The following is a 230686-nucleotide window of genomic DNA, read 5'->3' as shown; positions in this document are numbered from 1 at the left end:
CAAACCGATTACACCAATACATTTCGCGCGCTAGCCGCGGAATCCTTGCCCGAAGACGCGGTGTTTCATGATGCCGGATTTGTGGCATGGCACACCCGCTGGCAAGCAAGGCTCGCGCGCCAGCCCGATTCCCGGGAGATGTCGTTGCGTTTGATGCAAGCGCATAATCCGGCAGTCATACCACGTAACCACCGCGTTGAAGAAGCATTATCCGCCGCTTCGGAACACGGCGATTACACCGTGTTGCAGCAACTGCTTGCCGCACTGGCCGATCCATTCACCGATTTGCCGGAACACTATCATTACCGCACACCGCCAGCGCCGTCGGAGCGTGTCTATCAAACCTTTTGCGGAACGTAAGCGGCTCAATGCGAATGCTTTAACAGGAGAAGATAATGGCAATTACCCTGAATCACACCATCGTGCCCTGCTTCGATAAAACCGCATCGGCAAAATTTTATAGCCGGTTGTTTGGCTTTGAATATGCTGGTGTGTTCTCGCATTTCATCGTCGTGCGCGTCAATGACACGCTATGCCTGGATTTTGACAACAAAGAGAAATTTGACACCCTGCACTATGCGTTCAAAGTCTCGGAGCAGGAATTCGACGATATATTCGCCAGACTGCAAGCCGGGCATATCCCATATGGCAGCGGCCCCGGAACTGCGGATGATATGACCATCAATCACAGTTATGACGGACGGGGCGTTTACTTTCGCGATCCGAACGGGCATTTGCTGGAGATGCTGACAGCGGATTACGTCATCCCGCCGCAATGACGCATTGGCGAATAAGCTCCGCGCATAGAAGTCATACGGCAAGGCGCGGGAGGCATGGCGCGCTTGCTGAATGCCCGTTTAATATCTGTTCATACCACGACGGATTCTGTAAAAACAGGATAACTACAAGATAGACTAACGAGAAAACAAGCGGCACTCATGCAAACATTCCATGGCCATATTTATTTTCTGGAAAATGAAATCGATCGTGCTGCCATTGTCCGGGAGAACATTGCTCAAACCCTTCCGCAATTGACCTACATCGGCCGGTTGATTGCAAAGCCGATCGGCCCGCATTCCAGGCCAATGTTTGAAATCCATATTCCGGCATCCGAGATCGAAAAAATCACACCAGTCCTGGATGAAATGCGGCAAGGCCTTTCCGTGCTCATTCATCCGGTGCAGGAAAACGAGCTGGAAGCCCATACCGTGGATGCCAAATGGCTCGGAGAAGAGCTTCCGTTGGATTTGAGGGTACTGACAAAAACCTGATGGCAAGCGCGCACGTTCAATCTTTGCCTGCGGGTGCAGGCGGTTCTTTCTGTTTTCTCCATTGATCGTAGCACTCCAGTCCGCAGTAATACACGATGTAATCGGTCGCTTTCACACTGGTGGCTTCGGATAGCGGTATTTCTTTAAGGCACACTTCACAAGCTACCTTTTCCGGTTCGATTATCTTTTTCTGTTCAATCATCAGCGTCTCCCAATAATACAAACCGGTTTTGCTGCACTCCTGCCATCACTTGTTACACACATGCGATCCGGTTAGCGCGGTGGCGGTGGTGGCGGATTACCCGGTGGGGGCGGTGGCGGCGTGAAATTTGCCGGTGGCGTTGCAATTCTGGGGCTGCTGCCGGTACTCACCGGTTGATCGTTAGTGATATTTCCCGACACCGGAACACGATGACCTTTTGCATACATACACTGGATGTAGCTGATGTCATACCGGTCTTGGTTGACATACCAGGACGATGAAGCAGTCCCTGCCCCGGCCGCGCTACCGAGCAAAAGCCCCGTACCCGCTCCAATCGCAGCACCGTGTCCGCCGCCTAAAGCAGCCCCCGCAGCAGCACCGAGCCCGGTGCCTATCGCCGCGCTTTCCACACCGCTGGAACGAGCCGATTGCTGCGGTGTTGTGCCGCCGATTTGCTGGTACGCGTAAGCTCTGCATTCATAGTCATCGGCGCGGAACTGATCAAAGCTCTTGCCGGTGCCGGGTAACGTCAATACGCTCGGACCCGTCGGCATATTGGCACAGGCAGCCAGCATGCCGGTCATCAATAAAACGGATAATCTTTTCGGTGTGAACATGTTTGAACTCTCCGCGTTATTGTCCAGGCGGTTGCGGTGCTACTTGCATCCAGCCCCCCGGGCAAGTTTTGACATAAGGATAGTAACCATCGGCCTCTTGGCAATAGTACCAATAATTGGTTTGCGGTTGCGCTGGTTGAGCCTGTTGCTGCTGGACATAAACCGGCGGCGTTGTGGGCACAATCACCGTTTGCGGATAGGTGTACATCGGCGGGTAGTAATACGGATAACCAAACCCGTAGCCGCCAAAACCATATCCGCCATAGCCGTAGCCGCCATAAAACCCTGGCCCGTAATAACCCAATCCGATACTTAAATGACTGTGGCCATGACTATGACCGCCGACATGCCCGCCGCTACGCGCCCAAACGGAATTGCTTGCCAGGATTACCACAAGTGCAACGACCAGATACATCGGTTTAACAGTTCGCATAGAAGCTCCACTGATGAGTTATGCTGCAAGATGCTTTTTAGACTGATACATAAGTGCAGAATTCAATTGGTGTTGAAGATGATAAAACAAAATCAACGCTGCCGCTTCTGGTTTCAGTCCACTTCACACCGGGCTTAGCCGCCTCAATACTATTCAATCAGCAGCCAGGTACTCAGCCCGCAAAGCTTTTTTATCGATTTTGCCCACGCTGGTTTTGGCGATGGTATCGACTTGCTTGAATTTCGTCAGCAAGGCATGTTTTGAAATCAATCCGCGCTCGATGGATAGCCGCATTTGCTCATGCACGGCCGATTCACTGAAAATCGATTGATCCACGGCCAGCAATGCCAGCGGACGTTCTCCCCAGCGTTTATCCGGCACGCCGATGACGGCCACTTCTTTGACACCGGGCACCTGCGATAAGGCATTCTCGACTTCCAGCGACGACACCCATTCACCGGCCACTTTGATGATATCTTTTAAACGATCGGTAATGTGCAGATAGCCATCCGGATCGATCACGCCGATATCCTGGGTATGCAAATAACCGCCCTGCCAGAGCGCTGCACTGGCTTCCGGGTTAGCGAGATAACCGTCCGTTAACCAAGGCGCGCGCGCCACGATCTCACCGCTGCTTTGTCCGTCATGCGGTTGCAGCCGCATGGTTTCATCAACGATTTTTAGCTCTACCAGCGGTATCGCACGCCCGGCGGAGCATAACGCAGCCAGCGCATCATCCGGCGCGGAAGCTTGCAGGCTGTCGCCGGTCAGTTGGGCCAGCGTCAATATGGGCGCCGTTTCCGATAACCCATAACCGGCAAAGCAATCGACCCCCATTGCCAGCGCTTGCTTAGCCAACGCATGCGGCAACGCCGATCCGCCGATGACGACTTTCCAGCCGCGCAGATCCGTGGCGGATGCTTGTGCCGCCGAGAGTATCATTTTTAATAAAGTAGGCACGCAATGCGAACAAGTCACTTTTTCTTCACGAATCAATTTCAGTAGGAGATCGGGGGCGTAACGTCCGGGATAAACCTGTTTGATACCGAGCAGCGTGGCAATATACGGCATACCCCAGGCATGCACATGAAACATCGGTGTCAGCGGCATGTATACATCCTCGGCATGCAAGCGCTGATGGGCCGCCGGTGCCGCCAGCGCCATACCGGCAGCGAGCGTGTGCAACACCAACTGCCGGTGCGAGTAATAAACCCCTTTGGGCGCGCCAGTCGTACCAGTGGTATAGAAAACCGTCGCGCGGGTATTTTCATCGAAATCGGCAAAATCAAAAGATTCCGTTTTATCCGCCAACCAGGATTCATACTCGCCGTCAAACTGCATGTCAGTATGCGGCAGCACTGCGCCATCGGCGATAACGACAATCTTCCGTATACCGGATAATTCCGCGCGTATGGCTTCGATCACCGGGATGAAATCGGCATGCAACAATAGCAGCGCAGCGCCTGAATGATTCACGGTATACGCAATCTGCGCCGGAGTCAGCTTGGTATTGACCGTCATCAGAGTCGCACCGTACATCGGGATGGCAAAATAGCATTCCAGATAGCGGTGGCTATCGTGATCCATGACGGCGATGACATCACCTTGCTCGAAACCATCGGCTGCCAGCGCCGCCGCGAGCTGATTGATACGCGCGTACACCTGACGGTAAGTCAAGCGCAACTGATCGCGATAAACAATTTCCTGTCCGGGCGCGTTCGCCAACGGTGTATGCCAAAGCTGTTTCAGTAGAAGTGGATAGGCTGTCATTTTTTTACGAGTTGAGCGTTTCAATAATGATATCAATCAAGAATACCATCTTGCCATTCAAGATTAAGCGGTCTTTATCTGCTAAATTTCAGTTGGGGAGCCGAATAGCCAAGCTATAATGCTCAGCAAACCAATCTTTGCGTATTTTTTACCTTTTTTACGGCACACTGAGAAAGCGTGAAGCCTTTCATTCCAATACGATAAAAGCCGAACTCAGCGAACATGAATGTCTGGACAAAATACCTGCTTCTGTTCAAGACCGTCGAGGCAAGGCGTTTTGCCGCCCTGTTCGCCATCATTTACTTCGCGCAAGGCATGTCGGCATTGACCGATCAAACCATCTCGATCACCTTCAAGGATCAAGGTTTTGAAGCCGACGATGTAGCCGCTTTTTTTCTGTTGGCATCGATTCCCTGGTTCATCAAACCCCTGTACGGGTTGATCTCGGACTTTCTGCCGCTCTTCGGTCAACGGCGCAAGAGTTATATGCTGCTGACTTCATCGTTGGCGTGCGGAGCGGGTTTGGTCGCCGCATTGACCACGCAGTATAGTTATTGGGAACTCGCCATCCTTTATACGATTATGGGGTTCGGTCTGGCGTATAACGATGTACTCAGCGATGCGCTAATGGTGGAAAACGGTAAATTGCATGGACTGACTGGCGCTTTCCAGTCGGTGCAATGGATCGCGATCACCACGGCATCGATCTTTGTCGGCTTGCTTGGCGGATATTTTGCCGAACACCGTGACTTGCACACGGCGTTTGCCGTCTCAGCGATATTTCCGTTTACTGTACTGCTGATGGCAATCTTCTTCGTGCGTGAGAAAAAGTACGTGCATTCGGGACCTGAAGCGTTCCAGGAAACCTGGATTGCACTGCGGGAAGGATTTGGAGAGCGCTCGATATGGCTGGTCGCGGCCTTTATTTTTCTCTTTAATTTCAGCCCGTCATTCGGCCCGGCGTTTTTCTACTATAAAACCGATACACTGGGCTTCAGCCAGCAATACATCGGTATCCTGAGCTCCATCGACTCCACCTTCAGCATCATCGGTGCGATGATCTATGCAGCGCTGTCGCGCACGGTGCCGCTGCGGCGCATGATCAACATCGCGATCGGTCTGTCGGTAATCACCTTGCTGGCGTACCTGGCTTATCGCGGAGAAACATCCGCGTTGTTCATCCACATGATCTGGGGCGTCACCAACATGATCACCACCCTGGCGTTCCTGGATCTTGCCGCCCGGGCCTGCCCAAAACGGGCGGAAGCCACTTTTTTCGCATTGCTCATGTCGATTTTCAATTTTGGCACACTGGCTTCGCAGAATATCGGGGCGCAGTTGTACACTTCGCTCGGCGAGGGATCGTTCGCGTACACCTGGCTGGTAACCATCTCGACCTGCACGACCGCCGCCATCTGGCTGTTCGTGCCGCTGATTCACATCGAACGCATCGAAGCACGCGCCCGCGACGATCAATCAAGCCAGCGCTGAATTGCTTAAGCGCTGTTCGCATTCCATGATCGAGTGCAGCAGCTATCGAGTTTGGTAGTAAAATACCCGCCGTCTTATGCCTCGATCAATCATCGAGCTATTGATACACAACCCATCCAACACTGAGGACTCAGATCATGTATGTCACCATTGTCTATGTTTCAGTCAAACCGGAAAAAATCGATGCATTCAAGGCTGCTTGCCGGTTAAATCACGAAAACTCCATTCGCGAACCGGGCAACGTGCGCTTTGACATTCTGCAATCCACGGACGATCCGGCAAAATTTGTATTTTACGAAGCCTACAAAACCCAGCGGGACGCGGCTGCGCATAAAGAAACCGCGCATTATCTGGCCTGGCGCGATACCGTGGCGGATTGGATGGCCGAGCCGCGCAAGGGCATCGTTTATGACGGTTTGTATCCGATCGTGAGCGGCCAATGACACCATTCTCCATCGCCCGATTGCCGCGCATCGAATTTGGCGCAGGCGCCTTACAGAAACTACCGGATATTATCGCGAGTTATGGCGCGCGCGTCCTGCTGATTACCGGCGCGCGTTCCTTTACCGATACTGGACATTGGTCCTATTTGATTGATCAGCTTGCGCAACGCGCAATCGGCTGGCAGCACTGCACAGTAGCGGAAGAGCCCTCTCCTGCTTTGATCGATGATCTCGTCAGAACTTATGCCAATGATCGTTTTGCGGCCGTGGTTGGCATCGGTGGCGGCAGCGCATTGGATGCCGCCAAAGCCGTAGCCGGACTATTACCAGTACAACGCTCGGTAATGGATTACCTGGAAGGCGTCGGCCCGGAATTACCCTACCAAGGTCCTGCCATCCCGTTCATCGCCGTACCGACGACTGCCGGTACCGGTAGCGAAGCGACCAAAAATGCCGTACTCAGCGTGCAAGGCGAAAACGGTTTCAAGAAATCTTTCCGCCACGACAAATTGGTCGCCGAATACGCCATCGTCGACCCGGACTTACTGGCCAGTTGCCCGGCCAGTGTGATCGCCGCCAACGGCATGGACGCGCTGACGCAATTGCTGGAATCGTACGTATCGACAAAATCCAATGCATTCACCGACGCGCTGGCCATCAGCGGCCTGCAAGCCGCCCGCGATGCGCTGATTCCGCTTTACCGTCAACACGGCGACCTGGCGCGCCATCGCGAAAAAATGGCGTACGCCGCCCTGCTCTCCGGCATCACACTAGCACAAGTGGGCTTGGGCTCGGTGCACGGCCTGGCTTCGCCGCTCGGCGCTTTCTACCCGATCCCGCACGGCGCCGTCTGCGGCACCCTGGTCGCAGCCGCCACCCGCGTCAATATACACAGCTTATTAGCGCGAGAACCCAACAACCAAGCACTGGCGAAATATTTACACGTTGCGGAAATTCTCTGTGAAAAACGCTTTATCGACCCGGAAACGGCTTTTAATGCCCTAATCGATTTGTTGACACAATGGACCGACGAACTCGCCCTGCCACGCCTCTCGCATTACGGCTTGCAGGAAGCCGGACTCGACAAAGTCATCGCCAATTGCCGCGGCAACAGCATGAAAACTAATCCGATTGTGTTGAGTGATGAGGGAATCAGGCAGATTTTGTTGGAGCGGTTGTAGGAAATAACGATTATCGCTTAGTAAGTTTCGGGCCGACGTAAACTACATACAAAGGTTCATTTCCACTTATAGGAAAAGAAAAATGAATACGGAACTGAGGAGTTTTTATTTTTCCATGCCAAGTACAGAATAAGGTTTCACTTTCATTCTCTGGGTGACTGAAAGTAAGCTCTGCTTTAAATTCAGTTTTTTCACTATCTGAGGAGTCAGTAAACCAAGCCTTGTTACCTGTAAAATGATTCTGATAAATCTCATGTCCTTCAGCCGTCCTCTGTCCTTGGGTATCAAAACAACTTTTCAACTTATCCAAAATTTGCAAAAGCTCAACAATGCGTTGAGCTGCACTACTAACAAAGGGATGCCCGCGCAATGGTTTAAAGCTATCAGCAGCAAAAATTAAGTTGGCACAACGACCTCGCATAGTTGAAGCCAGTTGTTCCCAAGATTGTATTAATGGCGAAGATACTTGTAGAGCAGTTTCAAGTGTGTTGGTTTTCCAATGATTAAAAACATCGATATCTGTTATTTGGTCATCGCGATACCAAACAACACGTATCGGCGTAAACAACCAATCTGAAGTTGCTAAGCTAATTAATTGATATTCACTTCCACTAAAACAACGATACGCAGCTTCTCCTAAGGCCGTATCGGTCACTATCTGTTTTTGGGATTCAAAATAATCATCTGGCCCATGATTGCGACTATCTTCCCAGAATGGCCCATATTGTGTTAGCCATCCCATTATTGCTCTGCGCTCATTTTGGTCAAAATACATGACAGCCTGCTGCATTGTCATTTCGTAAGTAACCTTAGCCAATACTAAATTTCGATGGCAATACAACTCACGCCCAAACTGCTGCACCTTATTTCGCATGCGCATAATAGAACGGATGGCATTTTGAAAGTCATGGATACTTGCAAATTGCCCATGAAGAGACAAATCATTTAGCAGAACTTCCATCATTCCCATCCAGCAAAGTAATTCATGTCTTTATCAAATTGATCAAAGAATCCATCTGGCCATGAATTAATATTCCCTCTCTCATCTATTTGTGGACTAACTACTTGTGCTATATCAATAGAAGAGCTTGATCTAAAAAAATGCAGTGCAATCTTTTCTGGTTGAATCCGGCCCGATTTAACGAATCGACGAATACCATTAAGTACATGATCACTATGCGTTTCCACGATAACCTGTATCCCAGCATTAGCAATTTCTGCTAAAAATTGCCCCATAAACATCTGCCCTGCAGGATGCAGATGTACCTCTGGGTTTTCAATCAACAGGATGTCCTCTTCAGCAGCAGAGAGCGCGGCGATCACGATAGGTAATACTTGCGTAAGGCCAAAGCCTACGTGGATTGGACGGTGAAAATCTGTCGCATCGGAAGTACGTAATCCTAGTGTGACAGCATTCACTCTCGGAACCTGCTGCACCTCTAACCCGCACCCTGGAAAAAACATCTGCATACGCGCTTCAAGTTGATGCAAACGTTTATTTATTACATCTTGAATAACCAATCCATCCAAAACGGGTTCGTCTCGCCCCCAATGCAGCACACTCACTGCATGTTCACCTGCGGGTCCAACAACAGAAGCAATTTGACGATCTTCAAGCGCATAAACTTCACGCGGACCGATACGCTCGGCAGTAATGTAGGTAAGGTTTTTTAGACGATTAGCCAATGATGTAGTGAGTTCAGGCGAAAGCAAATGACGTAAACGTTCTGGTTGATTAATGCAATCCTGATCTACCATTACATGATCAACCGACATAGACAGTTCAGATCGCTCTCCACTAAAACTCCACGAATACGTTTTGTGATGGTCTATTACACCAATACTAAGGCTTTTTCTGCCATGAAGTTTATCAACAACATCTGAAACCGTGCCTAATTTTATAGCTTCCCCGTTTAACATCAATCGTGTAGACCACTCGTGTTCACGCATTGTCTGATGAAGTAAGACTAAAGCTTGTAATACTGATGATTTGCCCGATGCGTTAGTTCCTGATAAAAGTGTTAGATGTCCGAGAGGTAATCGAAGTAACTCAAAACATTTGAAGTAACGAAGATCAAGACGCGTTAGCACCAAACACCTCCTTAAACATTTTTTGAGTTGCTTCAAAACGAAACTTCACATTACTAGTGCTGTTTGGGCCATAAGTAATGGAAGAAACAAAAGCATCATCCTCAAGTAAGATATAAAAATAGGATTTAAGATCATCCGCATATCGCCTTACTTGATCATTGGTATATTGAGCCAATCCTGTGATCATAACATCCCAAAGTGAAGCATTTAGGATCCCCCGTTTGACTTGTCCAGGTATATGCTTGCGGAAAGCATGCTCATTAAAAAGCATAAAATTGTTTTGTAGAGAATTTTGAAATTCATTGGAGAGCTTGAATAACGATGCCTCATCAAATTTATTCATTTCTTTTAATGCCATAGCGAGCCATTCGTCCATATCACCCTTATATGCATTAAGTGGCAATATTCGGAATGCACAAAAGCGATTAACAAATTCTTTATCTCGCATAGTTTTGGCTGAAAGACTGTCTCCTGTTGCTTTTATGAAAAGATCTTTTTTAGCTTCTTCTTTCAGAAATTTAGTGGCTTTCCCGTCATACAAACAGTTACGCATTTGTTGTCTGGTCAATGGCACACCACTATTTACGCGTTCAAAGATATCTAACCTTGCTCGATCAGGCACCTTGGCATCAATAATGTAAAGAATTAAATTACAATCTTCGACTCGGTTCTGAAGCTTAGGAGAAAGATTTTTAAAGAACTTATTATCTAATTCAGTTTGTTGTGGAAGCTTTAATCGAAGTTCGTTATTTACAAAACGATCAAAAGTTGAAAGCCTTTGCAAACCATCAACAACAATCATTCTGCCGTGATCGTCCTCGCCTAAATAGAATACAGGTAACGGTATTCTCATCAACACAGATTCGATCAGCTTACTTTGTTTATCTTCCGACCAGATAAAATCACGTTGAAAGTCTGGGTCCATAACATAACCACCCGATTTAATTCGACGTAATACATCATGAACTGTTCGTGGTTCATTTCGAATTAGTAGTGTGTCGATTGGGTAATCACCCAAAGAGGCATCTTCATCATTACCAAGACCTTCGATTTCTTCTTTATCAGAATTCATATTTTCAGTAATCACTTTACTACCGTTTATTAAATTGTCTATTCAAAGTAGACACCTCTGCTAAATCCTATCGCTTATATCATAAAGAATCATCTGCTATAAATTTATCTAGTAGACGATATTTTTCCCACAATTAATGCCAATAGTATCAATAAACCAAGAAAAAATTATCTATACCAAGACCTCGACTAAAAAATCCGCAATCGATCGATAAGCCCGACTCGCCGCCACTTCCTTGTACACCGTGCCAAAGCCAGGATTATTAGCTTTCGGGTTGGTGAAGGCGTGCATCGTTCCGCCGTAGACGTGCACTTGCCAATCGGCGTTGGCGCGGGTCATTTCGGTCTCAAACGCTAGCACTTGTTCGGGCGGCACCATCGGGTCGTCGTGGCCGTGCAGGCAGAGTATTTTGGCGATGATGGTTTCGTTGGGAACATTGCCCGGCGCGAAGATACCGTGGATGCTGATCACGCCTTTGACATCCGCGCCGGAGCGTGCCAGTTCCAGCACGCATAGACCGCCGAAGCAGTAACCCATTGCCGCAACTCTTGATGCGTCCACTTGGGGCAGTTGCCGCACGGCGTGCAGCGCGGCGTTGATTCTGCGGCGCAGCAATGCCCGGTCTTGCGCAAACGGCGCCATCAACGCGCCGTTTCTGTCCGCGTCGCCATCCGCACCGAAGATGCCTTTGCCGTACATATCCAGCGCAAAACCGGCGTAACCCATATCGGCGATTCTTTCAGCGCCCTTACACGCCAGCTCGCGCCGCCCGCTCCAGTCGTGCGCCACCAGTACAGCAGGTTTCGGCGCGCCGGTTTCGTGATACGCCAGATAGCCTTCGAGTGGTGTGCTGCCATCCTGATAATCGATCGTTTTTGTAATCATGTTGCCTCCTTTACTTGAAAGCAGTGATAATCTCACTGCGTGCCTCAATACATCCCTAATAATTGACCCAAAGGACTTGATCATGACCAACACACTTAAACAAGTTGCAGTCAGTGTTTCAGCGCTATCGCTGTGCTTATTATCCACCTTGTCTTTCGCGCAGGATTTCCCCACACAAAAGGTTTTACCGCTGGAATTATCAACCCAGGCGGCGATGGCGGCAATCAAAAAATGTCACGACGATGGCTTCAAAGTCAGCGTGGCGATTGTCGATCAATCCGGCTTGCTCAAGGTGCAATTGAAAGCCGACGGCGCCGGGCCGCACACGTTGGATAGCAGCCGCCGCAAGGCCTACACCGCCAACAGCTTGCGCGATTCGACGCACAAATACGCCGTGCTGGTCGCGCAAAAGCCGGAGTTGCAAAGTTTGACGCGCTTGAACGAGAATATTTTGTTATTGGGCGGCGGCTTCCCGATCAAGATTGGCGGTGAAGTGGTCGGTGGCATCGGTGTCGGCGGCGCGCCGGGCATTGAGTTCGATGAAGTCTGTGCAAGTGCGGCGCTGAAAGTGCTGAAAGCCGATGAAACGTATGAAAAGAAATAAGCTGTGATTATTTCCGCGTCATCATGGCGGCATACGCGATGAACATCTCTTCCAGAAACAAGCGCGGATTCAGCGGATGATGCGATAACTGCTGCTTGGCGTTAAGCCCCCGGGTGAAGGCCACACACCCGGGCAAATCCATGTGCTGGCTGAGCGCCTGGATGGCCGGTAACTGTTTCACGTAGTAGCGGATTTTTCCGCTGGTGCGATAGCTGACCAGGTCGTAACACCATTTTTGCAGCCAATTGACGACGATGGATAGATTGGTTTGTTGCAAAGCTTCCGCCAGGGACAGCGGATCCAACCGGCTGGGATGGCCGATTTGCTCGATGAATTGCCCGTATTGCGCTGCATTTTCTCCTTTAGCCAGCAGCAGCGCGGTTAACGGAGAAAAACCGGCGGCCGCCAGACTGGCTTCAGGGTCGCTGACTTCCTGCTGTTTTAACCAAGCTAGCGCTGCCGCCGCATCCGGTAGCGGCATCGCGATTTGCTGGCAGCGGCTGCGGATGGTCGGCAACAAACGCTGCGCTTGATGCGTCACCAGCAGAAACAATACCTGCTCCGGTGGCTCCTCGAGTTTTTTCAACAGTGCATTGGCTGCCGCGCTGTTCATGGTTTCCGCCGGATAAATCAGGATGATTTTGAGACCGTTCTGATGCCCGCTCATGTAGACAAAGTCGGTCAGTTTGCGGATTTGCTCAACGCCAATTTGCTGGCTGGCGCTTTTTTTCGGTGCGGCGCCGCCGGATTTTTCTTCACTGTCTTCTTTTTCAGCACTACTATCTGAATTGGCGAGCAACGCTTCCGGCATGACCTGATAAAAATTGGGATGGCTAGCTTGCTCAAACCAGCCGCAACTCAAGCACGCTCCACACGCTTTTTGTCCGGTTGCTGGTGCTGTACACAGTAATGACTTCGCTAATTGACGGGCAAATTCGTATTTACCGGTGCCCTTTTTGCCTTTGAGCAGCAGCGCGTGCCCCTGGAATTGACGGCTGTGCGTCAATTTCTGCCAGATATCGTGTTGCCAGCTATAAATATCAGACATTGTTCAACAAAGGCCGCAATGTCTGTTCAACTGCCGCTTTGACTTCCGCTAAGGATTGGCTGCTGTCGATGATTTTAATGCGGCCGGGAAACTGCCGGGCCCGGTCCAGATACGCTGCGCGCACACGCTGGAAAAACTCCGCTTTTTCTTGCTCGAATCGATCTATGCTTCCCCCTTGACTGACACGTTGCTGCCCCACTTCCACCGGCACATCGAAATACAGCGTCAAATCCGGCTGCAAAGCGCCCTGCACCCAGTGTTCGAGAATTTCCAGTTTAGCGGTATCCAGTCCCCGTCCGCCGCCTTGATACGCAAAGCTGGCATCGGTAAAGCGGTCCGATATGACCCATTGACCTTTCGTTAACGCGGGCAAGATCACTCTTCCAAGATGCTCACGGCGAGCAGCGAACATCAACAGCGCTTCCGTTTCAGGGTAAATCATGAACGATCCATCAAGCAATATATCGCGCAGCTTTTCCCCCAAAGCGGTTCCACCCGGTTCGCGGGTAACCACAGAGGGGATTCCCACACGCTGCAATAGCTCGACAATCCAGGCCAGCTGCGTCGATTTGCCCGCGCCGTCGATGCCTTCCAGCGTAATGAATTTACCTTGCTTCATGCGATTCCGGTTTTCAAGTTTTATGAAGGTACGCTACCATGCGCGATCAGTTAATTATCGGCTTATTTTAACGCATGCCAATCGATGCCGCAGGTCTTCTGGATTCCGCTCAATTTATCGCTTCGCCCAATTGCGATGAACGCCCGGCGGGCACGGAAATCAGCTTACTGGTGATCCACAATATCAGTCTCCCGCCAGACGAATTCGGCGGCGACGGCGTAATCGAATTGTTCACCAATCAAATCGACCCGCAGGCACATCCTTATTATCAAACGTTACAGGGATTGAAAGTCTCAGCGCATTTCTTTATCCGCCGCGATGGCACGATCATTCAGTTTGTGCCTTGTATGCAACGCGCTTGGCATGCCGGTGTTTCGCAATGGCAAGGCCGGGAACGTTGCAACGATTTCTCCATCGGTATCGAGCTGGAAGGCAGCGACACCACACCGTTTACCGATGCGCAATATACCGCTTTGGCTGCTCTGACACAGTGCTTGTGCGATCACTACCCGGTCAAGGATATCGCCGGACACTCCGACATCGCCCCCGGCCGCAAAACCGATCCGGGGCCTTGTTTCGATTGGCGGCGCTACACCGCCGATGTAAATCGCGGCGATTTATTCCTTGCGGCCAGGCATATCTCAATCGGCCATGAAAAACTGTAGCACTGCTTTGCTTGGATCAACAGCTTTATGGTTCGCCAAACAGAAGAAATTTTAAGACAGAATCTAATCTCAGTTTGATGTTTCATTCATTGCATGGTCGTCATGTCAAAACGGACTCCTAGCGCTGTTATGCTGGAATTCCTGTTATTACTCCACCTCCATGAATAAGTGATATTAGAACGCAGTCCCTTGCCATGCATACAAAAATAACTTGATCAAGATTATTTCTGTATGCACAATATGTGCGTGAAAATCACATTCGATCCCGCCAAAGATGCTGTCAATATCACCAAACATGGCGTATCAATGGCGCTGGCTTCTGAACTTGATTGGGAATCCGCTCAATTGTGGCAGGATACGCGCATGGAATACGGTGAAGTACGCATCATCGCCCTCGCGCTCATCGAAACACGCTTATTTTATGTGGTATTTACCGACCGCGGCGACTATCGCCGCATTATTAGCCTGCGCAAGGCAAATGCTAGAGAGATTAAACGCTATGTATCTCAAGACTAAATCAGGCAAAAGAGTGTATCTACCGACCCCGGAAGAAGATGCTGCCATCAACGCAGCCGCGATGTCCGATCCGGATGCTTTACCGCTAACCGATGCCGAGTTTGCGAAATTGAAACGAGTAGGCCGGCCGCGCGCGGCTGTAACCAAAGAACGAATCACCATCCGCTTATCGCGCGAAGTGGTTGAATCGTTCCGCGCTACCGGCAGCGGCTGGCAAACACGCATGGATGAAGCGCTCCTGGAGTGGATACGAGAGCACCGTCCATGATTTGCAGGTGAAACGAAAAACCGTTCACCTTCATGAATATGTGGTAGCTATCACATTCCAGTCGCAGTTGCGCACAAAACCGCTTTAACTCCTTTGACACAGTGCTTATGCGATCGCTACCTGATCAAGGATCGCCGGATACTCTGACATCCCCTCCCGGCGCAAAACCGATCCGGGGCGTTGTTTCGATTGGGGAAGATACGGCAACGATCTGCATCGAGACTTGATTAATCAACCGACCAGCCAATAACACACCACCGTAATCACCGCAGCCCCAATAAAGTTAAGTACCAGGCCTTCCCGCGCCATGCTGGTCATCGGCACCAGACCGGTGCCGAACACGATAGCATTCGGCGGCGTGCCGACCGGCATCATGAAACCATAGCTGGCGGCCATCGCGGCTGGCAGCATCAGCAGCGCGGGATCGACATTGGCGGCTAGCGCAGCCGGACCGAGAATGGGCATCAACAGAACGGTGATGGCCGTATTACTCGTTATTTCAGTCAGAAAAGTAACCGATAGTGCAACGAATACAATGATGATCAACGGATGCAGACCGGACAAAACGGACAACTGCTCGCCCACCGCTTGCGACAATCCGGTTTCCATGAATGCCTGCGCAATCGCAATCCCTCCGGCAAACAAAATCAAAATACCCCACGGCACCTTGACCGCGGTATCCCAATCCAGCAACTTACCGCCACGGCCGTTCGGAATCAAAAACATCACCACCACGGCGAGCAATGCCACCGTCGCATCGGTCGCGCCTTTCAAACCCAGCCAGACGCTCCAGCCGCCGAACGGCTCATTGCGCGTAACCCACGCCAGCACGGTCAAACCGAAAATCAGCAGCATGCGCCATTCTTCCGCACGCCAAGGTCCAGCGGGCGGCATCGTCAATTCACCTGTATGCCGTAACTGCCGGGTCAGCCACAATCCGGCCAGCGGCACCATCAACACCACCACCGGCACGCCCCAGCTCATCCACTGCGTAAAACTCACCGTAATCCCGGTAAAACTCTCGTACTCGCGCATGAACACCAGATTCGGCGGCGTACCGATCGGCGCCCCCAATCCGCCGATACTGCTGCCGTAAGCAACCGACAACAACAACGGAATAGCCAGTTTTTTGTCGCCACTCTGCGCAATCACAGCCAGTGCCAGCGGCAACATCATCAACGTGGTGGCGGTATTGGAAATCCACATGCTGATGAATGCGCAGGCGCACAAAAACCCGAACACGATACGCCGGCTACTGTGCCCGCCGACTATCTTGATCAACCCAAGCGCCAGCCGGTGATGCGCGCCGGAATGCGCCAGCGCCGCCGAGATCATGAAACCACCGAGCATCAGCAACACCATATCGTCACCGTATGCTCGCGCAATGTCCCCCTTAGTCAGCACCCCCGTCAGCGGAAACACCGCCAACGGAATGATCGACGTCACCGGAATCGGAATCGGCTCAAAAATCCACCAGACGACACACAGTGTTACGATGGCGCCAGCCCAGCAGGCTTTGGCGTCCCAGCCGGAGGCGTTCATGCTGATGGCCAGAGCTATGGCGAAGCAGGGACCGAGAATAAGCGACCAATACCGGATCATAGTTTTTTGGTAATTCTTTATATTTCCACTTGTGCAGTTAAATTACTTCCGGCGAAGCTGAGAGCTTATCCCACTGAATTATTCATGAATACCCCCTGAGTGACAGGACCAATGCCTAGAATCCTCCCAACATTAAAGAATTACAGTAGAGTTTTCTATCAAAGAACGAATCACCATCCGCTTATCGCGCGAAGTGGTCGATACGTTCCGCGCTACCGGCAGCGGCTGGCAAACACGCATGGATGAAGCGCTCATGGAATGGATACGTGAGCATCGCCCGTGACTGGCAAGTGAAACGACAAGCTATTCATTATCATGAGTTCACGATGTCAAGACATGCCTCCCTGCTTACTGCTTGGTCTAGCAGTTCCAAGATGAGGTTCTCATTCATTCGATTGGGTGGCATTGCGAAGCTACAACTTCTTGTCCTCGCACAGCATGCACCTTTTGAGTTGATTCACAATTCTTTGTTGGTTCATTTTTTTGCGTCATTGCGTAATAAGTAGTAGCGATACTAATGAAAATACTGGCTATACCCACAATTAAAAGCCTTTTATTTATGCGAAATTGTTTAGTTTTCCAAATTTCATCAATACTCGTAAAAAAGGAATTGTAATTTTCAACTAAATTGTTTGCTGCCAGAACAAGATCATCATGTTTAGTTAAGTATTTTAATCTACGAATGGCTGCTATACCCGTATGGGTAGAGATATGTGAACTTAGTAAAATTCCCAAATTAAGATGAGGCAAGCCAAGTTTTATTCTTGAAACAAAATTTGCAAAATTAACTATTGAGTTAACATCAATCTTAACTTTATTTTTTTCATTCTGAAATTCATACAAAAATTTCTTTCCTTTTTCATCGCCCTCTTCTGTAACTCTCTTAATAAAATCCCTCGTATATTTAGTAGATGCAAGGATTGAAGTGATCACCAATAGAACGATTTCTATCACATGAAGTTGAAAAGATTTGGAATCACGATCTTCTCTCACAATACATGCCCACCCTCTACGCCCCACAAATACAATACTCGGGCCAGGATGATATAAGTTTCGTCTAGGTAGCTCACGCTCGAGATATAACTCAGGGTCATTAAAATTATCTAAAAACTCCTTAGTTATTCTGGCGCATGCAAGTGCAAGCTGCATCTCTCTTTCTCTATGGATTCTTGCTGCTGTTTTATTTTCAGATTGCCTGCCAATATGTCGGTTCGACAAATCAATTACTGTACCAATGAATGGAGTAGTAGTTATAAGGCACGTATGAAAATTAAATCTCCCATCTTTATAGGAACGGAATGAATTTAAGGCAGCATCATTCAAATCATCAATTTTTTCCGTTTCATAAAAATTAGAGTTATGTTTAGTGCAATGAAACCTAATTTCTTCTTCTTTACCCGTAGCTAGAGATATTCCTGTCATTTGATGCTTATTTAAATAATTCACTAAATTTTGTTCAATCACATTCATGATTTTCCCAGCGAGCTTCATCATCGAGCAAGAATTATCATCGAGATTAGCCAAATCATCTTTGTTATCAATTTGCTTTGATCTGGTAATTAATTCTACATATTTAAAATCATCCAATTCCTCTTCGTTAGTTAATCTAAGAGTAACTGCTAGTATCCCATTTTTAAAAAGAGTGAATTCCAAAGGTGAAAAGCCCAAATCTTTTACTTCTTCTAATTTTTTAGCGAACTTATCAGCATCAGTATTATGAGTGGACAATTCTCGATAATAAGTACATGGAAGTCTTGAAAGTTTTATTGGTGGTTGAGAATTTCCCAATACTTTTTCATTTAAAGACACAATATAGTCATCTTTGGCATGAAAATGTACAGCGCAAATAATAGGTATTGGGTTATCAAAAAAAGCAGACTCATATAACCGAGATCCTAAAAGCTTCCTTTTTTCAAAATTCTGATCCTCTGATGGGATAGTGAATTTTTGTATTTGCGCTCCAATATTATAGAAAAATACAAATTGTGTTTCTATGCTATGCTTCGATAACTTAATAGAGGTTGTTGGTTGCATATCAAAAATTGCTCAATAACACAAAAGGATCATATCTTGACATAACAATATCAATCACAAAATTGACTTGATCAAATCTTAGGTGCGAGTCCATGTTCCAATTCATAACCGATTATTTACCCGAGCACCACCCGATAATTAGCCACCAACCGGCACTCCCCACCCGGCGCAACTTCAACAACATCATCCGCCGCATTAGTCGTTTCCACGCACAGCAGACGCTGGTAATCGTGATCTTCCAGATCCGCCATATCCTTGGCAATTTTCTCCCAGGGATTCCACACCACCGCGGTTTTACTGCCTTGCGAGGTGATCTGGATGCGGCGGTTCAAGGCTGCGTCGTCGATGGTCAGGGTATTGCCGACGTTCAGATAGATGCGGTCGACTTCGGCATCGATGGTCACGTCACCGGATTGATGTTTTTGTGTGCTGCCACCACCGGCTTTGTCGAGATAATCGCAACCGGCCAGCCCCAATACTTTTGCGCGGGAGATGTCGCCGACCTTGAAATAAGTGTGAAACGCCTGAGTGATGGTGAATGCTTCCTTGCCGGTGTTGCGCGTGATCAATGACAGATTCAAGCTGTCGCCGATGACGATTTCCTGCCGCAGACTGAAGGCATGCGGCCAGATGGCTTGCGTTTCCGGCGTGTCGTCCAAACCAATGGTGACTTTGATGTCGCCATTGGCCAGTGCCTCGGTCGCCACCACATTCCAGCCGCGATTGCGCACGAAACCGTGCCCGGGGCGGCCTTTGCCTTCCGGATCGGCGCCGAACCACGGCCAGCAAATTGGCGCGCCGCCTTTGATCGCTTTGCCGTCCTGGTAATACGCTTTCGCGCTCAAGAACATTACATCTTCCGGTTCACCGGCGGGTTGATACGACAACACCTGACCGGCATGAATTGAAATCAGTGCTTTAGCTTTGGCGGTTTTCACTTGAATCATCGGCAGTCCGCCGTTGCCAGCGATAAATTCCACTTTGCCTGCGATGCCAAATTGCGTGTTGAGTTGTTCGATTGTCATGATATTTTCCTTTGTTATGTGGGCATCTCTAAAAATTCATATTTTGTTACAATACTTCGTTGATCACAAAAAATATTTCCTTACATATCAATCATATGCCGCGAAAATATTTTTTGCTCTCGCCTCGTCTTGTCTAAAACTCTGAATTTTTAGAGACGCCCACATGTTGATTAAAAATTAATCTTTGATCGGTGTCACCCGGCTGGCGGCAAGTTTAGCACGGCTGCGGGCTTCGCCGGTATCCGCGCCATTTGCGAGCGCAACGCCCATGCGGCGGCGTTTGAACGATTCCGGCTTGCCGAACAGGCGGATATCGCTTTGCGGTACTTGCAGCGCTTCGGCTACGCCGGAAAATGCGATGCCTTTGGCTTCGAGTTGACCGTAAATCACCGCGCTGGCGCCGGGTGCGAGCAGCGCCGTATCGACCGGCAGCCCCAAAATCGCGCGCGCGTGCAAGTCGAACTCGCTCTGTTTCTGGCTGCACATCGTCACCATACCGGTGTCGTGCGGTCGCGGGCTGACTTCGCTGAACCACACGTCGTCGCCATTGACGAACAATTCCACGCCAAAAATGCCCAACCCGCCTAAATCATCGGTGATGATCTTGGCGATTTCCCGTGCACGTTGCAGTGCCGCCAGGGACATCGCCTGCGGTTGCCAGCTTTCGACATAATCGCCATGCACCTGCACATGCCCGATCGATTCGCAGAAATGCGTTTGCACTTCACCATGCGTATCCAACGCGCGCACTGTCAGCTGCGTGATTTCATAATCAAAGTGGATCACGCCTTCGACGATGACCCGCCCCTGATCGACCCGGCTGCCGCTGGCGGCATAATGCCACGCCGCTTCCACCTCCCCGGCCTGATCGATACGCGATTGCCCTTTTCCGGATGATGACATGACCGGTTTGACGATGCAGGGATAACCGATTTTGCCGTCGATCGCGGCGCGCAATTCATCCAAACTATTGGCAAAAGCATACGGCGATGTCGGCAAACCGAGTGTTTCCGCCGCCAGACAGCGGATGCCTTCGCGATTCATCGTCAGTTTCGCGGCACGGGCCGTCGGGATCACGGTCGCGATACCGGCTTGCTCGATTTCGATCAGCATGTCGGTGGCGATCGCTTCGATTTCCGGCACGATGATGTCGGGTTGCTCCATTTCGACCAATGCCCGCAAAGCCTGACCATCCGCCATGTTGATGACATGCGCGCGATGCGCTACTTGATGCCCCGGCGCGTTGGCGTAGCGATCCACCGCAATGGTTTCAACGCCGAGGCGCTGCAATGCGATGATGACTTCCTTGCCGAGCTCGCCGCTGCCGAGCAGCATGACTTTTTTTGCCGATGCACTCAGCGGTGTACCGATGATTGATGGTGTTTTCATGTTGATGACTCCTGAATAGCGGTTCTTTTTTGATCCTGTTGCTGCAACGCCCACTGCACATGCTCACGCAGCATGTGCGATGGGTCGTCCGCGCGCGCTTGCAGTGCGCTGACGATTTCCGCGGAATACGGCGCATTGCCCAAACCGACGGCGATATTGCGCAGCCATTGCGTATGACCGATGCGGCGGATCGCGCTGCCGGCCAGTTTTGCATCGAATGTGGCTTGATCCCAACCGAATAACTCAATGAGCGACACATCGTCCATGCCATTACGCACATGAAAGTCGTTTTCGTTGGTAATTTTGGCAAATTTATTCCACGGGCATACCAATTGGCAATCGTCGCAGCCATAGATGCGGTTACCGATCAGCGGCCGCAATGGCTCGGGAATGCTGTCTTTCGATTCGATGGTGAGATAGGAAATGCAACGGCGCGCGTCGACTTGATACGGCCCGATGATCGCTTGCGTCGGGCAAATATCGATGCAGCGGGAGCAACTGCCGCAATAATCCCCCACCGCATCGTCGGCGGGCAGCGGCAAATCGATATACATTTCACCGAGAAAAAACATCGAACCGGCCTGGCGATTCAACAATAAGGTGTGCTTGCCGCGCCACCCCAGACCGGATTTCTGCGCCCAGGCCACTTCCATCACCGGCGCGCTGTCGGAAAATACGCGATATTGGAAGGTGCCGACTTCGCTGGTTATCCGGTCGGCCAATTTTTGTAGTCGCGCGCGGATCACTTTATGGTAATCGCGCCCCAGCGCATAGCGCGAAATGAAGGCCCGGTCACCGTCATGGATCACATCCCAGCTATTTTTGACAGCAGGCGGCGCATAGTTCATGCACACCGAAACCACCCGCTGCGTGCCGGGCTCAAGCTCGGCGGGCCGGGTACGTTTGGTGCCATGTTTCGCCATATAATCCATGTCACCGTGGTATCCTTGCGCCAGCCATTGAAACAGACCGGATTCCACCACCGACATATCCGCCTGCGCATCGGCGATGCGGACATCGTGAAATCCGAGTTCCTTGCCCCAGGTTTTGATGGCAGCCGCCAAGGCGGTGTAATCCGGCAATTTATTAGTTGAGGTATTTTCTTGCATAACGCTCGTTCGACAGATACTGAATCAGCACAAGGTGTTACCTGCTTTCTTGCAGATGAAGCGGCAACGCTGGCATTCGGTAAAAAACTGACTGCCTGCTTGCATTCCGGACTGGCCATTTATCTGAGCGGCAATCTCGGTGCGGGCAAAACAACCTTGACGCGCGGTATTCTACACGGCCTCGGATATCAGCATGTAGTCAAAAGTCCTACCTATAATTTAGTTGAAATCTATAAAATCTCTGCGTTATACTTGTATCACTTTGATTTTTATCGGTTCAATGATTACCTCGAATGGGAAGAAGCAGGCTTCCGCGATTACTTTAATTCAGACGCAATTTGTTTGGTGGAATGGCCTGAAAAAGCAGGCAATTTATTGCCGGAAGCCGATTTGCAGCTCATCTTCAGCATTCTTGACAACGGCCGCAGGATTGAAATCCGGGCTGGCACAGAGGCAGGAAAACAATGTTTGATACATTGGAACAACCCAAAAAGCGAGTGATTGCGTATTCCAATAGCAACACCTATGCTGCCGTCAAAAAAAACTTCCTGATATTTTTTATACTGGTCTTTTTCTGTTGCTGGATAGGTTCCAGTCAAACAGCGCTGGCCGCAGATACTACCGTTCAATCGGTTCGTGTCGGATTAACGCCGGATTACACGCGCATCACCCTGGAGTCCAATCAGCCGCTTGAATATGAATTAAGCATGCTGGAAAACCCGCACCGCGTGGTTATCGATTTAAGCAATACCAAACTCTCACAGGCGCTTTCGGCACTCCCGCAAAAGGTCGATGCGATTGATCCTTTCGTGCAGAAAATCCGCGTCGGGCAATATAAACCGCACGTCATCCGGCTGGTGTTCGATCTGAAAGCCAATGTCGTGCCGCGCACCTTTGTGATCGAGCCCAAGGAGAATTTTGCGCATCGCTTGATTCTGGATATCCATCATCCGGATAAAACCGGCAAGGCGGATCAGACTGCCCGCTCCGGTTCTGCTGCTAGCACGGATTTTGAAGCGGATGTTTTGGATGAATTGGTTGCCACGCTGGTGCAAGGCGGCGCCAAACAACCCAAAACCAGCCCGCAAGCCCCGCTTGTCTGGCCGCACGCGCCCAAGCCGCAGTTGAATCAAGCCAAGCAGAACAATAATTCTCCCGCTTCGTCTCCCACTGCGCAAAACCGCAAACCCAGCAAAGCTCCACGCATCATTATCGTCGCCATCGATCCCGGTCATGGCGGCAAGGATCCCGGTGCAGTCGGCAATCAGGGCACCTACGAGAAAGATGTAACCCTGGCGATCGCGCGAAAACTGAAAGAGCGGATCGACAAGGAACCCAATATGCGCGCCGTTCTGACCCGTGACGGCGATTATTACATTTCACTGCCGCAACGCCGCATTAACGCCCGGCGCGCCAATGCCGACTTGTTCGTGTCGATCCATGCCGATGCCAATCCCAAAGCGCACGCGCACGGTTCCTCGGTTTTCACGCTGTCCGAACATGGCGCCACCTCGACCACGGCAAGCTGGCTTGCCAACAAGGAAAACAGCGTTGATAGCGATTTGATGGGCGGCATCGATATCACCTCGAAATCAAAAGACATCAAGGAGCTGCTGCTGGATCTGTCGCTGAATGCGACTATCAACGATAGCGTGAAGCTCGCCGAATACGTTTTAAAACAGTTAGGCGGCATTAATCACTTGCACAAAAGAAATGTCGAGCAAGCGGGTTTCGCGGTGCTGAAATCACCCGACATTCCTTCCATCCTGGTGGAAACCGCGTTTCTCAGCAACCCCAAAGAAGAAGAAAAACTACGCAGCAAGGGCTATCAGGATAGAATGGCGGACGCGATGTTCCTGGGCATCAAAAAATACTTTTCGGATAACCCGGCGCTGGCGCGCGCTGCCGTTGCACAAACCAAATAGCGCCGTTGCATTCCCGTTTTTCCTGCCGCGCCCGCAATCCGATTCAACTGTTTTGCTGTAACACGTTACAATAACTGCTGTTAGCCGGTCAGATCAGAGTATCCTTCAAAAGGATATCCGGATTTTTAAAGAGTAAAAATTATCCCGATTGTTTATGACTATACTTGGCATTCCTATGAATGAACCCAAGCCAGAATTAATGCACACCAGCGATCCGCCTGCCAATACGATGCAACAATGGTTTCAGCTTTCCACCAGAGCTGGTCTCGCGCATATCGTTTTAACCGGTAACTATACGTTGACGGCGTTAGAGCCGATCCTCAAGTCACTCATGGATGAGCTGAGCAAGCAAGCCAAAAATCGCGATCTGCACTGGGATCTGACCGGCATCCAGCAAATGGATATCGCGGGCACGACCCTGCTGTGGCGTGCGTGGAAAGCGCAACGGCCGGAACATCTTCAGCTGCGCCCGGAACACGAAAAAATGTTTGCGCGTTTGGAGCAACTCCCAGCGATCAAAACGGAAACCCCATACCGGGATTTGCTCTGGCCTTTAACCGCTTTGGGCGGATTGGCCTTGCTGTTATGGCAACATGCCATCGGTCTGGTCAGCTTGATTGGCCAATTGCTGCTCGATGTAATTTATTTGTTCCGCAATCCGGTTTATATCCCCTGGCGCGAAATCTCCGCCAACTTATACCGCACCGGGGCGCAGGCGCTCGGCATTACCGCGCTGGTCGGGTTTCTGATCGGTATTGTTTTAAGTTATCTTTCTTCCAAACAATTACAGTTATTTGGCGCGGATATCTTTATTATCAACATATTGGGAATCAGTATCATCCGTGAACTGGGCCCCATGCTGGCGGCGATCCTGGTTGCCGGCCGCTCCGGGTCGTCCATGACGGCGCAACTCGGTGTCATGCGCGTAACTCAGGAATTGGATGCCCTGACGGTGATGGGCATCTCGCATAGCCAGCGTCTGATATTACCGAAAGTGCTGGGACTCGGTATCGCGATGCCTTTGCTGGTGGTGTGGACCAGCGCGATCGCTTTGCTGGGCGGCATAGTCGCTGCGGAATGGCAGTTAGGTTTGAACGCGCAATACTTTTTGTCAGCACTGCCGGATGCAGTGCCGATTGCCAACTTATGGCTCGGACTCGGCAAAGGGGCTGTATGCGGCATGGTCATCGCGCTCATCGCGTGTCATTTCGGTTTAAGGATCAAACCCAACACTGAAAGCCTGGGTGAAGGCACCACTTCTTCGGTGGTAACCGCAATCACCATGGTGATCATTATCGACGCCATTTTCGCCATATTGTTCTCAGACGTGGGGCTTACCTAGATGATGACAAAACCGGAATGCATCATCGAGATTGAATCGCTCTATACCCGTTTCGGAAATCATATCGTGCATCGCGATATCAATTTATGCGTTTACCGCGGTGAAGTACTGACACTGATCGGCGGATCGGGCAGCGGAAAAACCACGTTGTTACGCCAGATGCTGGGATTGGAAGAACCGTCGCAAGGCAGCGTCAAAGTTTTTGGCGGCACTCGTTCAAACGCTGACATCAATCCACACAGAAAAAATATCCGCAGCCGTTCAGGCGTGCTTTTTCAGCAAGGCGCATTATTCAGCGCGTTGACTGTATTCGATAATATTGCGCTGCCTTTGCGTGAATTGCACACCTTGAGCGAAGACGTGATCCGGGATCTGGTGATGGTTAAACTGAATATGGTGGCCATCGGACCCGAGCACGCGAACAAAATGCCCGCCGCCTTATCCGGCGGCATGATCAAACGCGTGGCGCTGGCAAGAGCGCTGGCATTGGATCCGGAAATACTGTTTCTGGACGAACCCACCGCCGGACTGGACCCCGAGCTGAGTGAAAGTTTCGTAGAATTAGTGCTGGCATTGCGCAGCGAAATGGATCTGACGATTGTCATGGTGACGCATGATTTGGATACATTGGTCGCGCTATCCGACCGGGTTGCCGTTCTAGCCGATCAACAAGTGGTTGTCATCGGCGCCTTGGACCAGGTATACCGCTTTCCGCATCCTTTTATCAATAGTTACTTCAAAAGCATACGGCATAAAATTGAGCAACAAAACAACTCGGAGCAAACATGGAAAACCGTGCCCATGCCCTCGTAGCAGGTATCTTTGTCATTTTTCTGAGCATCGCCATCGCTTTAGTGACGGTGTGGTTTAGTGGCAGCAACATTCAGCGCATCGATTATCTCGTCGTCACCAAAGAATCGGTGAGCGGGCTTAATCCGCAGTCGGCGGTGCATTATCGCGGTGTTAACATCGGTAAAGTTGAAAATATCGAATTTGATCCGGAGAATCAGCAGCAAATTCTTGTGCGTATTTCAGTGAACGAGAATGTCATACTCAGAAGCAGCACTTACGCGCAGTTGGGCTATCAAGGCGTTACCGGATTGGCTTACATTCAACTGAACGACGATGGCATCGGTACTGATCAACTGGCCCATGACGCGCGAATCCCGATGCGCCGTTCATTGCTCGACGAAGTCGCCGGATCCGGGCAGGACTTACTCACCAATGTCAATCAGTTAGTGTTAAAAATGAACCATTTGCTGAACGATGAGAATCAAGATCAAGTTTTCCATATTCTGCATAATATTCAAAAAGCCACGCGCAATTTTGATGGTATTGCCGGTCACTTGCAGCCTGTGCTCACCTCATTCACTGAACTCACAATCGAATCAGCGACGCTGGTTAAACGTCTGGATCAGATCCTGGGTGAAATCAATATAACCGTTGCCAAAATCAATCAGAAAGATGGCATTTTTGACAGCTTGTCGCACAGCACGCAAGAACTGGCCATGACGATTCCTGAATTGCGCAATGCCAGTCACAGCATTGCCCGTAGTTCGCATAATTTTGATAAGGTTTTGCATCAATTGGAAGAAAACCCGCAAAGTTTATTATTTGGCCGCCCTTCCCCCTTGCCGGGTCCTGGAGAAGCCGGTTTTGTGTCCCCCAAGGAGTAAGCCAATGACCAGAATACTCTTGTTGCTCGCCATCATCTGCCTGCTGCCGGGTTGTACTGTTCTGCATAAATCGCAATCCACAGCTGTGTACGATTTTGGTATCCAGACACCAGCGTTATCCCAGCCATCGGTTCAGCCCGCCCAGCTGCGGAAGAATAGCTTGCTGGTTACGGACACGACAGCGCCGGTATGGCTGGATAGCAAAGCGATTCATTACCGCCTGCTGTATCACAATCCAACACAATCGTACACCTACGCCAGTAATCGCTGGATTGCCACGCCTGCCGCTCTGTTTACGCAGCAGCTGCGCAACCGTATCGTCGCCGGTACGCAAGAACAAGTGATTAAAGACAACAGCATCGCAACTGCCGATCATGTACTACATACCGAGCTGGAAGAATTCTCACAAGTGTTTGATACAGCCGCGGATAGCCGCATTGTGGCCGGTTTGCGCGCCAGTTTGATCGAACGCAGTACACGCAAACTGCTGGCGCAGAAAGATTTCAACATCACGGCAAAAGCGCCTTCGGCCGATGCAGCGGGAGCGGTGTCTGCATTAAGCGCGGCGACTAATCAACTGCTGGATGAATTGGTTAATTGGCTGGCCGCCACATTACCACACGATTAATCCCGGCTTGGGCAGTCAAAATTAATCTCAAGTTGGGTTAATTTATCATTCTCTTATGTTAGTATCCCGTCATTATTGTTCCAGAGGTTTTGCATGCGTTTAATTCCAGCCCTGCTGCTCTCCGCTTACTTACTCAGCGCTTGTGGTCTGAAGGGGCCGCTCTACCTTCCCAAGGTTGAGGAAGCCAGCACCGCGTCATCTGATCAAGTAGAGAAAAAATGAGCGGTTTTCCTGAATTCGATTACCGCAACAATGAGCTTTTTGTAGAATCGGTTCCGCTTAAGCAGATTGCCCGGGAATTCGGCACACCTTGTTATGTCTACTCGCGCGCCGCTTTAACCAAAGCCTATCAGGCATTCGATGCGGCATTTGCGGACCGGAGCCATCTGATTTGTTACGCGGTAAAAGCCAATTCGAATATCGCCATCCTCAACCTTTTCGCACGGCTCGGCAGCGGCTTCGATATCGTATCGAGTGGAGAATTACAGCGTGTCATCAAAGCGGGCGGCGATCCGGGCAAAACCGTGTTTTCCGGTGTTGGGAAACATGTTGATGAAATGCGCATGGCGTTGGATGCCAACATTCTCTGTTTCAATGTGGAATCCGAAGCTGAGTTAATTGTGTTGAACCAGATCGCCAAAGACATGGGCAAGATTGCGCCCGTCAGCCTACGCGTCAACCCGGATGTGGATGCCAAGACGCACCCTTATATCTCAACCGGCCTTAAGGAAAATAAGTTTGGCGTTCCCGCCAGCGAGGCTGGACGGATTTATCAATCGGCACAGCAATATCCGCATATCCGGTTTACTGGCTTGGATTGTCACATCGGTTCCCAGCTCACCGAGCTTGAACCGTTCCAGCAAGCCGGCCATAAGATGCTCAATTTACTCGAAACCTTACAATCGCAAGGTCTTTCCATTGAGCACCTGGATTTGGGCGGCGGCTTGGGCATCCGCTACACCGATGAAACACCGCCAAGCATCAAAGACTATGTTTCCGCGCTATGCGCCGGTACCCGGACAGTCAAACAACGCTTGTTAATCGAACCGGGCCGTTCATTGGTGGGTAATTCCGGTATTTTACTGACGCGGGTTGAATACCTTAAACACACTTCGGCGCGTGATTTCGCCATTGTCGATGCCGCCATGAACGACCTGATGCGACCAGCCTTGTACGATGCTTATCATGCGATCCTGCCCGTGCATCAAAATGCAGGCGAAGCCAGAAACTACCAAGTGGTCGGCCCGGTTTGCGAAACCGGCGATTTTCTCGGTCATGACCGTAAACTCAGTCTGAAGGATGGCGATTTGCTGGCCGTGATGTCCGCCGGCGCCTATGGCATGAGCATGAGCTCAAATTACAACACCCGGCCGCGCGCCGCCGAAATCATGGTCGATCAGGATCAAATCCACATCATCCGGCAACGTGAGACGATCGATCAATTAATGGCTGCTGAGCGCGTACTGCCGCAATAAATGACAGAACATTTGGAGATACGTTCAATTGTAGTAACATGCCGTATCGTTTTATGACAAATCCGTAATGACAAGCCAACCCAGTATCGATGATGCGCAGTATCAAGACCATATCCTGCAAGGTGTTTCACGCACTTTTGCGCTGACTATCCCGCAATTACCCGAGACGTTGCGCCGCGTGATCGGCAATGCGTATCTGCTTTGCCGCATTACCGATACGATTGAAGACGATAGCGCATTGACCAACGAACAGACCCGGGAATTATCGGACATGTTTGCCGAGGTCGTGTGCGGCAATGCTTCAGCCGAGGAATTCGCGCACCAGCTCTACCCGCTGCTTTCCGCCCATACCATTCCGGCGGAGCATGATTTAATCAAAAACACCCCGGCGGTCATTCGCGTCACACACAGCTTTAACCCGACACAACGCAGAGCGCTGGAGCGTTGCGTGCGAATCATGGCCAAGGGGATGGCGGATTATCAGGAAACGGAATCGCTGGATGGATTGAAAGATCTGGCGGCAATGAATGAATATTGCTATTACGTGGCCGGTGTTGTCGGTGAAATGTTAACCGAATTATTCTGCGATTATTCGGAAGAAATCAATCGCCATAAACCCGTTTTGATGAAGCTTTCCGTATCGTTCGGCCAGGGATTGCAAATGACGAACATTCTCAAGGATATTTGGGATGACCGTAAGCGAGGCGCTTGCTGGCTGCCGCAGGATATTTTTCTTAAAAACGGATTCAATCTGCGCGACTTGCGGCCTGGAATATCCGATGAGAAATTTCAAGCCGGATTAGCGGAGCTATTGGCAGTCGCCAAAGGTCATTTACAAAATGCGCTGACCTATACCAGCTTGATCCCCCAAAAAGAAAAAGGAATCCGCAGGTTCTGCTTATGGGCCATTGGTATGGCCATCCTGACATTAAATAAAATCAATCAACACCGGGATTTTTCGGAAGGAGCTCAAGTTAAAATCAGCCGCCGCAGTGTCAAAGCCACCATTGTAACGACCAGTTTATTTGCCAGTCATGACTGGATCCTGGAATTATTGTTCAAGCTGACATCCCGGAACTTGCCGGTGGCTGCTTTGAATAATGAAGCACTACCGGAAATCCGGTAAATGATCGCTACCGTCTTAGGTTCCGGATACTCTTCAATACCAGCCAGGCCGGAATACAGGTTCGCTTTCAAAAAATCATGAAGTCATTAGTCACAGGCGCAACAGGATTTCTTGGCTCCGCGGTGATGCGGTGCCTGCTTGCGGCCGGGCATGAAGTCCGTGCTCTAGTAAGACCGAATAGCGACCGGAGAAATCTGAAAAATTTCCCTGTTGAAATTGCCGAAGGCGACTTGCGCGATCATGAATCGCTCAAACGCGCCGTCCGGGGTTGCGATAATCTGTTTCATGTTGCTGCCGACTATCGGCTGTGGGTTCCGGATCCCGCGATCATGCATGAAATTAACGTGACCGGTACGCGTGCGCTGATTCTAGCTGCCCATGAGGGAGGCATTCAACGCATGGTTTATACCAGCAGTGTGGCAACACTCGGGTTAAACACCGATGGTTCACCCGCCACTGAGGAAACGCCCGCCAATTTTGCGGGCATTAAAGGTCACTATAAGCGTTCCAAATACCAAGCTGAAAAATTGGTACAACAACTCGTTGATGAATATCACTTACCATTAATCATCGTTAATCCTTCCACGCCGATCGGCCCTGGAGACGTGCGCCCCACACCGACCGGACGCATCGTGCTGGATACCTTAATGGGACGCATGCCGGCGTACGTCAATACCGGTTTGAATATTGCGCATGTCGACGACATCGCGCAAGGCCATTTACTGGCATTTCAGCGCGGAAAGGCTGGAGAACGCTATATTCTGGGCGGTGATAACATGTTGCTGCTGCAAATTCTGCAACTCATCGACGAAATTAACGGAACACGCAAAAAGCGCGTCAACATACCCATCAATGTCATGCTCCCGATGGCGTGGTGTATGGAAAAGATCGCACTCTTCACACGCACGGAGCCTCGTGCCACACTCGACAGCATTCACATGGCCAAGAAATTAATGTTTTTCTCCAGCGTAAAAGCAAATCGGGAATTGGGTTATCAACACCGCCCCGCTGTTGAAGCGCTTAGGGATGCGGTCAAATGGTTCAAAGAAAACGATTACTGCCGCTAGATTCCGTGTAATCCGGTTATTCAAGCGAAACTTACTTTCTCTCACTCAACATCTTCCATCAATCTCCCGTAATACTATTAACCTTGTACGGCTCAGCAGCTTCAAAGCAAACTTAGCGCTACATTCTGCACCGCTCATAGGAATTTTCAGATTTATTCTAAACTTTCATGCTTGACTGTCGTAAAAACAACGGCGAAGTGAAAATCATGCAGCAAGAGCTGATGAGCTGGTTAAAAATCAAAGCAATTCTGGTAGTACATAAAATATTGTTATTTACGGAGAAGAGAATGCCTGACAAAAATTTAAAATTCTTAGTAGTGGATGATTTTTCTACCATGCGTAGAATCGTTCGCAATCTTTTAAAAGAACTAGGATTTGTCAATGTCGATGAGGCTGAAGATGGTGCGGTAGCTTTACGCAAGCTACAAGATGGCAATTTTGATTTTATTGTATCCGATTGGAACATGCCCAATATGGATGGGTTAACCATGCTTCAGAATGTACGTGCCAATGAAGCATTAAAAAATATCCCTGTACTCATGGTCACCGCTGAAGCGAAAAAAGAAAATATCGTTGCTGCAGCCCAAGCGGGAGCGAGCGGTTATATTGTGAAACCTTTCACTGCTGCTGTACTGGAAGAAAAATTGAATAAGATATTCCAGAACATGGAAGCCAAAATAGCTGTAAAAGCATAGAATTTCTTTTCATAACAAACCGATGAGTTCAAAATGAATACAAAACGTCTTATGAAAGCTAAAACGGAAGATGCTTCCCAAGAAACAGTCAGCAGCAAACCCAATAAATCCATCAAATTAGCCGATACACCGCCAGATGAAATGGCTCAAAATATGGAAGTCAGCGAATCAATGACTACTAATAAAAAAGTGATTGATCAGATTGGACAATTAACCAGAAACTTACACGATAGTCTGCGTGAACTGGGATACGACAAGCGCCTTCAGGCAATTGCATCCGAAGTACCCGAAGCGCAAGATAAATTATCCTATATAGCGACCAAAACCGAGCAAGCAGCGGAACGGACACTGAATGCAACTGAAATTGCCATGCCAATTCAAGAGAAAATTTCCGCCGATGCTATACATTTATCTGAACAATGGAAACAAGCGTTCGAAACTCATCAAACCAACCCAGATACGGAAAAATTTAAATTATTGCTAATTGATACGCTGCAATATCTTGATAAAATTCCGGAACAAACTAGCGCCACCAATACGCAACTGATGGAAATCATGATGGCGCAAGATTTTCAGGATCTTACCGGTCAAGTAATCAAGAAAGTTACAAACATGGTGCAAAGTTTGGAGAAAGACCTGATAGATCTACTACTTGCAAACGTTCCAGCCAAGAAAAATATTATCGTTGCTGATGAAGGACTCCTGAACGGTCCGGTCACAAATCCCGAAAAACGCAATGATGTGGTATGCAATCAAGATCAGGTTGATGATCTACTCGCCAGTCTTGGGTTCTAGTTGCGGCTCGCCTCATCATTCACTGCAATTCTCACCTCTCTTTAACGCTACTTATTTGACTAGAGTTTTGCCCGGCATCACCGGCAAAACTCTACTGTTCTCTAATCGAACGTTTTGACAACCCCCCGCAGGTTAGCTATCAAATTTAATGCCTCGTCCCGATTGATTCCGTATCACTGGCATTTGCGCTTTCGAGCTTTCTCCACAGGCATTTATTGTTGCTCTCGTGCGCGATCTTTTCTAATACCATCGCATGCTGCGCCAATTCCTCAGCCGTTGCTTCGATAATTCTCAAATTCAAACTATCCAGATTTTCAACGGCGTACTGAGCGATCTCGGTATATTCCAGGTCGATCAGTAAACTTTCCTGGCCGCGCGTCATGGCCAGATAAACTTCGGCCAATAGCTCCGCATCCAATAATGCACCGTGCAGCGTGCGCTTTGAGTTATCAATGCTATAGCGCTCGCATAGCGCATCGAGGTTATTACGTTTACCCGGATGAAATTCCTTCGCGAGTTTCAAAGTATCCGTTATCGCAGCACAATACTTGTCCAGTGTTTTTAAATTGATCAAACTCAATTCATGATTGAGAAATCCGACATCGAACGGTGCGTTATGGATAATCAGTTCAGCATCGTTGATAAAATTTAGAAACTCCTTGGAGATGTCATGGAATCTCGGCTTATCCTGAAGGAATTCCGTTGTTAATCCATGCACTTGCAACGCTCCTTCATCACTTTCACGATCCGGATTAAGATAATAGTGAAAGTGGTTACCCGTAAGCTGCCTGTTCCATAACTCCACCGCCGCTACTTCAACAAGACGATGACCGAGCTTATGCTCCAACCCGGTCGTTTCGGTATCCAGTACAATTTGGCGCATATCAGATCCTTGAATTTATTGTACCTCTCCGGAAGTTATCATTTCCACGCCACGATTGGCCAGTTGATCGGCGCGCTCATTCTCCACATGCCCAGAATGCCCACGCACCCAACACCATTCAATCTCATGGTGTTGCGCTAACTCGTCCAACAGTCTCCATAAATCTTCATTCTTTACGGGTTTTTTGTTCGCGGTTCGCCAATTCCGTGCTTTCCACGCATCGAGCCATTCGCTGATGCCTTTCTGAACGTATTGCGAATCGGTATGAAGGTGCACTTTGCAAGGACGCTTGAGTGACTCCAAAGCGCGTATGGCCGCGAGTAATTCCATGCGATTGTTGGTGGTTAATTGCTCTCCGCCGAAAATCTCACGCTCATGACCGGCATAGCGCAGCAAAGCACCCCATCCCCCAACGCCCGGGTTTCCTTTGCAAGCGCCATCCGTATAAATCTCAACCACTTTAGCATCCGCTGTGCTCATTATCGACGTAACTCATCAGTCTGATTCAGCTTTTCCGCTGACTTCTCTTCAAGCGAAGCTTCGTTTACTCTTTGCGCGACCGGCACCATTTTTTTCCGGGCATCGAGACAGCTCTTCCAATTCGGCTTGATAATCCGCATACCGTGCATATGCTTAATCGCATGCAAAAAATACACTCCCCCGGAAATCGGCCACCAGCGATCCCCTGCCGCTTCCATAAAACTGAGCCGTTTGCGCCACTTTTCTTGCTTAAAGGGTGGTGTATAGCAGCATAACCGGCCGCCAGCCATTTCAAAATCCAATAACTTCAACCAATCTTTAAGCCGTGATAACGCAATAAATTGACCGTTCCAGGGAAATTCCCGCCGGGTCGACCGCAAGTAATGGCACATCCCCCATAAACTGAACGGATTAAAACCGGATATCACGACATGACCTTCCGGTATCAAAACTCGATGCACTTCGCGTAAAATTTGGTGCGGATTGGCATTAAACTCAAGCGCATGTGGCAGAATGACAAGATCCACACTGTTGCTCTGAATCGGCAGAAAACCCGGCGCGGCACGTAAGGATGCTCCAGTCTCGAGTCCGACGGAAAAATGAAAAGGCATTCTATTCAAACGCAGAAAATTAAATTGCGGCCAGCCGATTTGCACGGCATTGTAGCCAAAAATATTCGCCACAACCTGATCAAAGTAGCACTGCTCATGTTCGATCAGATATTGACCAAGCGAGGACTCGAACCATTGTTGAACATTTTGTGCAGTCATAATCAAAATTCTGCTTAAATTTATACTATTGGACTTATCTGATCAAAGCATCAGCCTCACCATTTGTAAGACAGGGAAATTTCATGCTGAACATTCATCCGGTACCTGCATTTAGAGACAATTACATCTGGGTCATTCACAATCGGGATTATGCCGTGGTAATCGATCCGGGTATAGCGTTTCCCGTTATAGATTATTTGCAAACGGAAAAATTGCAATTATGCGCGATTCTTATCACCCATCATCATAGCGATCATACCGGAGGTATTGCCGAGCTACAGAAACTATCCACTGTGCCAGTATACGGACCTTGCAATGAAACCATCGCGGCAGTTACCCATCCGGTCCGGGAAAACGATCAGATCGATGTGCCACAACTGCCGCTGCGTCTTACCGTCATGGATATTCCCGGGCATACCCGCGGCCATATCGCTTATTATGGAACCGATCCATTTGCTCTGGTGTTTTGCGGCGATACGCTCTTTTCTTGCGGCTGCGGGCGGATATTCGAAGGAAGCACGCAGCAAATGTACCAATCCTTGCAGAAGCTCGCTCAGTTACCCGAAGATACCCATATTTATTGCACCCATGAATATACGCTCAGTAATATCCGTTTTGCTCGAACAGTCGATCCGGAAAACCGGAAGCTCATCGAACTGGAAATCACCGCGCAACAATTGCGCCAGCAAAATATCCCAACGCTTCCCACGCCACTATTTCTCGAAAAAGCCGTGAATCCTTTCTTGCGCTGCGATCAGCAAGCACTCATCGAAAGCGCGCAGCAGCACGCTGCAATACCGCTCCCGGATCCACTCAGCGTTTTCTCGGTATTGCGAGAATGGAAAAATAACTTCTAAAAATATACCCCATAACGATGTTCAAATAAAAAGGCAATTTGATTCATATTCACTACAAATCAAATTGCCTCGTTTAAAAGCTTGTGATGGCTAATGTCGCGCCATCGGCTTCATTATTTTTTAGGCTTGGCAGCGCGTAATACGGGGTAGTATTGAGTAAATACCATGTCTTGCGCGGCATTATCTTTATGGCAAGCTGCGCAAGCTTCATCAGCTTGTATTGCGCCTTCCTTAGCTTCATATGATTCAAAACCGAAGAATGCCCAGTTACCCGGTCTGTTCGGGAAACGTTTGGAGTCTTTCACCATCGCAGCGATTCCATTGAATTCTCCCGCGAAATAACCATTTCCACTCGGTGCTGATTTTGATCCTACGCTCACGAGTTCTTTGACAATAACCGTTCCATCACGGAATTCACCGGTCTTTTTCCAATGATTCCAGCTAGTTGGATCGATGTATACATTGTGAAATTCAGGGAACGCGGCTTTGCCGTCGTTCAATTCATTCGGTGTGACCGGTGCGCCGACAAAAACCCATTCACGGTACCCTCTAGGCGTCAGCAATACATTATCTTTATTAAAGGCACCAAAATTATGGTCTTTTCCGTGTGCATGATGATGCGTATCGGAAGCAATTACTGGACTTGCCAGTGCAATGGATAACAGTAATGGTGCAATACCACCTAATAACGTCTTTTTAAACTGTAACATAATAAGCCCTTAAAATAGTTAAAGAAAGACAAAAAAACAGCAATAATCCATGCTGCTTTCTTTATGGTAGTCAGACATACTATCTTCGTCAAGTGAATATGTAGTCTTAATAATCACCTACATAGCACAATGTTTTTCACGTCATTGATCACGCTCCATTAACCATCCGGGAAAGTGCTATCATGAATTGGAACCCACTTAACACAATTGGAGATTGATAAGATCATGATTAACATTAACTCTGTCACATTCAACCGGCACATTTCAGCAACCCTATTCCTGCAATAAATACGCGAGAGAAAAATGAGAACAATGTTGATTACCGGCGCGAACCGGGGTATCGGTCTGGAGTTTGTGCGGCAATATGCCGCAGATGGCTGGCGGGTAGTTGCTTGCTGCCGCAAACCGGCAACCGCCGAAGCGCTCAATCGTCTCGCCGCACAATACCCGGATCAAACCACCGTGCATGCGCTGGATGTCACCGATCACGCGCAGATTGATCAATTGGCTCAAACATTATCCCAGCAGCCGATTGACCTGCTTATCAACAATGCCGGCGTTTATCCCCCCGCGCACGGTGATGCTCTGGGCGAAACAGACTATGCCGCCTGGCAGCATGCCTTCGCGGTCAACACCATGGCGCCGCTGAAAATAACCGAAGCCTTTATCCGGCAGATCGCACGCAGCGAACTCAAAACCATTGTCACCATCACCAGCAAAATGGGCAGCATCGCCGACAACCGCGGCGGCGGGAGCTATATCTACCGCTCCAGCAAAGCGGGTGTCAACATCGTCATGAAAAGCCTGTCGATCGACTTGAATCCCCAAAAAATCATCGCCGTCCTGCTCCACCCCGGCTGGGTTAAAACCGATATGGGCGGCCCCGGCGCATTGATCACCGCCGAACAAAGCGTCGCCGGCATGCGCCGCGTGATTTCCAACCTTACACTGCAAGATTCCGGGAAGTTTTATGCGTTCGATGGTCAGATTGTGCCTTGGTAATCTGATCTTAAGTAACAGCACAAGAGAATGAAGAAGAAGTGCTTAGTAATTTTCTGATCGATAAGACCCCAAACTAGACACATTCGTGTATTGGAGCTGCCCCCCTTTGAACGGACACATTATGATCTGTTTAAAGGGGGCAACTCCAACTCCAGTGAATTAGACTTCACGTCCGAGTAGTCCTTCAAGAACTCGTTTGTCGATATGCTTGTCAAGGTAGGCCGCACCAAATCCACCGTAGAGTTCCTTCTTCGTAACCTCCAGCTCCAATTCTTTGGCCGCTAGTATTTCTCGAGTAGAAGGACGTTCACACATAGCATCGTAAAACTTCTGCAATACTGGATCGTCTCGAAATAGATGCATTTCGGGTATTTCGAACAATTCAGAAAACATTTGGCTAAGCTCGAGTGTATAGAACAACTGAAAATCTGGCAGAAAAGGTTCTTTGCCAAGTAGGAACGGATCCATTTTCGAGCCATTAACTAGCCGGGATAGCCACAATTTGCTCAGTAAGACAGAAAAAAGATTATAAATATGGGCTTCTTTATCAACCTTGAGTTTCCAAGCTTTTGGAAAATATCCGCTGATAACGAACCAGTTGAAGAATGGGCCTGCTATGGAGAAAGTGATGAAGTCATTCTTGGCATCGACCTGTGCGCAGAGCAAAGGATCATCAATAGGGTAAAACTTTTGCACTTCTGGGTAGATTTTCGCGAGATAACGACAAATAGCGTGACTTTCCCCAATATCAACACCATTGACATCCCTAAGACTGGGAATTTTTCCAAGAGGGTTTCTTTCTAAGTGTTCTGGCGTGAGCGTGCTCCCTTGAAACGGAGACACTCGTTCATAGCGATAAGGTAGACCAGATTCCGAGAGGACGTGCGCAACCTGGCTCATATAAGGTGAGAGCCAGAATCCGTACAGCGTGCGTTCGACATTTGATTGTGTGGACATGGAAAATTCCTTTTGCAATGCAGTTTATTGTTAAGTAGGTATCTTTGTTAGGGGCATGGTGCTGATGTTTGCCGCCGGTAGTAGTGCCAAGGGTATTTACTTCTTCCTGTAGGGTAATCTCTTACTGAAGCAAAGTAATTAGCAAGCGGTCAGAGTATAGGTCAGCAGACGGATGGTCGTGTAGTATGTTAAATTGGTACTCAGTGTTCTATTTTTGAAACTATGGGTGGGTTTCTATGCAAGACCTGAATGACCTCTACTACTATGTCCAGGCCGTGGATCATGGCGGTTTTGCTCCGGCAGGCCGAGTGCTGGGCATGCCGAAGTCGAAGCTCAGCCGCCGCATCGCCAAGCTGGAAGAGCGCTTGGGTGTGCGCCTGATCCAGCGCTCAACACGTCACTTTGCGGTTACCGAGGCCGGACAGAACTATTACCTGCATTGCAAGGCGATGCTGGTGGAAGCCGAGGCGGCTCAGGAAGCAATAGACACACTAAAAAATGAGCCCCGCGGTGTAATCCGGATGACATGCCCCATCCCGCTGGTGAATGCTTATGTGGGAGGAATGCTGGCCGATTTCATGGTGTGCTACCCGCATGTCATGGTGCAGATGGAAACGACTAACCGTCGTGTCGATCTGGTCAGCGAGTCACTGGATGTTGCCCTTCGCGTGCGCCACCCACCATTGCAGGACAGTGATCTGGTTATGCGCATCCTGGCTGATCGAAGCCAATGTCTGGTGGCCAGCCCTATCCTTGTCCAACAGCTCGGTTTTCCTGCAACACCTGCTGCTTTGAGCAACTGGCCGAGTCTAAGCCTAGGAGGGATCCTGCAACAAACGCATAACTGGGTGCTGCATGGACCCGATGGCACACAAGCAACAATTCATCACACGCCACGCTTCGTGACAACGGACATGATTGCGCTTAGAGATGCTGCTGTGGCCGGTGTTGGCGTAGTAGAGCTGCCAGTGATTGCGGTACGAGACCAGCTGACGGCTGGTTTATTGGTCAGGCTGGTACCCGACTGGGCGCCACGCCGGGTAATCATTCATGCGGTGTTTCCGTCCCGTCGCGGTCTTCTGCCTTCCGTGCGGGCGTTAATTGATTTTCTCGCACAACGTTTCGAGACGCTGCATGACGACTAGGCAAACTTAAGAGCGCTCCGGAACTTGCCCAACGAATCGATCTCAGCGCGCCGCATCCAAATAGTTGCAAAAATAGGACACTGAGTACCAATTTAACATACTACACGCCCATCTATCTGCTGACCTATACTCTGACCACTTACCTATTGCAGGCAATGTCGGAGGACAAATGTCAAGACGATCATCTTGTAACAATCGCATTACAACCATCAACGAATCACTTCAACCCTTATTAATTCATGGCTTGAAAGGTATCGAAAAAGAAAGTCTCCGAATTAATCAGGAGGGATCAATATCATTGTTACCTCATCCGAGTCAGCTTGGAGCCGCGCTGACTCATCCGAATATAACAACTGATTTCTCTGAAGCATTACTTGAATTGATCACACCAGCATTATCAGATGGAACGGAAATGCTGAATTACTTGGCGGACTTGCATAAATATGTCTGTACAAATATCAATGACGAATTATTGCTGACGGCAAGTATGCCTGTTGGTGATTTGCGGGATCCGGCAATTCCCATTGCCGAGTATGGTCCATCCAATGTCGGGAGGATGAAGCACATCTACCGTCAGGGTTTAAGCTATCGTTACGGCCGTTGCATGCAGGTTATCGCCGGAATCCATTTCAACTACTCGCTTCCCGAGCCATTTTGGCCCCAATACCAGCATTTCATGAAGCATGCCAGCGATCTGCAATCGTTCACAACGCAGACATATATGAGAATGATCAGAAACTTGCAGCGTTATGGTTGGCTTATCTTGTATTTATTTGGTTCGTCCCCGGCAGTCGCCAAAAGCTTTGTCGAAAGCCGTCAGTCGGCGCATTCCCGCACCTTGGAAAAGTTCGATGAAACCTCCTATTACAAACCTTACGCGACCTCTTTGAGGATGAGCGAGATCGGCTATCTGAATCCAGTTCAATCGGTGTTTCATATTTCCTTTAATAGCATTGATGACTATATACGGGACTTGAGCAGGGCAACAACGATGTCTCATCTCGGATACGAGAAGATCGGAGCAAAGGTGGGCGACCAGTACCGGCAACTGAATACCCATTTCCTGCAAATCGAGAATGAGTATTACACTTCGGTGCGGCCGAAACAGCCGACGCGACCGAATGAGAGGCCGCTTCAAGCACTGGGAAATCGAGGGGTGCAATATATTGAAATACGCTCCGTGGATGTTGATATGTTTGAATCGACGGGCATTTCGATCGAAACAACGCGCTTTCTTGAAGCATTGAGTCTTTTCTGTCTATTCCAGCCCAATGCGGGGCATGACCTGAAGCTGCATGACGAGATCAGTAATAACGTATTGACAGTGGCCAATCGAGGCAGGGATCCGAAGCTGAAGCTACTGGACAACGGTCATGAAGTCCCACTGCGGCAGTGGGCGCTGATACTATGCGAGCAGATGCGAGAGATCTGTGAGATCCTGGATAACGGTAATGCCAATACACCCTATACCCGCGCATTGCTCCAGCAGATCGAAAAAATTCACCATCCCGAGTTGACGGCTTCAGCAAGGATGCTTTCAGCCATGCGTACGCAAAAGATGTCAGTTACCGAGCTGGCATTACAAAAATCCCATGAATACACTCGTTATTTCCGGAAGTCCGCGCTAGATGCTGCAATAAAGAGGAATTTTGATTTCCAGGTCAAGACATCGCTGGCGCAACAGAAACAGCTCGATGCAACGAATGAGATCCCTTTCGATAAATATCTGAGCAATTATTTCTCGCAAGACGTCTCAGCCAGCATCATCCATTCCCAGATCTTGCCTAAAAACTTGCCTGACCGGAAGATCGAAACTGCTGCGCAATGAATTCGTATACTTTATGCAAACAACTCAAGTACTTCCAAGGAATGGTCGTGCTAATGCCTACTCACCGCCGGTAACTGGATGACACTCTACTAAATGAAACTTGCCTTTATTCTCGACCAGCTGGATTCCATCAAAACTTATAAGGATTCGAGCTTTGCCATGATGCGTGAAGCGGGGACCCGCCATCATCAAATATTTACCCTGCAACAAGGCGACTTGGCATGGAAAGGCGCGCAAACCGTGGGGTTTGCGCGCGAATTGGAGTTAACCGGCAAGGATGGCGATGGACACCGCTGGTACTGGACAAAGGAGCCGGAGGAAATCCCGCTGCAGGAATTCGATGCTGTTTTGATGCGTAAGGACCCGCCATTTAACATGGAATATGTCTACACCACTTATCTGCTGGAATTGGCGGAAAGTCAGGGGGCACGTATCTTCAATAGTCCACGGGCGATACGCGATCATAATGAAAAACTTGCCATTGCCAAGTTTCCGCAATTTACCCCACCTACCCTGGTGACCCGGCAGGAAGCTCTGATTCGCGATTTTCTGAACGAACACCGCGACATTGTGCTCAAGCCGCTCGACGGCATGGGAGGAGCCAGCGTATTTCGCATTCACGGTGCCGATCACAACATGAGCGTAATCCTGGAAACCCTTACGCACTATGGCACACGCACAATCATGGCTCAGCGGTACATTCCCGATATCGCTCAGGGTGATAAACGCATCCTGCTGATCGCCGGAGAACCGGTGCCTTACTCGCTTGCACGCATTCCCAAGCCTGGCGAAACACGCGGCAATCTTAACGCAGGTGGGATAGGTGTTGCGCAGCAACTTACCCGGCGGGATCGCGAAATCGCTGAAGCGCTTGGTCCCGTGCTATACGATGCAGGATTGATGCTGGTGGGGCTGGATGTGATTGGTGATTATCTCACTGAGATAAATGTTACCAGTCCTACCTGCATGCAGGAGATTGCCGATCAGACTGGGTTCAACTCGGCGAAAATGCTGGTGAATGCGCTGGAAAGCCGTATCGCCGAGCGATACGCAACGGCCATTCCTTCGGTTGAAACGGAGTTTTCTTCATGACTACGGCAATCGAAGTCAGGCAGGTGCACAAGCATTTCGGTGCATTGCATGCCTTGAACAACATTGATCTCGAAATCAATACCGGCGAATTCTTTGCTTTGCTGGGTCCCAATGGAGCGGGAAAGACGACGCTGATCAATATCATCGCAGGTCTTACCCTTGCCAGCAGCGGCAGTGTCAGGGTAATGGGACATGATGTCATCGCCGAGTATCGTGAGGCACGTCGCATGCTAGGCGTGGTGCCGCAGGAGTTGGTATTTGATCCGTTCTTTACCGTTCGGGAAACGCTTATGTTTCAATCCGGCTATTTCGGCCTAAAGAAGAATAACAGCTGGATAGACGAGATAATCCACCATCTCGACCTTTCCGATAAGGCCGATACCAACATGCGTTCGTTGTCCGGCGGCATGAAGCGGCGTGTTTTGGTAGCTCAGGCATTGGTTCACAAACCCCCGGTAATCATTTTGGATGAACCCACCGCAGGTGTGGACGTGGAATTGCGCCAGTCCCTGTGGCGCTTCATTAAGCGATTAAACCACAACGGTCATACCATTGTGCTCACTACGCATTATCTCGAAGAAGCAGAGGCTTTATGCAACCGCGTGGCAATGCTCAAAAATGGCAGTATCATCGTGCTCGATAACGTCAGAAATCTCATCAGCAACATCGCTGGATACCGGATACGACTCCAGTTATCTCCTGATACCCTTCCGGTAGCTTTACAGCCATTGACGATCAGTCATGACCAAGGCTACTACGTTCTGGCAATCGAGGAATACTTCCAGCTTGAAAATGTGATGGCCGTATTACGCGCGACCCAGACCCAAGTCCTGGAACTACAGATATTGCAGCCAGATCTTGAGCAAGTGTTCGTAAAAATCATGCGTGGCGCAGAGAATCAGGAATTGGCATCGGTATGAATGGATTTCTTACACTACTCTATAAAGAACTGCTACGATTTTGGAAAGTCGGATTCCAGACCTTATTTGCTCCCATACTGTCTACCTTGCTCTATCTGCTGATTTTTTCTCACGTATTGGAAGAACAAGCGCGGGTATCTCCAAGTGTGACCTATACAGTTTTTCTGATTCCAGGACTGGTGATAATGGCTATGTTGCAGAATGCTTTCGCCAACTCCTCATCAAGCCTGATTCAATCGACGGTCTCGGGCAATCACATCTTCATGCTGTTATCGCCGCTTTCCTACCAGGAAATATTCACTGCTTATGTGCTGGCATCGGTAGTTCGTGGGCTGATTGTAGGGCTGGGTATTTACGTGGTGGCGGTGAGTTTTTTTGAACTTCCCCTGTACTCGTTCGCATGGGTATTCGCATTTGCCTTGATGGGCACTGCGTTACTGGGCGCCTTAGGCATCATTGCGGGAATCTGGGCGGAAAAATTTGAGCACCTTGCTGCGTTGCAAAACTTTGCCATCCTGCCACTGACATTTTTGTCGGGCGTTTTCTATACGATCTCCTCGTTACCTGCATTTTGGCGAGGATTATCGTATCTGAATCCGTTTTTCTACATGGTGGATGGATTTCGCTACGGTTTCTTTCGCTCCTCAGAAGTTTCACCATACCTCAGCCTTGGGATTCTGATGGTATGTTTCCTGGCAGTATCGTGGTGGACATTGCGAATGTTGAAAACAGGATACAAAATCCGAAAATGATCTTCTCGGCTACTTGGAGTTGTTCCATTTTGACGGACATTTTTTTCACTGAGCCGAGAGGACTTCGACCTGTGTGTGAGAATTGCAGTTTATCCTGATTTGATATGGAAGTAGGTCCATCGGATAAAATTTTTTTCATCAATGGCGTGCGTGTTTAAGAAACTGATCTGATAGCATAGCTAGCTCAAGTAGTTGTTGGGTTCGGTATTAAAACCTCAAATTAGAACAAGAAAGTTATGATGTTATTGCGATTGCTCTGTTTTTCATCGCTATATAATCCGCAAACCAAGAATTAATTGCCTATCTGTACATTTTGCAAGGAGAAAAGTATGCCGAGTATTACGGACGATTATCGTATTGACGCTGTACTGGCGGGCAGTGACATCCGCTGGGATGCGGGACCCAGCGGAACCGTGGCGTTGACGTACAGCTTCATGTCGGCGTTACCGGTATATGCAAATCCGGCTCACGATGGCAACGGTTTCAGCGTAATGACCAGCGATCAGAAAACCGCCGTGCGGGAAATCCTGGCTACACTGTCGTCGCAATTCAACATCACATTCACCGAGGTGTCTGATTCCGCGTCATCGTACGGCCAGCTTCGTTTCGGCAATAATTCCCAGGCAGCGACAGCCGGTTATGCCTATTATCCGGAAAAATTAACCGGCGATACCGCGGGCGATCTGTACATCAACAATGTCGCCGCGGTATCGCAAACAACCCACGTGGTACAGGGTACGAATGCCTATTCGACTTTGATTCACGAAATCGGCCATACGCTTGGATTGAAGCATCCGGGCGATTACAACGCAGCGGATCCTGGATCATCGAATCCCAATGACGGACCGTTCTTGACCGGCGTGGAGGATTCGGAACTATTCAGCATCATGTCGTACACCCAGCAAAGCCAAGGACTCGAGCGGATCAATCTGGCACCGTATGATTATGCAGCGCTGGCTTATCTTTATAATACCAAGCCGGTTCATACCGGCGATGACACCTACACATTCACGACAGATAGCGGCCATGTCGTGCAAACCATCTACGATGACGGCGGCACCGACACGCTCGATGCATCCGGTTTGACGACAGCGGTCACGCTCAATCTCAATCCCGCCGCGCCCGGCACGCTCAGTTCGGTCGGTCTTATCCCGGCAGGTCTTGCTGCGATTGATAATTTGTCACTCGGATTAAATGCAGTGATCGAAAACGCCATCGGCGGCTCCGGTAACGATAAGCTGACCGGAAATAGCGCCAATAATACGTTGATCGGGAATAACGGCAACGACACGCTGATCGGGCGATTAGGCAGCGATAGCATGACCGGTGGTGAAGGTTCCGATATCTTCGGGCTATCCAGTGTCGGTTTCTATACGTTTCAGGATTTCGTTCCGGGCGTGGATAAAGTGGCGTTCGATACCGGACTGGGGGTTGCAGACTATACGCAACTATCACCGTATATCACCAGCATCGATGCACAGGGCGATGACATCGTGGTGCACTTTGTCAGCGACATTGCCAGCATCACGTTTGTCGGGGTGCTGCAGCAATCGACATCGCTTTCAGTCAGCGATGTGGTGTTTCAGGCTTTGTAATTGAATAAACACGCAACAGTTTGCGGATTACGTTCCCGGCAACCACTTTCGGGAACGTAATCAACCGGTTCAAAAATTTCTCAAATGCGTTAATTACTGCCCGATCGCATCAACCAGGAAAGTATCGCCGCAATTGGATTTACCTTGCAGCGGCGCATTCTCCAGCAGTTTCTCCAGATCGGCGCCCGGCTTCAGGTCAGCCGACAAATTCAGCTGCACTTCGACCAGCATGCCTTGATTACAGGTCAGCTTAATACGATCTTTAACCGCGGGGCCAAGCACCGCAACCACACGGCCGAGAAAATCTTCCGTGCGAACCTGCTGACCGATCCGGCGATTCATGAAGTAAGCCGCCCCGGCATCGTTGAACTGACGCGTCAAATCGGCCGCCAGATCAAAATAACCTCCCATCGACCAGCTCGCCTGGCAAGTGCCATGCTTGAACCATTCATGCCGTTCAAGACAGGAACCTGATGTCACACTGGGCATCACTTCGGCTAATGACGCGGTGGAATCGGCATCCAGTTGAACTGGTGGATAATCGCAGAAATTGCTTTTCTGCCCTTTGACATCGCCGCAAAAACCGTACTGTATGCCGCAGCTTTTTTTGTTCGGCCATAAGCCGTGCAATGCAAAATGCCGGGCTTGATACACCTTGGGATCGGTAATCTTACATTCCGCTTTGTCCGGTTTGGTTTCACAGAAAGCGGGCTGCCACGACAGCGCCAGCACATAACTATCCGCCTGACCGGCTGTGTTGCAGCTACCGCCGGAATTTCCACCATCCCCCGTTCCGCCGCCGGTAATCTGAGCTTGACCGCATTCGGCGCTTACCCAGCGTTCTTTGGGGTCTGCATTGGGCAGAACCACCCGGTACCAGCTGGGCTGGCCGGGTTTAATCACTTCGATAATGTCGTACTGGCTGCCTGCAAGAATCTGCTTATTATCCGGATTGGTCGCTTTATTTTTTGATACATACGCCGGACAGGCCTGCTGCGCGGTAAAAACACCGGATACTTTATCCGCCCATACGGGGTGAGCATGACCGATGGCCAGCGCAATTAGAAAAACTTGAAATACCATACTTTTTCTTAGCGTTATCATTCTTTCTCTCCTCTCTTTGCAAGCAAAAAATTAAACAACAGGAATAGTACTGGCTCAGTATTCAACATGGCTCCGGGATAACCGGCTGAAGTTTGCCCGCTCTCCGGCTCAATTCCAGCGTCCGCACCGTGCACGCAAGACAATGACAAATTGGATATCTCATGAAAAAGTGAATAATTAACGATCCGTATTGGCGAAACGCTTTCATCCATTACAATACGGTTGTCGTATGGAAGATCCGGTTGCTACTTTACTCATAAAAGCGTCAACCAGGCAACCCATTATCCGCTAACCTACTGAAGAAAAATAATGACCGCTAATATTCCTCTGCAACCGCAACGGCTACGTCATGCCTGCGACCCCGGTCAATTCACGTTTCAGACCACGGCGGACTTACCGGACTTAACGGAGATCATCGGCCAAGCACGCGCCATGGATGCGGTGCGTTTCGGTTCGAACATTCGCCGGGAAGGTTACAATCTTTTTGTCCTGGGCTCACCCGGGATGGGCCGGCACACCCTAGTGCAGCAGTTTCTCGACAGCAAAGCCAGCAAGGAAGCGGAACCGCCGGATTGGTGCTATCTCAATAACTTTACCCAGCCGCACAAACCGAAAGCGCTCAAATTGCCATCCGGCAAAGGGGAAGCATTGCGTGCGCATATGGCACGGCTGGTGGATTATTTGCGCAGCGCCATTCCCGTGCAGTTTGAAAGCGAGGAATACCGGAGCAGGATCAGTGCAATACAGCAAGAATACAATGAACGGCAGGAACGCGATATCGCGGAATTAGAAGCGGAAGCCGAAAAAAAAGAGATTATCCTGCTGCGTACGCCGGAAGGGTTTGCGCTGGCACCGAGCCGCAATCGCGAAGCCATTCCACCGGATGAATACGATAAGCTGCCTCAGGAAAGAAAAGATCAGATCGAGACCGATGTTGCGGAATTGCAAGCCCATCTGGAAAAAATTCTGGCTCGCTTGCCGCAACGCCGCCGCGAGCGCAGTGAGCGTATCAAGCAGTTGAATCACGATATTATGCTATCCAGCATTGCGCATATGCTCAACGAGTTGCGCGAAATCTATGCCGGTTTACCCGATGTGCTGGATTTCTTCGATGCCGTACAGCAAGACATGGTGCTGCATGTCGATGATTTCCGCAAACCGGATGAATCCGTCAACATTTCCGGCATGACCGTCGTCACTCATCAAACATTCAACAATTATCAGGTGAATGTGCTGAGCTCGAATCATCAGAAACCGGGAGCGCCCATCGTCTATGAAGATAATCCGACCTACAGCAACCTGGTAGGACGGGTGGAACATATTGCCCAGTTTGGCGCGCTGGTCACTCATTTCACTTTGATCAAACCCGGCGCGTTGCATCAGGCCAACGGCGGCTACTTGCTGCTGGATATCCGTAAAGTGCTGATGCAGCCGTTTGCCTGGGAAGGTCTGAAACGCGCACTGCAAGCCCGCACGATTGATATCGAATCACTGGGGCAGATTTACAGCCTGGTCAGCACCGTATCACTCGAACCGGAGCCGGTTCCGCTGGATGTCAAAGTGATCTTATTCGGCGACCGGTTATTTTATTACCTGTTGCAACAATACGATCCGGAGTTCAGCGAGTTATTCAAAGTCGCCGCGGATTTCGAAGAGACCATCGGACGGACCGCCGAGAGTCACTTCCTGTACGCGCAATTGATCGGCACTGTAGCGCACAAGGAAGGATTGCTGCCTTACGACCGCTTCGCAGTTGCCCGCGTGATCGAATACAGCGCGCGCCAAGCGGGTGATGCGGAGAAACTGTCCATGCACATGCGCAGCATCGCGGATTTACTACGCGAATCCGATTACTGGGCGCGCGCAGCCAATCATGACACCGTGCTGGCCAGTGATGTGCAGCAGGCAATCGACGCGCAGATCCGCCGTCAGGATCGCATCAGAGACCGGCTATACGAGGCGATTCAGCGCGACATCCTGATGATCGGCACGCAAGGTGCGGTAACCGGGCAAGTCAACGGTCTTGCGGTTATCGAACTCGGCGGCTTCGCCTTTGCGCAACCCACCCGGATTACCGCCACCAGCCGCTTGGGCAAAGGGGATTTGATCAATATTGAGCGCGAGGTCAAGCTCTCCGGGGCCACTCACTCCAAAGGCGTGTTCATTCTTTCTTCTTTTCTGGCCGCGCGTTACGCCAAGAATCAACCGTTGGCGCTATCCGCCAGCCTGGCGTTTGAGCAGTCGTACGGCATGATCGATGGCGATAGCGCATCGCTGGCGGAATTATGCGCATTGCTTTCCAATCTGGCGGATGTGCCGATCAACCAATCGCTGGCCGTGACCGGCTCGATCAATCAATTGGGTCAAGTTCAAGCTATTGGCGCAGTGAACGAAAAAATCGAAGGTTTCTTTGACATCTGCAACGCACGCGGATTGACCGGCACGCAAGGCGTATTGATTCCCGCAGCCAATGTCCAGCATCTGATGCTGCACCAGAATGTCGTCGATGCCGCAGCGGCAGGGCAATTTCACGTGTATGCGGTGGAAAATATCGATCAAGCCATTACGCTGCTGACCGGTTTACCGGCGGGAGAAGCGGATACCCATGGCGGATATCCCGAAGGAAGTATTAATTACCGGGTAGCGGCACGATTAACGGAGCTCAACAGCATCAGCCAGTCGTATCAAGGAAACAAACCGCACTAAAACGAGTCACTTTCATGATCGGTAAAGAATTCCGTGGCTGGCGCCGGTTTTCCTATGTAGTATCCTTGCGCGTAATCAATATCCATTTTTTCGATGAGCGACAGTATCTCGGCGCTTTCGACAAATTCCGCCGTGATTTTCTTACCGAAACCGCGAGCCACACTGCACAGCGCATTAACCAGGATCAAATCGTCGCTGCTTTCGGATAAATTGCGGATAAACGAGCCGTCAATCTTGACAACATCGACCGGCAATTCGCGCAAATAGTAAAACGAAGAAAAACCAACCCCGAAATCATCCAACACAAAACCGCAGCCCAGTTCCTTGATTTCTATCATCAACCCGCGCGCGCCGGGTAAGTCTTCCAGCGCAGCCGTCTCGGTGATTTCAAACATGACACAAGCCGGATCCATGTCCTGCGAAGTCAATTCTTCTTTGAGGATCGGTAATAATTCCGGGTCATTGAAGGCGTGCGCGGACAGGTTGATTGAGAAGCTCACCTTGAATCCGGCTTGGTAAATTTTGGCCACCTGTGCGATGGCTTTGCGCAGCACCATATGATCGATGGCGTGAATCAATCCGGTATGTTCCGCCGCCGGAATAAATTCGCCGGGTGACAGCACCGAACCGTCTTTATCCTGCATCCGCAGCAACACTTCATAGTGCGAGATCTCTTTGGTTTTCACCTGCATGATCGGCTGCAAATACAGCATGAAATTGTCATGCAAATGCGAATACTCGATTTTCTCTTTCCAGTACACCAAGGTATGAATGCGTTCACGGCTGCGATCCTTATCGGAAAACAGATACCAGGCATTCCGCCCCATCGCCTTGGCCTGATACATCGCCAAATCAGCGGCAGCCAGCAAGTCATGAATATTGGCGCCATGTTCCGGAAACAGCGCAATGCCGATACTGGCTGAAATCTTGTGTGTGCGGTTGTTGATGGTCAATTGCGCATGGCCCAGTTGATCCAGAACCTTTTTAGCTACTTCGATCGCACCGTTGGCATTGATTTCCGGCAGAATAATCGCAAATTCATCACCGCCTAAGCGGCCGGTGATATCGTCCGCGCGGATGGTCTGAGCCAGCATGCTGGCCACCATTTTCAGTAGCGTATCACCCGCCTGATGACCGCTGGTATCGTTGATATATTTGAAACGATCCAGATCGAAAAACAACAATGCGCCGGGGTGGCGGTAACGCTCCGCCCGGCTCAATACTTGTTCCAATTCTTCGCTGAAACGCCGCCGATTGAACAAATTGGTTAATGGATCGTGATCCGCCAGCCAGGCTAAGTGCCCTTCAACCCGTTTATACTCGGTGACATCCAGCCCGACCGACAAAATAGACGGGTCATTCTCGGATTGCCGGCCGAGATGCGAATGCAACCAAGCCACATGCCGTGTCGTTCCATCCTTACAATGGGTTATCGCCTCGTGCCGCAACTGCATTCTTTTTCCGCTGTGAATTTCTTTAAAGCGCGTCAGCAAATCTTGCGACTCATACTCCGGAATCAGAATGTTCAGGAAAGATTTACCCTGCAATTCACTTTCGGTATAACGCATCAGCATTTCGCCATACGCATTGAGCGACATAACCAGGCCTTCGGCATTCTGTGTCAGCACGATAGCCTGGGCCGTATCCAGCAGGTTCTCGACAAAATCCCTTTCTCTGCCGAGCTCATTTTTCTGCTCAATGAGCATTCTTGTCCGCGTGGATACTTCCTGCTCCAGTTTTTCCAGTTGCAATGACAAGGAAACAGCCGCTTCCGAAAGTGTGTCGACCTCATCCCTAAAACGCTGCGCCCGGTCCGTCGAGGCCACCGATAAGCGGAATCTCTCAAACTGTCCGTTAGCCAGAAGCGGCAGGACAAACACGACATCTTTCAGCTTCGCCAGCAACCGGGTAAAAATCAGAAACAGCAATATTTCCGCGCAAATGAGCCCCAGTAAACCGATCAGCGCAATCTTCCAGATCGAATCATGAATATTCTTCACCGCAGCGGTCACATCGGTCATTACGATCAGATGCGCTTTATCGGGTTCGTACGAATCAAGCGGAAATAATTTTATTTGCAAATACTGATCGTTCCAGCGGATCTGAGCGCCGTTCTGTAATACCGGCATCTCCGGGTATATCCGGGCGATCTTTTTCAGCACTTCAAGATTTTTTTCTTTGTCGGTCAGCGCCGAGATATGAATATTCCAACGCAAAAAATCGAAATCATTCTGCAACAGGCTATTCTGTTCCTTGATCAGCAAACCGATATCGGCACCGGCTATCCGTTTGAACGCCAGAAATACATCCGCCAGCGATATTCCCATCACCACGACACCCACTTTCTTACCTTCCACCAGCAACGGCGCAACAATGTACTGTATGCAGCTTTCCCGGCACAGTAGCGGATTGATGGGTCTTTCCGATTGATTAACATGACTGACCCAGGTCGACAATAGGATATTGCCATCCATATGGGTATCCAGGCTATCCCAGCTGGCGTTCAATTGATTCTGCGGATTATAAAAGTGAACGAATTCAACGCCATTATGGAATTGCAACAGTGCCCAATGCAGATCAAAAACTTTACTGATGCTTTCACCATCGTTGGTCAGCAAAGCTTTTTTCATCCCGTCCAGAAACGGAATCATTTCAGCCAGTTGATATAAATTCTGCGAAGTGTTCTTGATTAAACTATTGACTTCCCTGGAATAGCGATGGTATTCGACTTCCCGTTGGTTGTCGAAATTGGCCATTAAGCCCAGATAGCTGACGAAACAAAATAGCATCACCACCGCCAGCAGAATCATGCTGCTGCTCAGCGAGATTTTCCATCTCAGACTGCGGAACCGGCGCCCCTTGGGGTTTGAAACAATAGGCGCTTTTTCCACTTTAATCCCGGAACTATTTTCCATCAGAATTTCTGCTTAGAAACGATAAGAAGCCTGAATCGCGAAAAGATCCCAATACTGATGTGTATCAATGGGCCGACCCGTTCTTAGATCGATTGGATTATCCAATCCGGATAACCAGCCTGTTCCATTGACATGATGATATTCGGCACGCAGCATGAATGCCGGTGTGACATTCCAACGTATACCCACGGCAATATCCTTGGCAAAACGACTATGTCCCAAACCGCTTCGTCCAGCGGAATTTTGTGCAACCCAGTCGCTTCCATCTCGATCTGATCGATCAATAAAGAGAGCATCATACCGCAAAAAACCTTCCCAATTCGGAGTAAAGCGATATTCACCTTGAAAGTAATAGCTCTCGCCAACGAAATGCTGACCATCTAACCTTGTACTTTTAAAATTTCTATCATAGCTAAAAGGCCGTATGGCATATTCCGAAGTCAGCGTCCAACGTTCCGAGTTATATTGGGCAGAAAAAATTACCGGTGTAAATTCTAAGGCGCCGGGGCCCAATTCTAACGGGGAGCTCAATTTTTTTGGATCATACGATGTATTCAACCATATTCCGCTGATACCCAAACGAAGGCGTTTGTCATTGGTTTCAAATATTCCGCGGCCAATATAGGAAATTTCGCGATTCAATTCCCCCGGCCGTACCAATCCCAATAATGAGCTCTCAGTATCCCTGTTATTCACGACTGGCAGTGTCACGCCAAACTGGGTAGACAACGTACCCCAATCGGATACTGCGGTATCGCCATAGAGTTGCACGGAATCACTGGAAAGCCCCAAATTACGGGTGCGGTCAAAATAAATCGATTGCGGCAGCATAATACTGGGACGCGTAAACGCCACATCCCGGGTTTCATTATAGAACCCGAAAGGATTCTTCAACCGGCCCACGCGGATACCGAATTGGTTTACTTCTTGGGAATACAAGCGGTAATCGAAGATGGCATAATCAAGGCGCGGCATACCCGAGTTTCCTTCACCTGCACGGCGCGACAACACTTGCGCCGAGAGTTGCAACCTCGGCAATGGCCGCAAGGAAGCGTTGAGCCCGGCTTCGGTCAAACCAAAACTGCCGCCTTTATCACTATTGCCAAAAACATCATTATCCGAAGTTGATATGTAAGCCTGACTGACAAAACCGTGAATCTGCAAATCGCCGGGGCGCTCGGTTGAATGCCACCATTTGAGCACAGTGCTGACCACACCGGGTTTTTCTTTGCTATTGCCCGCTTCTGTCGCTTCGGCGGGTAAATCTTTCGCTTGCACCCATTTGACCGGCGCTTGAGCGGGTTCAGGCTGTTTTTGTGATTGATCAAGCTGTTGCGCCTGAGTGGAAACAGCGCCAATCATCCATAGCACGGCAATACCCTTGCCCAGCCACCGGACGGAGCTGATGAAATAGCTACTTAATCTCGAGCACGTTAACATTTTCATTAATATTGGCTCTCCATAAATAACCTATTGCGCCAGGTGTGGTGGCAATCCTGGTAAGCATTTCTTCACTTGAGTTGACTTTAATCGGCGCTTGGCCTGTGCCCGAGAATACTAATCGATCCCAGGTGGATCTTAATTGATAAGGAAATACGTTTAACTTCTCCTTGGAAACGATTTGATGCAATTGATCTTCATCGGATAGCACAAAAACCCTGATCTTGGTTCCGTCAGACCAGGTTTTCAAACGCATACTGAAAATTGAGCGTAACGAATTGACCGAGAGGGTTTTCTCGGTCACGCCCGGATTGGTGACAATTTCATAATGATCATTTGCTCTTACTTCCGCTGCCACAATCCAAAGGCATACAGTTAGAGCAAAACACAAGCAAGCTCTAGTTTTTAACAAACAGTGCCTGGAGAATTGGGCCTGTAAAGAGAAATGAAATAAATTCAAGAAACAGATTCCTGATTCAGGGTTATTCCATTAGTTAATATGAATGGGATTATAGGTACCGCAGTCGGTTACGACTTCCCAGGCATCGCGATGCTCTTGGTACATTTTATTGAGCGCGTCTTCCACTTTCACGTAATAGGGACGGCGCATGCCATGATAGTCTACCGGTGGTCCGATCGGATTAAAATTCAAGCCGTAAAAACCCATCAGCTTATTCAGCGCAGGATCGGCAACCGATAGCCAGTGCTTGATATTGTATTTGACGGACATGCGTAAAACGCCCGCCATCAACACCAGTCCAATGCTGAGCGCGGAACGGCGATCGGTGGAACGGCGATCCTGCGTATTTCTTTTATCGCTGTCAGTCTCGGTGGTTTCCTTGCGGCGCTCTTCCCTGCGCCGTTCGTCTTTACGCCGGTCAAACCGGCTGATCACCAGAAAACGGGAAATCTCAGCCGTCTGCTGGCGCGGTAATGCTTTGATATCGCACAGCGCTGGATCTGTCTGACTATACAATTCAACCGGCAATAGCTTTTCAGGCCGCGCTGAATCCGGCAGAATTAACCGCACAGTGCCGATAAATTCTCCCGATGGGCGATAGCGCAAAAGCACATGGCAGGAATGGCTGTCGTAGCTGTCTTTTTCCTTTTCATCCGGACAAAGCGCAGGGTCGAATCCGGGTAAACGCTGTTCCACGCATAGCACCTGATAGCGGATTCTATAAACATGTTCAAGCAGCTCGGCTGTATCAGCCACTACAATTTCAAAGAACTTCTGAAAATTTTGATACAAATCATTCATAGAATCACCCAATTTAATAAGCAGCTCGTTACATTCATTTTTAGCACTCCTCCGGATATTCGTTGATATCAAGAGAAAGTGTCAAAATAGTAAACTGTGCTGGCGCTACATCATCATTGAAAAAGCGCAGAATCTACGGTGCATTTCTTATTTTTAGCCGCACGAAACAAAGCTTTTCTTTCAATAAGTAATATAAATTAACTACAGCGGTCATTTAAGTATATTTAAAGCGAATATTCAACTGATCTTTAGCAATTAATGGCGGAATTACAACAAAGATAACTACTTGTGCACAATAAACAACAATTGCGCGCAGGATGATGAAATTTAATCGATTAAACCAGCACTTCGATGGGTGCGGGATGGCCTAAGAATGCAGCCGGACTGGCGGTTAAACCGTAGGCGCCCGACTGCAATACCACAACAAAGTCGCCTGCGGATGCTTTGGCCATCGGCAACTGATCGGCCAGTATATCCAACGGTGTGCACAATGGTCCCGTGACGGATACCACTTCCCTTTCCGCGCCACGGACTTTATTGCCGATGATGACTGGATAGTTCTTGCGGATGACCTGGCCGAAATTGCCGGAAGCGGCCAGATGATGATGCAGTCCGCCATCGGTGATGAGAAAAACCTGCCCGCGCGAGATTTTGCGTTCCAGAACGCGGCACACATAAATCCCCGCTTCCGCCACGATATACCGGCCTAATTCGATTGCAACTCTGGCGCCGGGCAACTGCCGCTGCACTTCCGGCATCAGACGCTGCAAATTTCCCCCCACAGCGGCAAGATTCAGCGCCCGTTCGCCGGGAAAATACGGCACCCCCAAACCGCCGCCGATATTCAGCAAGCGCGGCGGCGATGGCGCATATTCAGACAGCCGGATACCCAGCTGCAAGGATTTTGCATGCGTTTCCTGCAGCGCGGTTGCATTGAGATTTTGTGAACCGCTAAAAATGTGAAAACCGGTAAAATCCAATCCCAGCGCAGCCAGTCGTTTCAATACATCCGGCACACATTCGGCATCGATACCGAATGGCTGCGGCCCGCCGCCCATTTTCATGCCGGAAGATTTAAGTGCAAAATCCGGATTCACCCGGATGGCCACCTTGGGCGTAATCCCTAAACTGGCTCCCAGTTGCGCGACCGATTCCATCTCCCGCGCCGATTCGAGATTCAGCATAACGCCCGCCGCAATCGCACTGCGCAGTTCATGCTCTTTTTTACCCGGCCCGGCAAAACTGATTTGACCTGGCGGCAGAACCGTATCCAGCGCCACGCGCATCTCACCCGCCGAAGCGACATCCATACCGTCGATCAAACCGGCCACATGCTGCACCAGCGCCGGCATCGGATTGGCTTTCATGGCATAGTGCAGCAAAACTCCGTCCGGCAAATGCCGCCGCAATACTGCAATCCGTTCGCTGATTTTCTGCCGGTCATAGGCATAAAACGGCGTCGTGCCGACGCGTTGCGCCAAGCGCGTCAACGCCATGCCGCCCACTTGCAGACAATCGTCCTGCACGGCGAACTGCACCAGCGGCGCATGCTCCGGCGGTAAATTGCTCATTGCGCGGTTTCCTTAAATAAATGCTGCAATTCCTGAGAAAGCAATTTGCGGTCTATTTTACCGTTCGGGTTGCGCGGCAGATTACCCTCACGCAGTTCAATGTGACTGGGCAGCATATACGCAGGCAAGCGCTGTTTGCATAGACGCAGCAAAAGACCGGCATCCGGCTGCATGCCGCTTCGGGCCGTCACGATCACCGCAATCGCTTGCCCCAGCGCGGGATGCGGCACACCGATCGCAACCGCTTCTGCAACACCTTCCGACGCATAAACCACTTCTTCCACTTCGGTAGGGCTGACCCGGTAACCGGAGGTTTTGATCATTTCGTCGCGGCGTTCAATGAAATACAGGAACCCCTCTTCGTCCACGCGCACCGTATCGCCGGACCAGGCAGCGATCTCCGCGAGCGGCAACCCGGCCTGGCGCGTTTTCAGCGGTTTGAAACACAACGCGGTTCTTTCCGCATCGTTCCAATAGCCCATCGCCACCAAAGCACCGCGATGCACCAATTCGCCCGGCTCACCCGGCGCGCACGGCGAACCATCGTCGCGCAGAACCAACACTTCCGCATTCGGTACCGCCTTGCCGATCGAATCCGGGCGACGGTCAATTTCTTCCGGCGCCAGGTACGTCGAGCGGAACGCTTCGGTAAAACCATACATCAGGAAAATTTCCGTTGCCGGTAATACGCTGCGCAATTTGTTCAGCGTCGCACGCGGCATGGCGCCGCCCGAATTGGTGATATAGCGCAGCGACGGCGCTTTTCCCCAGTCCAATTGCGCCAGCTGAATCCACAGCGGCGGCACAGCCGCAAGACCGGTGATTCGCTCCTCGTTGACGATGCGGATAATGTCGTGCGGCAGCAGATAATTCATCAGCACATTCGCCGCTCCCGCATAGAAAGCCGACGTCAATTGATTCAATCCATAATCGAAGCTCAGCGGCAGCACGGTCAGAATCCGGTCATCCGGACGGTTTTGCAAATACTGCGCGACACTTTCCGCACCGGCCAGCAAATTACGATGCGACAACACTACACCCTTAGGTTTACCGGTGCTGCCCGAGGTATAGATAATCGCCGCCATATCGCTATCGATCACACCTAATGCGGAATGTTTTTTTTGCACTGCAGAAACAGCTTGCCAACCGAAGACTGTGAGTCCGGCGACAACTGGAAAATCATCTTTGGCATCCACGACAATCACCGTATGCAAGTCGTGACACAGCGGCAGAACCGTTTGCAGCAATTTTAACCGCTCCACTGAGGTCACCAATATCCTGACATTGCAATCGATCAGGATGTACGCCACCTGTTCCGGCTTCAATACCGGATTTACCGGAACCATCACACCGCCCGCCGCCGTTGCGGCAAAGAGCGCAATTACGGTCTCGAAACGTTTCTCGAGATAAACCGCCACACGCTCGCCGCGGCTCAAACCGGATGCGCGCAAGCCATTCGCCGTTGCCGCGACTGCCCCCGCCAGCATGGCATAGCGCATACGCTGATTGTCATAAGACAACGCTTCGGCGTCCGGTGTCCGTCCGGCAGCGGCAAAAATCAGATCATGGATCAAGTCAGTCATTGAGCAAACGCGCTTGTCTGCGCCACAAGAAAAGCATCTGAATTAGAAAGTGCGCTCATTATAATCGGCTTTGGCTTTCATACGGCTATCAACATACCCGGCGGAATCGCGTAAACTATCCGCTTTCCAATATTCGGCGTAATAGTTGACACAACAATCATGATGGTACGCACACGATTTGCTCCCAGCCCAACCGGCTATCTCCACATCGGCGGCGCACGCACTGCGCTGTTTTCCTGGGCTTATGCCCGCAAGCACGGCGGAAAATTTATTCTGCGCATTGAAGACACCGATCTGGAACGTTCAACGCAACAATCGATTCAGGCAATTCTGGACGGCATGGCGTGGCTGGGATTGGATTACGACGAAGGGCCGTTTTATCAGATGCAGCGCTTAGCGCGTTATCATGAGATTGCCGAGCAATTATTGCAGAATAATCAAGCGTATTACTGCTACGCCACCAAGGAAGAACTGGAGCAAATGCGTGAACAGCAATTGGCGGCGGGCTTGAAGCCCCGCTACGACGGGCGCTGGCGCGATAGCAAGCAAACCCCGCCAGCCGGTGTAAAACCGGTGCTGCGGTTCAAAAACCCGCTGGACGGTTTCGTGACGTTCAACGATCAGATCAAGGGAAAAATCACCGTCGCCAACAACGAACTCGACGATCTGGTGCTGCTGCGCGGCGATGGCGTGCCAACGTATAATTTCAGCGTCGTCATTGACGATCTGGACATGAATATCACCCATGTCATCCGTGGCGACGACCACGTCAATAACACGCCGCGCCAGATCAATATTCTTAAGGCGCTGGGCGCCACATTACCGGAATACGCGCATGTGCCGATGATTTTGGGCGCCAACGGCGAGCGCTTGTCGAAACGGCATGGCGCGGTCTCGGTCATGCAATATCACGAGGATGGATATCTGCCGGAAGCGCTGTTGAATTACCTGGCAAGACTCGGATGGTCGCACGGCGACGAGGAGATTTTCAGCCGCGACCAATTGGTGGAATGGTTCGATTTATCCGCGATCAGCCGCTCCCCGGCCAAATTCAATCCGGAAAAACTGCATTGGATCAATCAGCAATATCTCAAAACAACGGATAACACCCGTCTGGCCGAACTGACGGCACCTTTTCTGGCAAAAGACAATTGTCTGACGAATGGCGGCCCCGATCTGGCACAGGTTGTCGATTTGCTCAAGGAACGAGTGAATACCATCGAAGAATTGGCAGATGCCGCAGTGTACTTTTACCGTCCGCTGGAGCCGGATGAAGAGTTGAAAGCGCAGCATTTTACTGCGGAAACAAAACCGATCATGACTGGCTTGTTGGAAAGATTCCGCCACATCGAATGGACACGCGAAATCATCCATCAGGAAATAAAAGCCGCCGCCAAGGAGCACGATGTCAAACTGCCGAAAATCGCCATGCCGTTACGAGTCATGGTCACCGGCGAAGTCCACACTCCGTCGATCGATGCGGTACTGGCATTACTCGGACGCGAGGAGACACTGGCGCGCATGAACAGTCATCTCAGCAGTTTTCCCGGTTGATCTTTTCTTTACAATAAATCATCGCATCAGTATAATCCCCCTTCCTTTGATCAGGGGGTATAGCTCAGCTGGGAGAGCGCTTGCATGGCATGCAAGAGGTCAGCGGTTCGATCCCGCTTATCTCCACCAAGTTTTTCTTGGATTAAGCGGTGCTATAAACGACACATCACTTTGTCCCCATCGTCTAGAGGCCTAGGACATCGCCCTTTCACGGCGGTAACACGAGTTCGAATCTCGTTGGGGACGCCAAATAAAACAAAGACTTGAATGAATTCAAGTCTTTTTTATTTTCTCGGTGCATAATCTGTGCGTAATGCTGCTGAATTAAGATCGGCACCCCCAATCCTCATGCGGACTGCCATGAAGATTCAATTCTTTCCAATAAAACCACCATTTCAGCTTGAGTTGATCCATCAAACAATAAAGTAGCTGTTATGGATCAGTTCCGAAAGTGAGTTATTCCACGCAAGAAAATAAAATCCACCATTCGCCACGTAGACCAACGCATCCTGCTATCGCCGGGAATCACCGACGAATTGTGTCACTGGCGTGAAATGTTTGGCGGAAAAGGCTTTGTGTTTCGCTCTCCGCAAGGCGGCAAAGACATCAGGCGCGAACCATCGAAAAAGTATACAGAGTCACCTTGGGGTTGAATGGCAAGCACAGCCCGCACGGCTAGTGCAGTTCATTTTCTACTTGGCGTGCGATAACAGCTTTGCGCACAACGCGGTGGAGCTTGCCCTGGATCATGTTCACGACAACGAAGTCGCTCGCGCATACGACCGAGGAGAGCGGTTTGAAGAATTTGGCAAATTATTCAATTGGTGGGGAGAACAACTTTCTGCTGCTCAGCACGGAGCGACAATTATTCCGCTAGAAAACAAAGTAACTCGATGTTGAGCGCACTGCAAACAAGCCACATACGCCCTTCAACTCAACAACTCTGTTAGCGAACTGACTACCTTAAACTGCACTTCCTCGAAATTCTTGAAGTGTCGCTTGCCGCATTCGATGCGTAGCTCTTCAATCGGTCGCAGCAGATCAATCTGCACATGGTCACCGCTACCTGTCTTTTTCGTCTCAGCTACAAAATATAGCATCTTATCGTTGCGATAAGCCAGTGCCCAATCCGGGTTATACGATCCCACAGGCGTTTCGATCTTGAACCAGCGCGGCAATTTAATGTAGAAAAGCACGTCATCATTGTCCTCACATGCCTGAACAAAGTTGCGTTCCGGGCTAGAGTTAGAATCAATGACAATATGCGAGAACAGGGTTTTTTCTTGCTTTTCTACCGCTACCACGTTGGATGCAAACACATCCATTAGATCATCGCCCTCAAAACGGCGCATTTCGTAGGCTAGACCATTGACCTTGAAATATTCGACACCATTCACCAGCACCTCACGCTTCACGGAATTCACCACTTCCGCCACATGATCAATGAATGCCTGAGGATTTTTGACGGCATCCGCAAGCCGTCCGGAATCAAGCAGAATACGCGCCACGGTGGACTTTGCCAGTCCTGTCTTTGTCTGCACTTGCCCAACAAAATCCGGCATCACATATTTTTCTTCCATTGACTGAGTGCGAAAGCCAGTCTGTTTTCCATTTACCCCAGCAGCGCTGATAATAATATCAGCACGCGTCAATGCAACTTTCGGGCGCTCAATAGTTGGCATCTTTTCTTTAATTCGCTTCGCTGCCTTGGTAATCAAGTCACCTGTATCGTAATTTACGCGATAGCGCGTTCTCGCTCGAATTTTGTCCCATAGCGTCAAAAATTCGTTGTCTGTATCGTAGCCCTTCTTGAGCCGCACCGTAATTTTATCACGCTCGTTTTTAACCATCTCGCGCTTGAACTTCACCCCTGCTTCGACCATCTCGGTTTGCAACTGGTTGGCAAAATCCTCATAGCTCTCGTTTGCAATCACTGTCAGACGGTTAATCGTCCGATCAAATACCCGTTCGCCGTCTTTATTCACGCACAAACGAAGCCCCCGCCCAATTTCCTGCCGTTTTTTAATGTCCGATTTGCTTTCTGCCAGCGTGCATATCTGAAACACATTAGGGTTATCCCATCCTTCGCGTAATGCGGAATGGCTAAAAATGAAGGCCAACGGCTCAGCAATATCCAACAGCCGTTCCTTGTCGCGCATAATTAACTCGAATGTACTGGCTTCGGCATCCGCGTTGGTCTTGCCAGTCAACGTCTCAAAAGGCGAAACCGCCCGTTTGTCCTGAGAAAAATAACCATTATGAACTTTCGTCCCTTCATGCATCCGTAGCCCGGCAAAGTCAGGCTTTGCTCGATACTGTTCGTAAATTTCTTCAAACCAATCGGCAAATTTACCCTTGCTGACAGTACCATCCTCGTTATAGACACGGTAATTCGCCACACGGTCAATAAAAAATACGGATAGCACCTTAATGCCCAATGGATGCAATTTCAGCGCCTTTTCAAAGTGTCGGCGTATCGTAGCCTCAACCTGCAAACGCAAAATCGTGTCAGTCAACGCCCCATGTGGACTTCCTGCGCGAACTCTCACATCGTTGGCAAAAGTTATAAAACCTTCCCCCGCGTCAATTTCGTTGACGATAAAACTTTCGCGGTAAATCTCGCGCTGATTTGATAACTTATAAAGATCGTCGCCATTCTTCACAGTAATGCTTTTTTTTGCGGGGCCTTGCGTTTGGTTCACCCAAATCGACAGCTTGGCTGACACACTACGAGCCCCTGTTTTGAAACCCTCAACCTCAACGAAAGCCTGATTCGCATCTTTCAACTCAATCACCGAATCAACCCCTATCTGTTTCACGAGCCCTTTCTCGTAAGCACGTACCGGGTCGAGCGAATAGATCAGGTTATAGGTATTGCGGTGGGTGGCCGAGTAGCGCAAGGTACACATAGGGGCAAGGCGCGCGATAGCCTGTTTGCGGTTATCCGTCTCCAGATTCTGCGGCTCATCAAGGATCACAATAGGATGCGCCGCGCGGATGAACTCAATCGGCGCAATCCCAGTCTCCCGCACCTGATTGATGACGTTACCCTTGTTCTTCTTTTTGGCCGCGCTGTCCGCTTCGGTCGAGTCTTTGGCAAAAGCATCAATGTTAATCACCAGAATCTGGATTGCGTTCGACAGAGCAAAATTGCGTAGTTGATTTACCTTGGTCGAGTCGTAAACTGTAAACTCAACGCGCTCATAATTATAGTGCGTCTGAAAATGCTCCTTGGTAATCTGCAAGCTCTTGAGCACGCCCTCGCGAATAGCAATCGACGGCACCACAATCACAAACTTCTTGAAGCCATAGGTTTTGGAAAGCTCGTACACCGTGCGCAGATAGACGTAAGTCTTGCCGGTGCCGGTCTCCATCTCCACGGTGAAGTTTGGAAATGCACCAACATCTATGTCATCTTCCAGCTTCATCATTTCCAACGCAGCCGAGAGCTCTATTCCGTGAACCTCCTGCACCGCATTCAAATTGGCAAGCCATTGCTCGTCGGTAATTACGCGCTGGTTTGCCACGCCGGTTTCCGTGAGTTTCAGGCTGGAAAGTTCATCATTCCAACCGACCGAAATTTGCGAAGCATCGGGTTGCCCTTCAAATAAAGCAACTACCGCATGGATGGCCTCAAGCTGAAAATCCTGGTTTGCGTCGAATTGCAGTTTCATTTGCGCGGCATCACAGGCAGGTGAACTTGATTCCAGCATCGCGGCACTGCAAATCGAGGTTAGACTTGAGCGGGTCTAAATCAAGGAACACGCCATCAATGACAATAATCTCGCGCGGCTTTATCTCCATCATCGGCTGAATCATCGCTTCGGTGAAAGTATCTAGAATGAACAGCATTTTGCGTTGATCGATGGCGAATACCTTGCCGCCAGCCACATCCAGCGTTTCAACTGGCGTGGTCAGCTCTTGGCCGAATTTCAATAACAGTTCGTAAAGTATGTGCTCCACTGCTGCGCCATCTTTCTCGGACTTGGCAAACATCTGCATCTGCTCGGCCAGTTGCTCGGGTGAGTCGATGTTATCACCGCGCCATTGCTTGAAGTTGGAGGGTGCGAGCAGAAAGGATTTAAAACCAAGGTTGGCTGTTGCGGGCGTTGCGAGATCGACAGCATCTTCAGCACGTCCGATGCTTCGCTTGATTCGTTCCCTACAAACCTCAGCGAGACTGTAGAAACCTGCTTTCCCTGCGTCACTCTCTGACTCAATCAATTCCGGTAACTGGACACAAACAAAGCGACGAGCAGTTCGTTCGGTCTGATTGATGTCCAAGACCGCCTGTCCCATAGTTCCCGTCCCCGCAAAGAAATCCATGATCAGATCATCTCCCCGAGTCGCCATTTGAACGATCCGCCGCATTAGAAATGGCGACTTCGGGTAATCAAAGAATCCCTCCTCGAACAACTCTTTGAACTCGCGCTTTCCAACGTCAGTGGAAATTTCGCCGCCAATCCAGAACGACTTAGACTTCGATGTGCGCTCAAAGAGTTCGTCATCGTCATCATCTTCTTCATCGACCTCTGTTTCTGTGGCATTCGGTTCGAGGTACACACGATAGTCAACGTCCCATCGACCTTTAGAATCTGAATACCTTGCCTCAAGGATCGCAAGGTTCTTTGAAACCGAGTCTTTCCCCCAGCGCCAGCGGCCTTCACTGCCATCGCCCCTCTTCGGCAGAATTGCCACATCGTTTTCAGACTGTTTGGTCAAGGAAAGCTTCTTCGTGCTTTCGTTGTAGAAAATTGGAAAGAACATCTTGGGCCTGTCCTTACGCTGATCCTGGGAGCCACGTTTACGAAGGTCACGGAGCGCATACTTCTTTCCGCGTGAATCTATATACTTGAAATTTTTCAGTTGATCCTCGGTCAATGGCAGACCGTGCGACTCGAACTCGTTGCGCGAAAAGACAAGTAGATATTCGTGGCAAGTCGCAACATTCTTCTTGTCATTACGGCCTTTCAGATTATTGATGACCACGAGCTGAGCAACGAAGTTTTCCTCGCCGAAGATCTCGTTCATGAGCAGCCGTAGGTTATGCACCTCGTTGTCGTCACACGACACGAAAATCACCCCATCCTCGCGCAACAGATTCCGTGCGATGTACAGGCGCGGCAGCATCATCGACAACCAGTTGCTGTGGTAGCGACCGCTCTCCTTGCTGTTCTTGCGAAAGAAGCCTTCGCGCATCAGTGTGCCGTCATCGGCCAGATCGTTAATGCGGCGCAGATAGTCTTCCTTGCTTTCCTGAAAACGGTCTGGGTAGATGAAACTGTCTGAGCCGGTGTTATACGGTGGGTCGATATAGATCAACTTGACCTTGCCAAAGTAGGATTTCTGCAACACCTTGAGCACTTCCAGATTTTCTCCCTCGATAAAGACGTGCTGCGCTTCATCGAAGTTGACCGACAATTCACGTTGCGGGCGCAGTGTAGCGGTAGAGGGGGTTTGCAGTACCTTGTAGGCATTGCTTTTGCCAGCCCAAGCAAGCGCATAGCGTTCGCCCCCTTCGATGATAGCTTCAGCGCCCAACGCTCGCTTGAGCGCAGCAACATCAAGCTGCCCCTCAGAAAACGCTTCGGGAATCAATGCAACCAATTGCTGGCGGCGGTCGGCGGCTGGGTCAAGTGAATTGGCGATGCTGCTATTGTTCTGGTCGGTCACGTTGCGCCCTAAATTTATCGGTAATGAATGCCAACATCTTCATCAATAGTTTGGATTCTGGCTGACTTTTGGATGCTATTCCATAAGTAATCCACAAGCGGCAATTATGCTGTAATGTCCGGCATAATTCTAATGCTTGATTTTACCTTACCCGAAGAGCGAAAACATGGCCGCCACTACTCTACCAAAGATTTCTTCCGGCAAATGCCCAATGCTTTACTCACCCGATACTTTCATGAACAAAATCTGTTCAAGGATTTGGATTTCACCGCCATGAAGGAAGGCAATCCGGCAGCTTTGCTTAAGGCATGGCTGCTGTTACCGGACAATCAATGTAATGCAATGGATACCGTGTTTCATGAAATTTTTGTGATGAGTTGTGAAAAGGGTTCTACGGCAATCATTGATGAATCCGGATTCCATTAAATGACTATCCAGGCATATTTCCGGAATAAACTTTTCTTAGGGAAGTGCTGATCAATGAGCGGCTTTAAGATTTCCCTGTAATTCTGCCAGTTTTTTGAACAAAAATTCCCGGCAATTCATTTTTTAACAGCATTTTGCCACCCAATCGCCCCTGTTTCTGCTTCATCGTCCGCCACAGGGGGTATAGCGGACGGACTTTCCCTCTGAAGTCGTCATCAGCCCGCGGTACTCAGAATCACGCGCCTTCTCCTGATTTTTGCGCTGATTTTCAATCATCTCTGCATTTTTATAAGCAAATCGCTTAGATAGAAATAAGCAAAAGCTTATTTATTTATCCAACCAGCGGCCTTATGATGAAAAAAATCTGGGGCCGCAAGAAAATTCCCAGATAAATCAGTCATCAAAGTAAAGATCGATGTGGGGTCTGCACTTTTGGGTATCTGTGTAGGGTCTCGCGTAGTTTCAATTCTAAAAATAAGGAGCTACTCATGAGCAAAAATAAAATTCTGGCTGCCTGCATGCTAACCTGTGCGCTGATGATGACATCGACAGTCAAAGCAGAAAGCTATTTCATCGACAAATTCAGCCAAGGTATTGCAAACATTGCCTTCGGCTTTATCGAAATTCCCAAAAATGTCATCAATATCACCAGCGATCAAAATATTTTTCTAGGTCTGACATGGGGTGTTATCCGCGGCATTGTGCATGGCGTGAGCCGGACGCTGGTGGGTGGCGTGGAAGTCATCACTTCACCGGTTCCATCCAGTGAATTTGCCTCACCGGCTTATGTTTGGAATCGTTTCAGTGAAGACAGCCGTTATTTTGGTTTGCATTATCCCGGCTACTGGACCAGTTACGGCCCATTGGATAATGGCGAATAAGCCTGCTGCGCCCCATTCGATCATAAGGATATCATCATGAAAAAATTTCATTACTTACCGCCCGCAATTTTGATACTGTTCCTGACCGCCTGTGCCACGCCAAAAACCGATACGGAAGATTTGAAGGCCGAGATCAAAGCCGCCAGAACCGGTCACTACGGGCAAGCCATGTGGCATCAAGAGCAATCAGAAGAAGATCTGGAAACCGCCAATGAGATTCTGGGTCATCTTGAAAAAAATCACTATTGGAATATCAACGAGAAGCAAAAGGCATTGGATGCCGCCAAATCAGCTGCACGCCATCGTTTGGAAGCGGAGAAGGAAATGTGTCTGTGGCTGACGGAAGTACATGGCCATAACCATCATAAAAAAGAATCGATTCACGATACCGTGGCTTACTTCAAAACAGGCAGCGCCGTGCCCTTTAAAACCAAAGACGAAACCATCGGCAAAGTGGGCAACTGGCTGGAAGCTCATCCCGATGCAACCGCAACCGTCACGGCATCAACCGATACTGTCGGCAAACCGGCCTACAATCAGGATTTATCGGAAAGAAGAGCCCAGGCGGTGATACAACGATTGGTAGCAAGCGGTGCACGGCCCAGCCAATTAATTGCCAAAGCAATTGGTGAAGTTCCCGGCGCCGACAACACACCCGATCAGGAAAGCCGCGTGGCGATTGTGATCACATCGCACCCCGTTTACATGGATTGTCCCAGCGTAAAATAACGTGAAAAACTCACTTGGCTGAATAAAAACCAGCCCGGTGAGTTAGAATCTCAGTCCTAATCAATACGGGGGAAAAACATGACATTACGCTACCTTTTTATGATTGCGATTGCGATAGCGCTATCAACTTTATCCGCTTGCGGACAAAAACCAACGGAAACCACAGAGAAGGTAGTCGATAAAGTCAACGACGCGCTAGACCGGCGTCCTAACGAAAAAGCGCGTGATGCAATCGAAGATATCACGAGTGCGGTGAAGGACGCTTCTGAAGAAGCTCAGGGAAAAATGGAAGAAATCGCTAAAGAGATCAAGCATCAAAGCGGGGATGCCGCGAAATAATTCAGCTCGAGTTCTGCCGTTTCTTTATTTTTCAATCGCATTGTAGCGTTTATTCTTTTTTCCGTTCACGCGCAAAAATAGCCTAAAACGGGAGAATCCGCCACTACTGACGAAAATCCGCCAACGCATTGAGTAAATAATCCAAATCTTTCTCCGTATGCTCAGCGGAAACCTGCAAGCGGATTTCCTGATCGCCTTGCGGCACGACCGGATAATTCAAACCGGTGGCGAGAATATTGTGGTCTAATAAATGCGCCACCAATGCGGCGGTTTTGGCGGTGTCGCGGATAAATACCGGCACGATGGGGTGCTCTCCGGGCAAAGTTTCAAAACCCAGCTGTTGCAATCCGGATCGGAGTCTAGTGCTGAAGCTGCGCAATCGATCCAGCAGGCGCAAGCCTTCCGCACTTTCCAGAACATCCAGCGCTGCCAATGCAGCGGCCGCTTCGGCGGGCGTAATCGGATTGGAATAGATATATAACGGCGCGGTTTCCCGCAAGTAAGCGATGGCCGTGGCGCTGGCAGCAACGTAACCGCCGTTGACACCGAACGCCTTGCCGAGCGTGGCGACCAATACATCCGCCCGCCCTCCCGTAATTTCTTCAGTACCGCGCCCGGTGCTGCCGAAAGCGCCGACGCCATGCGAGTCATCCACTAGGGTGACAATTCCTTCGGGATAATCGCTTTGGTGCCTGGCACAGCAGGCATCGAGTTCATCCAGCGGCGCATGATCGCCGCGCATGCTGAAAACACCGTCAGTGACCACACAAACCCGTTGATAGCGGTCACGGTTGGTGCTCAGGATTTTTTCCAGATCGTGCATATCACCGTGCGCATAAATCGCTTTTCCAGCCGGATGCGCGAGACGGATCGCGTTAATGATGCAATTGTGGTTCAGCGCATCGCTGACAACCAATGTCTGTTCGGAAATCAATTGCGGCAGCACGCCAACCATCGTGGCATAGGCCGCGCTGAACAGCAGCGCCGCTTCACGGCCATGAAATGCCGCCAGCCTGCGCTCCAGCTCGACATGCGGCGCATACGTGCCGCTGATAAAACGCACCGCGCCGGGACCGGCGCCATACTGTTCCACTGCCAGCGTTTCCGCTGCGATCACGGCGGGATGCCGCGCCAATCCCAAATAGGAATTCGAATTCATGCGCAAAAATGCGCGCTTGCCATAACCGTGCAGCTGATAGCGCGGCCCCAATCCGTTTTCCGGCGCGAGCATGCCGGTAATGATTTTCTCGTCGCCCTTGCGGACGCCTTGCTGTTGCAATTGGTTCAACTTGGCCAGGAATAGCGGTTCCACTTTCGATAGCGACATAGAGATCTCCCATTAACCGTTACGAAATTTGGCGCTGATGTGCGCCAGCATATCGGCCACCATGCCAGGTAAATCGAAACCCGGCTGCCAACCCCATTCAGCCCGCGCGGCACTGTCATCCATATGCCGTGGCCAGGAATCGGCAATCGCTTGCCGCAGCGGATCGACCGTATAGCCGATGGTAAATCCGGGCAGATGCTTTTGTATTTCCGCCGCCAATTGCGCCGGAGTAAAACTCATCGCGGTAACGTTAAAGCCGTTGCGATGCGTCAATTTGCCGGGATCGGTTTGCATCAGTTGCATTGCGGCTGCAATGGCATCGGGCATATACATCATATCCAGTTGGGTATCGGCGCGCAGAAAACAGTCGTAATGCCGCTGTTTGACCGCGGCGTAAAAAATATCCACGGCATAATCGGTCGTGCCGCCGCCGGGCAGCACTTGATTGGAAATCAGTCCGGGATAGCGTAAGCCGCGCGCGTCGACACTGTAGCGGCGATGATAGTAATCGCATAGCAATTCACCCGACACTTTGGTGATGCCATAGATCGTCGAAGGATGCTGCACGGTATCCTGCGGCGTATTGTAAGGTGGTGTGCCGGGACCGAATGCGGCAATGGAACTGGGGAAAAATACCCGGCAATGGTGCTGGCGCGCGCTTTCCAACACATTGAGCAGACCGTTCATGTTGATATCCCAGGCTTGCAGCGGTTGTTCTTCGGCCACTGCGGAAAGCAGTGCGGCGAGGTGGTAAATGATGGTAATACACCGACCGGCAACCACGGCATCAAGCGCTGCCGCATCGCGCACGTCGAGACTGACATAAGGACCGTGCATCAGATGACCAGATGGTTCGTGACGATGACCGGCAGCGATCACACTATCCGCGCCGTAACGCTCACGCAAAGCCAGCGTCAATTCCGCACCGATTTGACCGGTCGCGCCGGTTACCAGAATTTTAGGCATTCCCACCTCCACGCTTCGATATTCTGCCAGCCTTCTGCTTTACAGCGCCTCGCAGAGGGAAATCAGAAAGTTGCGCTATTTCTTCCTGCGCTTTTCAACCGCGTTTGCCAGCTGTTGCAGCACGTGCTCGGTCGCTTCAAAGCTGATGCAGCCGTCCGTAATGCTTTGCCCGTAAACCAATTCCTCGCGTTTTTTACCGTCGGCTTTTTGGTTACCTTCCACCAGATGGCTTTCGATCATCACGCCGCAAATGGCATGGCTACCACCTGCAATCTGTTCCGCCACATCGGCCGCGACATCGGTTTGACGGCGGTAATCCTTGTGGCTATTGGCGTGGCTGAAATCGATCATCAAATGCGGCGGCAGTTTGGCTTTCTTCAATTCTTCCACCGCCGCAGTGACACTGGCGGCATCGTAATTCGGTTTACGCCCGCCACGCAAGATAATGTGACAGTCTTCATTGCCTTTGGTGGCAAAAATCGCGGTATGCCCTTCTTTGGTGACCGACAGAAAATGATGCGGGCGGGAAGCGGCTGCAATCGCGTCAATTGCAATATTCAAATTGCCATACGTGCCATTCTTGAAGCCGATCGGACAGGACACGCCGGAAGCGAGTTCGCGATGCCCCTGGCTTTCGGTCGTGCGCGCGCCGATGGCCGCCCAGCTGATCAAATCCGACAAATACTGCGGACTAATCAGGTCCAGGTATTCGGTGGCCGATGGCATGCCGATGGTATTCAAATCCAGCAGCAACCGGCGCGCCGTCCGCAGACCTTTGTTGATATGAAAACTGTTATCCAGATCGGGATCGTTAATCAGCCCTTTCCAGCCGATGGTCGTGCGCGGTTTTTCAAAATACACGCGCATCACGATATGCAACTGCTGCTTCAGCGTTTCGCGCAAATGCTTCAAACGCGCGGCATACTCCAACGCGGCGTCGACATCGTGAATGGAGCAAGGGCCGACCACAACCAGTAAGCGGTCATCTTCGCCGTGCAGAATGCGATGAGTGGCTTGCCGCGCGGCATAAACGGTTTGCGTCGCATTCTCCGTCATCGGATATTCGCGATGCAGCTCAACCGGCGGAGTCAGTTCATGCACGCCGACAATACGTAAATCATCGGTCTGGTATTTCATAACAATTCCTTTTATAGACTTTCGGGTCTAACAGCAAAGATTCGCCTTGCAATAAACAACGCGGATCGGAAAAAAACGTATTTTAACCTAAGCGGGAAATTTCATCAGAACGGACTTCAGGAAAATCGCTCGCGCAGCCAGACCTCCAGTCTGCGCGTGGCGATCACATCGTCACGGTTATAACCCAGTATTGCGGCTTGCAGTTTTTGCTTCTCGGCCAAGCTTGTTTCCGCGCGGAAACGGTTGAATTGCACCACCGACCATTGCGAACCGGATTCCTCATTTTCCCATTGGAAATTCACCAGCCCCGGATGCTTGCAGATATCCTTCAGTCCATAGCCTTGCAATGGCAACACCAGACAATCCAGCACCGGATTTTGCATGTCGAACAGCGGGCTATCCGCGCCCAGCAACCATTTCACCGTGGCATGATTTCCCATACCGTAACGCTCGGCGTATTTGCCAATCGTCGCCTTTTCGTGGTTGGAATAATGCGCCAGCACCAAGGCCGGATACTGTGACCGGTATTCATCCATTTTCTGCAAAAAACCCAGCCATCCGTCGTAATCGCTGGTTTCATCATCGGTCCAGACGTATTCAAAGCTTTCCCGGCCATACGGCGGCGCCAAAAATCCCCACAGATAAACATGACGCTCGCGATTTGGGGTCAATGGATTGTCTTCGATATCGAAATGAACCCAGGTGCCTTGCGGCAAAACGGCTTTATTCAGTTGAAATACCTCACCGCTCAACATCGAGCGGGCCTGCAAAATGGCGCGGTGCTTGCGTTTACTACCCTTGAGATGCGGCACATCCGGCAGGGATTCGGCCGACTCCCCGGCAAGCTGCGAGATCGTTGCAATTCCGGCTTGCGCCAGATGATCCGCGGCTTTGCCGTGCACGCCGTACAACAGCGAAATATCCTCCTTGGCTTCGAATTCTGGGCGGCAAACCGCTTGGTGCGGACAAATGCGGCATTTGCTATGGCTATAACGGACTGCGGGCGGTTGCGGCAAATCCAGCAAGGCTCGCATGCTGGTAATAAACTCATCGACCAATGGCTCGACTTCATCGCCCAATTGCGCAACACGGCCATTGCCCAAAAAAACCATCGCCGGTAAATCGTTGGCGAGCAAACGGCGATAAATTCCCAGTTGAATCTGAATCGATTTTTTATTTTCACTCGAGGAAAGCTTCGCATCCGCAGACTGATATTGCCCGCTTTCATGCCGGATCAGGAAATCGGGATAACCCACCAACCCCTGCCGTTCATCCAGCAAACGGCCCTGGTAGATAAACGGCACACCTTGCTGCATCAAGGCTTGCGTATGTTCAAAAGAGACCGCTTTGCTGACGGCATATTGATCTCCCAGCTTGGCCAGCATGGCGGCTTCATGTTCCAGCCCAAGATCGCTGAGCAGCCGATTAAATCCATCGAGTTCCGCTGCAACCGGTTGATGTTTATCCAGCCAGACACGCCGGACACAAGTCATCCATGCGCTGGCGTCACTGGGTTTGATCAGAGTTGGGGAAAAATTACCGGCAGTCATCGCTCTACGAGTGAGCTTCTCATAAAACTGCTGATTTTAGCGGATTTAAACCATTTGTTGCGGATGGATTTTGCGGGAAAAATCCGGTTGATCCCGGTGCAGCGGCCAGGCACCGCTAACCGTAGATATCTTCCTTAAACTGTTGTTGAATCGATTCCACTTTCTGCCGGTTTTCAATCAATGCTTGCACGCAATCGATATCCAGTTTTTCACCGGCGAGCTGTTGCAACATGGCGAATGCTTTTTCATTGCCCCACGCTTCCTTATAAGGACGGCGCGACGTCAGCGCATCAAACACGTCGGCCACTGCGACGATGCGCGCTTCCAGCGGAATCTCATCATTGCGTTTACCGGTAGGATAACCGCTGCCGTTCACCGCTTCATGGTGAAATTCAGCGATATTGCGCAGTACGTCGATATGATTGATATTGCCGAAGCCAAAGTTCATGACGATATCATCAATCATTTCCCTGCCTTTTCGCGCATGCGTATTCATGATCGCCCGTTCTTCCGCGTTCAGCGGCCCCGGTTTCAGCAAGATACTGTCAGGTATGGCGATCTTCCCGATATCGTGCAGCGGTGAAAACATGAAAACTTGCTCGATATATGCATCGTCCAGATCGTATCGATCAGCCAGCGCTTCGGCGATGATGCGGCTGTAGCGCGACATGCGATCCAGATGGCTGCCCGTTTCGGGATCGCGGAAATGGGTAATACCGCTGGTTGTTTTCAACGCGGCGTTCATGACCTTCAATGTGGCCAGTTCATTGACGATCATCAGCGCGATCAGGTGTCCGTAGATATCGAGAATGCTTAATACATTCTCGGTGAATACCTCCGCTTCATGCGAATTAAAAAACAAAAATCCGACAAACTCGCCGCCATGAAAAATCGGCATGGTATAGCTCGCGGCGTAGCCGGAGCGGCCAATGCGCTGGGTATGCTCGTGCGTGCCGTTCTCAAAAGTCACCAGGTTATTGACCACCCGCGGCAAGCCTTGGACAAGGATTTCCTTGAGCGACGGCGCGTTATCCAACGACGTTTGATAGTGTAGCAAGGGGTTTTCTCCCTCGCTGCTATTCAGATACGTTTTTAGCACTCGCGTATCGGGATCGTACAGCGCGATTGCAATCCGTGAAATAAACGTAAATTTATTCTGTACAGAGCGATGTGCGCTGATCATTTTATCCTTCAACGGTAACGGTTTATTCAAGTCGTCGAGCAGATCACGATGATTAAACATTTTGCAATTCCCGGGGAAAAATAACATAACGGCCAGATCAAATTTGAGTTTGAATTTATTTCCTTTTACCGGCAAATGCGCACTTCAACCGTGATTGAAATTGGAGTAATCCATCATCAACTGGTATACTTCCGCCACATTGAGTTTTATGGCGGGCCTCCCCGCATTGCAAGGTAGTCAATCTGGTCAGGTCCGGAAGGAAGCAGCCACAGCTATTTATTGCGAGTGCCGGGGGTCGGGCTCGCCACCCAACACGAACTGGGATCTGCCTTTCCGGATTTTTACTGGTTTAACAGGATCTAATTCGCTTTTCCAATCAAAAACGTGTCCCAAACACAAGTCCTTGCGCGTAAGTGGCGCCCGAGAAATTTTTCCGAATTGACTGGACAGGAGCATGTGGTCAGAGCATTGACCAATGCGCTTGAGCAAAACCGTTTACACCATGCGTATTTACTGACCGGCACGCGCGGTGTCGGCAAAACCACCATCGCCCGCATTCTGGCGAAGTCACTCAACTGTGAAACCGGTGTCACCGCAACGCCTTGCGGTGCCTGTGCGGCATGTCTGCAAATCGACGCGGGAAGTTTTATCGATTTGATCGAATTAGACGCGGCGTCCAACACGCAAGTCGATAACATGCGCGAACTGCTGGAAAATGCGCTGTACGCCCCCACCGGTGCGCGTTATAAGATTTACATCATCGACGAAGTGCACATGCTGTCGAAATCGGCGTTCAATGCCATGTTGAAAACATTGGAAGAGCCGCCCGCGCATGTCAAATTCGTGCTAGCGACCACCGATCCGCAAAAAATCCCGATTACCGTGTTATCCCGCTGTTTGCAATTCAACCTGAAACAAATTCCGCAAACGCAGATTGCCGCCCACCTCAAGCATATCTTGGCGCAGGAAAACATTCCTTGCGACACCCCCTCGTTGCAGTTGGTCGCGCGCGCCGCGCAAGGCAGCATGCGCGATGCGCTCAGTCTGCTGGATCAAGCCATCGCGTTCGGCGAAGGCAAAATCGAGGAAGCCGGTGTGCGGGATATGCTCGGCATCATCGATCAAGGCTATTTGTTCGATCTGCTCGAAGCTTTGGTGCAGCGGGATGGCGCAAAATTATTGTCTCTGGCCGATGAAATGGAAGCGCAGTGCCTTTCCTTCGATTCCGCTTTGCAGGATCTGGCCGCTCTGCTGCACCGTATCGCGCTGGCGCAAACCGTGCCGCAGGCGATCAGAGAGGATACCCCGGAATACGCGCGTATCGTTGCGTTGGCAAAATCCTTAGCGCCCGATGATGTGCAACTGTTCTATCAGATCGCATTGCACGGGCGCAGCGATCTGAGTCTGGCTCCCGATGAATATGCCGGTTTTACCATGACACTGTTACGCATGCTGACATTCATGCCGGATGATCTGGCATCGCATCGCCAGAGCCCGCAGGCCGCACCTGTGAGCAGCAAGCCATCCGTAACAGCGGAGAAAAAACCGCAAGCGGCGCCCAGACAAACTCTCCCGCAAGAAAACACCGCCGCTCCCCTGCTGGACTGGCCGCAACTGAGCCAGCAATTGAAGCTGACCGGCATGGCAAAAATGCTGGCGCATCACAGCGAAGCTAAAACCATCACCGGGGAAAAGATAGAATTATGCGTGCCGGATGTGCATAAGCATCTGCTGGAAAAAAAATATCAGGATAAAATTCAAGCAGCGCTGAATAGCTATTTTGGCAAGCCCGTTATCTTGAGTTTTTCCGTCGGCAGCATCACCGGATTAACACCGGTGGCACTGCAACAACGCGAAGAAGAAGAGAAACAGACCAATGCCATTGCAGCCATTGAAAAGGATCCGGTCGTACAAGAATTGATTGAGCAGTTTGACGCAAAACTGATCGTTCCTTCCATTAAACCCATTGAAAAATAAAGGAGACAAAAGAAATGAGAGGTAATATCGGAAACATGATGAAACAAGCGCAAATGATGCAGGAAAACATGCGGCAAATGCAGGAAAATCTGGCCAGTATTGAAGTCGAAGGCCAATCCGGCGCCGGCATGGTAAAAGTCACGATGACCTGTCGTCATGATGTCAAACGCGTCAACATTGATAGCAGCTTGATCGGCGACGACAAAGAAATGCTGGAAGATCTGGTCGCTGCGGCTTTCAATGACGCCGTCCGTAAAGTCGAAACGACCACGCAGGAAAAAATGGCAGCACTGACCAGCGGCATGGGATTACCACCAGGAATAAAATTTCCATTTTAGGAATATTCTGTTATCGCACCGCAAAGCGCGAGCATAGAGAATAGCAGGATATCGACAGAAAGCCGCAGGGGTGCCATACACTTGCGGCAAACAATCTCACAGTCTTTGATAGGCAAATTATCGCCGAATGTGGCGATGCTTTGCCATGAGTTCAAAGAACAAGCATGATTGGCACCGGAATAGTTTAAAATCCGCCATTGCGCGCATTACTACTCATTTCAACTGTCAGCACACATCGCAGGCCACCTATCCATGAAAGTTAAGAGACCACTTAGACCGGCCATAAAAAAAACACCGTCCGCTGAACGCGCGCCAAGCCAGAAACCGGTCACAACACATGACGAACCGCCAGCAGTGACTTTTAAGCTGCAAAAGCTGCTGGCGCAAAAAGGATTGGGCTCGCGGCGGGAAATGGAGGAATTAATTGCGACCGGTGCAGTCAGCGTCAACGGCAAGACCGCCACACTCGGCGACCGCGCCGGGCCAGGTGACGTGATCCGTATCGGCCGGCGCGTGATTCGCGTTCATGCCGAAGCGGATTTGCCCAAAGTGCTGCTGTATCACAAACCCGAAGGCGAAATCGTCAGCCGTGACGACCCGGAAGGCCGCCCTTCCGTTTTCGACAGGCTGCCGCATCTGCGATCATCCAAATGGATCGCCATCGGTCGGCTGGATTTCAATACCAGCGGACTGCTGATTTTCACCAACGATGGCACATTGGCCAACCGGCTCATGCACCCGCGCTTTGAAATGGAGCGCGAATACGCCGTACGCATACTCGGCGAACTGACCGAAGAACAAATGCAACAACTCACCACCGGCGTGACACTGGACGACGGCGAAGCGGCATTCACCTACCTTGCCGACCAAGGCGGCGAAGGCTCGAATCACTGGTACCGCGTCATCCTGAAAGAAGGCAAGAACCGCGAAGTACGGCGCATGTTCGAGGCCATCGGACTCACCGTCAGCCGCCTGATGCGCGTACGCTTCGGCCCGATCAATCTGCCACCACGGATCAAACGCGGACAATGGCTGGAACTTGATGAGAAGGAAACGCGGCGGTTGTTGAGTTTGATTGGCTAGATCTTTACGCGGCGGTCAATCGCTTTGCGCGAAAAGCTCTGGCAATTTTCTCCAGATCTAAAACCGGTATCATGCGGATCGAATTATTTACCCCGATCTGGGCCAGTTTGTTGGAATGTATCGCAAGCATCAGGCTGCTCCGCTCAGCTCCGCCCAATTGAGGCAATTCCGGTTCCCACTGTGCCGGTTCGATTGATTCCAGCGCGGGAATCGCGAACCCCATCGCTTCGTTATCGACTTCAACAACCAGCACGCTGGTTGCCGCGGTTCTTTGGATAGATTTTCCGGTTACCAAACGGCTCAGACAAACCACCGGGATGCTGCATCCGCGCACGACCACCATTCCCAGCATGGGGCCGCCTTGATCCAGGATAGGAATATCGCTTGTGAATGGCAAAATTTCCTTTATTTGCTCGAAAGGTGAGGCTGTTTCGCCATCAAGCTGATAAGTAATCATATTAGGACGTTTTCCCGGTTTTCCGCTGTCCGGTGTAGCTTTTTGCGTGGCATGCCGGTTTGCGGCGGATTGATCGGTCGTGTTAACACCGGCAAGATTGACTACTTGCGGATCGGACTTAAGCGCTGCGTCGTCCAATACAAAATATCGTGATGCCGCAGCCAGCTCATGCTGAAGGGTTGTATCCGGCAGCACACCGCAGAACAAGGAAGGCCGCGGCACAGTGTAAGCAGGCATGCTGATTACTTCACTTTTGTGTATACGGATAACATTAATGACTTTGCTTACAAGAAGCGCGACCATCCCTTGCGGCAAGTGAATCAAAACGGCTTGTAAATGCGCGGTTAAATCTATTTCACCGAGTCCGCATAGATTCAGCAAGTCGAGTACCGGAACCTTAGCGCCATCGTAACTGATCACACCATGGCAATTGCCCATCGCCAATGCCGAATGTTCAATGGTGAAATCCGACATCGTCGTATAAACCGCCATTGCATCGATAGCGAGTGCGACTGAACCGCAACGCATCAGCAGCATAGGGTGCATTTTGCCGTTTTGAGCTTTATCTTCCTCCTCGCCGGAGACACTCTCCACACGCCTCGACTCGGGATCTTCCGTCACGGGAACATCTTTAAGCATGATCAGCGCCGCTGGAGACAATATATTAACCAGCACACCGTCATCGTCACGCCGGAGACAACCGCAGTACACTGGAAGATCGGCGGCGGCAAAAGTTATCCGGTTGGTGTTTTTCTCATTGCCGGTGAATACCCCGGTTACCGTTTCCGTGAGCAAACCTAGCAGCTTGTTCTCGTACGCCATGATAATGACATTCGGAAACGCAATATCCGTAACCGTCAAATCCAGTGCAATGCGCAGATCAATAACCGGCACCATGACCCCGCGTAAATCAATACCGCCGATTACGTATGGCGCGGCGCATGGCAATTTCGCCAGTACGCCGCAGGGTATCACTTCGCGCAAGGTTTCCATCGGTAACGCCAGATCCATGCCCGCGATGCGAAACCCGCCATAGCCTGCTTGAGTTGTAGTCGCGTCCATCATTTTTATTTTATGATGCCTTCGTGCTGGCGATTTGTTCAATCAGCAGACTGACTTCTTTAGCCATCGTGCTTTGGCTTTCCGCCGATTCGGCAATTTCCGCCACGCTCTTACTGGTTCGAGCGACGCCAGACATAATACCTTCAAAACTGCGCGACGCATCCCGGCTTACTTCCGCTCCTTTCTCGACATGCTGTGTCGATTCATCGATCAGCTTGGTGATCTCGCGCGCCGCCACCGAACTGCGCTCGGCCAGTTTGCGCACCTCATCGGCTACCACCGAAAAACCGACCCCATGCTCACCGGCGCGCGCTGCTTCGATTGCCGCGTTAAATGCCAGCAGATTGGTTTGATTGGCGATATCCCCGATCACACCCACGATCTCCGATACCCTTGCAGAGCTGGTCTGAATCGACGCAATCGCGGCGATCGATTTTTGCAATGCATCGAAACCGGATTGTGCCGCCGTGGAAGAATCATGCGCCAATTCCGCTGCCACACCTGAATTGGCAGCAATCGCATCGACACTTTCAATCAGTTTGCGAACCTGAATATTCATTTCTGCAGCACCTGCTGCGATACGTTTTTCCAATTTCACTTCGTTCGTGACATCGTGCGCATATTTCACGATTTTCATCACTTTCCCATTGAGATCGAAGATCGGGTTATAGGTTGCCTGTATCCAGACATCGCGATCGAATTTACCGACACGATGAAAACGGCCGCTGATAAATTCACCCTCACTCAACCGCAACCAGAAATCGCGGTATTCCTTGCTCTGAGTATATTCACCGGAACAAAAAATACTATGATGCTGATTCTGTATCTCGCGCAATGTATAACCCATTGCCGTCAAGAAATTCCGATTGGCGTTGAGCACATGGCCATTCAGATCGAATTCGATCACCGCTTGTCCGCGGTCGATTGCCGATACTTTCGCTTCAAATTCCGAGGTATGCAGTTTGCTGGCCGTGACATCGGAAGCAAACTTCACCACTTTGGCTGGATTTCCTTGCGGATCAAGAATCGGGTTGTAGGTTGCTTGAATCCAGATTTCGCGATTATTTTTACCGATCCGCTTGTACTCACCCGATTCAAATTCTCCTCGAGACAAGCGCTCCCAAAACGCATGGTATCCCGCGCTTGCGGCTTCTTCCGGATCGACAAACATGCGATGATGCCGCCCCGTGATGTCGTCCAAATTCAAGCCCGTCAACTTGAGAAAGTTTTCATTGGCTGTCAGAACCTTACCGCTCATATCAAACTCGATTACCGCTTGCGAGCGATCAATTGCACTCATTTTACCTTCAGCATCCAATCGACTCAGTTTGGCATCAGTTACATCGTCAGCAAGCATCAACACCTTCACCAAGTGCCCGTCAAGCCCCATAACCGGACTGAAATTAGCCAAAAACCACCGTTCTATTCCACCGGCGCCCTTGCGCCTAACCTCGATATTTTTTGCATGTCCTTCACGCATGGAACGCCAAATACCAGTACTAACACTACTGCGAGTATCTTCTTCAAATTGAATATGGCTTTCTGATTTACCAACGAGGTCTTCAAGTCCGAAACCCAACGCATTCTGCATCCTCTCGTTAGCACTCAGGATATGACCATCCGCGGATAATTCCAAAATACAATTACTGTTAGAAACAGCGTCCATTCGCGCTGACACTTCCATTCCAAGCAGCTTAGATGCAGTGATATCACTGCAATACTTTACTACCCGCACCGGTTGTCCGTTCAGATCAAGAATCGGGTTATACGTGGCTTGAATCCATACCCGCTTGCCATTCTTACCTACGCGTAAATATTCACCTGAATAAAATTCACCTTCGCCCAGTTTCTGCCAGAAAACACGGTAAGCACCACTAGCCGCTTCTTCTTTGTCGACAAAAATACGGTGATGTTGCCCGTTGATTTCTTTCAGCGTATAGCCCATCAATTTGAGGAAATTTTCATTTGCGTCCAGCACATTACCAGCCAAGTCGAATTCAATGACACCTTGTGAGCGTGATATGGCTGCGATTTTGCCTTCATTCGACAGGGATACCAATTTTGCGCCAGTGATGTCGTTCGCAAATTTGATGATTTTGCAGGGTTTTCCATCCACATCCAGGATCGGTGTATAAGTCGCCTGCAACCATACCGGCCGGCCTTGCCGGTTTAACCGCATGAATTCCCCATGTTTATGTTTACCAGCGCGTAAATCGTCCCAGAAAACTTGATAGTCCGGGCTTTTCTCATAAGCCTCTTCACAAAATATACGATGATGCTTGCGTACAACTTCTTGCAGCGTGTAGCCCAATGCTTCCAGAAATTTTTTGTTGGCTGTCAACACATAACCATCGAGATCGAATTCGATAATAGCGTGCGTATGGTTGATAGCCTCAATTTTTCCATCATCTTCGAGCGATTTGGATTTTCTGGCCGTAATATCACTGGCTACTTTAACGACCTTGCATGGCTTACCGTTACCATCCAGTACCGGGATATAGCTAGCGCAAATATATATATCATGTCCATTGGCCGCAACGCGGCGAAAATCGCCAGAGGTGTATTTTCCCGCGCGCAAATCCGCCCACAAGTTCTTATATTCCTCGCTATCGGCCGCACCGGAAGGGCAAAGTTGACTATGATGCTTACCCACCAGATCTTCCAGAGAATATTCAAATAATGTCAGGAAATTAGTGTTGGCAGTCTGTATGTTGCCATCGAGATCAAATTCGATAATGGCCTGGCTTTGCTCAATCGCCTTATAAACCTTGGTCAAATGCTCTTGATCGCCTTCAGATAAGGCTTGTGCTTTAATGGATGGTAAAGCTGACATATTCTCTCTCCAAATCTCCTTGATTTAATAGATGTACCGCAATAGCTTGTAGGTTTACTCTGATAGACCATAGGCGCGCACTGACAGTACGGTTCATTTCAATTACGGCAAGAATACTCTCTGGTTAAACACCGATCAGAATGATCTTTATCGATCTAATCCACCCATCGCTTCAATAAAGAAAATGTAAGACAGGTGTGTGAAACACGACACAGAAGTGCCAGCGCAATGACACTTAACCGTAAATCATGCGGAAACATTGACGAAACAAACAGGAGTGATTGCTCAGCAGGCAATGCCGGAAAAATCAAACGATAGGATTGAAGTATATTTAGGTGAGAAACATGCCCCCTTCGATGGGCTAGCAATTCGGCAATTGATCCTTTTGCAGCAGAAAAACAAACGCATCCCCCGCACTGGTTTCCAGCCAGGTGAACGGTAATTGCGGAAACGCCTGTTCCAGCGCGTCGCGGTTGTGGCCGATTTCGACGATCAGAATGCCGTCATCGGTCAAATGCTGCGTGGCTTGTTGCAGGATTTTCCGGGTTGCATCCAGGCCATCGCCGCCGCTGGCCAATGCGTTTTCCGGTTCATGGCGGTACTCCTGCGGCAATTGTTGCATCGATTCGGCGTTGACGTACGGCGGGTTGCTGATGATCAGGTCGTAGCGCTTTCCGTGCAGGGCTGAGAACAGATCGGACTGGATCAAGCCGACACGGTCTTGCAGGCCGTAATCCTGCACATTCTTATGCGCCACGGCGAGCGCGTGCGGGGAGATGTCGGCAGCGTCGATGTGCGCATTGTCGAACGCGTGCGCCAGCAAAATGGCAAGGCAACCCGATCCGGTGCAGAGATCGAGCGCGGCGGTGATGTGATCGGGGTCGGCGATCCACGGTGCCAGTTGCGTTTGCAGCAGTTCGGCGATGAACGAACGCGGGATGATCACGCGTTCGTCGACATAAAAGCTGAAATCGCCGAGCCAGGCTTCGTGCGTCAGGTATGCCGCGGGAATGCGGTCTTTGACGCGGCGCTCGATGATGTCCAGCACTTGCTTGCACTCCACATCAGTGATGCGCGCATCCAGGAACGGTTCCAGCCGGTCCAGTGGCAAATAGAGCGTTTTCAGAATAAGATACGCCGCTTCATCGTACGCATTGGCGGAGCCGTGGCCAAAGTACAGCCCTGCTTTGTTGAACTGGCTGACAGCGAAACGTAAAAGATCACGGATGGTATGAAGTTGCGATTGCGCTTGAGCGATCATAGGTAGTCACAATGTTAGAAAAATGAGGTGTTGATGTTAAAGCGTCCGGAGAATGCTTTACCGGCCGGAATGGGGTAGCAATGTAGCACAAAAACCGCCGTGACGATGAAACGGTGACTATCGATTTTTTGCAACGAAAACGGAACGCCATTGGAAACAAATCCCGATCATTATTTCATGCAAGCCGCATTGGAATTAGCGCAGAAAGCGCAGGATTGCGGCGAAGTACCGGTAGGCGCGGTGGTGGTGCAAAATAGCCGCATTATCGGACACGGCTACAACCGCCCGATCTCCACCGCCGATCCCGCCGCACATGCCGAGATCATGGCGATGCGCGCTGCCGGTAGCCATCTGGGCAATTACCGCTTGCTCGGCTGCACGTTGTATGTGACGCTGGAGCCATGCACGATGTGCATCGGCGCAATTTTTCACGCACGCATTCAACGTCTGGTATATGCGGCGACTGACCCGAAAACCGGAGCGTGCGGCAGCGTCATCGACCTTCCGGCAGAAACCCGGCTGAATCATCATTTGCAGGTAGAAGCCGGTATGATGGCAACCGAAGCCAGCACATTATTGAAACAGTTTTTTGCGCAAAGGCGCAAGGCAAGTGAGCGGAACAACCATGAAAATTGATATCACGATTGCAGCCCAGCAACTGGATTTACTGGATGAACACGGACAAATCGTGCGGCAATACCGGATTTCCTCGGCCAAGAACGGCACCGGTCAGGAAAATGGAAGTTTCTGCACACCGCTCGGGAAACATATCATCCGCGCCAAGATCGGCGCCGGTCAGCCGGTCAATACGGTTTTTATCAAACGCCGCCCAACCGGGGAAATTTATTCGCCGGAGTTTGCCGCGCAATTTCCCAGAAGGGATTGGATTCTGACGCGTATTTTATGGCTATGCGGCTGTGAACCCGGTTTTAACCGTTTCGGTACGGTGGATACCATGCGCCGCTATATTTACATTCACGGCACGCCGGATAGCGTGGAAATGGGTAAACCCGGATCAATCGGGTGTATCCGCATGCGCAACAGCGAATTACTGGAGTTGTTTGACTGGGTGAGTGCGGGAACTGAGGGCACTGAGGTAAATATTCACCGGTAACAGCCTGAGACGGGGCGCCGCACTTTTGCAACCTATTGGCGTTAAGCGCAGCGCAATGGATCAAGTATTTCCGCTAGCCCCGTCTTTGTTATTCTCATTTTTGCAAATGCCTATACCAGCAGCGAACTCTTGTTTCTAGCTCGTGAAGCAGAACCGTCATCGATTAAAATCTTGAGCGCAGGAAACTCTTTTTGATGCAGCTCCTGCAAGGTATAGATTTCCTGTAGTACTTCCAATGGAAATCCTTGCCTGTTCTGTTCTTTTTCAACAACCAGCAATTTCTGGATGAGCTGATAGAATTCCTTGTATCCCCAATGCAGTTCGATCATATCCGCAATTCTTTTGTAGCTCGTATCAAGTAACGATTCTTTATCGCCTAAATAAGCTTTAAATCCTTTGATTGAATTTTTTAATGGCATGTCAGTACTCCTTATGCTTTTCCAATATAAATTATTCATTGATAGCTGAAAAATTGGACTCATCCCAGCTTAATATTTTGGGATTACGGATTCTTCTGTAGAAAATACAGAAATCTCACGTCTCAGTTTTTATATTTAACGGCAAACTGTAGGAATTATCTGAGTCAATTTTTAAAAAATTTTTTATGCTGAATAACCTGAGAGCAAAATCGAGCTCAATTGAAATAACGCGCACTTCAGGAAAGTACCGTATTGCTGATTAAAACCATTCAAAGCAGATATGCTTCATAAAATTTAACCGGTTCCTCCCACCCCTTGCTCATAGGTATTTGACGCAGCGATCAAATCAAACCTTATAAGCGCCGGTGTTCCGTAAAGTATTTTCAATCTTTAAATCTCCTAACGAGGTGGCCTACTTAAAATTATTTTTTTCTTCTGTGCGTTTATTCTGGCAGAACGGCAAAAGGTTCAACGTTGATAAAAATTCTTTGCGGCATAGATTGGAGCCCGCTCATGGACGCGTCATAAAATTCAATCCGTTCAATGCAAATCAACAGCTTGCAGCGCTCATGAATCAATTGATCACAAAGATTACTACGCCATGATGTTAAAATTTCCTACTGGAAATTCATTTTGAGTTTTAATTTATCCACGAAACTCCCGTTCTCATTACCCGGCACTGAATCACTTTAAAACAATCGATGGTTTAATCATTTGCGTCCACAATCCATGAAAATAAAAAACCATCGGCTGTTAGGATTGCTGTTCATTCTGAGTTATCCGGTCAGCGCTCATGCGCAGCTAAGCGCCAGCGTAACCGGCACGACCGATTATATTTGGCGCGGTTATTCCAAAAGCGATGGAAAACCCGCCGCACAGCTCAATATAGATTACGGGTTCAAATCGGGTCTTTATCTCGGCACTTTTGCTTCCACCGTCAATTTTGCCGATCAGGGATTCGCCGCGCGTTCCGATGCGGAATTCAAGCCCTATGTCGGTTGGGCCTATCAGCTATCGGATGACTGGCGCTTTAATGCGGAGTGGACCCGTTATATTTTCACGGGCAAAATCTTCGGTCAGGAAGTTGATTACAACGAATTTTACTGGCATACACATTTCCGCGATTTGCTATCCGCCAACTTTAGCTTCTCCGAAAATGGCTACCAGCAAAACCATATGTCGTTCAACTATGAAATCACCGGACGCTACCCGATCACCAGCTCCATCGAAATGTCAGGCACGTTCGGCTACAGCCAGCAGAAGAAAGTGCTGCACTATGATTACCTGTATTGGACTTCCGGCGTGACTTGGCATTTTTCCCCGAACATCGGTGTCGATGTCCGCTACTATTCCGGATTGGATTTAGGTGCCGAAAAAGAACATATTGCTGGCTGGCAATTCCGTCCGCACGTGGTCGATAACCGGGTTTTATTCTCTATTACCGTCGGATTCTGATTTTTATTTCTGCCGCAATGAACTTTTAATCCGCCACACGGAATAGACAGGGCAAATTTACCGAGACTTAATCAATAGTCATAGCGATTATGAAACACCATGAGTGAATTGCCCGGGTCTAAAGTAAGAAAATCTTTTAACTCGGACGAACAGCAAGTTAAGGAACGGAATCTGATCGCCGAAGCTGCGGGCGGCAATGGAAAAGCTTTTGAACAACTGTATCAACGTTATTTTGACCGTTTGTATCAGTTCATTTTTCACATTACCCGGCGGCATGATTATATTGAAGAAATTATTAATGACGTGATGTATGTGGTGTGGGAAAAAGCATCGACCTACGATCAAACATGCCGTCCGTCCACCTGGATTCTGGGGATTGCATATTTCAAGGCATTGAAGAGCATCGAACAAAGCCTGACTCGAGAAGATCGATCCGTTGAATTTAACGATGAACTGGATTACTTTCCCAATCCCGCAGCGCAGTGGGTTTCGCAGCTGGAGATCAGTAACTGGCTGGAAGCGGGCTTTGATAACTTATCCCCGGAACAGCGCGCGGTGGTAGAGATGACATATTATCAAGGGCTGCATTACAATGAAATTGCAGAAATCATGCAATGCCCTGAGAATACAGTAAAAACCAGAATGTTTCATGCACGGAAAATTTTAGCGAAGTTACTTCCAGAGCTTAAAGGCAGGAGTTAAACGATGTCCTCTACAACAATCAATGTCACGGGTAAAAACGAGCATCAGAAAGTATGGAATCTCCTGCCCTGGTATGTGAATCACTCCCTGGACGCTGTTGAGAAAGACCGGGTGAGAAATCACGTAAGGACGTGCATAGCCTGTAGAATTGAGCTGCAACAGCAACAGCAGCTATTTGAAGAAATGCAACAAACGGATCTTTTGCGGCAGGTTTCGCAGGCTGCTTTCGTGCAACTGAGAAAGCGCATTGAGCGGCAATCTTTAATCCGCCCTTTTACCCGGCCTAACCAGCCCGGCGAAGAATCCAAACTTTCTTCCGGCCAATCTCCCGGTTTTGTAAAATACACTGCCTTGGCAGCGAGCTTATTATTGCTGGCAATGCCGTTTATGTTGCATTTACCGGCAGATCAATCTGCGTTCACAGCGGAATACAGAACACTCGCCAGCGCACCGCAAAATACCCCGGCACACAATCGGGTACGCATCGTCTTTGCAGATCAACCGGATCCCAAGCACATCGGAGCCATCTTGCACAGCGTCTCGGGCCGCATCGTTCAAGGGCCTTCGGAAAATGGCATTTATGAAATCCAAATCGGTGACCGGCATACGCGCCCGCAAGAGATCGACGCTGCCATCGCCTATTTACGTAACAATACCCAGGTCATTTTTGCCGAACAGGTTCAAGGGTTGCAACCAGCCGGTCAGGATATACGCTAATGCATACTTATCGCGTGCGCATCCACGTTTTTTTCTTTTCGTTGCTGATAGCGTTACCGATGGCGATGCTGGTCGTTTTACCCGCCCGTGCCGAGCAGGAATTTTTTGTCGATCCTCAGCTTTTCGATAGCACGCAAGCCGACCGGATTATTTTAGTCACATACACCGACAAGCACATCGACCGCATCCCGGTTGGCGTGGCAAACCAATCCTATCGCCGCCGAGGCGAGTACAGCAGTTCAACCTGGGGAAAAAGAGTAGCTTCGAGTATCGAAGCGGATTACAAACTGACCATCCTTTCGCAGTGGCCAATCCGGGAAATCGGTGAGCACTGTGTCGTCTATCTGATTGACGAAGACCAATCCGTGGACGCAATCATCAAGGCCTTAAGCGAGGACGACCGGGTCGATAATGTTCAAACGATGAGCACTTTTAAGGTCATGGCGAACAGCTACAGCGATCCTTATTACCGCCTGCAATTCAATATTCAATCGATGAATCTGGCCGAAATACACCATCACGCAACCGGCAAAAATGTAACCATCGCCATTATCGATACCGGAATCGACGCGACACATCCCGATTTGCAAGGCCAGATTCAACAAACTAAAGATTTTGTCACGCGGAAATCCCCGGAATCGTTCAACGATCTGCATGGCACCGCCATAGCAGGCGTCATTGCGGCCAAAGCAAACAATGGACAGGGCATCGTCGGTATCGCGCCGGATAGCCACGTGATCGGATTGAAAGCTTGCTGGGAAATCAAAACCGGCAGTTTCGAGGCGGCTTGCAATAGCTTTACCTTGGCGCTCGCGCTCAATACCGCGATCCAAATGAAAGTCGATGTGCTCAATCTGAGCTTAACCGGACCGCATGATCCGCTGTTGGCCAGATTAATCGATAAAGCCGTACAAAAAGGCATGATCATCATCGCTTCGCAAGCGGATAGAAACGACAGTAAATCCGGTTTTCCGGCGCAGCAAGCGGGCGTTATCGCGGTTCGCAGCACGCATAACACCATCATGCCATCGTCCGATGACAGTGATGCCCTCGCCATCTCCGCGCCAGGGCAAGAAATACTCACGACGTTACCCAAGGGCGCGTACGATTTTGTGTCCGGTAACTCCCTCGCGACAGCGCACGTTTCAGGCCTTACCGCTTTGCTGCTGCAAATCAACCGCAACCTGACGCATCAAGAGATCTCCAGATTGCTGGAAAAAGCGAACGAACCCACTTTCTACCAATTGTTCAGCAAAAACAAACTATTCAGCACCATCAGCATAAAAACTTCAAAAAACCATAAACAGCACACCGGAAGTTAATTTCATCGTCTGAAATAACACTTCCGCAGCGTATCGCCGGAGCATTTCACTCCATCCGGTTTCACAACCCCGCTTCACCCGGTAAAATCAACTACAGCAGGCTCGAATGTATTTGCGCGCCTCGCAACACAGCCGAATTTCGTTTTGCGCGGTGTCGTGTTAATCTCTGCGCTGCATTTTTCAAACGATCCCGTTTGGACGTGCTGCTTTTGCAATCTGATTTGAATTGATGGGTTATGAACAAGGATAAAAAAATAAAAGTATTATTTGTCTGTATGGGCAATATTTGCCGCTCGCCAACGGCGGATGCGGTATTCCGGCACCATGTCAAAGCCGCCGGGGTTGATCATCTGATTCACGTGGATTCCGCCGGAACGCACGCCTACCACATCGGCGACCCGCCGGATCATCGCGCGCAAAGCACGGCATTACAGCGTGGATACAAAATGCACGAACTGCGCGCCCGTGCGGTAGAGTCCAGAGACTTTGAGGAATTCGACTATATTCTGGCGATGGACAAGGAAAATCTCACGTTACTGCTGCAACGCAGCCCGCGGCAGCATGTCAACAAAATCCAATTATTCATGCAATATGCGCCCAGCGCCGAGGCGGACACCGAAGTGCCCGACCCCTATTTCGGCGGACAACAAGGATTTGAGCTGGTGCTGGACATGGTCGAGGAAGCCAGCCAAGGTCTGCTGGCGCATCTGCGCACTATCAATACACAACAAGGACAATTCCCATGAAAACAAAAGCCGCTGTCGCCTGGAAAGCCGGTCAACCGTTGACGATTGAAGAAATCGACCTGACCGGCCCCAAATCCGGCGAAGTGCTGGTCGAAATCAAAGCCACCGGTATTTGCCACACCGATTACTACACACTGTCGGGCGCCGATCCGGAAGGTTTGTTTCCAGCCATACTGGGGCATGAAGGCGCCGGCGTGGTGGTCGACGTCGGCCCGAACGTCAAATCGTTGCGCAAGGGCGACCACGTCATTCCGCTGTACACGCCGGAATGCCGTGAGTGCAAGTTCTGCCTGTCGAAAAAAACCAATTTATGCCAGGCCATCCGCAGCACCCAAGGCAAAGGCCTGATGCCAGACAGCACCTCGCGTTTTTCCATCGACGGCAAACCACTGTTCCATTACATGGGCACCTCGACCTTCTCCAATTACACCGTCGTGCCCGAAATCGCGCTGGCGAAAATCCGCGAAGATGCGCCGTTCGACAAGGTGTGTTACATCGGCTGCGGCGTTACCACCGGCATCGGTGCGGTGATTTATACCGCCAAAGTCGAGGCTGGCGCGAATGTCGCGGTGTTCGGTCTGGGCGGTATCGGTTTGAACGTGATTCAAGGCGCGCGCATGGTCGGTGCGGACAAAATCATCGGCATCGACATCAACCCACAGCGTGAAGCGATGGCGCGTAAATTCGGCATGACGCATTTCATCAACCCAAACGACGTGCCGAACATCGTCGACGCGGTAGTGCAACTGACCGACGGCGGCGCGGATTACAGTTTCGAATGCATCGGCAACACCAAAGTCATGCGGCAAGCACTGGAGTGCACGCACAAAGGCTGGGGACGCAGCATCATCATTGGCGTGGCGGAAGCCGGTGCCGAAATCAGCACACGCCCTTTCCAGCTCGTCACCGGGCGCAAATGGGAAGGCTCCGCGTTCGGCGGCGCGCGCGGCCGCACCGACGTACCCAAGATCGTCGACTGGTATATGGAAGGCAAAATCGACATCGACTCGCTGATCACGCATACCTTGACGCTGGACAACATCAACGAAGGCTTCCGCCTAATGAAAGCCGGTGAATCGATCCGCTCCGTGGTGATTTACTGATCGTGACGGCACTCGAAACCCGCAGCCTGCATCACTGTTTTGGCGGCATCCAGGGCTATTATCAGCATCCATCCACGGTGATCGGCCTGCCGATGCGCTTCTCGGTGTATCAACCGCCGCAAGCCAAAGATCACGCCGTTCCCGTGCTTTTTTTCCTCGCTGGACTGACTTGTACCGAAGAAACGTTCATGATCAAAGCCGGGGCACAACGTTACGCCGCCGAGCTCGGCTTGATGCTGGTCACGATGGACACCAGCCCGCGCCAAACCGGCATTGCCGGTGAAACCGATGCCTGGGATTTCGGTGCCGGTGCGGGATTTTATCTCGATGCCACCGCCGAACCGTGGGCGCGGCATTACCGCATGGAAAGCTACGTCACGCAGGAACTGCGCAACATCATCGTCGAACAATTCCCCGCCGACCCAAACCGCATCGGTATCTTCGGCCACTCGATGGGTGGACACGGCGCGTTAACGCTTGCGCTGCGCTACCCCGAACTGTTCCGCTCAGTCTCCGCGTTCGCACCAATCTGCGCCCCGATACGCTGCCCGTGGGGACAAAAAGCATTCAGCAACTACCTCGGTGAAAATCAGCAAGACTGGAAAAAATATGACACCACCACCCTACTCCAAGCCGGACACCGCGTCCCCGGCCTGCACGTCGATCAGGGATTCAACGATCAATTCCTAGCCACACAACTCTTCCCCGAAGCGCTCGAACAAGCCTGCGGCGATGCCGGTCAGCAACTCACACTGCGTTATCATCAAGACTACGACCATAGTTATTACTTTATCAGCACGTTTGTGGGTGAGCATTTGCAGTATCATCGGGATGCGCTGTCATGATTCTTCGTTATCTGCTGGTAAATCCAAGGCTCATTTTTTAGTTAAGTATCATCTCAATCGCTATGCCGAACCCACAATCAAAGACAAAGAAACCGCTGATTGAGGCGGAAACCTTGTCTCTAAATGATTGGCTCTCGCATGTTCTAGTGCCAAAGCACGAGCGTACCTATCAAATCATTGACTACCAGTTTCCTACTGATGAACATCGTGATGAATTTCTGGACAAGATTTATACCTTCTCAGAAAATCAGGTAAGAGACTTGCTCCGTAATTTCCTAGTTCCAAGCGGATCGCTCGGTACAGATCATCTTATGCGCCATTCGATACATGATCTAGCTCCTGCAAAACTTGCTCAGTTAATCGAAGAAAACGAGTTTATCCGTCGACTAACCGAACCGCCTTTTCTTCCATGGGAAGGCATTACCTGGATACTCGATCTCCTTCCGCATTACCCGAGGAAGACCCTTGATGTGCTTGATGGATTTTTCATGGCACATTGTCAGACACTTCCAGACGGACGAATACACGGTCTATCTGATGCTGAAGCAATCATTCGCCGTCGATACTTGCATTGCGACAATCCACGTGAATCTCTTCTTTCCCTCGGACCGGAGGAGTTTGAGTATTTGGTTGGTGCGCTATTCGAACACATGGGTTACCAAGTAGCAGTTACCCAGACTTCTCGTGATGGTGGCGTCGATGTGGAAGCTAAACGTGATGATCCGGGCGGACGTGTATTTGTGTTAATTCAGTGTAAAAGATATGAAAAAGCCGTAGGTGTCCAAACCATACGTGAACTAAGAGGAGTAGTTGCCAGAAAACAAGCGAATAAAGGCATCGTTGTTGCAACCAGTAATTTTACTTTGCCTGCTAAACAAGAAGCTTCTGAGAATGCCATGATTGAGCTGATTGATTTCGTTTCCCTTAATAAATGGGGGTGTCCTAGATTTTGTGTAAACGGTGGTTAATAATGCCGAGGCATTCTTTCGTTAAATTGAATAGTAAACCTGTTTAGTGCCGGTTTCCAATCTCTTAGTGGCATAGACCATTTTTTGGCGATATTGCTGAGAGCCAAATAGAACAATTTGATCACAGCTTCATCGTTGGGAAACGATCCACGGTTTTTGCTGACTTTGCGTAGGCTCATATTGACTGACTCAATCGCATTGGTGGTGTAAATAATGCGCCGTATCTCAGGCGGGTAGTCGAAGAATGGAATGATGCGTTGCCAGTTATTGCGCCAAGATCGGGCGATCGGTGGATAAGCATAGTTCCATTTATCTTCAAAGTCGGCTAACGCGTGTTCAGCCTCATCAATCGTGGCGGCGCTGTAGACCAAACGTAAATCAGCAGCTACTTCCTTGCGTTTATTCCAGCCGACGTAGTTGAGACTATTACGAACCATGTGCACGATACAGAGTTGTACAATGGCATGTGGATAGATGGTTTCAATCGCTTCGGGAAAGCCCTTTAAGCCATCGACACAGGCGATAAAGATATCTTGCACGCCACGATTTTTGAGTTCAGTGACAACGCTGAGCCAGAACTTGGCACCCTCGGTCTGAGCAATCCATAAGCCCAGTATTTCTTTATGGCCCTCCATGTTAATGCCGATCGCCAGGTAAATCGCTTTGGTACGAACGCTACCAGCGTCACGAACTTTGGCATGGATACAATCGAGATAGATCACAGGATACACCGCATCGAGAGGCCGGGATTGCCACTGCTTCACTTCATCCATTACGCCATCAGTGACCGTAGAAATGAGCGTAGGCGATACTTCTGTGCCATACATTTCAGTGAGGTGCTGTTGGATTTCACGCACTGTCATGCCACGGGCATACAGCGAGAGGATCTTGTCATCAAAGCCCGCCCAGCGGGTCTGATGCTTGGAAATGATCAGAGGCTCGAAGCTGCCCTCACGGTCACGGGGGATCTCGATGGGTAACTCACCGAATTCACCTTTCAGGGTCTTACGGCTTTTACCATTTCTGGTATTGCCAGTGGCATTGACTACCGTTTCGTGCTTATCGTGACCAAGATGATCGGCCATTTCTGCTTGCAAGGCACGTTCAACCAACGCTTTGGTGAGTTGCTTGAGAAGACCATGCTCACCGATTAAATCTTCTGGCTTTTTGTAATCGGCCAGCAGGCTATCAATTAAGCCGGCTGGCAGGGGTTTGGGTGTGGTCATTTTTGCTCCAAAAATATATAAACAGTTTCCTGCAATATGACCATTTACACAAAATTATTTACACCTCCTAATAAATTGCTGAATGAACACTTTGGTTCCAAGTGGCCAAATCGCATTGCTCATGAAATTAGGCAATTACAGATAGCCTCCGCAAGATTATGTCGCCAAACACTTTGATGTCTAATTTTTTATCACTCGGATTATAAATAACTGCATCGGTGGGATCAAACCTTACAATCGACACACTCAAATAAATCAAGTGCTACAAATTGCTATACAAAGATTTTGCAAAAATCTAATGCCTGCGACCTTATCAAGGTATCATCGTGAACAGTTTGAATTGATACTTTCAAAAATTACATAACTACGATTTGTTCCCAATGCAATGACTATGTTACTGTTGCCATTGTTAATTGAATGCACAGTTATATTGTACGGAAATCAAAATGGATAATATCAGCGTCAATAAATTTCGCGACAACCTGAAAAATATCGTTGAGAAGGTTATCAGCGAACATCAACCGGTTAAAATTACCCGTCGGAGCGGTGAGGATTTTGTGGTCATCAGCGCCGAGGATTGGGTGCGTGATCAAGAAACGCTTTTTGTGCTTCAAAATTCCCATCTAATGCAACAAATTCTGGCTTCGACACAAACCCACGCCACAAAATCGGGATACACACCCTCGGATGAAGAAACCCAAAAGATCCTTGGTGTTTGAAGGTAATACGTGGGAAGTATACGAAACACTGAAAACACGTGACCCGCGCCTGCATAAATCGCTTTGCAACATCCTGAAAGAAATGTTGCGCGATGATCCGGCGGCGGGTATCGGCAAACCGGAAATGTTGCGTCATAACTTAACAGGCTTTTGGTCGCGTAGGCTTAGCCAAAAAGATCGTGTGATCTACAAATTTGACGACAAGTATGTGTATATTTTCGCCATTGGCGGGCATTACGAGCAGCTGTAAATCGGTAGCCGAGCACGCATCAGCATGAAGAACATAGAACTACTTTCAGTTTGATTCCCATCACCTAAAATCTCCACTTATACCGCCGACCTCTTTTTCAGTCCCTTGATCCCGGATTTTCAACATGCGCCCCATCGTCGATATCGCCGCAAAGCTTGACCTGCAACCGGATAACCTCATGCTGTTCGGTGAGCATATGGCGAAACTGGGATTGAGTGCTTTGCCGGAAAAAGGCACGCAACCGAAAGGTAAAATCATTTTGGTTTCGGCGATCAATCCGACGCGTATGGGCGAAGGAAAAACGACGGTTTCAATCGGCTTGGCACAGGGTCTGGCGCGCATCGGGCAGCGCGTTGCGCTGGCGTTGCGCGAGCCGTCTTTGGGGCCTATTTTCGGCATTAAAGGCGGAGGTACCGGTGGCGGGCGTTGTCAGCTTGAACCGTCGACGCGCATCAACATGCATTTCACCGGCGATATGCATGCCGTCGGTGCGGCGCACAATCTGCTCGCCGCCCTGCTCGATAACGCCGTGCATTTCCGTAGCGGATTGGATCTCGAGCATCGCCAGGTATTCTGGCGCCGCGTGCTGGATATGAACGACCGTTCGCTGCGGCAGGCGGTGATCGGATTGGGTGGGCGGCTCAACGGCGTGCCGCGCGAAACCGGGTTCGACATTACCGCGGCTTCCGAAGTCATGGCCATTCTGTGTCTGGCCGAAGATCTCGCCGATCTCAAAGCGCGCTTGGGGCGTATTCTGGTTGGGTTCGACCGTTCCGGTAATCCGGTCACGGCGCAAAGCCTCCAGGCGACGGGGGCGATGGCGGCTTTGCTGCACGATGCGATACTGCCGAATCTGGTGCAAACCACCGAAGGCGTACCGGCTTTCGTGCACGGCGGCCCTTTCGGCAATATCGCACACGGCTGCAACAGCGTAATCGCCACCAAGGCGGCGGCTGCTTGTGCCGATTGGGTGGTGACGGAAGCGGGTTTCGGCTTTGATCTGGGCGCGGAGAAATTTTTCGATCTGAAATGCCGCAGTGCCGAATTATGGCCGAGCGCGGTGGTGCTGGTCGTCACCGCGCGAGCGCTGCGGGTGCACGGCGGCGGCGATCCTTCCCGCCCCGGCAGTATCGAAGAAATCGAGCGCGGCTTGGCGCATTTGGAACATCACGTGCACAGCGTGCGGGCTTTCGGCTTTGAGCCGGTCATCGCCATCAATCGTTTCATTGGCGATACCGGAAACGAACTAAGCCTTATCGAACAGTACTGCGCTAAGCTTGGATTGAGCATTGCCATTTTCACCGGTTTCACCGATGGAGGCGCTGGAGCTGAAGTGTTAGCGCATGCAGTGGTCGCGATGACCAACCGGCCGCAGCCACCCGTGCGCTACTTATACGATCTGAATGATTCACCCGAAGACAAGATTGCGGCTGTTGCCAGCACCATCTATGGCGCCAGCGAAGTCGAGTTCAGCCGGGCAGCGAAGCAAGACCTCGAACGAATCCGCGCATTGGGTTACGACCGGTTACCAGTGTGTATCGCCAAAACCCATCTGTCGCTTAGCAGCGATCCCGCCAAAGTAGGCCATCCAGAGGCATTTCCTCTGCCGGTGGAATCGGTGCGCATCGCCGCAGGAGCTGGCTATTTGCTGGTGATGACCGGCGACATCGTCACGATGCCGGGATTGCCACACGATCCGGCTGCGCATCGTATTGATTTGAGTGATGATGGCGGCATCATCGGTGTTTGAATGAAGAATCCATGAGATCGAGCATTTTTTGTGCTCGCACTCACGTCAAAGCATTTGGCAGTGACGGTTTAAAACTTCCCAGCTTGTAGAATTTCCACCAACTTCGCTAATGCCTGGCCACGGTGGCTGATTTGATTTTTCTGTTCGGCGGTTAATTCGGCGGAGGTTTTACCGAATGCGGGCAGGAAAAAGTAGGGGTCGTAGCCAAAGCCGCCGCTGCCGCGCGGTTGATCGATGATTTCACCGTACCACGAGCCGTCGACGATGAGTGGTTGCGGGTCGTCGGCATGGCGCACTAGCACAATCACACAGTAGTAATAAGCGCGCCGGTCGGTTTGATTTTTCAGTGATTCGATCAATTTGAGATTGTTGCGCTCGTCGGATTTGGGTTCTCCGGCGTAGCGGGCGGAATTCACACCGGGAGCACCGCCCAGCGCGCTGACGCAGATACCGGAGTCATCCGCAAGAACAGGCAAACCGGAGCAGCGGCTGGCGTGGCGGGCTTTGGCGAGCGCATTTTCGACAAATGTAATGTGCGGTTCGTCGGCTTCGCTGATGTTGAATTCGGATTGTGGCGCAACGTCGATGGCCAGCGGCGCCAATAATTCGCCGATTTCGCGCAGCTTGCCTTTGTTATTGCTGGCGATAACCAGTTTTTTCAGCGTACTCATGGCTGCGTCAGTACATTGCGCTGGATGGCGATCAATTCTTCGATGCCGTGTTGCGCCATGTCGAGCATGGTGTTCAGTTCGGTGCGGCTAAAGGCATTGCCTTCGGCGGTTCCCTGCACTTCGATGAGATGCAATCTACCAGTCATGACGACGTTCATGTCGGTATCGCAGGCGGAATCTTCCACGTAATCCAAATCCAGAACCGGCGTGCCTTCAAAAATACCGACCGAAATGGCCGCGACATGATCGATGATCGGCGTGGCTTCGATGAGTTTCTGATCGAGTAGTTTCTGGATCGCATCGTGCAGTGCGACAAAAGCACCGGTGATGCTGGCGGTACGGGTACCGCCATCGGCTTGAATAACATCGCAATCGATTTGGATGGTGCGCTCGCCCAGTTTTTTCAGATCCACCGCAGCGCGCAAAGCACGTCCGATGAGACGCTGGATTTCCATGGTGCGCCCGGTTTGTTTGCCTTTGGCCGCCTCGCGCTGCATGCGGCTATGCGTCGAACCCGGCAGCATGCCGTATTCCGCAGTCAGCCAACCCTGCCCCTGACCTTTCAGGAACGGCGGAATCTGTTCGCTGATGCTGGCAGTGCAGATAACTTTGGTGTCGCCGCATTCGATCAACACGGAACCATCGGCGTGCTTGATGTAACGGCGGGTGATTTTGACCGGGCGGATTTGCGCAGCGGTACGATGATGACTTCGTGTCATAGTAAACAATCCAGGATAAAGAGAGAATTTAACTGCTTAGCTGCCGAAGCGGTAAACCGGTTTGGGAGGAGAACCTGCCGATACGGTCAGCACTTCGTAACCGTCACCGGTCACCAGAACGGTATGTTCCCATTGCGCCGACAAACTACCGTCCTTGGTGGTGATGGTCCAACCATCCGGAAGGTGCCGAATCGCTGCTTTACCGGCGTTAATCATCGGTTCGATGGTAAAAATCATACCGGGTTTGAGTTCCATGCCGGTGCCGCGCCGCCCGTAATGCAGCACCTGCGGATTTTCGTGGAATTTGGCGCCGATGCCGTGTCCGCAAAATTCCCGCACCACGCTATAGCCTACACCTTCAGCCAGCTTCTGAATGGCAAAGCCGATATCGCCCAGATGAGCGCCCGGTTTCACTTCATCAATACCGCGCCACATGGCTTCGTAGGTTACTTCGCACAAGCGCTTGGCTTGAATCGAGGGTTCGCCGACATAGAACATACGGCTGGTATCGCCATGATAACCTTCATAAATCACAGTGATATCCAGATTGACAATGTCACCGTTCTTTAATTTTTTCGGTCCGGGAACGCCATGACAGATCTGATGATTGACCGAAGTGCAAATCGATTTGGGATACGGTGTATGCCCCGATGGCGCATAATTCAGCGGCGCGGGAATGGTTTCTTGCACATCCACCATATAGCGATGGCAGAGCGTATCCAATTCCTCGGTGGTAATACCCGCCACCACATAAGGTGCGATGTAATCCAGAACTTCCGACGCCAACCGGCCGGCGATGCGCATTGTTTCTATTTCTTGCGGTGTTTTGATGGATACCGTCATTATTGTTTAGTTATTATTCAGTGATAGAAGTGATAGCGTTGATTATTCCGCTTTACAGCAGTGCTGTCCATTATAAACGTTCACACTTGCCTTGAGCCAAACGGGTATCGTCAAATTGTTCGACTAATTTCTGCATTTGCTCCTTCACCATGTGCGCCGGATTATGAATGACTATTTTTTTAAGCATCACGCTACGTTCTTCTATCTTAGCATTGGTGATGCCTTTTTTTTCGATCTCCCGTAACTGCTTGAGCGCATCCTGCTGGTCGTAAAACATGCCGAGCGATACCGCATTCTGCCATTGATTGTCGTCTTTGACACGAAAGCTGACAATACCAAGATTCCTCAATTTATTGATCTCACGATTGGCCGCCTCCTTATTCGGATAGCGTGGAATATACAACCAATACATCGTGGTTTGAGCGGATTCCTCGGCGTCGTACATCAAGTCAGGAAATAAATCGGTCAGTACGGTTTCGGCGTAGCGTATCTGCTCTTCATAAAAATCACCCCACAGCAAACAATTTTCCTGCGCCGGAACCAGCACGATTTTTTCGGGATTGACCTCGGCCGGCGCGCCCCCTTTTTGCCTGTCAAAATGAAGCTGTGTAACAGCCAGATAGGCAATGTTAACAATCAATAGCAGCATGAAGATTATTTTCATTGAAAAATAAAATATTAAATAATGAAGACCATTTGAATTTTGTTGTTAATGCTCTTGTGCCTTGTTAAAATACGCCGTTAATTTTCAACACACCTACCAACTTTTGAATGCTCTTAAATGGGAACACGAGATATGAAAATGATTAAACATATGGTAATGCTCGCAGCACTTACAATAGCTGCGCCTCTGGCCGCTGAAGAAACAGCGGCTGACTCCAGCGCAGCTCCTGCTGCCCCAGCCAGCGCGCAAGAAATCGCTTCCGGTGTTTGCGCCGGCTGTCACAATGCGGATGGTAACAGCGTCATCCCGATGAATCCTATTCTGGCCGGACAGCAAGCGGAGTATATCACCAAGCAGTTAATGGATTTTAAAGCCGGCGAAACCGAGCCGCCTAAGCGGAATAGCCCGGTAATGTCTTCGATGGTTGCCGCGCTCTCTCAGGAAGATATGAAAAAACTGGGACAATACTATGCGCAGCAAAAAACGGTGCCAAGCCAGATAGCCGCTGACGAAAACCTGTTGCAAGCTGGAAAAATTCTGTATCACGGCGGTAACATCGAAAACGGTATCCCCGCCTGTGCGAGCTGTCACGGCCCGACCGGATCCGGTATTGTGCCGCGCTATCCTGGCGTTGCCGGTCAACATGCGGAGTACACGTTGACACAGTTAAATCAGTTTAATACCGGCGATCGCGGGAACGATAACAAAGTCATGCAAAAAGTTGTCCATCGCATGAGCGCGAATGAAAAACGTGCCGTATCAGCTTATATTTCTACCATGCGCTAATCGCATCCGGTTTGAAACCAATAAAAAAGGCGGCCATGCCGCCTTTTTTATTGCCTGCTTCCTTGAGAATCTACCAGTTCTTGAATATCTTGTCCGCAGCGGACAACGTTTTATTCAACTCGTCATCGCCATGCATGATAGAAACAAAACCTGCTTCAAAGGCTGATGGTGCAAAATAGACTCCCTCTTCCAGCATGGCATGGAAAAACCGGTTAAACGCCGCTTTGTCGCATTGCATCACTTCGGCGAAACTGGTAGGAATATCCTTGCTGAAATACAGTCCGAACATACCCCCAATCGATTGCGCGCAAAAATCAATGCCGTGATTTCTAGCTGCGACGGCAAGGCCATCGGCCAATTGCCGCGTCCTATCCGCTAGCCGGTCATAAAAACCAGGCGCCTGGATCAGTTTCAGCGTAGCCAATCCAGCCGCAACTGCCACCGGATTACCGGACAATGTGCCTGCTTGATAAACCGGGCCGAGTGGCGCAAGACATTGCATAATCTCGCGGCGTCCGCCGAATGCGGCCATCGGCATGCCGCCACCGATGACTTTGCCCAAAGCCGTCAAATCGGGCTTAATCTGATACAGGCCCTGCGCACAGCCTAAGCCAACGCGAAATCCCGTCATCACTTCATCGAATATCAGCACGCTGCCGTTTTGCGTACACAATGCCCGCAGTTTGGCGAGAAAATCCGCTTTGGGAGCGATCAGGTTCATGTTACCGGCCACCGGCTCCACAATCACCGCGGCAATTTCCTTGCCCCATTTGTTGAAGGCTTCTTCCACTCCGGCGATATCGTTGAAATCCAGCACAATGGTATGTCCCGCCGTTTCCGCCGGAACACCGGCCGAACTCGGATTGCCGAAAGTCAACGCGCCTGAACCCGCTTTGACCAGCAAGGAATCGTCGTGGCCGTGATAACAGCCCTCGAATTTAATGATCTTGCTTCTGCCCGTAAAACCACGCGCCAAGCGGATAACACTCATACCCGCTTCCGTGCCGGAGCTGACCAGCCGGACTTGTTCAATGGATGGAAGCAGCTGGCAAATCAATTGTGCGATGTTCAGTTCCGCTTCGGTCGGTGCGCCGAAGGTCAGACCGTTTTGTACTACAGCTTGAACGGTTTTGACCACATCCGGATGAGCATGGCCGAGAATCAGCGGCCCCCAAGATCCGACATAGTCGATGTACTGCTTACCATCCGCATCCCAAAAATAAGCGCCCTCGCCGCGTTGAAAAAAGACCGGTTCGCCGCCGACCGATTTAAAAGCACGCACCGGAGAATTAACGCCGCCTGGAATGTATTGCTGAGATTGTTCAAATAACTGATGATTGCGTGATGTCATTTAGCCGCTCTTAATAAAAATTAATCGATATACCGCTGTTTAAATTACATTATGTTTTGATTTTTCTGCAAATAACTGAGTGTATTGCAGCGCTTTTACCGTGATATTTTCCGTACCGAACAAATCATTGCAAACAGCTATCGCGTCGCATCCGCTTTCGATAACCGCCGCAGCATTGATTAACCGGATACCGCCGATCCCTACAATGGGAACCGTTACTTTCTGTTTGGCATAATCAACCAGATTGGTTGAAACCGGTACTGTATCCGTTTTAGTCGCCGAAGGAAAAAATGCGCCGAAAGCCACATAATCCGACCCCGATTCTTCCGCCTGAAGCGCCAGATGCAGATTGTTATAACACGATGCGCCGACAATTTTTCCTTGCCCCAACCGTTCGCGCGCAGCGCTAACCGGTATATCGCCCAGTCCCACATGCACGCCATCCGCATCGATTGCCATCGCCAAATCAATATGATCGTTGATGATCAAAGGAATTTCGTACGCCCTGCACAGTTGCAGCAATGATTTAGCTTGTTCCTTCAGCAACATCTTATCCGCAGATTTATTGCGATATTGCACAAGCCGCGCGCCGCCTTCCAGCGCCTGCTGCGTTTTATTGAGCAAATCATCCGTATCGCTCAGATCCGGCGTTATCGCGTACAGCCCGCTAATCCTTGGGTTTCTCAACGACTAGCTCTTATCTTCGTGATCATGATCGTGGTCGTCTTCGGTATCTCTAGCCCAGAAAAGCCGGTTGGGGATATATTGTCCCATGCCGGGACGGAATCCTGCTTGCAGTGTATGCCAGGTATAGTCCTGCGCTTCCAGCACGCTGTCGGTGATGGACAATCCATTGGCCAATGAAGCGGCTATCGCCGAGGCCAGCGTGCAACCCGAACCGTGATAGGTATGCTCCAGCCTTTCCCAATGATCCGCGCGCACAATGCCATCCGCGGCAAAGAGCGTGTTCGTCACCTGGGCGGTATTCTCGTGCGTGCCGGTGATCAGCACATATTCGCATCCCATATGCAGTAACCGCTGCGCGCAAAGACTTAAATCCAGTTTGTTTTCGCTGCTATCATTGTCCTGCTGCGCGAGATGCCTGGCTTCCAGGCTATTGGGCGTCAATATGGTGACTTGCGGCAGTAATAATTCCCGCATCGCATCGATCATCTCATCGTTCGCCAGCTCATCCCCGCGCCCGGAGGTTAATACCGGATCCATTACCAGCGGAATATGCGGATAATCGGAAATCACTTCGGCGATCGCGGCGATAATCTCAACGCTGCCCAATAAACCGATTTTGAATGCATGCACCGGCATATCTTCCAATACCGCCCGGGCCTGATCGGCAATCCATTCGGGATCCAGCGCCATGACATCATCCACGCCGGTTGTATCTTGCACCGTAATAGCGGTCATCACCGATAACGGGTGGCACCCCATACTGGCAATGGTGAGCAGATCAGCCTGCAGACCTGCTCCGCCGGTGGGGTCATTGGCTGCAAAAGAAAGTACGATTGGGGGTGGCTGTAACATGCATTAATACCGTAAAATATCATTTTAACCTAAAAGGAAATTGCTATCTATCATGCCTACCGAAGAGAATCGTGAATTCAATCGTTACATGTGCTTAATTTGCGGCTATATCTATGATGAAGCCTTGGGATCTCCGGATGAAGGCATTGCACCGGGCACGCGCTGGGAAGATGTGCCGATCAACTGGACTTGCCCGGAATGCGGCGCACGTAAAGAAGATTTTGAGATGGTGAAAATATAAATGCGCATTTTGCATACCATGCTTCGCGTCGGCAATCTCGACAAATCACTGGCATTTTATACGCAAGTGCTGGGTATGAAGCTGCTGCGCCGCAAAGATTATCCCGACGGTAAATTCACCCTTGCTTTCGTCGGCTATCAGGACGAAGCCAGCGGCGCTGTTCTGGAGCTGACGCACAATTGGGACACACCGTCGTACAACCTGGGTGATGGCTTCGGTCACATTGCCGTCGAAGTGGACGATGCTTACCAAGCCTGCGAAAATACCAGAAAAATGGGCGGCAAAGTAACCCGCGAAGCGGGCCCGATGAAGCACGGCACAACGGTGATTGCATTTATCGAAGACCCCGACGGATACAAAATCGAATTCATTCAGAAAAAACAACCCGGTCAGTAACTCCCGCGAACCGGGATTCAACGATACCCTGTCAGCAAATTTTATCCGTGCAATAAAAAAATAGCCGGTATCTTATTGATATCCGGCAGCGAACGCCGCCATTCCTTGACCGGTTTGGTCATAACCAACTCGCTGGAAAAGGTAAGATGACTTGCCACGCATAAGTCCGTACTGTCACGGCACACACTAACCAGTTGCTCCAGTAATTTTTGGTTGCGGTACGGCGCTTCGATAAAAATCTGCGTCTGCTGCAAACTGATCGATAATTTTTCCAGTTCAACAATTCTGTTTGCCCGCGCAACACTTTCCACCGGCAAATAGCCATGAAAAGCAAACCGTTGTCCGTTCAAACCCGATGCCATCAGCGCCAGCAAAATGGCTGAAGGGCCAACCAGCGGCGTCACGACAATATTGTTTTTATGCGCCAGGCGGACCAATTCGGCCCCCGGATCCGCCACTGCCGGACATCCCGCTTCCGACAACAAACCAACATCATGTCCGGCCAGCAATGGATCGAGCAACGCCCGCACATCCTTTGCGGGCGTATGTTCATTCAAAGTTTGCATGTGCAAGTCCTGCAAAGGCAATTTGCAATTCAGTTGTCTCAGAAATTGCCGCGCAGTTTTCGGATGTTCGACGATAAAATAGGATAATTCCTCGATACATTGCTGCACTGCCGTAGGCAAAGCCCAAGCCATATTTTCCTGACTGATCGGAGTTGGGATTAAATACAGTTTTCCGGGCATCAAAATACCGGTAGTGTGAAAATATCAAGCATGGAATTAAACGAAAAATCCGGCCGCACTAATGCAATATTCTCGGCGCGCTCAGAATGAATTCCGGTATCGCAACGTCAAAGTGATAGCCGTCTTCCGCCGCCATCTGGTAGCTTCCTTTCATCGATCCGACCGATGTCGAAATGACTGTTCCGCTGGTGTACTCAAAGCTATCGCCCGGCTTCAGCAAGGGTTGCTCGCCCACAACGCCCAACCCGCGCACTTCCTGCGTAGTGCCATCGCCATTATCGATGATCCAGTGCCGGCTGATCAGCTGGGAAGCCACCGTACCGTTATTGGCTATGGTAATGGTATAGGCGAACACATGCCTATCCGCTTCTTCATCCGATTGATCGGGCAGATACAACGTGCGTACCGTAACATCGATTTCGTACTTCTTCTCTTCGGTCATCTTGCAGTCCAGGTTGTTTTTACTTTTGGCAGTAGTTTACCAAGAAAAAGTTTAAGACGTATCGATGGGAATAATTTACGCAATAATTTTCACTCTGTTACGCGCAGCTTGTCATTTGCGGTTAAAATACCGGATTTGCTAATTGAGAGGTTTTTTCCATGTACCGCATCGCCCCCAGCATCCTTTCCGCCAATTTTGCCAAACTAGGTCAAGAGATCACCGATGTGATTGATTCAGGCGCGGATATCGTTCATTTTGACGTGATGGACAATCACTATGTACCGAATCTCACCATCGGCCCCTTGGTTTGCGAAGCCATTCGCCCGGTCACCGATGCCATGATCGATGTGCATTTGATGGTCGAACCCGTGGATAGAATTATTCCCGACTTCGCCAAAGCCGGCGCCAACATCATTTCGTTTCACCCGGAAGCGTCCAACCATATCGACCGCACCATTGGCTTGATCAAGGAACAAGGTTGCAAGGCGGGATTGGTATTTAACCCGGCCACACCGCTGCATTATCTGGATCATGTGCTCGACAAACTGGATTTGGTTCTGATTATGTCGGTCAACCCCGGTTTTGGCGGACAGAAATTCATTCCCGAAGCGCTGAACAAACTGCGCGCCGTTAGAAAGCGCATCGATGCGAGTGGCAGAGACATTCTGCTGGAAATCGACGGTGGCGTGAAAGTTGACAACATTGCCGAAATCGCTCGCGCCGGTGCCGATACTTTTGTCGCCGGATCCGCTATTTATCAAGCTGGCAAGGACGCCGATCCGCATCGCTACGATTCCATCCTGGCTGCATTCCGCGCTGAATTGGCAAAAGTTTAACTCACTGAAACGGCTGTTTCCTGTATTCCAATGAACCCAAGTCTCTCTAGCAACATAAACACCCCGGCAAGGAAAATCGAGTTTCCGCTAGCGGTCAAAGTCATCATGATCGATCTCGATGGCACGCTGCTCGACACCGCCGAGGATCTCGCATTATCCGCGAATCTGATGTTGAAAGATCTGAATATGCCGGAGCAATCGACGGCAACGATCCGCTCGTATATCGGTAAAGGCATACAAAAGCTGGTCAAACGGACCTTGACCGGCCAGCTCGACGGCGAACCGGATGCCGCTTTGTTTGCCAAAGCGCTGCCGATTTATGAACAACACTACGCGAACAATCTGAGCCGGAACACACGCCCCTACCCGGGTGTGGTTGAAGGTGTGGAAGCACTACAGCAAGCCGGTTTCAGACTGGCTTGCATCACCAATAAAGCGGAAGCATTCACGCTGCCACTGCTGCGCGCCACCGGATTGTTCGACAAATTCGAAATCATTCTGTCCGGCGACAGCCTACCGAAGAAAAAACCGGATCCGCTGCCGCTGACGCATATCTGCAAGCACTTCAACGCACAACCGCACGAAGCGCTGCTGATCGGTGACTCGCTGAACGACGCTATCGCCGCTCGCGCGGCGGGCTGTCACGTGTTCTGTGTTACCTATGGTTATAACGAAGGGCGTAACGTGTACGAGCTCGATTGTGATGCCATCGTCGAGTCACTGGTGGATGCATCCAAATTGATTACCAAACTGCCCTGACTGCGCACATGACCGAAGCCGAATTTGATCAGCTTGCGCAGCAAGGATACAACCGCATTCCGGTTGTACTGGAAACTTTTGCCGATCTCGATACACCGCTATCCATCTATCTGAAGCTGGCGAACCAGCCTTATTCTTATTTGCTGGAATCGGTGCAAGGCGGCGAGCGTTTCGGCCGGTTTTCGATCATCGGCTTACCGGCAACAACGCGTATTGAAGCACGTGAAAATTCGGTTACCACGATCAGTCCGGATTCGTCGGAAACAGTTACTGTCAGTAATCCCTTGGTTTTTGTCGAATCCTATCTGGCGCAATTCAAAGCGGCACCCTGCCCGGCCGGAAAATCGCGTTTCTGCGGCGGCCTGGCCGGTTACTTCTCGTACGATACCGTGCGTTACATCGAGCACAAATTGCAGGGTCACGCCAAACCGGATGCTCTCAATACGCCGGACATGCTGCTGCTGCTATCGGAAGAACTCGCGGTGGTGGACAATCTTTCCGGCAAGCTGTACCTGATCGTTTATGTGAATCCGGAAAATAAGAATGCTTATGCGGACGGGCAAAATCGTCTGAGAACACTGCTGGCCAATCTGCGTCAGCCGATTACGATTCCGACCGAACAAGCGGTTGCTTCCGCTGCTGCCGTTCCCGAATTTCCCGAAGCGGATTTCAAAGCCGCGGTGGAGCGGGCCAAACGCTACATTTACGACGGCGATATTATGCAAGTCGTGCTATCGCAGCGCACCAGCAAGCCTTTCGGCGCATCGCCGCTGGCGCTGTATCGCGCGTTGCGCAGCCTCAATCCATCGCCGTACATGTTCTTTTATCACTTCGATGATTTCCATGTCGTCGGCGCTTCACCCGAGATTCTGGTACGCCTTGAAAGCGGTAACGTAACCGTCCGGCCGATTGCAGGCACACGTCCACGCGGCAAAAATCCGCAGGAAGATGCTGAATTGGCAGCCGATCTGTTAGCCGATCCGAAAGAAATCGCCGAACACGTCATGCTGATGGATTTAGGCCGCAACGACATTGGCCGCGTCGCGCAAACCGGAACGGTTAAAGTGACGGAAAAAATGCAAATCGAAAACTACTCACACGTGATGCACATCGTGTCTAACGTGGAAGGTAAATTAAAACCTGAGCTCAGCGCCATCGACGTGCTGCGCGCGACCTTTCCGGCCGGCACCGTCAGCGGCGCGCCCAAAGTACGCGCGATGGAAATCATCGACGAGCTGGAAGTCTCCAAACGCGGCGTGTACGCGGGAGCGGTCGGCTATCTCGGTTTCAACGGCGATATGGACTTGGCTATCGCCATCCGCACCGCTGTCATCAAAGACGGCACACTGCATGTCCAGGCAGGCGCGGGAATCGTTGCCGATTCGGTGCCGCAAAACGAATGGATAGAAACGCAGAATAAAGCCAAAGCTATTCTTCGCGCGGCGGAAATTGCCGAGAATGGTTTGGATAGTAAAATCTGAACAGAAAATGGTGATTCCGTTCATGGCTCCATGCCAGTAGCCGTAAACGGAATCAAATCGCGCTGCTTCTTTGTTTGCTTGAATGAATTCCGGATCTAGCTGGCAATCAATGTCGATTCGATTTCCGCAAAGCTCTTCGCAACATTGTTGGGGGAAATGATCATACCCAATTGTTTCTCTATTTGCGTCCAGGAAAAAATACCGCAAATCCTGGGCAGCCCGATGGTGTTATCGTCGATCACCAGTGCATGCAACCGGCCGCTTTCGCGCAAACTGGCGACAATATTACCGACCCGCGCATGCACCACCTCATCCAGCGAAATGGCTTCCAGTTTATCCAGTGGTGTCATGATGTCCATCACCAGAATTTCATGGTGCTTCACGCCACGCTCCTGAATAAAGCGCATCGGCTTCTCGCCCAGAATATCGGTAGCCGTGATGATTCCGGCCAGCGTATTGTCATTGTTCATGACCAGCAGCGTGCGGATACCGCGTTGCATCATGTAAGTATTGGCAATTTCCATCGGTACGCCAGGTGCAATAACTGCGGCATGAATGGTGCGTAAATCGGTCATTACTTCCAGCGCGGGAGAATCGAACGTGACTGGAATGGACGGCAGGGGATGGGAAATGTGTACAGTGCCGGATAGGCATTTCACGTTGAGAGACTTATATTCATTCATCATTTTGTGCACTCCCTCGAGGGTTGAAAGGAAACACCTGATTTCAAAATAGATCACCTACCTTGAGTCGAAACTCTACGCCGAAAAAGCATTTGAAGCAATAGGCCTATTTATCGTAGGGAAAAGCCTATTGCCGGTTATACACCCACTGCACCAGCGTATCCATGACGGCGCGGGACTGTCCGGCTTGCTCGTGATTGACAAAAAAAACCACGATGACGCGCCGCCCCGATTTATCCAGCAGATAACCCGCCAAGGCACGCACATTGTTGAGCGCGCCGGTTTTCATATGCGCCAATCCTTTCACCGGGGTATCGGTAAAACGGTTTTTCAGCGTGCCGTCAACCGCCGCAATCGGCAGCGAAGAAATAAACTCCGGCATCACCGGGCTGTTAAATGCAGTCAACAGCAACTGCCCCATATGCCGCGCGCTGATCTGTTCCCTGCGCGATAAGCCGGAACCGTTTTCCACCACCAATTCCGGAAAACTCAGTTGCTTGGATGCCAGCCATTGCCGGATTGCCACCTCCGATTTGGCCAGTGTCGCGGTAGAGTTATTGCTGACCACATCGCCCGTGCCCAGTGTCAAATACAGCTGGCGCGCAGCGATATTGTTACTGTATTTATTGATGCCGCGGATGATATCCGCCAGCGGCGGAGATTGATAAATTTTCAGCGGCGGTAAATTCTGCGGCGTCCGGCCCAGCACCACATCGCCGTCAAATAGCCCGCCCTGCTGCGCCCATAAGCGTTTAAACAGGTCGCGGGTATACACAGCGCTGTCTTGCAGACTCAACATATACGACTGTTTGCCGCACTGCCGGGAAAAACTCCCGTTCAAAGCCACGGTAAAATCATTTTTCTCTTCCTTGCCGGGAACAACCTCAATCGTCAGCAGATTTTGCCAATCGCCGCACTTACCCTGGGTAAGCTTTAAATTATTCTCCACCCGCAAAGATTCCGGTAAGGGATCGACCACCACACGCACCGAATTTCTGTCCGGTTCCGGAAACAGGTGAATGGTCGAGGTGCGGTAATTCACCAGCAACGCTTCCGGCAGCACGTTATACGTGCGATAGGGTTGTCCGTCGAACTCGCCCGGATCGTCGGCGGGAATGTCGTAATGCGAGTGATCGAGTATCAGATTGCCCTTGATTTCGTGCAACCCGGTTTGCCGCAGGCGATGAATCAGCAGCCAGAAATTCTCCAGATCCAGCTTGGGATCGCCGTACCCTTTGATGATCAGATCACCCTGCAATACACCGTCAGCCATCTTGCCATTGGCGTACAGCATGGTCGGCCAGGTATACGCCGGACCGAGTAATTCCAGTCCGGCATACGTCGTCAGCAATTTCATAACCGACGCCGGATTCATCGCCGCATCCGCATTGACCGCGACAATCGGCTGATTCTTGCCAATCTCCTGCACGTACACACCGGTTGCTGTCTCCGGAATAGCCAGTTGTTGCAGTTTTTGCTTAACAGTTGGCGGCAATCCTTGCGAAAAAGCGGCAACCGGCAGGATGCTTTGCAGAAGCAACAGACTAAAGCAGAAATAAAGGCGGGACATTGCGGTTAGTTACTGAAAAGCACTATTTCTTCCCCGTACACAAAGCAAAGCCGTCATCCCAACCCATGCGGTATTGCCCGTCTTTGTCATAGCGATTCAGGTCCTTGAAAGCCCAACTGGTTCTTTTCGCGGTTTCACAGCCATCGATATAGCCCTGCTGCGTATTTTCCGGATAACCGGTCAGGTTGTATTTGGGTTTGGCGCTTTCCGGCAACGGACCTGCCGGGCGCTCCGGCTTCTTACCGGGCAGTGGCAGTTGCTTATCGGACAACGGATGCTGCTTATCAGGCATTGTGCTGCACGCGGAAACGATGATAGTGAAAAGAATGACGAAAAACGATAAACGAAAATGCATGAATGTACCTTTGCTCATTACTCAATAAACTACAAAACCGATTTCAATAATTTACCCATTTCAGCCGGATTGCGCGTGACTTTGATACCGCAGGACTCCATCACATCGAGCTTTTCCTGTGCCGTTCCCTTGCCGCCGGAAATTATTGCACCGGCATGCCCCATGCGTTTACCCGGTGGTGCCGTGACACCGGCGATGAACCCGGCCACCGGTTTGCGCATATTTTCCTTGACCCAGCGCGCGCAATCCTCCTCGTCGCTGCCGCCGATTTCGCCGACCATCAACACCGCGTCGGTTTCGTCGTCGTCGTTGAACAATTGCAACACATCGAGATGTTTCAGACCGTTGACCGGATCGCCGCCGATACCGATGCAGGTCGACTGTCCAAGCCCAAGCGCCATCAATTGCGCCACGGCTTCGTAGGTCAACGTGCCGGAACGCGAAACCACACCGATGCGGCCTTTTTTGTGGATGTAGCCGGGCATGATGCCGATCTTGAGCTCATCCGGCGTGATGATGCCGGGGCAATTCGGACCGATCAGCCGGGTTTTCTTACCTTGCATTTTATAACGTGTGCGAATCATATCGCGTACCGGAATGCCTTCGGTGATACAAATCACCAAATCCAGCTCGGCATCCACCGCTTCGTCTATCGCTGCCGCGGCAAACGGCGGCGGTACATAAATGACGGAAACGTTGGCGCCAGTTTGTTGCTTGGCTTCCTTGACGGTGGCGTACACTGGAATGCCTTCGAAATCCTCACCCGGCTTGCGTGGATTCACACCGGCGACGAAACATGCCTTGCCATTGGCATAGTCGCGGCACATGCGCGTGTGAAATTGCCCGGTTTTTCCGGTTATACCCTGCGTCATGACACGGCTGTTGCGATTGATCAGAATAGACATAGTGTGCTCCTGAGATAATTAACTCTGACAACCGCACGAAGACGGTTTCGACTTCGCCGCGTTGACCGCTTTTTGCGCCGCATCGGCCATATCCGTCGCCGAGATGATCGGCAAACCGGAATCGGCGAGAATCTGCTTGCCCAGATCGACGTTGGTGCCTTCCAGCCGCACCACCAGCGGCACCGTCAGTTGCACTTCGCGTGCTGCGGCGACCACGCCTTGCGCAATCACGTCGCATTTCATGATGCCGCCGAAAATATTGACCAGAATCGCCTGCAATTTTGGATTGCACAGCATCAGCTTAAACGCTTCGGTGACCTTTTCCGCCGTCGCACCGCCGCCGACATCGAGAAAATTAGCCGGGTTGCCGCCGTATAGTTTGATGATATCCATCGTTGCCATCGCCAGGCCAGCACCGTTCACCAGGCAACCGATATTGCCATCGAGCGGGATATACGATAATTCGTGCTTAGACGCCTCGATCTCGACCGGATCTTCCTCATCCAGATCACGCAATGCAACAATGTCAGCGTGGCGAAACAATGCGTTATCGTCAAAATTCATTTTGGCGTCGAGCGCGATCACTTGTTTTTCCGCGGTCAACGCCAGCGGGTTGATCTCCAGCAACGATGCATCGGTTTCATCAAACGCCCGGTACAATCCTTGCAGCAAAGACACAGCACCCGGCAAACTCTGTGCCGGAATGCCAATTTTTTGCGCGATGTCCTCGGCTTGTTGCTGATTCAACCCCGCAACCGGATCGATAAACACTTTATGAATCTTCTCCGGCGTTTCGGCGGCTACTTTTTCGATCTCCATGCCGCCTTCCGAGCTCGCCATCAAACACACGCGCTGCTGCCGCCGGTCGACCACCATGCCGACATAAAATTCTTTCTCAATCTTTACACCCTGTTCGATAAAAAGACGATGCACAATTTGCCCTTCCGCGCCGGTCTGATGCGTCACCAGCCGCATGCCCAATATCTCACCGGCACGCTGCCGCACTTCGTCCAACGACCGCGCCACCTTCACCCCGCCGCCCTTGCCGCGCCCCCCAGCATAAATCTGCGCCTTAACCGCCCACACCTCGCCGCCCAATTGCTTGGCGGCATTCACCGCTTCGTCAACACTGAAGCACGCAATACCTTGCGGCGTTGCAACGCCGTATTGCCGTAAAATTTCCTTGGCTTGGTATTCATGGATTTTCATGGATATCACTTCTCCTTAAGGTAATAACTCCGGCCACTCCGCCGCCGGAATACGCGAGCGAGCATAACGATTAATGTTGTTGTAGACGGTAACCAATAATGAAACCATCTCATGTGCTTTGTTCAATGCTGCGGCAAATTCTTCAGGATCGGACACATACTCGTGGATCAACTTATTGCGCAAATTACGCGCATTCAACCAATGCTCGACCGACGGCAACAAACCGAGTTTCTCAGCCCGATTCAGGTTATCCAACGCACTGCCGGTTTTTTCCGCCATCGACCGGAGTAGAGCCGGTATCAGTTTATCTCCCACAGTATCCTGCATCCGGCCAAAACGCGATACAAACGCATCGAGACGTTCCGCCAGATCATCATCGTTTTCCAGCCGCTCCACCCACGCAGCATCCAGTTCCATCGTGAATAACCGCGTATCCGTTTTCTGCAGCAATGCACCTTCGCGCCGCACTATTTTCAATAAACTCAGCAACCTGGTTGATTCGATTTTGAGCGTATCCACTGTCATAAGATTACACCGGTTTGGCGCGCGATCTGATGGATTGGCTGTTCCCGTGTCTCCGGGTCAATGATGATGACATCGATTTTCTGATCACCGAGTTGCAGCTGCAATTGACTCGTCAACCGGCATGTGGTCAAAACCCGATCAGCCAATTTCTGTTCCGTTTCGATCAGCAAATCGATATCTCCACCCTTCTCATCCAACCGCGCTCTAGAACCAAAAATGCGAATACGCGCACCATCTCCCAGCAAGCGATGCACCACAAAGTGGATGCTTTCGATTTCCCTGGCCGATAATCTGACTCTGGGATTGGTGTTAAAGCGATGTGAAGCGTCAGTATCGAGTCCCATCATTAATCAGGAGCCATGAGCTTTAATTCGTTAAATAAAAAAACCGCCGAAAGCAAGTGGAGAATATAACCCGAAGAGATTAAGTATACCGATAGTTATTTCTTAGTCTGGTGCTTTTAATTGCATTCCATCAAGATTCCAAGCTCGTCACGACAGACGAGTCGATCAGACAGACAAATCAATCATTTTAATAGGGTGAAATACAGCATTTACATTACAGCAAGTTTAAATTTTGATTTGTTACATACCAAATAAGATCCAAAAGCACCGCACTTGGTGTGCTTAGCAAGACTCCATACGTCGCAACACCAGTAGCTCTTGCATTTTCTTCTTCCGTGCGTTTTTCTGCTTTTATACCAACTCCCTACTGATTACTTATCCTATTGCCTAATAGGATCAAAGTAAAGAAGCATCTGACTTATATAATCAATTCAAACATATGAGCGGCAAGAAAATCGTGGTTATCGCGTCGCCAATGATCAATTTTGACCGCAATGGCTCCATCATACCAAGCACGAATTTACCGATGGTATGCACGCGTTATCCCCTTTATCTATGCTGTCAGCGTGAGCATACGCGTTTTCATCGATGGTTAAAACCGAGTTGATCACTTGTACAATTGACTGCTAATCATAATAAACACAGTAATAGCAGCACACATCCATTTCTACCGCATTGAAAATCCATCATAAACTGCAACGCATTCATTTGACGGCATGGGACTGTGGTTTTTGTCACTGACTGAGCCGGCAAAAAATCTTATCTTTTGGCATCTGCTTTAATTTTTACGGTTTTATGCAAAACCGGTTCAGCAGCGCAATGATCCACCCCGTTTGAGGAGAACTATGATGAAAGTAAAAACACTAGCAGCAGCGATTCTGGGTTTGACCCTGTCGATGGTTATCACGCATACGCATGCGTCGCACGCGGACGGCACCAACACTTCGGAGCTGGTGCATAACGCCGATCTGATTTTTGAAGGCAAGGTGGTCAACGTCGAATACCGCACCTCGGATATTCTCAAAGCGGACGATGTCGCTATGCCGCACACCTATGTTACTTACGAGATCACAAAAAACTTCAAAGGCCGCTCCAGTGAAGATAAATTGATCACGCTACGCTTCCGCGGCGGGCCTGACGATGCCGGCAATACCCTGATTATTCCGGGTGTACCGTTATTCCAAGCAGGCGATCAGGACATCGTATTTGTACGCGGTAACGGCGTGGAAATTTCACCGGTGGTCGGCGGTAATTTTGGCCGTTTCCGCATCCGCAAAGATGCCGTGCATTCGGATGCCTGGCAAGAAATCTGGCTGCTGAGCAACGGCCAGCTCGACCAAGGCAAATTCAATGAAGAAAAGAAAAGCGTGACCCACCGCATCGGTGTTCACGAGTTTACCTTTGAAACCGAAAACAAAGTGGAATGGACTCCGCCAGCCGATGCTAAAAAACTGACACCGGTGCAATTCCGTAAATTCCTTGGCGACAGCGTGAATCAGCACTATACCCCGCAAGCGCTCAGCACCCTCAAAGCAGCCAGAAGCGTTCCGGTTCATGAGCAATTCTCCATTGGAAAAGCAAAACCGCTGGCCGCACCGGCTGTGACACCGGTTATCCACAAGCTTGATCCGGAAGCAATACGCCCGGAAGAAATGGCGATCCGTAAACATTAAAACGCATTTCCGCACGGCATCTGAACACTGCATTCACAGCATGAACCAACGATTAGGAGACTTATCATGAACGCATCGCGATTCAACCAATTACTTGCCGCGCTGTTTCTGGCAACCATGACTCAACAGGCATTCGCTTACACCACGATCAAATGCGGCGGCAGTTCAACCAAATGGAGCGGCAACAATTACACCGTTCGCGCATCATCCGTCGGCTTTCCCGTAGGCCCGTGGCGGGATGCCCTATCCTCGGTGGTTTCACATTGGAACGGCAATCCCAGCAACTTGAGCTTCGGCGTGGTTTGGAACGAACCCGGCGTTGCCGCCAACAACAATGAAAACGAAGCCTGGTGGGAAGCCAATAACGGCCCGAACATCGGCACCTATCCGGCAGTCACTTATGTGTGGTTTAAGGGCGATTGCACGCTGAAAGAAGCGGATGTCATATTCAATAACAGCGTGGCTTTTCACTACACCACCAGCAAAACCAGCCTCTGGCCTTACGGCGGCGCGAACCGGCCATTCCAAACGACTGCCATGCACGAATTCGGCCATGCCGCCGGATTGGCGCATACCGCCAATACCTATAACATCATGGGATCCGATTGGACGCATATCCACGCCAACGGTGCGACCGCAACCGCTTACAGCGGCGAGGATGCCAACAATGGATTGGTAGCGGTGTACGGCTTGTGGACGGGCGGTCCGGAAGACCTCGGCGTGGTGCATTGGAAACATACCGGCAGCAGCGGCGAATACAGCACACATGGCCGCACCCGCATTCTCGATACATCGAATATCGAACTGGCAAAGGTGGCTGGCACGGCTGAGCCCGTGTACCGCGTCAACAAAGGGCAAACCATCAAGCTCGAACTGACCTATGAAAACCTTGGCAAAACCAGTCCGCTGTCCGCGAAGGTGGGCTATTACCTGTCCAGCAATGACATCATCAGCGTAGCCGACCGGTTCCTGGGCGAAGGCAATGTCACTTTATACAGAGGCTTTCCGGACACCACATTCAATACCTCCCTGGTCATTCCAACCGATCTGGTCAGCGGACAAACCTATTGGGTCGGCGCCATCATCGATTACAACAATGCCTATAGTGAACGCAGTGAAACCAATAACGCCACGTATATTGGCATTCGCGTGAATTAAGTCTGTTACCGGTTCACCACTTCATCAGTAAACTTCTTCGCTCAAACCAGTGCGAGCGAAGAAGTTTGCGTTTGAAAGACGACTGTTTCTCTCATGCGTAATCATGATAAAAAAACAATCACGAAACCTGTGATTTATTTTGCCAGGTAATATCGATTTTTCGATGCTGGGAAACGCAATCCCTTAAGTACAAATTGATAAGATTTTGGTAAGGCACCCCCGTCTCATCGGCCATTTTCTTGAAATAACCGATGACATCCTCGCTCAACCGCATCGTCACGGATTTCTTAAGCTTGGCAGCGTACGGATTCTTACGGGATTTCATTTTTGACAAATCATATTCAGCTTTCATAACACTTCACCACGATAAAATTTACGTTCCGATTGCGTTGCTTTTCGCGCCGATATAATCCGGATGACATTTCCTGAATCCCGCTCGCAGTAGCAAATGATCAATATTCAGGCTTCGTTACTCATTCCAAGCATCAAAAACCGATCTTCTGAAACAGAATTCTCATCAAAAAACTGCACTGCAAAATCATCATAAAAGACGGATTGCGCCTCTTCAAAAGATATTCCATGTTTCTTCAGATTTGAAGCCGCCTTATTGGTATCCCACTCGAACTCAATCATGCATACATTGTATGTAGGCAGTTCTTGAAGTCAAGAAAACCCCAAACAAAAAACCCAGCTGAAACCGGGGTATTAGTCCTACCAACGGGAACAAAAATCAGGCAGCTTTCTGCTGTTTTCTTCGGTATGACACAAAGCTCATCAGCCCTAAACTGGCCAACAGCATCGCATAAGTTTCCGGTTCGGCAACCGCGGTTATCACCATGAAAGAAATTTTGCCGCCTTCGGTACTAAGATCGATACCCAATTCACCACCTAAACCGGCAAACGTGAAATTCACGCTTGCAAGACCATTCAGGCTATCGGCCACCAGGCAATCCGAATGATCACCGGCTGATGGGAGGAAACTAGCAAGCTTGAGCTGACCTACGAAAATCTTGGCAAAACCAATCCGCTATCCGCGAAGGTGGACTATTACCTGAGGGAAGTTTTATAAAAAATTATCAAATTCATTCATATAGATAATTATTCTAACTATATCACCGGACTGACACTAGATATCAATATCCAACCTCACACCATAACCCAGTTTTTTGCCATCCGTTTCGTTATTCCGTGTCAATATCGCACGGCACGTCGTGATTTGATCCTCTAGTTCCTTTTCCTTGAGTCTGTCCCGGAAACTGTGCGCTTGCTGGCGGCTGAAGTGGCCAATGGTATGGTTGTGGATTTCAACGCGCACGACATCGGTATCAAAGGGATTGCTTGCATCGGGGATCAGTTCGACTTTAAAGTCATACGATTGCGGAGCCGTGGCGGTTTCAAAATGGACACTATTTTCCTGCATCAACTGTTCGATTGCCTGCTGATACGGCGCTGCCGAGACGGTGCAGGCGAATTCCCCCGGTTCCGGCCAGGCATAATGACTCTTTGCTGGCTTGGCGTGCGATTGCGCGCTTTTTTTCACGTCAGCGGCGGCAATCTTATCCCGGTTGAAATAGAGAATGAGCGCGGAAATCAGCGTGACTGGCAAGATTAGCGATACACCGGCCCCGGCACCGGTGATTAATCCCAAAAACACCGACAATCCCAGAATCGAGGCAATGCTGATTCCCGGCTTCTGTTCGCCTGAATTACCTGAAGAATCAGGTTCCCGGTTCATCACGTTACTGTTGCAAAGCCTGTTCGATCGCCGACACTACCGCAGGATCGGAGGGCTTGGTGTGCGGCGTGAAATGCGTGATCAGTTTGCCGTCACGCCCGATCAGGTATTTCTGGAAATTCCAAGTTGGATAAGTACCCGACAACTCTGCCAGCCGCACATAAAAAGGGTGCGCGTCACCTTTCTTCACTGTCGTTTTTTCAAACATCGGGAATTTGACATCGTAGGTCAGGCGGCAAAAATCCTGGATTTGCGTTTCGGTTCCCGGTTCCTGTCCCATGAAATCGTTGGACGGGAAACCCAAAACCACCAGCCCTTTGGACTCGTATTTTTCGTACAGCTGCTCCAGACCTTCGTACTGCGGCGTGTAACCGCATTTACTGGCAGTGTTAACGACGAGCAATACTTTGCCAGCGTAGCTTTCGCACAAATTCACCGTATCGGTTCCCGCCAGTTTGCGGAAATTCTGATCCAACAGCGAACTGTTGCAAGCGGCATAAACGGGGTTCATCAAAAAAGTTATGAGTAAAACGAGCAAAATGCGCATGGTGATCTCCTCAATCATTGTTGGCTGCATGAACGGATAGCAAAGTTTATTCTATCTTACTTCGCGCATTAGAAACTGATTTGGGTGCGGAAAGAAAAAACCGATAGATGATCGGTACGCGCCGCGGTGCCTATGCCAGCATTACCACGCATGGCTTCGGTCAGATAGTAATTGAACATGAAGCGGGTATTCGGATAGGGATACCAATTCAAACCCAGTGTAATGACTTCAACCTGGCATTTTGACGTGCCGCTGCGGCACGGATTGGCGCTGAGACTTTGACTGAAATTTTCCGCCAGATCGTAACGCCCGGCCAATTCCAGCGCCCCCCATTTGCCGCCCGGTTGGGGTTTACCGAAAGCGCCACGGTCTTTTCGATACACGGCATGTTCCCCGGTGACAAACCAGCTTGCCTGCACGTAGAACGCTTGGACAGTGGAATCCTTAGTGCTGCTGTTTACCTGATGCGTATTATCGAGCCGTGTAATGGCATATTCGCTTTGCAGCGTAAACGGCCCGGCGGAATACGCCGCCTCCGCAGCAAAAGTCGATTGACTGTTGTGACTCGGCGCACCCGGGCTGGCTCCGGCAATGCCCAGCGATTGACTGATGCCCTGGCGTCCGCCATAAATATCGACAGCACGAGCTTGCAGCGAGTCTTTATTGGCAGTGTCCCGGCTGGCGGAAAGCCCGAGATGCACAATATGACCTTCCTTATCGACCGGCAGCCACACCGCCCGCCCGCCATAGCTAATGCCTTCCAGCGGCAAACCGAAATGCGACAGGCTCATGACATACATACCGAAACCCAGATTATCCTTGACCATCCCGCGATAACCGATACCGCTTAAAAACTGCCGCCCGCTGTAGATGCCTGTGGATGACGTGGACGGGCGTTCCATGAGAGTGATTTCGTTGGAGCTGGTGATCTCCTCCAATCCACGGTATGGCTTGAATTGCCCGACAGTCAGCTGCCCGGGACCGAGTTTGGCGGCTACCCAAGCTTCACGCAGGCTATGCGGAAAAGCCGTGGTGGCATTGACTGCGAAATCATTCTCGAATTTAAAACTAACACCGTAAATTTTGCCCGTGATGGTGGCGTAGGTTCTGCGCCAGTTGAACCCGTCGCGGTCATTGCCGCTCAATAGCTGGCTGCCAAAGGCGGGATAATCCGGGTTTGCCTGGTCCGGATAGAGCGAGTGCACATCGAAGTGCCCGCGGCCGTTCAGTCCAATTTCGAAATTGCCGTTATCGCTCTTGATCCTGGGACCGCCCTTGTAGATGAAGTTAACCGCATGGCAAGAGGCAATGCCTAAATGGGTCAGTACTACGAGATTACAGAGTTTGATCGCGCTTTTCAGGCGTTGTTTACGTGCCAACACACCGCACCCACCCTTGTATGAACGAAGTCCGCTCGATTATATATCAACCCAAAACGAGCGCATGACATTGTCTATTGCCATTTAGCCCGGCGCTGCAACCAGACAAATCGATGCCTAATCGGTGCGCAAGGCATCCACCGGATTCAATTTTGCCGCGCGCATCGCCGGTACCACGCCCGCGGCAAGACCGATCACCAGCGACAAACCAAGCGCAGCGAATACAAAATTCCACGGAATATTCACCGGCAATCCGCTGATCAGCAGTTTGAGCAACCCGGCGATACCCGATCCGATGAGCAGCCCCGCCAAGCCACCGATGGTGGACAACGCGGTCGATTCCAGCAAAAACAACAGACGGATGCGCCCGCGCGTAGCGCCTAATGCGGTGAGCAAACCGATTTCCGATACCCGCTCGGAAACGGCGATATGCATCAGCGTGATCATGCCGACCGCGCCGACAATCAGCGAAATGCCGCCCAGCGCGGCGACCGCAAACTTCAACACACTGAGCACGGTGGATAACGTGCTGAGCATCTGCTGTTGCGGCTTGACGGTGAAATCCTCGCGCCCGTGCCGTGCAACCAGAATGCGGTTAATGTCCTCGACCACGGCTTGCACCGGCGCATCCGGGTGATAGGAAAAATTGATTTCCATCACGCCTTGCCGGTTGAATACTTCCAAAGCCCGGGCCGTAGGCACAAAAACCGTATCGTCAAAATCAAAACCGAGCACATTGCCTTTCGACGCCATCACACCGATGACCCGAAAGCGCGTCCCGCCGACTTGCAGCAATGCACCCAGCGGATTGGCATCGCCAAACAATTCGTTGCGCACTTTAGCGCCGAGCACGGCGTACGCGCGCGGATTGCGCGGATCGTCATCGGGCAGAAATTGCCCGATAGCGACTTGCATGTTGAACGCCCGCGCAAAATCAGGTCCCTGGCCGTACGCTGTTACGCGGCGGCTGCGGCCTTGCGCGCGGATTTCCGCGTTACCGGTCACGCTGGCATTGGTGTATTGCGCGTAGCGGCTTTGCCTCAATGCAATGGCATCGTCAATGGTCAGCAGCCGCGCGCTGCCGATCGCGCCGAGCGAACCGCCGTGCGTGTTGATTTTTCCCGGCGTAATCGTGACGATATTGGTGCCGAACTGCGTGAATTCCGCCAGCACAAAACGCTGCACGCCATCACCGATCGCAGTCAGCAAAACCACAGCGGCAATACCGATGGCAATTCCGGATGCCGACAAAATAGTGCGCAGCCGATGCGCCGTTAACGACCGGAAAGCAAATTGGAAGGTGTCGACAATATTCATCGCTTGTTTAGCGTTTACTCAAAGCCTTCACGGCGTCGAGCCGGGCCGCTTGGCTAGCGGGCCAAAGACAGGCCACGATACCGGTAATCAGCGCCACCAGGATTCCGGCTATCGAAGCCCAGGCTGGCGCCCAGGCAGGAAGCTGCGGATAAGCCAGGCGTAACATCAAGCTGCCGAATTGCCCCAGCAGAAATCCGAAAATGGCACCGGCAAACGACAACCACACCGCTTCGGCGAAAAATAACCGGCGGATATCGCGGGATGTTGCGCCGATGGCTTTCAGCAAGCCGATCTCCGCCGTACGCTGATTGACCGCCACCAGCATCACGTTCATGACCAGGATACCGGCAACAATCAAACTGATCGCGGCAATTCCGGCAACTGCCAGCGTCATGGTATGAAGAATGCGGTCAAAGGTCGCGAGGATAGCATCCTGCGTAATGACGGTAATATCTTCTTCGCCGTCGTGACTTTGCTTCAAGGTTGCCAAAATGGCCTGCTTGGCCGGCTCAATGTCGCTGTGGTTTTTGGCCTCGATCAGGATACGAAATAGCGATGTGGTATTGAACATGGCTTGCGCATAATCAATCGGAATGATGACGATTTCATCGGTATTAAACCCCATCGATTCACCTTGCGCCGCCAGCACACCGGACACCATGAACCGGCTATCGCCCAAGCGCACGCGTTGACCGATGGCCTGGCTGCGGGGAAAGAATTCATTGGCGATTTTTGCGCCCAGCACGATTTGTGCGTTGCGTTCGGTGCCATGCGCCAGAAATCCTCCCTGCGCCAGTTTCATGTGCCGGATCGGTATCAAGTCGGCATTGCTGCCCAGCACCGTGACTTCACGCAGGCGATTGGCGGCGGATAATTCCGCAGCACCAACATTGAGCGGCGCATAGCGCCGCACTTGCGGCAACCGGCCCAGCAGTTGCGCGTCTTTCAACGTCAGATCGCGCGGTGTTTGGCCGAGCACGGCGCCGAGAAACGAACCTGACGTTTCCGCACGGCCCGGTAGCACGACTAGTAAATTGGTGCCGATGGAAGAAAACTGGTTGACGACATATTGCCGCGCACCGTCGCCTAGCGCCGTCAACACCACGACCGCAGCCACACCCAACGCCATCGCCAGAACGATCAACAGCGAACGGACGCGGTAGCTCACAACCGTTTTAAACGACGTTTGCAGGGTATCAGCCAGCGTCATCGGCTTGGTCTGTTAATATTTTTCCATCGCGCATGCCGATCTGACGATGCGCGCGCGCACCTAGTTCGCGATCGTGCGTCACAACAATCAGCGTAGTCCCTGTGTGATGCAGATTTTCCAGCAGCGCCATTACTTCGGCGCCGATCTGATGATCCAGATTGCCGGTAGGCTCGTCCGCCAGAATAACGCTGGGATGCATGATGGTCGCGCGCGCAATCGCCACACGCTGGCGCTGCCCGCCGGAAAGTTCGGCGGGACGGTGGCTGGCGCGCTGCTTCAGCTCAAAAGCCTGCAACGCGTCATTGACGCGGATTTGCCGCTGCTCTTGCGGCATGCCGCCCAAGATGAGCGGCAATTCGATATTTTCCGCAGCCGTCAAGCGCGGAATCAGGTGGAACGACTGAAATACGAAACCGATTTTTTCCCGGCGGATTTGCGCTTGCTCCGTTTCCGACAAATCGGTGATCAGCCGGTCATCGAGTTCATAGCGGCCGCTGTCAGGCCGGTCCAGCAAACCGATGATATTCAGCAGTGTCGATTTTCCCGAACCGGAAGGTCCCATGATCGACACATATTCACCTGAAGCGATGTTCAGGTTGATGCCATTCAATGCATAGACCGTCTGGTCGCCCATGTGGAATGTGCGTGTAATCGCGCTCAGGCGGATCATGGATTTTTGGGTTGCACCGCAACACCGGCTTTGATCTTGTCTTGATCAAACGAGGTCAGCACGCGGTCACCCGCTTTCAGGCCGGCGCGGATTTCGGTGAAGCTCCAGTTGCTGAGGCCAGTTTCCAGCGGTTGTTCCGCCAGACGATCTTTGGCATCCACTACCCAGACTTTATTATTTTGCCGGATCGCTTGCGTCGGGATACGCAGTACGTCGTCCCTGCGTTCCAGCACGACTTCCACATCGGCGCTGTAACCCACCAGCAGGGTATCCGCCGGAACTTGCAGAAAATCCACTTCGATATCGACGGTACGCGCCTGTTTCTCGATTTCAGTCACGTACGGCGCAATGCGCCGGATTTTTCCGGGGAAAATTTTTCCCGGCATCGCGTCCAGCGTAATGCGCGCTTCTTGGCCGATTTTGATTTTGGGCGCATCGACTTCGTCCATCGGCGCGGTAACATACAGACAGCTATCGTCGATCAGATCGATCGTTGGCGGGGTGGGAATACCGGGCGGCGACGGTGTGGTGAATTCGCCCAGTTCACCGGAAATTTTGCCAATCACCCCGGAGAAAGGCGCGATGATCACGGTGCGATCAATTCCGGCTTGCGATACGCGGATCTGCGCTTCGGCGCGTTTGATGTCGGCGATGGTTGCTTCACAACTGGCCTGACGCGAGCGCGCATTGGCGTTGGCATCGTCGGCACGTTGTGAGCTGACAAAACCTTGTTCAACCAATTGTTGCGTGCGGATCGATTCGCGCCGGGCGTTTTCCGCCAGGATGCAGGTTTCGCGGCGGCGTTCCTGCGCCATCGCTAGCTGCCGCTGTGCCAGTTCGCGTTGCGCCTGCAAATCCTGACTCCAGAGTTCCAGCAACACCTGCCCCTTTTGCACATGCTCGCCTTCCTTCACCCAGATTTTGGCGATCTGCCCGCCGGTAATCGGCGCCAGATCGGAACGCTGGCAGGATTTGATCGTGCCAGCGCGCGTGTTGACGATAGTGGCTTCGACACTACCGGTTGCAATCGTGGCCCATTCCACTTCCAGCGGTTTGGGACGGGTGTAATACCAGCCGGCCAGTGCGATTGCACCAGCAATAAGGGCAAAGCTGATTAATTTGAACGGTTTCTTGAGCGGCGGCATGATTGAGTGAATAGGGTCGGTGCGATATCCGGTGATCGTGTGTTGTGTTTCGTTGCAAATATGCGTATTTTACACGTTCGTCAACGCTTAAAACCGTTGGCTGGCAATTCATCCAAAACCTTGTATAGACATTTTCGTATGATTGATATCTGGCGCAAAAAATTCATCTTATCCGACTCCGATCAACCCCGAAGCATGGAAGATATCCGCCCCGCTGAGGCGGATTACGAAGCGCTTGATCCGAAAACATTTGCGGCGATAGAAACCGAAGCGCTGTTTCATGCCATTGACCACACAAAAACCGAAACCGGCCGCATGGCGTTGTACCGGTCGCTAGCCCGTCCGGATCAGGATGCGCAGGTCATACAGCAAAAACAGATCGCGCTGCGTGAAATCGAGACAAACCCGGAGCTTTATAGCGCTTTGGCTACATTCACCGGGAAAGTCGTTTCCGGCGAACGGTCATTGAAGCATCTGCTGTACGGCGAATTTTCCGGCGGTTTTGCAACCGATGAGCCGAGCAGCCGCAGCGATAAGCTGGAGTTCGGCGGCTACGGCTACCAGCAGTTTCAGGATGGTACTCAATTTGCGGTGGATCTGGTTGAGAAAGCTGCTGCGCTACCACGCCCGCAGTCGGCATATTTACGCACGCTGCTCGATGCCATTCATGATTTTGGCCAATCGAGAACTTACGCGCTGATGAAAGGCCCGGTTTATTCGATGGGCGGAAAATTCAAAACTAAAAAAGAGAAATCCGGTTTTGATCTGTATTCGCGCTTCCAGCCTTCGCTGTTTAAAATTATACCGATGCTGACTTTCCTGATCGGCGGTTATGGCATCTTATTCTTCTTTGAAAACCTGATGCCGCAATTTGGCACGTCGTATATCAGTTACGGCATTCTGGCGCTGACCGCGCCGGTACTGCCGATTATCCTGCTGGCCATGGGTGTTTCCGATCGCGATTCGATCATTTACCCGCTGCGCAAGCAATTCCGCGAAAGCCCGGATCTGGCTAAAGCGGTCGAAGCATTGGGATTACTCGATGAGTTGCTGTCTTTCTACCGTTATGGACAATCATGTACCGGCGACAAAATCTTACCGGAAATTATCGATGAGAAACAGCACCGTTTAACCGTCAGCCAGGCCAGGAATCCATTGCTGATCAAAGCAATACCGGATTATGTGCCGAACGATGTTCATCTCGATCTGGCAGGCCGGGTATTGATCATCACCGGTCCGAACAGCGGCGGCAAAACAGCGTATTGCAAAACCATCGTGCAAATCCAGTTACTCGGGCAAATCGGCTGCTATATTCCCGCCACGCAAGGACAACTGGTTCCGGCGGAGCATCTCTATTATCAAGTGCCCGATCCGGGTCAACTCAGCGCCGCAATGGGACGCTTCGGCCATGAACTCCAGCGTACGCGGGAAATATTCTTCAATGCCACGCCACGCAGCCTGGTAGTGCTGGATGAATTATCCGAAGGCACCACGTTTGAAGAAAAAATGACGATTTCGGAATATATCTTGAAAGGATTCCATAAACTCGGCGCGAGTACTTTGCTGGTCACGCACAATCACGAACTCTGTGAGCTGCTGCAAAAAGACGGTATCGGCCGGTATCTGCAAGTCGAATTCATGCCACAAGGGCCGACACACCGCCTGATCGCTGGCATCTCCAAAGTCAGTCATGCCGATCGCGTTGCCAGTGCGATTGGGTTCAGCCAGAAAGATGTAGAGGAACATTTGGAGCGGCAAAGCGTAGCTCGTGAGGGATAAAGCCTGCCTTCAGACCTTGCGCTTATAAGCTATTTGGAAGCAATTAATTAGTCCGGGCACACCGTTAGGATTTGGGAGTGTCCTAGATTTTGTGTAAACGGTGGTTAATAATGCCGAGGCATTCTTTCGTTAAATTGAATAGTAAACCTGTTTAGTGCCGGTTTCCAATCTCTTAGTGGCATAGACCATTTTTTGGCGATATTGCTGAGAGCCAAATAGAACAATTTGATCACAGCTTCATCGTTGGGAAACGATCCACGGTTTTTGCTGACTTTGCGTAGGCTCATATTGACTGACTCAATCGCATTGGTGGTGTAAATAATGCGCCGTATCTCAGGCGGGTAGTCGAAGAATGGAATGATGCGTTGCCAGTTATTGCGCCAAGATCGGGCGATCGGTGGATAAGCATAGTTCCATTTATCTTCAAAGTCGGCTAACGCGTGTTCAGCCTCATCAATCGTGGCGGCGCTGTAGACCAAACGTAAATCAGCAGCTACTTCCTTGCGTTTATTCCAGCCGACGTAGTTGAGACTATTACGAACCATGTGCACGATACAGAGTTGTACAATGGCATGTGGATAGATGGTTTCAATCGCTTCGGGAAAGCCCTTTAAGCCATCGACACAGGCGATAAAGATATCTTGCACGCCACGATTTTTGAGTTCAGTGACAACGCTGAGCCAGAACTTGGCACCCTCGGTCTGAGCAATCCATAAGCCCAGTATTTCTTTATGGCCCTCCATGTTAATGCCGATCGCCAGGTAAATCGCTTTGGTACGAACGCTACCAGCGTCACGAACTTTGGCATGGATACAATCGAGATAGATCACAGGATACACCGCATCGAGAGGCCGGGATTGCCACTGCTTCACTTCATCCATTACGCCATCAGTGACCGTAGAAATGAGCGTAGGCGATACTTCTGTGCCATACATTTCAGTGAGGTGCTGTTGGATTTCACGCACTGTCATGCCACGGGCATACAGCGAGAGGATCTTGTCATCAAAGCCCGCCCAGCGGGTCTGATGCTTGGAAATGATCAGAGGCTCGAAGCTGCCCTCACGGTCACGGGGGATCTCGATGGGTAACTCACCGAATTCACCTTTCAGGGTCTTACGGCTTTTACCATTTCTGGTATTGCCAGTGGCATTGACTACCGTTTCGTGCTTATCGTGACCAAGATGATCGGCCATTTCTGCTTGCAAGGCACGTTCAACCAACGCTTTGGTGAGTTGCTTGAGAAGACCATGCTCACCGATTAAATCTTCTGGCTTTTTGTAATCGGCCAGCAGGCTATCAATTAAGCCGGCCGGCAGGGGTTTGGGTGTGGTCATTTTTACTCCAAATATATATAAGCAGTTTCCTGCCATATGACCATTTACACAAAATTATTTACACCCCCTAGGATTTAATCGCTGAACTACATAAGAAAAATGAATAAACCAGGAAAATAAAAGAACTGTCTGAAACAATTTAGAAATTCTCTGACTACCTCTGCTGCTATGGTGAATTTCCCAGTCAATTCAAGTTCTGGACTTGCTAATACATTTTGTCAGTTTGATGAAACGAGAAAATACATTCTCGTGTTAATAACCTCTAGCTGACTCGTTCACAGAGGATCCTACTTGTTGGAAATGCTGTTTAGCATATGCAAACAAACTAAATCGATTCTTAATACCTAATTTACTAAATATAGAAGTCAGGTGATTACGTAAAGTGTGCTCGCTCATGCACAATTTTGCCGCTATTTGCTTATTCTGTTCCCCACCGCTTCCATCTGAGAATGCCTTAAGGATCATACATTCCTTGCGTGTCAGCATTGTTATCTTATCTGAATCTGCATCAGCAGCAGAGATTTTTCCACGTACGCGTGAATTTTGGAGAAGAATACGGCCTGTTGTGATACGATCAAGCCATAATTCACCATCATAAATCTTCTCAATCGCTCGAAGCACCGTTTGCATCGATTCTTTTCTGTGCACTACTCCCCGCGCACCACTGAGTACTGCTCTGTCAATGATTTCTTTATCATGTGACTCAGTAAAAATTACCACTCGCGTATTTCCATCACTTGCAAAATCAGGAATATAATTTACGCAATCTATATCATCCAAATAAATGTTTAGAATAACTATATCCGGTTTTTTCTCCAGGATAAGACGTTTAGCATCGGAAATATTCGTTGCAGTTCCTACAACTTCCATTCTGGGCTTTTCGCTATTAATCAGCTTTTCCAATCCCCAAAGTACAATTTGTTGATCATCGACTAATAAAACCCGGATAGGCTGAACCGAAAGCTGCTTGATATGATCATTCGATTTATCAATACCATAGTATTGACAAAAACAAGATTCAAAATCCGCATGATGCCTGTTCGTACTGTTTTTATTGATATCGCAACCCATGGCAGTAGCGATCGTCATGGTACGTTGCACAATCAAGTCACTCGCATAAGCTGTAAAATAAATACAAAGACTCGTGCTATCAGTTTGTAAATTTAATTGCTGCGCCAAGTAGATACCATCACAATCATTCAATTCCATGTCGGTTAAGATCAAGTCAGGTTTGTCTTTTTTAACTCTAACCAAAGCTTCTTGACTTGAAGTGCAAACACCAATGATATTATATTCCCAATCATTCAGTATATTTTTCAATGTCTTGCCAGAGATATATTTATCTACAACAATCAGCACTCTAGTGTCATCAATTCTTCTGTGCGAGATTCTTGCGAGTATGTGCTCTGTTTTGTTGGTCATTTATCGTTACCTTTAAACAGTACTACTTTTAAATTCATTCTCAAATTTGCCATTCTTTGATTCACTATATGAGTATCTGAAGAAGGGTTACTAAAAGACATTCCCACTTAAAAAACCATTCTTAATCGATCTGCCACTTGGTTAACATTTACCGGTAGTTTGGTTTCTTTATTGCCTAAATATCAAACAAGTTTTATTTCGGATTTAATTTGAAAAACTTTAAAAGATTTAATTCAGACAAAGGGAGATCTCACAAATGAAGCAGTAATTATGATGCGTTATTTTGCGAAGCATCGATACTGTCAAAACTATCACCGCAAAATATTAATCAATTATGACATCGCTTTCTTTGTGGTATTTTTTGCAAGTGCTAAGTGACAAATTCAGCAACCCAGCTAGCACGGGTTGCTATACTTGATACAGCTGTTTTGTTTAATTTATTTGTAAAAATAGTTACGATCTTATCAAAAGTCATTTAACGCGAATGTGGGAAAACGCACACAAAAATATATCTGATCGACTATTTACCAACGAACACTTTGAAGTTCGTCTATTACAAAATCTTCAATCGATATGAAACTGTTAAGCTGGAATATTCAGTGGGGCCGAGGACTGGATGGCTGTGTCGATCTTGTGCGCATCTTACGCACAATCAGTCAGCTGGGTGATTTTGATGTCATTTGCTTACAGGAAGTCGCGATCAATTTTCCCGGCTTACTGGGTAGCCGCAGTGAAGACCAGATTGCCCAGCTATCCGCGCTTCTCCCGGGTTACTCTGCCATCTATGGTATAGCTACGGATGTACCAAACAGCCAAAGCGGACGCAGTCAATTTGGCAATGCCATTTTCACCCGTTTACCGGTCGGTCAAGTGTGGCGGCATTTACTGCCATGGTCAGCAGAATTGGCGGCGCCCAGCATGCAGCGAGTACTGGTAGAAGCGGTTGTGATAGCGGATATTGGACCGTTACGTATTATGAATACGCACCTCGAATACTATTCTCAACGGCAGCGAAAAATTCAAATCGACGCAATCCGGAATGTGCACCGTGAAGCATGCGCCATGTCGCAGCGGAAATTCTTGAATGAAGAACGAGGAGGAACATTTGAAGTTTTTCCCAGACCTGCGGAAGCATTATTGTGCGGCGATTTCAATTTTCCTGCCACAGCACCCGAACGTGCGCAAATTCTCGCACCCTACAATGACGGCACACAAAACTTTCACGATGCTTGGACGGTAATACACCCCAACACACCGCATGCGCCAACAGTCGGGATTCGTCCGGTAGATTTCGTCGATCAACCGGAGTGCTTTGATTTTGTTTTTATTACTGACGGATTAGTAAGCCGTCTCAGCGCTATTGACATTGATGCTGAGACGGAAGCTTCGGATCATCAACCGGTATGGGTTGAATTCAAATGAGAAACTGAGATGCTTGCTTTAAAAAATGCGTGTGCCAAAACTCTCGAAATAATACTGGCCAATTTCATCGCGGGAAAATTGATGGTTCTGTCCGCCGCGCTGGGCAATTTTCAGGGAACCCATCAATGAACCGAGCTGACCGGTTGTTTGCCAATCGAAATTATTCACGATGCCGTACAACAATCCGGCGCGATACGCGTCACCGCAACCGGTCGGATCGACAATTTGTTTCGGTTTGACACAGGGAATTTCAAATTTCTTGCCATCCGCATAGATAATGGAGCCTTGCGCTCCCAAAGTAATAATCAATGCTTTGGCATTGTTCGCCAATGATTCCAAGCGATGACCGGTGCGGTCTTGCAACATTTCACCTTCATAATCATTGACCGCGATGTAATCCGCCTTGTTGATGAAATCGAGTAATTCTTCACCGTTATACATCGGCAACCCTTGCCCCGGATCAAAAACAAACGGAATACCGGCTTCATGAAATTCGCGCGCGTGTTGCAGCATGCCGTCGCGTCCGTCCGGAGCGATAATGCCCAGACGGATATCGCGCGACTCTTTCACGGAATTGAGATGGGAAAAGTTCATCGCGCCCGGATGAAACGCCGTGATCTGGTTATCGGCCAGATCAGTCGTGATAAACGCTTGCGCGGTGAAGGTATCGGCAACATGCTGCACATGTTCTTGCGTCAGATTCAATTGCTTAAACCGTTCCGCATATGGCGCATAGTCATCGCCGACAGTGGCCATCATCACCGGTTCGCCATCCAGCATCTTGAGGTTATAAGCGATATTACCTGCGCACCCGCCGAATTCACGGCGCATTTCCGGAACCAGAAAGGCAACATTCAATACGTGAATTTTCTCCGGCAGGATGTGATTCTTAAAATGATCCGGGAAGACCATAATATTATCGTAAGCGATAGAACCACAAATCAATGTGCGCATAATTCAACTACCAATGTTAATGATGAAAAACAACTTTTAATGCTCTCAAGCACTGGGCTTCCAAGCCAAATCCAGCTCACGTGCGGCTTTGACATCGTCCAGCTTACGCACCGTCATGGTATGCGGTGCACCTTTGACCATATCCGGCTGCGACTCGATTTCGCTCAGGATTTCTTTCATCGAAACAACGAAAGCATCCAGCGTTTCCTTGGATTCCGTCTCGGCCGGTTCGATCAGCAAACATTCCGGCACCAGCAGCGGGAAATACGTTGTCGGCGCATGATAGCCCTTATCAAGCAAGCGCTTGGCCAGATTCATCGCCGTCACGCCGGTTTTATCCTTGATATCTTTCATTGTGACGATAAATTCATGACTGGCGCGGCGATTCGGATAAGCAATTTCAAAACCCGCTTTGCGTAATTCCGCCATCAAGTAATTCGCGTTTAGGGTGGCAAACTCGGAAATCCGATGCATACCTTGCATGCCCAGCAAACGAACATAAATATAAGCCCGTAGTAACACACCAGCATTCCCCATATGCGCCGATAAGCGGCCAATGGATTGCGGTTTATCTTTTTCGGTAACCCAACGATAAGTATCGCCTTCCTTGGCTACGATCGGGATCGGCATGAAAGGCAACAGCCGTTCAGCCACGCCGACCGGCGCAGAACCCGGTCCACCGCCGCCATGTGGAGTTGAGAAAGTTTTGTGCAGATTAATGTGAATCACGTCGAAACCCATATCGCCCGGTTTCACTTTACCCAGTACCGCATTCAAGTTAGCGCCATCGTAATACAACAACCCGCCCGCGGCATGAACCACCCGGCTCATTTCGGCGACATTCTTCTCGAACACACCCAGCGTGGAAGGATTGGTCAGCATCAATCCCGCAGTTTGCGGGCCAACGGCTGCTTTCAGCGCGTCCAGATCCACGTTACCGTCTTTGTCGGTAGCGATTTCCACCACTTTGAAGCCGCACATCACCGCAGTCGCCGGGTTCGTACCATGCGCCGCATCCGGTACAATAATCTCGGTGCGAGCAAAATCGCCGCGAGCCTCGTGATACGCACGGATCATCATCACGCCGATCAACTCACCCTGCGCGCCGGCCATTGGAGTCAAGCTGACACCCGCCATACCGGTGACCGATTTCAGAATTTCCTGCAATTCGTACATACATGCAAGAAAACCCTGACCGGTGTCTTCCGGCGCCAGCGGATGCCGGGATATGAACTGCGGCAGCATCGCCAGTGAGTTACACGCACGCGGATTGTATTTCATCGTGCAGGAACCCAGCGGGTAAAACTCGGTATCGATGGAGAAATTCTTTTGTGATAGACGGGTGTAATGACGCACCGTATCCATTTCGGAAACTTCCGGCAAAAGCACTTTGGATTTACGCAGCAAATTCTGCGGAATCGCGGATTTGCTAGCCGGTGTCGCCGGTGACTGCGTATAATTGCGCCGTCCTTTGCGTGAGTGTTCAAATATCAACATAATGTAAGATCAATCTCAGTTTATTTCTTCAAAGCAGCTAGAGCTGCATCGTAGTTGGGTTCATCGGCAATTTCCGGAACCAGCTCGGCGTGAATAATGGTATCCGATTCATCCAGCACGATCACTGCACGCGCGGTAATGCCGCCAAACGCGCTGTCAGCGATGAAAACGCCATAATCTTTCATGAAATTCGCGCCGCGCATGGTTGACAACGTAATCACCTTATCCAATCCTTCGGCATCGCAGAAACGGCTCATCGCAAAAGGCAAATCAGCGGCAATGATCAACACTACGGTGTTGTCCATATTGCTCGCTTGTTGATTGAATTTACGCGTGGAAATCGCACACACCGGCGTATCCAAACTGGGCACGATGTTCAATACTTTCTTTTTACCGGCATAATTGGCCAGCGTGACATCTTGCAAATCGCGATTGACTAAAGAAAAAGCAGGCGCTTTTTGTCCAACTTTGGGAAAAGTGCCTTCAAGTTTGATCGGCTTTCCTTTTAAAGTAACCATAGTTTTTTCCTCTCAAATGAATTTAAATAATGTTAACCAAGCGCTTGTTTCAATGCGCTGGCATAATTTTGTAAGTCGGCCGCCGTTTTCGTTTCAGTCGCGCAAACCAGCAAAGCGTTACCTAATTCAGGATAATGCGCATGCAGATCAAATCCGCCCAAGATACCTTTCTGTTTCAGCTTGGCTAACACCTCCGCGGTCGGCTTTGGCAGAGTCAGCACGGTTTCGTGGAATGTCGGTCCGCTGAATGTTCTTTTCACGCCAACGGTTTTTTCCAATTGTTCAACCAGATTCAGTGTATTGGCGTGCGATTGCGCAGCAATGCGGCGCAGTCCTTCCGGGCCGGTCAACGACATGTAAATCGTGGCAGCGGTCACCATCAAACCTTGGTTGGTACAAATATTGGAAGTCGCTTTGGAGCGGCGGATATGTTGTTCGCGTGCTTGCAAGGTCAGTACAAACCCTTCTTTACCATCCAAATCGGTAGTGCGGCCGATGATACGGCCCGGCATTTGGCGCACCAGTTCATTTTTACACGCCATAAAACCAAAGTACGGGCCGCCGCTGGAGAGCGGAATGCCCAACGGCTGGCCTTCGCCCACGGCAATATCAGCACCTTTGCTGCCCCACTCGCCGGGTGGCGTCAATAGCGCCAGTGCGGTCGGATTGACAACGCCGATAGCAAGTGCACCTTTGCTCTGCGCCCAATCGGTCAGCGCATCGACTTGTTCCAGCACACCGAAGAAATTCGGCTGTGGAATCACCAATGCGGCAAAGTCGCCAAAATCCGTTTTCGCCAGCGATGCCGGATCAACTTGACCGGTTTTGGTATCGAACGGTAGCTCGACCACTTCAATTTTCTGATTGCTGACAATCGCGCGCACCACTTGGCGATAAACCGGATGCACGGTTTTAGGAATCAGGATACGGCGCGATGTTTTATGCGAACGCACCGCCATCAAAGCCGCTTCCGCCAGCGCCGTGGCGCCGTCGTACATACTGGCATTGGAGACATCCATGCCGGTCAGCGAGGCCATCATCGACTGATATTCATACAACAGTTGCAATGTGCCCTGACTGGCTTCCGCTTGATATGGCGTATACGAAGAATAAAATTCGCCGCGCGTGGTGATCTGCCATACAGCAGCCGGAATGTGATGCTCATACGCACCGGCGCCGATATAATTTTGGTAGAAACCATCCTGGTTCGCGCGTTCCATCATCAAACGCGTGATTTCCAGCTCGCTGAGTCCGGATGGAACACCGGTGAGCTCGCCGCTGACGAGTTCATCGGGAATCTCGTCAAACAGATCTTCAATTGACTTCGCGCCTATGCTGGCAAGCATCTCGGCAATATCTTCTTCGGTATGTGGAATAAACGGCATGATTTATCTTGAAAACTTAAAGTAATGAGAAATTAAAAAGCGAAAAACGCAACCAATCTTAGTGATCTTCGTTTTCCACCAATTCGGTGTAAGCCGCTGCATCCAGCAATCCGTCGATCTCGGCAGGATTACTAGGTTTCATTTTGAACAGCCAGGCAGAAAACGCATCTTCGTTGATTTTTCCCGGCTCATCGACCAGCGGAGCATTCACCTCGGTCACTTCACCGGAAATCGGTGAATACACATCGGCAGCCGCTTTGACGGATTCCGCCACGGCACATTCTTCTTTTTGTTTGAGCTTGCGTCCGACATCCGGCAATTCGATAAACACCATATCGCCGAGCAATTCCTGCGCGTGATGGGTAATCCCAACAGTTACCGTGCCGTCGGCCTCAGATCTCACCCACTCATGGGATTTACTATATTTCAAATTGGTTGGAATACTCATTTTTTCACTCCAGATAAAAGTAATATTTTTGTTACAGTTTTTATTAAACCAGCACTTTTCCGTTACGCACGAACGGGTATTTTACCACCTTGGCACGCAGCTTCTTATCCCGAACGATCACATCGACCTCATCGCCGACGGCTATTTGCACCGGCACGCGCGCCAAAGCAATCGATTGATTCATCGTGGGGGAAAAACCGCCGCTGGTGATTTCACCTTTGTATTCGGCACCGTCTTTCTGACCGACAACCTCTTGGTGGCTACGCAATACACCGCGATCGATCAATACCAATCCAACCAATTGGTGCGTCACGGCAGTATCCAGCAATACCTGCTTGCCAATGAAATCGCGCTCGCTTTTCAGATCAACCGTCCAGGCCAGACCGGATTCCAACGGATGCTTGGTTTCGTCCATATCCTGACCGTATAAATTCATTCCGGCCTCAAGCCGCAACGTATCGCGCGCACCCAACCCGGCCGGAGCAACACCGGCGGCATGCAGCGCTTTCCAAAATACCGGCGCGTCGACAGCGGGCAGGATAATTTCAAAGCCATCTTCACCGGTATAGCCGGTACGGGCAATGAAATATTGTCCCACGACCGCGGATTGAAACTGCTTTAATTCTTCCGTCACCGCTTGCGAACCGGGGATCACTTGCCAGACTTTGGCACGAGCATTGGGGCCTTGAACCGCCACCATAGCCATATCGCGCCGCGGAGTAATTTCCAAATGAGGCGCCAGCGCGTCGCGTTGTTTGAGCATCCAGGCCACATCCTTATCGGCCGTGCCCGCGTTGACCACAATGCGGAACCAGGTTTCGGACAAAAAGTAAATGATTAGATCGTCGATAATGCCGGCCTGCGGGGTCAGCATACAGGAATACAGGGCTTTGCCTGGAACAGTCAATTTATCGACGTTATTCGCGACCAGCTGGCGCAGAAAACCGCGCACATTATCGCCTTTGATATCGACCGGCAGCATGTGAGAAACATCGAACATGCCCGCATCCTGGCGCACTTTATGGTGTTCATCCAATTGCGAGCCGTAATGCAGCGGCATATCCCAGCCGCCAAAATCCACCATTTTGGCGTTCATATCGCGGTGGGTTTGATTCAGGGGTGTCATTTTCAGCACGGTTTTTTCTCCCAAAAATATAGAGCCATTCAAAGTGAATGACTTCGTGCCCCTCTGTCCTTTTTACCTGAGAGATTGACAGAATTGAATCCGTGTGCCCCTTCGGTGGCCGGAAAAGATTTCCCGGCACTCTCCAGATTGCCTGTCGCAAGCGGTTCTCGAGGAACAAACCGGGGTTTGATCCTGCCTGAGCGATTCCGGGGGGGTTACGCCTTCGGCGGCGCTAAAAAAGATAGCGCACTCTCCTGCTTGGATTGTTTTAGCAAAGTGCGAACTATACCTGACGAACAAGGGTTTATTCAAGCGATTGCGGTAAATTTTGTAGCTGATTGAAAGCAGCGGAAATCTTGAACTTGCTCTATTATTGAAAAACTGATTGGAGCAGAACAAACACTCATTGCAGCGAGGTTTGATTCTGCTTATCTTTGCGGCAGTGCACAATCAATCACGCAAACCTGAATGCGATATTTTTCTTCCAGTGAGAGCGTTTGCCGCAAGCAATCTTCCAGTTCTTGGGCACTACGAGGTTTCCTGCGGCCACCGGATGAAGATGCCATCCCCTTTCCACCAAACCAGAAAACCACATAAATGCCATACCCATCCGTACCCGGATCGCGAACATATTTAGCGATCAATTGCTCGTGAATCGCACGCCAAAGATCACCATGGTTATCTTTCTTGATCTCGATGGGAATGTTAAATCCATTGGTGCCGCCAAATGAAACTCTGATGTCAGCACGCTTGTCATCCGCGCAACTAACCTCCCTTTCGGCATTAATACCGAGTTTCCCGAACCGTTCTTGCAAATCGGACAGTAAGGCATCACGGCAATCGTTCTCTGGTTTGGATTTTTCCAGTTTTTTATTATCTGCACCATAGCTCCAATATTGCCGATAATCGTTGGTACTGCCATCACGAATTTTTTGTGCAATATCGCGCAAATGATCAAAAGTCAAAGCAGCCAGATCGGCAGCTTGCGCAGGTTGAAGATTGGCTAGCGTGCGGTCAATTTCCTTGGTGCTTAAGCGTTTGAACGATGCCTTGCGCCGGACGATACGTTGTGTATGCAATGCATGACGCAAATGATCGTGCCAAGATTTAAGTTCGGGTAGATTCTGTAAGCGCTCAAGTTCACGGGCAGCTCCTTCCGTAGGGTAATTACTTAGTTTATTGATTAAAGAGCGCACCAATTCGGCTGCGTTCATGGAGAAGCTGGCCCTATAAACTCCAACTACACGCTCGGGAGAACAAACAGGTGCTAGTAATTCAATCAAACCACCAAGCGTAGTCTCGGAAAAAAGCACCCAATCGGGCAAATTGCGTTCAAAGTGATCGTGATATAAAAAATTCACCAAATATCCCTTCCGAACAGCATTCTTACCAATATGCTGAAACAACCGAATCTCATAACTATCCGGATCAAGCAGCAAACCACAACTCAGCCAGTACACTCGCTGCGCAGCATTCATACTTTTCAGCTCAAGTTTTCGAGCGATCAATACCGTAAAAACTTCCCGGTCAAGGGAATGCAGTGCGCCTTTTAGCAGCGAAACAAGTATGTTTGGTAACTGAAATTTGCGAGCACGTAATGGAAATTCTTCCAGCAGTCTCGGTAGCACTACGCGTGCAACTTCACTATATGCACCGTCATGTGCCAAGGAATGCAGCCCGGAAACATGCTCTTTGCCCGCTCGCAACATGGCCAGAGCGTTAACCAGCAGCACTTCTGCCACCAATGCAGGACGTTGCTGGACAAGTGCTTTAAACCATTCGGATTCATTGTAATTACCATAAGTGATCTGGAACGCTATTAAACGCGACAACACAGCATCCTCAAGCCGTAACGCGCTGATTGGATCGTTCTGAAACAACTCATCCATGCCAACCAAACAAACCGAACGAATATGACTCCATCCTGACTTAACCTCCAAATCAACGATTTCACTCACGCTCGGTAAATCGTGACGATCAAGCGCATGGCGAAAACCTGAATACGCCGCTTCGATCAACTCCTCGTCACCATCCAGAAAATTTACAAGACGTTCACGAGGTGTTATCCCGTGAACCTCAGAAGATGAATCTTTATATTCCAGGGCAAGATCATCCAATATTTGAGGATGCGCACTGCCGTCACGAATTGTTGCAATATGCTGACGAAAAAATTTAATCCTGCCTTTCTTCTGCGCATCTTGTTCGATTCTGCGTTGACGGTCTTCAAGAGCGCGCTCCTGCTGCCAATTTCCGATGGGACAAGATATCACTTGTTCAAACTGGATTTGAAAATTGGGGTGCGCCGCAATCCATTTCTCAAGAAACTCCAGCACCGGAAGAGTCAATTCCTGTTGCTCCTCACGTTGCTTCAGCAATCCAATGGCTTGATCAAAATAAAATTCCGCCAATTTGTGATGCTGTTCCATTGCCGCTTTCTCCAGATACCACGTTTCGATTCCGCTTGGAGGCCGTGACCGGTACAGGCGATTTTCACAGCGATACATGCAAGTTATAGTATTCTCATGGGTGATGCATCGTGCAGCACCCAGTTCAATCATGGCTTTATAACGTTCAGGCCGATCAGCAAACCATGCTGCAATAAATTCAGCGCTTTCTCGATCAAGCCTAGGGCCGTCATGCTCGTTAAGACCAATGCCTAACCACTCATAAAGTTGTTCATTGGTAATCGTATTGCCGAACTCTTTTAGTCCTCGCACCAGCAAATTTCCCGGCATACGGTTTTGATGGTGTAATTTGAGAACATGATCGATATCCGGTTTTACTTGTATAAACCTATCCAGCAATGCCGACAGAATTTCCTTGGAAGATCTTTCCGGAAGATAGTGAATCCAGAAAACACGATAGCTACCAATAAAACTTTCGATTTTTGGAACATGCAAGTAATCAAATATTCTGTCAGGCGGAATAAACTGCGGATAAAACTCTTTCAGAACGATTCCGAGTATCTCATCATCATTGTCTTCGACAATACCGGTACGAATATCTTCCGCCAATTTCAGCAACATTGCGTAATCATCCGGAGCATTACGAATCCATACTTCTATCGCATTCGTTCTTACGGATCGATGGTAGCTGCTATCGCGCGCAATAGCTTCCAATAAATCATTAAGATTTGATAGCGGTTCGCCATAACGGATTGCTTCCAGCGCACAATTCACTATCTCCTGATCCGCCCGATCGCGAGAAGATGAAATCAGTATTTCACGCAATACCGGCTCCATCTCTTTCGTACCCAATACACCGAAAGACGAGGAAGACCAATCTTCAGAATGTAACCAAGGATTACGCTGTGCTTCATTTTTCAGAGCCATAAAAACAGCTTGCTTATCTCTCAGCGAAAAGTGACGCACATCCCCATAAAGTATGATACCCAATGGATCACGTTCGACTAATTGGCGGCGCGATTGATTGAGACAATGAACCGAAAGCCACGCGGCAAGCCCGCGCAAATCGGCAACCACGCCGCCATCAACACCTGTTATCAAGGTAAGCACGCGGCCAAACGGTAGACCATCTTTCTCGATACGTGAAGCGAGGTAGCGTGCGCCCAGAAATTCAGCGATGGTTCGATGCACTGGAATACGCAACTCTTCACCGCCACCCTGAAACAAATTGGTTTTCAGTGCAACAAGCAGTGGAAAACTAGACGTTATCAATTCTGTCCAGCAAGGATGTTGATCATCTACCCGTTCCTCATCGAGCGAGAAACCAGCCACCCCCGACAACAACTGAATGGCACACAAATAACCCACAGTATCCAACAATAGATCTTCGGAAAACGTCTGTTCCCGCTTTGCCTTACGGTGCCCGTGATTTTTTTCTTTTATGAGATTTTTGCAAGCCATTTCATAAACTTGCATACGGCTTTGAGGCCATTCATCACCGCCTACTGCTTCAACCAGCAAATTCAATACCTGTGGATTACGGAGCAGTTCATCCAGCCGGTGCACACGCGCCTGGCGCATGAATTCAGCCGGATCGGAGGTTGTTAGTTTATGCCGGAGAATTTCTGCGATATCTTTATCACTCAGCGGATCGAGATGCAGTGCGATGATTTCACCATCCGGTGACACTTGCTTCATGTCTTCACTATCACTCGCGCCCAGCCAGTCCGCTTCACGGCATGAAAGGCGAAATCGTGGGCAACCAAGCCGCTTCAGATGTTTACGAATGTCATCCAGTGGTGTCCTGCAATCGCCGCCGCCAGCACGCATCTCATCCAATCCATCAATGAACAGGGTTTTGCCTTGATATTCCACTCCAGGCTCGAAAGTGGCGAAGTCTCGCGCGCTTACACACTTGCCACCGGATTCTTCCGCTTCCCTTTTGAAGGATGCTGTCTTGCCTGCACCCGGATCGCCCAGCAGCACGTATGCAGGTTGATCACGAAAGGATTCCAGAGGAAAGCTTCTTAACCCTTGCGCATTATCCGATCTGCGCGTGCAGGTACGCCGTACGAGAAAAGATTCATTTATCTTGTTCAAGACCGTGATTCCACTGGATATCAGAGAGATTGATCAATCGAAAGATAATTTCTAGTTTCCTATCCTGTTTATGTGCGGGTAACACCAGAAAGTTTAGAACATGAAGATTTGCGGCAGATGAATTTACTACTCTATCCTGCTTCCTCTAACCACCACCGACGTGCTCGAATCCGACGCTTTCAGCAGTACCGAATGATTCGCATCGATGGTCAGCATCATGCCGTTGTTGATCATTATGATGGCGGGTTGCGGCGGTGCGCATTTGCGTTCGCTTTGCAAGTCTTCGCCGACATTGCACACGGCGTCGTACAGTTGCCGCACCATCGCGATTTCGCCATCGGGAATCGCGGCGTCGCGCGACGATGGGCTTTTGTTGCGCCCGCCGGTCAGGCTGCGCGAATAACTCAATTCACGCGCACTTACGGTATCGTCGATCTCGACGCGGTAAACCATGCTACGCCCGTTCGACGCGGCTTCGCTTTTGGTATACAGCGAAGAATTGATTTGGGTATAACCTTGCGTTTGTAAAATGTCAGGAATCTTTTCCGCAAGCGTGGCAAGCGAAACACCGGCAATTTCAATTGCCGTCAGGGGATGGCTCGGTGGATCGGCGGCAGTCGCCGTTGGCAGCGCGATCAGCCAAACCATGGCAACACTCCAGCGTTTGATCCGGCTCTGCCATGTTGCACTCTGGTGATTTTGCAGCAATCCGTTCATGATCGACTCCTTGTAATCGTCAATGCGCATGCTCCCCGGGCGGTGGCATGATTTCGCCCTCCTGGTTGAGTTGTGTCAATTGCAGCGTCAAGGCGCCGACATTTTGCCAGCCGAATCCTTCAAACTGTGCCACCCAGCGCGCGCGCAGGTAGCCGAAGCGATCGGTGACGAATTCCATGTGTTGCGGGAACATGCCTTTGCCCGACAAGTCCGGCACGACCCGGACACGCCGGTACCACCAGTAGGCATCCTTGATTTCCTGCCAGCCCTCGGTGACGATCGGGAATGGCGCGATTTCGGTGATCTGCTGCAATTGTTCATCGGTCAGCGGATGAATTGGCACCGCCAATATTTCGGTGTTGAGATCGCGGATCCGGTCATACGATGCTGCCAGCTGGAAAAAGCGCTCTTTCGCTTGTGGCCAGGCAAATAACACCATCAGCACATTTTTCTGCAGACGGAAATCCTTGAGATTGCCACTGGAGCCATCGCTGGCGGAATAATTGAACACTGGTGATGCGATCGAAGGGGTTTCGGGAACGATCATGCTGCCGAGCAAGCGGGCATCGAAACCGCGTGACATGGCGTGCAGAAAATTGATCAAATCCCAGCGGTCTTCTTCGGATAATTTATCCGCGAATCCGGGCATTTCGGTTCCCGGGATACCCTGCGATAACTGATGAAATACGTTGCCGACGGTGTATTTCGCGGTATGTTGCTGAGTCAGCAAGTCGGTGGGATCGCGTAAATCGGGATCGGCGACCGGTTTGGTGCCCTTGCCTTGCGGGCCATGACAGCTCACGCAATGTTCGGCGTACAAATGCGAACCGGTGACGATGGAAATCGCATCGATCGGTACCGTCGGTTTTTTATACGTTTCCGGAAACGCTTCGACAGCCAGCGGCGGCAGCGCCAGCGCCATCGAGCTGACTCCCAGCACGCCCGGCACCAGAATCTTCACCGCCCGGCTCCAATGCAATCTGGCACCCAGCCAGACTGTACCGAGCGCCATGCCAAACAACGCCAAGCCAGACCACACTTTCTCCTGCACATCAGGATCATCCCAGGTCGCGTTGATGGAAAAACGGAATGGGTACGGCCAGTTTTCGACCATCGCATGCTTGGCTGGCAATGTGTTCGCCAAAACGGTAGCGAACAGCACCAGCAGCAGCGCCAACACGAATTCGATGCGCACCCATTGCGTCAAATGCGCGGTGCTGTCACGGTTGTGTTCGTTTTCGCTCCGTTCCAGCAACGGCAACCAGCGATTACGCGCTTGGTAGGCAATCACCAGAATAATGGCCAGAATGGTCAGTTTGAAATTCAGCAGCCAGCCATAGGCGCTCGCGACCAAGGCGTAGTATTTTTCATCCACCAGCCGGTCTGTGACGATCACGCCGGTAATCATCAGCAAAAGCATGACGGGTAAAGCGATCGCGGAGAATTTCTTCAGGTAGCCAACGGCCGTTTGCATCGCGGTAAAACCCATTTCCTTGCGCAGATTCAACAAAATCAGCAAAAAGGCCGGTAACGCGCCAAACCAAATACCCGCCAGCAAAATATGAATGGCATACGGCGCGATGGCTGTAAATGACATTTCATCGGCGCTTGAATGGCTCATCAAAGTACCGGCAATGATTGGCAACGCCGCCAGAAACGCCCACACGGCATAGTGCCCCCGCACCCGGTCAACCGGATGAATTTTTAGTACCGCACCCAATAACAGTATAGCCAGCAGCGCACGCGCCGCCCAGATATGACCGATTTGCGTTTGTTGCACGATATCCAGCCAGACAGCGGGATTCCACGCATTGGCGACATCGCCGGTGGCATCGCTGGCGGTGGTCGCCAAAATACCGATGAGTCCGGCGACGATCACGCCCGCCAGCCATGGAAATATCTTCTCCAACCGCGTTATCCAGGGCGTTTCAAGAATGTCTTTACGCTGCCAGATAATGGCGAGAAAAACACAGCTTCCAAATAGGACCAAATTGGCGGTCAGTTGCGACCACCGGGCAAATGCAGCAATGATTTCAATCATGGTTTTACGATAGGAATGTAATGGTTACTTTGACAACACTTGCGCTGTTGGTTGCAACCGGTTATCCGGCTTAGCAGATAATTCTGAAATTCAGACTCGGGAGCGCTGTTGCAGCGTATTTTACTGTACAAAAACGGCATAGCCTAGCGCTGCATTGCGGTATCGCAGCAAGTCTCGGATAGCAGCCAATCAACGGCTTATGTAATCCAGCGGGATGTAATGCCGCTAAGGCACTTTTTGAGAAATACGCTACGGTGTGGAAATCTGCATGACTTTACCGGCTTGCTCGATACGGAAATTCCGCAGCACATTCATCCCCAGCAACGCATCTCCTGGCATATTGGGCATCACCATCACATCGACTTGCGTGAGCCGGAATGATCCGAATGTGACTTCCGCTACTGTTGCAACACATGCTTTGACTTGACCGTTCGCGGTTAGCACCTGGCGCGGCGCGCATTCCCGGATGCCAGCCCGGGCCGCGATCCCGGCAGAAATCGACACGACGGTTGCGCCCGTGTCGACCATAAACACCACAGGAGCACCGTTGACGGTTCCCGGGCTGAAATAATGGCCATCCCGTGTCTGTTTCAGCTCCATTTTTCCGGAACCGATGACCTCAGCGGACTGTTCAACCTCTGGTGCACTGGCCGGTTGCGATTGGCTATAAGCGAGCGCCAATTGAATTGGCCGCAGACCGGAGCCGCTGAATTGCATCGATGTCGTGGAACCGGCATCAATCGAGATTCCGCCAGCGACGGAAACGATAGCGCCGTCGGTAAACCCTTTTTTCAAATTACACCAATCCGATCCGACCAGAACTTGCATCCCGTATTTTCCAACCGGCACGCTAAGCTGAAGACTATTGCCTGCATGGATCGATAGCGCGAGCTGCTGCTGAACGCCTGCGGAATCCCATAATACCGCCACCATGGGATGATCGTAGTTATTTTGGATTTCCAGTCCGGCATACAGCACATCAGTGCGTTTCATCACCGATGGATCGATCAAATAAGCAGCTCCATGTTGCGGCAATGCTCCACAGCCGGTTGGTCCGGTGATCGTAACCAGGGAATTGCTCGCGGGTTGGGCATAAGGCTGATTGAACGATTGAAAATACTGAAAGACAGTGAGCAAGGTCAGCGCCAGAACAGTCCAACAAAAAATATCCCGGATCACCGTTTTCCACGGCCACTGCGTAGAATGTCTTGCCACGGTCTTTTGTTCCGTAGACTGTGTTTTTTCTTTATCACGTTTCCGGTGCAAATAATCTCGATCCTGGATGCTCATTTAATTTTTCGTGTAACCATATCCGTAGGCGGGAGAAATCGGCAGTACCCGGTTTATTCGAAGGAAGTTCTATCAATCAGAACTGATATTTCTACGGATGCGGGTACTTCAACTTGAGAAAATAAGCGGTGTGGTTTTTCCGGACTTCCTCGTGGCAACGAGAATCTTGAGTATTCAGGATTCATTCAGCTCGCAATCCATACTATTCCCCAAAAGAACGTGCGAAACATAGATATGAAAAATCTCGGCTGGATATATTGGATGATTGGTTTGCTGGCACTGACGGCGCACGATGCCGTTTTGGCGCGCGGAGGACATGGACACGGTCATCATGGTCACGGCCACAGGCATGGTCATTTCAATTTCGGCATCAATATCGGCGGATTCAATTCCGGTTTCTACGGTCCCGGCTTCTATCCTTACGGTTCTTATGCTTTCCCTGGGCCTTACTTCGCCCCGCCTCGTTACCGGTACTCACCCAGCCCGGTAGTATCGGTAAAGCCGCCCGTCTATATTCAGCGCGAACAATCGAGTGCAGCTCAACCGCAAGCGGGGTATTGGCACTACTGCCGGAATCCCGAAGGCTATTATCCCACTGTTAAAAATTGCCCGGGCGGCTGGATACCAGTCGCCCCGCAATCACCGGCACCCTAACGTAAAGAGGCACAACATGTTACTCCTGAGAAACTTAATGATTGTCACGACGGCCGCCTGGCTGACCGCTTGCGTTCATCTGCCAACCGGCCCCAGCGTAATGGCATTGCCGGGTTCCGGAAAAAACTTCGATCAGTTTCGTTCGGATGAATTGGTATGCAAGCAGTATGCGTACGAACAAGTCGACGGCAACACACCCCGGCAAGCATCGCGGATGAGCGGCATGCAGAGCGCAACTTTGGGTGCCGGGTTGGGTGCCGCTGCCGGTGCAGCATTGGGAGGCGGTCACGGCGCGGCGGTAGGTGCCGGGATCGGTCTGTTATTCGGAAGTTTATTGGGATCAAATACGGCGTCAGCTTCGGGCTATTCCAGCCAGCAGCGCTATGACAACAGTTATGTTCAGTGCATGTACGCCATGGGACATCGTGTTCCCGTCGACGGAAGAATCTCTGCTAACCCATCGGGGGGCAATACTATGAACAGGAAACCGGTTACACGATCCGATCAGTTCATACCTCCCCCACCTCCGGCAGGCAATCCACCGCCACCGCCGTCACGTTAGCGTCACTTTTTATAGTCAGTGGCTTGTCATCGACCTCCTGACAAGCCACTGATTTTTTTCTCCCTATGGTGCTGTGATTGCTGCTAAGGCGGACTTCCCGGTTTAGTACAAAATCGGTGCGCTATGGTTGTAAAGCTTTCTATCGAACGGAATAATATCGAAGGCTGCTATCAACTCTCCAGTTGACGCCGTTTCAACAATTTGTCGGTAAAAAATGCAATCAACAAAAACGTGATGATATAAGGTATAGATTTCAAGAACAGGTCTTGATAATTGGTTACCTGTATCCGTAACGGATATTCATAGTGCAATGGCGGCACGCCTTCACCCGTAACGAATAGCGTATATTGTCCTGGATCCAGATTAAATTCCCCTTTAATGGTGCCATTGGAATGATTGGTGGAATACAGGGTTGTTACGGTATCGCTTAAAGCTTGACCGGTACCTCTGACGATTTTAACGACAATCGGCATGTCACGCAGCGCTTGATCGACCAAATCCAGCACCCACAACGTTTCACCTTCTTTAGGAATCTCGGTACAGTACTCAGCTTCCGGATCATACTGCGGCTGATAAGTGCTCAGATGCACCATACTGCCGGACACATTGCGCATACAAATATCGGCTTCCAAATTTACTTTTCCATGCGCAGCCGCTAAGCCGGAATAAAGCGCTACCGATAGTAGCGCTGCTGAAGCCCATATTCTTATAACTTGTTTGATCATATAAACCTCCTCTACTTTTTGATCCACACCGGTGAACTACAGCTTGTTTTTTACTCCCGCAGTCTGCTCTAAGCAGAGCCGCGGGAGAGGTTGCACTAACTACCTAGTACTCAGGTTGGATCAAGGAACGATCCGGTTGTTCAGAATTTCTTTACTTTGACCATTCCAGATCACATCGGTCAGGTTCGAGTAACGGGTGATGATTTGTGCTGCAATACCACCCGAGAATAAACCTGCCCAGCCCAGAATTACAAAGCCCCAGTGCAGTGGCGCGCTGAACAGTTCTTCCATGAACCAGAATGCGTGACCCCATTCGTTCAAACCTACGTTTGGCAGAATCATCAGCGGGCCAGCAATTGCCATCACCAGCGGGAACGATGTGCCGCGGCTGTACAGTGGCAGACGGGTCATCGCGTACAGGTATGATGCTACGCCACATACGATGTACATCGGGAATGAACCATAGAACACCACCACGTGACTTGGGGTAAAGCTGGTGTCACGAATAATCACTTGGTGCCAGGATGCGTCTTGTTCGGTGAAGAAGCTGCCGCCCCAGTAAACACCAAACAGATACACGCCCAGCCACATCATCCAGTAGAAGTAGCGTTTCACTTCCAGTTTCGGATCGAGATTGTCCAGTTGCTCTTTGGTATCACGGGTTTTCAATATCCAACCCCAGGTTACTAACGCAAACAAAGGCATCAGGGTCATGTGAACACGCCACAGGCCCATCCATACTTTGTCAAATTCCGGTTCCATCGAGTCCATACCGTGTGAGTATGCAAACGTTCTTTGGTACCAGATCCAGAATATCGCAACCAGCAGCATGGTTAACATACCCAGTTTGTAGTATTTTGAGTCATACCACAGCGACATATCATAGTCAGCACTTGATGCACTGCTACTCGTGCCATAAGTTGTTGCCATCATATCCTCCATTGATTAAGTTAATTAACACTGCGTAACACGGCTATCGAAGTTGCAATCACGAACTGCTGTTATTGCTTTCGTAGCCTTTTTTACGCAATTAAGAATAACTGATCATCAGGCTTTTACAATGAGTGGATCCACTCATTTTCAATGATCGCCGTGTGGTTTTGCAGTACGGCAGGAGGGGTTTCTTAAAGCAAAGCAGCGAAATTTATCCGCTGTGATAGGACAAAAATTGCTGTGTTCAGGAGTTCAATGGGAGGGTGCCGCAGGCACATTATCGGGAAAATGAATAGTCGATTTTTGCGCTCTTAATCGCAACGCAAAATTGATCAGGCTATTCGGGCCGCTCAGATCGAGTTTACGGGAAATATTGACGCGATGATTCTCAATCGTCTTTTTGCTCACAAACAGTTTCTCGGCAATCTGCGGTGTCGTGAAGCCCTCGGCTATCTTGTTGAGCACCTTACGTTCCGCTTTGGTAAGACTCGTTATTTTTTCCAGCGATGCCTCGATCAACGCATCCTTTTCCGGCTGACTCTGCCGTATTTGCGCTAACTTCTCCATCCGGGCTTTGATGCTGTTTAACAATTCCTCTTTCGTGAACGGCTTGGTGAGGTAATCATCCGCACCCATGTTCATACCTGCACGGGTATCCGAGCGTGTTGACTTTGCGGTAAGAAAAATAAAGGCGTGAGTCGTTGATTGCTGGGCTTGCTTGATTTGTGCCAACACTTCAAAACCGTCGATTCCCGGTAGCATGATGTCGCAGATAATAATGTCCGGATTCGATTCCACTGCCATTTTCACACCGGCTTCACCCGATGGTGCGCTGATTACCTGGAATCCGTAATGCGCAATAATGGCGGTAATGTTTTCGCGCAATGCATTTTCATCTTCCACCACGAGAATCAGCGGATTATTCATTGTATGTTTATACCGGCAATTGAATGGTGATCGTGCAACCGCTACCGGCCCGGCTTTCAAGACTAATATCCCCGCCGTGCAATGTGATCAGTTTCTTCGCAATCATCAAACCGAGCCCGCTCCCCGGATATACCTTGGCATTGGACGCGCGGAAAAACGACTGAAACAGAAACGCTTGATCCTTTTCCGGAATGCCGATGCCATGATCTTTAACGGTAATCAAATAGACATCGTCTTGCAGTTTCACGGTCATTTCCGGGGCTTGCTTTCCTTCGGAATACTTAAAGGCGTTCGACACAATATTGCGTAAAACATTTCGCAGCACAATTTCATCTATATTGACGATACAGTTGGGTGCGTCAAAATAGTAGTCCAGTTTCCTTTGCTGCTCGTTGGGTTCAACATTTGATCGCACAAATGCATCCATGAATTGCCGGAAGGGAAGATGCTTCTTGGTCAGCTCAATCTTGCCCTCGTCGATCCGCCCGATATCCAGAATGTTTTCCATCAACTCGGTCATGCGGGTTGTTTCTTCCGCCATAATGGCTTTGTGTTTCTGAAAAAACTCGATAAAGGCAGTACTCAGTCCGGCCGATTCCATTCTCAGATCCAGCAGATCGATGCTGGAACGGATGGTCGCTAGCGGCGTGCGGAATTGGTGTGACGCCAGACTGACAAACTGGGTTTTAAAGCGGTTCAGTTCACGCTCTTTTTCCATGGCTTTTTGCAGCCGGTGCTCGGCCGTTTTGATCACCGTGATGTCATTTTCTACCGCAACGTAATTGATCAATTTTCCGGCGTCATCGTATACCGCGGCAATATTGAGATAAAGCCATATTTTTTCACCGCTTTTGGTGTAATTCAGAATTTCACCGGAAAAGGTTCCGCTGCTGCGGAGTGAACGGGTAATCTCGCGGATAGTCTCGATTGATGTTTCTTCACCTTGTAGAAAAGCAGCCGGATCAAGCCCTATGACCTCTTCCGACCGGTATCCCAGGATTTCCTCAAAACTGTTATTGATCCAGATAATCTTCTTTTCGGGATCGGTAATCATCACGATACCGTTGGTTTTCTCTGCCACATAGGCCATTCGTTGCAGATCCAGCTCACTGTTCTTCCGCGCGGTAATATTTTGCAAAATACCGTATAAACCGGTGATCTCGCCATACGCATCCAGTATCGGGTGAATCGTGGTGGTATGCCATTTGACCCGGCCATCCTGCATGACAATCATGAAATCATCGCTGCGTTCTTTTTTCGTGGCAGTGACATGCGCAATCAGAGCTTGCATTTTTTCTTTTTCGGAACCTTGGTAGAGCTGTGTACTTTGCAACAGCTCAGTGCATTCAAAATCCTTATCTAATTCGTAAAAATCATAGAGATAATCCGACCAGACGGTAAAATCCGTAGAGAAGACATAAGACCACTCACCGATCTCCGCGGTTTTGCACAGTAAAGACAGCCGCCTTTGCTGCGATTCGAGTGAATCAAAAGTTGCCAGATTGAAATTAGGTCTATAGTTCATACGTAGCCAAGCTGATAAGCCGGTTAATTAACATTAAGCAAAAGAAAAAAACAACGCTACCAAACGTATTGGTGCGAAATAAAAATATCACTTTGGAAGCATTTTGGGAATAGTGATGAGCATGCCGTCCGTCAGAAAAACAAGCCCCCCATAATAAAACAGCGCTAACAAAGTAGCGCTGCGAAAGCCATCAAACCTATCGATTCAGGCTGTGGTATTGACATTCTGTCCCAGGTGCTGCGGCAGATTCGCCGGGGCTTGATTTGCGCCGGGGATCGCTTCAATCAAAGCAAGCGCACCCGCAGCATTTGAATCTATCGCTTTCTTAAGCACCGCTATTCCGACCGCCTGGTTTGCGCTGAATTCAGCCATTGATGTCGCCACAGCCGCTATACCGTTCACATCCATCGTATTCTCCTCTTCATGTTTAAAACCATTAGCGGCAAACTGATCAGATATTTTAGGAGTACGCAGCACACTGCCGGTGGTCAGTCTTTTTTCAGCAAGGGGGATAAAGCGTTTTTAAGATGATTTTTCCAATCCAAACCGACTTGCAAAGGAATTTTCACTTGCAGATCAGCATTCTCAGTATTTTTCCCTTCCAAATACAAAATATATTGCCCCATCTCACCCAATTTGAATGCGGTGGTAATCACTCCCGATGGATGCTGCTGCGCGGATGTCGACATCACTTCATGCTCTTGCTGGTGTTCTTTTTCATCGATTTCAAGCTTCACCAGACGCAACGCCAAGGAAAAATCGCGCGCCGATTCAGGATACAACAGGTCAATTGAAATATTGAGCGATGCCGGTTCCGGTATTTTCCCGCACTGCACAGGCACATGCGGCGACCGGAGATCGTCCGGCGACTGATAACCTTCAGGAAGATAGTAGCCTGAATAGCCGATAATGAGCGCCTCCGATTCTATCGTGCAGGCGCCGCCGCGGAAACCTTTGGGATACGTATCGGAAAAATCTCCTTGCGAACTGGTGCGGTACAGCAAACCAAATACAATAAAAGTGGAGATCACCGCAATCAAAAGTGCAAACTGAAACTTGCGGACTGAGAATTTTGATGGGGTTGACATGGCTTTTATGGACTCGGTGTGAAAAGGAGGAAATTATATCAGTCAATACCGGTTGGCATACAGCAACTCTTCGATGCACCTAGTCCGCCTGTTTTGCGGTTATGGACCGACTCCGGTCATACTGCTTTCTTATACGGACATGTGCCTAGTCAGCGGCGATAATCTGATTCTTGCCATTCTTCTTGGCGCGATATAAAGCGCCGTCGGCACGCTTGAAAAGATCTTCCTGCGATTCTCCCGGATGATACTGCGCCACGCCGCCGCTGAAGGTAATTAATAAACGGTTATTGTCATGCAGGAAGAATTTCTTGGTCATATAGCGGCGTATTCTGGATATAGTCAGAATCGCCTCTTTGAGCGCGGTATTGGGCAACAGGATGGCAAATTCCTCACCGCCGTAACGCGACACGACATCTTCCAGCCGCACCGTTTCCTTGACCGCTTCCACCAAATGGCGCAAAGCATTATCGCCCACGTGATGGCCATGCGTATCATTCAATAACTTGAAGTTATCGATATCCAGCAAGGCAAAACATAACGGCGATTGGGTGCGCGCCGCGCACGATGCCTCGCGCTGGTAAGCATTATCAAAACCGCGCCGGTTCAGTATGCCGGTCAAATGATCTTCATGGACCTTCTCGCCCATTTCCTGCAATTGCGTTTCCAGCAGACTGATCTGATTTTGCGCGTTATCGGCTTCCGCCCGGGCGGCAATCAAGTCCTTGCGGTAATTGATCATGTTTTTCTGTACTTTATTGGTCTCTTGCATGATTTCCGCAAGTAACTGATTGATCTCCTCGATATCATCAACCTGATTGATTTTCTCCGAGTAATATTCCAGTTTCTCCTGATATTCCCCAGTGGCATCCGACAGCTCTTCCAGATTGGAAATCAGCGAAGTGACCATTTGCCGCATCGTCACCCTGGCTTTACCCAGACTTTGCTTTATTATTTCCTGCCGTTGAATGATTTCTTTCAGATACTGCTCGGCTTGCGCGATGATCTGCACATCCAGCGGCATAGATACCGTGTCTTTCAGTTTGGCCAGCTGCTTTTTAATCCACTGATCTTCCGACAGCAACTCAGCCGTACTGTCCATCAGCAGATTCAATAACTTCAACAAACCTTGTTGCAAACTAGCTTCGCACTGATTGGATAATTCCAGTTTGGCGCAAAACTGCTGGAAATGAACAATAAACTGATCCATTTCCGGTTTATTCTGAATTTCCCGCACTTGCGATGCCAACGAGCGCGCCTCTTCCGCCAGCGTTTCGCCATTAACTTGCTTGGCGATGATGTTCTCCAGCATCTGCGCCAGTAAATCCAGAAGCTGACCGGAATAACCGCTGATCCCACTGTCTTGCTTGAAGGTGTCAGCATCCGGCTGGGACGGTTGCGCTTTGGCCTGAACGGATATAGTCGTGCTATTGATCGTTATGTTTTCAGTGGTAGCAAACTTCACCAAGGCGGTCTTATACTTTAGCCAGTTCTTTTCGTTGACGGCTTGCTCCAGACTATTGGCGCAATTCAGCAATGTGGGCGTATGGCGAGGAAATTCCTTCGCCAGTTCAGTCAGCAATTTCGCGGTAATGGCTGAAATTTGATTCTCCGGGTTACCGGCAATCTGATCATACAGTTTGTGATAATTATCCGGTGTCGGGGAAATTTTAAGGATCGCAAGTTGTTTTAATGTTTCACGTGCAATCACGGAAGGATTCAAATTGGTATCTTTTGTATCTTGATTCATAGATATTTCGCGCGGTTGCTAGCCCCTACCCCTCATCGTATGATTTTTCATCGCGGTACAAATAGTTCACCCTATCTCTGCCTTATTCACCTCCTAGGCCAGGTGAATTGTAATCCTTAATAACCAATAACGTCATTCTACATCCTGCTTATAATATTCAGTGAACCGGCCTCATTTTGCAAGAACATTCCGAGGATGATTTAAGGTGATGAGAAGCCGCTCCAAATCATCTGAATAACAATACTTATCATTTGAATCATTGTATTGCAGCCCAGTATAATCGACGACGCCTGTATCAGCGTCACGATTAGAGTGAAAAAACAAGCGTTAATCTAACGATGCAGTGAATACAGAAGCCCATCAAACCTTAAATCGTACCTGTATTGCATTGATATACGGCAACGCGGAAACAGCCTGTTTGAGTTCCTGCACCAGATATTTAGCCTCGTCAGTGCTACGCAAAATCTCAATTGGCAAATCCAGTTCCACATCGATCGCGCCGGACAAATAGTGCAATGTTATCACTTCAACCGATGCAGCCGGTAATTGCGGCCAACGCTCTTTGAGTCCGGCGATGACTGCCTCACGTGAAGGCAAATCGTTGCAGGGCGAACCGGTTTCGTCATTTTCCGGATCGATATGCACCGTCACGTCGGTCACCTCTTCCACGTGTTGCAGCAGACGCCGCCGGACACTGTCGCCGATTTGATGACCTTCCGAGACACTCAAACGGGGATCGACCTGGATATGCACATCGACGAAAGCGCTCCCGGCGCTTTTCCGGGTCCGCAGCGTATGAATCGAGCGCACGCCATGCACGGCGTGAATGTGCTGCCGGATCGCGCTGACTTTTTCCGGATCCAGCGCGACATCGATCAATTCCAGCGTGCTCGATCGCACCAAGCCAAAACCGATCTTGGCGATCATGGCAGCCACCGCCACGGCAGCTACCGCGTCCAAATACGGGTAACCGAGCATCACACCGCTAATGCCGATCAATACCACAATCGATGAGAAAGCATCGGAGCGGCTATGCCACGCGCTGGCCATCAACAGATCCGAACGCAAACGCTGCGCTGCGGACATCGTATAGCGATAAATCCACTCTTTCGAAATCACCGATAACAACGCAATCAACAGCGCCAATAGGGTGAAATCCAACGCCACTGCCGGATCGTTGAGCCGTTTAACCGCTTCATAGGCAATACCGATCGCAACGCCGCTCAACACGATACCGAGACTGACCGTTGCCAGCGTTTCAATCCGTCCGTAACCGTAGGGATGCACTTCATCGGCGCTCTTGTGCGAGTGTTTGGCGGCGTACAACACGATGAATCCGGTCAGCAAATCGGATAACGAATGGATACCATCGGCAATCAATGCCTGTGAATTGGCAAACCACCCGACAACGATTTTTGCAACACCCAGGACAAAATCCACCGCCGATCCGACGAGCGTGACTTTACGCACTTCCCGGTAACGCTGCTGCCGGTTGGCCGGATCGGAAGATGAATGCACGGCTATTTATCCGCCCGGGATGGCAGCCGCCGGTGTTCGGTCCTGGGGTGTTGCGTCGATTGGCAAGCGCGGCGGAAAACCAACAATGTTTTCTGCGCATGACCGAGAACGGTACCGTATGAATAGCCGTTTATCTGCGCCGATTCACTGCTACCCGATGGTAAACCGGTGAGCAGTTCCAGTCCTTGCATGACATGCTCCATCGTGTAAATTGCAAACTGGCCTTTTTCAACCGCCGCAATCACTTTCTGATCCAGCATCAAATGCTGCCGGTTCTGATACGGAATCAACACACCCTGTTCGCCGGTTAAGCCCGTTTTCTCACACAACTTGAAATAACCCTCGATCTTGTCATTGATGCCCCCCACCGGCAGCACCTCACCGTATTGATTCAATGCGCCGGTCACCGCGATACTTTGTTTCAGCGGCAGTTCCGCCAGCGCCGACAACAGCGCGTAAAATTCCGCGCAGGAAGCTGAATCTCCTTCGATGCCGGTATATTCCTGCTCAAAAACAATCGATGCGCTCAGTGCCAACGGCGCCAGATGGGTAAACAAACCTGTCAGGTAATTCTGCAATATCAGCATGCCCTTATCGTGAATCGGCCCGGACATATCCACTTCGCGGGCGATATTCAACACACCATCCTCACCGGCAAAAGTACGCGCGGTAAGACGCACCGCCGTACCAAAACTATGATCGCCCAAATCAATCTGCGTCAGCGCGTTGAGCTGACCGGTGGCTTCGCCTTGCAATGCGATGGCAATTTCACCTTCGACAATAGCCTCCTGTAAGCGCAAATCCGGATAATTATGACGCAGGTTGCGTGCTTGCAGCGCGGCGGAAATATCCGCTACTTCCACGCACCTGCCATGACGGGCATGGCACAGCGCCGCGCTCTCCAGCAGCAGCATCTCGGTGCGGGCAAAAATTGCACTCTGGCGTTTTTGATCCTCCACTTCCCGGTGCGATTCTTCCAATAAGCGCGCGACCGCAGCTGCGGAAAAATGCGGTAATTTTGCCGTATCGCAGGCATGCGCAACGAACACAGCCGATGCATGATAAGTTTCCATGCTCGCGATAAAACTCCCGGCAAAATCCACTTTCACGCGGAAGCGGCGCATGAATTCAGGATCGATTTCCTGCAAGTCGTAATATTCTTCCCTTGATCCGACCAGAATGACTTTAACGTTCACGTCGACCGCTTCGGGTTCAAGGAATATAGGTGAGTTGGAAGTCCATGCCGAACCGGGTTCTTCAATTTGCAACCGCTTGCTGCGCAAAAAGCGCCGCAGTTTTACCCACAATGAACCATCCGTCAGCAAATCATCCACATGCAACATCAAAAAACCGCCATGCGCTTTTAGCAAGCTACCAGCGCGGATGCGCATAAAATCGGTTTTCAGTTTGCCGTTCTCAAACTGATAATCGATACTGCCAAACAAGGCATACGCTGACGGATTATCTTCGATAATGACCGGCGCTCCCGGTAGATCAGCGTTATCCACAACCAGATTGATCCGATAGCGGGAGAAAATCCGATCTAGTTCCGTTTGCCGTTTCTCTTCATCGACATTATCCGTCTCAAACAACGCCAGATTGTCGAGAATATCCGCTTCCACCTGCGTGAAAAAAGTGTTGAGCCGCTCCTCATGTAGCGTTTCTTGCAACACCGCTAAAATTTTCTGCAACGCAAGATTCAGCAAGGGTTGCACGATAAGGCGCTGCAATGCCCCTAACGCCGCGTCTTTTTCCTTCTCGATCCGTTGGAATGCTTCGAAATAAACCGCAATTGCTTCGCGCAACGCCTGTTCCGTTTGTTCTATTTCAACCCGGTGTGCTTTGGGCAGTTTCAGTAAATTTTCCGCTGTCAGAATTTCCCCTTTTTCATCCAGCAAGGTGAACAAAATCTGTTCATCTTCCCGATGAATAGTGACATGCAACGATTCCGCAAACTTGTCGAGTTTCTTGTACGCTTGGCTCGTTTCGGTTCTGAATTTTTTCTCCAGCCGGTCGCTCTTGATCTTGAAATCCTGTCCGCTCAAACATTGCGTGATTTCGGACGGCAGCGATTTCGCCAATTGCAGCATGGCCTGACGCAACAAACGCCCCTGCCCGGCAGGCAAATGCAAAGCCAGCGGTTTCTCGGGTGTCATGAAATTGTAGAGATAACACAAATCCGGAGGCACCGGCCTATCAGCCGCCGCGGCCGTCATCGCTTGTTGCAATAAAGAAGAACGCCCCGACCCCGCCTCTCCCAACACAAACAAATGGTAATCCGGCTGCATCATGCCGAGACCAAAACGAACAGCCGCTTCCGCCCGCTCCTGACCAATCCAGGATAACGGCTGCTGTAACAACTCCGAGGTATCGGAAAACCCCAGTGAGGCTGGGTCGATGGTAATGCGTAAATGAGAAGAATCTAATGGTTTGATTGACATGTTTGGATTAGTGACGGTTGCAGCGGTGAGATTACGCCGATCCGCTATTGTACTCATTTAGAAACCATTGCGTAACGCAAGCCAATCATTCCGGCGGGTTGATTGGTAATACCGGTTCAGAATCGAATTAAAATCCAGGAACAAAAAGATGAAGCATTTTTCTGAAGAAACGAGGTTTAATTCAGCATTACAGCATGCTTGAAAAGCAAAAAACCACGGAGAAATAAGACTTCTCCGTGGTTTTTTGGTATTGCAGATTAACCGCTGATTACATCATTCTGCGACGGCGTGCTGAGAAACCAATCAAACCGAGACCTGCCAGCAACATAGCATAGGTTTCAGGTTCCGGAACGGCCATAACGTATTCGTAACCGAAGCTCACGGATTGATGATTCGCGATAGTACCCAAATCATAAGCCAAATTGATGGAATGATCGGCAAAACCGTAGTTGCCGATTCCTTGGGCTGCGGCCAGCATCACAGCAGGATCAACCGGACTGCAGCAGTTAACAGGGTCAATATATGGTGCTATTGCAAATGCTGAAGCACTGGTCGTGTTATGCAGTGTTAATGCCCATCCATCCAAACTTTTTGCAGTTACGGAAGAAAGATTTCCTAATCCGTTAATTGCATTAGTCGTGCCGAATCCAACTCCGCCGGGAATGCCTTGATCCGGGTCAATGCCAACACCCCACTGCACATGATTGGCCGTAGCACCGGTGTTATTGGTCAGTTGCACTTTAACAGCAACGTGACCGCTCGTTGGTATACTTACCGTTTCAACAATGCTCCAGCCACCGCCGCCGCCCGCTATATTGGTAACGACCGCAATACTGCTACCGATGGCAAAAGCCGAAGAACTCAATGGATTACTTCCAGTCACTTCATCAGCGATTGCAACCGAAGCACCATTGGCATTCAACCACCAGTTGGATGCAAAAGTGCCGTGGTTAACATACTCTCTGCCCATAAAGCTCAAACCGAGCGCGCCGGATGGAGAAAAATAACCGGCATCGTCAATCCTGGCCGAGGTAGTGCCAAAACCGCTAATCGTAACGGGCGCAGCTTGTGCCGCAGTAACAAATGTACTGCACAAAGCAATTGCAACTACTTGTGCAAGGTAATTCTTTTTCAATTGGAATTTCATAACTTACTCCGTAAATTTAAGGCTGCTATACAAAACTGACTATTCATATTCTTGCTCAAAGCCAACTTTAATCACACACGCTTCTATGCCACTCTAAAAATTCTACAAACCCAAAATTGATACATAACCGCATTAACAACGTGCTTCATTATAGTTTTGTAACTGCTTAAGTACATAGAGCATTTCTCCCTTTTTATTAGTACACATGTACTAGTAAAATCTAGTCGGGTAACCCTGCTTCGCCCACAAATCGATAGCTGTGACCAGCGATTAAATTTCCATGTCTTACCGCTCGTGCTTCAAAAGTAAACTAGCCGAACTTCCCGGTAATATAATCTTCCGTAGCACGCTCATTGGGTTTCGTAAAAATCAAATCGGTATCGCCAAACTCGATCAATTCTCCCAGATACATGTAAGCGGTATAGTCGGAGACGCGCGCCGCTTGCTGCATGTTATGCGTCACTATCGCGATGGTGTAATCTTCCTTCAGTTGGAAGATCAAATCTTCGATCCGCGCCGTGGAAATCGGATCGAGCGCGGAAGTCGGTTCGTCGAACAGCACCACTTCGGGTTTCACCGCGATGGTGCGGGCGATACAAAGGCGTTGCTGCTGCCCGCCGGAAAGGCTGGTGCCGCTCTGATTCAATTTATCTTTGACTTCTTCCCATAACGCGGCTTTTTGTAACGCCCACTCCACCCGTTCGGCCAAATCGTAACGATTCAGCGATTCATACAGCTTCACGCCAAACGCCACATTATCGAAAATCGACATCGGAAACGGCGTCGGTTTTTGAAACACCATGCCCATTTTGGCGCGCAACATATTCAGATCCTGCTGCTTATCGAGAATATTCACACCGTCCACCACAATCTCCCCTTGGGCGATCTGACTCGGATACAGTTGATACATGCGGTTTAAGGTGCGCAGCAGAGTCGATTTCCCGCAACCGGAAGGACCGATAAACGCGGTGATTTTATTTTTCCGGATTTGCATGCTGATCGACTTCAGCGCATGAAACGTATCGTAATAAAAATTCAAATCGTTGATGGAGATCTTGCAAACATCGGATGGTGAAAAGCTGATAGTCATTTGAGTTTTTAATTTTAAGAATCGCGCTTACGCATGAAAATGCGCGCTGCAACATTCAGCCCGAGCACACTCAGCGTGATCAACAACGCGCCGGTCCAGGCCAATTCCTGCCAGTATTCGTAAGGACTCATGGCGAACTGAAAAATAACGACGGGTAAATTGGCCATGGGACGGTTCATGTCCGCGCTCCAGAATTGATTGTTGAGCGCGGTAAACAACAACGGCGCGGTTTCCCCGCTGATTCGCGCAACCGCCAGCAATATCCCGGTCATGATGCCGACTCTCGAAGCGCGCCAGGTAACCAGCGTAACCACTTTCCATTGTGGTGCGCCCAAGGCGATCGCAGCTTCGCGTAAGCTGTTTGGAATAAGCCGCAACATATCCTCGGTGGTGCGCACAACTACTGGAATCACAATCAACGCAAGCGCCAGTGCACCGGCCCATCCGGAAAAATGCCCCACCTTGGCGACATAAACCGTATACACAAAAAGACCGATGACGATCGAAGGCGCGGATAGCAAAATATCGTTCACAAAACGGGTAACCGGAGCCAGCCAGCCGCGTTGGCCGAATTCGGCCAGGTAAGTACCCGCCATGATACCGATCGGTGTGCCGATCAGCGTAGCGAGCGTCACCATGACCAAACTACCGGCAATCGCATTCAACAAGCCGCCGGTATCGCCGGGCGACGGTGTCATCTGCGTAAAAGTAACGGCGCTGATACCGTCCAGTCCTTTGTCGAACAGCGTCAGCAAAATCCAGAACAGCCAGAATAAGCCGAACGCCATCGCCAGCATGGAAAAAGTCAGGTTGATCGCGTTAACGATGCGGCGGCGGGTATAAATCGGAATCATCATGTCACGCTAGGAAGTCCCGCCTTCGCGTTTTTTCAGCCGCAATAAAAGAATCTTGGAACAAGCCAGTACCACAAAGGTGATCAAGAACAGAATCAAACCCAGCTCGATCAATGCGGCGGTGTACAAGTCACCATCGGCTTCCGTAAACTCATTGGCTAATGCCGAAGCAATGCTATTACCCGGCATGAAAAGAGAAGCGTGCAACTGGTGCGCATTGCCAATCACAAAAGTAACCGCCATCGTCTCGCCCAAGGCGCGGCCCAGACCGAGCATGATGCCGCCGACCACACCGGTCTTGGTATAGGGCAAAACCACATGCCAAATCACTTCCCACGTGGTCGCGCCAAGCGCGTAGGCGGATTCTTTGAGCATTGAAGGCACCACCTCAAATACATCGCGGATCACGGAAGCAATAAAAGGGATCACCATGATTGCCAGGATAATACCGGCCGTAAGCATGCCAATTCCCATCACAGCGCCTTCAAACAAAAAACCGATCCCAGCTATTTCTCCGAGTGTGCTCTGCATGCCTGGTTGTATATGTTTCGCAAAAAACGGCGCGAATACGAACAAGCCCCACATGCCGTAAATAATGCTGGGAATACCGGCCAATAACTCAATCGCTGTTCCCAAGGGGCGGCGCAACCAGGGAGGGGAAAGCTCGGTCAGAAACAGCGCGATACCAAAGCTCACCGGAACTCCGATTGATAGCGCAATCAGTGACGTAACCAGCGTACCGATGATGGGCACCAGCGCGCCAAATTTCTCCGTGACCGGATTCCACTGCGTACTGAATAGAAAATCAAAACCAAACGCCTGCATCGCAGGCCAGCTGCCGATCAGCAAAGAAAGCAACAAGGCCGCCAGCAATACAAAAACCAGCGCGGTAAAAAACCAGGCCGCTTTGCGGAATACCCAATCAAGCAACCGTTGCCGGTTCAATTTTGCTGCCGTATGGGTTGCGGGCATCGTTTTTGCCACGCCTGATTGCAGGCGTGTAAGGCTTATTTTTGTGATAACCGCTAGCAGAAGGTGATTACGCATGGCATTGAGCAACATTCCGTCTCTGATCTTGAGTTTCCCGCGGGCTATTGAGCCGGTTAGTAAATGGCTCGGCCATCTTTGCCTTTAATCCGGGTTCTCCAGGAATCCTCGATCAGTTTTACGATATCGTCCGGTAATGGAATATAATCGAGCGCCAACGCCATTTCATCGCCGTGCGCATAAGCCCATTCAAAGAATTTCAATACTTCCAATGCGTGCGCGGAGTTTTCCTGGGATTGATGCATCAGGACAAAAGTAGCGCCGGTAATAGGCCAGCTATCTTGTCCGGGCTTATTGGTCAGAATCTCGTAAAACCCCGTGGTCATGCTCCACTGCGTGTTGATCGCCGCGGCTTTGAAGTTCTCTTCGGCAGGAATGACATAAGCGCCGTCGCGATTCTGCAATTGCACATAGTTCATTTTGCTTTGTTTAACGTAGGCCGCTTCGACATAACCGATCGAATTCTTGATTTGCCTCACAAAATTGGCCACACCTTCATTACCTTTGCCACCGGTACCGATGGGCCACGCCACGGAAGCATCGGCGCCGATTTTTTCTTTCCACTCCGGACTGACTTTACTCAAATAATCGGTAAACAAAAATGTAGTACCGGAACCGTCCGCGCGATGCACCACGGCAATATTGCTGTCCGGCAATTTGACATCGCCATTTAAACCGGTAATCGCGGGATCATTCCAGCGTTTGATTTTGCCCAGGAAAATATCCGCCAGCACCGCTCCGGTTAATTTGATCTGACCGGCCTGCATGCCTTCCACGTTAATGACCGGCACCACGCCGCCAATCACGGTGGGAAACTGCGTCAAACCGTTTTTCTCCAGTTCCTCGACTGTCAGCGGCTTATCCGAAGCGCCGAAATCAACGGTCTTGGCTTTGATTTGCTTGATGCCGCCACCGGAACCAATGGATTGGTAATTTAACCGGATCCCGGTTGCTTTGTTATAGGCATCGGCCCATTTGGCGTAAACCGGATAGGGAAAAGTCGCGCCTGCACCGGTGATATCGGCGGCACCTGCGTGCGTGGTAAAAAGTAATGCCGCAGAAGCAAGCATCAGGCCGAATTGCAATTTCATCTTATATTCTCCCAATCAATCAATAGCGCGCGTCTCGGATGAAAATCTTAACCGGCCAGCATGACAGGATGATGACAGTCCTATTTCGCATAAAAAAAACCTCCCGGACAACTTGCCGATGGCAGTGTCCGGGAGGTGTGCTACGAGAAGAAGTGAAAACAGCAGAAAAACATAAACCCAATTCAGAACGCCCCCGATCTCCCGGATCGTTGTGACACTTCAACAGTAAAAGTGCTTGGGTTAAGCGGTTTTGTCTACACTAATAGAGGGGAGTGTAGACAACATTTCCAAAGGGTATCCGTTAAAACGGGAAGGTCCATTCCTTGGTCCAATCTTGGCTCGCATCCTTGAACGCGCCGGCATAATCGACCACATCAAAGAAAGCATCGCTCACTGCGGCTCCGCCCAATATCAGTGGCGAACCGGTTTTGGGTAAATAACCATCCAACAGAGGATCTTCCGCTTTATTTTCGGATTGGGACAAGAACCAATCGGACACAGAGAATGTAGCGCCGTCGCCATTCGCAAAATTCTGGGCGCATTGCGCAAAAGAGTTCTGCATCGTCAATTCACCCGTCAAACTGCCTGGAGCACCGGCATTAACATAGGTCGAAGCGCTATCGATGCGCACACAAACCGGTGATCCGGTAATAACCGAATTCCAAATATTTCCCGCCGTTCCGCGGCGTAGCAAGATGCCTTGGGTAGCACCGGTATCATTGCGGCCGATAATGGTGAAGTTGGATAAAATGGGATGCGCGCGCGGCAGACTGTCGTGGTTTTTCTCATTGTTGTCCGCTTCAATACCACGATCACCGATACCAGGAGATTGTTTCACCAGGACAAATTGCGCCCGGCCTTTGAAACCGCTGGTCCAATCGAACGCATCGTCACGATTTTCGGTCAGCACCAAATGCTTCATTTGTACCGTGCCACCGAACATTTCCACGCCATCGTCCAAACCGGCATGCACTTGCACATAATTAATCAATGTGCCCGAACCGACACCCATGAGCGTCAAGCCATTGAGTTCTTCATCCGGACGTACGGCAAACCCGGCAAAAAGAATCTGCGTATACTTGACCACGCCGCTGTTTTCCGTTGGATTGTTACCGCCAAAAAACTCCGACGTAATCGCCTCGAATGGTGCCTCACAAAGCGTCACACCCACATTACAACCGTTGATCGGCGCATTGCCCGCGATCAGCAAACCACCCCACTCACCGGGCGATTGTTGCAATGGGCCGGACATTACAATCGGATTATCCGGTGTTCCTTCGGCCATGATTTTGGAACCGCGCCGGATAAACAGATAATCCGCGCCCGCTTCACCAAAAATCTTGGTACCGGGATTAATGGTCAGGGTTGCGTTTTGCGTGTTATCGCCACCGACATAAACACCGCCCGATAGAATCCAGTTGATATTTTTTGTCAGCGTCACATTGGTTTTAATCTCACCGCTTAAAATACAGGAACCGGCACTGGGACCCGCCGCCGCGAAACTTGGACAGCCTTGGAATGCATTATTGACCAGCTGATCCACCGTGAAACGCAATGGATTGGATCCAGACACCAATTTTAACTTAGCATAAAAATCATCCGCGCCGACGGTAACCGAAGCAACATGCACCGCACTGGTATCGGAATCAAACACATTACGCTGTCCGGTTGTCGCTGCGATTGGACTGGCTGCGATCAATTGCAGCTCGCCACCGCTCAGTTGTAATTGCGCACTGTAGAATGAAGATGTGCTGCCGCTCAATACTTCCACGACAGGTAAATTGACAATACCGCTTGCCGGATCAAACGTTGCGGTTGCTGCGTGCCCGTTCATTGCGGCTGTGCCCAGTAACGCAACAGATGCCGCGATTAATTTTTTTATAGAACCTGATTTGAACATCATTTACTTACCTCAAAATTTTATTTAGGTAAGCCAATCTACCAAGCCAACATGACAGGGGTATTACGTTCATATGAAAATATATGTCGTCATCATGCAAACCCTCAGCAGTACATCACTTCCTTGAGAAACGTTTGAATCATTATCCGAACGGTTAAAACCTAGTCCAATGATCCGCAACGATTCGTCCGTTTTCGATAATGAAGCGATAGCTATAATCGTCTATCTTGTAGGTCCACACTTCCCGCTTAATGTACATAATTCCGCCAAAAGCCCGAGTCTGCACCAGCCCCAAGTCCGTCCGGATATGCGGCTCGCCCATATTGATCAGCAGCTTATCCGCTAACTCACCTTTGGAAATAATGTTGCCGTTGGGTGCGCGAAAACCGCTGAGCATCACAACCAATGCAACTGCTACTAATAAAAGGAAGAATTTTTTCATGATGGAATCCCCGTAAAAAGTAGTTTGTCCGTGCGGAAAACTTCCCGCTGCCGGATACCACTTTAACCCGAGGAAAATTAATGCTGGCTGAATTGGCGCAAGCTTTTATCCGCTGCACATGAAATGCCGGTTCTGAGAATCTTTATCAATATGCCAGGCGCACACTGAGGTTAAAAAAGCGCCCGCGGCGGAATGCCCGGGTGACTTCATCGCCTTGAGTAATCCGGATTTCGGAGTCGAGCAAATTTTGCATGGAAACTTGCATCGACAATCCTCTGTATAAATTCTGGCTAAACACAAAATCCAGTTGATGCACGGGCTGTTCGTATTTATCCGGCGCGCCCAGTACCCCGGCGGCCATGATGCGTTTGCTGGAAACGTTGTATAACAGCGTCGCCTGCGTTTTCCATTGCGGATTGTCATAGCCGATCTGGAAATTGACGATCTGCGCGGAATGACCTTGCAGTTGCCGGTCGTTGGTCGTTTGCGCTTTCAGATTATCGGCATTCAATTGCACATTCGATGCCGACCACGTGTAGTTACCGCCAACATAAAAGTTCTGCAACACCGGATGGACAAAATCCAGTTTCTTCAGTAGCTCCAGCTCAAACCCATAGATGTTCGCTTTATCGGTATTCTGATAAGTGTTGAGACCGGCGGTACCCGGCACCGCAACCAGCTCAATCGGCTTGGTTAAATCTTTCCAGAAAAATCCGGCAAAAATATTTTCCGTCGGCGATAAGTAATATTCCCAGCGCAAATCCCAGTTGGTAATGGATGTTTGCTTCAAATTGGGATTACCGACAGTTTCCTGATTGGTATTGATATCAGTAAAAGGCGCTGCCGACAATTCCCGGAAGTCTGGTCTTGATAAAGTTTGGCTGAAACCAGCGCGAAGCTGCTGCTTATCGGTTAAGAACAACGTGCCCACCACGGATGGCAGCATATCGACGCGCTTGAGCTGGGCGGTTGTAGGTGTATTGTTCAGCGTGAAAGTGTTGACTCTCTGATCATTGTCTTCCCAGCGCAACCCGCCGGTAATGTTGATCCGGTCGTACATCAACCAATCCATTTTCCCATAATAAGAAAACAAATCCTGGGAGGCGGTGTATTTATCGCTGGGGCGCGTCACGTCACGCAACTGGAATCCGTTGGCGCCGATATACTGCGGCCGCAATATGCTTTCCAGCGACGATTGCGATAAAACCGCCGAACTGAAGCCATCCCGGCCGACCGGAAAGTAATTAAAGCGTTGGATAGCTGAATCCCTGGTCTTACGCTGCGTAATAAAACCGCTTCCCAGAGTAATCTTGTGATTGAACGACGGTTGCACCGGCAGTTTTCCGTCCACCCGCCAGCTCTGATCCTTATCGACCAGGTCCGCATACATCACTTGATTGTTATCCGCGCGCTGCGCAAAGAAATAGTTGCCTTGCCTATCGGAATCAAAACGGTAATCGCGCGTTTTAGGCTCTTCCCGGTTGGCTGTTGCATTGGTATACAGCCAATTAATCGACAAATCTTTCAACCGGTCGAATCGATGTTCACCACCCACTTGGGTCATCAACAATTGGTTGGAAAAGAACTTCAGCCGTGTTCTGCGGATATCATTGGTCTCCGCATCGGTGAATCCTTGAGAAATTCTGGCTTCATCGAACGCCTGGCGGAGAAACATCGTTTTGGCAAAAACCTTATGATCCTCTTTGTAATGCAACTCCGTGCCCGCATAACCGGTCAGCTGCACCTCGCTCAACGAGCGTTGCATACGAAAATCCTGAACTTTTCTCAAGCTGCCGTCGCCGGTATCGGCAGCGACAAATTCGCGGTTGATTTCATTTTGTTTTCTGAATTCGCGTTTCCACCCGGCCGCCGCGATATACCCCAGCCGGAAATCACCGAATGTGAAACTATCTCCCATCGATGCTTGCATACCGGTATCCGGTGCGCGTTTTTTCCGATCGACATCCCACACGCCCGATAAATCCTCGCCAAACTTCTCAATCTGTTTGGGTGTAAATCCGCTGGGATTAAAAACAGATGCCGGTTTGATAGGCACGCCATCCTTTGTCGCATCGGCGAGCGAATCCGGCAGAGCACGCGCGCCATCGTCGTAACTGGTAAAATCCGCCCCGCCCCCTTTATAAGTCAAACCATCCTGGAACGTCGTATTGTCGTTCATGCCGGTTTGCAGATTTAAGTTGAAGAAAAACGCATCGGGAATGCCACGCGTGCGCATTTCTATCGTACCGCCTGCAAATTCCGCGGGACGATCGGGCGAATAGGTTTTCTGTACCATGACACTTTCAAGTATATTGGTCGGAAACAGATCCAGCGGCACAACGCGCCGGGTCGCATCCGGGCTGGGGACTGCGGCGCCGTTGACCAGCGTTGAGGAAAAACGCTCGCCCAATCCGCGGATAAAAATGAATTGACCGCCTACCAAGGTTAACCCGGAAGCTCTTCGCAGCGCACTGGCGGCATCGCCGTCGCCAGCCCGGCTGAATTGCTCTGCACCTAAGACCGTGGCCACGGAGGTTGCCGTTCTTTGCTCCTCGATCACCGAAGCCACCGTACCCGCCAAGTGAGGTTCGAGCACCACATATTCGGCCAATTCGACACCCGCCGGTGTCAATTTAAAACTTAAAGGCGTGTTCTGATCCTGCTCAATTCTCACGTCATCCAACGTCTGGCTGCTGTAAGCATTGTGCAGTAACGAAACACTGTAACTCCCGGCGGGAACCGTTGTTGTGATCTGGCCTTGTTCGTCGGTTCTGAATTTTTCTTTCAAACCGCTCAGAAACACTTGCACATCCTTGACGGGTTTTTGTGTTTCCGCCGATATCACTTGAACCGAGATCGTGCCTTCGCCTTGATCGCGCCTTCCCTCACCGGCCGCTGATCCGGCCAGCGTGCCCGCCACCGAGCTTTCGATATTCAGCAGCGGTTTCTTCTTGCCCGGATAAAAAGTGACGAGAATCTGCGCATTCTCCGCCGGGCGCAGCGGCAGATCGAAAGTAAATTCCTGATCTTTCGTATTGATGGTGAATTGATAAAACCCGGGCGGCAATTTCCCCGCCAAGCTGCCGCTCGCATTGGTTTTCAACGGCGCATCGCTACCCGGCCGCCAAGTGTAGGTAGCCGGAGTCGCCTCAAAAATCAGGATCGCACTGGATTTATCGAACGATTCGCTATTGATCGACAACTCGGCATCGGCGATAGGCAATCCATTCTGAAACAGATGAATTGAGAATTCGGCTTTTTCATCGCTTCCCCAGGCGGAGGTATTGATCACAGCAATTACGAGGAAACAGCAAATCCGGAAAATTTTTATTAGTTTTGTATTCATTTGGCGTATCAAGCCCCCTCTCCACACGCGCATCGGCTGCATGCGAAGATCAATTCTCAGTTAATCGAAAAGGAAAGCGTCTCGGAGTGGCTGTTAAGGCGGTATAAAAAGAAAGACAACGCGGAATGATTCCAGCGTTGCCAGCGATTGCATTACGTACATTGCCATGGCTCGGTTTTGCAAATTTCCATCAAACGGCGCAGCTCGGTGCCTTTTCTGAACAATTCGGCATTCTTCAGGTGATCCAGATGCTTATTGGCTTCGGCAAAGCGGCGGCTGGAAAATAACGCATAAGCCAGCGCGTAGCGGACATCCTGATCCTCCAGCAAACCGGTGCGGTACAAACTCGATTCCATATTGGCCGCGCGCTCGAACTGTTTCAATGCCAGCAGAATGGACAACCGTTGCTTGAATTTAACTTTCTGGTCGCCAATGCTTTCATTCAAGGTCAAGGCCTTATGAAACCGCCCGGCGCGCCGGTAAACTTCCGCCGCTTCCGCTTGCAGTTGCGGATTCAGCAACGCCGCTTGTTCCAGGATGAATGCCGCGGAATTCAGTTTTCCATGATCCAGATAGGTATGTGCCAGCAGCTTTGCAACCATCTCGTCCTGCGGAAATTGCAGGCGCGCGATTTCCAGAATGTTGATCGCTTCCTGGTACTCGCGACTCAGCCGTAATGCATTGCCAAACGCGACATAATCGGCAGCGCCGGCGTTGGATCGCTTCAGATAGTCTCTGCCCAGCTTGACGGCTTCCTGATAAAGCCCCAGCTCGACAAAATAAAAAACTTTGCGCTTGAGAAAACGTAAATCGGCCGGAAAGACCCGCTGCCCGTCGTTCAGCGCATGGATAGCCGCTTCGGTGTCTTGCAGATGCCAATAGGATTCCGCTTTTAAACTGATCAATGCAGCATCCTTATTGACCTGACTCCCGGCCTTGCCGATCGCATCGATGGTTTTTTTGTAATCCTTGAGGCCGAAATAGACTTGCGCCAGATAGATAAAAATCGACGGATCTTGCTGGCCGTTTTTGACGGCTTGCTGCAAACTGTCCTTAGCCGCGCCGAGATCGTTCAATCCCAAATAGGCCAGGCCTTGCAGCGTATAGAAACGGGCCAGATCGGTTTTCTTGTTTCCCAGGTCAACACTTTGCAGCGCCATTAACGCGCGGTCGTGATGGCCGTCTTTTAACATGACGGCGGCCAGTTCGATAAAGTCGGCCGGTGGCGCTTTTTTCTCCGCCGCCTGGACGGAATGCACGTAACAGCTCAGCGCGATAGCCACGTAAACAAGAAAATGCAGCGGCCAGTTCGATCGATTGTTCATCGCAAACATCAAGATAGATCGAAGCGGATTTTTTGCTTGGCCCAGACACGAACCGTTTCGCCTTTGTATTTGGCCGGTTCAAAGTGCCACGCGCGTATGCCCTGCAACGCAGCTGAATCAAACATGCCCGACGGACTGGATTCGAGCACTTGCACCTGATTGACCGAGCCATCGGTTTCAACCAGCACAGACAAAACGACATAGCCTTTTATGCCGTTCTTTTTCGCTGCCGGCGGATATTTGAAAGAGCCGCGCGCCACCGGTTTGGGCGGCACATCGACCAGATCGGCGGTCATGACAACGTTGCCGGTTTTACCGAGTAAACCGTCGTCCAAACCTCTGCCTTGCCCATCATCCAGACCTAGCGATCCCATATCGATCCCGGAGAGGGCGGAATCAAATCCCTTAAAGGGTGCGGGCGCTGTAGGCTTGGAGAGCTTCTTAGGCTCTGATTTCTTGATTTCTTTTTTCGGCTCCGGTTTTATTTCCCGAACCATGGCGATATCGGTCACTTCCTGGGCGGATTTCTTTTCGGTCTCTCCCGCATAATGATTCATCCAGAATATCAAACCGAAAACCAGTATCAATCCAAACAGCATGGATACCAGCCCTGCCAAGTGTTGTTTCAATTTCATCGTTTCCATTTGCCCTCCTTATCCTGCTTCTTTTTTAGTTGCCACGCCCACGCTCTCGGCACCCGCCAAGCGTGCTTGATCTACCACCTCAACCAGTTTTCCCGCCGGCACACCGTCATCCGTCACCACTAAAACCACTTTGCTGGAGGCCGTGTTCAGCAAATCCCGCAGCTTGCTTTGTATCAGCCACACACGGATCGGTTCGCCATCCAAAAAGGTGTCACCATTGCGATCGATGAACAGGCGAATCGCCTTGCTGGATGCCACTACCGAACTGCTCGCTTTGGGCCGCTCCAGTTCCAGTTTCATATCTTTGACAAAAGTCGCTGTCACCATGAAGAAAATCAGCAATATGAACACCATATCAATCATTGGCGTCATATCGATCACGGCTTCGGCTTCCGCCGGTTCGTTGTTTCTCATTTCATGCTTTCCCATGTGTGGTGGATGTTTGGTGACACAGCAAATCCTTGACCTGAGAAAGATCCTGTTCAATTTGCTGTTGACGCCGATTCAAAATGCTATTGGCTAATACGCCGGGAACCGCTACGGTCAATCCCATCTGGGTGGTGAACAAGGCTTCCGCAATCCCGCCCGCAATGCCGCCCGACTGGGAATGCAACGTCATGGTCGACAGCGATTGGAAGGTTTCAATCATTCCCGTCACGGTTCCCAATAAGCCCAGTAACGGAGCGACAAGGACGACGACTCGCGTAAGCGAAGCAAATTTGCCCAGTTCCCGCTCATAGTCATAAAAAGCCGCATCCAGATGGCGCCGCAGGTTTCTGACGCGTTGCTGCTGCAAATCAATCCCTTGCTTGATCGCTTTGGCCACGATATTTCTGGCTGGTTTTTCGTGATGCTGTTGATAAAACTTCACCATATCCCGCACCCCCATCCACTTGGGATCTTTCATGACCCAGAATCGATACCCAACGCCATACCAAAGCAACAAGGTACAAAGCACCAGCGGAAACATCACGGCCCCGCCGATAACAAATAATTCCTTGATCCAAACAATCAGTTCTTGAACATTCATCTCAAGCATTCTGTGCTAGCAAAGTTTTGCCACTGATACCCGGCGCATCCCCTTCCTCAGGATCGAGCGCGCTTCCCATGAACACATTCACAATTCTGAGTGCCGAATGTTCCATATCGCGCTTGATATTTCTCGCCCAGGTCGACAATAAAGAGCCTAATAGCAAGGTCGGAATGGCGACAACTAGACCTAGTTCGGTCGTCACTAATGCGATCGCGATCCCTTCGGATAACAACCTTGGATCGCCGGTACCAAACTGCGTAATCGAATCAAAGGTTTCAATCATCCCCGTTACCGTTCCCAACAGCCCCAGGAGCGGAGCCACCGAGGCGATTACCAGAATGGCAGGGCCCAGCCGGTCCAGCGGTCCGGATTCCTGCAGAATCGCTTCGTACACAATGCCTTCCATGTGATCCCGGTCGTCTTTCAAATGGCGCAGCGTATACAGCAAGACTCTGCCAATGGCCGATGATGCGCTGTCTTCACATTGCTTCTTAGCCACATCCAAATCACCTTTAGCCAGCTGATGGATGATTTGATCCGACAGCTTTTTCGTATCCGCGCTGTTGGAGCGCAGTAAATAAATCCGGATCAGGATAAAAAATCCACCAATGAGGCCGAGGATCACAATAACCCAACCGATTGGGCCGCCTGAATCGACGTGTTCGAGCAAGGTCTGTTCATGCGCTTCGTCGACGGCGGTGGTGCGCGACTCAAACAAAAACAGCTGTAACGTGTCCGGTTGCTCGTTTTTGCTCAAACCCATAGCACTTTCCGCGCCCGTGCTTTTCCACACCTTGAATGCTCCACCACCGGCGGGCGCCAAGCTGCCGCTGCCATCAGAACTGACCCCGTAAGCCGCGATATTCCCCAGATGAATCAATGTTCCTTCCGCCTCTTTGCCATTACCGAGAAAAAATTTCCCCGGTTTTGCCTGAATGGCGCCAAGCTTCTGAAGTAAGGACAATGCTTGATTGAATACAAAACCGATCTTGGCCTGATCATCGCCTTTTGCTTCCTTCATGGCCAAAGGCATTTCGATGCCGTGATTCTTCAAGGTCGCTTCCGCCTGCAGGTAAGTCGTTTCCAGCGCATCATTGCGTTCGCTGACCACGGCTTCTTTGCGTTCCACTTCGGATAACTGGGTCGTCAACTGATCAATTTTTGCCGAACGCTCCACCGAGTTGCGCTCCAGCGCGCTGATTTTGCCGCTCAGCGCTTGTTCCTCCCGGCTTGCGCTGGCTTGATAGCTTTTCAGCCGTTCGGTCAATTCACGTTTCTGCGCTTCCAGGAAAGCAAACTCGCGCTTATAAGCGGTTTCCAGATTGACCGCTTCCTGTTTCGGTGCGCTTGGCTTCTTGGATGAAGCCGCTTCCGGCTTTTCTTCCGGGGCAGCGGCCGATATGTTTTCGGATACCGCCGCTTTATCTTCTTTGGCGCTGGCTGAAGCTGCCGCTACCAGCAGAAGTAGTGCAATCAATAAAATTTTCTTCATTTCTTCAATGGATTCGGTAATTCAAAATAGCCTTGGCGTATCTGTTTCTTCAAGGAATCAAACAAATTCTTGATACGCTCCATGTCCGCCGTGTTATCCACAAGCTCGTATTTCCAGCTGCCATCTTCTGCGCGCCGCGCCATTCCGCTCTGATTGTCGCGGGTTTGGAAAAAGAGAAATACCGTGCCCAGCTTGGCGATATCCACCAGCACTTTCTCTCCATTCAAAGGGATGGTTTGCTGATAAATCCCGTTTTCCTTGCTCAGGCGAATTTCATCTTCGATGAGAGACCAGGCTTGGTTAACCGCCTTATTCGGGTCGATCAGGCGGTTGGCAATATTATTTTCCAGATCCTCAATGGCTTTGATGCGATCTTCCATCTTGAATGGAAAACCGCTTTGAATATGGCGCTTATAATCACTCAGTAACGCCAGCAGAACAGGTTTCAGGCTTTCGCCGGATTGCTCCGCTTTTTTGGCACTCTCGGAAAGTTTACCGATCGAATGTTGCAGCTTTTCGATACTCAGTTTTTGCCTTCTTTCCTCAACACTCAAATCCGCCAATTGCGAATTGAGCGCAGATATTTTGCTGGTATGTTTTTCCTTTTCCAGGTCCAATTGCGTTTGCAGTGTCTCGACTTCACCGCGAATCTTAGCCAGCGATTTGGCCAGATTCTCCAAACTGCTGGCGGTTGCCGCCGGTACCGAAAGCAACAGCAGCAATCCACCCAGCCCGATTATTCCTTTACCCAAATGAATACGCATAAATCCCTCATCTACAATGCCCGTGCATACTACAAGTTGAATATTTCACTTTCATGACAGTTCGATGTCATTTAATACAGCGCTGCCGCCATCACCAGCAAGGAAACCGGGGAGTGCCCGGATGTCATGAAACTTTTACATTGCAACGCTAAGATGGCGACCCATGCGATTCAACGAAGAGGAGAAATCAGATGATCAATCAATCGATTGCCAAAGAAAAAAACGCATTCTTATTGACCGATAGCAATTGGCATGCACGCACGATTCAATTCATCGTGGGTATTTTGATGCTAGCGTTATATGTGTGGATTGCTGCGGGCGTGCTGAATTTATTGTTCAATTTGCCGGAGATTCTGAAGAACGGCTGGGCGCAAATCGCCGAGCACATCATCGTCGACATCGTGCTGATCCTGGCGATTCTCGAACTGGTCCGTATTTTGCAATCCTACCTGTCGGTCGGACGCGTCAAAGTCACGTTCATTCTGGATGTGGCACTGGTAGTGCTGATCGGCGAACTAATCGGCCTGTGGTACAAGGAATATACCTTCGTTGAAGTCGGCCTGCACATTGCTGTCATCACCGTGTTGATTTTGCTGCGAATTGTGTCTATCCGGTTTTCACCGAATGTGATTGATTGATTTAAATAAAAGCAAAAGCCAGGCATTTCATCTGGCGAGATCCCATCGAAACTCACACGGGTGCTCTGAAATGTTCCAAGGGCTTGCTTGCTGGTTGAAAATGTGGGGGGTTCCTCATCCGAATGACCTTATAATTTCTCATATTGACTATCGATCTGCGGTAGAGTGAAATAATGGTTTTTCCACTTATTCGGCGCACGAAGACATTGAACGAAGATGACGGGCTGCTCAAGTGTACTCTTGGAGTGACTGAAATCGACAAGCTTAATCTCCTTACAATATGGTTCGCGACGTACGATCTCCGCGGCATTATGTAGCAGCCGCACAAAGCGGAAAATCTAACATTAATTAACCAAGCCAACCATTATCATTAGTTAATTATTTTGGATGTGCTGACACGCAATGAACTTCTCTTTGATAGCTATTCTTGTTTCTCTGGCTCTTGCTGCGGCATTTCTGATTCATGAGTGTTTAAGGAATCAGGAAGCTCTCGCTCATGAGATACATCGTCTGAGGATTTTTGTTGCTGTGTTTGCTGTGATTGTATTGTTTCAAGGTCTTGCTCTGGTTTTTCTTGGGATTTCTGTGACTTTTGATAATCAACGTATTCAATCACTTGAGAAGCAGATTGCTTATTCTGAGAAGTCTGGCTCTGATTATAAGCGATCCATGCACTGATAGCAGCCAATAGGATTGAGGTAAGACCAAACCAAAAATCATAAGTCTTGATCCGATGTGACCAACGCGACTTATTTAATATTTTTGTCGATCCGTCACTTAGCTCCAAGACAATCAACGACTGTAATGACATAGGCAAAATCTTTTCTGGTTGATATGCGCCAGATAAAACAGATTTTAGCTCGTCGTCACTCATTTCCTTGATCTGTTCAACGGTTAAGCTAATAAATTCAAGCTCCTCAAACTCTTCAATCTCGGGAGCATCCGGGATTTGTATAATTTTAGGTTCTATTTTCGGTAATTCAGGCGCAGGAGTTGAAACCGTGACAACATCTTTGGTATTTGGAAAAATCGAAAAATAACGCTTGTTCATGGCTATATCATGAAGACATTGTTTTTGTTTTGAGGTGTCTCATGCTACCGATCCCTAGAGCCTGTTATGACGTTTTTCTTGCAACTATCACAGACAAGGCGTGCGCCATTAAGAACAGGCTGAAAAAGACTAATATGTCCATTGCTCGCACAGTCTGTACAAATATAATGCGGCTCTCCTATTTTCTCATGCTCAGGCTTAATTATATAAACGAACATTCCAGATTTAAGTTTGTGAAGTTTGTATCTCGATATTTCTCTATTAAATTTTTCCTTGCTGGACAATTTTTCTTCCAACTTAGCTATTCTATCGGTGAGCGCCTTATGACTGGCTTGATAGGAAAGGACGAGATGTTGAGTATCTATTAATTTTGAGTTGATTTCTGCTGCGGCAGATGACAAATCATTATAGCTGCGTAGCTCTTTATGGGCGTTAATTATATCTTTTAAAACTTTGGCACTTTGGATTGCTGCGTTTATTTCTGGAATCATGGCGGCAATCCTCAATCAATCCTGACTGTATCAACACCAATAGCCTTCATGCACTGCAAAAAGAATTGAAAAGTAAATGTTCCGCGATTAATTTTTGTGTTTATGCTGTTGTAGCTCTCTTCCACGCCACACTCCTTAAGTTTTTTGGCAAGCGTTTCATAATCAATACCTTTCCTAGCCAACTCAGACTTCATGATGTTTTTTGCATTAGCTTTCCAGTCTTGAGCTTCCATTTGCAAACCTCGTATTTTTATTTACAAAACCGCAGAATAGCATAGAAGCATCAAATATTTCATATCTGAAATATTTGTATTGAATATTATTCTTTATGTGATATATTGATGTCATATATGACACACAAAGAATAGTTAACTATGTCACAACACTTCCTGTTATCAGCCAAAGCCCGCACCCTATCAGTGCGCAGGGTTATGGATTTGACCGATGATCAAGCATTCCAATTATTCAAAGAAGTGCGCTGGGGTGCTGGCGGCAATGTGTTATGTCCGGTGTGTGGAACAGTAGGAAGGCATTACTTCATTAGCGCACGCAAGCAATGGCGCTGCAAAGATTGCGGACATACATTTTCGGTAACCTCTGGAACAATATTCGCATTCCACAAGTTACCATTGCGCGTTTACTTGGCCGCAATTGCTATCTATACCAACGCTGTAAAAGGATTGTCTGCGCTGCAACTATCTCGCGATCTTGGGGTGCAATATAAAACCGCCTTTGTTCTGGCGCACAAAATACGTGAATCATTGATTAAATGCCGGGATAATTCTCAGCTTGCAGGTGAAATACACATGGATGGCGCTTACGTGAATGGATCAATCCGTCAGAAAAATAAGAAGAAAGACCGTGTTGATCGCCGTCTCATCGAACATCAAAAGCCAAATAAGCGTTGCGTGTTCGTGATGCGGCAAAAAGTTGAAACAGATGGGAATTTGATTAAAGGCTCAAACAAAACTTTGACTTTCGTTATCAAAGCAGAGAATCAGGCTGATGTAAGTAAATTAGCCAATCAATTTGTGCAGAAAGGATCAATAATCTGTGCTGATGAGTCTCATGCTTACGATATGCTGCATGCCAGGTTCGATGCGCGCCGCGTGAATCATACCAAGGAATACAGAAGTGACGCAGGGGTTACAAACAACCTTGCAGAGTCTTATTTTTCACGGTTTCGTCGTATGCAGTACGGTCAAACACACAAGTTCGGCAATCAATATCTGGCAAACTACGCTAATGAAGCGGCTTATCGGGAAGATACTCGCCGCCAGTCAAATGGCGAAATTTTCATGGATATTACAAAGAAATGTGCAAAAACTCGCACGCATAATGATTGGTGCGGGTACTGGCAGGGGAATAAACGGCAATCCGAAAGATTGGCGTCCTAAGTGATCACCCAGGTGCGCGCCAATCCTTCTGGCGTTCCCTGTGCTACCAATCCCTTTTTTTCTAAAATCTTCAACACGCCCAAAGCATTTCTCTGCATCTGATCAATCATTTCTGCATTAGGTTCAAGACCCTTGGCTTGCAGCATAGCTTCAGATATTTTTCTGCTAGTCATTGAACATTCGGCTTTTCTGAGAATATCCAGAACCAATCTTGGGCACTCCCCAGGTTTAAAATATTTGTTCAGCACTCTGCGTTTCTTGGCGCGAATTGAGCGCAGATCATATTCTGGTGAAAATAACTTGATAGTTGCGTCTATATGGCTTATTTCACTTAGGATTCGATCTATTTCTGATTGATATTGTTGAATAAGGCCAGACATTTCTGCGCGTTTTGCAACAAGGCCGCTTACTACGTAGGATTCGGACATTCTGCACCTGAAGGTAAAAATACAGGTGCTATATTAATGACTCGCGCGAAGAAGAGCTGTGTGCTGTTGCTACATAATAGCGGATCTCCGCCGCTTTGTAGAGATAATCCTGATATTGCTTCAGTTCTGGTCTCAAAAAATCCGGATTAATTGCACTCTCACTAATCGGCGCAAGATTCTGCTTGTATTTGAACTCCGAAGCACATACATCTGGAATGGGATTCGATCTAAGAGCATAGGAGTCAACAGGGCTTTCAATCTGTTCATAGAGAACACTCCGTCCAGCAAGCGTCTCCATAACAGCCAATCGGGTTGACTCAGGACAGCGCAGACCAAAGTACACTATTTTTACAGCACGAAAATCATGCTCATGCAAGCCAGGAGGTGATGTGACGAGTCGTACTTCTTCCTCGTAATGCCAAGGAGTGGACTTCACACCAAGGATCTGTTGAAGGATAACTACTGGCGTGACAGCACCAATGAGCTGCTCAGATCGTAGAACTGGTGCAGCATCGTTGTACTGAACATCAATACAGTAGTGTAAGTTTGGTTCAAATTCAGCCAACTTTTGCAGGTCGTAGCCTACGCAAAAGCCTCGGTGTGAACCGCCATAGTGTGCCCAAATCAGCTCATTCAACGGGTTGTAGCTGAGAGAAAAAACGCCACTCTTGTCGACGAAACTAAGTACTTCGTTCACCGCTTTAGAAAAAGCATCTAGCGCAGCAGAATTCGCCAATTCATGACTCGATATCAGCTGTTTGAACGCTGATAGCTGACCGTCTAATGCACCACGATCAAAACGACCTTCGAAAGGATCATTCAGAGTCTCTCTTGGGGCCGCAAAAAACGTGGCGTTACGCAACGATTCGAGATCTCGCTCTAGCGTACTAGAGTCACCACTTCTGTACTTAAATGCGAAGCGCAAAGGTGGCATGATCACAATGTATGACGTTGAAAGTAATTGGTAGCAAAAGCTGCACAGCAGCGGAGGAAAAGACAATACCCCGTCGCATTCATCATTGTATTAATGCCTTCAAAATTAGGATTACCATTTTCCGATAACGCTTTTTGTATACCGTTTCGCGTAATTCCCATTTCCTACGCTAATGCTGAAACACCTTTGGCACGAGCAATCATGCGTAATTGAGCGAGCAAAGCGGCAGCGTATCCATCCTTCGCGTATTCCTCGAAAGCCGTGGTGAGATATCCGTCAATCTCGTCTGGATGACTGCGGTAGTAGATTTCTTCGCTTTCATCCAATGTTTTGTAAGTACGCTTATCAGTCATTATTTTCCAGTATTTCTTGGCACTTTCGATATCTCTATGGCGACTGTTTTTATCATTGCCACATAATAAGATCCTATTTTATCAGCATCTTCATCACAAGATAGGCGAGCATCCAGTAATTGCACAACGCAATCCGATGGCCGCACAGCGGGTTAGTCAGACACTGAATAATATTACCTTCATCTTCCTGTCATAAAAATGTAACGCTTTCTTTATATGATTGCAGCATTCTTAACTGTAGATGGAGTGGTTGATGGCTGTCACCATACTCGTTGTCGAAGACGAACATGCAATTCAGGAGCTGATCGCGCTGAACTTGAAGAAAGCGGGACATATCGTTTTGTGCGCGGACGATGCCGAGCAAGCGAGGAAAATGGTCAATAACGTTTTGCCGGATTTGATTTTGCTCGACTGGATGCTGCCGGATACGAGCGGGGTAGAATTTGCGCGTAAATTGAGACGGGAAGAACGCACCAAGGCGATTCCAATCATCATGCTCACCGCGCGCGTGCAGGAAAGCGACAAAATTGCCGGACTGGAAGCCGGTGCGGATGATTACGTCACCAAGCCGTTCTCACCCCGGGAATTGCTCGCTCGCATCAAAGCCGTGCTGCGCCGCCGTTTGCCCGAGATGTCCGACGACATCATCGAGTCCGGCGGATTGAAACTGGATCCTTCGACGCACCGGGTTCATGTGCAGACCGGTGATGAACCATCAAAACCGGTGGAAATTGCGCTCGGTCCGACCGAATTCCGCCTGTTGCATTTCCTGATGGCGTACAAGGAGCGTGTGCACACCCGCGCGCAATTGCTCGACCGAGTCTGGGGCGATCATGTGTTTATCGAGGATCGCACCGTCGATGTGCATATCCGCAGACTGCGCAAGATTCTGGAAGCGGTGGGAAAAGAAAATCTGGTGCAAACCGTGCGCGGCACCGGCTACCGGTTTTCTGTCGAACATCAAGAAGAGCATGCCGAATAAATCGAATCGCACATTTACCCTTTTTTCTCAGCACCGTACAACTTAAGATCTCCAAAAAAAAGAAACCCGCAGAAGCGGGTTTCTTGCCGGCCGATCAGAGCTCAGCTTTAGAAAGCCAGCCAGCCATTCAAGTAAAACGCGTCGTTGTTCACCGCATTGCGGCCCAAGCCGTCGTAATTGTGCACGCTGCCGTTAAACTTGAAATTGTGGACGTATTGCGCTGCTAAGCGCAGGTTAACGAACGTGCTCATCACAGAAGTATTCGTTTTACCGAACGGGGTATAGCTGATTTCGGCGATAAACGCTTGGCTCAGCGGATTACCCGTGCGGCTGCCGCTGATGGGATCGCCAAAACTATAGATAACCGTATCGGCCGTTCCGGTGGTTTGGTTGTAAAACAGATTCAAGCCGTATGTTTGCTGGAACGTATATCCGGTTCTTATCCGCACAGTGTCGAGATTGCTTTTGAGTTTATCCGCGAATCCCAGTGCGGAACTGGCGTTCATATTGCGGTTTTCACGCAAATAGGTCGCGGTGAATTCATAAATGTGCACGGGGTTGGCGAGATACTGGTACGTCAGATCAAAGCCGAAGTCATCGTACCGGTCGGTGCCCGCGCCCGTGATGCGTTGCGGGTTCACATCACCGTGCAACCCATAAGCACCCACCGCGCCGTAATGACCGCTCCAGTCCTTTTGCAACGCTATCCGCCAATAAGGCGCGCCGCCGTTTAATCTAGCCTGTTCCGCATCGAACACGCTGATTCCTTTCTGGGCATTTTTCGGCAAACTGGTATAACCGCCCGCTTCGACGTACAGCATATCGTTCAGCATCATATACGCCGTCGCGCCGATCACTTGCGACCCAAGCGATTCAATTAAATTGGCGGCGGATTGCGTTGGCGCCAATGGCGACGAACTCCACGGAAATCCCCAGGTCGGCGTGGTATTCCACAGATCGGTCACGGTCGGGTTGTTATTGGCCGTCAAACCGAATACCAGTTTCTGACCGGCGACATCGGCGTGATCGGCAAAGCGGATATCGGTGTTATCCAATACGCCGATGTTTTCCACACCATCATAAGTTCCCTCGATAAACGCGCCGACCTTGGACGTCAACCGGCCTGCCAGGAAAATAGCCGCTTCATCGATCGTGCCATTATCATTCTTGCTGAAACGCGGCGCGGCGCCACCGGCTTGTGCTTCCTGCGTATGTGTATAGGAACCGCGGATCATGCCGCTCAGTGGAATGATATTGTTATTTTTACCATCGGTTTGCGTATAACCGTTGAGCTTGAAATTCCTGCCGACGGAAGTCAGGTTGGGACCGAATGATTGCACGTGGCAAGCGCTGCACGCAAAACCGGTTTGCCGCGCGAAGCTGGGTAGCGCATTGGCGCTGGAACTCACTAGGAAAAATAACAAAAAGAAAACAAACAGCGATACTGCGCTCTTAGTTACGGTCATCATTCAGCCCTATTTATATATGAAAAATAAAATTAAAAATTATTTAAAAGAATCCCTTACTTAAACTAAAATATCAACTACTCAATTCACACTATCCCATTTGATCCTGTTATTTTCTATAACATATTATTCCCAGGTATATTAACTTTTTGTGAAGTTTCATGAAAAAAATTGTGAAGTATTTAAAGATAGACAGGCGAGCAACAACAATTTAGATTAGCAACCACCACCGAGGCCGATTCCTCAATTTACCGATTAGCAAGGACTCACTATGCCGTCGCCCTTTTTCTCAAGCAGCATCACTAATACCAAGCTCACCCATGACAATTCGATTGATTCTCTGGCGGGCGGCACACGCTGGCTGAGCTCAACCATCTCATACAGCTTTCCTGCCAGTAACAGCTCACTGTATTGGTCTTCTCTTGCGAGCGGATACGGTTCCCGGTTTGGTGATGGCGAACCGTGGAGAAGCGACTTCACAACGTTAACCACGTTGGATCAAGCTGCTTTTGTCAACGCGCTGCAACAATGGGCTAACGTTGCTAACCTCAACTTTGTTCAAGTCGCGGAAACTCCCAGCAATGTGGGCGACATCCGCGCGGCCTATACCTCGGACCCCGATGAGTTGATCCTGGCTTGGGCCTATCTGCCCAGCACCGGTCCCTATGCAGGTGATATCTGGATGAATACCAATGGCTTGCTCAATTTTCAGGAATGGAATCCTGGCAATATCTCCTATGAATCTGTTTTACATGAACTCGGCCATGCCTTGGGTCTCACGCATCCTTTCACTGACCCTGACGATCCATCCAAACCGGTGCTGCCAAAGAATCAGGACAGCGTTATCCACACCATCATGAGTTATACCTACGCGGATCTGCAAGGTGTGGAAGGTAACGAATTTTCCTTTCATCCCACCACGCCGATGGTGCTTGATATCGCGGCGATACAATATTTATATGGCGCCAACACCCGTTACCATGCCGGTAACGATACCTATACCTACAACGACGCCAATATCTATCACGAGACCCTTTGGGATGCAGGCGGCGCTTCCGATACCATGCACTACGAAGGTGCAATTTCCAGTGTGATTGATTTGAATCCGGGTGATGGATCGTTCATTGGTCAGCCGGTCTACGTTCAACTCAACGGTGTCAATATCGGCCAACCGGTTCCGAATGTCTGGATCGCCAATAACGTCACGATTGAAAACGCCATCGCCGGACAAGGGAACGATATCCTGATCGGCAACAGCAGCCGCAACACCTTGGATGGCGGCGCCGGAATCGATACGGTGCAAACCGGCTCAGCGCGCAGTCAATTCACGCTGAACAAGACTTCCGGCGGCTACACCCTCACTGACAACGCCAATCCCGGCAATCAGGATACATTGACAAACATCGAGCGGATGAAATTTGCCGACGCGCATGTGGCGCTCGATCTGGACGGCCACGCCGGAGAAGTCGCCAAGCTGCTCGGCGCGGTGTTCGGCGCTGCCACCATCGCCAATCAGGATTACGCCGGTATCGGTCTGACTAAAGCCGACGAAGGATTGAGTTACGAACAACTGGCAACTTTTGCCATCGATGCAACTAAACTCACCAGTCACGATGACATCGTCACGTTGCTGTGGCAAAACTTGTTCGGCTCCGCACCCACGTTCAGCGAAAAATCTCCTTACATCAACATGCTCGACACAGGCGAAATATCAATCGGCGCACTCGCGGTACTGGCTGCGGACACCGGCATCAATGCGGAAAATATTCATCTGACAGGACTCGCGCAAACCGGACTGGCGTACACCGGTTGATGGCTAATTAGTTCAATCCGCTTGGCCCCACCCTCAAAGGATTGCCGTCGAATCCATTTGCATTAACCATTCGCACATCCAAACAGCTTCTTCCAATAACCCAGCTTTTTCTACGGTTAATCGGCAATTTGTCCGCACTGATGTTCCATGATAATGACCGGCAGCGATGATTGGCTATGCGCCATCATTTATGCCGTGAACACCGTTCAAATTTCTCTTGCAAAAAGGACAGCCAATGCCGCCAATTCCAGCAAAAAAATCCGTAACGTACAGCGATCCAATGCATGCACCGGCGATAAAAGCCGATGACAGTATCGAATTGCACTTTAAAAACGAAGTGATGGCCGGAACCGGCGATATTATCCTCAGCAACGGTTCGGATACCCGCAGAATAGCGGTCAATGACACCAACCAGATTACTTTCAGCAGCAGCAAATTATTCGGTAATTCCGTCATCATCAACCCGGCACAAGACTTGATTCCGAATACCCATTACAGCATCCGGATGGACAGCGGCGTTATCCAGGATATGGCCGGGAATGTGAATAACAGTATCGATGATCCTGACACATTGAGTTTTAATACTACGGACTCCACGCCATTACTCCGCTACAGCAATATCGGTAATATCGGCTATAGCCCGTTCGACTCAGACTTATCCGCACCCGCTGAGTTGACTGCTGATGAAGATATATGGCTCGATTTTGACGAGCGTATGATCCCGGGCAGCGGCAATATCATTCTCAGCAATGGCTCGGATACACGCACAATCGATATCACCGATGCAAGCCAAGTGACATTTAGCGATTATGACGGCTTTGTTACCATCAACCCGGCAGCTGATTTGATTCCCAACACGCACTATCACATTCAAATCCCCGCTGGAACTGTTACCGATACGTCAGGCAATGCCTATGCAGGCAATGTTGATTCAAATGCGCTCGATTTTACTGTCAGTTCTACCGCCCCGTCACTCTGGTGGAGCTATTTATCGAGCGACTCAACATTGAAAGTGGATAGCGGCATTACCTTTTATTTTAATGAAGCAATAAAAGCCGGTAGTGGTTACATCATAATCAGCAATGGCTCGGATACCCGCGCGATTGACATCACCGATACCAGTCAAGTGGAATTTACCAATTCTTTTTCCAACGCCACATCACCATTAAACCATCCGCGGATCTTATTCCAGGCACCTCATACACAGTTCAAATGACTGCGGGCGTGCTGACGGATGACGCCGGTCATGCATTTGATGGGATTGAATCGAATACCATGAATTTCAAGGCGATTGCATCCAATCCATGGTTGAACAGTATTAACTGGGTTAATCTGTATGCGCCGATGGAAGAAATCAGTCTCAAGGTTGATGACAGCATCGTCCTGCAATTCGATGAAAAAGTATTACCCGGTAACGGCGAGATCGTCATCAGTAATGGCATCGATACGCGTGCAATCGATATTCACGACAACAGCCAAGTAGCATTCGATGATTATGGTCAGGTATTCGTCAAACCATTACAAAATTGGGTTCTCGATACTCACTACACTATCCGGATAGCGGCTGGTGTCGTTATGGATAGCAGCGGCAATGCTTTTGCAGGTTCCGATGATCCATCCGGACTCAGTTTCACGCCGGTTGAATCCAATCCCACATTGAGTGGGACCAATTTTATGGCAAGCGACGGTGAGCCATTCGTGCCCGTCAGTTTTCTCTGGAGTGAACAACTGCTTCTTCGCACCGATAGTGGTATTCAATTGCAGTTTGACGAACCAGTGACGGCAGGTAACGGCAAGATTACGATCAGCAGTGACACGGACACCCGCATTATCGATATTCATGATACCAATCAAGTGAAATTCCATGAGTATGGCGATATGGTCATCAGCCCGTTAGAAAATTTGCTGCCGCATACTCATTATCACATCGAGATTGCAAGTGGGGTCATCACGGATACCGCCGGTAATCCTTACGAGGGCATCCATGATACAACCGCCCTGGAATTCACCACAACGGATGCTTATTTCATCACCATGACAGGTGTTGGTTCATCGGGCATCATAGGCTCCTAGATCAAACAGAACGTCCGTCCAGAAAATACTGCGCTGGTGATTTATCGCTTTTACGGGTTCGGACGCTTTATTTTCTGGCGCATCGCACGAAAATCCAGTTAAATCGGGTGCTTTGGTGTTCGCACGCGGCTTTTGACTTCATTACCAATCTTTGTTACTTTCCTGCGCGAACCTGGGAGATTTGCTTTCTCAGCGCTCCGGTAAAACATGAGGAATGACATGCACGAAGAAACCGTAATGCACGGCCTGAAGGCCAAAGGATTAAAAAAAGGATCGGTATCCAAATCGGCGGCCGTTACCATCGGGCTCGCCGCTACCGCACCGGCCTACTCGTTAACCGGCGCGTTGGGATATGGCGCTTCCCAGAGCGGTTATCAGCTACCGATCGTATTTATTTTATCGGTGATTCCCATGTTCTTTGTGGCACTGTCTTATAAGCACCTGACCACTTCCGCGCCCGATTCCGGAACCGTATTTACCTGGGGAACCAAAGCGATCGGCCCGCGTTTCGGCTGGTTTGGCGGCTGGGCGTTGTTATTGGCAAGCGTGCTGGCAGGCGTTGCAGCGACACAGATCATCGTCGATGCACTGGCCATCATTCTGAATATGGCGGAAACACCGTTATGGTTTCACTTTGGCGTAGCGATCTTATTTATCTTGAGCACGACCTATCTGACTGCACTCGGCGCCGAGGAATCATCACGCACCACCATGATCCTGACGATGACGCAATACGGCGGACTTATCGCTCTCGCCGCGGTGTTGTACATACAAGTTCTGCAAGGCAATGCCGTGCACACGGCCGAGCCTCTGTCACTCGAATGGTTTAATCCGTTTGCCATTTCATCGTTTCATGCATTCCTGAATGGATTCCTAGTGGCATTATTTATTTTTTGGGGATTTGACGCATCGCTGGCCATGTCTGAAGAAACCAGCGGCAGCGCCGAGCAGGCGGGACGTAGCGGTATCATTGCCATGATTATCACGGTTGTCACCTATGTCGTTTTCGCTACCGCGGCCCTGGCATACGCGGGCATTGATGCGCATGACAATTCGAGTCTGACTTTCAAGGATAATATCGATTCGATCATTACGGTTCTGGCAACCAGCATGATTGGAGCCAAAGGGGCATTTGTTGCGGCGCTGATCATTGCAATCTCGGCTTTTTCAGCCACCATGTCGACGATCATGCCAGCCGCACGTGCTGCGCTGGCCATGGCGACCTATCGCGCCATTCCGCGCAAATTCTCTTCCATCAATGAGGCAACGCAAACACCCAAATTTGCCACCTGGACGATCGGTTTGATGACGCTGGTTATCTATATCACGTTGAGTCTCATTAGCGAATCAATCGTCAAGGATTCGATCCATAGTGTCAGTATCGCGGTATGTACTTACTACACCGTGGCTGCGTTGTCCTGTGTGCTGTATTTTCACCGTACCGCATTCAACCATTGGCATACCACCATTTCTCAGGTCATTCTCCCTTCGATTGCCGCCATCATTCTAATTGCAGTGGGCATCATTCAGGCATGGAACATGATGGATCCGAATTATGGGTCGAGTGGATCAATTGCGGGAGTTGGTACCGTATTCTTGATTGGCGTGGTCGCGCTACTTTTTGGTGTTCCGCTCATGGCATTGTGGAATTTACGAGAACCCAGATTTTTTCGCGGAGAAACTTTACCGCTTGAGCGAGCGCACATGGTACCCGATAACGGAGAACAAAATGTGCTCAATACCCGCGCTGCTCACATTAGGACAACTGCAAAGAAATAAACTTACTTGTCATACCATCGATGAAAAAACATGGTTGATATTTTTGCTGGACAGTTTACTCAGAACATTAACTGAGTATTTTTATCCAGTTACAGATCTATCAGTGTGTATTTCCTTTCTAAATCGATTTATCTTTCTCAAGAGGAAAGCCCGCATCGCGTAGTGCTCTCATCCCTCCTTGCATCGACTGGACATTGCCATACCCCATTTGTTGCAATGCATCCGCCACCAAGATCGAGCGGTAACCGCCGCCACAATACAACACGATAAGCGCCTGCTTATCCGGTACTACTGTTTCAATATCACGTTCAATAATCCCTTTCCCAAGATGACGAGCACCCGCAGCATGATCTATCCAGAATTCATGATCTTCCCGCACATCAATAAAATGAAATTGTTCACCGCGTGCCAGCCGTGCTTGAACATCCGCCACAGTAGATTCCTTCACTCGCTGTTTGGCTTGTTCCACTAATTGTAAGAATCCTGGATTATGCTTCATACGTTCCCCTTTTTTGTTGATACACTCTATCGTGACCGAATTTGCTCGGTCTATGAATGTATCAAAGTTCTTATTTCGGGTCAAAACGCGATAGACGAAATACTAGAATTCGCACTAACGATTGATTCTCTTGCTCCTAGCCACTTGCAACGATCAATTCACTTAATCTATTGCAACTATAAACCATGAGCGATCGCAAGCGCGATTTTTGACGATCAGAGCACTACATAGACATGAGTGCAAAATACAAGGCACTGAAACAGAAAAAAGGAAATAAAAAACCGGTACACCGGCTGTCTTTCGACAGTGGTGTACCGGTGTTGATACTTAACTTCTCTTACAGTTTGGTAAAGACTGGAATTACCGCGCCAGCAATACTGTTGATATAACGATTGCCTGCTTCATCCCAGGTCATCAACAATCCGCCAAAACGGCTTTCAGGGTCACCCAACAGTGCCATCAAACGTTGCACTTCCCACAACGCATCTTTGGCTTCCATCTTAACTTCACGGGTTTCTCCAGGTTGAACGCCTCTGTCATCATCCATCGATAAGCCGGTTGCTACCAGTTCTCTTGGATAGTCAGGATCCAGGTGTTTGCGGCCCAGTTCGTTCACAAAGCGTACGCCCGCTGTCGTGAATTCACCAATGTTAACCGCTGTGTCACCGTTGTTGGTGATTTCCATCGTTACACGCAGTGCACGGCCAGGTACGTCGTAGTTAGCATGTGTTACTTTGATTGCAACTGGGTTCGGTGCAATCGGTAACGGTGCTACTTTCGATTCGCCAGCTTGGATCGGTACTGTGTATGGGTGTACGCTTTCGGTGTAACGATAGCCGCCCCAAACAATCGCGCAGGTCAGTATTGCAACTGCCAGACCTACTTTTCTGTCCGTTGGGGAGGTTAACAGTTCGTCACCATACGCCAGCAATACGCGGCTACGTGGCAGGAACATCGGTTTCGCTACAAAGTAGCCAATCCAGAAGCAGCCTAAGCCTAACCATACGATGTGCCAGAATATACCGTTGCTGAAGTTGAATGTTTCCAGGTCGATGGTTTTACCAGTCAGTGTGGTTACTGGGTTGGTAAAGTCATCCCAGCTGCCGGAGATGTTCATCCATGAGGCTGGACCTGCAATAGGACCTGCATCTTTGATGTTTACCATCGCGTGCATGTGGTGACGTCCTGGAATACGGGCTTTCAGTCTGACTTCAAATGCATAGTCACGGCCAATTTCCAGAGGACCTGAAATAAACGTTGGTTCGCCGTTCAGTTTGGTGCTTAAACGTACAAACACCGGGCTTGGGCTACCTACGTTAAAGAAGGCGCGGGTTGGTTTACCTACCGCACGTGGCCAGTCTTCAGCTAAGTGAAAGTTACCAGTCATCGTCGCAATGTCGTTGACTTTGGTGACTTTCGGTTGCCATTTCAAGTCGTACCATTGAATACTACGCATACGCAGGAACGGTTCTTGTGAGCGTTCACCGTGTGCCGCTGCTGTCTTAACATCTAACGTCAGCGTCATCGCCAGCGATGCCGCTCCAATCGCTGCTCCATACAGGCCTAATACGCCCAGTTTAAATATGCTTCTTATATTCATTATCTAATCCCCTGTGCAAAGCCTTTTTCACCAAACGCGGTTACGTCGTTCTTCATTGAGATGCGTCCTCTTTCTCCTTTAACATAGTAGAAAGCGGTGCAGTACAGTTTGCCAAAGTACCACCATACGCAGAACATCAGCATAGATACGAACGCTGCGAAGAACGCTGCAATCACTGTGGTGTGTCCACCAAAGGTGCGCAGTGAGCCTTGCTCAATCAGGCGAACATATTCAGGTGTACCGGTACGTACGTACAGGAAACCTGTGTAGTCAGCTACTGATAACAGTACGCCTTCTACAACCACTGGTAAGTGGGTTGGGCCAAATATCGGCCAGTTGCCTGGGTAGAAGAATAATCCAAAGAAGCCGCCGCCTAACAGTGCTGTGATCAGCCAGTTACCGGTCAGCAACATGATTGTATCCATCATCAATGCACCTGGAATCATGGTCGATGGCAGTACAAAGTTGATCGGATAGTGTGACCACCAGTAGAAGCCCCAGTAACGGGTCAGCCATTCACCTACTAACAGGCATACGATACAGAGTGTCGCGCCAAATGGCAGGCGATAGTTTACCCACAGGTAATACATCAGTGCTGCACAGTACATGATACCTACAATCGGTGTTACTACAGGCCACCATTGACGGTCTTTCCAATCCAACCAGAAATCCCAGTCTCCTGCTAACAGCATGAAGTGCATGTGATAGGTTCCTACCAGCAATATACACAGAATCGGAAAATATACCGCATCTATGTATCTGGACATCTTGACCGCTTCCGGCACCATCTTGGCCGCTGCTAAAATTTCGTCTGTTCTACTCACTAGACCCTCCCTTCTTCATTTCGTGTGATATTAAATTATGAAAACTTGACGATTCCCTTGCTTCTTTTTGTCGTCTGCTTATTGCTCGTTTTCATTACTGCATAGTAACTTAAGTCTTCTTATCCTTCCGCCCGTATCACAGGCGGGAAGGATGTGCTGCATTCAGAATTAAGGAACGATACGGTTGTTCAGAATGTCTCTGCTTGAGCCGTTCCAGGTTACATCAGTCAGGTTCGAGTAACGGGTGATGATTTGTGCTGCAATACCGCCCGAGAATAAACCTGCCCAGCCCAGAATCACAAAGCCCCAGTGCAGTGGCGCGCTGAACAGTTCTTCCATGAACCAGAATGCGTGACCCCATTCGTTCAAACCTACGTTTGGCAGAATCATCAATGGGCCAGCAATTGCCATAACCAATGGGAATGATGTGCCGCGGCTGTACAGTGGCAGACGGGTCATCGCGTACAGGTATGATGCTACGCCACACACGATGTACATTGGGAATGAACCGTAGAACACGACTACGTGACTTGGGGTGAAGCTGGTGTCACGAATAATCACTTGGTGCCAGGATGCGTCTTGTTCGGTGAAGAAGCTGCCGCCCCAGTAAACACCAAACAGATACACGCCCAGCCACATCATCCAGTAGAAATAACGTTTGATTTCCAGCTTGGTGTCTAAGTTGTCCAGTTGTTCTTTGGTGTCACGGGTTTTCAGGATCCAACCCCAGGTTACTAACGCAAACAAAGGCATCAGGGTCATGTGTACGCGCCACAGGCCCATCCATACTTTGTCAAATTCCGGTTCCATCGAGTCCATACCGTGTGAGTATGCAAACGTTCTTTGGTACCAGATCCAGAATATCGCTACCAACAGCATTGTTAACATGCCCAGTTTGTAGTACTTCGAGTCGTACCACAGTGACATGTCATAGCTTGCGCTTGATGCACTTGACGTGCCGTAAGTTGTTGCCATGTTTCTACCTCCTAACTGTTAATCAAAACTACTTCTCGTTCTTTTACTCTTCTACTTCTAATACTAATTAATTAGTACTGCTTTTATCTCGGCAGTTAAATTAACCTATTTTCTACCCTTAATTTAACCACACCTCTCAGGCTAGTCGACCTTACCCCTCAAAGTCAAGTCATTTGTCATAAAATCTCCTCCCTCCCCCAAGGGATTTAATCCCCTACCCCTCTCATTTCCCCTTTATCTACAAGGATTAATTATCAGTACCCCACACACTGAAGATTTTAGAAAAATTTCTTGGCTTTCGACCGGGGTCATGCCAAGTTATTGTCAATTTTCACCACTCGCGCCAACCGCACATAAGAGGAAAATAAATTCCCAATTTTATGGGACGTGAATCGATTTGACGCATCAGTTTGGCGTATTGATTGAGCTGATGCTGGTAACGCATTTGTTCGCGATCAAGGAAATCCGCTAATGCCGAGCCTTCATGACTGCTTGTTTTGTAATCTATAATCCAGCGAGTACCGTTGGCATCACAGAATGTTCTATCAATTATCCAGCTCATTACTTTATCGTTGACGATACCGCTGATTCTCAATTCATTCTGTGCGAATGGCTGAGACCCCAAAATCCATTGTCCACGCTCGTCTTGAATTGCATTCGTTAAGGCCAGAATAATCCGTTCAACCGCACAAACCATGGCCTGATCATCTCCACTTATCCCGCTCGCAATTAAATTCCATGTGAATTGTTCACGCATTCCCTGAATACGCGCCGCATTCCAGTTATACATTTCATCTTCGGCAATTTTCTGCAGCCAACGGTGCACCACATTACCCACATGCCTGGCCATTTCGCTAGCCCAAGAAAATTCTATTTCTTCCTGAATTTGTTTTTTATCGCGGAATTCTTGCCATGTAACCGATTCCGGCGCATCCGGCAATACCCAGTTTGTTTTCAATCGCAAAATACTCTGGCTGACGACGGTTGCACTAATCGTATTGTTTGTTCTATTTTCTGATTGATGATTCAATGACATGGCATCATCCGTTGCCGCAGCGCTATAGATCGGCTGCACAATCGGCCACAACCGCTGCAGCAATGAACCTTGCAGTGGTTTCAATGGCGCCGCATTGCCATGATCATCCGAAGCCCCATTGACATGACCGAGCAGGTGTAAAAATTTTTTGGCGCGCGTAGCAGCTACGTACAATAAGCGATCGGTTTCAAATTGCGCCTTGTCCCGATCCAGTTTCTCCACCCACGTATAGATCGGATCAACGCCTAAGCCCGTTTCCTGAATCGGTGCAAGCAATAAATCCGGTATCGCCGCGCTCTTTTCTCCTGCGATTTGACTGTGCGGTTGTTCGATCCACCTCAACAGCTGTTTGTCATGATTACGGGAGGTTCGACCCAAACCAGGCACAATCACCGTATCAAACTCCAACCCCTTGGCTTTATGAATTGTCATAATCTGCAAAGTCTCATCAGCCTCCAGATCAGGTGATGCATACAATGCAACCAATCCTTTCTCGAAGCTTGCCAGATCCTGGATATCGCCAGCTACCTCCTGACTTTCAAGGTAATCCAGATAAATCATTGCATCATCCAGAGTATTGGCAACACCGGCACTACCGGTTGATGACGCATTAATGTACTCCGATCCTCCTAAGACATGCCAAGCTGCTTCGATTGTCACACGCAACGTCTGGCGCCGCCGGTTGATCATGCAAGGACTCAATATTTCCTTGATTCGGCGCAAGCGCACACTTGCATCGGCCGAAATACCCTGCCAACGGTTCTCATCGCAAATCAATCCCCACAAGGTGATTTCTTTGCTCATGACATTGAGATTTTTCTCAGTCAATGCCGAAATATCCCTGAGCATCAGACCGCACCACGGTGCACGCAACAGTGCGAACCATGCCACATAATCGGCCGAATTCATTAAAGCGCGGGTTAACGCCAGTAAGTCCTGTACTACAGGCTTATGACGCAACAATTCGATATCGATAGCACGAAAGCGCAGACCGGCTGCTTTGATTTGCTCAACTATTTCAGTCAAATGGCTACGATTGCGCACTAATATTGCAATAGTTCCGTCCGGATGATCATGCCGTGTGCGCAGGATAATCTCGACAACTTGCTGGGCCTCTGCTGCATCATTTCTTTCCAGAAAAGGATAAATATTCACCGCATGATCCGTCAGCATGCCACGTGTAGCAACTGAAGGCGTATACACCACTGCGCCCGTCGCAATATCTTCGCATTCCGGCATGATGTGGGCAAAAGTGGCATTGACCCAATCCATGATGCCTTGTTGCGAGCGGAAATTGGCGTTGAGTGTAAGCGGTTGCAAAATCAGCGTACCGATCCCTGCATTTCGCGCTTGCAAAAAGAGCCCTACTTCCGCTTCACGGAAACGGTAAATGGATTGCATCGGGTCGCCGACGGCAAAAAAACTACGCCCATCACCCGCTTCCCACCCGGCAACAAGTTTTTCGATCAAGGCAAACTGACTGATGGAAATATCCTGAAATTCGTCAATCATTAAGTGCTTGATGCGGTAATCCAATGCCAATGCAAGATCGGTTGGCGATTCGGCATCACCCAGCGCCAGCAATGCACGCTGCGCCACTTCGGCAAAATCGACTTTGCCATTGATTTGAAAAATAACTTTAAGTTGCGCCACGGCAAAGGGTAACAATCGCGTAATCGCACCCAGTATTTCCCACTGCTTACCGGAATAATACGGTGGCGGCAGTTGACGTATATCGTGTAATACTTCGCGCAGAACGTCATATGGTGACAGTGAATTGATCAAATTCTGCAGACGGTTTTTCCATGCCTTGGCTTCATCTTTCTCAGCTTTGGTATTACCCGATGGGAACCCCTCTTTCTCGGAAATTCTTTTACGCCAATCACCCTTTTGCGTCAGCAATAATTCAGCAATGCTCCGCCAATGTTCAACATCTGCTATTGATAATACATCCAATTGATCACAAAGTTCGGTTTCAGGCGATTTGCCGGATGCGTTAAGATTCGTGGCGGCATAGCGCAATAATGCCAGCAACTCATTGTGCAGCGCCTCTGGGAATAGCCGGAAAACAAATTGCAATGCATGATTACGGGAATTTTGCAGCGACAATTCCAGTTCTTCACGCGCTTTTCCATGCAAATGGCGCAACCAATGATCGCGCCGCGCCAGCATATCGGCCAGCAATGCTTCAATCCGCGCCATATCGTTGTCCAAATGCTCGAGCAAGCGCTCAACGTCGTGTGCAATCGTATGATTTTGCTCAACGGAAGCCAGCGTAGCGCGCGCCGCTTCCAAATAATAATCCGCAGCATCCTCAATGGTCTCGGGTTGCGCGCCAAATTCCGACAATATCGGCATTTGCCGTGTCAATGCCGCGCACAGCGAATCAATGGTCTGTATCCGCAACCGCTCGGGATTCTCGGCGATATGCCAACCGGCCTGCCGATTCCGTTGCAACACGGCTACCGACAATTCACGATTCAGTTGTTCATGCGCAGTTCCGGTATCGAGAGGTTCATCATCAATTTCCAGCGCGGCCAGAACCCGCGCACGCATTTCCGCCGCTGCTTTCCGGGTGAACGTAATCGCTACGATCTCTTCCGGCGCATCGGCACAAGCCAGCAATTTGAGATAGCGTTGAATCAGCAGCGCGGTTTTACCCGAACCCGCCGGTGCTTGCACGATAAATGATTGGGCTGGATCCAGTGCGCAGAGGCGTTCATCGGCATCGGGGATAGGTACGGAATCAGTCATTTTCACTACCCTGCGTAATCGCATGCTCGCCAATCCGCTCGTGAATCCGGCAAAACAATTGCAGGTCGCAGTATTCGCATGTAACCGGATACTGTTTGGGGTCCACTTTGGCATCGCCACTGCAGAAACCCGCCGCCAGATTCGTCAAATGCTGCCGCCACGCTGCAATCAGATCTTCCCATGTGGCAAATTGCTTACATCCATTCACTTGCGAAAAAGCTTTCACACCAGGCAACAGCTCCGGATCTCGCACAATCGCCGCGAACCCCATTTCACCTCGCTTCACTGCGGCAAATGCAACGCCCACGGCATCCTGCTGCGCTTTTGTCATCACCAGATACAAAGGCAGTTGCGGTTCGTCCGGACGTTCGCCAATCATGCTTTGAGCCGTCTGTTTTCTGGTCTTGTAATCGATGATGATATGTTGACCGCCGGTCAATTCGTCAACCCGGTCGAGACGGGCATTCAAGACCAGATCACCCACCTGGATGGAAAGTTTTTCCTCGACTGCAATCACGGTGAAATGATCCCGTTTCTTTTCTTCGTTCAACCATTCGCGCACCAAACGCACCAAGCGCCGTTGTTCGATCTGCGCAAAACGCTTTGAAAGCGCCATCGGTCTTGCTTGCTGCATCTCCGCAACAGCTTCTTTGGCAATGCGCTCCAGCATGCCATCGAGATCATAATCAGCCATGGCCTCCAGCGCTTCCTTGGTTTTCAATTGCCGCCAAAGGTGCGCCAAAACTTGATGCACCAGCACTCCCCGTTCCATTGCATTTAAACCGGTATGCGGCACCTCCAGATTTACGATACGCAACCGGTGCCTGGCCCAGGCACGAAATGGGCAAGCGGCATAATCCTTGAGCACCGATGTGCCGCCTTTAATGCCCTGTCCGGCCACCTCCGTATCCAGTGGCGGCGCTTGATCGTCCTCGATCCGCTCCAACTCACATGATTGGATAATCCGGTCGCGATGCTGTTCCAGCGCGAGAAAAACCGGTTTACTTGCCGTTATCGATTGAATCAGCGGGCTGGGTTTTAATTCGTGCCCGTCACGATCGTCACTGAATTTGGGATAACTCAGAATGACTTCTCCAGCCGCGGACAACCATCCCTGCGTCAATCGCCGGCAATAGGCCAATGATTCCTGCACGGAGCCCAGCGGCAATTGCGCATTGCGTTGCAATTCCAACGGCAGAAACGGATTTGGGCGAGCACGTAACGGCCATTGCTCGTCTGACAACCCCATGACCCATAGATGATCAAATTCCATTCCCGCCGCCTCCAGCACACCCAGAATTTGGATCGGCACATCCGGTGTTTCAGGCTGAAACAAAGTATCGCTTGCGATTCGTTTTAAACGGCCAATCGCTTCAGTGAAGCTCGTTTTAGCAACGACATGATCCAGCGTGGCAAAATCTGCAACGAGCGCATGCCATTTCTCGAATGTCTGATACTCAATGGAATCCAGGCTGCGTTCTCCGGGAAACCCCACAATCTCCAGAACTTTCAGGAAAACTTGAGCAAAAATGGAGTGGCTTCCGGATTGGGGTAGCTGGGTTTGACGGAATTCCATCAATGCGGACAAACACCGGAGTAAAACCGGACAGCTCGTTTGTCCGCCTGCTTGTGTCGCAAGCGCGAATAGACGTTCCAATGTGATCATCGGCTCGGCATTGCGGCGAATGCGCGCATCCAGCAATGCACGCTGTTCCATCTCGGCTTTGCCGCCTGCCAGAAAAGGGGATCGCAACCAGTGACTCACACGGTGAAACGCTAGCGACTGATCCAACAAAGCCAGACTCACCAAAGCCCCATCGATTAATGGATAAGCCGTTAGCGCCAAACCCAAAGACACATTGAATGGCGCCACCGGCCGGGTTGCACCTGGCAAAGCAAAACGGATATCCGGATGCATCACCGTAGCGAAAGTACGCATCAGCATGTTGCGATAACTGGATAATGCCGGTACGACGATACCGACTCGGACAGCATGATCCGCTCCGGCTATTTTGGATCGCGCCCACAGAGCCGCCTGATGAATCTCGTCACGGCTGCCGGGATATTCCATACGGCGCATTGCGCCACAAGATTGCGGGGATTGCACCGGTAAAGCGGCAACTGATATCTCACAACCGGCTGCGGCCAGTTTTCTTAAAAAAGCATTTTGTTGCGGCGTAAAAATATCAAAGCCACAACAAATGAGTGACGGCGGTTTTTTTATATCGAAGGATTCATACTGTTCAGTAATCAGATCCGTAATGCGCGCGCGATCCGTCTGCCCATTACGCTTCGTTATTTCCTGATACGCCGAAGCCCAATCGAGAAACGCTCTACCATCCTCATTGGGATAACCATCACCCAGATGATCCGTGATTTGCCAGGCATGCGCCAGTTGCCAGGCTTCCCGAGCCAATTGCGCTGTTTGTGCAATCCTCAGTAACGTTTTTCCAGTTACTGAGGATCGAATGATCGATTCCCATAGCACCTGTTCCTGCGCGGCCGACAGTAACAAGGGCAATCTGAGCGATTGCGCGGCATAGAGCGCATCAAGGTAAATACGCTCAATCAAAGCAGTCAAAGGCAAGACATCAACCGAATACCAAACCGCCATGTTACGGCCGATTTGGTCTTGATCGAATTTCTCTTTAAGCGCTAATGCAAGCCTCCGGTTCGGTGTAACAACCGTAGCTCCGGCATCGATGCGCTTAAAAACCTCAGTAAGGGGGACTTGCGGGAATTGCGAGGAATCAGACATGCGGTATCAGATTACCGCCATTTCTGTTTAGCGCTTCAGATGATCCAGCTTATCTTTAACACTAGCCCAATCATCCGCGTCAGGCAATGGGTCTTTTTTCTCGATAATCGGACGCCACTTTTTAGACAAATCCGCATTCAGATCGATGAAATGTACTTGTTCATCAGGCACGTCATCTTCCGCATAAATCGCTTCCACCGGACATTCCGCGACACACAATGTGCAATCGATACACTCATCGGGATCGATAACTAAAAAATTGGGGCCTTCACGAAAACAATCCACCGGGCACACATCCACACAATCTGTATATTTGCATTTAATGCAATTTTCAGTTACTACATAAGCCATAACAACTCTTCCTTGCTTGACACTTTTATAGAATTTCGCATTTTAACAGAATTCTGATAAACAACGCCATCCTCGAAAACGATGTTCATTAACGTCGCCCATATTAATCTCATCGATTCATTCAAGAAATAGATATTTCTTGGCGAAACATCGCTATCGCACAGTTGCCGCAATTTATTACTAGACTAAATCCGATTAACTCGGTTAAGGTGCTAAAAGGTGCCACACTTCATTAACAAACAAATCCAGTAAACTAAAAATAAAAGTCCGTTCATCAGCATGTGTTTTTCAGCAGAAGCCAGTTTTATTGTCAGCGGGACTCTTTTTGTTGTCGGTATAACCACCATCCGGAAAACCGTTTATTCCAAAGATCTTCCAGTAGCCTTGATTCCGCTCATTTTTGCTACTCAGCAGCTGGTGGAAGGATTGCTCTGGCTCTCTCTATCCCATAACGGCACTGCACAATCGCAATTCTGGTTGAGTAATATTTTTGGCGTGTTCATCGGCATTATCTGGCCGCTGTTCGCGCCTTTCGCCGTTTACCAAGCGGAAACCGACAGCATTCGCAAAAAAATCATCGCTTGCACCGGTATAGCGGGCCTTGGACTTGCGGTCTATACTGCCGCTGGCCTGGTCAACGAACCGATCGCCGCGGAAATTATCCATCACAGCATCCACTACAAACACCACGTCGGTAGCCACCAGTTGGTTATTACTTTATATTTGCTGGCTACTTGCGCACCGTTCATTTTTTCCAGCTATAAACATCTATATTCTGCCGGCATCATCATCACCATCGGGTTCTTCGTCGCTTATTTCACTTATCTCGAAACTTTTGCCTCGGTTTGGTGTTTTTTCGCGGCGATCGCCAGTGCGCTTATTTATTTTTACTTTGCACATCGCATTAAAAAACCGCTAATTCCCATATCCTAGCATGCACTCCTATACACAGAACCGCGGCTTTTCTATAAAAAACAATTGCTTCACATTCCAGTCTGTCAGTAAAATCCAGATTTAAACCCAATAATTTTTATCATCATGCGCATCTCTCGAATTTATTATAAAGCTGCGTTCATCTGCCTGCTGTTCTTATCACCTATGGCACAAGCGAATTCCGTGGCTTGTTTCACCAGCAGCATGGGGCAATTTTGTATCGAGCTTTTTGAAACACAGACACCAATTACTACCGCAAACTTTCTCAAGTACATCGATAGCGATGCTTATACAAACGGAATTTTTCATCGCAGCATTCCCGGCTTTGTTATCCAAGGCGGCGGCTTCAAGGTTGTCGATGGCACCAGCGGAGAATCGCTGGTAGCTGTCAATACCTTTTCTCCGATTATTAATGAATTCAAGATTTCCAATACGCGCGGCACAGTCGCCATGGCAAAACTGGGCGGTAACCCCAACAGTGCAACCAGCCAATGGTTCGTCAATCTGGCTGACAATTCCGCCAATCTGGATTATCAGAATGGCGGCTTTACGGTATTCGGGCGCGTTATTTTCGATGGCATGACCGTTTTCGATGCGATTGCAAAGCTGCCCGTAAGAAACCTGGGAGGCAGTCTTACTAACGCACCGCTCAAAGATTTTGACGGCGTTCACGCCGCACTGAGCAATCTGGTAAAGATCGATCGCGTGGAAGTCACGGATGCAACCGGTATATTCAGTGACAGTAATTTAAGTTTTGCCGTGGATATCGGAACCGGTCAGATGTATCACGTCAGCCTGCAGCTGGTCAGCGACAACCCTTCTTACGTGTTTCAACTCGATCCGGCTAGTGTTGTGCCCTTGTCCGTCAGTCCCGGCAATATCGCCACGCTCTCAAACAGTACTAGCCAGTTGCAGATCCCGTCGGTTATGATCGGTGCTTCTTCTGTGGTTAAAAATGTTGTGCTGCAATTGACGGACGCTGAATTATACAAATTCACTTTGTTAAGCTTTGAATAAAAATCAGGTTGCTGCACCGCCACTCGAATCCAGCCTGCTCAATCCGGTAGACCGCACTTCATGAAAAAACCAGTCAGCCGGATCCTGCTCATCAACGATGAGAAATTGATTCTGAAAGAATTCACCAAAGGGCTGAACGCTGCCGCCAAATCGATGGAGAATCCCTTGGGCATCGTATTCTCCGGCGTCACTACGGCCCAAGAAGCGCTCCAATCCATTGAACAAGATGGCGATATTCAGGGGTTGGTGGTCGATGACCGGCTCTATACCTTAAAGCATCAAGGTAAACATGCACGCGATCTCGATCTGCAAATGACCGCGCTTGAGCTGGTGCAGAAAATCACCCATTTTCGCCCCGAACTCAATATTTACATCCTGATCGCGCAAGAACAAGAGGATGAGGTTGTCGATGCACTTTTTTCCGAAACGGTCGATGGGTATTTTTACCGCGAAGAACGCGATTACCGTGGCATGTACCGCATTCTGAATGCCCAGTTGCAGGAAAAAGCGCGCACGCCTTTCTATGACCAACTCAAGCATTATGTGCTGATGGCCAAGGATGCCTGGCATACGCCGGGGCACTCCTCCGGTGACTCCTTGCGCGACAGTCCCTGGGTCAGCGATTTTTATGAATTCATCGGTGAGCATATCTTCCGCGCGGATCTATCGGTCTCGGTGCCGATGCTGGATTCCTTGATGGAACCCGCCGGGGTGATCGCGGAAGCGCAGAAAATTGCCGCCAAAGCTTTTGGCGCGCGCCGGACATTTTTTGCCACAAATGGTACTTCGACGGCCAATAAGGTCATTTTCCAAACGCTGCTGGCTCCCGGCAACAAGTTGTTGCTGGATCGCAATTGCCATAAGTCCGTGCATCATGGCGTAGTGTTGTCCGGTGCGCACCCGGTTTATCTGGATTCTTCCGTCAATAAGAAATTCAATATTTACGGGCCGGTAGCCAAGCAAACTCTGTTCAAGGCGATTGAAGAACACAGCGATGCGCAGGCGCTGATCTTAACCAACTGCACCTACGATGGCTTACGTTATGACTTACCGCCGATTATTGAAGCGGCGCATGCCAAAGGGATTAAAGTAATCATCGACGAAGCTTGGTATGGTTTTGCCCGGTTCCATCCGGCTTTCCGTCCTACTGCATTGGAAGCCGGTGCGGATTATGCCACCCAAAGCACGCACAAGGTACTATCGGCGTTCTCACAATCCAGCATGATTCATGTCAACGATCCCGATTTCAACGAACATTTGTTCCGCGAAAACTTCAACATGCATACTTCCACGAGTCCGCAGTACAGCATGATTGCGAGTCTCGATGTGGCGCGAAAGCAGGCTATGCTGGAGGGATATAAACTGCTGTCACGCACATTGGAACTGGCGCAAGAAATACGCGCGCAAATCAATTCCACCGGCGTATTTCAGGTTCTGGAACTGCCCGATCTGCTACCGGATGAAATCAAACTCGATGACATTCAACTCGATCCCACCAAAGTAACGGTGGATATTTCGCGTTGTGGATTCACCGTTGAAGAATTAATCCGGGAATTATTTGAGCGCTTCAATATCCAGGTGGAAAAATCCACTTTCAACACGCTCACTCTGCTGCTTACCATCGGCACCACCCGCAGCAAAGTATCGCGGTTATACGATGCCTTGATGCGCATTTCCCGTGAAAACCGCGCGCCGCAACGGCTTTATCAAACGGCAGAGATTCCACGGTTCACCGAGTTGAAGTATCTCCCGCGTGACGCATTTTATTGTGGAGGTGAACTGATGCCGCTATTGGATGAACAAGACAAGGTCAATTCAAGTCTTAATGGCCGGGTATGCGCGGATCAGATCACGCCTTACCCGCCCGGTATTCCTGTGCTGGTTCCCGGGCAAGTGATTACTCAGGCTATCACACAATATTTGATCAGTATGTTACGTTCGCAAAAACACATCGAAGTGCATGGCATAGTCTTCGATGGCTATTTGCCGTGCTTAAGGCTATTGACTAATGCTGAAGAAGAAACACTAAAACAATTGGATAGATAACTTATCAGCGCATATAAGAACAAGCTCTATTAATGCTCTTTCCGTCCATAAATATCTTCAAACCGGACAATATCGTCTTCCCCCAGATACGAACCGGATTGAATTTCAATCATTTCCAGCGGCACGCAACCGGGATTTTCTAAACGATGACTCGTACCCAATGGAATATAAGTCGACTCATTCTCCGAGACCAAATACACGTCTTTGTTTCGCGTAACCCGAGCCGTACCCCGCACCACAACCCAGTGTTCGGCGCGATGATGGTGCATTTGCAGAGATAGGGCCGCACCGGGTTTGACCACAATACGTTTCACTTGAAAACGTTCACCGACATCGATTCCGTCATACCAGCCCCATGGACGGAACACTTTACGATGCAATTTTCCTTCCGGGCGGCCTTGCTGTTTCAACATATCGACAACCAATTTCACGTCTTGTGTTTTGTCTTTATGCACAACCAATACAGCATCCGGAGTTTCAACAACGATCACATTTTCGATACCGACACAGGTAACCAAACGGCTTTCGGAAATGGCCAGGGTATTTTTGCAATCATTTAATAATACATCCCCCTTCGCTACGTTGCCCGCGTCATCTTTGGGAAGCACTTGCCACAATGAGCTCCACGCACCGATGTCAGACCATCCGGCTGTCAGCGGAATGACTACACCACCTGGCAAGTCACTTTCCTGCCGAGCAATTCTCTCCATGACTGCATAGTCGATCGAATCACTTGGGCATTGCTCAAAAGCTTGCTTATCGACACGGAGAAAATCACCATCTGCCGATCCCTGATCCCAAGCAGCTTGGCAAGCCGTTAAAATATCCGACCGGCATTTGCCAATGGCGGACAGCCATACCGAGGCCCGCATCATGAACAATCCGCTGTTCCAGAGATAATTACCCGCATCTAGATAAGTTTGCGCAGTCGGCAGATCCGGTTTTTCGACAAAACGCGCAATATGGTAAGCAGTTTTGCCCTGCTCGATTAACTCGCCCGATTGGATATAACCATACCCGGTTTCAGGAGCGTCAGGTGTTATCCCAAAAGTGACAATCCTGCCATCCATTGCTTGTGACATACCTGCTAAAACAGCAGCCTGAAATGATTCCACATCCATAATCACATGATCGGACGGCATGACCAATAAAATGGGATCATCCCCTTCCCGTAGGGTTGCGAGCGCAGCTAATGTTAATGCAGGAGCAGTATTGCGCCCGAAGGGTTCAAGCAGAATACTCCCTTTTCTATCCATGACTCGTAATTGCTCAGCAATGACGAAACGATATTCTTCATTGCACACAACCATCGGTACATTTAATTGCACGCCACTTAATCCATCCATACGCCGGACAGTGGCTTGCAGCAAAGAATCCTCGTTTATTAATGGCAATAACTGCTTGGGATATTTCTCACGTGACAGAGGCCAAAGGCGGGTGCCCGAGCCACCGGATAAGATGATAGGTGTTAATGTATTCATTCAAGGATAAAGATACCGAGCGTTTTCTAACTCACACTCATTTAACTTATTAATTTATAAAATTTTTTCTCTTGCAATATATCATATACTTATTTCTCGTGGATTATGCCATTAAGATTTCGATATAGGGACTTAATAACTGTTGTGATTCTACTGGATCCTTGGGTAATTTATTCGAGCACTGGAACCGAGATAAGAATTATATTAAACAAAAATTTGATTTGCTGATACTTGTTTTGAGCAGCAAATTGGAAGAATCCAGCAATTAACATCCTAAATGGCCTACTTTATACGATTTGTACTTTAATTATCGAATTGAAAAGACTATAAATGCAAACAGCTCGATTAATTTCCGCCAGAAATATATTCCGGCGGATTTGATCGCTGAAAAAAGATATTAAATAACACACTTATCTAAAATCAAGTAGCACTTACTGCTGAAATTAACTTAACACATGGTAAATCAATATCCCACTAATAAGTTACCAATGTTGCAGTGCTTGCCGCGGATAAATTTTCTGCAGCATCAAATGCTCTTACTGTATAACTGTAAAGAGCCCCTTTAGCACTACCCATAATAGTATCTCTAAAACTTGTCGCAGTAGTGGTTACACCGATATTAGTCCCATTTCTATATATTTTATATCCCGCAACAGCTACATTATCTGAGGACTTGCTCCAAGATAGTGCAACTCCGGAAGCAGTTCCATAATTGGATAGTTTTGATGCTAATGAAGCTGGCACTGTAGGAGCAACAGTATCAAAATTAAGGCAAGACACTCCGTCACCGCACGGAAAACCATTCCATATCTCCAATCCTGTTATGTGATTGTCTACTGACACATGACCGCCACTATACGGATTGCTCACAAAAATCCGGGTTATAGGAAGATTATAATCACCCATATTTGGGCCGTGGTAATCCGCTATCACTTCACCATCGACGGCTGCCCAGAAGCGTCCATCAGTGCCACTTGACCGGTGCCAGTAAACCTCAAATTTAAACCATTTATCTATCGGCACTGGAACAATATGATTATCTTCACGCCAGTAATCGACCCTGGTGGGGAATACGCCGCCCACATTATCACCCTTTGTCATCCAGTAGAGCTTGCCATCAGCTCCTTTCATTACAGTCACGCTCATCCGATAATCACCCTCTCCTGTGTTATTGTACCCCCCTGTCTTGAGTGAGAATTGTGTCCGCCAATTCGCAGATGAAACTGTATTGTCCAGTTGTGTCTCCAGATCAGCTTGATATTTAAACCAGTAAGTAATATACAAGTCTTTAACATCACCAATCGTCCATGGTCTTTGAATCAACAACGGCGCCTGTGAACCAGCTCGTCCCAATTCACCGGTTATTTTCACTTGTTGAAAAAGTTCATTAACCGCCCCACCTTTTGGTCCTGTTACCGATCGAATTTGACTGCTAATGTAATTTCCGATCGTTGAAGACGTAATAGGATCGACAGTAATCAGTTGCACACCTGAGAAATTTGAGCCCAAAGCAGAAACCGGCCACATATATCCGGTTTCTTTATCGGTGCCATTGATCATCTGATATGCTCCGTGAGCTGAGAAGTTATATGGCGCTCCGAGAGAAACACCAGAACCTAAATTAGATTTAAAAAGCAGAGAAGCTGCATAAGCTGCCGGGGTCACAAAGCTCAATGCAGTCAGTAGCAATAGCATAATAATAAATACCATGTTAACGCCACGCCGTGCAAAGCAATTAGCATTAGCTCTCTCTACATGTAACTGCCTTATAACTAAAGCCAAAAAACTGCTGGCTTGTAATGCTTGATTATTAGTGCTCATATAATGTTCCTCCTTAGAGTTAAAGGATGGAACTGCATGGATACGCTTCAAAGTTATTTCGTTCGGTAATCATCAATATAACGTGGTAAATAAGCGAGTAACGTACCTGGCAGTCCTGCCATCCTGGGGCATTTGCCCTTTAGATCAGTGACTTTGCGTCCCCTGCTTTCGCAGAGTTTGCCTTTTTCATGTTGCGATACTAATTCAGCATAAACCGTGCCAATAGTAATCGCTGAATTGACACGCAAAAACCACCACAGATAATCAGTCAGTCCTGAATAAATCATAACGATATGATTTAAATTTGAATATCGCTCGCATGTAATGGTTTTGTTTGCAAGAAATCAATAAAATACCGGTAATTTCTTACAAATTTCTGAGGATGTATAGCACCAAAACGAGCTATAGTCGTAAGCTCGTAACCTCCCGCAAGCTCCCGTAAGCTCCCGTAAGCTCCCCCATCAAGTAGACAAAGTCCGATAGAGATTCGGAACCCGGGTTAACCGTGGCATGAACTGCACCGGCGGGGTGTCGCCCAATGCTTCATTGCGGACGGTTTTCGTTATAATTAATGCCACTGGTCAGTGATGGTTTGAACCTGCTCGAGATAGGCAAAAAGAGCGCATCAAGTACCTTAGCCCGGTCAATCCGTTAAAGCGTCCGATAAAGGCATTCTGGCTTGCACCAACTGCTTGGTTACTTCGCACCTGATCGCTGCATTCTCCAGCGCCAAACTGCATACATGCGTTTGAGCTTGGCATTCTCAGCCTCCATCCACGTAATCGCTGTAGCTCGCCGACACCTGTACGCCTGAGTACTTGCCCTTCCACTGGCAGTACGTGGCGTAACTAACACCGTGCTTGCAACACGACTCAACCACCGGTATACCAGCTGTGCCTTCTTTCAGTACCGCAACGATCTGACATCCTGTAAATCTCGGTTATCAGAAGGTTTCGAAATTCTACTGAACTTTTTCTACACACAGAGGGAATTTACGGTTGTGTAAGCTCAAAAAGATTGACTAAATTGAGCGCCTATAATCAATATCATACGACTAATCGAGAACCCATTGACATATCGTGTCATTAGTTAACAAATAATGTCACTGTAGTGGCTTCGAGAATCAGACTCAAACTTGGGAAAAGTTATTGTTCCGAATTTTCCATTAGGTAATTTTGCTAATGTAAGCTGTAAGAAAACCTGAACAATTCATAGATTCAAGGTTTAGAGGTGGAGTTGCTCCATCCCAGCATGCCGTGGGACTAAACAGCTAGATCTGTGAGAAAAAATAAAAATCTACCTGTCATTTGATTTTCTTTCAAAATTGTTTAGCGATAAGTTGACCCAGTCAAGCTAGGGTCTGTTAACACAATCTGATTGCTTCGACGATGAGAGCGAAGTGGATAAAGGAGATGAAGACGACATCGAGCTTATCGAACCTGGAGAAGATGCGGCGAAATCCCTTGAGCCTTCTGAACAATCGTTCGATCTCGTTGCGTTTTTTGTACATGGCACGGTTGTATTCCCAGGGTGACAAGCGATTTGCTTTGGGCGGAACAACCGGGATGTAACCCAAATCTAGTGCCAGTTGCCGGGTTTGGTCGCCCTCATAAGCACGATCCATCAGCAGGTAGGTGGGCGTATTGACGGGACCGAGGGAAAGCAAAAGCTGCCTGCCCTCTGGCGCATCGTGGGCGTGACCGGGCGAGAGGGCAAAGCCTATGGTTGTTCTGGAATCTGCGGCAACCAGATGAATTTTGGTGGTCCATCCACCTCGAGATTTTCCGATGGATTGGGGGCCGTTTTTTTTAACGCACCCGTACCGTCGGGATGGACTTTGATGCTGGTGCTGTCCAGCGAAACAGTTTCAATACGGATACGGATGATTTGCTGATGCTGAAGTTGCCCAAATACATGGCTCAGTACACCACTCTTTGCCCAGCGATTCATGCGGGTATAGATGGTATGCCAGTTGCCGAATCGCTTGGGCAGTCCTCGCCACTTGCAGCCATGCTCGGCAACGTAAAGAATGGCATTGAGAACTTGCAGATTGGAATGGCTGACGTTGCCACGCTGACGCGGCAGGCAGTGCTCGATCTGTTGATATTGAGTTTCGGTGATTTCCATCACCAAATTATATCAAATAGCGTTAACAGGCCCTAGTCTGTTTCATTGACTTCAACAACACTGCTAAGCCTCATAAGAGCTTGAATAATGCCAGCCCTCATAATACTCAATGCTTATTTTAATCAACCTTTCTGTAAACAGTACTGAGTTTTCTTACAAGTAAGTCCACTTCGCTTATCTGACCACTACAGGACACTATTCACCGATAGTCAGATATACTTTTGACCCCCTACTATAACAAGACTCACCCTCTCCACAAGGGAAGCCATTCCATATCTCCAATCCGGTAATGTGATTATCCACTGACACATGACCACCACTATATGGATTGCTCACAAAAATCCGGGTTATAGGAAGATTGTAATCACCCATATTTGGCCCATGGTAATCCGCTATCACTTTGCCATCGACGGCTGCCCAGAAGCGTCCATCAGTACCACCTGACCGGTGCCAGTAAACTTCAAATTTAAACCATTTATCTACCGGCACTGAAACAGCACGGTTTTCTACTTGCCAATAATCAACTCTGGTGGGAAATACACCGCCAGCATTATCACCCTTTGTCATCCAATAGAGCTTGCCATCGAGCCCTTTCAGCACGGTCACACTCATTCGATAATCACCTTCTCCAGTGTTATTGTATCCCCCAGTTTTGAGTGTGAATTGTGACCGCCAATTTGCGGATGAAACTGTATTATCCAGTTGTGTCTCTAAGTTAGCTTGATATCTGAACCAGTAGGTAATATACAAATCATTGACATCACCTATCGTCCATGGCCTTCTAATCAACAACGGTGCTTGCGAGCCTGCTCGACCCAGCCCGCCGGTTATTTTCACTTGCTGATAAAGCTCATTAACCGCTTCACCATATGGCCCTGTTACCGATCTGATCTCGCCACTGATGTAATCTCCAATCGTCGAAGGAGTAATAGGATCAACAGTAATCAATTGCACACCCGAGAAATTGGCACCCAAAGCAGATACCGGCCAGCTATAGCCAGTTTCCTTGTCCGTACCGGTAATATCTTGGTAAGCCCCTTTAGTGGCAAAACCATACGGTGTCCCGAGTGATATACCAGCGCCAAAGTTAGATTTAAATAGTAAGTCGGCTGCACGAGCAAATGGAGTAAAAAAACCGGAAACAGTAAACAGCAACAGTGCGAATATCCCTATGCCTGTACCGAATTGGATAAAGGAGTTTGTATCGGATTGTTTATGTGGTGACTCTCCACTTGCCAATGTCACACAATTCTTAACTAATTGTAATGTCTTAGCATTGATACGCATGTGGCCTTCTCAGTATGATCGAGTTCTATTTCTTAAGGAATGAAAAAGATTGACTGTTTTTTTATTTTAAATAGCATGACACTCCTTCACCGCACGGAAAACCACTCCATATTTCCAGACCTGTTGTCCGAGATTCAACCGGCGCATAACCACCACTGTATGAATCATTAATAAAAATGCGAGTTATGGGAAGACCATAGTCCCCCATATTGGGTCCACGATAATCGGCAATCACTTTACCATTAACAGCTGCCCAGAATCGCCCATCGATATCGGCAGACCGGTGCCAATAAACTTCAAATCTAAACCATTGATCAATAGGCACCGGAACGACACGATTCTCTTCTCGCCAATAATCAACTCTGGTGGAAAATGCACCCCCAAGATTATCGCCCTTTGTAAGCCAATAAAGCTTGCCATCGGTTCCCTCCATCACAGTTACACTCATTCGATAATCACCATCTCCGGCAACATTTTTGTATCCTCCTGTCTTGAGTGAAAATTGTGTTCGCCAATTCGCGGATGAAACTCCACTTTCCAACTTTGAGATCAGGTCTGGCTGATACTTAAACCAGTAGGTAATATACAAATCGTTTATATCTCCGATTGTCCAAGGTCTTCTAATCATCAATGGCGCTTGTGAACCCGCTTGCCCCAATGATCCTTTTATTTTTACAGTTTGGACAAGCTCATTTTTCCCGGTTGCTTCGGGAATCGGTCTGATTTCATTGGTTATATAATTATCGATGGTTTCAGGGGTGATAGGATCAATAGTAATCAGTTGAACGCCAGAAAATTCTGCGCCTAGCGCTTTGACTGGCCAGCTAAACCCTGTTTCCCTATCAGTTCCCATGAGGTCCTGCCATGCGCTTTTAGTTCCGAACGAACGTGGCGGCCCGAGAGAAACACCGGCACCAAATCTCGACCAAAATAGTAAAGTAGCGGTTCGGCTTGGAGTGGTGGTGGTTGTAGTGGTGGTGGTGGTTGTGGTTTCCGCAGAAGTTGTCCCGTTTGCAGTAATGCCACTCGGAGCATAAAGCAACAGTAATACAAATAACATCAGAACCGTATTTAGCTTTTTAGCGCAATCCGCTTTCGTCTGATTTATCTTCGACGCATCAGCGACAGGTGCCGATAAAATTCCAGTGGTTGCTTGCCATGCAAGGTAATCAAAACTCATCTTTGGTTTCTCCTTATTTAGATACTTGTATACAATTAATAATAGACAGGGGGAAAAATCATTATTAATCAATAGCACAACACTTGTCTATTATTAAACTAAGTCAGAAGCTTCATCGCAATTCACAATGAAATCTCTCTATTCAAGACTTGACAAGGCAAGTTGCGTGAATCTTGCCCTGGAACTTAATAGTATTTTGCTGGTGGAAATTACGGAATGAACCCTTTTACAGCTTCCTCTCGAAATTACTAGCAACGATGATCGATCATAAGAATTAACTGAAATTACTTCCAATGAAGAAAAATACTGGTGAACTGATCACACAGGCCGCATATGGACCCATAAATGCCATCCAAGCGCCCGCTCGAATGGTAGCCAATGCACCGGCAACGGTGGTGCATGCATAAACTGTTTATAAGAACTTACAATTTTGAAATTTGGAAAATCCTTCTCGACTTCTTGTAAATCATACACTTTCGCGTAAGGATTTAACGGACCATCCGTGTTCCTGTGAATAAAATTATCCATGTCAAGATAGCGAAACAACCCCATGGCGCGAGCATTAGCAACATGCTGACCATAGATCGAATTTGGCTCCGGATTCATGCAATATAGCGCTAACAAACCCAATCTACGTACAATGCTGATAGAAACAAGATAATTGAGCGACCATTTTGCATAAAGCATGACGATTAACTCTCCATCAGGTTTCAGGATACGATGAATTTCTCTTTGAGCCGAGAGAATATCCGGCACATGATGTAAAACGCCATGACTGAATACAATATCGAAACTATTATCCTCAAAAGGAGCTTGCAAAATACTTCCTTGTTTGATCGACTGATAGGGTAGCTGCCGCAAGGAAAAACGTGTTTGCACTCTGGCGACAGATTCCGCAGTAAGATCGAGTCCAGACCAAAGCGCGCCACGTTTTACGATCTGCTCCGAATCGGCGCCTTGCCCCAATCCAATCTCAAGAACCTGTTTACCTTTGAAATCAATATTGTCCAGGCATCGCAGAATATGAGCTTCCTTAGTGTATCTAAACTTATCATAGTCAGTAAAGAATGCTTCATAATCCCCGCGGCGTTGTTCGAGACCACCAACTTGCCAATCCCCACAAGGATTACGGTTCCAGAAATCCTGAATATCTGATTCATTCATATTACTTCTCCATATGTTTTGCAATCATTTAATCACTTGATGAGTATAGTGCTGGATAGCTATCTTGACTTATAATTATCTGAAGTTATTACTGATTTTTTTCTTATATTGAATATCGAAAATTAATATCGATTACAGAATTTCTGAGACAAGAAAGAAACAATCAAAAATAATCATAGTAAAAATATAAGCTATTCGGCCAAAACGATTAGTGAATAGCCTCCCAAGATCCTAACAGCAAGATCATTATTTACGGAAAAAAACAATTTTCTTGGTATCTTTAATAAATTTGCTTTCCACCCTCTATTTGGCAGCTCTACAGAACTATTTGTGTAAAAATAATCAACAATTTGGTATCCAGTATCCTTTAGTGTTTCTAATGCAGTCTCTTTTGTAAAATAATGAATATGCCCGACTGATTTTCTATGCTTAATAATCGGAGAGGAGCGAAGAACAGTTTGAACAGATAGATCAAGTGGAATATGAAAAATTTTGTATTTAGCTTTTGTTTTTAATTTCCTCAAGAAGCCAAAATAATCTTCTACATGCTCGAACACATCAATTGCCATAACGATATCGAAATAATTCGCGTCGTCCTCTAATAGATTGGCAAGCTTGAAAGTCAAATTGTGCTTTGATTTCTGTGCACATAGTTCAAATGCTTGCGGTGAGATTTCATAACCAAAAAACTCTTTCTTATTATCATAATGTTCTGATAATTTATTTAGTATTTCACCCGCTCCACATCCAATCTCGCAAATTTTACTTGGATTAAGAGAGTTTCTTTCTATAATCTTTTGTATCTGCAGTGCTTTCCATGGCGAATCTTCTTCATGCCATGTCGGATTATTCTCATGATATGTACCATCATTATAAATTTGAGTCATGATTTTCTCTCATTCTTTATTCCTAAAAATAATTAAGTCTTAAGGTAACTCAATCTCCGCAGCCACACTACCCATTTCAAGCTTGATTTGAAATCACCTTCATTTTGCGACCCGATAAGTCCATGAAGATACCCTCAAGTTTTAATTCATCGAAATCCTTATCTAACGAATATCGCATCATAAGCTGCCAACAACTTTGGCGCTTCATATTGCCATTCCAATTCATTCCTCACACGATTGCGACCGAATTCCCCCATCTGCTTCCGTAACTCGGGATCATCCAGCAGTTGCACTATCCTCAGTGCCAAATCAACTGGATCATTTTTCTTCGCATATAGCGATGCATCTTGTGCAGAGACTCGGCCTTCGGTGAGATCGAATTGAACGATGGGCTTACCCAGTGCCATGTACTCCATGATCTTATTCATAGTGGATTTATCATTCATCTCGTTGGCGACATCTGGATTCACACAGATATCGGCGGTGTTGAGCATTTCTAGCAGCTCCTGGTCAGGCACTCGTCCAGTAAACGTTATGAATTCACTGATTCCTAGATCGATAGCCATTTGTTTCATTTCATCGAGAGATGTGCCGCCGCCGACCAATCCAAAATGTACATCGGAACGGCCCAAGTCCTTGATCAAGTAGCGCGCTGCTTGCAACAACAAGTCAATTCCTTCTTGCGCACCCATTACACCAACATAACCGACTAAATACTGCCTTCCGTGTTTAAGCTGTTGCTTTGGCGGCAAGGTACGCAAACGATCCAATTTAGGTCCGCTACGCACCACAAAAACTTTAGCCGGATCCATTCCGCCACGCTCAATAGCAATCTTTTTGTAGGATTCGTTAGTTGCGATAGAGATATCTGCGGTTGTGAAAGTCCAGCGTTCAAACAACACCATTAGTCTATAAAAAAAATCACGCCGTCCGAACTTAGCTTCATAGAGTTCCGGATTGATATCATGATGGTCAAACAGAAATTTCTTACGCAGAAACAACTTGAAAAAACCACCGATCAGAAATAGCAAATCCGGCGGATTGCATGCATGAATCACATCAAATCCCTGAGAAAACTGCACTTTCCAGGCAAGCCGGAAGGTATGAAATAAAGCCACAGAGTACTCAATCAAGTACCCTTTTGCACCTTCGGCTTCAAACGGTAAGTGATAGCGATAAATATGAATTCCATCTATGACTTCATATTCCTTTTCATAACCTTTACCCGTAGGGCATATGATGGAAACCACATAACCGTTGTCATGCAGTGTTGTCGCTTCCTGCCATACCCGGCGATCGAAAGGGGAAGGAAGATTCTCGACTAAAATGAGAACTCGACGCGCGTTAGTATCTGACATAACTTTTGCCTGAAGCTGTGAGAATAATGGTTACACCTTTTTCGTCCAGAATTCACCCTCTCGTATTACCAGCAAATTCCGTCATATTGATCTCCACTTAACTTAGGTACTATCCGGACCAGATCCACCACCACTTGTTCTGGCTTTATTTCATCCGGCACACTACGAAACTCCGCGGCACCATTACCGATGACAATCGTTTGTGCGAAATTGAGCACTTCATCCATTGAAGAAGCCATTAATTTAGAAATATGCGGAATATGATTCAAAATATAATCCTGATTCGCGCCAGTCAGTGCCGCCAGATTCACATTTTTATCATATAACTTAAGTTCATATCCTTTGCCAATAAGATATTCGATGACTTCAACCAGAGGCGATTCGCGTAAATCATCGGTACCCGCTTTAAAAGAAAATCCCAGAATACCGATTTTTTTGTTCCCTTTTTCGACGATCATTTTGATACCTTTCTCAATCTGCCGTTGATTCGACGGCAGAATGGCATTAATGAGCGGCAAATCCATATCCAAACTCTTGCCTTTATACATCAAAGCGCGCACATCCTTGGGCAGGCATGAACCGCCAAAAGCAAATCCAGGCTTCATGTAATAGGGAGACAGATTCAGTTTGGTATCCTGGCAGAAAATTTCCATCACTTTGTGGCCATCAATACCTTCTGCTTTGCAGAGATTGCCGATTTCATTGGCAAATGCCACTTTGACCGCATGCCAGGTGTTATCGGCATATTTAGCCATCTCTGCCGTTTCCACTTCGGTGCGAATAAGCGGTGCGGTCATTTTTGCATACAATTGCATCAGTAATTCGCCAGCCTTGCTGTCCGTTTCGCCGATCACGGTTTTGGGTGGATTGTAATAATCAAATACGGCCGTACCTTCGCGCAAAAATTCCGGATTGTTGCATACTCCGAAATCGACCCCCGCTTTCTTTCCGGAATAGGATTCCAATGCCGGAATCACGACGGTACGCATTGAGCCCGGCAGCATCGTGCTGCGTGCCACGACCACATGAAAAGCGCTTTTTTCCTTAAGCGCCGCGCCAATTTGTTCGCATACTTTGCGGACATGACTTAAATCCAGATTGCCATTCAGTTGTGAGGGCGTTCCAACGCAAACCATTGAAATATCGGAATTGATAACTGCATCACGCACGTCTAAAGTTGCTCGCAGTACATTATTTTTAGCCGCTGCAGCAATCATTTCCCCGATATCTTTCTCGACAATCGGTGATACGCCTTGATTGATCAAATCAACTTTCGTTTTGTTGGGATCGACCCCGATCACAGAATGTCCATCCGTAGCCAGGCACCCGGCAGAAACAGTCCCCACATACCCCAAACCGAATATACTTATCTTCATGTGACTCCTTTAATTCATTGATCAGAATCTGTTTTCTTAATCCGCTCGCAAAATTCTAGGTATCATAACCCGCTAGAATTCGTAAAATGGTCAATCTTCTAGTGGTACCGGTAATCTTTTCCCGCCACGTCACCGTTGGCGCCGGCACTTTTTCATCAAAGCTACGTGACACCCAGCCGGACGGCGGTTCATCTTCGCCACGCATCAATTCCGGCTGGCAATCACAATCCGGCATCGTCATTTCCATACTGACATTGGCCACAGTTGCTTGTACCTTGCCGGATTCAATCCGTACTTCGCACATTTCGGCAAAATGCCAATTAAGTTCAATGGTATGCTCCTTCGCACATTCAAGAATATCCTCCACCCTGATGATTCCCTCATTTTTCAGGAACTCTATCTTTCTGCGGTGAATGACCGGATCGGACAAACGCGCATAGCCATCGTGGCTAGCGATCAGGCAATCTCGATTCTGATCGTTTTCCCAGATCTCACAGCAGGCATTCGCCTTACGCAACCACATGAAATTGCCGCCGGATTCGGATTGATCCACCCCATCCACTCTCACTGTATTGTGCGCCGAAGTACCGCGGAAATAATCACGCCACTTCTTCTGTGTATGAAATGCATAAGTTCCGGGATCAACCAATAACGCATGACCTGCAACCGATAAAGTAAATGACAAAGCATCAGCATGCCCATGCGCGGCAATGGAAAGATATCCGAGCGGCCCCGCATCGGCTACGATACGGATTTCATCGGCGGTGTCGAGTTGACTACCGAGAATAAAGTAACCGCCATCGCGAAATTCCCGCGGCAAAGTTGATTGATTCTCGTCAGATGCCATTGAATCGAATCGGCTCCCGGCATCTTTACCCAACAACCAGCAACTCTTATCATCGAAGCGCTCCGCTTTGACTTTAAAATCAGGCCGATTGAACAATACCGCGCCGGTAGCCAGCAACGAACGGTAAACACTCCAATTAGGTTCCTTGCTCCAATGCACCATCAAGGCGCCATCGGCATCGCCAATCATCGGAACAGCACCCGTAATATCCATAAGAGACGCAATAAACTCCAGCATGCGCTCAAGCCGGGCGATGAAATTCTGAGAAAAATCGATACCGTTTGCCCTACCTATAATCCAGCAAATGAGCATCATGTCGATGAATTCGTGCTGATAATAGATCGCTTGTTCACGATTCACTCCATCAGCATTATTCTGCTTAATTGCTTCGGCTTCGAGCTCAGTGTAAGCCTGCCGCTGCCAGCGGCGGCTCTCCGTCCAGTAAGGCCAGGTAGTAGCCGCCACCAATAATCCCATCAACTCACCGAAAAGATGATTGTTAGCCGATGAGTGCCGCGACAGATAACCCGCGATAAATTGACTGTGCTGGTAGATACTATCCAGCCAACGGCGCTTAAATTGTTGCCCGCTTTCTGAAATAAACAAAGGATTATGCTCGCCACCCAGCAAATGCCAAGTGAACGACCAATTCACAAGCCGTATGGCAAGTTCTAGCGAGCTGGTCCAGTTCACCCCGAACGGATAAGGACATTGATCAAACCATGATTCAAGCAGGATTTGCACACCCTCTGCGTAACGCACATCACCGCTCAAGTGATAAGCTTGCGCGAGCGTAGTCAGATGAAGATGACGGTTGGACTCCCAAAGGTATTTGATATCGCCGACCAATCGCTCGTCGCGATAATCCAGTGTTTTACCAAAAACAAGCGGCGCTTCGATACCTGTCTTGGGATCACGATTCCATTTGGGCGGGAAACCTAGTTGCGCATTATGCAAGGCAAAAACATCATAATAACCGGCAAGCACCCGGTCTGCTGCATCACAATATAACCCGGAATCCATACTGCGTGGAAGCGGATTTAGCCAAGCGTTACCGGCACGGGAACAATCCGGTGATGGAAACCGCTGGTCCGAGCGAGCAGTGAACAGTTCCGTTTTAGTCTGGATAGCCTGACGGATGCGATAACCGATTTCCGGCAATCCCATTGTACGCAAACGATTAAACTTCCAAGCTAGGTTACTCATGTTCAATGAAATAATTATTTTACTTTCTCAGCTGATGCTCTTGAATGAAAATAAATCTAAAAATTGACTTCAGAAACATCGATAGAATTTATTCTTGCAATGCCATTTAAAACTTATCTCTGAAAAACAATGACAACATTATTTCAGATACTGACGATGCCAGATCTCGAGATTAAGCATACTCCACAACAGTTTTTCGTGGTTTTGACGGCCCGACATATGATCGGTCAGAACTTTATCCAGCATCGCAGGCCGGTAATACTCCCGAGTCAATGATGTAGAACTTTTCAAATGTTCATAGAGATACTCTCGCATAGGGCCTTGGAACCATTCATTGACCGGTACGCGAAAACCTACTTTCGGACGCTGCAAAATGGCCGACGGGAGCAATCGTTTCATCGCTTCACGGAGTATCCACTTCGTGGTATGTCCGCGCACCCGGTATTTGTCCGGTAGACTGGACACAAACGCGGCCAATTCATGATCCATAAAAGGCATCCGCGCTTCCAGGGAAGCAGCCATCGTCATCCGGTCCCCACGTTCAAGCAAGTTATCCGGCAACCAACTCGTCTGATCAAAGTAAAGAATACGGCGCAAAGAACTATTCGCAGGGGAAGTATCAAATTGCACTTCACCAGCACGATTAACTGGCTGAGACAGTGTAACCAAATTTTTACGTTCCGCATCTGACAAAGCGCCAAACCAGCGTGGCATACGTTCTTCGAAATGATCCAACCCCAAATTAACGATGGCCGTCTTAGCTCGCCGGAAACGATACGGCAGCGATTGCACCAACGGTTCAAGTAAGCCGCGACGCACAGTACCCGGTATCGTTTGGTACCATCCGGCGTAGCGTTCGTAGACATGCTTGGGATATCCTCCCAAAAATTCATCCGAGCCTTCGCCGGTCAGCACCATTTTGACCGTTTTTCGCGCCTCTTTTGCCAGAAGATAAATCGGAATATCCGATGGTTCGGCCACGGGAGCATCACGGAAACGCACCAAGTCTGGCAAATGTTGCATCAAGTGCTCTTGTGAAACCACCAATTCATGATGATCGGTTTTGAATTGTTCCGCGATGGTTTTAGCATAGCTTAATTCACTGTAGCGGGCTTCGGCAAATCCTACAGAGAAAGTTTTGACGGGTTGCGCGGAATGACGCGACATGAGGCCAACAATTGCTGAAGAATCAATACCGCCAGATAGAAACGCTCCGAACGGAACATCCGCGATCATGCGGATATTGACGGCTTGATCGAGTATATCGAGAAAAGCTCCCACCGGATCGGCCGGTAAAGGAGAATTAACAAACACTTCCCGATCCGGAGGCCGGTAATAGCATGTTTCAGTCAATATTCCTTTTTCCCAAATAGCATAGCAACCCGGCATCAGCTTGCGAATGCCGCGAAACAATGTAGCGGGAGCTGGAACATAACGATAGGCAAAATAATCCCATACCGCTCCCGTATCAACTTCCGCATGGACTCCGGGAAAAGCCAGAATGGATTTGATCTCGGAAGCAAACAACAAAACACCGTGGGTCTCGCACAGAAACATCGGTTTCTTGCCAAAGCGATCACGAGCCAAAAACAGGCGTTCTTTGTGACTATCCCAAATGGCAAAGGCAAACATGCCACGGAAATATTCAACACAACGCTCTCCCCATTGTTCATAGGCATGGACAATGGTTTCTGTGTCGGAGTTGGTTACGAAATGATGACCCAGTGCAATTAATTGATCACGCAATGAATGGAAATTGTAAATCTCACCGTTGAATATGACTTGGACTGTGCCATCTTCATTGCCCATGGGTTGATGGCCCGTAGAAAGATCAATAATGGAGAGACGGCGATGAGCCAGACCCATCCGATGGCGGCCGTCACGCGTAGTAGTTTCAAGAAATCCATCGTCATCCGGTCCGCGATGTATAATTGCTGCCGACATGCTGCGCAGCACGGCGCTTGAATTAATATTTGCCAGTGACCCGATAAAGCCAGTGATACCACACATTAGACCGCCTTTGCGTATTGAAAGAGTTATATTCAGTTTATTAAATTATCGTATATACGGCGAAAATCTCCTTCCAGTCTGGTAACCGTATAATAATCTTCTATGCGCTGCCTACCTGCTTCACCCATGCGACAAATTAATGCTCTATCATTATCTAGGCGTTCGATGGTTGCAGCCAGTGATTCTGGATTTTGGGAGGAAACAAATGCGCCATGTACACCATCTTCCATTACATCGGGAATAGCGCCAACGGGACTAATCACGGGTGGAGTACGAGCAGCCATACTTTCCAACAAAGAATAAGGTAAACCTTCTCGGTGGTATGTGGGAAAAACAAATAGGTCTGCTGCCTCCCATATCCGTTTCTTTTCCTCACCAAAAACTGCCCCCACAAAACTGACATAATCACTGAGTCCAAGACCTTTTACACATGTACGTAACCTATCCTCATCGGGTCCGCTTCCTGCAATAACCAAGCTGACATTCTTACCTTGGCTAAATAAAATTTTTAGTGCCTCAACAATTTCAAAGATGCCTTTATTCTCGGCTAACCGACCAACATAAACCAATCGCAATAATTGATCCCGAGAAGTTGGAATTTTTTTCCATTGAGGATCAGCACTTATTTCGATAGCATTAGGAATCAATTCTAAACGCAAGCTTGGCTCAAAATCACGATACGCACGCAACTCTTCCTGTCCCAGCAACACTACAACATCTGTAGAACTTAAAACTAACTTAAGAAGATTAGTTAGTACCCAGTTATTCTTAAAAAATACTTGTGGCAAGTCGCCACCATGTACTTGATACACGATTTTTTTACCCATGATTCGTGCGACAAACAAGTAAGCGATATCTCGCCAAAAGCTTTTTGGTACCAGTGAAGTATTCAAATGAACAATATGCGGTTTTTCCCGAATCAATCGCCAGAAGAACTGAATTGGACTGAATAAAAACCGCTTTAACTTAGATATTACTGACTCTTTTTGACCCTCACTTCCGACCTGAAAATGTAAAAGATAAAACTCGTTAGCCAGAGAAGAGTTAAAGAGTTGAATCAGATGGGTACTAACACCACTTACAGCTTCTAATGAAGGTCCAACTAATATTATAGTATTCACTGTCAAGTCCGCGAGAGTAAAAAATATTGATTTCGTTAAATGCCGTCACGCTAATGCATTTCAGAGTGATTAATGTGCTAGTAGGTAGCAAAAATTAACCGAATACCTCCATACCGGCTAACCGGGCTCGCTGTTGCCATTCTGGAATACGTTGCTCCAGCAACTTCCTGATATTTTGTTCGTCTGTACGCAATTTCTCCAGCGACTCCCAAAGTGCCATTCTAGAAAGCTTGGAAGTCTCCAATACATATCTCAAGTCACCAAAAAGATCAGTATTTAACCCAATAGCTTTGATACTGTAAGCGATAGAAATAGTAGGGACGAGAGTAGACCACGCAGCGATGGTTGCATGCGTTCGTGCACCAATAAAAAACCGGCACTGTGAAATTAGATACTTCGTCTGTACAGCATTCATATCGCGTGGCGCTAAGCTGATACGAGCAGTAATTATTTCTGGCGGCAAATCAATGCGCGCGATCAGCCGCTTCATATAGAGATAATCACTATTCCATTCACTGCTGTTAGCACCATCGACATGAGGTATCAGCACTATCGACAGATCCGTCTTCTTTATCACATCTCGCAGAAAACCTACTACTTCTAATTCCATTTCGGACACATGAGCATCGTCCGTACGGAATCTTTTGATGAGCGGACTAATATTAAATCCGAGAAATCCTTCACAAGGTGAGGCAGGTAATATAGCCGAGATATCCCAAGGCTCAGGTATCATGACAAAAGCAGGATCCGCAACCAATTTTACATTACGCAAACCTAATCCATCCAGATAATTCCGGGTTGATGTTTCACGCACTGAGATACCGGAGTATTTAGCAAGGTGCCGAATTACATGCTTTTCAACTTCAGGTTGCGACTCAAATGGCCCGACTGATGCAGCCCACAAAAATAATTTGTGTCCCTCGGCCATAAAGGTCTCGGCCTGCCCTATAAATTTAATGAGAGAAGGTACTCCATAGTCAAGAGACAAAACATCTCCCCCCGTCATAATACCGGCAACAGGTCCTCGGAAACTTTGGCGAATGCTGTTTGGTATTTTTGGGGAAGGAATCCAAAAATGCCTAATTTGAGGCACAAATTTGTCGATTTTCCCCCAAACTCTGACATAAAGTGGTAGATGATAAGCAGGAATAAAACTTATACCCATTTCTTTAGCATCTTTCCATTGTTTTAAGTCATTTTCTATGTCAAAGCTTGGTGCAAAAAATTCAGCACCAGGACATTGCTCACGAATAGTCCTGGAAATACCGCGTAACAGTGCTTCGCAACCTCGATTGGTAAGGGTTTCGTGACCTAGAAAATAGTATTTATTTATCATTCCAATCCCATAAAAACTTATAAAGTGCTATCAAATTGAGTTTAATTTTAAATTTGATCCTTACGCTTCAACGTTTCAAGTTCGCCTGGTTTCAAGTTTGTCTGTCAGGAGAAGAATAAGTCGAAGCAATCTTATCCATAACTTGTATCGCGGGAAATCTCACCGATCTTGGAACGCTAACACCATCGCTAGGATAACCAATCGCTAATAGCATGATAATTTTTTGTGATTTTGGAATTCCAAAAATCTGATGTACTGTTTTATCAGTTGAAGGCGGCACACACCAGTTTAAGCAACAAGTCGCAATTTCCTGAGCCCTCAGGCTAAGAATCAGACTCATTGCGAACATACCGCCATCTACAAATGGTTCATTTCTTTCACTTGAATCGAAGAAACACTGACTATCTGCTGTAATAATTGCGACGTGCGGAGCAAGATGACCAAAACCGCGATTACCATTCTGATGAGATAATAAAGTTTTCATATCATCAGGATCACTAACTAAATAGACTTTCCATGGCTGCCGATTACAAGCTGATGGACTTAGTTGCGCTAATTCAACAGCCTTTTTAATTAAAGTTAGGTCTACAGGCTGAGCTCTAAAATCTCGGACACTTCTTCTAGCGTGCATCAGATTCTCAAAGCTCTCAATAGAATTCTTACCAGTTACATCCAGCTGAGGCAATTCATAGGGTGTTTTTAGATCTGTATTTCTAACACTTATACTTTCAAGAAATTCAGTCACCTTAGGAAGAATTATCTTATCCGTATCGAGTCCTGTAGTGTTCAGGAGATCATGATAGCTGATCAGAGACTCAACAGCCCCAAGATATATGGGATCATCTATTTCAAAATTGTTCTCTCGCCACTGTTTAAGTAAATCCATAACTGCCAATACCGGATCAATCCCAAAGAATCTCTTGGGTCCAGGCATAACCAAACCCTTTTCTATTTTATGGTATTGAAACAGTAACTCAGCACTCAATCTACGCCGGTTTCTATGCCGCGAACCCCAAAACATAAATTGATATGCATGGTTCGCATCATACAAAAAATATCTCATCATTAATAAACGCTTCAGCTCTTGCTTCACGCGCCAGTAACTTGCCCAAATTATCGGGTAAGTCTTCATCCATTTCTTTAGTTTATCTTTCATTCAAAGGCCTAGATTCACAGCGTATTCAGTGCACTTCGGTTGGCTAAATAATAGAAATTTCATAGCCCTTTTGCACAGGAACATCAATCTCTAACTATTTTAGTAAGTTACGCTCCGATTGAGCGCACAAGACAAAGATGATCTCCACCACCAACAATACGACGGGTATAGCGAAAAATTGAAGGAGAAAGTGTCAACGGCACCTTGATTATTCGGCGCAGCATCCTAGCTACATCTATTTCTCTTTTAGCAGATTTAGGTGGAATATCTTCTGGAATCAAGATAGATTCAGCAACCCCTCTGGGAACGATACTCGGTACAAGGTGCCACTTGATAATTTCGAATCCACTACGTTTTAGCAATTGCATATAAGGATTCGGATCAAAAAAATTCACATGTCCATCCTCGTGAAGCGCGCCTTGTAATTGCGGCATGCGAGAACCACGCCACTCCCCTGTTGTTTCCATCGGAGTTTTTAACAACGCAAAATTAGTACGAGCAGAAACTACTTTCAAGAATGGCTCTGGATCAGGAATATGTTCAATAACATCAAATAATGAAACTAAATCGAATCGCTCCGGATCACCATCCCATTTTGTAAAATCTTCATTAACATAGTCAATATTCGGAAACAATACTTTTCCACACTTACTGAAATCAGGAGATGTTTCAAAAACCTTAGTATCTGGCCAGCACGCTTGCTCGCGAGCTATTTGATAAGCTAACGCGTTTGCCCCGAAACCGAAACATCCGCCTATGTCTGCATATGTCTTGATCTCACCAATAGCATCCAGTATCTGCTTACCATATAAGCTCCACAATAGCGTACTTTTGTATTGAGCTCGAGCAGGGTACCCTGGCCGAGCGATAACTTTACTTGGGTATGAGGAGTAAAATTTTAGTGGATCGAATTCGTATTGATCTGAAGTCATAGTAAGAAATTATCTGTAAAATAATTAACGCAAAATGATACACACATTAACGATAATCCAATGATGCCATTCCGACTCAAGTTGATGAAATAACTTTACATTAGATGTTTCAAAATATCGTTTGCAATAAAATATAAAATTATACTATGTAAAGTTCCAACAGACTTCTGTTACAAGCCTCTACAAAATTATCATCATTCTCGAATTATGGAAATTTATATTACTCTGCTTATCACCGCTTTGTGAGTTCTCGTGCGTTGATTGGCATCATCGGGTCAGGAATTGATTTCATAGCACCCAGTATTGCAGCAAAAGCATAAAAGTTCCATCCATAAACGGAAAGTATTGCATCAGTAATGTTTCTCTTTTTTACTGCCAGCATCACAATTCCACTCAGCCAAACAAGAAACTCAGCCACGATCACTGCTGATAAAACCGTAATTGTTTTTAAGTTTATTATTGCTACCGCTAGTATTCCTGCGAAAATATGAAGCATAGGTGCAGCAAAAACAAACCATGCTCGACGCACGCTTAACCAACACCATGGATGCCCTAAAGCTGATCTGAGATACATACCATAAGCATGTAATCGGCGATTTCGCCACAGCCGAAAAAGCATCTGGGAAGTACTTTCAGTGTAACCAGTGTGAAGTATGGCTATTTCAGGAAGTCGAACAAGACGCCACCCCTTGGTTCGTAAACGATCACCAAGCTCAGCCTCTTCACAGGCTGGAAGCCAACGATGCGCAAGATAACCAACAGACTCAATCGCTTTACGGCGATAAAGACCGCCACCGCCAAGTTCCAATACTTCTTTTATCTGTTGTAGCGCTTCAGCTTCAGAAGCACGTCGTTTATCAGCCCAATTATTAATGTTCGTATCTAACAACTTCCCTGCCACACCAGCCACATCAGGATTAAATTCTAGATAATCCAATGCTCTTGACAAAAAACCAGGCTGCAATACCATATCTCCATCAAGTACATATAGATATTCACCTTGAGCATACTGATAACCAAGCTGAACAGCAGATGCACATCCGCAGTCTGCTTTATGAGAAAATTGAATAATTCGTACAGGATAATGCTTTGCAATTTCTACTGTTCTGTCAGTAGATAACGAATCAACTAGAATTACTTCACCACCAATTTTTATTGTTTCTGCAAGAGCGGCTTCAAGACAGCTCGCTATTAAGGCTTCTTCATTAAGTGCTTTGATCAGAATCGAAAGTTTCATATCTTCTCCTTACAAATAAATCGAGAGCTTTATTAATGCGATTCTGTTTAAGTATATATACATACTAGTACCTTAAAAGATCTGGAGCAGCATAAACCACTAGTGGCATTTTTATGTTTATAGCAGAGCAATTTAGTTTTACTATTAATAGTTTCTCGGTCATAAAATTGGCTCGATTTTTTGTTATAACTTATCTAATTATCTCCGGTCCAAAGAAAGTAGAATTTGACAGATCAATAAATAAGATAAAACCATCTCCTCATCACTACCATACAAATATCTTGCGGTTAAACAGTCGATTTAACCTCGCCCGTTCTTCCTCATGGAAAGGTTTGATAAAATAAGCCACTAGCAAAAAGCAACTACCAGCCAGAATTGCCATAATGAACAAACCTAACCAGTTGCTATGCACTGGTATTGATAACTGCTGCGTCAAGATTAACCCTAACAACGCAGCAAGTAGTAACTTGAAGTATCCAATACTATCAGGCCTATATGTGGTAGTACGCATAAGAGCGATAATAAGAGTTGTATTAAATATAATTTGGTTAGCAATTATTGCGACAATAGGACTCCACAATCCATATCCTGCTTCGAGAAGCCAATAAGCCAGAGGCAGTACAAGCATGCTCAACGAACTGCCCCAGGTACAGAGATAACTCCTATCACTAACAATTGTAACGGCAACCAGTATCTGTCGCTGACTGAGAGGAATCAATGCCAGCAATAAACCTGCCAGATAATAGCCTGTATGATCAAATTTTTCACCACTTAGCAAGCTTACCAGATCATCTCCGGCTAACCAGGCAAATACCAGTATTGGCATTAGAACAAAAAGACTTGACTTTCCCGTGAGGTTAGCATTCCTTGTTAATTCCATCATATCACCTGCGGCCACATAGGAAGCAACCAGTTTGGGTCGGATCAAACTAAACAATAATGTAGCTGGTAGATAACGCGAAATATGCTCAAATAAGTTACGAAGAAAACCGAACAATGCTGTTGCTTCCACACCAAGATAACGTTGAATTAAGAAAATAAATACCTGAGAGCTATAGGTCAGTGTAATAAAATGACTTACATACATGTGGCGTGCCATGCTCCACATCTCGGACCAGTTAGGTGGTTGCCAATCATTTTGTCCGGGGAGTTCTCGATGCGCATTCAAATATCGAGTCAACCCACGCAACGCTAGTATAACTCCTACGATAGATGCCACTATTTCAGCCAACACTACATGATATAGATGAACATCACTTTGAATAGCCACAACAGCACTGAGCGATGACAGCATAATCATATTACGTGTCACCAAACTAATTTGGGCTTGTCCTTGCTGCAGCAATGGCTCTAATGCACTCTCCCGGATATGCCTTCCCAATCCTTCCGTAAGTAACACAAGTAAATAAAGTCTTGCCACATCCAAGTATCGAATAAGCTCAACAGGTATTAGCCACGGCAACACCATTAATAGTAAAAGCACTCCTACAAATAGAAATAAGGCAATGCGGGCAAGAATTTGCCACACGAAGTCCGCTAGAACTTTACCATTGGCATGCAGGCGAAATTCTGGCAAGTAGCGCGCCGCTACCCAAGGCAAACTAAGAGCCGTAATAGCCAGCACAATCTCCATTCCAGCTACCAAAAATACATATACACCATACTCTTCCACCGCAAGTTCACGTACCATCATTAGTAGAACAAGTAATGAAAGCAAGCCCGATGCAACTTTGCCAGAGAGAAAATGCATCGCGCTACGCTTAAGCACAGCACCAGAATAAGGAGAAACACTCATGGTTTATTATCAGATGTTACAAGAATATGCCTGCGATGCAGCCATGCCAGATAACCCAATAATGCTGAAAACACGACCTGGATACTTGGCAATTCAAGTAAGGAAGAACGATAAAAGAGATGAAATAAAAATAATGCCAAAGCGGCCTGAATGGCAACAGCATCGGCTCGCACTTCAGGTTCAGTAGATTCGCGCTGGAGCCAAGAAGCACAACGCCAAGCAAAAGCGAAGATCGCAGCAAATAAGCCGAAACCGAACAATCCCATTTCCCAAAGAAGAGTTGAAGCAGATGTTAGTCCGATGCCATATGATGGATAGCGCTTCGCAACATGACCTCTTGTAGCTGAATGCGCACTTCCGATTCCATTCCCAAATATTAAAGAAATGGGATCATGTTGAGCAACTTGCTGTTCAGCCCAAAAAGTCAATACCGTAGTGCGATTGAGATGGAATGTTCCATAACCGCGTTGATAAATATTATAATCGAGAGTGTCAGTAAATTGTTTTTCAATCGATCTATGCGATTGACTCAAATAGTAGTATCCTGCAGCAGTTGTAAGCAATGTTACGGCGATAAAGCCCATTAACCAATAATGCAACCGAATAAACATATCACGACGATATAGTACTAAAAACATTAATGGTAACATTATGACTACAGACTTTGTTTCCCCTAGAAACAAGGGAGACAACACTAGTGATATTAGTATGAAAAGACGTGCTGTTGATAATGACTTTTCCATACGGCGCGCCAATAGAAAAGCCAGTACGATAACCAGAAAAAGAGCCATTTCTCCACTTGCGCCCCCACCATCCATCTGCGCTCCAAAAGTTCCCGCAACAACATCAACAGCCGCGTTTCCCCATGTGCTCTCCAGTTGAGGGACAAAAAATATGCGCTCATAAGCCGCAAAGGGTAATTGCAGCAAAGCAGTAATCACAAAAAAAACCAGCCACCTATGAATATCCCGTTCATCAAAAGTAAGCCAGCAAAGCGCAAACAAGAGTCCCCATAACTGAAAGTAGCGCTTAAAACCACCTATAAATTCACTTGCTGAATTCCATTGAAAAAGCGAATTAAGAATTGCATAAATCAAGAAACCGAAAGCAATCCAGATAAATCCAGGAGTATCTTTCAACATCTTCGGGGAAGCACCTATCCCGAAGAAAGTTATAAACATCAGAAAAAAGCCTAATAAAGAAACACCCCATGCAGCCTTCGAGGCAATAAAATCGAAATGAAGCGGAAGAACACCTACAATCAGCAGGCCAAACAATAAAATACACCATACAATCCAGTTCGGACGCAACACAAGCATGGCACCTATCACAAGGGCAACTGCTAAACTGATTATGATGGGATTAGCTGTTACTGCGAACAAACCAAACAACATTGCCATTAGCACACTGGCCAATGCAATAATATAAAAATATATTTTCTGTTTGTTATCTAAATCAGATGAATACAATTTTTTATAGATAAAATCACCTATACTCCGAAAGTCCCTATTAACCTTATACGTTCATTAGCTTTTACTGAGGATAATAAGTCTTGAATAAAAATGGTTTGTTGCTGATAGGCCTTATTTTTATCAGAATCAATAGAAGATACGCGCACCAACATTCCATCTGGAACATTTCCAGTCATACCGTACTTTAATTGTTGCAATTTCTCTTCAATACCGGGTAAGACAGCCTTATTACCGACAGTTACCCAATAAGTAATCGGTTCATTACGATAACCCTTAACAGCCAACAAGCGTTTAATTGGTAGTTTTCCATATTGCGTAAGCAATTCATCAGCAAAAGTTTTCATTATCTCAAAGCCTTGAGCGTAGTAGCATACTTCTGGCTTGTGTATCGCCAGATTGTCACTCTGATCCCCACCGTAAGCCACAGAAAGCATAATGCGTTCACCCAAAGAGTTTACGTACGTCCGTGACAAAGTTTGATTGTATATTTTGTCAAGCATAGCTTGTGTATCGGCATCTACCTGCAACGGAATAATTGATTTATCAATACGCCAGTCTGCAAACTCCGTCGGGATCATTATTTCAAGATCAATTTTTTCTTGTTGGTCCGCAATCTTGTTGGTTGGAGTCAACGCTTTTGTTAACGCGCCTGACGACACCATCAATATGCCCAAAAAAATACTGATAATTATTGATTTTCTCATCTCCCCCCCTTATTTTCAGACAAAGTCTAATATTCTTACTAAATATCCTTTCGTATTGTAATTAGCTAGCTGTTACTCATAGTGGAATATGAAGCCCTAACTGGCTGCGCTCTGACAAAATACTGTAACGCCGCATCGACGCCAAGGATGAGTATTAATGCACTGATAAACAAAACCATGTCGGCAAAACCATGAAGGAATCCTTGTCCTGCTGCATCCCCATAGTGATAGGTAATCAGTGTAAGTACGATAACGCGAATAACGTTAGCGGTAAAAGAAATAGGTACAATTAGAATAGCTAATGTCACATTGCGTAATACCGAGGTATGATGCACAAGGTTCAAATAAAATAACCCCAGTGCTTCCAATGTCAACAATGTTTGAAGTCCAGCGCAAGCATCTGCCACAAGGAGTTGATATTGCCCAATTTGCAAGATAACACCATTCCTAGCTATTGGATAATCTGCCCAGAATAAAATATGTTCTGCCACAAATGAAACTGCCATCTTCATAGGCATAGTAAGCAAGCTGACTACTTGACCAGGCAATGGAATCATGAAAAGTAAAAAGAACAATGGAAACCACATGACTTTCAAAGCGATGTAACCCCGCTTTATAAGGATAACAGCTGCTAGTATCCATATGAAAGAACCCATTTCAAATACTAATATTTGTTGTGAACGCCCAATAATATAAAGAACCAGAGCCACAAAGAAAACTATCCATCCAAAGAAAGCAGTTGATTTCCCCTCACTTTTATTGATCATCTCCATCCATTTGCGATACATTAACCAAAGCGAAAGCATTAGTATAATCGGCCCGTGCGCTTGTTCTTCTTTAGACCATATTCCATTGGCAAGATCATAAAAAGTAGGAACATATAAAATCAACAATCCAAGAAAGATAGGCCACCAGTCCACAATAGCTGACTTTAAATCACGATGTTGATGAGTAAATGAGAACATAGTTTTTATTCTAAAAGTCAATTAACACAGAACCAACCACTTCGGCTCCACTGTACTTAAGCTGTTCATTAATCATATTGATATCGCTTAACCGGGTATTATTTTTATGCGCAACTACCAATACTCCATCCGTACGAGCAGCAATAGCAAGTGCATCGGCACCACTTGAAACAGCTAAAGTATCATAAAGAATCACATCAAACTGATTTGCAAGTTGATCGTTTAATTCATCAAATAAGCTCCGATTGAGAAGCTCCAAAGGATTCGGCGGGAGTGTTCCTGCCGGTAATACGGAAAGATCAATAAATGAATCTATTTTTGCAATTACTTCAGAAATATTTGCTCGACCGGCAAGTACATCGGATAGTCCTTGCCTGTTTCTTAAATTAAATATCTCATGCTGCTGAGGACAACGTAAGTTAGCATCTATTAGTAATGTACGTTCCCCAAGTTGGGAAAATACGACCGCAAGATTTGCTGCAAATAGGCTCACACCATCACCCAGGTTATAACTTACTACTGCAAGTGCTTTATGACCTGAAGTAAACCAACGCAACATTAACTGACTGCGTACCGCACGAAAAACTTCTACTTGAGCACCAAATGGTTGATAAGCAACGATCAATTCTGGCGGATGATTCCCCTGACCAGGCAATAAATATGGATAGTCAAATTGCTGCGCCAAAACTAACTGTATATCAGCTTCAGTAATCAAGCCTAATTTAAGTGCAGCATCGCCAAAACGCAATCCAGTCTCTTTTTGTAAACGCAACACACGCTCAGCTTCAACTGGTGTAATTTTTCCCATATCCAAAAGGATATGTCCAATACTAAATTTCCGAATATGCGATGAATTTGCGCTGATAGAACTGGGATCGCTAATTTTCCTGGTTTCTGAGGAACTTGTAATACTCATTTTATTCTCCATATTTTGAGCTTAGGCCAGTTCATCGTATTAAACGTGGCCAGCCCAATTGCAGGCGTTTTTGTTTTGGTATTCCTTTTTTTATAACACCAAGTACAGGTACATGAAGCACATCAACAAGATCTTCAGGAGAACGCACACGGCGATCAATCATCTCTGCAAGCAAACCCATTCCCAGCCCAAGTAAAGTTCCTAGAATCACAGACAAAACCACGTTTAACAGCAATTTTGGACTATCCGCTTTATCGGGGATTTTTGCCGTATCCAGTATGGAGACGCTTGATAAATTAGCTTGTCCTTCAAGGCTAGTCTGATTTAAACGTTGCATAGCGCTATTGTAGGCTTGTTGAGCACCTTCTACTTCTTTGAAATGAAGATACAGTTCATTTCTAGCTTGATTTAGAGCTAACACTCTAGCTTTCTGTTCTTCCAATGCCGCTCGTATTTCTCTTTCCTGACTGACAGCAGAGTCAGTAGTAATCCTGATATGCTTATTAAGTTCAGCTCTCAATTTTTCCATCTCAGCTTTAGCACCCGCATAACTAGGATGATTATGACCCAATTTTTGTGAGACTTCAGAGAATCTCGATTCGGCTTGCGACAAATTTAACTTGAGATTACTGATCATTGCATTCTTAGCAATATTGCTACTTTCGCCCCCTCGGTGCTTGATATCTTGTTCTGCAACAGTTCCCATCAATTCCGCTTGGGCGGATACCAGT

Annotated in this window: 212 protein-coding genes, 2 tRNA genes, 1 other RNA gene, 1 pseudogene and 2 riboswitches (2 of these 218 cut by a window edge); of the genes and pseudogenes, 79 read left to right on the top strand and 137 right to left on the bottom strand. The window is 49.0% G+C overall.

Features of this window, described 5'->3' with window-relative positions; all coding sequences use genetic code 11:
- The 3 genes from R2083_RS04690 to R2083_RS04680 all read left to right on the top strand — a co-directional run.
- Positions 1–360: the final stretch of a protein adenylyltransferase SelO gene (locus tag R2083_RS04690; protein WP_317537701.1), read on the top strand. 1122 nt of this gene lie to the left of the window's left edge; the window shows 360 of its 1482 coding nt (coding positions 1123–1482); the start codon falls outside the window, past its left edge; its stop codon occupies positions 358–360.
- A gap of 35 nt (positions 361–395) precedes the next feature.
- Positions 396–779, top strand: coding sequence for a VOC family protein (locus tag R2083_RS04685; protein WP_317537700.1), 384 nt, complete (start codon positions 396–398; stop codon positions 777–779).
- 159 nt (positions 780–938) lie between these two features.
- Positions 939–1271, top strand: coding sequence for a DOPA 4,5-dioxygenase family protein (locus R2083_RS04680; RefSeq protein ID WP_317537699.1), 333 nt, complete (start codon positions 939–941; stop codon positions 1269–1271).
- Positions 1272–1287: 16 nt separating this feature from the next.
- Here the strand turns inward: R2083_RS04680 and R2083_RS04675 are convergent, their stop codons facing one another.
- The 4 genes from R2083_RS04675 to R2083_RS04660 form a co-directional block, all read right to left on the bottom strand.
- A complete protein-coding gene (locus tag R2083_RS04675; protein WP_317530302.1) occupies positions 1288–1473 on the bottom strand; it encodes a DUF3330 domain-containing protein in 186 nt (61 codons plus the stop codon).
- 71 nt (positions 1474–1544) lie between these two features.
- A complete protein-coding gene (locus tag R2083_RS04670; RefSeq protein WP_317537698.1) occupies positions 1545–2090 on the bottom strand; it encodes a YMGG-like glycine zipper-containing protein in 546 nt (181 codons plus the stop codon).
- A 16-nt stretch (positions 2091–2106) separates the two neighbouring features.
- Positions 2107–2523 carry a hypothetical protein gene (locus R2083_RS04665; RefSeq protein WP_317537697.1) on the bottom strand — a complete coding sequence of 139 codons (417 nt, stop codon included), beginning with the start codon at positions 2521–2523 and terminating at the stop codon, positions 2107–2109.
- Positions 2524–2676: 153 nt separating this feature from the next.
- Entirely contained in the window at positions 2677–4317 is a 1641-nt protein-coding gene (locus R2083_RS04660; RefSeq protein ID WP_317537696.1) for a fatty acid--CoA ligase, read from the bottom strand.
- 198 nt (positions 4318–4515) lie between these two features.
- Between R2083_RS04660 and R2083_RS04655 the strand changes: the two genes are divergently transcribed.
- From R2083_RS04655 to R2083_RS04645, 3 genes are all read left to right on the top strand, one after another.
- Positions 4516–5784, top strand: coding sequence for a folate/biopterin family MFS transporter (locus R2083_RS04655; protein ID WP_317537695.1), 1269 nt, complete (start codon positions 4516–4518; stop codon positions 5782–5784).
- Between the two features lie 137 nt (positions 5785–5921).
- On the top strand, positions 5922–6227 hold the full coding sequence (locus R2083_RS04650; protein ID WP_317537694.1) for an antibiotic biosynthesis monooxygenase: 306 nt from the start codon (positions 5922–5924) through the stop codon (positions 6225–6227).
- Positions 6224–7408 (top strand): iron-containing alcohol dehydrogenase, encoded by a 1185-nt coding sequence (locus R2083_RS04645; protein ID WP_317537693.1) that lies wholly within the window; start codon positions 6224–6226, stop codon positions 7406–7408. Before R2083_RS04650 ends, R2083_RS04645 begins: the two co-directional genes overlap by 4 nt.
- A gap of 10 nt (positions 7409–7418) precedes the next feature.
- On the opposite strand, the gene R2083_RS04640 is transcribed toward R2083_RS04645, so the two are convergent.
- The 4 genes from R2083_RS04640 to R2083_RS04625 form a co-directional block, all read right to left on the bottom strand.
- Positions 7419–8372: a hypothetical protein gene (locus R2083_RS04640; RefSeq protein ID WP_317537692.1), complete on the bottom strand. Its 954-nt coding sequence runs from the start codon at positions 8370–8372 to the stop codon at positions 7419–7421.
- Positions 8369–9499, bottom strand: coding sequence for an AAA family ATPase (locus R2083_RS04635; protein ID WP_317537691.1), 1131 nt, complete (start codon positions 9497–9499; stop codon positions 8369–8371). Before R2083_RS04635 ends, R2083_RS04640 begins: the two co-directional genes overlap by 4 nt.
- The gene (locus R2083_RS04630) at positions 9483–10586 is read right to left on the bottom strand and encodes a DUF262 domain-containing protein (protein WP_317537690.1); all 1104 of its coding nucleotides are present in this window, start codon (positions 10584–10586) and stop codon (positions 9483–9485) included. The genes R2083_RS04635 and R2083_RS04630 overlap by 17 nt, the downstream gene beginning before the upstream one ends.
- A 156-nt stretch (positions 10587–10742) precedes the next feature.
- Positions 10743–11456, bottom strand: a complete 714-nt coding sequence (locus R2083_RS04625) for a dienelactone hydrolase family protein (RefSeq protein ID WP_317537689.1) — start codon at positions 11454–11456, stop codon at positions 10743–10745.
- 82 nt (positions 11457–11538) lie between these two features.
- Between R2083_RS04625 and R2083_RS04620 the strand changes: the two genes are divergently transcribed.
- Positions 11539–12060 (top strand): GlcG/HbpS family heme-binding protein, encoded by a 522-nt coding sequence (locus R2083_RS04620; RefSeq protein WP_160817069.1) that lies wholly within the window; start codon positions 11539–11541, stop codon positions 12058–12060.
- Between the two features lie 7 nt (positions 12061–12067).
- On the opposite strand, the gene holB is transcribed toward R2083_RS04620, so the two are convergent.
- Positions 12068–13108 carry a DNA polymerase III subunit delta' gene (gene holB / locus R2083_RS04615; RefSeq protein WP_317537688.1) on the bottom strand — a complete coding sequence of 347 codons (1041 nt, stop codon included), beginning with the start codon at positions 13106–13108 and terminating at the stop codon, positions 12068–12070.
- On the bottom strand, positions 13101–13727 hold the full coding sequence (gene tmk / locus R2083_RS04610; protein WP_317537687.1) for a dTMP kinase: 627 nt from the start codon (positions 13725–13727) through the stop codon (positions 13101–13103). The genes holB and tmk overlap by 8 nt, the downstream gene beginning before the upstream one ends.
- Before the next feature lie 74 nt (positions 13728–13801).
- Here tmk and ampD point away from each other — a divergent pair, with 74 nt between their 5' ends.
- From ampD to R2083_RS04595, 3 genes are all read left to right on the top strand, one after another.
- Positions 13802–14392 carry a 1,6-anhydro-N-acetylmuramyl-L-alanine amidase AmpD gene (ampD, locus tag R2083_RS04605; RefSeq protein ID WP_317537686.1) on the top strand — a complete coding sequence of 197 codons (591 nt, stop codon included), beginning with the start codon at positions 13802–13804 and terminating at the stop codon, positions 14390–14392.
- 240 nt (positions 14393–14632) lie between these two features.
- Positions 14633–14908 (top strand): BrnT family toxin, encoded by a 276-nt coding sequence (locus R2083_RS04600; RefSeq protein WP_317538974.1) that lies wholly within the window; start codon positions 14633–14635, stop codon positions 14906–14908.
- A gap of 13 nt (positions 14909–14921) precedes the next feature.
- Positions 14922–15176, top strand: coding sequence for a BrnA antitoxin family protein (locus tag R2083_RS04595; protein WP_317537685.1), 255 nt, complete (start codon positions 14922–14924; stop codon positions 15174–15176).
- Positions 15177–15407: 231 nt separating this feature from the next.
- On the opposite strand, the gene R2083_RS04590 is transcribed toward R2083_RS04595, so the two are convergent.
- On the bottom strand, positions 15408–16778 hold the full coding sequence (locus R2083_RS04590) for an SLC13 family permease (protein WP_317537684.1): 1371 nt from the start codon (positions 16776–16778) through the stop codon (positions 15408–15410).
- A 139-nt stretch (positions 16779–16917) separates the two neighbouring features.
- Here R2083_RS04590 and R2083_RS04585 point away from each other — a divergent pair, with 139 nt between their 5' ends.
- Positions 16918–17061: a BrnA antitoxin family protein gene (locus R2083_RS04585; protein ID WP_317538973.1), complete on the top strand. Its 144-nt coding sequence runs from the start codon at positions 16918–16920 to the stop codon at positions 17059–17061.
- Positions 17062–17165: 104 nt separating this feature from the next.
- Here R2083_RS04585 and R2083_RS04580 read toward each other — a convergent pair whose 3' ends face one another.
- The 4 genes from R2083_RS04580 to queG all read right to left on the bottom strand — a co-directional run bounded on the left by R2083_RS04580 (position 17166) and on the right by queG (position 22335).
- Positions 17166–18812, bottom strand: a complete 1647-nt coding sequence (locus R2083_RS04580; RefSeq protein WP_317537683.1) for a hypothetical protein — start codon at positions 18810–18812, stop codon at positions 17166–17168.
- A gap of 116 nt (positions 18813–18928) precedes the next feature.
- A complete protein-coding gene (locus R2083_RS04575) occupies positions 18929–19837 on the bottom strand; it encodes a D-hexose-6-phosphate mutarotase (protein WP_317537682.1) in 909 nt (302 codons plus the stop codon).
- A 177-nt stretch (positions 19838–20014) separates the two neighbouring features.
- Positions 20015–21226: a formate-dependent phosphoribosylglycinamide formyltransferase gene (gene purT / locus R2083_RS04570; protein ID WP_317537681.1), complete on the bottom strand. Its 1212-nt coding sequence runs from the start codon at positions 21224–21226 to the stop codon at positions 20015–20017.
- Positions 21223–22335, bottom strand: coding sequence for a tRNA epoxyqueuosine(34) reductase QueG (gene queG / locus R2083_RS04565; RefSeq protein WP_317537680.1), 1113 nt, complete (start codon positions 22333–22335; stop codon positions 21223–21225). The genes purT and queG overlap by 4 nt, the downstream gene beginning before the upstream one ends.
- On the opposite strand from queG, the gene tsaE reads away from it, so the two are divergent.
- From tsaE to cheZ, 12 genes are all read left to right on the top strand, one after another.
- The gene (tsaE, locus tag R2083_RS04560) at positions 22330–22836 is read left to right on the top strand and encodes a tRNA (adenosine(37)-N6)-threonylcarbamoyltransferase complex ATPase subunit type 1 TsaE (protein WP_317537679.1); all 507 of its coding nucleotides are present in this window, start codon (positions 22330–22332) and stop codon (positions 22834–22836) included. The genes queG and tsaE overlap by 6 nt on opposite strands.
- Positions 22800–24260, top strand: a complete 1461-nt coding sequence (locus R2083_RS04555) for an N-acetylmuramoyl-L-alanine amidase (RefSeq protein ID WP_317537678.1) — start codon at positions 22800–22802, stop codon at positions 24258–24260. The genes tsaE and R2083_RS04555 overlap by 37 nt, the downstream gene beginning before the upstream one ends.
- Positions 24261–24435: 175 nt before the next feature.
- On the top strand, positions 24436–25602 hold the full coding sequence (locus R2083_RS04550) for an MlaE family ABC transporter permease (RefSeq protein ID WP_411172449.1): 1167 nt from the start codon (positions 24436–24438) through the stop codon (positions 25600–25602).
- Positions 25603–25605: 3 nt separating this feature from the next.
- On the top strand, positions 25606–26415 hold the full coding sequence (locus R2083_RS04545) for an ABC transporter ATP-binding protein (protein WP_317538971.1): 810 nt from the start codon (positions 25606–25608) through the stop codon (positions 26413–26415).
- Positions 26388–27278, top strand: coding sequence for an MlaD family protein (locus R2083_RS04540; protein ID WP_317530280.1), 891 nt, complete (start codon positions 26388–26390; stop codon positions 27276–27278). Before R2083_RS04545 ends, R2083_RS04540 begins: the two co-directional genes overlap by 28 nt.
- 4 nt (positions 27279–27282) lie before the next feature.
- Entirely contained in the window at positions 27283–27906 is a 624-nt protein-coding gene (locus R2083_RS04535; protein WP_317530279.1) for an ABC-type transport auxiliary lipoprotein family protein, read from the top strand.
- Between the two features lie 93 nt (positions 27907–27999).
- Entirely contained in the window at positions 28000–28128 is a 129-nt protein-coding gene (lptM, locus tag R2083_RS15385) for an LPS translocon maturation chaperone LptM (RefSeq protein WP_411172448.1), read from the top strand.
- Entirely contained in the window at positions 28125–29381 is a 1257-nt protein-coding gene (gene lysA, locus R2083_RS04530; protein ID WP_317537677.1) for a diaminopimelate decarboxylase, read from the top strand. The genes lptM and lysA overlap by 4 nt, the downstream gene beginning before the upstream one ends.
- A gap of 67 nt (positions 29382–29448) precedes the next feature.
- Positions 29449–30507 (top strand): phytoene/squalene synthase family protein, encoded by a 1059-nt coding sequence (locus R2083_RS04525; protein ID WP_317537676.1) that lies wholly within the window; start codon positions 29449–29451, stop codon positions 30505–30507.
- A gap of 77 nt (positions 30508–30584) precedes the next feature.
- On the top strand, positions 30585–31574 hold the full coding sequence (hpnA, locus tag R2083_RS04520) for a hopanoid-associated sugar epimerase (RefSeq protein ID WP_317537675.1): 990 nt from the start codon (positions 30585–30587) through the stop codon (positions 31572–31574).
- Positions 31575–31861: 287 nt separating this feature from the next.
- A complete protein-coding gene (gene cheY / locus R2083_RS04515; protein WP_090318938.1) occupies positions 31862–32269 on the top strand; it encodes a chemotaxis response regulator CheY in 408 nt (135 codons plus the stop codon).
- 33 nt (positions 32270–32302) lie between these two features.
- The gene (cheZ, locus tag R2083_RS04510; protein WP_317537674.1) at positions 32303–33064 is read left to right on the top strand and encodes a protein phosphatase CheZ; all 762 of its coding nucleotides are present in this window, start codon (positions 32303–32305) and stop codon (positions 33062–33064) included.
- Positions 33065–33209: 145 nt separating this feature from the next.
- Here cheZ and dnaQ read toward each other — a convergent pair whose 3' ends face one another.
- Genes dnaQ through R2083_RS04495 form a run of 3 tightly spaced genes read right to left on the bottom strand, consistent with a single transcriptional unit; the run spans position 33210 to position 35197 of the window.
- Positions 33210–33947: a DNA polymerase III subunit epsilon gene (dnaQ, locus tag R2083_RS04505; protein WP_317537673.1), complete on the bottom strand. Its 738-nt coding sequence runs from the start codon at positions 33945–33947 to the stop codon at positions 33210–33212.
- 15 nt (positions 33948–33962) lie between these two features.
- Positions 33963–34427, bottom strand: a complete 465-nt coding sequence (gene rnhA / locus R2083_RS04500; RefSeq protein WP_132428045.1) for a ribonuclease HI — start codon at positions 34425–34427, stop codon at positions 33963–33965.
- Positions 34427–35197, bottom strand: coding sequence for a class I SAM-dependent methyltransferase (locus tag R2083_RS04495; RefSeq protein WP_317537672.1), 771 nt, complete (start codon positions 35195–35197; stop codon positions 34427–34429). The genes rnhA and R2083_RS04495 overlap by 1 nt, the downstream gene beginning before the upstream one ends.
- Positions 35198–35280: 83 nt before the next feature.
- On the opposite strand from R2083_RS04495, the gene gloB reads away from it, so the two are divergent.
- Positions 35281–36054 (top strand): hydroxyacylglutathione hydrolase, encoded by a 774-nt coding sequence (gene gloB / locus R2083_RS04490; protein WP_317537671.1) that lies wholly within the window; start codon positions 35281–35283, stop codon positions 36052–36054.
- 113 nt (positions 36055–36167) lie between these two features.
- Here the strand turns inward: gloB and R2083_RS04485 are convergent, their stop codons facing one another.
- Positions 36168–36764 (bottom strand): cytochrome P460 family protein, encoded by a 597-nt coding sequence (locus tag R2083_RS04485; protein WP_317530270.1) that lies wholly within the window; start codon positions 36762–36764, stop codon positions 36168–36170.
- Between the two features lie 303 nt (positions 36765–37067).
- On the opposite strand from R2083_RS04485, the gene R2083_RS04480 reads away from it, so the two are divergent.
- Positions 37068–37766, top strand: a complete 699-nt coding sequence (locus tag R2083_RS04480) for an SDR family oxidoreductase (RefSeq protein ID WP_317537670.1) — start codon at positions 37068–37070, stop codon at positions 37764–37766.
- A 159-nt stretch (positions 37767–37925) separates the two neighbouring features.
- Here the strand turns inward: R2083_RS04480 and R2083_RS04475 are convergent, their stop codons facing one another.
- The gene (locus R2083_RS04475; protein ID WP_317530268.1) at positions 37926–38723 is read right to left on the bottom strand and encodes a glutathione S-transferase family protein; all 798 of its coding nucleotides are present in this window, start codon (positions 38721–38723) and stop codon (positions 37926–37928) included.
- A 236-nt stretch (positions 38724–38959) separates the two neighbouring features.
- Between R2083_RS04475 and R2083_RS04470 the strand changes: the two genes are divergently transcribed.
- The 6 genes from R2083_RS04470 to R2083_RS04445 all read left to right on the top strand — a co-directional run bounded on the left by R2083_RS04470 (position 38960) and on the right by R2083_RS04445 (position 46055).
- Complete coding sequence (locus R2083_RS04470; protein WP_317530267.1) at positions 38960–39868, top strand: LysR family transcriptional regulator; 909 nt, start codon at positions 38960–38962, stop codon at positions 39866–39868.
- 169 nt (positions 39869–40037) lie between these two features.
- On the top strand, positions 40038–41696 hold the full coding sequence (gene gshA, locus R2083_RS04465) for a glutamate--cysteine ligase (RefSeq protein ID WP_317537669.1): 1659 nt from the start codon (positions 40038–40040) through the stop codon (positions 41694–41696).
- Between the two features lie 93 nt (positions 41697–41789).
- The gene (gene gshB, locus R2083_RS04460; RefSeq protein ID WP_317537668.1) at positions 41790–42788 is read left to right on the top strand and encodes a glutathione synthase; all 999 of its coding nucleotides are present in this window, start codon (positions 41790–41792) and stop codon (positions 42786–42788) included.
- Positions 42785–43708, top strand: coding sequence for an ABC transporter ATP-binding protein (locus tag R2083_RS04455; RefSeq protein ID WP_317537667.1), 924 nt, complete (start codon positions 42785–42787; stop codon positions 43706–43708). Before gshB ends, R2083_RS04455 begins: the two co-directional genes overlap by 4 nt.
- Positions 43705–44460: an ABC transporter permease gene (locus R2083_RS04450; RefSeq protein ID WP_317537666.1), complete on the top strand. Its 756-nt coding sequence runs from the start codon at positions 43705–43707 to the stop codon at positions 44458–44460. The genes R2083_RS04455 and R2083_RS04450 overlap by 4 nt, the downstream gene beginning before the upstream one ends.
- Positions 44461–44789: 329 nt before the next feature.
- A complete protein-coding gene (locus R2083_RS04445) occupies positions 44790–46055 on the top strand; it encodes a M10 family metallopeptidase C-terminal domain-containing protein (RefSeq protein WP_317537665.1) in 1266 nt (421 codons plus the stop codon).
- A gap of 93 nt (positions 46056–46148) precedes the next feature.
- On the opposite strand, the gene R2083_RS04440 is transcribed toward R2083_RS04445, so the two are convergent.
- Positions 46149–47159 (bottom strand): ribonuclease T2 family protein, encoded by a 1011-nt coding sequence (locus R2083_RS04440; RefSeq protein ID WP_317537664.1) that lies wholly within the window; start codon positions 47157–47159, stop codon positions 46149–46151.
- Positions 47160–47468: 309 nt separating this feature from the next.
- On the opposite strand from R2083_RS04440, the gene R2083_RS04435 reads away from it, so the two are divergent.
- Positions 47469–49865, top strand: a complete 2397-nt coding sequence (locus R2083_RS04435; protein WP_317537663.1) for a Lon protease family protein — start codon at positions 47469–47471, stop codon at positions 49863–49865.
- Here R2083_RS04435 and R2083_RS04430 read toward each other — a convergent pair.
- The 6 genes from R2083_RS04430 to R2083_RS04405 all read right to left on the bottom strand — a co-directional run bounded on the left by R2083_RS04430 (position 49862) and on the right by R2083_RS04405 (position 58635).
- On the bottom strand, positions 49862–52780 hold the full coding sequence (locus R2083_RS04430; protein ID WP_317537662.1) for an EAL domain-containing protein: 2919 nt from the start codon (positions 52778–52780) through the stop codon (positions 49862–49864). The genes R2083_RS04435 and R2083_RS04430 overlap by 4 nt on opposite strands.
- 12 nt (positions 52781–52792) lie before the next feature.
- Positions 52793–54226 carry a hypothetical protein gene (locus R2083_RS04425; protein ID WP_317537661.1) on the bottom strand — a complete coding sequence of 478 codons (1434 nt, stop codon included), beginning with the start codon at positions 54224–54226 and terminating at the stop codon, positions 52793–52795.
- Complete coding sequence (locus R2083_RS04420) at positions 54195–54578, bottom strand: substrate-binding domain-containing protein (protein WP_317537660.1); 384 nt, start codon at positions 54576–54578, stop codon at positions 54195–54197. Before R2083_RS04420 ends, R2083_RS04425 begins: the two co-directional genes overlap by 32 nt.
- Before the next feature lie 132 nt (positions 54579–54710).
- Positions 54711–55481: a PEP-CTERM/exosortase system-associated acyltransferase gene (locus R2083_RS04415; RefSeq protein WP_317537659.1), complete on the bottom strand. Its 771-nt coding sequence runs from the start codon at positions 55479–55481 to the stop codon at positions 54711–54713.
- Positions 55482–55816: 335 nt separating this feature from the next.
- Complete coding sequence (locus tag R2083_RS04410) at positions 55817–57052, bottom strand: pyridoxal-dependent decarboxylase, exosortase A system-associated (protein ID WP_317537658.1); 1236 nt, start codon at positions 57050–57052, stop codon at positions 55817–55819.
- A complete protein-coding gene (locus tag R2083_RS04405; protein ID WP_317537657.1) occupies positions 57049–58635 on the bottom strand; it encodes an acyl-CoA ligase (AMP-forming), exosortase A system-associated in 1587 nt (528 codons plus the stop codon). The genes R2083_RS04410 and R2083_RS04405 overlap by 4 nt, the downstream gene beginning before the upstream one ends.
- Before the next feature lie 162 nt (positions 58636–58797).
- On the opposite strand from R2083_RS04405, the gene gltX reads away from it, so the two are divergent.
- The 4 genes from gltX (at position 58798) to R2083_RS04385 (ending at position 61089) form a co-directional block, all read left to right on the top strand.
- Positions 58798–60189, top strand: a complete 1392-nt coding sequence (gene gltX / locus R2083_RS04400) for a glutamate--tRNA ligase (protein WP_317538970.1) — start codon at positions 58798–58800, stop codon at positions 60187–60189.
- A 53-nt stretch (positions 60190–60242) separates the two neighbouring features.
- Positions 60243–60318: transfer RNA gene (locus R2083_RS04395), tRNA-Ala, on the top strand.
- A gap of 44 nt (positions 60319–60362) precedes the next feature.
- Positions 60363–60438, top strand: a tRNA-Glu gene (locus R2083_RS04390).
- Positions 60439–60747: 309 nt separating this feature from the next.
- A complete protein-coding gene (locus R2083_RS04385; RefSeq protein WP_317537656.1) occupies positions 60748–61089 on the top strand; it encodes a hypothetical protein in 342 nt (113 codons plus the stop codon).
- A gap of 29 nt (positions 61090–61118) precedes the next feature.
- Here R2083_RS04385 and R2083_RS04380 read toward each other — a convergent pair whose 3' ends face one another.
- Positions 61119–63902 carry a DEAD/DEAH box helicase family protein gene (locus tag R2083_RS04380; protein ID WP_317537655.1) on the bottom strand — a complete coding sequence of 928 codons (2784 nt, stop codon included), beginning with the start codon at positions 63900–63902 and terminating at the stop codon, positions 61119–61121.
- Entirely contained in the window at positions 63874–65862 is a 1989-nt protein-coding gene (locus R2083_RS04375; protein ID WP_317537654.1) for a site-specific DNA-methyltransferase, read from the bottom strand. Before R2083_RS04375 ends, R2083_RS04380 begins: the two co-directional genes overlap by 29 nt.
- 132 nt (positions 65863–65994) lie before the next feature.
- On the opposite strand from R2083_RS04375, the gene R2083_RS04370 reads away from it, so the two are divergent.
- The 4 genes from R2083_RS04370 (at position 65995) to R2083_RS04355 (ending at position 68237) form a co-directional block, all read left to right on the top strand.
- On the top strand, positions 65995–66288 hold the full coding sequence (locus R2083_RS04370; RefSeq protein WP_317537653.1) for a hypothetical protein: 294 nt from the start codon (positions 65995–65997) through the stop codon (positions 66286–66288).
- Between the two features lie 488 nt (positions 66289–66776).
- Entirely contained in the window at positions 66777–67169 is a 393-nt protein-coding gene (locus tag R2083_RS04365) for an exosortase system-associated protein, TIGR04073 family (RefSeq protein ID WP_317537652.1), read from the top strand.
- A 36-nt stretch (positions 67170–67205) separates the two neighbouring features.
- A complete protein-coding gene (locus R2083_RS04360) occupies positions 67206–67898 on the top strand; it encodes an OmpA family protein (protein ID WP_317537651.1) in 693 nt (230 codons plus the stop codon).
- A 78-nt stretch (positions 67899–67976) separates the two neighbouring features.
- Positions 67977–68237 carry a hypothetical protein gene (locus R2083_RS04355; protein WP_317537650.1) on the top strand — a complete coding sequence of 87 codons (261 nt, stop codon included), beginning with the start codon at positions 67977–67979 and terminating at the stop codon, positions 68235–68237.
- Between the two features lie 103 nt (positions 68238–68340).
- Here R2083_RS04355 and R2083_RS04350 read toward each other — a convergent pair whose 3' ends face one another.
- From R2083_RS04350 to R2083_RS04330, 5 genes are all read right to left on the bottom strand, one after another.
- Positions 68341–69564: an aminotransferase class I/II-fold pyridoxal phosphate-dependent enzyme gene (locus R2083_RS04350; RefSeq protein ID WP_317537649.1), complete on the bottom strand. Its 1224-nt coding sequence runs from the start codon at positions 69562–69564 to the stop codon at positions 68341–68343.
- Between the two features lie 12 nt (positions 69565–69576).
- A complete protein-coding gene (locus tag R2083_RS04345; RefSeq protein ID WP_317537648.1) occupies positions 69577–70530 on the bottom strand; it encodes an NAD-dependent epimerase/dehydratase family protein in 954 nt (317 codons plus the stop codon).
- 75 nt (positions 70531–70605) lie between these two features.
- The gene (gene aroG / locus R2083_RS04340) at positions 70606–71667 is read right to left on the bottom strand and encodes a 3-deoxy-7-phosphoheptulonate synthase AroG (protein ID WP_317530243.1); all 1062 of its coding nucleotides are present in this window, start codon (positions 71665–71667) and stop codon (positions 70606–70608) included.
- A gap of 116 nt (positions 71668–71783) precedes the next feature.
- Positions 71784–73217, bottom strand: coding sequence for a TM0106 family RecB-like putative nuclease (locus R2083_RS04335; RefSeq protein ID WP_317537647.1), 1434 nt, complete (start codon positions 73215–73217; stop codon positions 71784–71786).
- A 115-nt stretch (positions 73218–73332) separates the two neighbouring features.
- Entirely contained in the window at positions 73333–74460 is a 1128-nt protein-coding gene (locus R2083_RS04330) for an HD domain-containing phosphohydrolase (protein WP_317537646.1), read from the bottom strand.
- A gap of 150 nt (positions 74461–74610) precedes the next feature.
- Here R2083_RS04330 and ffs point away from each other — a divergent pair.
- The 4 genes from ffs (at position 74611) to rluB (ending at position 77798) form a co-directional block, all read left to right on the top strand.
- Positions 74611–74709: signal recognition particle sRNA small type (ffs, locus tag R2083_RS04325), an RNA gene on the top strand.
- Positions 74710–74784: 75 nt separating this feature from the next.
- Entirely contained in the window at positions 74785–76377 is a 1593-nt protein-coding gene (gene dnaX, locus R2083_RS04320; protein WP_317537645.1) for a DNA polymerase III subunit gamma/tau, read from the top strand.
- A 14-nt stretch (positions 76378–76391) separates the two neighbouring features.
- Positions 76392–76715: a YbaB/EbfC family nucleoid-associated protein gene (locus R2083_RS04315; protein WP_317537644.1), complete on the top strand. Its 324-nt coding sequence runs from the start codon at positions 76392–76394 to the stop codon at positions 76713–76715.
- A 252-nt stretch (positions 76716–76967) separates the two neighbouring features.
- Positions 76968–77798, top strand: coding sequence for a 23S rRNA pseudouridine(2605) synthase RluB (gene rluB / locus R2083_RS04310; protein WP_317537643.1), 831 nt, complete (start codon positions 76968–76970; stop codon positions 77796–77798).
- A 4-nt stretch (positions 77799–77802) separates the two neighbouring features.
- Here the strand turns inward: rluB and R2083_RS04305 are convergent, their stop codons facing one another.
- From R2083_RS04305 to prmB, 3 genes are all read right to left on the bottom strand, one after another.
- Entirely contained in the window at positions 77803–79320 is a 1518-nt protein-coding gene (locus R2083_RS04305; RefSeq protein ID WP_317537642.1) for a chemotaxis protein CheW, read from the bottom strand.
- Positions 79321–79327: 7 nt separating this feature from the next.
- Positions 79328–82150, bottom strand: coding sequence for a PAS domain S-box protein (locus R2083_RS04300; RefSeq protein WP_317537641.1), 2823 nt, complete (start codon positions 82148–82150; stop codon positions 79328–79330).
- 361 nt (positions 82151–82511) lie between these two features.
- The gene (prmB, locus tag R2083_RS04295; RefSeq protein WP_317537640.1) at positions 82512–83411 is read right to left on the bottom strand and encodes a 50S ribosomal protein L3 N(5)-glutamine methyltransferase; all 900 of its coding nucleotides are present in this window, start codon (positions 83409–83411) and stop codon (positions 82512–82514) included.
- Positions 83412–83561: 150 nt separating this feature from the next.
- Between prmB and tadA the strand changes: the two genes are divergently transcribed.
- Positions 83562–84047, top strand: a complete 486-nt coding sequence (gene tadA / locus R2083_RS04290; RefSeq protein WP_317537639.1) for a tRNA adenosine(34) deaminase TadA — start codon at positions 83562–83564, stop codon at positions 84045–84047.
- Complete coding sequence (locus R2083_RS04285; RefSeq protein ID WP_317530233.1) at positions 84037–84525, top strand: L,D-transpeptidase; 489 nt, start codon at positions 84037–84039, stop codon at positions 84523–84525. Before tadA ends, R2083_RS04285 begins: the two co-directional genes overlap by 11 nt.
- A 110-nt stretch (positions 84526–84635) precedes the next feature.
- Here the strand turns inward: R2083_RS04285 and R2083_RS04280 are convergent, their stop codons facing one another.
- Positions 84636–84944, bottom strand: a complete 309-nt coding sequence (locus R2083_RS04280; RefSeq protein ID WP_317537638.1) for a hypothetical protein — start codon at positions 84942–84944, stop codon at positions 84636–84638.
- A 729-nt stretch (positions 84945–85673) separates the two neighbouring features.
- On the opposite strand from R2083_RS04280, the gene R2083_RS04275 reads away from it, so the two are divergent.
- From R2083_RS04275 to R2083_RS04240, 8 genes are all read left to right on the top strand, one after another.
- Complete coding sequence (locus R2083_RS04275; RefSeq protein WP_317537637.1) at positions 85674–86399, top strand: TorF family putative porin; 726 nt, start codon at positions 85674–85676, stop codon at positions 86397–86399.
- 99 nt (positions 86400–86498) lie between these two features.
- Positions 86499–87101, top strand: coding sequence for an RNA polymerase sigma factor (locus R2083_RS04270; RefSeq protein ID WP_317537636.1), 603 nt, complete (start codon positions 86499–86501; stop codon positions 87099–87101).
- 3 nt (positions 87102–87104) lie between these two features.
- Positions 87105–87818: a zf-HC2 domain-containing protein gene (locus tag R2083_RS04265; protein ID WP_317537635.1), complete on the top strand. Its 714-nt coding sequence runs from the start codon at positions 87105–87107 to the stop codon at positions 87816–87818.
- Complete coding sequence (locus R2083_RS04260) at positions 87818–89140, top strand: S8 family peptidase (RefSeq protein ID WP_317537634.1); 1323 nt, start codon at positions 87818–87820, stop codon at positions 89138–89140. The genes R2083_RS04265 and R2083_RS04260 overlap by 1 nt, the downstream gene beginning before the upstream one ends.
- A 236-nt stretch (positions 89141–89376) precedes the next feature.
- Complete coding sequence (locus R2083_RS04255) at positions 89377–89886, top strand: low molecular weight protein-tyrosine-phosphatase (RefSeq protein ID WP_317537633.1); 510 nt, start codon at positions 89377–89379, stop codon at positions 89884–89886.
- A complete protein-coding gene (locus R2083_RS04250) occupies positions 89883–90989 on the top strand; it encodes an S-(hydroxymethyl)glutathione dehydrogenase/class III alcohol dehydrogenase (RefSeq protein ID WP_317537632.1) in 1107 nt (368 codons plus the stop codon). The genes R2083_RS04255 and R2083_RS04250 overlap by 4 nt, the downstream gene beginning before the upstream one ends.
- Before the next feature lie 2 nt (positions 90990–90991).
- Positions 90992–91834 carry an S-formylglutathione hydrolase gene (gene fghA, locus R2083_RS04245; RefSeq protein ID WP_317537631.1) on the top strand — a complete coding sequence of 281 codons (843 nt, stop codon included), beginning with the start codon at positions 90992–90994 and terminating at the stop codon, positions 91832–91834.
- Positions 91835–91896: 62 nt separating this feature from the next.
- On the top strand, positions 91897–92802 hold the full coding sequence (locus tag R2083_RS04240; protein WP_317537630.1) for a restriction endonuclease: 906 nt from the start codon (positions 91897–91899) through the stop codon (positions 92800–92802).
- Here the strand turns inward: R2083_RS04240 and R2083_RS04235 are convergent.
- Positions 92799–94028 (bottom strand): IS256 family transposase, encoded by a 1230-nt coding sequence (locus R2083_RS04235; RefSeq protein WP_317537414.1) that lies wholly within the window; start codon positions 94026–94028, stop codon positions 92799–92801. The two genes, R2083_RS04240 and R2083_RS04235, sit on opposite strands and share 4 nt — an antisense overlap.
- Positions 94029–94474: 446 nt before the next feature.
- Here R2083_RS04235 and R2083_RS04230 point away from each other — a divergent pair, with 446 nt between their 5' ends.
- From R2083_RS04230 to R2083_RS04220, 3 genes are all read left to right on the top strand, one after another.
- Positions 94475–94747: a type II toxin-antitoxin system Phd/YefM family antitoxin gene (locus R2083_RS04230; protein ID WP_317530223.1), complete on the top strand. Its 273-nt coding sequence runs from the start codon at positions 94475–94477 to the stop codon at positions 94745–94747.
- A complete protein-coding gene (locus R2083_RS04225; RefSeq protein WP_317537629.1) occupies positions 94740–94997 on the top strand; it encodes a Txe/YoeB family addiction module toxin in 258 nt (85 codons plus the stop codon). The genes R2083_RS04230 and R2083_RS04225 overlap by 8 nt, the downstream gene beginning before the upstream one ends.
- 124 nt (positions 94998–95121) lie before the next feature.
- Positions 95122–96747, top strand: coding sequence for a formate--tetrahydrofolate ligase (locus R2083_RS04220; RefSeq protein ID WP_317537628.1), 1626 nt, complete (start codon positions 95122–95124; stop codon positions 96745–96747).
- 68 nt (positions 96748–96815) lie between these two features.
- Here R2083_RS04220 and rdgB read toward each other — a convergent pair whose 3' ends face one another.
- From rdgB to R2083_RS04200, 4 genes are all read right to left on the bottom strand, one after another.
- A complete protein-coding gene (gene rdgB / locus R2083_RS04215) occupies positions 96816–97418 on the bottom strand; it encodes an RdgB/HAM1 family non-canonical purine NTP pyrophosphatase (RefSeq protein ID WP_317530220.1) in 603 nt (200 codons plus the stop codon).
- On the bottom strand, positions 97415–98137 hold the full coding sequence (rph, locus tag R2083_RS04210; RefSeq protein ID WP_317530219.1) for a ribonuclease PH: 723 nt from the start codon (positions 98135–98137) through the stop codon (positions 97415–97417). The genes rdgB and rph overlap by 4 nt, the downstream gene beginning before the upstream one ends.
- A 36-nt stretch (positions 98138–98173) precedes the next feature.
- The gene (map, locus tag R2083_RS04205; RefSeq protein ID WP_317537627.1) at positions 98174–98980 is read right to left on the bottom strand and encodes a type I methionyl aminopeptidase; all 807 of its coding nucleotides are present in this window, start codon (positions 98978–98980) and stop codon (positions 98174–98176) included.
- Between the two features lie 70 nt (positions 98981–99050).
- The gene (locus tag R2083_RS04200) at positions 99051–99629 is read right to left on the bottom strand and encodes an SPOR domain-containing protein (RefSeq protein ID WP_317530217.1); all 579 of its coding nucleotides are present in this window, start codon (positions 99627–99629) and stop codon (positions 99051–99053) included.
- A 147-nt stretch (positions 99630–99776) separates the two neighbouring features.
- Here R2083_RS04200 and R2083_RS04195 point away from each other — a divergent pair, with 147 nt between their 5' ends.
- The gene (locus R2083_RS04195) at positions 99777–100430 is read left to right on the top strand and encodes a c-type cytochrome (RefSeq protein WP_317537626.1); all 654 of its coding nucleotides are present in this window, start codon (positions 99777–99779) and stop codon (positions 100428–100430) included.
- 70 nt (positions 100431–100500) lie between these two features.
- On the opposite strand, the gene hemL is transcribed toward R2083_RS04195, so the two are convergent.
- The 3 genes from hemL to thiD are packed head-to-tail and all read right to left on the bottom strand — an operon-like array spanning position 100501 to position 103320.
- Entirely contained in the window at positions 100501–101781 is a 1281-nt protein-coding gene (gene hemL, locus R2083_RS04190; protein WP_317530215.1) for a glutamate-1-semialdehyde 2,1-aminomutase, read from the bottom strand.
- A 39-nt stretch (positions 101782–101820) separates the two neighbouring features.
- Positions 101821–102468, bottom strand: a complete 648-nt coding sequence (gene thiE / locus R2083_RS04185) for a thiamine phosphate synthase (protein WP_317530214.1) — start codon at positions 102466–102468, stop codon at positions 101821–101823.
- Positions 102469–102471: 3 nt separating this feature from the next.
- On the bottom strand, positions 102472–103320 hold the full coding sequence (gene thiD / locus R2083_RS04180) for a bifunctional hydroxymethylpyrimidine kinase/phosphomethylpyrimidine kinase (RefSeq protein WP_317530213.1): 849 nt from the start codon (positions 103318–103320) through the stop codon (positions 102472–102474).
- 52 nt (positions 103321–103372) lie between these two features.
- On the opposite strand from thiD, the gene R2083_RS04175 reads away from it, so the two are divergent.
- A complete protein-coding gene (locus R2083_RS04175; protein ID WP_090320551.1) occupies positions 103373–103561 on the top strand; it encodes a rubredoxin in 189 nt (62 codons plus the stop codon).
- Positions 103562–103957, top strand: a complete 396-nt coding sequence (gene gloA / locus R2083_RS04170; RefSeq protein WP_317537625.1) for a lactoylglutathione lyase — start codon at positions 103562–103564, stop codon at positions 103955–103957.
- 41 nt (positions 103958–103998) lie between these two features.
- Here gloA and R2083_RS04165 read toward each other — a convergent pair whose 3' ends face one another.
- Positions 103999–104703: an SAM-dependent methyltransferase gene (locus tag R2083_RS04165; protein WP_317537624.1), complete on the bottom strand. Its 705-nt coding sequence runs from the start codon at positions 104701–104703 to the stop codon at positions 103999–104001.
- A gap of 58 nt (positions 104704–104761) precedes the next feature.
- The gene (gene apaG / locus R2083_RS04160; protein ID WP_090320560.1) at positions 104762–105145 is read right to left on the bottom strand and encodes a Co2+/Mg2+ efflux protein ApaG; all 384 of its coding nucleotides are present in this window, start codon (positions 105143–105145) and stop codon (positions 104762–104764) included.
- Positions 105146–105303: 158 nt separating this feature from the next.
- Here apaG and rpe point away from each other — a divergent pair, with 158 nt between their 5' ends.
- The 3 genes from rpe to trpE are packed head-to-tail and all read left to right on the top strand — an operon-like array spanning position 105304 to position 108221.
- The gene (gene rpe / locus R2083_RS04155; protein ID WP_317537623.1) at positions 105304–105981 is read left to right on the top strand and encodes a ribulose-phosphate 3-epimerase; all 678 of its coding nucleotides are present in this window, start codon (positions 105304–105306) and stop codon (positions 105979–105981) included.
- Between the two features lie 30 nt (positions 105982–106011).
- Positions 106012–106740 (top strand): phosphoglycolate phosphatase, encoded by a 729-nt coding sequence (locus R2083_RS04150; RefSeq protein WP_317537622.1) that lies wholly within the window; start codon positions 106012–106014, stop codon positions 106738–106740.
- An 8-nt stretch (positions 106741–106748) separates the two neighbouring features.
- Positions 106749–108221, top strand: coding sequence for an anthranilate synthase component I (gene trpE / locus R2083_RS04145; RefSeq protein ID WP_317537621.1), 1473 nt, complete (start codon positions 106749–106751; stop codon positions 108219–108221).
- A 95-nt stretch (positions 108222–108316) separates the two neighbouring features.
- Here trpE and R2083_RS04140 read toward each other — a convergent pair whose 3' ends face one another.
- The 7 genes from R2083_RS04140 to R2083_RS04110 all read right to left on the bottom strand — a co-directional run bounded on the left by R2083_RS04140 (position 108317) and on the right by R2083_RS04110 (position 113815).
- The gene (locus tag R2083_RS04140; RefSeq protein WP_317530207.1) at positions 108317–108907 is read right to left on the bottom strand and encodes a CBS domain-containing protein; all 591 of its coding nucleotides are present in this window, start codon (positions 108905–108907) and stop codon (positions 108317–108319) included.
- Between the two features lie 124 nt (positions 108908–109031).
- A complete protein-coding gene (gene dacB, locus R2083_RS04135) occupies positions 109032–110474 on the bottom strand; it encodes a D-alanyl-D-alanine carboxypeptidase/D-alanyl-D-alanine-endopeptidase (protein WP_317530206.1) in 1443 nt (480 codons plus the stop codon).
- A gap of 22 nt (positions 110475–110496) precedes the next feature.
- Positions 110497–110847: a hypothetical protein gene (locus tag R2083_RS04130; RefSeq protein WP_317530205.1), complete on the bottom strand. Its 351-nt coding sequence runs from the start codon at positions 110845–110847 to the stop codon at positions 110497–110499.
- An 11-nt stretch (positions 110848–110858) separates the two neighbouring features.
- Positions 110859–111734 carry a succinate--CoA ligase subunit alpha gene (gene sucD / locus R2083_RS04125; RefSeq protein ID WP_317537620.1) on the bottom strand — a complete coding sequence of 292 codons (876 nt, stop codon included), beginning with the start codon at positions 111732–111734 and terminating at the stop codon, positions 110859–110861.
- Positions 111735–111752: 18 nt separating this feature from the next.
- Positions 111753–112943 carry an ADP-forming succinate--CoA ligase subunit beta gene (gene sucC, locus R2083_RS04120; RefSeq protein WP_317537619.1) on the bottom strand — a complete coding sequence of 397 codons (1191 nt, stop codon included), beginning with the start codon at positions 112941–112943 and terminating at the stop codon, positions 111753–111755.
- 15 nt (positions 112944–112958) lie between these two features.
- Positions 112959–113468 carry a hypothetical protein gene (locus R2083_RS04115; protein ID WP_317537618.1) on the bottom strand — a complete coding sequence of 170 codons (510 nt, stop codon included), beginning with the start codon at positions 113466–113468 and terminating at the stop codon, positions 112959–112961.
- Entirely contained in the window at positions 113465–113815 is a 351-nt protein-coding gene (locus R2083_RS04110) for a nucleotidyltransferase domain-containing protein (protein ID WP_317530201.1), read from the bottom strand. Before R2083_RS04110 ends, R2083_RS04115 begins: the two co-directional genes overlap by 4 nt.
- 842 nt (positions 113816–114657) lie before the next feature.
- Between R2083_RS04110 and R2083_RS04105 the strand changes: the two genes are divergently transcribed.
- Entirely contained in the window at positions 114658–115485 is an 828-nt protein-coding gene (locus R2083_RS04105; protein WP_317537617.1) for a hypothetical protein, read from the top strand.
- Between the two features lie 66 nt (positions 115486–115551).
- Entirely contained in the window at positions 115552–116643 is a 1092-nt protein-coding gene (locus R2083_RS04100) for a hypothetical protein (protein ID WP_317537616.1), read from the top strand.
- 118 nt (positions 116644–116761) lie between these two features.
- On the opposite strand, the gene R2083_RS04095 is transcribed toward R2083_RS04100, so the two are convergent.
- The 10 genes from R2083_RS04095 to R2083_RS04050 all read right to left on the bottom strand — a co-directional run bounded on the left by R2083_RS04095 (position 116762) and on the right by R2083_RS04050 (position 124646).
- Entirely contained in the window at positions 116762–116995 is a 234-nt protein-coding gene (locus R2083_RS04095) for a CopG family antitoxin (RefSeq protein ID WP_317537615.1), read from the bottom strand.
- A 107-nt stretch (positions 116996–117102) separates the two neighbouring features.
- Positions 117103–117276, bottom strand: a complete 174-nt coding sequence (locus tag R2083_RS04090; protein WP_317537614.1) for a BrnT family toxin — start codon at positions 117274–117276, stop codon at positions 117103–117105.
- 97 nt (positions 117277–117373) lie between these two features.
- Positions 117374–117586, bottom strand: a complete 213-nt coding sequence (locus R2083_RS04085) for a PEP-CTERM sorting domain-containing protein (RefSeq protein WP_317537613.1) — start codon at positions 117584–117586, stop codon at positions 117374–117376.
- 183 nt (positions 117587–117769) lie between these two features.
- Positions 117770–118378 carry a hypothetical protein gene (locus R2083_RS04080; RefSeq protein WP_317537612.1) on the bottom strand — a complete coding sequence of 203 codons (609 nt, stop codon included), beginning with the start codon at positions 118376–118378 and terminating at the stop codon, positions 117770–117772.
- Between the two features lie 4 nt (positions 118379–118382).
- Entirely contained in the window at positions 118383–118925 is a 543-nt protein-coding gene (locus tag R2083_RS04075) for a glutathione peroxidase (protein ID WP_317530194.1), read from the bottom strand.
- Positions 118926–118993: 68 nt separating this feature from the next.
- A complete protein-coding gene (locus R2083_RS04070; protein WP_317537611.1) occupies positions 118994–120304 on the bottom strand; it encodes an OprO/OprP family phosphate-selective porin in 1311 nt (436 codons plus the stop codon).
- Between the two features lie 117 nt (positions 120305–120421).
- Positions 120422–121621 carry an ABC transporter permease gene (locus tag R2083_RS04065; RefSeq protein WP_317530192.1) on the bottom strand — a complete coding sequence of 400 codons (1200 nt, stop codon included), beginning with the start codon at positions 121619–121621 and terminating at the stop codon, positions 120422–120424.
- 7 nt (positions 121622–121628) lie between these two features.
- Positions 121629–122831 (bottom strand): ABC transporter permease, encoded by a 1203-nt coding sequence (locus R2083_RS04060; RefSeq protein ID WP_317530191.1) that lies wholly within the window; start codon positions 122829–122831, stop codon positions 121629–121631.
- The gene (locus tag R2083_RS04055; protein WP_317530190.1) at positions 122818–123501 is read right to left on the bottom strand and encodes an ABC transporter ATP-binding protein; all 684 of its coding nucleotides are present in this window, start codon (positions 123499–123501) and stop codon (positions 122818–122820) included. Before R2083_RS04055 ends, R2083_RS04060 begins: the two co-directional genes overlap by 14 nt.
- Positions 123498–124646, bottom strand: a complete 1149-nt coding sequence (locus R2083_RS04050; RefSeq protein WP_317530189.1) for an efflux RND transporter periplasmic adaptor subunit — start codon at positions 124644–124646, stop codon at positions 123498–123500. The genes R2083_RS04055 and R2083_RS04050 overlap by 4 nt, the downstream gene beginning before the upstream one ends.
- Positions 124647–124784: 138 nt before the next feature.
- On the opposite strand from R2083_RS04050, the gene R2083_RS04045 reads away from it, so the two are divergent.
- Positions 124785–126425 (top strand): MutS-related protein, encoded by a 1641-nt coding sequence (locus R2083_RS04045; protein ID WP_317537610.1) that lies wholly within the window; start codon positions 124785–124787, stop codon positions 126423–126425.
- 104 nt (positions 126426–126529) lie between these two features.
- On the opposite strand, the gene R2083_RS04040 is transcribed toward R2083_RS04045, so the two are convergent.
- Positions 126530–127759, bottom strand: coding sequence for an IS256 family transposase (locus tag R2083_RS04040; RefSeq protein WP_317537414.1), 1230 nt, complete (start codon positions 127757–127759; stop codon positions 126530–126532).
- 252 nt (positions 127760–128011) lie between these two features.
- Positions 128012–129181 carry a DNA-binding response regulator gene (locus R2083_RS04035; RefSeq protein ID WP_317530186.1) on the bottom strand — a complete coding sequence of 390 codons (1170 nt, stop codon included), beginning with the start codon at positions 129179–129181 and terminating at the stop codon, positions 128012–128014.
- Positions 129182–129754: 573 nt separating this feature from the next.
- On the opposite strand from R2083_RS04035, the gene R2083_RS04030 reads away from it, so the two are divergent.
- Positions 129755–130603: an endonuclease/exonuclease/phosphatase family protein gene (locus R2083_RS04030; protein WP_317537609.1), complete on the top strand. Its 849-nt coding sequence runs from the start codon at positions 129755–129757 to the stop codon at positions 130601–130603.
- An 18-nt stretch (positions 130604–130621) separates the two neighbouring features.
- Here the strand turns inward: R2083_RS04030 and R2083_RS04025 are convergent, their stop codons facing one another.
- The 10 genes from R2083_RS04025 to R2083_RS03980 form a co-directional block, all read right to left on the bottom strand.
- Positions 130622–131557, bottom strand: coding sequence for a carbohydrate kinase family protein (locus tag R2083_RS04025; protein WP_317537608.1), 936 nt, complete (start codon positions 131555–131557; stop codon positions 130622–130624).
- Positions 131558–131602: 45 nt separating this feature from the next.
- Complete coding sequence (gene gcvPB / locus R2083_RS04020; protein WP_317530183.1) at positions 131603–133054, bottom strand: aminomethyl-transferring glycine dehydrogenase subunit GcvPB; 1452 nt, start codon at positions 133052–133054, stop codon at positions 131603–131605.
- Between the two features lie 20 nt (positions 133055–133074).
- Positions 133075–133572 (bottom strand): thiol peroxidase, encoded by a 498-nt coding sequence (gene tpx / locus R2083_RS04015; RefSeq protein ID WP_317537607.1) that lies wholly within the window; start codon positions 133570–133572, stop codon positions 133075–133077.
- Positions 133573–133604: 32 nt separating this feature from the next.
- Positions 133605–134957, bottom strand: a complete 1353-nt coding sequence (gcvPA, locus tag R2083_RS04010; protein WP_317530181.1) for an aminomethyl-transferring glycine dehydrogenase subunit GcvPA — start codon at positions 134955–134957, stop codon at positions 133605–133607.
- A 58-nt stretch (positions 134958–135015) separates the two neighbouring features.
- Positions 135016–135405: a glycine cleavage system protein GcvH gene (gene gcvH / locus R2083_RS04005; protein ID WP_108699098.1), complete on the bottom strand. Its 390-nt coding sequence runs from the start codon at positions 135403–135405 to the stop codon at positions 135016–135018.
- Between the two features lie 43 nt (positions 135406–135448).
- Entirely contained in the window at positions 135449–136540 is a 1092-nt protein-coding gene (gene gcvT / locus R2083_RS04000; protein ID WP_317537606.1) for a glycine cleavage system aminomethyltransferase GcvT, read from the bottom strand.
- Positions 136541–136584: 44 nt separating this feature from the next.
- Positions 136585–136687: riboswitch (glycine riboswitch) on the bottom strand.
- Between the two features lie 272 nt (positions 136688–136959).
- Positions 136960–141036 (bottom strand): hypothetical protein, encoded by a 4077-nt coding sequence (locus R2083_RS03995; RefSeq protein WP_317537605.1) that lies wholly within the window; start codon positions 141034–141036, stop codon positions 136960–136962.
- Positions 141037–141162: 126 nt separating this feature from the next.
- Positions 141163–141753, bottom strand: a complete 591-nt coding sequence (locus tag R2083_RS03990; RefSeq protein WP_317537604.1) for a hypothetical protein — start codon at positions 141751–141753, stop codon at positions 141163–141165.
- Positions 141754–141772: 19 nt separating this feature from the next.
- Positions 141773–143794 (bottom strand): CopD family protein, encoded by a 2022-nt coding sequence (locus R2083_RS03985; RefSeq protein ID WP_317537603.1) that lies wholly within the window; start codon positions 143792–143794, stop codon positions 141773–141775.
- 249 nt (positions 143795–144043) lie between these two features.
- Positions 144044–145084, bottom strand: a complete 1041-nt coding sequence (locus R2083_RS03980; RefSeq protein WP_317537602.1) for a retropepsin-like aspartic protease — start codon at positions 145082–145084, stop codon at positions 144044–144046.
- A 234-nt stretch (positions 145085–145318) separates the two neighbouring features.
- Here R2083_RS03980 and R2083_RS03975 point away from each other — a divergent pair, with 234 nt between their 5' ends.
- Both R2083_RS03975 and R2083_RS03970 read left to right on the top strand, forming a co-directional pair.
- Positions 145319–145738 carry a hypothetical protein gene (locus R2083_RS03975; protein WP_317537601.1) on the top strand — a complete coding sequence of 140 codons (420 nt, stop codon included), beginning with the start codon at positions 145319–145321 and terminating at the stop codon, positions 145736–145738.
- Positions 145739–145754: 16 nt separating this feature from the next.
- Positions 145755–146300, top strand: coding sequence for a YMGG-like glycine zipper-containing protein (locus R2083_RS03970; protein WP_411172447.1), 546 nt, complete (start codon positions 145755–145757; stop codon positions 146298–146300).
- Between the two features lie 170 nt (positions 146301–146470).
- On the opposite strand, the gene R2083_RS03965 is transcribed toward R2083_RS03970, so the two are convergent.
- The 23 genes from R2083_RS03965 to R2083_RS03855 all read right to left on the bottom strand — a co-directional run bounded on the left by R2083_RS03965 (position 146471) and on the right by R2083_RS03855 (position 173379).
- On the bottom strand, positions 146471–147025 hold the full coding sequence (locus R2083_RS03965; RefSeq protein WP_317530174.1) for a hypothetical protein: 555 nt from the start codon (positions 147023–147025) through the stop codon (positions 146471–146473).
- Positions 147026–147145: 120 nt separating this feature from the next.
- Positions 147146–147955 carry a methane monooxygenase/ammonia monooxygenase subunit C gene (locus tag R2083_RS03960; protein WP_090316992.1) on the bottom strand — a complete coding sequence of 270 codons (810 nt, stop codon included), beginning with the start codon at positions 147953–147955 and terminating at the stop codon, positions 147146–147148.
- Positions 147956–148210: 255 nt separating this feature from the next.
- On the bottom strand, positions 148211–148885 hold the full coding sequence (locus R2083_RS03955; protein ID WP_317530173.1) for a response regulator transcription factor: 675 nt from the start codon (positions 148883–148885) through the stop codon (positions 148211–148213).
- Between the two features lie 7 nt (positions 148886–148892).
- Complete coding sequence (locus R2083_RS03950; RefSeq protein WP_317537599.1) at positions 148893–150410, bottom strand: sensor histidine kinase; 1518 nt, start codon at positions 150408–150410, stop codon at positions 148893–148895.
- A 204-nt stretch (positions 150411–150614) separates the two neighbouring features.
- Positions 150615–150818, bottom strand: a complete 204-nt coding sequence (locus R2083_RS03945; RefSeq protein WP_317537598.1) for a YjfB family protein — start codon at positions 150816–150818, stop codon at positions 150615–150617.
- A gap of 80 nt (positions 150819–150898) precedes the next feature.
- Positions 150899–151498 (bottom strand): hypothetical protein, encoded by a 600-nt coding sequence (locus R2083_RS03940; protein WP_317537597.1) that lies wholly within the window; start codon positions 151496–151498, stop codon positions 150899–150901.
- Positions 151499–151643: 145 nt separating this feature from the next.
- Positions 151644–153245: a diguanylate cyclase gene (locus tag R2083_RS03935; protein ID WP_317530169.1), complete on the bottom strand. Its 1602-nt coding sequence runs from the start codon at positions 153243–153245 to the stop codon at positions 151644–151646.
- 360 nt (positions 153246–153605) lie between these two features.
- Positions 153606–154763, bottom strand: coding sequence for a cation diffusion facilitator family transporter (locus R2083_RS03930; protein WP_317530168.1), 1158 nt, complete (start codon positions 154761–154763; stop codon positions 153606–153608).
- A 2-nt stretch (positions 154764–154765) separates the two neighbouring features.
- Entirely contained in the window at positions 154766–157204 is a 2439-nt protein-coding gene (locus R2083_RS03925) for an ATP-binding protein (RefSeq protein WP_317538969.1), read from the bottom strand.
- A 268-nt stretch (positions 157205–157472) separates the two neighbouring features.
- On the bottom strand, positions 157473–158351 hold the full coding sequence (locus R2083_RS03920; protein ID WP_317530167.1) for a PEP-CTERM sorting domain-containing protein: 879 nt from the start codon (positions 158349–158351) through the stop codon (positions 157473–157475).
- 310 nt (positions 158352–158661) lie between these two features.
- Positions 158662–159441 carry a phosphate ABC transporter ATP-binding protein PstB gene (pstB, locus tag R2083_RS03915; protein WP_317537596.1) on the bottom strand — a complete coding sequence of 260 codons (780 nt, stop codon included), beginning with the start codon at positions 159439–159441 and terminating at the stop codon, positions 158662–158664.
- 14 nt (positions 159442–159455) lie between these two features.
- Positions 159456–160295, bottom strand: a complete 840-nt coding sequence (gene pstA / locus R2083_RS03910; protein WP_317538968.1) for a phosphate ABC transporter permease PstA — start codon at positions 160293–160295, stop codon at positions 159456–159458.
- A 9-nt stretch (positions 160296–160304) separates the two neighbouring features.
- Entirely contained in the window at positions 160305–161267 is a 963-nt protein-coding gene (gene pstC, locus R2083_RS03905; protein ID WP_317538967.1) for a phosphate ABC transporter permease subunit PstC, read from the bottom strand.
- Between the two features lie 131 nt (positions 161268–161398).
- Positions 161399–162433 (bottom strand): phosphate ABC transporter substrate-binding protein PstS, encoded by a 1035-nt coding sequence (gene pstS, locus R2083_RS03900; RefSeq protein WP_317537595.1) that lies wholly within the window; start codon positions 162431–162433, stop codon positions 161399–161401.
- Positions 162434–162734: 301 nt separating this feature from the next.
- Positions 162735–164336, bottom strand: a complete 1602-nt coding sequence (locus tag R2083_RS03895; protein WP_317537594.1) for a hypothetical protein — start codon at positions 164334–164336, stop codon at positions 162735–162737.
- Positions 164337–164487: 151 nt separating this feature from the next.
- Entirely contained in the window at positions 164488–164775 is a 288-nt protein-coding gene (locus R2083_RS03890) for a hypothetical protein (RefSeq protein ID WP_317537593.1), read from the bottom strand.
- A gap of 145 nt (positions 164776–164920) precedes the next feature.
- Positions 164921–168121: a TonB-dependent receptor gene (locus R2083_RS03885; protein WP_317537592.1), complete on the bottom strand. Its 3201-nt coding sequence runs from the start codon at positions 168119–168121 to the stop codon at positions 164921–164923.
- A gap of 152 nt (positions 168122–168273) precedes the next feature.
- Positions 168274–169446: a tetratricopeptide repeat protein gene (locus R2083_RS03880; protein ID WP_317537591.1), complete on the bottom strand. Its 1173-nt coding sequence runs from the start codon at positions 169444–169446 to the stop codon at positions 168274–168276.
- 8 nt (positions 169447–169454) lie between these two features.
- Positions 169455–170090, bottom strand: a complete 636-nt coding sequence (locus tag R2083_RS03875; RefSeq protein ID WP_317537590.1) for an energy transducer TonB — start codon at positions 170088–170090, stop codon at positions 169455–169457.
- A gap of 9 nt (positions 170091–170099) precedes the next feature.
- On the bottom strand, positions 170100–170504 hold the full coding sequence (locus R2083_RS03870; protein WP_108699429.1) for an ExbD/TolR family protein: 405 nt from the start codon (positions 170502–170504) through the stop codon (positions 170100–170102).
- Position 170505: 1 nt separating this feature from the next.
- Positions 170506–171120 carry a MotA/TolQ/ExbB proton channel family protein gene (locus R2083_RS03865; protein WP_317530159.1) on the bottom strand — a complete coding sequence of 205 codons (615 nt, stop codon included), beginning with the start codon at positions 171118–171120 and terminating at the stop codon, positions 170506–170508.
- Between the two features lies 1 nt (position 171121).
- A complete protein-coding gene (locus R2083_RS03860; RefSeq protein WP_317537589.1) occupies positions 171122–172615 on the bottom strand; it encodes a MotA/TolQ/ExbB proton channel family protein in 1494 nt (497 codons plus the stop codon).
- Positions 172612–173379, bottom strand: coding sequence for a DUF3450 domain-containing protein (locus tag R2083_RS03855; protein ID WP_317537588.1), 768 nt, complete (start codon positions 173377–173379; stop codon positions 172612–172614). The genes R2083_RS03860 and R2083_RS03855 overlap by 4 nt, the downstream gene beginning before the upstream one ends.
- A 191-nt stretch (positions 173380–173570) precedes the next feature.
- On the opposite strand from R2083_RS03855, the gene R2083_RS03850 reads away from it, so the two are divergent.
- Positions 173571–174017, top strand: a complete 447-nt coding sequence (locus R2083_RS03850; RefSeq protein WP_317537587.1) for a phosphate-starvation-inducible PsiE family protein — start codon at positions 173571–173573, stop codon at positions 174015–174017.
- 421 nt (positions 174018–174438) lie between these two features.
- Here R2083_RS03850 and R2083_RS03845 read toward each other — a convergent pair whose 3' ends face one another.
- The 3 genes from R2083_RS03845 to R2083_RS03835 are packed head-to-tail and all read right to left on the bottom strand — an operon-like array spanning position 174439 to position 175792.
- Complete coding sequence (locus R2083_RS03845; RefSeq protein WP_317537586.1) at positions 174439–175068, bottom strand: hypothetical protein; 630 nt, start codon at positions 175066–175068, stop codon at positions 174439–174441.
- Between the two features lie 44 nt (positions 175069–175112).
- Positions 175113–175559: a hypothetical protein gene (locus tag R2083_RS03840; protein WP_317537585.1), complete on the bottom strand. Its 447-nt coding sequence runs from the start codon at positions 175557–175559 to the stop codon at positions 175113–175115.
- 11 nt (positions 175560–175570) lie between these two features.
- Entirely contained in the window at positions 175571–175792 is a 222-nt protein-coding gene (locus tag R2083_RS03835; protein WP_317537584.1) for a DUF6471 domain-containing protein, read from the bottom strand.
- A 141-nt stretch (positions 175793–175933) separates the two neighbouring features.
- On the opposite strand from R2083_RS03835, the gene R2083_RS03830 reads away from it, so the two are divergent.
- A complete protein-coding gene (locus tag R2083_RS03830) occupies positions 175934–176956 on the top strand; it encodes an IS1595 family transposase (protein WP_317537583.1) in 1023 nt (340 codons plus the stop codon).
- On the opposite strand, the gene R2083_RS03825 is transcribed toward R2083_RS03830, so the two are convergent.
- The 3 genes from R2083_RS03825 to R2083_RS03815 all read right to left on the bottom strand — a co-directional run bounded on the left by R2083_RS03825 (position 176953) and on the right by R2083_RS03815 (position 178671).
- On the bottom strand, positions 176953–177384 hold the full coding sequence (locus R2083_RS03825) for a hypothetical protein (RefSeq protein ID WP_317537582.1): 432 nt from the start codon (positions 177382–177384) through the stop codon (positions 176953–176955). The genes R2083_RS03830 and R2083_RS03825 overlap by 4 nt on opposite strands.
- Positions 177385–177412: 28 nt before the next feature.
- Positions 177413–178246 (bottom strand): DUF2971 domain-containing protein, encoded by an 834-nt coding sequence (locus R2083_RS03820; protein ID WP_317537581.1) that lies wholly within the window; start codon positions 178244–178246, stop codon positions 177413–177415.
- A gap of 236 nt (positions 178247–178482) precedes the next feature.
- On the bottom strand, positions 178483–178671 hold the full coding sequence (locus R2083_RS03815) for a hypothetical protein (RefSeq protein WP_317530154.1): 189 nt from the start codon (positions 178669–178671) through the stop codon (positions 178483–178485).
- Between the two features lie 253 nt (positions 178672–178924).
- Between R2083_RS03815 and phoB the strand changes: the two genes are divergently transcribed.
- Complete coding sequence (gene phoB, locus R2083_RS03810; RefSeq protein WP_317530153.1) at positions 178925–179653, top strand: phosphate regulon transcriptional regulator PhoB; 729 nt, start codon at positions 178925–178927, stop codon at positions 179651–179653.
- Positions 179654–179760: 107 nt separating this feature from the next.
- On the opposite strand, the gene R2083_RS03805 is transcribed toward phoB, so the two are convergent.
- Positions 179761–181119: a cytochrome C gene (locus R2083_RS03805; RefSeq protein WP_317537580.1), complete on the bottom strand. Its 1359-nt coding sequence runs from the start codon at positions 181117–181119 to the stop codon at positions 179761–179763.
- 271 nt (positions 181120–181390) lie between these two features.
- Between R2083_RS03805 and R2083_RS03800 the strand changes: the two genes are divergently transcribed.
- The 4 genes from R2083_RS03800 (at position 181391) to R2083_RS03785 (ending at position 186784) form a co-directional block, all read left to right on the top strand.
- Positions 181391–182932: a M10 family metallopeptidase gene (locus R2083_RS03800; RefSeq protein ID WP_317537579.1), complete on the top strand. Its 1542-nt coding sequence runs from the start codon at positions 181391–181393 to the stop codon at positions 182930–182932.
- Between the two features lie 235 nt (positions 182933–183167).
- On the top strand, positions 183168–184148 hold the full coding sequence (locus R2083_RS03795) for an Ig-like domain-containing protein (protein WP_317537578.1): 981 nt from the start codon (positions 183168–183170) through the stop codon (positions 184146–184148).
- Positions 184064–185005: an Ig-like domain-containing protein gene (locus tag R2083_RS03790; protein ID WP_411172538.1), complete on the top strand. Its 942-nt coding sequence runs from the start codon at positions 184064–184066 to the stop codon at positions 185003–185005. The genes R2083_RS03795 and R2083_RS03790 overlap by 85 nt, the downstream gene beginning before the upstream one ends.
- A 219-nt stretch (positions 185006–185224) precedes the next feature.
- A complete protein-coding gene (locus R2083_RS03785; RefSeq protein ID WP_317537576.1) occupies positions 185225–186784 on the top strand; it encodes an APC family permease in 1560 nt (519 codons plus the stop codon).
- 118 nt (positions 186785–186902) lie between these two features.
- Here R2083_RS03785 and R2083_RS03780 read toward each other — a convergent pair whose 3' ends face one another.
- The 7 genes from R2083_RS03780 to fdxA form a co-directional block, all read right to left on the bottom strand.
- Entirely contained in the window at positions 186903–187283 is a 381-nt protein-coding gene (locus tag R2083_RS03780) for a rhodanese-like domain-containing protein (RefSeq protein ID WP_317537575.1), read from the bottom strand.
- A 337-nt stretch (positions 187284–187620) separates the two neighbouring features.
- Positions 187621–188883, bottom strand: a complete 1263-nt coding sequence (locus R2083_RS03775) for a methane monooxygenase/ammonia monooxygenase subunit B (RefSeq protein WP_317529822.1) — start codon at positions 188881–188883, stop codon at positions 187621–187623.
- A complete protein-coding gene (locus R2083_RS03770) occupies positions 188883–189707 on the bottom strand; it encodes a methane monooxygenase/ammonia monooxygenase subunit A (RefSeq protein WP_090322876.1) in 825 nt (274 codons plus the stop codon). The genes R2083_RS03775 and R2083_RS03770 overlap by 1 nt, the downstream gene beginning before the upstream one ends.
- Before the next feature lie 168 nt (positions 189708–189875).
- Entirely contained in the window at positions 189876–190682 is an 807-nt protein-coding gene (locus R2083_RS03765) for a methane monooxygenase/ammonia monooxygenase subunit C (RefSeq protein WP_090322878.1), read from the bottom strand.
- A 331-nt stretch (positions 190683–191013) separates the two neighbouring features.
- Positions 191014–194472, bottom strand: coding sequence for a UvrD-helicase domain-containing protein (locus R2083_RS03760; RefSeq protein WP_317537574.1), 3459 nt, complete (start codon positions 194470–194472; stop codon positions 191014–191016).
- Positions 194465–197230 (bottom strand): PD-(D/E)XK nuclease family protein, encoded by a 2766-nt coding sequence (locus R2083_RS03755; protein ID WP_317537573.1) that lies wholly within the window; start codon positions 197228–197230, stop codon positions 194465–194467. Before R2083_RS03755 ends, R2083_RS03760 begins: the two co-directional genes overlap by 8 nt.
- Positions 197231–197257: 27 nt before the next feature.
- Complete coding sequence (gene fdxA, locus R2083_RS03750) at positions 197258–197581, bottom strand: ferredoxin FdxA (protein ID WP_090322684.1); 324 nt, start codon at positions 197579–197581, stop codon at positions 197258–197260.
- Positions 197582–197860: 279 nt separating this feature from the next.
- Here fdxA and R2083_RS03745 point away from each other — a divergent pair, with 279 nt between their 5' ends.
- The 3 genes from R2083_RS03745 (at position 197861) to R2083_RS03735 (ending at position 201577) form a co-directional block, all read left to right on the top strand.
- A complete protein-coding gene (locus tag R2083_RS03745) occupies positions 197861–198514 on the top strand; it encodes a DUF6629 family protein (RefSeq protein ID WP_317537572.1) in 654 nt (217 codons plus the stop codon).
- A gap of 165 nt (positions 198515–198679) precedes the next feature.
- Complete coding sequence (locus tag R2083_RS03740) at positions 198680–199531, top strand: peptidylprolyl isomerase (protein WP_317537571.1); 852 nt, start codon at positions 198680–198682, stop codon at positions 199529–199531.
- 60 nt (positions 199532–199591) lie between these two features.
- The gene (locus tag R2083_RS03735; protein WP_317537570.1) at positions 199592–201577 is read left to right on the top strand and encodes an aminotransferase class I/II-fold pyridoxal phosphate-dependent enzyme; all 1986 of its coding nucleotides are present in this window, start codon (positions 199592–199594) and stop codon (positions 201575–201577) included.
- A 29-nt stretch (positions 201578–201606) separates the two neighbouring features.
- Here the strand turns inward: R2083_RS03735 and R2083_RS03730 are convergent, their stop codons facing one another.
- The 23 genes and pseudogenes from R2083_RS03730 to epsF form a co-directional block, all read right to left on the bottom strand.
- Positions 201607–203058 (bottom strand): mannose-1-phosphate guanylyltransferase/mannose-6-phosphate isomerase, encoded by a 1452-nt coding sequence (locus R2083_RS03730; RefSeq protein WP_317537569.1) that lies wholly within the window; start codon positions 203056–203058, stop codon positions 201607–201609.
- Positions 203059–203532: 474 nt separating this feature from the next.
- A complete protein-coding gene (locus R2083_RS03725; protein ID WP_317537568.1) occupies positions 203533–204879 on the bottom strand; it encodes a hypothetical protein in 1347 nt (448 codons plus the stop codon).
- Between the two features lie 105 nt (positions 204880–204984).
- A riboswitch (cyclic di-GMP riboswitch) is annotated at positions 204985–205071 on the bottom strand.
- 571 nt (positions 205072–205642) lie between these two features.
- A pseudogene (locus R2083_RS15380) lies at positions 205643–205804 on the bottom strand (transposase); the annotation flags it as partial.
- A 438-nt stretch (positions 205805–206242) separates the two neighbouring features.
- Positions 206243–207006, bottom strand: a protein-coding gene (locus R2083_RS03720; RefSeq protein ID WP_317529838.1) for an IS5 family transposase whose coding sequence is annotated in 2 segments (ribosomal slippage) — positions 206243–206691 and positions 206691–207006 — 765 coding nt in all. Because the reading frame shifts where the segments join, the coding sequence is not laid out codon by codon here.
- 195 nt (positions 207007–207201) lie between these two features.
- On the bottom strand, positions 207202–208293 hold the full coding sequence (locus R2083_RS03715; RefSeq protein ID WP_317537567.1) for a hypothetical protein: 1092 nt from the start codon (positions 208291–208293) through the stop codon (positions 207202–207204).
- A 61-nt stretch (positions 208294–208354) separates the two neighbouring features.
- Complete coding sequence (locus R2083_RS03710; RefSeq protein ID WP_317537566.1) at positions 208355–209473, bottom strand: hypothetical protein; 1119 nt, start codon at positions 209471–209473, stop codon at positions 208355–208357.
- A 318-nt stretch (positions 209474–209791) separates the two neighbouring features.
- Positions 209792–210637, bottom strand: coding sequence for a class I SAM-dependent methyltransferase (locus R2083_RS03705; protein ID WP_317537565.1), 846 nt, complete (start codon positions 210635–210637; stop codon positions 209792–209794).
- A 191-nt stretch (positions 210638–210828) separates the two neighbouring features.
- Positions 210829–211524 carry a class I SAM-dependent methyltransferase gene (locus tag R2083_RS03700; RefSeq protein WP_317537564.1) on the bottom strand — a complete coding sequence of 232 codons (696 nt, stop codon included), beginning with the start codon at positions 211522–211524 and terminating at the stop codon, positions 210829–210831.
- Between the two features lie 158 nt (positions 211525–211682).
- Entirely contained in the window at positions 211683–212882 is a 1200-nt protein-coding gene (locus R2083_RS03695; RefSeq protein ID WP_317537563.1) for a glycosyltransferase family 4 protein, read from the bottom strand.
- Positions 212883–212947: 65 nt separating this feature from the next.
- Complete coding sequence (locus tag R2083_RS03690) at positions 212948–214258, bottom strand: UDP-glucose/GDP-mannose dehydrogenase family protein (protein ID WP_317537562.1); 1311 nt, start codon at positions 214256–214258, stop codon at positions 212948–212950.
- A gap of 55 nt (positions 214259–214313) precedes the next feature.
- Complete coding sequence (locus tag R2083_RS03685) at positions 214314–216311, bottom strand: alginate lyase family protein (protein WP_317537561.1); 1998 nt, start codon at positions 216309–216311, stop codon at positions 214314–214316.
- A gap of 138 nt (positions 216312–216449) precedes the next feature.
- Positions 216450–218321 (bottom strand): asparagine synthase (glutamine-hydrolyzing), encoded by a 1872-nt coding sequence (gene asnB, locus R2083_RS03680; RefSeq protein ID WP_317537560.1) that lies wholly within the window; start codon positions 218319–218321, stop codon positions 216450–216452.
- 32 nt (positions 218322–218353) lie between these two features.
- Complete coding sequence (locus R2083_RS03675) at positions 218354–219442, bottom strand: glycosyltransferase family 4 protein (RefSeq protein WP_317537559.1); 1089 nt, start codon at positions 219440–219442, stop codon at positions 218354–218356.
- A 94-nt stretch (positions 219443–219536) separates the two neighbouring features.
- Positions 219537–220778: a polysaccharide pyruvyl transferase family protein gene (locus tag R2083_RS03670; protein WP_317537558.1), complete on the bottom strand. Its 1242-nt coding sequence runs from the start codon at positions 220776–220778 to the stop codon at positions 219537–219539.
- Between the two features lie 91 nt (positions 220779–220869).
- Complete coding sequence (locus R2083_RS03665) at positions 220870–221934, bottom strand: nitroreductase family protein (protein ID WP_317537557.1); 1065 nt, start codon at positions 221932–221934, stop codon at positions 220870–220872.
- Positions 221935–222041: 107 nt separating this feature from the next.
- A complete protein-coding gene (locus tag R2083_RS03660; RefSeq protein WP_317537556.1) occupies positions 222042–222866 on the bottom strand; it encodes a class I SAM-dependent methyltransferase in 825 nt (274 codons plus the stop codon).
- A gap of 232 nt (positions 222867–223098) precedes the next feature.
- Positions 223099–224103, bottom strand: a complete 1005-nt coding sequence (locus R2083_RS03655; RefSeq protein WP_317537555.1) for a glycosyltransferase — start codon at positions 224101–224103, stop codon at positions 223099–223101.
- Between the two features lie 265 nt (positions 224104–224368).
- Positions 224369–225898 carry a hypothetical protein gene (locus R2083_RS03650; protein ID WP_317537554.1) on the bottom strand — a complete coding sequence of 510 codons (1530 nt, stop codon included), beginning with the start codon at positions 225896–225898 and terminating at the stop codon, positions 224369–224371.
- Positions 225895–227367, bottom strand: a complete 1473-nt coding sequence (locus R2083_RS03645) for a hypothetical protein (RefSeq protein WP_317537553.1) — start codon at positions 227365–227367, stop codon at positions 225895–225897. Before R2083_RS03645 ends, R2083_RS03650 begins: the two co-directional genes overlap by 4 nt.
- A 20-nt stretch (positions 227368–227387) precedes the next feature.
- Positions 227388–228074, bottom strand: coding sequence for an exosortase-associated protein EpsI, B-type (epsI, locus tag R2083_RS03640; RefSeq protein WP_317530121.1), 687 nt, complete (start codon positions 228072–228074; stop codon positions 227388–227390).
- Positions 228075–228139: 65 nt separating this feature from the next.
- Positions 228140–229039: an exosortase B gene (xrtB, locus tag R2083_RS03635; protein ID WP_317537552.1), complete on the bottom strand. Its 900-nt coding sequence runs from the start codon at positions 229037–229039 to the stop codon at positions 228140–228142.
- 10 nt (positions 229040–229049) lie between these two features.
- Positions 229050–229955, bottom strand: a complete 906-nt coding sequence (gene epsG, locus R2083_RS03630; RefSeq protein WP_317537551.1) for a chain length determinant protein tyrosine kinase EpsG — start codon at positions 229953–229955, stop codon at positions 229050–229052.
- Positions 229956–229986: 31 nt separating this feature from the next.
- Positions 229987–230686, bottom strand: the 3' portion of a protein-coding gene (epsF, locus tag R2083_RS03625) for a chain length determinant protein EpsF (RefSeq protein WP_317537550.1). The gene runs 665 nt beyond the window's last position; only the last 700 of its 1365 coding nucleotides appear in the window; the start codon falls outside the window, past its right edge — the gene reads right to left on this strand; it ends in the stop codon at positions 229987–229989.

The sequence above is a fragment of the Nitrosomonas sp. Is35 genome (assembly GCF_033063295.1).
GTDB lineage: Bacteria > Pseudomonadota > Gammaproteobacteria > Burkholderiales > Nitrosomonadaceae > Nitrosomonas.
The sequence above is the reverse complement of the archived record's forward strand: the minus strand, read 5'-3'. Positions and strand labels throughout refer to the sequence as shown.

What these genes read in the sequence shown, in the direction of transcription:
- R2083_RS04685 (WP_317537700.1), top strand. Translation starts at nt 396, where the DNA reads ATGGCAATTACCCTGAATCACACCATCGTGCCCTGCTTCGATAAAACC.
- R2083_RS04680 (WP_317537699.1), top strand. Translation starts at nt 939, where the DNA reads ATGCAAACATTCCATGGCCATATTTATTTTCTGGAAAATGAAATCGAT.
- R2083_RS04675 (WP_317530302.1), bottom strand. Translation starts at nt 1,473, where the DNA reads ATGATTGAACAGAAAAAGATAATCGAACCGGAAAAGGTAGCTTGTGAA.
- R2083_RS04670 (WP_317537698.1), bottom strand. Translation starts at nt 2,090, where the DNA reads ATGTTCACACCGAAAAGATTATCCGTTTTATTGATGACCGGCATGCTG.
- R2083_RS04665 (WP_317537697.1), bottom strand. Translation starts at nt 2,523, where the DNA reads ATGCGAACTGTTAAACCGATGTATCTGGTCGTTGCACTTGTGGTAATC.
- R2083_RS04655 (WP_317537695.1), top strand. Translation starts at nt 4,516, where the DNA reads ATGAATGTCTGGACAAAATACCTGCTTCTGTTCAAGACCGTCGAGGCA.
- R2083_RS04650 (WP_317537694.1), top strand. Translation starts at nt 5,922, where the DNA reads ATGTATGTCACCATTGTCTATGTTTCAGTCAAACCGGAAAAAATCGAT.
- R2083_RS04645 (WP_317537693.1), top strand. Translation starts at nt 6,224, where the DNA reads ATGACACCATTCTCCATCGCCCGATTGCCGCGCATCGAATTTGGCGCA.
- R2083_RS04640 (WP_317537692.1), bottom strand. Translation starts at nt 8,372, where the DNA reads ATGATGGAAGTTCTGCTAAATGATTTGTCTCTTCATGGGCAATTTGCA.
- R2083_RS04625 (WP_317537689.1), bottom strand. Translation starts at nt 11,456, where the DNA reads ATGATTACAAAAACGATCGATTATCAGGATGGCAGCACACCACTCGAA.
- R2083_RS04620 (WP_160817069.1), top strand. Translation starts at nt 11,539, where the DNA reads ATGACCAACACACTTAAACAAGTTGCAGTCAGTGTTTCAGCGCTATCG.
- holB (WP_317537688.1), bottom strand. Translation starts at nt 13,108, where the DNA reads ATGTCTGATATTTATAGCTGGCAACACGATATCTGGCAGAAATTGACG.
- tmk (WP_317537687.1), bottom strand. Translation starts at nt 13,727, where the DNA reads ATGAAGCAAGGTAAATTCATTACGCTGGAAGGCATCGACGGCGCGGGC.
- ampD (WP_317537686.1), top strand. Translation starts at nt 13,802, where the DNA reads ATGCCAATCGATGCCGCAGGTCTTCTGGATTCCGCTCAATTTATCGCT.
- R2083_RS04600 (WP_317538974.1), top strand. Translation starts at nt 14,633, where the DNA reads ATGTGCGTGAAAATCACATTCGATCCCGCCAAAGATGCTGTCAATATC.
- R2083_RS04590 (WP_317537684.1), bottom strand. Translation starts at nt 16,778, where the DNA reads ATGATCCGGTATTGGTCGCTTATTCTCGGTCCCTGCTTCGCCATAGCT.
- R2083_RS04580 (WP_317537683.1), bottom strand. Translation starts at nt 18,812, where the DNA reads ATGCAACCAACAACCTCTATTAAGTTATCGAAGCATAGCATAGAAACA.
- R2083_RS04575 (WP_317537682.1), bottom strand. Translation starts at nt 19,837, where the DNA reads ATGACAATCGAACAACTCAACACGCAATTTGGCATCGCAGGCAAAGTG.
- purT (WP_317537681.1), bottom strand. Translation starts at nt 21,226, where the DNA reads ATGAAAACACCATCAATCATCGGTACACCGCTGAGTGCATCGGCAAAA.
- queG (WP_317537680.1), bottom strand. Translation starts at nt 22,335, where the DNA reads ATGCAAGAAAATACCTCAACTAATAAATTGCCGGATTACACCGCCTTG.
- R2083_RS04555 (WP_317537678.1), top strand. Translation starts at nt 22,800, where the DNA reads ATGTTTGATACATTGGAACAACCCAAAAAGCGAGTGATTGCGTATTCC.
- R2083_RS04550 (WP_411172449.1), top strand. Translation starts at nt 24,436, where the DNA reads ATGAATGAACCCAAGCCAGAATTAATGCACACCAGCGATCCGCCTGCC.
- R2083_RS04545 (WP_317538971.1), top strand. Translation starts at nt 25,606, where the DNA reads ATGACAAAACCGGAATGCATCATCGAGATTGAATCGCTCTATACCCGT.
- R2083_RS04540 (WP_317530280.1), top strand. Translation starts at nt 26,388, where the DNA reads ATGGAAAACCGTGCCCATGCCCTCGTAGCAGGTATCTTTGTCATTTTT.
- R2083_RS04535 (WP_317530279.1), top strand. Translation starts at nt 27,283, where the DNA reads ATGACCAGAATACTCTTGTTGCTCGCCATCATCTGCCTGCTGCCGGGT.
- lptM (WP_411172448.1), top strand. Translation starts at nt 28,000, where the DNA reads ATGCGTTTAATTCCAGCCCTGCTGCTCTCCGCTTACTTACTCAGCGCT.
- lysA (WP_317537677.1), top strand. Translation starts at nt 28,125, where the DNA reads ATGAGCGGTTTTCCTGAATTCGATTACCGCAACAATGAGCTTTTTGTA.
- R2083_RS04525 (WP_317537676.1), top strand. Translation starts at nt 29,449, where the DNA reads ATGACAAGCCAACCCAGTATCGATGATGCGCAGTATCAAGACCATATC.
- hpnA (WP_317537675.1), top strand. Translation starts at nt 30,585, where the DNA reads ATGAAGTCATTAGTCACAGGCGCAACAGGATTTCTTGGCTCCGCGGTG.
- cheY (WP_090318938.1), top strand. Translation starts at nt 31,862, where the DNA reads ATGCCTGACAAAAATTTAAAATTCTTAGTAGTGGATGATTTTTCTACC.
- cheZ (WP_317537674.1), top strand. Translation starts at nt 32,303, where the DNA reads ATGAATACAAAACGTCTTATGAAAGCTAAAACGGAAGATGCTTCCCAA.
- dnaQ (WP_317537673.1), bottom strand. Translation starts at nt 33,947, where the DNA reads ATGCGCCAAATTGTACTGGATACCGAAACGACCGGGTTGGAGCATAAG.
- rnhA (WP_132428045.1), bottom strand. Translation starts at nt 34,427, where the DNA reads ATGAGCACAGCGGATGCTAAAGTGGTTGAGATTTATACGGATGGCGCT.
- R2083_RS04495 (WP_317537672.1), bottom strand. Translation starts at nt 35,197, where the DNA reads ATGACTGCACAAAATGTTCAACAATGGTTCGAGTCCTCGCTTGGTCAA.
- gloB (WP_317537671.1), top strand. Translation starts at nt 35,281, where the DNA reads ATGCTGAACATTCATCCGGTACCTGCATTTAGAGACAATTACATCTGG.
- R2083_RS04485 (WP_317530270.1), bottom strand. Translation starts at nt 36,764, where the DNA reads ATGTTACAGTTTAAAAAGACGTTATTAGGTGGTATTGCACCATTACTG.
- R2083_RS04480 (WP_317537670.1), top strand. Translation starts at nt 37,068, where the DNA reads ATGAGAACAATGTTGATTACCGGCGCGAACCGGGGTATCGGTCTGGAG.
- R2083_RS04475 (WP_317530268.1), bottom strand. Translation starts at nt 38,723, where the DNA reads ATGTCCACACAATCAAATGTCGAACGCACGCTGTACGGATTCTGGCTC.
- R2083_RS04470 (WP_317530267.1), top strand. Translation starts at nt 38,960, where the DNA reads ATGCAAGACCTGAATGACCTCTACTACTATGTCCAGGCCGTGGATCAT.
- gshA (WP_317537669.1), top strand. Translation starts at nt 40,038, where the DNA reads ATGTCAAGACGATCATCTTGTAACAATCGCATTACAACCATCAACGAA.
- gshB (WP_317537668.1), top strand. Translation starts at nt 41,790, where the DNA reads ATGAAACTTGCCTTTATTCTCGACCAGCTGGATTCCATCAAAACTTAT.
- R2083_RS04455 (WP_317537667.1), top strand. Translation starts at nt 42,785, where the DNA reads ATGACTACGGCAATCGAAGTCAGGCAGGTGCACAAGCATTTCGGTGCA.
- R2083_RS04450 (WP_317537666.1), top strand. Translation starts at nt 43,705, where the DNA reads ATGAATGGATTTCTTACACTACTCTATAAAGAACTGCTACGATTTTGG.
- R2083_RS04445 (WP_317537665.1), top strand. Translation starts at nt 44,790, where the DNA reads ATGCCGAGTATTACGGACGATTATCGTATTGACGCTGTACTGGCGGGC.
- R2083_RS04440 (WP_317537664.1), bottom strand. Translation starts at nt 47,159, where the DNA reads ATGATAACGCTAAGAAAAAGTATGGTATTTCAAGTTTTTCTAATTGCG.
- R2083_RS04435 (WP_317537663.1), top strand. Translation starts at nt 47,469, where the DNA reads ATGACCGCTAATATTCCTCTGCAACCGCAACGGCTACGTCATGCCTGC.
- R2083_RS04430 (WP_317537662.1), bottom strand. Translation starts at nt 52,780, where the DNA reads ATGGAAAATAGTTCCGGGATTAAAGTGGAAAAAGCGCCTATTGTTTCA.
- R2083_RS04425 (WP_317537661.1), bottom strand. Translation starts at nt 54,226, where the DNA reads ATGAAAATGTTAACGTGCTCGAGATTAAGTAGCTATTTCATCAGCTCC.
- R2083_RS04415 (WP_317537659.1), bottom strand. Translation starts at nt 55,481, where the DNA reads ATGAATGATTTGTATCAAAATTTTCAGAAGTTCTTTGAAATTGTAGTG.
- R2083_RS04410 (WP_317537658.1), bottom strand. Translation starts at nt 57,052, where the DNA reads ATGAGCAATTTACCGCCGGAGCATGCGCCGCTGGTGCAGTTCGCCGTG.
- R2083_RS04405 (WP_317537657.1), bottom strand. Translation starts at nt 58,635, where the DNA reads ATGACTGACTTGATCCATGATCTGATTTTTGCCGCTGCCGGACGGACA.
- gltX (WP_317538970.1), top strand. Translation starts at nt 58,798, where the DNA reads ATGGTACGCACACGATTTGCTCCCAGCCCAACCGGCTATCTCCACATC.
- R2083_RS04380 (WP_317537655.1), bottom strand. Translation starts at nt 63,902, where the DNA reads ATGCTGGAATCAAGTTCACCTGCCTGTGATGCCGCGCAAATGAAACTG.
- R2083_RS04370 (WP_317537653.1), top strand. Translation starts at nt 65,995, where the DNA reads ATGCTTGATTTTACCTTACCCGAAGAGCGAAAACATGGCCGCCACTAC.
- R2083_RS04365 (WP_317537652.1), top strand. Translation starts at nt 66,777, where the DNA reads ATGAGCAAAAATAAAATTCTGGCTGCCTGCATGCTAACCTGTGCGCTG.
- R2083_RS04360 (WP_317537651.1), top strand. Translation starts at nt 67,206, where the DNA reads ATGAAAAAATTTCATTACTTACCGCCCGCAATTTTGATACTGTTCCTG.
- R2083_RS04355 (WP_317537650.1), top strand. Translation starts at nt 67,977, where the DNA reads ATGACATTACGCTACCTTTTTATGATTGCGATTGCGATAGCGCTATCA.
- R2083_RS04350 (WP_317537649.1), bottom strand. Translation starts at nt 69,564, where the DNA reads ATGTCGCTATCGAAAGTGGAACCGCTATTCCTGGCCAAGTTGAACCAA.
- R2083_RS04345 (WP_317537648.1), bottom strand. Translation starts at nt 70,530, where the DNA reads ATGCCTAAAATTCTGGTAACCGGCGCGACCGGTCAAATCGGTGCGGAA.
- aroG (WP_317530243.1), bottom strand. Translation starts at nt 71,667, where the DNA reads ATGAAATACCAGACCGATGATTTACGTATTGTCGGCGTGCATGAACTG.
- R2083_RS04335 (WP_317537647.1), bottom strand. Translation starts at nt 73,217, where the DNA reads ATGACTGCCGGTAATTTTTCCCCAACTCTGATCAAACCCAGTGACGCC.
- R2083_RS04330 (WP_317537646.1), bottom strand. Translation starts at nt 74,460, where the DNA reads ATGTTTAATCATCGTGATCTGCTCGACGACTTGAATAAACCGTTACCG.
- R2083_RS04315 (WP_317537644.1), top strand. Translation starts at nt 76,392, where the DNA reads ATGAGAGGTAATATCGGAAACATGATGAAACAAGCGCAAATGATGCAG.
- rluB (WP_317537643.1), top strand. Translation starts at nt 76,968, where the DNA reads ATGAAAGTTAAGAGACCACTTAGACCGGCCATAAAAAAAACACCGTCC.
- R2083_RS04305 (WP_317537642.1), bottom strand. Translation starts at nt 79,320, where the DNA reads ATGATGGACGCGACTACAACTCAAGCAGGCTATGGCGGGTTTCGCATC.
- R2083_RS04300 (WP_317537641.1), bottom strand. Translation starts at nt 82,150, where the DNA reads ATGTCAGCTTTACCATCCATTAAAGCACAAGCCTTATCTGAAGGCGAT.
- prmB (WP_317537640.1), bottom strand. Translation starts at nt 83,411, where the DNA reads ATGATCGCTCAAGCGCAATCGCAACTTCATACCATCCGTGATCTTTTA.
- R2083_RS04285 (WP_317530233.1), top strand. Translation starts at nt 84,037, where the DNA reads ATGAAAATTGATATCACGATTGCAGCCCAGCAACTGGATTTACTGGAT.
- R2083_RS04280 (WP_317537638.1), bottom strand. Translation starts at nt 84,944, where the DNA reads ATGCCATTAAAAAATTCAATCAAAGGATTTAAAGCTTATTTAGGCGAT.
- R2083_RS04275 (WP_317537637.1), top strand. Translation starts at nt 85,674, where the DNA reads ATGAAAATAAAAAACCATCGGCTGTTAGGATTGCTGTTCATTCTGAGT.
- R2083_RS04270 (WP_317537636.1), top strand. Translation starts at nt 86,499, where the DNA reads ATGAGTGAATTGCCCGGGTCTAAAGTAAGAAAATCTTTTAACTCGGAC.
- R2083_RS04265 (WP_317537635.1), top strand. Translation starts at nt 87,105, where the DNA reads ATGTCCTCTACAACAATCAATGTCACGGGTAAAAACGAGCATCAGAAA.
- R2083_RS04260 (WP_317537634.1), top strand. Translation starts at nt 87,818, where the DNA reads ATGCATACTTATCGCGTGCGCATCCACGTTTTTTTCTTTTCGTTGCTG.
- R2083_RS04255 (WP_317537633.1), top strand. Translation starts at nt 89,377, where the DNA reads ATGAACAAGGATAAAAAAATAAAAGTATTATTTGTCTGTATGGGCAAT.
- R2083_RS04250 (WP_317537632.1), top strand. Translation starts at nt 89,883, where the DNA reads ATGAAAACAAAAGCCGCTGTCGCCTGGAAAGCCGGTCAACCGTTGACG.
- R2083_RS04240 (WP_317537630.1), top strand. Translation starts at nt 91,897, where the DNA reads ATGCCGAACCCACAATCAAAGACAAAGAAACCGCTGATTGAGGCGGAA.
- R2083_RS04235 (WP_317537414.1), bottom strand. Translation starts at nt 94,028, where the DNA reads ATGACCACACCCAAACCCCTGCCAGCCGGCTTAATTGATAGCCTGCTG.
- R2083_RS04230 (WP_317530223.1), top strand. Translation starts at nt 94,475, where the DNA reads ATGGATAATATCAGCGTCAATAAATTTCGCGACAACCTGAAAAATATC.
- R2083_RS04220 (WP_317537628.1), top strand. Translation starts at nt 95,122, where the DNA reads ATGCGCCCCATCGTCGATATCGCCGCAAAGCTTGACCTGCAACCGGAT.
- rdgB (WP_317530220.1), bottom strand. Translation starts at nt 97,418, where the DNA reads ATGAGTACGCTGAAAAAACTGGTTATCGCCAGCAATAACAAAGGCAAG.
- rph (WP_317530219.1), bottom strand. Translation starts at nt 98,137, where the DNA reads ATGACACGAAGTCATCATCGTACCGCTGCGCAAATCCGCCCGGTCAAA.
- map (WP_317537627.1), bottom strand. Translation starts at nt 98,980, where the DNA reads ATGACGGTATCCATCAAAACACCGCAAGAAATAGAAACAATGCGCATC.
- R2083_RS04200 (WP_317530217.1), bottom strand. Translation starts at nt 99,629, where the DNA reads ATGCTGCTATTGATTGTTAACATTGCCTATCTGGCTGTTACACAGCTT.
- R2083_RS04195 (WP_317537626.1), top strand. Translation starts at nt 99,777, where the DNA reads ATGAAAATGATTAAACATATGGTAATGCTCGCAGCACTTACAATAGCT.
- hemL (WP_317530215.1), bottom strand. Translation starts at nt 101,781, where the DNA reads ATGACATCACGCAATCATCAGTTATTTGAACAATCTCAGCAATACATT.
- thiD (WP_317530213.1), bottom strand. Translation starts at nt 103,320, where the DNA reads ATGTTACAGCCACCCCCAATCGTACTTTCTTTTGCAGCCAATGACCCC.
- R2083_RS04175 (WP_090320551.1), top strand. Translation starts at nt 103,373, where the DNA reads ATGCCTACCGAAGAGAATCGTGAATTCAATCGTTACATGTGCTTAATT.
- gloA (WP_317537625.1), top strand. Translation starts at nt 103,562, where the DNA reads ATGCGCATTTTGCATACCATGCTTCGCGTCGGCAATCTCGACAAATCA.
- R2083_RS04165 (WP_317537624.1), bottom strand. Translation starts at nt 104,703, where the DNA reads ATGCCCGGAAAACTGTATTTAATCCCAACTCCGATCAGTCAGGAAAAT.
- apaG (WP_090320560.1), bottom strand. Translation starts at nt 105,145, where the DNA reads ATGACCGAAGAGAAGAAGTACGAAATCGATGTTACGGTACGCACGTTG.
- rpe (WP_317537623.1), top strand. Translation starts at nt 105,304, where the DNA reads ATGTACCGCATCGCCCCCAGCATCCTTTCCGCCAATTTTGCCAAACTA.
- R2083_RS04150 (WP_317537622.1), top strand. Translation starts at nt 106,012, where the DNA reads ATGAACCCAAGTCTCTCTAGCAACATAAACACCCCGGCAAGGAAAATC.
- trpE (WP_317537621.1), top strand. Translation starts at nt 106,749, where the DNA reads ATGACCGAAGCCGAATTTGATCAGCTTGCGCAGCAAGGATACAACCGC.
- R2083_RS04140 (WP_317530207.1), bottom strand. Translation starts at nt 108,907, where the DNA reads ATGATGAATGAATATAAGTCTCTCAACGTGAAATGCCTATCCGGCACT.
- dacB (WP_317530206.1), bottom strand. Translation starts at nt 110,474, where the DNA reads ATGTCCCGCCTTTATTTCTGCTTTAGTCTGTTGCTTCTGCAAAGCATC.
- R2083_RS04130 (WP_317530205.1), bottom strand. Translation starts at nt 110,847, where the DNA reads ATGAGCAAAGGTACATTCATGCATTTTCGTTTATCGTTTTTCGTCATT.
- sucD (WP_317537620.1), bottom strand. Translation starts at nt 111,734, where the DNA reads ATGTCTATTCTGATCAATCGCAACAGCCGTGTCATGACGCAGGGTATA.
- sucC (WP_317537619.1), bottom strand. Translation starts at nt 112,943, where the DNA reads ATGAAAATCCATGAATACCAAGCCAAGGAAATTTTACGGCAATACGGC.
- R2083_RS04115 (WP_317537618.1), bottom strand. Translation starts at nt 113,468, where the DNA reads ATGACAGTGGATACGCTCAAAATCGAATCAACCAGGTTGCTGAGTTTA.
- R2083_RS04110 (WP_317530201.1), bottom strand. Translation starts at nt 113,815, where the DNA reads ATGATGGGACTCGATACTGACGCTTCACATCGCTTTAACACCAATCCC.
- R2083_RS04105 (WP_317537617.1), top strand. Translation starts at nt 114,658, where the DNA reads ATGATGAAAGTAAAAACACTAGCAGCAGCGATTCTGGGTTTGACCCTG.
- R2083_RS04100 (WP_317537616.1), top strand. Translation starts at nt 115,552, where the DNA reads ATGAACGCATCGCGATTCAACCAATTACTTGCCGCGCTGTTTCTGGCA.
- R2083_RS04095 (WP_317537615.1), bottom strand. Translation starts at nt 116,995, where the DNA reads ATGAAAGCTGAATATGATTTGTCAAAAATGAAATCCCGTAAGAATCCG.
- R2083_RS04090 (WP_317537614.1), bottom strand. Translation starts at nt 117,276, where the DNA reads ATGATTGAGTTCGAGTGGGATACCAATAAGGCGGCTTCAAATCTGAAG.
- R2083_RS04080 (WP_317537612.1), bottom strand. Translation starts at nt 118,378, where the DNA reads ATGAACCGGGAACCTGATTCTTCAGGTAATTCAGGCGAACAGAAGCCG.
- R2083_RS04075 (WP_317530194.1), bottom strand. Translation starts at nt 118,925, where the DNA reads ATGCGCATTTTGCTCGTTTTACTCATAACTTTTTTGATGAACCCCGTT.
- R2083_RS04065 (WP_317530192.1), bottom strand. Translation starts at nt 121,621, where the DNA reads ATGAATATTGTCGACACCTTCCAATTTGCTTTCCGGTCGTTAACGGCG.
- R2083_RS04060 (WP_317530191.1), bottom strand. Translation starts at nt 122,831, where the DNA reads ATGACGCTGGCTGATACCCTGCAAACGTCGTTTAAAACGGTTGTGAGC.
- R2083_RS04055 (WP_317530190.1), bottom strand. Translation starts at nt 123,501, where the DNA reads ATGATCCGCCTGAGCGCGATTACACGCACATTCCACATGGGCGACCAG.
- R2083_RS04050 (WP_317530189.1), bottom strand. Translation starts at nt 124,646, where the DNA reads ATGCCGCCGCTCAAGAAACCGTTCAAATTAATCAGCTTTGCCCTTATT.
- R2083_RS04045 (WP_317537610.1), top strand. Translation starts at nt 124,785, where the DNA reads ATGATTGATATCTGGCGCAAAAAATTCATCTTATCCGACTCCGATCAA.
- R2083_RS04040 (WP_317537414.1), bottom strand. Translation starts at nt 127,759, where the DNA reads ATGACCACACCCAAACCCCTGCCGGCCGGCTTAATTGATAGCCTGCTG.
- R2083_RS04035 (WP_317530186.1), bottom strand. Translation starts at nt 129,181, where the DNA reads ATGACCAACAAAACAGAGCACATACTCGCAAGAATCTCGCACAGAAGA.
- R2083_RS04030 (WP_317537609.1), top strand. Translation starts at nt 129,755, where the DNA reads ATGAAACTGTTAAGCTGGAATATTCAGTGGGGCCGAGGACTGGATGGC.
- R2083_RS04025 (WP_317537608.1), bottom strand. Translation starts at nt 131,557, where the DNA reads ATGCGCACATTGATTTGTGGTTCTATCGCTTACGATAATATTATGGTC.
- gcvPB (WP_317530183.1), bottom strand. Translation starts at nt 133,054, where the DNA reads ATGTTGATATTTGAACACTCACGCAAAGGACGGCGCAATTATACGCAG.
- tpx (WP_317537607.1), bottom strand. Translation starts at nt 133,572, where the DNA reads ATGGTTACTTTAAAAGGAAAGCCGATCAAACTTGAAGGCACTTTTCCC.
- gcvPA (WP_317530181.1), bottom strand. Translation starts at nt 134,957, where the DNA reads ATGCCGTTTATTCCACATACCGAAGAAGATATTGCCGAGATGCTTGCC.
- gcvH (WP_108699098.1), bottom strand. Translation starts at nt 135,405, where the DNA reads ATGAGTATTCCAACCAATTTGAAATATAGTAAATCCCATGAGTGGGTG.
- R2083_RS03990 (WP_317537604.1), bottom strand. Translation starts at nt 141,753, where the DNA reads ATGAACGGATTGCTGCAAAATCACCAGAGTGCAACATGGCAGAGCCGG.
- R2083_RS03985 (WP_317537603.1), bottom strand. Translation starts at nt 143,794, where the DNA reads ATGATTGAAATCATTGCTGCATTTGCCCGGTGGTCGCAACTGACCGCC.
- R2083_RS03980 (WP_317537602.1), bottom strand. Translation starts at nt 145,084, where the DNA reads ATGAGCATCCAGGATCGAGATTATTTGCACCGGAAACGTGATAAAGAA.
- R2083_RS03975 (WP_317537601.1), top strand. Translation starts at nt 145,319, where the DNA reads ATGAAAAATCTCGGCTGGATATATTGGATGATTGGTTTGCTGGCACTG.
- R2083_RS03970 (WP_411172447.1), top strand. Translation starts at nt 145,755, where the DNA reads ATGTTACTCCTGAGAAACTTAATGATTGTCACGACGGCCGCCTGGCTG.
- R2083_RS03965 (WP_317530174.1), bottom strand. Translation starts at nt 147,025, where the DNA reads ATGATCAAACAAGTTATAAGAATATGGGCTTCAGCAGCGCTACTATCG.
- R2083_RS03960 (WP_090316992.1), bottom strand. Translation starts at nt 147,955, where the DNA reads ATGGCAACAACTTATGGCACGAGTAGCAGTGCATCAAGTGCTGACTAT.
- R2083_RS03955 (WP_317530173.1), bottom strand. Translation starts at nt 148,885, where the DNA reads ATGAATAATCCGCTGATTCTCGTGGTGGAAGATGAAAATGCATTGCGC.
- R2083_RS03950 (WP_317537599.1), bottom strand. Translation starts at nt 150,410, where the DNA reads ATGAACTATAGACCTAATTTCAATCTGGCAACTTTTGATTCACTCGAA.
- R2083_RS03945 (WP_317537598.1), bottom strand. Translation starts at nt 150,818, where the DNA reads ATGGATGTGAACGGTATAGCGGCTGTGGCGACATCAATGGCTGAATTC.
- R2083_RS03940 (WP_317537597.1), bottom strand. Translation starts at nt 151,498, where the DNA reads ATGTCAACCCCATCAAAATTCTCAGTCCGCAAGTTTCAGTTTGCACTT.
- R2083_RS03935 (WP_317530169.1), bottom strand. Translation starts at nt 153,245, where the DNA reads ATGAATCAAGATACAAAAGATACCAATTTGAATCCTTCCGTGATTGCA.
- R2083_RS03925 (WP_317538969.1), bottom strand. Translation starts at nt 157,204, where the DNA reads ATGTCAATCAAACCATTAGATTCTTCTCATTTACGCATTACCATCGAC.
- R2083_RS03920 (WP_317530167.1), bottom strand. Translation starts at nt 158,351, where the DNA reads ATGAAATTCCAATTGAAAAAGAATTACCTTGCACAAGTAGTTGCAATT.
- pstB (WP_317537596.1), bottom strand. Translation starts at nt 159,441, where the DNA reads ATGACTATCAGCTTTTCACCATCCGATGTTTGCAAGATCTCCATCAAC.
- pstA (WP_317538968.1), bottom strand. Translation starts at nt 160,295, where the DNA reads ATGATTCCGATTTATACCCGCCGCCGCATCGTTAACGCGATCAACCTG.
- pstC (WP_317538967.1), bottom strand. Translation starts at nt 161,267, where the DNA reads ATGCCCGCAACCCATACGGCAGCAAAATTGAACCGGCAACGGTTGCTT.
- pstS (WP_317537595.1), bottom strand. Translation starts at nt 162,433, where the DNA reads ATGAAATTGCAATTCGGCCTGATGCTTGCTTCTGCGGCATTACTTTTT.
- R2083_RS03895 (WP_317537594.1), bottom strand. Translation starts at nt 164,336, where the DNA reads ATGATGTTCAAATCAGGTTCTATAAAAAAATTAATCGCGGCATCTGTT.
- R2083_RS03890 (WP_317537593.1), bottom strand. Translation starts at nt 164,775, where the DNA reads ATGAAAAAATTCTTCCTTTTATTAGTAGCAGTTGCATTGGTTGTGATG.
- R2083_RS03885 (WP_317537592.1), bottom strand. Translation starts at nt 168,121, where the DNA reads ATGAATACAAAACTAATAAAAATTTTCCGGATTTGCTGTTTCCTCGTA.
- R2083_RS03880 (WP_317537591.1), bottom strand. Translation starts at nt 169,446, where the DNA reads ATGAACAATCGATCGAACTGGCCGCTGCATTTTCTTGTTTACGTGGCT.
- R2083_RS03875 (WP_317537590.1), bottom strand. Translation starts at nt 170,090, where the DNA reads ATGGAAACGATGAAATTGAAACAACACTTGGCAGGGCTGGTATCCATG.
- R2083_RS03870 (WP_108699429.1), bottom strand. Translation starts at nt 170,504, where the DNA reads ATGAGAAACAACGAACCGGCGGAAGCCGAAGCCGTGATCGATATGACG.
- R2083_RS03865 (WP_317530159.1), bottom strand. Translation starts at nt 171,120, where the DNA reads ATGAATGTTCAAGAACTGATTGTTTGGATCAAGGAATTATTTGTTATC.
- R2083_RS03860 (WP_317537589.1), bottom strand. Translation starts at nt 172,615, where the DNA reads ATGAAGAAAATTTTATTGATTGCACTACTTCTGCTGGTAGCGGCAGCT.
- R2083_RS03855 (WP_317537588.1), bottom strand. Translation starts at nt 173,379, where the DNA reads ATGCGTATTCATTTGGGTAAAGGAATAATCGGGCTGGGTGGATTGCTG.
- R2083_RS03850 (WP_317537587.1), top strand. Translation starts at nt 173,571, where the DNA reads ATGATCAATCAATCGATTGCCAAAGAAAAAAACGCATTCTTATTGACC.
- R2083_RS03845 (WP_317537586.1), bottom strand. Translation starts at nt 175,068, where the DNA reads ATGAACAAGCGTTATTTTTCGATTTTTCCAAATACCAAAGATGTTGTC.
- R2083_RS03840 (WP_317537585.1), bottom strand. Translation starts at nt 175,559, where the DNA reads ATGATTCCAGAAATAAACGCAGCAATCCAAAGTGCCAAAGTTTTAAAA.
- R2083_RS03835 (WP_317537584.1), bottom strand. Translation starts at nt 175,792, where the DNA reads ATGGAAGCTCAAGACTGGAAAGCTAATGCAAAAAACATCATGAAGTCT.
- R2083_RS03830 (WP_317537583.1), top strand. Translation starts at nt 175,934, where the DNA reads ATGTCACAACACTTCCTGTTATCAGCCAAAGCCCGCACCCTATCAGTG.
- R2083_RS03825 (WP_317537582.1), bottom strand. Translation starts at nt 177,384, where the DNA reads ATGTCCGAATCCTACGTAGTAAGCGGCCTTGTTGCAAAACGCGCAGAA.
- R2083_RS03815 (WP_317530154.1), bottom strand. Translation starts at nt 178,671, where the DNA reads ATGACTGATAAGCGTACTTACAAAACATTGGATGAAAGCGAAGAAATC.
- phoB (WP_317530153.1), top strand. Translation starts at nt 178,925, where the DNA reads ATGGCTGTCACCATACTCGTTGTCGAAGACGAACATGCAATTCAGGAG.
- R2083_RS03805 (WP_317537580.1), bottom strand. Translation starts at nt 181,119, where the DNA reads ATGACCGTAACTAAGAGCGCAGTATCGCTGTTTGTTTTCTTTTTGTTA.
- R2083_RS03800 (WP_317537579.1), top strand. Translation starts at nt 181,391, where the DNA reads ATGCCGTCGCCCTTTTTCTCAAGCAGCATCACTAATACCAAGCTCACC.
- R2083_RS03795 (WP_317537578.1), top strand. Translation starts at nt 183,168, where the DNA reads ATGCCGCCAATTCCAGCAAAAAAATCCGTAACGTACAGCGATCCAATG.
- R2083_RS03785 (WP_317537576.1), top strand. Translation starts at nt 185,225, where the DNA reads ATGCACGAAGAAACCGTAATGCACGGCCTGAAGGCCAAAGGATTAAAA.
- R2083_RS03780 (WP_317537575.1), bottom strand. Translation starts at nt 187,283, where the DNA reads ATGAAGCATAATCCAGGATTCTTACAATTAGTGGAACAAGCCAAACAG.
- R2083_RS03775 (WP_317529822.1), bottom strand. Translation starts at nt 188,883, where the DNA reads ATGAATATAAGAAGCATATTTAAACTGGGCGTATTAGGCCTGTATGGA.
- R2083_RS03765 (WP_090322878.1), bottom strand. Translation starts at nt 190,682, where the DNA reads ATGGCAACAACTTACGGCACGTCAAGTGCATCAAGCGCAAGCTATGAC.
- R2083_RS03760 (WP_317537574.1), bottom strand. Translation starts at nt 194,472, where the DNA reads ATGACTGATTCCGTACCTATCCCCGATGCCGATGAACGCCTCTGCGCA.
- R2083_RS03755 (WP_317537573.1), bottom strand. Translation starts at nt 197,230, where the DNA reads ATGTCTGATTCCTCGCAATTCCCGCAAGTCCCCCTTACTGAGGTTTTT.
- fdxA (WP_090322684.1), bottom strand. Translation starts at nt 197,581, where the DNA reads ATGGCTTATGTAGTAACTGAAAATTGCATTAAATGCAAATATACAGAT.
- R2083_RS03745 (WP_317537572.1), top strand. Translation starts at nt 197,861, where the DNA reads ATGTGTTTTTCAGCAGAAGCCAGTTTTATTGTCAGCGGGACTCTTTTT.
- R2083_RS03740 (WP_317537571.1), top strand. Translation starts at nt 198,680, where the DNA reads ATGGCACAAGCGAATTCCGTGGCTTGTTTCACCAGCAGCATGGGGCAA.
- R2083_RS03735 (WP_317537570.1), top strand. Translation starts at nt 199,592, where the DNA reads ATGAAAAAACCAGTCAGCCGGATCCTGCTCATCAACGATGAGAAATTG.
- R2083_RS03730 (WP_317537569.1), bottom strand. Translation starts at nt 203,058, where the DNA reads ATGAATACATTAACACCTATCATCTTATCCGGTGGCTCGGGCACCCGC.
- R2083_RS03725 (WP_317537568.1), bottom strand. Translation starts at nt 204,879, where the DNA reads ATGAGCACTAATAATCAAGCATTACAAGCCAGCAGTTTTTTGGCTTTA.
- R2083_RS03715 (WP_317537567.1), bottom strand. Translation starts at nt 208,293, where the DNA reads ATGCGTATCAATGCTAAGACATTACAATTAGTTAAGAATTGTGTGACA.
- R2083_RS03710 (WP_317537566.1), bottom strand. Translation starts at nt 209,473, where the DNA reads ATGAGTTTTGATTACCTTGCATGGCAAGCAACCACTGGAATTTTATCG.
- R2083_RS03705 (WP_317537565.1), bottom strand. Translation starts at nt 210,637, where the DNA reads ATGAATGAATCAGATATTCAGGATTTCTGGAACCGTAATCCTTGTGGG.
- R2083_RS03700 (WP_317537564.1), bottom strand. Translation starts at nt 211,524, where the DNA reads ATGACTCAAATTTATAATGATGGTACATATCATGAGAATAATCCGACA.
- R2083_RS03695 (WP_317537563.1), bottom strand. Translation starts at nt 212,882, where the DNA reads ATGTCAGATACTAACGCGCGTCGAGTTCTCATTTTAGTCGAGAATCTT.
- R2083_RS03690 (WP_317537562.1), bottom strand. Translation starts at nt 214,258, where the DNA reads ATGAAGATAAGTATATTCGGTTTGGGGTATGTGGGGACTGTTTCTGCC.
- R2083_RS03685 (WP_317537561.1), bottom strand. Translation starts at nt 216,311, where the DNA reads ATGAGTAACCTAGCTTGGAAGTTTAATCGTTTGCGTACAATGGGATTG.
- asnB (WP_317537560.1), bottom strand. Translation starts at nt 218,321, where the DNA reads ATGTGTGGTATCACTGGCTTTATCGGGTCACTGGCAAATATTAATTCA.
- R2083_RS03670 (WP_317537558.1), bottom strand. Translation starts at nt 220,778, where the DNA reads ATGATAAATAAATACTATTTTCTAGGTCACGAAACCCTTACCAATCGA.
- R2083_RS03665 (WP_317537557.1), bottom strand. Translation starts at nt 221,934, where the DNA reads ATGAAAGATAAACTAAAGAAATGGATGAAGACTTACCCGATAATTTGG.
- R2083_RS03660 (WP_317537556.1), bottom strand. Translation starts at nt 222,866, where the DNA reads ATGACTTCAGATCAATACGAATTCGATCCACTAAAATTTTACTCCTCA.
- R2083_RS03655 (WP_317537555.1), bottom strand. Translation starts at nt 224,103, where the DNA reads ATGAAACTTTCGATTCTGATCAAAGCACTTAATGAAGAAGCCTTAATA.
- R2083_RS03650 (WP_317537554.1), bottom strand. Translation starts at nt 225,898, where the DNA reads ATGAGTGTTTCTCCTTATTCTGGTGCTGTGCTTAAGCGTAGCGCGATG.
- epsI (WP_317530121.1), bottom strand. Translation starts at nt 228,074, where the DNA reads ATGAGAAAATCAATAATTATCAGTATTTTTTTGGGCATATTGATGGTG.
- xrtB (WP_317537552.1), bottom strand. Translation starts at nt 229,039, where the DNA reads ATGTTCTCATTTACTCATCAACATCGTGATTTAAAGTCAGCTATTGTG.
- epsG (WP_317537551.1), bottom strand. Translation starts at nt 229,955, where the DNA reads ATGAGTATTACAAGTTCCTCAGAAACCAGGAAAATTAGCGATCCCAGT.